Source organism: Burkholderia sp. HI4860, assembly GCF_002223045.2.
Lineage (GTDB): Bacteria > Pseudomonadota > Gammaproteobacteria > Burkholderiales > Burkholderiaceae > Burkholderia.
Genome location: NZ_NKFO02000001.1, coordinates 226460 through 457145 on the forward strand (window position 1 = coordinate 226460; position 230686 = coordinate 457145).

Below are 230686 nucleotides of genomic sequence, written 5' to 3' on the forward strand. Positions count from 1 at the left end.
ACACGTCGTGGCCGCGCTGCACGGAAATCTTCTTGATCGCGTTCGCCATGCTGCCGATCGCGATTTCCAGGAAGCCTTCGGCGAGCGCCTCGGGCGTCTCGCGCCGCCCGGTCGCCGCGTGAATCTCGTCGGCGAGCGCCGCGAACTTCGCGACCACGCCGTCGCGGTCGAGCGGTTCGTCCGCGTGCGGGCCAAATACGCGCGGGAAATGATCGGGCTGGATCTTGCCGAGCATCACGTTGCAGTCGGTCACCGTCAGCGGGCCGCCGCGCCGGTAGGCCGCCGGCCCCGGGTTCGCGCCGGCCGACTCGGGCCCGACGCGCAGCCGTGCGCCGTCGAAGCCGAGCACCGAGCCGCCGCCCGCGGCCACCGTGTGGATGCTCATCATCGGCGCGCGCATCCGCACGCCGGCCACCTGCGTCTCGAACACGCGCTCGAACTCGCCGTGGTAGTGCGACACGTCGGTCGACGTGCCGCCCATGTCGAAGCCGATCACGCGCTCGAAGCCGGCCGCCTGCGCGGCGCGCACCATCCCGACGATCCCGCCGGCCGGGCCCGACAGGATCGCGTCCTTGCCCTGGAACGCATCGGCGCGCGTCAGCCCGCCGCTGCTCTGCATGAACTGCAGGTTCACGCCCGGCATCTCGTGCGCGACCTGCTCGACGTAGCGGCGCAGGATCGGCGACAGGTAGGCATCGACGACGGTCGTATCGCCGCGCGACACCATCTTCATCAACGGCGACACCTCGTGCGACACCGACACCTGCGTGAAGCCGATCCGGCGCGCGAGTTCGGCCAGCATGCGTTCGTGCGCGGTGTAGCGATAGCCATGGATCAGCACGATCGCGAGCGCACGCACGCCCGAGTCGAACAGGCGGCGCAACGACGCTTCGGCCCCCTGAACGTCGAGCGGCACGACCACCTCGCCGTGCGCGCCGATGCGCTCGTCGATCTCGACGACGGTCTCGTACAGTGCATCCGGCAGCACGATGTCGAGATCGAACAGGCGCGGCCGGTTCTGGTACGCGATGCGCAGCACGTCGCGAAAGCCGCGCGTCGTCGCGAGCGCGGTGCGTTCGCCCTTGCGTTCGAGCAGCGCGTTGGTCGCGACCGTCGTGCCCATCTTCACCATGTCGACGTGCTCGGGCGTGATCGGCTCGCCGGCCGCGAGGCCGAGCAGGTGGCGAATGCCGGCCACGGCCGCGTCGCGGTACTGCTCGGGGTTCTCCGACAGCAGCTTGTGGGTGACGAGCGTGCCGTCGGGCCGGCGCGCGACGATGTCGGTGAAGGTGCCGCCGCGGTCGATCCAGAATTGCCAGCGTGCGGCGTCGGACGGAACGGTGGAAAGGTGTCGGTCAGTCATGATGTCGGGTCGATGCGTCGTTGAGTCGAGGGACGAGCGCCGCCGCACGGCGCGCGTCGCGCACCGTGTCACGGAGTCGATAAAGGGGGATGAAAACGAAGGGCGGGCCGCCCTTGCCGCTTACGCGGCGTCGAGTTCGCGGCCGCGGGTCTCGGGCAGCGTCAGCGCGGCGACGATCACCACGCCGTACGCGGCGACCGCGAAGAGGCCGATGCTCGTGCCGAGCCCGTATTGCTTGGACAGCGCGCCGATCATGAACGGGAACAGCGCTCCGATCGCGCGGCCCACGTTGTAGCAGAAGCCCTGGCCGGAACCGCGCACGCGGGTCGGGAACAGTTCGGTGAGGAACGCGCCCATCCCCGAGAAGATGCCCGATGCGAAGAAGCCGAGCGGGAAGCCGAGCCACAGCATCGACGCGTTGGTCAGGTTCAGCGACGTGTACGCGAACGCGATCACCATCGAGCCCACCGCGAACAGGATGAAGTTCGGCTTGCGGCCCAGGCGGTCGGTCAGGTACGCGCTCGTCAGGTAGCCGACCCACGAGCCGAAGATGATCATCGCGAGATAGCCGCCGGTGCCCATCACCGTGAGGTGACGCTCGGTCTTCAGGAAGGTCGGCAGCCACGTCGTGATCGCGTAGTAGCCGCCTTGCGCGCCCGTCGTCAGCAGCGCCGCGCGCAGCGTCGTCGTGATCAGCTTCGGCGCGAAGATCTCGGTGAGGCGCGGCGCATCGGCCACTTTTGCCTGCGCGGCCTTCTCCTTCTCGTAGACGTCCGGCTCCTTCACGTAGCGGCGGATCGCGACGACCAGCAGCGCGGGCGCGAGGCCGACGAGGAACAGCGCGCGCCACGCCTGCTCGGCCGGCAGCACCGAGAACAGCAGCGCATACAGCAGCGCGCACAGCCCCCAGCCGATCGCCCAGCCCGACTGCACGAGGCCGACCGCCTTGCCGCGGTCGCGCGCCCGGATCACTTCGCCGATCAGCACTGCGCCGGCCGTCCATTCGCCGCCGAAGCCGAAGCCCATGAGCGCGCGCGCCGCGAGCAACTGGTGATAGTTCTGCGCGAGCCCGCACAGCGCGGTGAACACCGCGAACCACAGCACGGTGAGCTGCAGCGTGCGCACGCGGCCGATCCGGTCGGACAGGATGCCGGCGATCCAGCCGCCGGCCGCCGACGCGAGCAGCGTGATCGTGCCGATGAAGCCCGCGTCCGCGAGCGAGATGCCCCAGGTCGCGACGAGCGTCGGGATCACGAACGACAGCATCTGCGTGTCCATCCCGTCGAGCATGTAGCCGACCTTGCAGCTCCAGAACGCGCGGCGCTCGCGCGGCTGCGCATCCCCGTACCACGAGAACAGGCCGCTGCGCTCGGGGCTCGCGGGCTCCGCGGCGTGCGCCGCGAGGGTCTTGCTTTCCATGGTGGTGCTCCTGTCGTTATGCGCCGTCGAATGGCGATCGTGCGTGCGGGGGTGTGTCGTGCGGGTGCGTCGTGCGGGTCATCGCCCCGGCTCAAAATACGGCCAGCGACGCGTTCGTGATGTCGGTCATCAGCATGTGGCCGGGCGTATGCGCGATCGCGATCGGCAGCTTCGCGTCCATCAGCGCGGTTTGCGGCGTCACGCCGCACGCCCAGAACACCGGAAGCTCGCCGTCGCGGATCGTCACCGCGTCGCCGAATTCGGGGGCGTTCAGGTCGGCGATGCCCAGCTCGCGCGGATCGCCGAGATGGATCGGCGCGCCGTGCACGCCCGGAAACCGGCTCGTGATCTGCACCGCGCGGATCGCGTCGGCGCCGCGCATCGGCCGCATCGACACGACGAGCTGGCCGCCGAAGATTCCCGCGCGGCGATTCGGAATCGACGTGCGGTACATCGGCACGTTGCGCCCCTCCTCCACATGGCGCAGGCCGATGCCTTCGCGGGCCAGCATGTCCTCGAACGAGAACGAGCAGCCGATCGCGAACACGACGAAATCGTCGCGCCACAGCGCTTCGAGCGATTCGACGCGTTCGGTCAGGCGGCCGTCGCGGTAGACGTTGTAGCTCGGCACGTCGGTGCGGATGTCGAGATCCTCGCCGAGCGCGTCGACCCGGAACGCGCCCGGTTCGCCGACGCCCAGCAGCGGGCAGGCTTTCGGGTTCGCCTGGCAGAAGCGCAGGAAATCGTGCGCGAACGCTTCGGGCAGGATCGCGAGGTTCGCTTGCGCGTACGGGCCGCAATGGCCGGCGGTCGGGCCGCGGAACGCGCCGTGGCGCACGGACTGGCGGAATTCGGAAGGGGTCATGAGGTTCTGTCGCAGATCGGTGTGTCGTCGGGATGACGGTGCCGTGTCATCGGTACAGCGAAGAGTAGAAAAGAAAAAATTTTGTCGCCAACGAGTTTTTTTGCGCTTCGTGTATAGAATTTCTTAACGGATCTCGGGGTTTTCCCCGGCTCCGTTCACTTTTCCTCACCGGCAAAGTGCGCGCTCACCCTCCGTCCGACCGCCATGAACACGCGTTTTCTCGAAACCTTCGTCACGCTCGCGAAGCTGCGCAACTTCCGCACGACGGCCGCCGCGCTGCACGCGACGCCGGCCGCGATCTCGCAGCGCCTGAAGGCGCTCGAGGACGAACTGCAGACGGTACTCGTCGACCGCGACAGCCGTGAATTCCGGCTCACGCCGAACGGCGAATACCTGCTCGGCTATGCGAAGGCCGTGGTCGAGGCGACGCAGGAGCTGCAGGCCGCGGCCTCCGGCGAGCGCGCGCTGCGCGGCAAGCTGCGGCTCGGCGTGATCGAGACCGTCGTGCACAGCTGGCTGCCGCACTACATGCGGCGGCTGGCGGCCGACTATCCGCAGCTCGAGATCGACCTGACCGTCGACGTCAGCGTCGTGCTGCAGCGCCGGCTGATGGCCGGCGAACTCGACCTGATCATCCGCGTGGAAGGCAGCGACGAGGCGTCGGTCGTGTGCGATGCGCTCGCGAACTATCCGGTGCGCTGGATCGCGCGCGCGGGGCTGCTGCCGAACACGCGCTCGGGGCTCGCCAGGCAGGTGCTGCGGCAGCCGATTCTCACCTATGGGCGGGGTACGGCGCCGCATCGTGCGCTCGAAGATATCGTCCGCACGCTCGCGCATGCGCATGGCGTGCCGTTGTCGGACACGCGCATCACCGGGTCGCCGTCGATCTCGGTGATCGTGCAGCTCGTGCGCGACGGGTTTGGCGTGGCGGCGATTCCCGTGCTGTTCGTCGACGCGTTGATCGAAAGTGGTGAAGTCGTGGAGTTGCCGCTGCAGCCGTCGCCGCCGTCGATCGTCGTGTCGATGTCGCGGCGGGCCGATGCGCCGCGGTTCGTGCATGGCGCGTCGATTGCGGCGCGGGCAGCGTGTCACGAGTATTGCGAGAAGAGCAAGCGGTTGTTGGTTGAGGCGCTTTGATGCGGTGTGCGTACCGCCATTCAACGGTAGCGCGCAAACAGAAAACTCATTTTTCTTTAACGAAAGTCAAAGTCCGAAAAATCGTATTCATCCCATAGTCGGCGTCGAATTTCCGCGTTATCAATCTCGCTCCACGTGATAGATGAGATCGATGATGAAGAATGCACGAGGCCGCGAAATGGTCCGCCTGGGTGACTCAACCGACCACGGCGGCGAAGTCGTCGAATGCGCGCATGACCTGACACATCTCGGAATTGGCGTAGCGCTTGATGGCCACGGCGTTCATTGTCCGAAATGCGGTGGCGTTTTTCCGTTGCTGGCGAGTGGCTGGCGCACGCATCGCGGCCGGCGCGTGGGCTATCACGGCGACAAGACCGGGTGCGGTGCGACCATCATTGGTCAGCGGACGACAGGGGCAGCGTAAATGGCGCTCTTTGCTCCGGCTCGCACGCTGTCACTTGCGGGCGCGGCGCTGCCGACTTACGGCGTGGATGCGCTGCCGGTATTCGTCCCGGTGCGCCTGCAAGGCACCGAAACCATCGGCCGCCTCGACGAATGCCGCTACCTCGTCACGCTGCGCACCGACGACGCCTATGCCGTTTCGCCGAGCCGCACGGCTGATCTCGATCTGGACAAGATAGTCGGCACGGAAGTCACCGTGTCGATCCAGCTGGAAGGCAATGGTCGGTTCATTCCCGGGCTCGCGGGTAACACCGGGCGCGGCAACATCGGGGCGCGTACGCGCGAGATCACCGGATTGGTCGAAGTGGCACGGCTTGCCGGTCAGGATCGTGACGCGATCCTGTACGAACTCGAACTGCGGCCATGGCTCTATCGCGCGACCCTCACGCAGGATTGCCGGCTGTTTCAGGATATGACCGTCGTTGAAATCACCGACGCAGTCCTCTCGAAGTATCCCTACCCCGTCGACAAGCGCCTTGGCGCCTTTCGGGGCGTCTACCCGAAACGCGACGTACAGCGACAGGCCTTTGAATCGGACTGGGCTTTCCTGCAACGCCTCTGGGAGGAATGGGGAATCTGGTGGTGGTTCGAACACGATGACGGCCATCACCGTCTGGTCCTGTGCGACACGATGGGCGGACACCAACCGCATGGCGAGGCTTACGAGACGTTGCGCTATCTGCCGCCTGGCGGTCAGCACATCGACGAGGAACACATTCACACGCTGTCCGTGACTAGTCGATTGACGGCAGGGTCCGTGAGCGTCACCGATTACGACTACACGAGGCCACGCGCGAGGCTTGGCGTGTCCGTGGAAGACCCTCGTCCGACGGCCAGCTCCGATGGCGAGATTTATGACTGGGGAGACTACAGTCAGCCGCTCGCCGGCGCCCAAGGGCTGACGGGCCAGCCGAACGATACGGAGTGGGAGGCGCGGCACTTCGCGCGTGTGCGGCTTGAGGCGCAGCGCTGTGCCGGGCGACGTGCGAGCGGTAAAGGAAGTCTGCGCGGCCTCACGGTCGGCCACACCTTCACGCTCATCGGCCATCCGCAGCAGGCGGCGAATCGTGAATACGTGGTTGTGTCCTGCACGCTCGATATCGAGGAAGTCGCAGGGCGAGCCGGCAGCGCGCAGACCTATCGCGCCGACGCGCAATTCGAACTGCTGCCCACGAACGAGCTGTTCCGGCTCGAGCGCAGCGTACGCAAACCCATTATGGGCGGCCCCGAGAAAGCGATTGTCGTCGGCCCCGCCGGGCAGGAGATCTGGACGGACCAATACGATCGAGTGAAGGTGCAATTCGCGTGGGACCGGCAAGGCCAGCACGACGAAAATTCCGGCATCTGGCTGCGTGTGCTGTCGCCTTGGCAAGGTGTAGACATGGGCGCGACGTTCGTCCCGCGTATCGGTCATGAGGTGGCGGTGTCGCATTACTACGGCGACCCGGATTTGCCGGTGATCATCGGGAGCGCCGTCAACGCGTTCCGCCAGCCTGCACTGGACCAACCGCACAACCACGCGGTGTCGGTCATTCGTGGCCGGGAACTCCATGGCACGGCATCCGGCCATCTGACGATCGACGATACGCGGGAACAAATCCAGACGCAGCTTGCCAGCGACGCGGGCACGTCGCAATTGAGTCTCGGCAATATCCGGCGCATTACCCGCAAGAAAGGGCGTGCCGATGCGCGTGGCAAAGGCTTCGATCTTCGGACCGATGACTGGGGCGTTGTCCGGGCGTTGAAGGGCATGCTCTTCTCGGCAGACGGACAACCGGGTGGCCCAGGCCACGCGAAGGACGCCAAGGAGGCGGTGGGTCGGCTGACGCAGGCGCGCGAGCTACAAGAAAGCCTTACGAATTTGGCGCAGCAGCACGACGCACAACAACGTGGTGCAGACCAGAGCGATGTAACCCGTGCGATCAAGGCGCGTTGCGATGCGATTCGGGGAACACCGTCCGGTACGGTGGATGAATTCCCGGAGCTGACGGAACCCGACATTGTGATGACCGGGCCGGCGGGGATTAGTCTTGCGGCCGAGCGCAGCACCCATATCGCGAGCGCAGAGGATGTGGCTGTGACGACCGGCCGGCATGTCGGGCTTGCCGTGGGGCGTTCGCTGTTCGCGAGCGTGTCGAATGCGTTTTCGCTGTTCGTGCACAAGGCGGGCATGGCGATGGTCGCCGCAGCGGGGAAAGTGCGGATCGAAGCACAAACCGATGGTGTCGACCTCACCGCAAAGAAGACCATCAACATCACGAGTACGACCGACAGTATCCATCTGCATGCGGCAGAGGAAATCGTGCTGCACGCAGGAAGCACGGAGGTTTGCATCAGCGATCAAGGTTACGTCGTGCGGACGGCTGGCGAGCATACGATCCACGCAGGCAGCCATCAGACAGACGCGGCGCAGGTGCGGCCGATGCGCCTGCCAGTCACGCCCGACAGCCCTGGGCAGTTTGCCGCACACTTTGTGCTGCTGGAACACGACGGTGGGTTTGCCCTGCCGAACCAGCCGTACCGGGTCACGCTCGACAACGGACGCGTGATCGAGGGCGTAAGTAACGAGCTGGGCGAAACGGAAGTCGTGACGAGCCATGACATCGCGTTCGGCACGGTGGAACTGCTGGCGGCGAGCGATCCGGACAAGGTGATTGCGGTGAACCGGGCGGCCATCGTGCGCGACAACACGACGCCTTACATCGCCCAGGCGCCGAACGCGGACAAGCGCACCACGACGATCAAAGGCAAGAAGGTCAGCACCCCGGAGCAGGGGGCGACATCCGAGCGTCAGCCGGCCGCGTTCGCGAGCTGCGATCCGCTCAACTTCGGGCTGCGCTTCCACCACTTCATCGACGGCGCTAATCAGGGCGATACGCCCCCGCACATGCCGGTGCGTCGCGATGTTGAGTATCCGGTGACGAAGACCTATACAGCGGCAATCAAGAAGGCACTCAATGAGATTGAGTGGGACAAATTCAGCACGTTGAATGGGAAAATACCAAACGCGCTAAAAACCAATATCAAACTCGCTGTTGGCAATATATTGAATACCGCCCTTCGCACGGGACCCTTCGGGTTACCGCGAGCAGGCACTGGTGATTTTTCAACCTCAGACGGCACACTTCCAGAAATCGACATTGTCAATGTAGATGACGGCGCAACCAAATACAACATGCGCCCGGATGTCAGCGCATCGTTTATCGGGAGTCACTGGGTAATAGCTATCCAGGAGAGAGAAATCGCAAATATCATTGCATCCTTTAATAAGGCGACCGCCTTGGATAGCATCTTGAAAGCCTTCGCGGATTTGATTTATCACGAAGCGCGACATTGCCAGCAGACATTCTGGATGATGGCCTTGCTTCAACAACACTCGAGCGACTATGCGATGTTCTCGCAAGCAATGCGGGTGTATGACGACAGTATGCGCAAAGATGTCCTTGACGCAGCCGGAAAGACGCAACTTCCAGATGACACGAGGGTAATAGCGGCGCTGCATCACATGTTGGTTTTTCACTATTACTGGATAATTTCTTACATGCAAAATCAGACAGGCGGAGCCTATGTGAAGCCCGACGTGCCGATTGCACAGGCCGAAGCATGCAAGCTGTTGCGAGTGTCGCCAGAAATGGCGGCCAAGATGGTGAGTTTCGAAAAGGGATACCGGAGCCAATTACATGAAGAAGATGCTTACGCGTGCGCAGAAGTGGTGCAAGCCTATTGGGACGATCCTAATCGTGCTTTCGTGCGTAACCCCGGTACATGCACAGGAGCCTACAGTGAATCACTTCGAGCCATTGGAAGAGGGATTTAGCATGCCAGCCACCGCGGACGAACAGCGAGCTGCAGTACGAAGGATCCTCAAAACTGCGATGGCGATCCTGCGGGAAGATCAGCCATTCGACCCAAGAAGCACAGCCATTGGGCAGCTCTATTCGACATGGACTAAGAAATCCGCCTACGGCGCTCTTTATCATTATGCCAATCGCTCCTTGGCCGAGACTACAATCGAACTTTTAACTCGAACAGATCCGGAAGATTACAACGACGACCGTTCGAAAGTGAAAATTGTTCCAGCCAAGGTAAGAATTGTGGTCGATGCAAGGGTCGCCAATCTACCTGACACGGAAATCAAATCACTTCTCCAGCTAGAAGACTATTGGATTGATCATCGAGGGAATCGCATATACAGGAATGAAATAATGGGGCGCACCCCAGACGCCCCCAATTTACAATCCTTTCGCTACCGCTCGAAATATATTCCGGGGAGTAAATTTCCGGTCGACGTCGATCTTGGTTACATAAATCCGCTAGATGGATCATCTCCGCAGAAATTGTGGATAGTCGAAATACGCCGTGCATACAAAATCTTGACGCCGGAGGAGCGCGAGCAGCGTCGCGTGGAGGAGCAACAGGCTAAGCGCCACAAATACGAGTTGATGAATCTGTGCACCGGCATGCTTTGCCCAGAAACAGGGATATGGCAGGGCTACACCAAGACTTCCAATTCGGATATTCATGTGATCAGGAAAGGTCAGAAATTTCCCGATGTCCGCAAGCTCACCCCTCGGGAGCAAGCAGAACGAAACCAGTACACGAACCTGTTTGAGCCTGGTCGGTGGATGTGGTTCGAGGAATATCAGGAACGATCGTAAGAACCATCCGATTGAGTTCGTACTGGCAAGCCCATACCGATGGAACGCGAAAGCCCGACGGGCGATTTGCACTCGCACGAAGAAGTACCTGGCCCCCTTCCCTCTTCAGACCTGGAACGCACGGGGCAAACCCGCTCGCCCAGCGATGCGCAAGCGAAACCAGCTAAACGCGGCCGCCGCCATCCGGTGGCCGCGTTCACTTTCAGCCCGGCCTCAACCGAGCCCCGTTACCTCAGCGCCACCGCCCCGTATCCGTCCCCGGCGCGAACTCGATCCCCCGCAGCACTTCCGCAAACTTCGCAGTCCGCAGCACTGCGAATTGCTCATGCGCGGCCGTCACCGCACTCGTGTTCTTCAACACGTCACGCACCGCCACCAACCGGTTCGGATCCGCACCGACGTCGCCGTTGCCGCTGACGGTCGACGTAATCGCCCAGATCGTCACCGTGCCGTCGCGTTCGACGCGACCCGTCAGGTTGCGCAAGCCGGCCGTCGCCGGCGCCCACGGCAGGCCCGTCGCCGAATTGTTGCCCGCCGGATAGCCGGCAACCGAATACGGCTGGCCGAGGTTCAACCCGTTCTGCAGCGTGTACGCGAGCTTCCACTGCTTCGCACCCGCGTCGTAGACCCACTTCTGCAGGCCCGCCGTCGTCTGCGCGGCGGCGTGCGTGTACAGGTCCGCGCCGCCCGTATAGCCGTCGCCTTCATCCGCGACATACAGCGTGTTCGCGTCGGCGAACCAGATCCCGAACGGATAGGCAAGCGTCGTCGCGGTCTTGTTCGGCGTGCTCGGGAAACCGGCCAGCACGCACATGTTGTTCGGCAGGCCAGCCGTTTGCACAGTGGCGGCGTTGTATGCAAGCGGCGCCGTCGGCAGCACGGCCTTCGGCGACGGCACGCCGACGCCCGACGGGCACGCGGTGCCGGTCGTATCGACGAAGTACACGGTGTTCACGCCGTTTCCGCCGCTGCCCTTCGTGTAGTACACGACGTTGTCGTGCACCGCGATGCCGCGGAAGTTGTCGTCCTTGCCGATCTTGTCGGCCTTCGCGCCGAGCTCCGTGACCGAGAAGCTCGCGAGCGGCGTCGGCACGCCCGGATCCTGCTGCGCTTCGTGATGCTTCGCGCCGTCGATGAGCTGCGCGCCCGCGCCGAGGATCACGTTCTCCGGCTGCGGGTTCGCGCCGTTGCCGGCGTTGCCCGACGTGTAGTAGATCTCGCGGCCGTCGCGATCGTTCAGGATCGCCGCGCGGCCGTTGTTGCCGCTGTACGCGTTCGTTTCGGTGAAGCGGAAATGCCCGTGGCGATCGATGCGCGCGATCGCGCGATAGAAGTTCTGCCCGTCCGGGTTGGTCGGATCGACCGCGAGCGGCGTGTTCGAATTCGACACGTCGACCGTATTGACCGGCGCGACGTAGCCCATGAACGTCAGATAGCGGCCGTCGAGCGACAGGTGCAGGCCGAGTTCCGACTTCGAGCTGAAGCTCGTCACCAGCTGGTCGTGCGCGAAGCCTTTCTGCAGGCTGTTCGGCACTTCGAGCGTGCTGACGACACCGCCGGCCGGCGTGATCTGGTCGAGGAAGATGCGCGACGTGATGCCGAAGCTGCCGTCGTAGCGGTCGTTGTTCCACACGGTCGGATAGGTGCCGTCGTTCGGCGCGCCGGATGCCGCACCGCACCCGCCGGTGGTCTTCGCGCAGTTCGGCGGCAGGATCGCGCCGGGCTGGACGTTGCTCGACACGTTGTCGTACACGCTGCGGCTGAGCACCAGGAAGCCCGGCACGAAACCCGGCTCGAAACGGCTGTCGCCGTCGTTGTCGTGCGGAGCTGCGTGCGCGCCGATGCTCGCGGCGATCAGCGTGAGTGCAAAGACGGGAACGGTACGATCGCGCAGCGCGCGGCGGCGCTTCGCGGACAAGGCGAGATTCGGCATGGACAAGGCTCCGTACGACAGCGAGTGAGGACGTTGTGGGTGGACAGACTGACGACGTGAAGCCCCGCCACCTTAGCCATGCTTGATGAAGAATTGATTGCACGCGAGGTCGCGAAAACCCGCGTATGGATGCGGGTTTCCCGGTGCAATACCGCGTTATTGATCCGTAATGCGAAAGAAATGAATCAGACAGCCATTCAGGCGGACTGCCCCGCATGCGGCTGCGCGAGCTTGCCGTCGCCATACTCGCGCAACACTTTCGAAATCACGACGCGATAGCCGTCCAGCCAGCGCGCCTGTTTCGTCTTCGCCTCGAGGTGCGCCGGGTGTTGCATCAGTTGCTGCAGCGCCGCCTCCGACTCCCAGTAATAGACGTTCTGGATCAGCCCCGATGCGGCGTTTTCCCACGTCTCCTCGCCGAGATAGCCGGGCGTCGCGCGCGCCATGTCGGCGATCTGCCGGTCGAGCCGGTGGAATTCGTCGTCGTATTGCCCGGCACGGAAAATGAAGGTCGACGCGTACATGCCCGCTCCATCGAAAGCGATTGAAAGAGCGCCGATTGTAAGGCAGGTGCGGCAGGCCGCCGTCGTTACGCGGCGAGCGTATCGAAGTCGGGCCGATCGGCGAGCCACGCGTCGATGCGTGGGGCGTCGTCACGCACGCCGGCCGCGGGCACCGGCATCGCGGCCAGGGCGTGCCGTGCCCGTTCAAGCGCCTGCGCGAAGCCGCGCAACTCGCGCGTCGCGGTCCGGTCGTCGGCGTGACGGCGCGCGAGTGCTGCTTCGATGTTCATGCCGATCAATGCAAGTTGCGCGTCGATGAAGGTCTGACACAGCACGCGGCAATGCGCGGATATCGACGCAACGGCCAGCAGCACCGGCACGATCGACACGGTCAGGTAGCCGCCGGGCGCGAGCCGCGACAGGGCATGCCGCACATCCTGCCCGCCATCGGTCAACGATGCGAACACGGCATCACGCCACACCGCGCGCTCGAATACCAGCGCATCGCGATACGCGTCGAGCGCCGCGCGGTCCGCGACCTGTCCGGCCGTCACCAGCGGAATCGGGAATGACGATTCAACGGAAGATTGCGCGCCCGCCGTTTCGACGATGCAGTTCGCGCCGAGCCATCCCGCATCGTCGCGCCGCGCGGCCAGCACGCGCGACTGCAAGCGGTCCGGCAGCATCGGATCGAGCGGCACCGCGCGGCAGATCGACGGCTTGTCCGTCTGCACGCTGCAGCGCCCGTCGTCGGCCAGCGCCGCGCAACGGCCGAGCGACGGATAGTCGTAGCCCTGCAGCGTCAGCGCGATCCATTCGCTCCCCGCGCCGCCGCTGCGATGAAACAACCGCGCCGACAGCGCATCGGAAGCCGCGACGTCGTCCGCATCGAGCGCGTGCTCGCCGCCGCCCGCACGCCAGCGCTCGCCGGTTCGCCGCGTCGGCACGCGACGGATCGTCAGCGCACCGACGAAGCGATGCCCGTGCCGGAACAGTTCGCGCAACGACAGCGTCGGCGCGCTGTTGCAGCAGCGTCCACAGGCGTTGCACGCGAGCAGCCAGGTATCTACCACGGCCGTCGCACCGAATCCTGGTAGCGCGTGAGGATGAAGCGCGCGACGTCGTCCGAGTGATACGCGGCGACGAGCTGCGTGACCCACGGCTTCGCGCGATCGGCCTCGCGCACCGTCAGCACGTTCGCATACGGCGAGCGCGCATCCTCGAGGCTGATGCTGTCGCGTGCGGGTTGCAGCCCGGCGCGCGCGGCATCGTCGCTGTCGATCGCGACGAACGCGGCCGTGTCGAGCGCGGCATAAAGGCGATCGCGCCGCAGCGCGACGAGCTTCAGCCCGAGCCGGTTGCCGGTCACGTCGCGCAGCGTCGCATGCAGGCCGGCCCGCTCGCGCAGCGTCACCAGCGTGTCGTTCTGCAGCAGCACGAGCGAGCGCGCCATCCCGCGCGGATCGGCGGGAATCGCGACCGTCGCCCCGGGCTGCAGTTCGTTCAGGTTCTTCAGCTTGCGCGAGTAGAGCGCCATCGGCAGCGTGACGGTCGGCGCGACTTCGGTCAGCGCGTAGCGTTTCTGCGCGCGCGTCGCCGCAAGCTGATGTGCATCCTCGAAACTGGCCGCGTCGATCCGGCCGTCGGCCAGCGCCGCGTCGATGCGCGATGCATCGTCGAATTCGACGACGTCGATGCCGAATCCTCGCGATGCGGCGACCCGCTTCACTTCGTCGAGGATCTGCGCATGCACGCCGCGCGTCACGCCGACGCGCACCGTCGGTGCGGCCGATTCGGCGGCCACGGTCAAACCCGAATGAACGATTACACACGCGGCCATCAGCCACGCGCCCACGTCATGCACGACCCGCCTCATGTTGCATCCCTCAGAATCGTGCGAAACCCGATATGCGACGCGCCGAGATCGGCTTCCTGCTGTTCGCGCGACGACGCGCGATAGCGCACGCAGTAATCGCGCGAGCACAGGAACGAGCCGCCCTTGATGACCATCGGCGTATCGTGCTTCCGCGTCGGCGGCGCGACGGCCGCCGTGTCGCCGTTCGTATGCGACTGGTGCGGGCCCGTGTATGCGTCCTTGGTCCATTCCCACGCATTGCCGATCATGTCGTAGAGCCGGAACCCGTTCGCCGCGTAGCAGCCGACGGGCGCGAGCCCCGCATGGCCGTCCTCGGCCGTATCGAGCACCGGGAACACGCCCTGCCAGTAGTTCGCGGCCGGCTTGCCCTGCGCATCGCGCGGCGCCGCGTCGAGCGCTGCGTCGTCGCGGCCGGCCTTGCCCGCGTATTCCCATTCCGCTTCGGTCGGCAGGTCGCGCCCGAGCCAGCGCGCATACGCGAGCGCATCGCGCTGCGTGACGAGCGTGACGGGCAGGTTGCCGAGCCTGTCGATGCCGCTGCCCGGCCCGTGCGGGTGACGCCACGACGCGCCCTTCACCCACGACCACCAGGCAAGATCGCGCGCGTTCATCTCGTCGCGCGTCGGCACATGGAACACGGCCGCCCCGTCCTGCTGCTCGGCCTCGGTCACGTAACCGGTCGCCTGCACGAACGCGGCGAACTGCGCGATCGTCACGTCGGTCTGGTCGATCCAGAACCCGCCGACACGCGTGCGACCGTCGCCCGCCGGGCGCTCGTCCGCATAGCCGCGCGTGCTGCCGAACACGAACGCGCCGCCGCGCAGGTGCACCATCCCGGCCTTCGGGTCGTCGCGCCATCCGGCCGGCAGCCCCGAATAGCGCGCGCACTGTTGCTCCGAGCCGAGCGGCGCGAGCGCGCGGCCGCGATTCGCGTCGTCGAAGGCGCCGCCCGCCGGCGCGACGGGATTCGCATAGCCGGCCGCGAACGCGGCGGCGAACAGCGTGGCGGCCAGCGCCGCGCCGATCGTCCAGAACCGGAACCGCATCGTGTCGCTCCCGGCTTCAGTAGTAGCCGCGCGGACGCAGCGGCTCGACGCCGCCGACGTTGCTCATGTAGGTCTTCCACTGGTCGACGAGCGTGCTGACCACAGACGGGTTCTGCGCGGACACGTCGGTCGTCTCGCCGCGATCCGCCGCGAGGTCGTACAGCTGCCAGTGACCGTCGAGCGGCCCGAGCGGCGGCTCGGTCCACAACGCCTTCCAGCGGCCGTCGGCGCTGCGCAGGTACGCGCGGCCGTACGCTTCGTCGCCGAACGGCGCGGTATGCACCTCGCCCGTCGCCGTGCCCGTCAGCACCGGCAGCAGCGACTGGCCGGTGACCGGATACACGTAGCGGTTGTTGTAGACGACCTTGCCCTTGTTCTGGTCGACGCCCGTTAGCGTGTTGACGAGCGGCGGCGCCGGCTGCGACGGCGGCGTGACGCCCGCGACCGCGAGGAACGTCGCCGTGTTGTCGGTCACGTGCGTGAACGCGCGCAGCGTCGGCAACTGCTGCGTCTGGCCCGGCAGGCGCACGATCGTCGGCGTCGAGACGCCGCCTTCGGCCGAATAGCCCTTCGTGAGCCGGAACGGCGACGCGCTCACTTCGGCCCAGCGCAACCCGTACTGCAGGCGCTGCGCGTTCTGCTTGCCGTTGTCGGTGCCAAGCGTCGAATAGATCGGGTCCTGCCCGTTCGCGGTATCGGTCGCCGTCGGATCGGCGCCGCCGTCGATCGGCCAGCCTTCCGCGCCGTTGTCCGACTGGAACATGATGAACGTGTTGTCGTATTCGCCGATGTCCTTCAGGTGCTGGATCAGCAGGCCGATGTTGTAGTCGAGGTTCTCGACCATCCCCGCATAGATCTCCATGTAGCGCGCCTGAGCCTTGCGCTCGGCCGGCGACAGGCTCGACCACAGTTTGTCGACCTTGCCGGGGCCGTAGTCGCTGTAGCCGTCCGCGGCCGAATGCACCGCGCTGATGTATTTCGCGGCGGCCGTGCCGTTGTTCGCGGTCGCGGGCGATGCCGCCGTGGTTTCAGGCAGGCCGTCGAACGGCTTGAAATCGGCGGGAATCAGGCCGAGCGCCTTCTGCCGCGCGATCCGCGCGTTGCGGATCGCATCGTAGCCGGCGTCATACACGCCCGCGTACTTGTGCAGCCATGGCTCGGGCACCTGCAGCGGCCAGTGCGGCGACGTATAGGCCGCGTACGCGAAGAACGGCTTGCCGTCGCGCTGGTTCGAATCGATGTACGAGATCAGCTTCTGCGTATAGAAGTCGGTCGAATAGAACACGGCCGGGCTGCCGCCCGTACCGCCCGGCTGCCCGGGCTGGCCAGGCTGCACGTAGCGGCCGTCTTCCGTGTAGTTCGACGAGCCGGCCGGCTCGTGCGCGAAGTGATTCGTCGCCGCGCCGCCGAGCAGCACGTAGCTGCGCTCGAAGCCCCACTGGTCGGGCGTCTGCCCACTGCCCGTCGCGCTGCCGACGATCCCCGAGCCGATGTGCCACTTGCCCGCGATGTACGTGTGGTAGCCGGCATCTTTCAATAGTTGTGCGAACGACAACGCACGGTCATTCAGGTAGCCCTCGTAGCCGGGCAGCCCGCGCCGTTCGTCGGTCGGCACGCCCATCGTGCCTTCGCCGACGAGATGGTGGTCGGTGCCGGACACCAGCATCGCGCGCGTGATCGCGCAGACGGTGCCCGTGTGATGGTTCGACAGGATGCGGCCCGACGCGACGAGCGCGTCGAGGTTCGGCGTGTTGATCTCGCCGCCGAATGCATGGATGTCGGAATAGCCGAGATCGTCGGCCATGATGTACAGGATGTTCGGGCGTTTCGCGGCCAGCGGCGGCGTGGTGTTCGTCTGGGACGACGGCGAACCGCTGTCGACGCCGCCGCACGATGCAAGCGACAGCGCGCCGGCAATCGCGGCGCAGACGACACGGAAACGAAAAGCATGCAACGGCGACGCGGACTTTTTCATTGTTCTGGAACGCTCGATCTACGGGATCGGCGATCTTAGCGTCGCGTACGCGGCAACCAAAGTCCGATTCGTCACATGCTAACGGGGTGACGGAATATGCGCGCAAACAGAATGCCCGACATCAGCGCACACACATGTGCGCGAGCGCGATGCACGCCGAAACCGGCGCGCGGGAATCGTCGCGAGCACCGGAACCCGCGCTTTCGTCCGACGATTTCACGTGCGTAACGGGACGTTACGTCGTGTCGTTACGGCCGAACCCGTAGCAACACGTTACGTTTTCTCCGCCTCTGCATCGCCAGGAATTTTTAAATCACGATTTTCAGAAAATATCGTCTGATCAAACTGTAATGCTCTATTTATAAAAGAAAGCTTGTTAATGAATATCTAACTCGCAAACGTTTTACGTGACGGAAATATGCAACTCAAAAATTAGACGAATAACGACTTAACAAAATATGCCGTTTAAAACAACGGCAGGCATGCCTCTTGCTGACTTCCCCCACCATGTGCCGCGTTCCACCAGGAACGAATAACCCGAAAATCGGGCGGGGCCTTATTTCGTACAAATGATTCCGGGGTCGGGGAAATGGTATCGAGCGCAAGGAGGCGATTGGCCTGGGGGGCCGTGACGTGCCTGTCGCTATTCGCGACGGCGCGCGCGCAGGCACAAGACACCGTCGACGCACCGCCGTCCGCGGCGGTAAACGGCGGGCATCCGATTGCGCCGCCCTCGACGCTGCTGAACGCCGAACGCGTCCTTGAAGCCCCGACGCCCGCGCCCGGCGCGGGCCCGGCCGCGGCGAAGCCGGCCGCCGGCGCCGCATCGGCGGGCGCCCGGGCCGCCACCCGCCACGCCCTCCCGGAAGACCAGCTCGGCGGCACGGTCACGACCGATGCCGTGACGCTCGCCGGCCGCGATTTCTATACCTACTTCTCGCAGACATGGTCGGAAATCCCGCTGAGCGAGCGCTACATGGTCGCCATTCACGAACGCCCGTCCGGGCGTTACGGCAGCCTGATCTGGGTCGAATTCCAGCAAAAGCGCGTATTCCAGACTTTCCTGCCGATCGCACGGGCAAACGTCAAGGCCGTGGCCGAAAGCGCCGCCGGCATTTCCTTTCAGACCGTCATTCAGGACGATCTTTCGAATTTGCTGTTTCCCGATTCGGATCTGGCCAAAGACGAAATTTAATCGATTAATCAAAAACGGGGGTTGGGGAAAATGAATCGAATCAGATTGAGCTTGATCGCCCTGGTCGCGATGACCGCGGTGTCGCCGTATGCGTGGTCGTCGACGCTGGTTTATCAGCCGAACAACCCGAATTTCGGCGGCAACCCGGCAAACGGTCCCAATCTGCTCAACGAGGCCAACGCGCAGAACAAGCACACGGATCCGTCGCTGTCGGCCTTTTCATCGCCGACGTCCACGTCATCGCTCGACCAGTTCAATGCGCAGCTGCAGCAGGCGATCCTGTCGCGCGTCGCCGGCTCGGTGACGAACTCGATCGTCGGCACCAACGGCGAGCTCAAGCCGGGGACGATCAGCACGGGCAACTTCACGATCGTCGTGAGTGCGGCCGGCAACGGCAACCTGCAGGTGACGACCACCGACAAGACGACGGGTGCGACCTCGACGTTCATCGTCAGCAACGGCCAATAAATCAAAAAACGACTGAGCGAATCATGAAAAAAAATGCTGAACGCACACGCTTGAACACGGGGATGACACGGGTCGCCATGGGCGCGGTGTTGCTGCTGGCGCTCGCCGGCTGCGTCACGCGGCCGATGCCGGCGTTGAGCAACGCGACGCTGACGCCGCCGACGCGCACCACGCGCGACCTCACGCACCTGCCGCCGCCGAAGGGCAAGATCGTCGCGGCCGTGTACGGCTTTCGCGATCTGACCGGGCAGTACAAGGCCTCGCCGGACAGCTCCTTCTCGTCGCAGGTCACGCAGGGCGGCGCGTCGTTCCTCGTCAAGGCGATGCGCGACTCCGGCTGGTTCACGCCGGTGGAACGCGAGAACCTGCAGGACCTGCTGACCGAACGCAAGATCATGCGCGCCACCGACGGCGCGGATGCGAAGAAGGCGCAGAACGATGCGATGGCGCCGCTGATGCCCGCGAACATCGTGCTCGAGGGCGGCATCGTCGGCTACGACACGAACGTGCGGACCGGCGGGGCCGGCGTCGCGTACCTCGGGATCAGCGGATCGACGCAATACCGGATCGACCAGGTCACGGTCAACCTGCGCGCGATCGACATCCGCACGGGGCAGGTGCTCAACAGCGTGTCGACGACCAAGACCGTCTACTCCTACCAGGTCGACACGGGCATCTATCGCTTCGTCGGCTTCAAGGACCTGCTGCAGGCGGAAGCCGGGCTGACGCGTAACGAACCCGCGCAGATCTGCGTGAACGAGGCGATCGAATCGGCGCTCACGCACCTGATCGTCCAGGGGGTCGCGAACCAGACCTGGGCGCTGAAGAACGACCAGGACTGGTACGACCCGACGATGCAGCGGTATCTGCAGGAAGACCGGAAATACGCGCAGGACATGGAGGACGCGAACACCGCGTACGACCCGCAGAAGATCGATCGCCAGGGCGCGTCCACTCATTAACCGGCTCAGGCCGGCCAGCGGAGAACACATGATGAATCGACAGCGTGATCGGAACGGGCGCGCCCGCGCGGCGTGGCGGGTGCTCGCGACCGTGTGGGCAGCGGCAACGATGCAGGCGGCTGCAGCGGCTCCCGTGCCGCTCAACGACCTCGGCCCGCCCGAACCGGCATTCGACTACAGCGGCAACATCGTCGCGGTCCGCCAGAGCGGTGTCGGCAATGCCGCGTCGCTGGACCAGGCGGGCCACAACGGTGCGCTGATCTGGCAGGCCGGCGACGGCAACGCGATCGTCGCGCGGCAGGCCGGGGCGCAGAACTGGATCGCGGCGTCGCAGGCCGGTGTCGGCAACAAGCTGAATGCGACGCAGCGCGGCAACGGCAACACGTTGCAGGTGCAACAGAACGGCGCCGGCAATTCGGTCGACTCGACACAGGTCGGCACGTCGCTGTCGGCGCGCGTCACGCAGAACGGCAGCAACAACGCGGTGAACCTCGTGCAGGGCGGATCGAACACCGGCATCCAGGTGATCCAGACCGGCAACGGTGCGCGCGCGACGGTGCTGACGCGGTAACGGTCATGCAGTTTGCAGGTGCTTTGCTTCAAGTGGTGTGACGTGTGGGACGTGAGAGCGTCCTCAATTGGCGGGGGTGCCGGCAAAAGATCGACTTTTCCGGCGAATTTTCTTTCGAATCAGGAGCAAGAAATGAAGGTGACCAAGTCTGCAATCGCAATCGCAGTGCTGATGCTCGCATCGGCTGCCGCACAGGCCGATTCGTCGGGTAACAACGTGAGCGTCGGGCAAATCGGTAGCTTCAACTCGGCAACCGTCGAACAGACGGCGACGAACGGTGATTCGGTGGCGATCAACCAGGCGGCAGCCGCCGACGATCCCCGTTACGGGTTCGTCGCCAACGTGACGACCGCGGGCGGCAGCGGCGACACGACCGTGATCCAGCAGACCTCCGGGTGGGCTGAGCCGTATTCGAGCGTGAACGTGTCGCAGACGGGCACGTCGCATGAGCGGAACTATGTGACGCAGTCCGGTGGCGGCGACTTCTCGGCGACCATCACGCAGACGACGTCGGTCTACACGGGCGGCCCGCAATACGACACCAACACGATCAACCAGTACACCTACCTCAACAGCGCGTCGATCACGCAGCAGGGCGGCGGCTGGAACGCGGTGACGATCAACCAGGGCTCGCCGAGCCAGTCGGCGATCGTCAACACCGCGAACGTCGCGCAGACGGATACGATCGGCAACACCGTCGGCATCACGCAGACCGGCAACAACGGCACCGCGAACGTCCAGACGACCTGGGGCGGCGGGAACGCGACGTCGATCACGCAAACGGGCGGCACGACCAACGCCAGCGTGACGCAGTTCGGCGAGGTTGGCGACCAGGTCACGACGACCCAGAGCGGCACCGCCACCGCCACCGTGAATTCGTCGTTCGGCGCCGGCAACTCGACGACGATTTCGCAATCGGGCGGCGTGAGCGGCAGCAACGCCACGGTGCACCAGCTCGCGGCGGCCGGCAACGCGACGTCGATCACGCAGACCGCCGACGGCAACAACGCCACGGTCAACCAGTGGTACGAGTCCGGCGACAGCGCGACGATCAACCAGTCGGCCGCGTCGAACAACGCAACGATCACGCAGCAGTACGGTTACGGCAACAGCGCGTCCATCACGCAAACGGCCGCGTTCAACACGGCGTCGATCTCGCAGAACAGCTCGAACGGTTCGACGGCATCCATCACGCAGGCTTCGGCGGACAACGTGGCGTCGGTGGCGCAATCGGCATCGGGTTCGTCGACGACGGTGAGCCAGTCGGGCGACATCGGCAACTACGCCAATGCGTCGCAGACGGGTGCGGATGACCTGTTGAGCCTCTCGCAAACCGGTGCTTTCAACATCATCAACGCGTCGCAAGTGTCGGGCACGGGCAACCAGGGCTACGTGACGCAGGTCGGCTTCAGCAACAACGCCACGCTGCTGCAGCAGGGCAACGGCAACTACGCGAGCATCAGCCAGACGGGCGCCTTCAACACCGCGTCGATCAAGCAGCACTGAGCACCGCCGGTGTCACGAAAAGGCCGGACGGTTGCCCGTTCGGCCTTTTTTCATTCGACAGGGGACGATCATGGTTGGCATTCACGATCTCAACGCCTATTTCGACATCGCCGCCAGTGCCGGCGGCGTGAACATCGTGCCGCACGTGCGGGCGGCCGCGCCGGTCGACGTGTCGTACAGCCTGCGCATCACCAAAACCGGCGGCGCCGGCTCGGCCTCGCTCACACGCTCCGGCGAATCGCGACTCGCCGGCGGCGAGGACCGGCCGCTCGCGACGCTGCGGCTGAGCGTCGATTCGGGCGACATCTGCATGGCGACGCTGGTCCTGCACGTCAATGGCGAGCACGCGGAGTATTCGGTGGACTGCAATCCGCACCAGGCCGCGAATTGAGCCGGTGCGGCGCGGGCCCGGCGCGAACGCCGCACCGCGCCCGCCTCACTCATCCGACGCCAGCATGCGCGGTATCTCGTCGACGAGCGCATCGATGACCACGCGCACCTTCGACGGCACCTGGCGCGAGGCCGGCCGCACCGCGAACACTTCGGCGCCCGACACGCTGTTGCTGTCCATCACGAGCGCGAGGCGACCGTCGCGCAGGTAAGGCGCCATCAGCCAGCACGGCAGCCACGCGAGGCCCGCGCCGGCGGCGGCCGCATCGGCGATCGCCTGCAGGTCGTCGAGCCGCAGGCGGCCGGCCGGGCGATGGTCGTGCACCGCGCCGTCCGCGCCGAGAACCCGCCACGGCGTCGGTTGCCCGCCGCGCGAGTACGCGATGCCGACGTGCGACGCGAGCGCGTCGAGCCCCGCCGGCCGGCCATGACGGTCGAGATACGCGGGCGACGCGCAGATCCCCATGCGCTGCACGCCGAGCCTGCGGCCGACGAGCGCGCTCGTATCGGCCAGCTCGCCGATGCGCACCGCGATGTCGAAGCCGTCGTTGACCAGGTCGGCCACGCGGTCGCTGAACGATACGTCGATCTCGAGCCGCGGATGGCGCTCGACGAGGCGCCGCATGACGGGCGCCACGCATTGCCGCCCGAACAGCACCGGCACGCTGACGCGCAGCCGCCCCGCCGGCTCGCGCTGCCCCGCGTCGAGCGCGGCCTCCGTCTCGCCGAGTTCGGCCAGCAGCCGCCGGCATTGCTCGTAATAGACGAGCCCTTCATCGGTCAGGCCGAGCTGGCGGGTCGTGCGTTGCAGGAGCCGCGCGCCGAGGCGGCGTTCGAGCCGTGCGACGACCTTCGCGACGGCCGAGCGCGTGACGCCGAGCCGCAGCGCGGCCGCCGCGAAGCTACCCGACTCCACCACGTCGACAAATTCGGCCACGCCTCTCAGCCGCTCGTCCATGCCATTCCGCTCCAGTTGGGTCACAGGGTTGTGTCCGCACAGGCGACAGTCATCGGCCGAATTCTCGCCAATGCGTCCGTGTGCGCAACACTATGATAGTCCGCTCTATCTCGAAAAGGAGTCGACATGCACGCATGGCAAGTGAAACCGGGCGACGGCGTGGCCGGCCTTCGGCGCATCGACGCGACACGCCGCGCGGTCGGGCCGACCGACGTGGTCGTGAAAATCCACTCGGCCGGGCTGAATTACCGCGACCTGATGTTCGCGCGCGGCGACTATCTCGGCATCGGCACGGACGCGCTGATTCCGGTGGCCGACGGCGCCGGCGAAGTCGTCGAAACCGGCCGCGACGTGACGCGCTTCAAGCCGGGCGATCGCGTGATCAACACGTACTTCCCGCACTGGATCGACGGGCCGCCCACGCCGCAGAAAGTCTCCGGGTCGCCCGGCGCGCAATTCGACGGCGTGCTGGCCGAACATTTCGTCTCCGACGAAGCCGCGCTGGTCGCGATTCCCGCGCATCTGAACTACGACGAGGCGGCGACGCTGTCGTGCGCGGGGATTACCGCGTGGAACGCGCTGTTCACCGACGGCGGCCTGGCGCCCGGCGCGACCGTCGTGCTGCTCGGCACCGGCGGAGTGTCGATCGTCGCGCTGCAGCTCGCGCATGCGGCGGGGCTGCGCACGATCGTCACGTCGTCGAGCGATGCGAAGCTCGAGCGCGCCCACGCACTCGGTGCGGACGCGACCATCAACTATCGTGCGACGCCCGAGTGGCAGCACGAGGTGCTGCGGCTCACCGGCGGCGCGGGGGCGGATCTGGTCGTCGAAGTCGGCGGCAAGGACACGCTGCCGCGCTCGGTCGCCGCGACGAAGCTGGGCGGCATCGTGTCGGTAATCGGCGGCCTCAGCAGCTTCGCCGGCCCCGAACTCGGGCTGCTGTCGCTGATCGGCGGGATCCGGCAGCTGCACGGGATCATGGTCGGCAGCCGCGCGATGCTCGACGACGTCGTGCGGCTCGTCGACGCGAAGCAGATCAGGCCGGTGGTCGATCGCGTGTTCGGCTTCGACGAGGCGCCGCAGGCGTATGCGTATCTGCAATCGGGGCAGCACTTCGGGAAGGTCGTGATCCGCGTCGCGCAGTAAGCGCATCGAGGCGGCGGGTCGCTCGGCCCGCCACCTCTTCCGTCATCGCGCCGTCAGAACTTGTGACGGATCCCCGCGTGAACCATCAGCTGCTTCGAGGTCGACGACAGGTCCGCCGCGCCGGGAACATAGGCCTGGTCGAGCGACGAGCCCGTCGCGTCGCCCGCGATCCGCTGGTACGCGCCCATCAGGTACACGTCCGTGCGCTTCGACAGGCTGTAGTCGGCCATCAGCCCGAGCGAATGGATCTTCGGCTTCGCGCTGCCCGTCGTCGCGTCGTAGCGCACCGTCGTGTACACGTACTGCGCGCCGACGAACAACGCCGGCGTGAACTGGTATTTGCCGTTCACCTCGAAGTTCTGGTACTTGATCGACGACACCGTGCCACCCGCGAGCGGGCCGGTCACCGGCTCGATCGTTTCGTCGCCGAACAGGTAGCCGACGTTCGCGCTCGGCCGCGTGACGTTGCTGTTCGTGTACGCAAACCCGACCGTCGCGGGCCCCGCCGTGTAGTTGATGCCGGCCCCGAAGATCCGCAGCCGCGCCGACGCAAAGTTCGCATCGGCGCCGACCGATCCCGCGCCCGCGATCGCACCGCCCGCCGTCGCGCCCGGGTTGTCCGCATTCAGGAACGCCGCGCCGACCAGCAAGCCGCCCTGCTCGTACTGCGCGCCGACGCTCCACTGCCGGTTGTTCGCGAAGCCCGTGTCGTTGCTGAAACTGTATGTGCCGCCGAACGAGAAGCCGGCGAAATCCGGGCTCGCATACTTCACCGTGTTGTTCACGCGGAACGTGTTGCCGGTGTTGTCGTTGTCGAGCGGATGGGAGAACGGATAGACGCCCCAGCTGCCGTTCGCGGTCGTCGGCGCGAGATAGTCGACCACCGCATCGTATTGCCGGCCGAGCGTCAGCGTGCCGAACCGCGCGCTGCCGAGCCCGACGTACGCCTGCCGCCCGAACATGCGGCCGCCCTGCGCGAGCGTGCCATTGTTCACGTTGAAGCCGTTCTCGAGCTGGAACAGCGCGCTGTAGCCGCCGCCCAGATCCTCGGTGCCCTTCACCCCCCAGCGGCTACCTTGCGCGAAGCCGCTCGCCATCTGCCACGCGCCGTGGCCGCCGACGTTGTTCGTGTAGTCGATACCCGCATCGACGAGCCCGTACAACGTGACGCTGCCCTGCGCGAACGCGAACGCGGGCGCCGCACACAGCGCAGGTACCGCGACGAAAGCCAATCTCCAGTTCATTCGTTTTCCTTATTTATCGTGTCGTGACTGCCCGTTTTCCGGGCGTCGCCGCTTACTTCGCGCCGTAGATGTCGAAGTCGAAGTACTTCTTGTTGATTCTCTGGTACGTGCCGTTCGCGAGGATCGTCGCAAGTGCGTGGTTGAAGGCCTCGCGCAGGTCGTTGTCCTGCTTGCGCAGCCCGAGCCCGTCGCCCTGCCCGAAGTACTTCACGTCGTCGATCGCCGCGCCGACGAACGCGAAATCCTTGCCCTGCGGCTTCTTCAGGAAGCCGTCGCTGGCCGCGATCGATGCCTGGAACGCCGCGTCGAGCCGGCCCGTCACGAGATCGGCATAGACCTGGTCCTGGTTCTGGTACGACACGACCTGCACGCCGGCCGGCTGCCAGTTCGCGACCGCGTAGTCGGCCTGCGCGGAGCCCTGCTCGACACCCACGCGCTTGCCCTTCAGCGCGTCGGCCGTCGGCAGCAGCGGCGAGCCCTTGCGCGCGACGAGGCGCGCCGGCGCATTCGAGATCCGGTTCGTGAACGCGATCTGCTGCTGGCGCTTCGGCGTGATCGTCATCGACGACGCGATCACGTCGAACTTGCGCGCGAGCAGCCCCGGGATCATCCCGTCGAAACTCGACTCGACCCACACGCAGCGCGCATGCAGCTCCGCGCACAACGCGTTCGTGATGTCGATCCCGAAACCCGTCAGCGTGCCGTCGGGCAGCTTGTATTCGAGCGGCGGGTAAGTCGGATCGACCGCGAGGCGGATCTCCTTGCCCGCCCAGTCGCCCGCATGCGCCGCCCCTGCCGCCAGCGCCACCGCGAGCGCCGCCATCCGTTTCCACTGCTTCATTGCCAGTCTCCTTCCTTGTGTGAATCGTCAGTCAAAATCGTGCGGGCTCATCGCGCGAGGTAGCGCTCCGCCAGTGCAATCCAGTAGCTCGCGCCGGTGGCGAGGCACGCGTCGTTGAAGTCGTAGACGGGGTGGTGCAGCCCGCATCCGGCGGCGCCGTCGCCGTTGCCAATCGACAGATAGCTGCCGGGGCACGCGTCCAGCATGAACGCGAAGTCCTCGCTGGCCGCGATCGGCCGCAGGTGCGGGATCAGCGCGCCATCGCCGCCCCATTCGCGGGCGACGTCGCGGGCAAACGCGGTTTCCGCGGCGTGATTGACGAGCACCGGGTACGCGTGCCGGTAGTCGATCTCGGCGCTCGCGCCATAGCTCGCGGCCTGCCCGTGCACGATCTCGCGAATGCGCCGTTCAAGCAGCTTCCGCACGTCCGGCGACAGCGCACGCACGCTGAGCGCCAGATCCGCGTGCGGCGGAATCACGTTCGATGCGGCGCCCGCATGGATCGAGCCGGCCGTCACGATCGCCATCTCCTGCGGGTTCACGTTGCGCGACACGACGGTCTGCAGCGCCATCACGATCGACGCGCACACGACCACCGGATCGATCGTCGTATGCGGGGCCGCGCCATGCCCGCCGCGCCCGGTCACGCGCACCTGCACCTCGTCGGCCGAGGCCATCGCCGGGCCGTCGCAGAAACCAAGCACGCCGGCCGGCAGGCCCGGCACGTTGTGCATCGCGAACACCGCATCGCACGGAAACTGCGCGAACAGTCCGTCGTCGATCATCCGCTTCGCGCCGCCGAGCCCTTCCTCGGCCGGCTGGAAAATCAGGTTCAGCGTGCCTGTGAAGCGTTCCCGCTCGGCCAGGCAGCGCGCCGCCGCGAGCAGCATCGCCGTGTGGCCGTCGTGGCCGCACGCGTGCATCACGCCGTCGCAGCGGCTCGCGTGCGGCAGCCCGGTCGTCTCGCGGATCGGCAGCGCGTCCATGTCCGCGCGCAGCCCGAGCCGCTTCCCGGCGCCGCGCGTCAACGTGCCGACCACGCCCGTGCCGCCGAGCCCGCGCGTCACCCGATAACCCCACGTTGTCAGCAGGCCGGCCACGAGATCGCTCGTCGCGTGTTCCTCGAAGCCAAGCTCCGGATGTGCGTGCAGCCGGTGGCGCAGCGCGATCATTTCCGCCTCGATGGCCGCCATTTCCGGCTGGATGTGTGTGTGGTCCAACCCCGATTCTCCTCGATGCGTTCCGGTTGCCGATCGCCCGAATGACCGATCGTGTCCGCATCGTAGGCAGCGAAAATCCCGGCGAACAGCCGCGGTTTCGTTATGATGACAACCTTTCGTTGTCGGGTATCGCACCATGAGCACGATCAAGCTGCATCAGTTGCAGGCGCTCGTCGCGAGCGCGGAGGCCGGCAGCATCCGCGGCGCGGCGCGCACGCTCGGGCTGTCGCAGGCGGCCGTCACGCGCGCGCTGCGCGAGCTGGAGGCGAGCGAACGCCTGCCGCTGCTGGTCCGCGCGCCGGAGGGGATCGGCTTCACCGAATACGGGAAGACGCTGCTCACACACGCGAAGCTCGTGCTGAAGCAGCTCGAACACGCGCAGAGCGATCTCGAGCGCATGCGCGGCCGCGTCGAGGGCCGGCTGAGCGTCGGCGTCACGCCGTGGCTGACGATGACCTTCCTCGCGGAAGCGGTGCTGCGTTTTCGGGAGCAGATGCCCGACGTGCGCCTCGAGCTCTACGAGGCGCTGATGGCCGTCGCGCAGCCGCTGTTGCGCGACGGCAGCATGGACTTCGCGCTCGGGCACGTGCAACCGGGCGGCACGCAGGAATTCGCGTTCGAGCCGATGCTGCGCTACGAGACCGCGGTAATGGTGCGCGCCGGCCATCCGCTCGAGCACGCGCGGTCGATCCACGATCTGCTCGACCACGACTGGGTGCTGAATTTCGCGGCCGACGGGCAGGCCGCGCTCGTCGATTACCTGTTCACGCGCCACGGCGCCAAAATCGACGAGCGGCGCATCGTGCGTGCGCAGTCGGTGGCGATGCTGCAGACGATGCTCGAGCAGGCCGACATGTGCACGTGGTGCCCGACGATCCTCGCGGCCGTGCCGTCGTTCGGTGAGCGGATGCGCGCGTTGCAGTTGAAGGAGACCTTCGAGCCGCGCGACCTCGGGATCGTCACGCGGCGCAGCAGCACGCTGAGCGACGCCGCGCGCTGCTTCATCGACTGCCTGCTGCACGTGATCCGCCGGCATGCGCGCTCGGCACGCAAGGCGGATCTCGCGCTGTTCAGGACGCTGTCGCTGCTGATCTGACGCGCGGCAGGCGCGGCAAACGCGGCTCGCCGCCGCGCCGCCGCATGTTGCCCGTCAGATCTTCGCCGTCAGCGTGATTCCGACCGTGCGCGGATCGCCGTACAGCTCCGGATACGCGCCATACGACGGCAGCAGCTCGAGCTTCTTGTAGACCTTGTTGGTCAGGTTCGTCACGTAGCCCGTCACGATGTACTTCTGGTTCGGCGTCGTGTAGGACACGTGCGCGTTCAGCACCGTGTAGCCGCCCTGCCAGAGCTGCGGCATCGTCTGCCGCGTCGCGCTGAAGTACTCGAGGCTGCGGTAATTCACGTCGCCGCCGGCCGTCAGCGTGCCGAACGACACCGGCACGCGATAGTCGAAACCCGCGTTGATCGTCGTATGCGGCGAACGCGCGAACGAATTGCCGACGGCAGTCGGCACGTAGCGGAACTCCGTGTAGCGCGTGTTCAGCATCCCGAGGTTCGCGAACAGGTAGAGGCTGTTGACCGGCTGCGCCTTCAGCTCCAGCTCGAAGCCGTCCGCGCGCCCCTGCCCCGCATTCGACAGCGTCGACACCGGCGGGCCGCCGAACGGGTTCGGCGCCAGCGCGAACACCTGTATGTCGCGATAGTCGTAGTGGAACACGCTCGCGTTGACGATCAGCCGCTTGTCGAACCACTCGCTCTTGATGCCGACTTCGTAGTCGGTCAGGTACTCCGGCGACACCGTCGACACCGTGCTCTGCGTGTACGCGTTGCCGTTGTAGCCGCCCGAGCGGAAGCCGCGCGCATAGCGGAAATACGCCCGCACGTTGCTGCTGAGCGCATATTCGGGCGTGAGGTCCCAGGTCGGCGCGCGCCACGTGTTCGTCTGGTTCTGCCGCGCACTGACCGCCAGCGGCGACGACACCGACGACGGATCCCACCAGCTGCCCGGATTGCTGAACGTCACGTTGCCGGTGCCCTGCAGCCCAGTCAGGTTGATATTCTTGCGCTCGATCGTGTAACGCAGCCCGCCGGTCACGTTGAAGCGGTCGGTGAAGCGGTACTTCACACTGCCGAAGATCGCCGCGCTCTGCGTGTGCTGCGTGAGGTCGGTCAGGTGGTAGAACGCGGGCGACGGCGAGCCCGGCAGGCCGCCGCCGGCACCCTGCTCGGCCAGTTGCTCGGTGAACAGGTGCGTGCCGACGAGCCAGCTGAACCGGTCGTTCTGCGGCGATTCGAGCCGGAATTCCTGCGAGAACTGGCGGCTCGACAGGCGATCGTGCGAGCGTGCGGCATCGAACGCGGAATAGTCCTCGTCGTCCTGGTACCAGCGGTGCAGCCCTTCGAACGCGGTGATCGACGTCAGCGTCACCGCCGGGTTGATGCGCCAGTGCGCGGTGAGCGACGTGCCCCAGGTCGAGATGTGATCGCTCGACGGCGCATTGAGCGACACCGTGTACGGATCGCTCGACCCGACGAAGCCGAACTGGTTCGCGCCGCCCGGCCCTGCACCCTGCGCGTGCCATGCATTGCCGCCGCCCGTGTAGTTGCGGCCGTGGATGTTGAACAGGAAGTCGGTATCCGAGGTCGGCACGGCCAGCACCTGGAAGCGCACCGCATTGTCGTGGAAGCCGCCGAAGCGCCCTTGCTGCACCGTGTTCGTGTAGAAGCTGTCGGCGTTCTCGTGATACACCGACACGCGCGCGGCCAGCACGTCGTTCTTGCCGATCGGGCCGCCGATCGCGGCTTCCGCGAGCCGGCTGTTGTACTGGCCGAGCCCGATCTTGCCGTAGCCGCTCACGTCGAAAGTCGGCTTCTGCGACGTGATGCTGAGCGCGCCGCCGACGGTGTTCTTGCCCCACAGCGTGCCCTGCGGGCCGCGCAGCACTTCGATGCGGTCGAGGTCGAACAGCGGGAAGCCCTGCCCGAACACGCTGTTGATGTAGACGTCGTCGAAGTACACGCCGATCGGGCTCAACGACAGGTCCGACGGATCGTTGCTGCCGACGCCGCGCAGGAACCAGCGCGGCCGCTCACGGCCTTCGGTCGACTGGCCGGTAAAGTTCGGCACATATTTCGTGACGTCGTTCACCACGCGCAGTTCGTTGTTCTTGATCGTGTCGCCGCTCAGCGCACTCACCGCGACCGGCACGTCCTGGATGCTCTCCTTGCGCCGGCGCGCGGTCACCGTCACCGTGCCGAGATTCGTTTCGCGTGTGGCCGTGCCGCGGGTCGCACGGGCGGCCGTCGGCGCCGCCGCGGCTGCATCGTCCGCGCCCGGTTGCGCCGGTTTCGCGTCCGGCGCCGCCGTCACCGCGCCCTCTTCAGCCCACGCGGGCAACGATACGGCTGCGCCCGTCAGCAATCCCCCCAGCGCGGTGACGATTAGTTTTTTCCTGAACATCGATGAGTCATCCTGTTTGATCGGTTGAACGCACGTGCGTGCGCGACGCACGGGTGATCTATTGCAATTCGGATGCCAGCATCGAGAAGCCCGTCGCACGGGGCTTCCAGCCTGCGCGTGGTGCAGGTGTTGCTGCATGCGCATCTGTGACGGGGAGCAAACTGCTGGTCACGCAACACCGCGCGGATTCCGCCCCACCCGATTCGACGGTCGTCAGGACAGCTTCGCAGTTGCAGCACGCGATGCCTCGCGCCGCCCTGTCGACGCGCGCAGCGCGAGCCCGACCAGCACGACGATGGGCAGCCAGCACAGAAACACGCCCGGCAACCCGACGATCGGCACGAGCGCGCTGCCGGCCAGCGGGCCGCAGAACGCGCCCGTCATCGAGGCAAGGTTGTAGAGGCTCGATACCTGGCTCTTGTCGGCCGGGTGACGGCCGAGACGCTGCATGTTGACGAGATGCAGCAGCGACGAGCCGGCGCACAGCGCGGCGAGCCCCGCGCCGACGACCCATGCGTCATGGGCGAGGCCCAACGCGAGCAAGCCGGCCACGCCACCGGCAAGACTGAGTGCCTGGCAACGGCGCGCGGTCATCCGTTGCGCGACGTGCCCGAGCCCGAACAGTGCGATCACCGCGACGACGCCCTGCAGCGTCAGCAGCGCGACGGCTTTCGTCTGCGACAGCCCGAGCGACTGGATCGCCAGCACCACCGTATACGCACCGGCGAGTGAACGGGTCGCGCTGTTCACGGCTTCCAGCACGAGCTGCTCGCGCACGTCGTAACTCCACGCAAGCGCCAGCAACGCGCGCAGGCCGCCGGGTTCAGGCGGCGCACCGCGGGCCGCGGGCTCCGCATCGCCGAGCAGCGTCCGGCTGAACAGCGCCATGCCCGCGAAGCTCGCGGATGCCACGCAGAACGTCGCGACCGCGCCGTGCGCGCCGATCAGCCCGCTCGCGAGCCACGGCCCGACCATGCCGGTGCCGACCGACATCGCCGCGCGGTACCAGCCGGCGCGCGCGAGGCCGATCTGCGCGAGACGCGCGAGGAACACGCCGTTGATCGACACGATCCGGAACGGGATGCACAGTCCGATCAACACTTGCGTGAGCGCAATCAGCGGCCACGCGCCGGTGAACGGCACGACGAGATTGAGCAGCATCGGCCCCATGCTCGCGACGAAGTACACGCGCCGCGCGCCGTAGCGCGCGACGAGCAACCCGGCCGGCAGCGTCATCAACGCGATGCCGAGCGGCTCCATCGCCGCGATGATGCCGAGCCGGGCGCTGTCGACGCCGAGCGCGAGCGTGTACAGCGTCGTCGCGAGCTGCGCCATGCTGATCGTCGTGCCGCTCGCGAGCGCCAGCAGCATGAAGCCGCCGGTGAAACGCTCGCGCCGCCATGCGTCGGCGACGCGTGCCGATGCGCTCACCGCGCGGCGTCGCGAGACCGCGTCGCGATGCCGTCGAGCGCACGCCGGTCGATCCACGCATGCACGTCGAAGTCGGCCGGCAGGAAGCGCCATTCGACGAGGAAGCGCTTGAAATCGTCGAGCGCGGCGATCGATGCTTCGTCGAGATCGGTGCGCAGCCGCCGGTGCACGTCCGCGCCGTACGCGAGCCGCAGCCAGTCATGGCCCGATCCCGTCTCGCGGCCGAGATAGCCGAGCACGTCCTGCTCGTGCTCGCGCGCCCAGCCTTCGACATCGGTCACGCGCGCGAGGAAGCGGCTGACGATGTCGGGATGCCGTTCGAGCGTCGACGCATTGACGGTCAGCGGCCGCGGCGACCCATTGTTGATACGGATCTGCGGATCGGGATGAAAGCCGATGTCGACGACCGCCTGCGCGCCGATCAGGTGCGCGGTTTCGAGCCCGAGCGACCCCTTCACGTAGATCGCGTCGACCTCGCCGCGCACGAGCGCGGCCGCTTCGGCCGCGTAGAGCCGGCGGCTCGACAGGCTCGCGGGATGGCTGAAGGCCGCGTCGCGCGTCGCCGGGGTCGGCACCGGCGCGCGCAGGTTCGACGCCGGCACGTCGATCCATTCGACATCGGCGGGGCCGAGCCCGTCGAGCGACAGCGCACTGACGAAGCCGCGCAGCGCCGCCGCACGAAAGATGTCGATGCGCTCGCCGTCGCGGCGCGGCAGGCCGATGCGGCGCCCGCGCAGGTCCTTCGGCCGCGTCAGCCCGCTTTCCGGCAGCGCGACGATCGCCTGCGCCTCGTCGACCCAGGTCAGCGCGACCACGCGCGTGTCGGCGCCGGCCGCGCGCGCCCACAGCGCGGGAATGCTGCCGCCCTGCCGGAATGCGTTGTCGAGCGAATGATCGACGTGCGCGTGATGCAGTGCCGCGTGCTGGCTCTCCTGCAGCGCGCGCACGGTGATGCCGTCGCCGGCGAATTCGCTGTCGAGCCAGCCGAGATGCGCGGCGATGCCGAGCGGCGTCGGCACCGGACAGCGTGTGTACCAGATCGACTGGACATTGGAGGAAGCCGTGATGCTCATGGATGCGTTCTTGGACAGAGTCGTGAACCGCGCGTCAGCCGCGCGGCGCGGTGAGCACCGACAGCCGCGTGATGCCCGCATGCTCGATCGCGGCCATCAGCTTCGCGACCGTGCCGTACGGCACGTGCTCGTCGGCCTGCAGGTCGAGCGCGACGTCGGGCCGGCCGGCCTTCAGTGCGGCCAGCTCGGCCGGCACCGCGGCCAGCGCGACCGCCCGCTTGTCGAGATACACGACACCCTTGGCGTCGACGCTCACGGTGACGTTCGGCTTGCGATCGGCCGGCGCCGTGGCGACGGTGTTCGGCAGGTTCACGTGTACCGCGTTGTTCAGCAGCGGCGCCGTGACGATGAAGGCGACGAGCAGCACGAGCATCACGTCGACGAGCGGCGTGATGTTGATTTCGCTGAGCACGTCGTCGTTGTCGGAGGAAGAGGAGAAGGCCATTATGCGAAGGCCTCCTGACGGGTGTCGCCGGCACGGCGTACCGGCGCGGGCGCGGCGGCGGCCGGCACGCGGAAGCCGGCCTTCTGCGCGAGCGTGACGAAATCGGTGGCGAACGCGTCGAGGTCGGCCGACGCGGCCTTCACGCGGCGCACGAAGAAGTTGTATGCGAGCACGGCCGGCACGGCGACCGCGATGCCGATCCCGGTCGCGACGAGCGCCTCGCCGATCGGCCCGGCCACGACGTCGATGCTCGCCGACGCGCTGTGCGTGATCGCGGTCAGCGCATGGATGATGCCGAATACGGTGCCGAACAGGCCGACGAACGGCGCGGTGCTGCCGATCGACGCGAGCACCGCCAGCCCCGTCTCCTCGCGCCGCCGCGCGTTGTGGATCTGCTGCCGCAGATGCCGTTCGAGCAGGTCGTGACGGCTCCAGCTGTGTTCGAGATCGTGCGCGCTGCTCTCGTCGGCGCGCCGCAGCGCGTCGAAGCCCGTCGCGGCGAGCTCGCCCACCGGGCTGTTCGCGCCGTCGAGCGCGGCGGCCTCGTGGAAGCTGTTCGCCGCCCAGAACGCACTGACGTAGCGCCGGTTGCGCGCGCTCGCCCGCAGGCTCTGGATCGCCTTCACGACGATCAGCGTCCACGTGACGACGGAAAAGACGACAAGCAGCCAGAGCGCGCCCTGGACGATGAAGGTGGTCGGAATACCGTTCATGATGTGAGTTCCTTGAAAAATATGGCGGGCCGCCCGGCGGGTCAGCCCAGCTTGAAATCGATCGGCACGTTGACCCAGCCGTCGACCGCTTCGTCGCCGCGCTTCGCGGGCACGAACGTCCAGCGCTTCACGGCGGCCACCGCCGCGGTGTCGAGCATGCGGCGGCCGCTGCTCGTGCGGACCTCGACGGAATCGGGCGAGCCGTTCGCGAGCACGTGCACGCGCAGCACGACGCGTCCTTCCCAGCCCTGATCCTGCGCGAACGCCGGATAGTCGGGCGCCGGGTTGCGCAGGTAGGCCGCGTCGCCGATCGGTGCGGTTTCGCGCACCGGTGCGGCAGGCGCGGCCGGCGCGGGAGCCGGTGCGGCGGGCGCGGCGGCGGCCGGTGCCGCCGTCGCCGCGGCCGCCTCGCGGGTGACTTGCGGCGCGGCAGCGGGCGCAGGCGCCGGATGCGCGACGGCCGCACGCGGCTTCGGCGGGGTCGGCGCCTGCTTCAGCGGCTTCGGCGGCACTGCCGGTGGCGGCGGATGCGCGGCCTGCGGCAACGGTTCGGGCGGCCGCGTCAGTTCGACCGTCATCGGCAGCGGCCGCGGCGGCTGCACGGGCGGCGCGGCAGGTGTGCGCGCGGCCAGCAACGCGACACCCGCATGCAGCGCCGTGACGGCGAGCGCAATCGCCCCCGTGACGCGCCACGCGCCCGGCTTCGCCTTCGGCGCATCCGGCCGTGCCGATGGCGAAGCGGACGGCGGACGCGCGACCGCCGCCGCCCCGCTCGCACCCGCACGCGGCGCAGCACGCGCCGCATGCCGGCGTGCCGGCGGCACGCCGTATTCGATCGTCAGACATGTCATGCTCGACTCCTTGCAATGACGCGCCGCGGCGCGCTACGCGACCCACGCATGGCGTTGCCGGTCGATGCGCGTGAACGGCGCCGGGTCGATCCACGCGCGCGCATCGAAATCCTGTTCGAGAAAGCCCCATTCGACGAGGAAATCCTTGAACGCGACCAGCCCGTCGATCGACGTCTGCGCGAGCCCCGTCTCCAGATGGCGGTGCACGTCCGCGCCGTACGCATAGCGCACCCACTCGTCGGATGCCCGCGTCTCGCGGCCGATATACGCAACCGTCTCCGCCGGATGGCGCGCGGCCCAGTCGCCCGCCCCCACCACCACCGACAGGAAGCGGCTCACGAGATCGGGGCGCGCGTCGATCAGCGCGCGGTCGACGGTCAGCGTGCGCGGCGTGCCGTTGCCGATCCGCACGAGCGGATCGGGGTGCGCGCCGAGATCGATGACGACCTGCGCGTCGATCAGATGCACGGTCTCGAGCCCTTCGACGCCTTTCACGAACACCGCGTCGACCTCGCCGCGTACGAGCGCCGCGATCTCGATCCCGTACTCGTGCGGGCCGCGCGTGAACGACGCCGGGCCGGTGCGACGTTCGCGTTCGTCGGGCAGGTCGACCCATTCGGCGTCGCCGTGCCCGAGCCCTTCCAGCTCGAGCGCGCTCAGGAAGCCTTTCAGCGCGGCCGCCCGCCAGAAGTCGATGCTGATCGGATGGCGCGGCAACCCGAGCCGCCGGCCGCGCAGATCGCGCACCGAGCGAATGCCGCGATCGGGCAGCGTGACGATCGCCTGGAATTCGTTGGTCCACGACAGGCCGATCACGCGCGTATCGGCGCCGCGTGCCCGCGCCCACAGCGCCGGAATGTTGCCGCCCTGCCGGAACGAGTGCGGCAGGCTGTGATCGAAATGCGATTCGCGCTTGCCGGCGTCCGCCGTCTCCTGCAGCGAATTCAGCGTGATGCCGTCCGGCCCGAACTCCTCGTCGAACCAGCCGCGATGCACGGCGATGCCGAGCGCGGTCGGCACCGGGCAGCGCGTGTACCAGAGTGCGTCGCAAGCCGTGGCCTGCGCAGCGAGTGTCGTCATGGTGAATGTCCTTGTCGATGTCGTTGGATGGCGCGGCAATGCCGTCGCGTTCATGCGCCGGCCACGCGCAGCGCCGCCTGCGTGCCGCGCGCGTTCAGCGCGCCGTCGACGAGCGGCAGCACTTCCTCGCCCACGCGGTACGCCTCCTCGAGATGCGGATTGCTCGCGAGAATGAACGTCGACACGCCGATGTCGACGTATTCCGCGAGCCGCTCGGCCACCTGCTCGTGGCTGCCGACGATCACGCAGCCGGGGCCGCCGCGAATCTGCGACATCCCCGCCCACAGGTTCGGGCCGACGATCAGGTCGTCGAAGTGTTGCGTGTGGCCCTGGTGCAGCGCGAACTGGCGCTTCGCGCCGACCGACTCCGACGATTCGCCGCGCCCGCCGAAGCCGCCGCGCGTCGCGTCGCCCACCGTCGCGAACATCTGCCGCAACTCGGCCCACGCCTGCTCCTCGGTCTCGCGCGCCAGGATGTCGATGCGCATGCCGAAGCGCAGGTCGCGCTCGGCGTTCTGGCGGTCGAGCGCGCGGCGCGCCGCATCGATCACCTCCTTCTGTTTCGCGAGCGGCTCGCCCCAGCTCAGGTGCACGTCGCCGTGCTTCGCGGCGACCGCGAGCGCGGCGTCGCTCGCGCCGGCCAGGTAGATGCGCGGCGGCTTCTGGCCGCTCAGCGGCGGCAGCAGGCCGCCGGCTTCGACGCGGTAGAAGCGGCCGTCGAACGTGAACGGCGCGCCGGCCGCGACGCCCTTCACGACATCGAGGAATTCGTCGGTGCGCGCATAGCGGCTGTCGTGATCGATGAAGTCGCCGTAGGCACGCTGGTCGGGGCCGCCGCCGCCCGTGACGACGTTCCACTCGACGCGGCCACGGCTGATCCGCTGCAGGCTCGCGGCCATCTGCGCCGCATAGACCGGATGCACGAAATGCGGCTGCAGCGCGATCAGGAGCCGCAGCCGGCGCGTCTCGCGCGCCAGCGCGGCCGCCACGACCCACGGTTCCTCGGTGAAGCGAAAGATCGGAATCAGCGCGCCGTGGAAGCCGGCGATATCGGCCGCGCGCGCGACCTGCGACAGATAGTCGATGTAGCCGAAATCGTCGTCGTCGACTTTCGGCGCGACGCGCGAGGCGCGCTGGCGATTCCATTCGCCGCGCGTATGCAGGTCGTGTGCGCGCCGGCCGTCGCCATGCATCGGCAGGCGCCACAGAAATTCAACAGCCATCGGAGTTCTCCTGGTCGGGCCATTCGGATTGCGTGCGGCATCGGCGTGCCGCGCGAGTGCTGCGCTGTAAAGCACGCGGTGTGCCAACGCGCTCGCCACCGCAGCTGCACGGCTGCCGGCGAACCTGCGCAGTGCCTTGCACACCGGGCATCAGCGGCAATCGGATCGCACCTGCTCGCGGTTGCCCATGCCGTCACGGCATGCACGTATCGCGCTGTTGCACCATCCCCACTGCTGCTGCGCGCGCAACAGCGGCCGACGCGACTGTTGCTGGCGCAACAGGCGCTGCATCGGTACGCGCACCGCCCGTCCCGCGCGATGCCCGCACCGCGTGCGGCCGCGCCGTTTCCGCTCACTGGCCCGGAACTTGCAACGTTGACCGGCCCGCGCGTGCGACACCGACACCGCGCACGACCGGGCTTCAACCATGCTTACGCAGAGAGGGAATCTCACCCATGACAGACAGGCCCGATTCGTCATCGGACAAGCAACAGACGTTCTGGTACGCCCGGTCGCCCGTGCCGACCCCGCTCGGCATCGCCGTGCATCTCGGCTGGCTCAACGGCGAGACGTCGGCCGACGGTGTCGCGATCCGCTCGCCGCGCGGCGCCACGCGGCACGACGTGTCGTCGATCAGCGATCACACGCTCGCGCAATCGTTCCGCCAGGGCGGCAGCATCCCCGCGATGTGGGCGCGCTCGAACGGCGCGAACACGCGCGTGATCGGGCTGTCGTGGGTCGACGAATCGCAGTTGATCCTCGCGCGGCCCGAGTCGGGCATCCGCTCGGTGAAGGCTCTGCGCGGGCGCCGCATCGCGATCCCGAGCCGCCCCGACGACCGCATCGACATCTTTCGCGCGTCGGCGCTGCGCGGCTTCGTCAACGCGCTGAGCCTCGACGGGCTGACCACGCGCGACGTCGAACTCGTCGACGTGCGGGCCCGCACGCTGCAGGCCGTCGGGCCGGCGCGCGCGGCGGACCTGTTCGCGTCGCCGCACGGTTTCTCGAGCCGCGCGCTGTACGCGGCCGAAGCCGGCGCGCTGCTGCGCGGCGAGGTCGACGCGATCTACGTGAAGGGCTCGACCGGCCTCGAGATCGCGCAGCTGATCGGCGCGCACGTCGTGATCGACATCGGCTTTCATCCGGAGCGCGCGATCCGCAACAACAACGGCACGCCGCGCCCGCTGACCGTCAACGCGGACGTGCTCGCGAATCATCCGGACATCGTCGCCGGTTTCCTGAAGCTCGTGGTCGCGGCCGGCGACTGGGCCGGCACGCATCCCGACGAAACCGCGCTCTACGTGGCCGGCGAAACCGCGTCGTCGATCGACTGGGTCCGCGCCGCGTACGGCAACCAGCTGCACCGCCATCTCGGCGTCAATCTCGACGACGAATCGGTCGCCGCGCTCGACGACTTCAAGACGTTCGTGCACGACCACGGTTTTCTGGAGGCCGACTTCGACGTCGCCGACTGGATCGACCCGCGCCCGCTCGCCGACGTGCTGCGGCCATCGCTGCAGAAGCGCGCGTGAGCCCCTTTTCCGCCTACCGTTCGGGACCATCATGAAACACACGCTCTCCCTCGCCGCGCTGCGCCGCCCGCTGCATGCGCTGTTCGCCGCGCTGCCGTTCGTCGCGGCATCGCTCGCCGCACCGGCCGCGCATGCGGACGACGCGCCCAAGGTCGTGCGGATCGCCGTCGTCGCCTATTCGAGCGGCGGCAAGACGCAGTACGCGGGCGCGTCGGCACTGATCGACGCCGACAAGTCGCTCGAGAAGGCGCTTGCCGCGCGGCACGTGAAGCTGCAATGGGTGCCGGTGTCGACCGCGGCGGTCGGCACGCTCGTGAACGAAGCGTTCACGAACGGCAGCATCGATTTCGCCGGCTACGGCGACCTGCCGTCGGTCGTCGTCAACGCGTCGGGCACCCATACGCGCCTGATCGTGCCGGGCGGTGTCGGCAGCAACACCTATCTCGTCGTGCCGGCCGGCTCGACCGCGAAATCGATCGTCGACCTGAAAGGCAAGCGCATCGCGCTCAATCGCGGCCGGCCGTGGGAAGTCACGTTCAGCAAGCTGCTCGCCGAGAACGGGCTGAAGCTGTCCGACTTCAAGATCTACAACCTCGACCCGCAGGCCGGCGCGGCCGCCGTCGCGGCCGGACGCGTCGACGGCTTCTTCACGCTGTCCGACGCGTATTCGCTCGTCGACAAGAACGTCGGCAAGATCATCTGGTCGACCAAGACCGCGCCCGACGACTGGAAAATGCGCGCGGAACTGTGGGCGTCCGACGATTTCGTGCGGCGCTACCCGGATATCACGCAGCTCGTCGCGACGGCCTACGTGCGCGCCGCGCACTGGATCTCGCAGCCGCAGAACCGCGACGCGTACGTGAAGATCCTGAGCGCGTCCGGCCAGCCTGAAAGCGTCGTGCGCCGCGAATACGCGGATGAGGCGACACCGTGGAAGGATCAATGGACGCCGCTCTTCACGCCCGCGCTGACCGGCCACTACCGCGACGTCATCGCGTACAGCCGCCAGGCCGGCCTGACGTCCACGCCGGTCGACGTGAACGCGCTGCTCGCACCGACGTTCGTGTCGACCGCGCTCAAGCAGCTCGGGCTCGACGGCTACTGGCGCGCCGACGCGGCACGCGTCGCGAGCCGCTGATGCCGATGCAAGCCCTCGCGTCGAACGGCACACGGGCGCTGCGCCTGCCCGGGATTGCCCGGCTTGGCGGACTCGCGCTGTGGTGGGCCACACCCGTCGCGTTCGTCGCACTGTGGTGGCTCGCGAGCGCGCAGCGCTGGTTTCCGCCGCAGCTCGTCGTGCCGCCGGATCGGCTCGCGGCAACGCTGCGCACGCTGCTCGACACCGGCGAACTGCGCGACAACCTGCTGATCACGCTGCATCGCCTCGCGCTCGGTTTCGTGATCGGCGCGACCGGCGGTGCCGCGTTCGGCATCCTGCTCGCGCGCAGCCGGCTGTTCGCCGACTACCTGCGGCCGACGTTCGACCTGCTGCGGCAGGTGCCGACGCTCACGCTGATTCCGCTGCTGATCCTGCTGATCGGCGTCGACGAGCCGCTGAAGCTCGTCGTCGTCGGCAAGGCCGTGTTCTTTCCGGTCGCGCTGGCCGCGTATACGGGCGTGCACGACGCGCCGCGCGACCTCGTCGAGATGGCGCGGCACTACGGGCTCGGCCGCTTCGCGCTGCTGCGCGACGTGCTGCTGCCGGCCGCGTTGCCGCCAATGCTCACCGGCGTGCGCATCGCGCTCGCGCGCGCGTGGCTCGCGCTCGTCGCGGTCGAGCTGCTCAGCGCCGACAGCGGGATCGGCCAGATGATGGAGCTGGCGCGGCAGATGCTGCGCCTCGACGTCGTGCTCATCGACGTCGCGGTGATCGGGCTGATCGGCTTCGCGATCGACCGGTCGATCGCACTCGTGCAACGCTACGCATTGCGCTGGCAGACGCCCGCGCGCTGAACGAACAGGTATCCGAATGACCGTCGCCATCACCCCATTCTCGTTCGCCGTGCTGCGCCGTCGTGCGCGCGGCCTCGTCGTGCCGGCCCTGCTGGTCGCCGCGTGGCAATATGCGTCGTCCGGCGACGCGGCCCATCAATACGCGTTCGTGCCGTTGCAGCAGGTGGGCGCCGCGCTCGTCGAACTCGCACGCAGCGGCGAACTCGCGACCGATCTCGGTGCGAGCCTGCGCCGCACGACAGTCGGCCTCCTGACGGGTGTCGCGTTCGGGCTCGTGTTCGGCGCGGCGATGGCGCGCTCGACACTTGCGCGCAAGCTCGGCGAGCCGGCGTTCCAGGCGCTGCGCTACGTGCCGGTGCTCGGACTGATCCCGCTGCTGAGCCTGTGGGCCGGCACCGGTGAATTCGCGAAGGTGTTCATCATCGCGCTCGCCGCGTTCTACCCGATGACCACCGCCAGCTTCGACGGGCTGCGCCGCGTCGATCCGCGCTATGTCGAACTCGCGCAGTCGTATCGCCTGACGCGCATCGGCCTGTGGCGCGACGTGCTGATTCCGGGCGCGCTGCCCGACCTGTTCGCGGGCGTGTTGCAGGCCGTGCCGTTCGCGTGGATCACCGCGACCAGCAGCGAGCTGCTGTTCAACGCGGGCGCGGGGGTCGGCAGCCTGATGCAGAACGCGCAGGCCGGCGCGCGCGCTGACGTATTGCTGGTCTGCGTACTGGGGGTGACGGCGCTCGCCGTCGGCATGAGTGCGCTATGCGAGCGGATCGCGCAGCGCGCGCTGCGCTGGCGCGATCACGCCTGACGGCGCAGCCGCGCGTCGGCGTCGCTCGCGTCGCGCGGCTTCAGGATACCGAGCTGCGCGAGCCGCGCGCGCACGATGTTGCGCGACTGGTCGAGCAGGCGCGACATGCGCAGCTGGTTGTGGTCGCTGTAGTCGAACACGCTGCGGTAGACGGTGTCCTCGATGTGCTGCCACAGCGCCGGCGTGCCAAGATCCAGCAGCTCGATCACCGCGTGGCGCAGCGCATCGGTGGCCTCGGCCACGTCACGTGCGCGGCGCGGCGGCGCCGCCGCAGCGGCGCGCGGGTCGCCGGCATCGGGCGCCAGCGACAGCGCGGAAAACTGCAGGTCGCCCACGTCGATCGCACCGCCCGCGCAGATCAGCACCGCGTGGTGGATCACGTTCTCGAGTTCGCGGATGTTGCCGGGCCATGCGTGCGCATGCAGCCGGGCGCGCGCGGCGTCCGTCAGCGTCGGCGCGGCCACGCGCAGCCGCTTCGCGTAGGTGTCGATGAAGTGCTCGATGAGCGGCGCGATGTCGCCGGGCCGCTCGCGCAGCGGCAACAGGCTCAGCTTCACGACGTTGAGCCGGTAGTACAGATCCTCGCGGAAATTGCCCGCGCGCACCGCGGCTTCGAGATTCACGTTGGTGGCCGCGACGAGCCGCACGTCGATCTTCACGGTCTTGCGCGAGCCGACCGGCGTCACTTCGCGCTCCTGCAGCACGCGCAGCAGCTTCACCTGCGCGGACAGCGGCAGGTCGCCCACCTCGTCGAGAAACAGCGTGCCGCGATTCGCGGATTCGAACCAGCCGGGCTGGCTGTTGATCGCGCCGGTGAACGCGCCGCGCTCGTGGCCGAACAGCTCGCTCTCGATCAGCGTCTCGGAGAAAGCGCCGCAGTTGACCGCGACGAACGGGCCGTCGTGGCGCTCGCTCAGCGAATGCACGAGGCGCGCGATCAGCTCCTTGCCGGTGCCGCTCTCGCCGGTGACGAGCACGGTCGCGTCGCTGGGCGCGACGAGCTGGATGCGCTCGAGCAGCACCCGCGATTTGGGATCGTCGAACGTCAGCGCCTTCGCACGAATCGTGATTGCATGCGAAGTCGGGTCCGGCAAGCTGAAGATGGCCATGGCACGACCGGCGTGTTGAACGGGGAAGGTTCGACGATAGCAAGGCGCGCGCCGGCCACGAACCAATTCATCGAGCTATCGGTATGACGGCGGCCGGATTGCGCCGGCCGCCGTGCGGCGTCACGCGAGGCCGGTCATCTTCCATTGCTGCTCGAGCGCACCCGGCCCGAATTCGAGCGAGCCGCCGAGCGGTTCCGCGAGCGCCTGGAAATACGCGGCTTCTTCGAGGATCAGGATGTACTTCGACACGTCGAGGATCGATTTACCCCAGAACGTCGCGCCGCCGTTCGCCTCGATGATCGCCGGCACCTCGGGGTCGCGGCGGATCGTGTCGACGATGAAGCGCGGCTCGCCGGGGCGACGATCGACGTACACCGGAATCTCGCGAGCCCGCGTGTAGCGCGCGGCCGGCGCATAGCGGATCGGCAGCGGGCGATGCGCGCTCGCCCACGCGCCGAGGTACGGGCCGTGCACGTGGATCACGACGCCGACTTCCGGCACCTCGCGGAACACGTCCGCATAGCGCGGCCCGTTGCCGCCCGCGCGCGCGTCGCCGTGCAGCACGTCGCCGTCGAACGTCACGACGACGGGCTGGATCTCCTGCGACGCGGCCCACGGGCTCGGCGCCGACAGCGCGACGATGAGTTCCGTGCCCGGCACGCGCTGGAACGCCTGGAACGTGTTGGTCGCGGACAGCGTGCGCGTGTCCTTCAGCACGCGCTCGGCCTGCGTGAATTCGCGCGTGGCGCGCTCGACGAATGCCACGAGTTCGCCGCTGTCGATGGTTGAGGTGACTGGCATGAGGACGGTTTCCTTGATCGGATGGACGGATGGGCTCGCATCGCGATGTCGTGACACCGCGACGCACGGCCACCGGATCAGCAGCAATCGTGCCAGCCGGTCAGGCATGCGCCGAAGGCCCGTGCCACGGTGCGTGTGCGCCTGTTGCACGACGCGCGTCACGCGATCCCCGCGTGCGCCTCTGTTGCGGGAGCAACAGCCTGCCGGCCCGGATTGTTGCGCGACGCGCAGCCGCTGAACGCGTGCGCGGCTCGCCGTACGGCGCAGCGGCCCGTCGTGCCTCGCGCCACGCGCCCTACGGCTGCGCTGGTTCGAAACTTGCGTCGTGGTCGGCCCGCGCCGCGCGCTGTCCGGCGCGCCCGATCCGACTTCACCGATACCCATCCGACCATGACGCTCCTCTCCCTGCACGGCTACGCCGCGCGCACGCTGCTCGCTTCGGCGCTCGCCGTCTCGTCTCTCCTCTCGCATGCGGCGTCCCCCGGCCGCGTGCCTGCGCCCGATCCGCTGCAAGGCGACGGCCGCGTGTCCGCGTTCTACACATGGGACCGCGACATTCCGGCGACGCCCGGCGTGCTGCTGCGCACCGAGCCGCTGCCGGCGACGCTCGGGCTCGCGAGCGCCGGCCGCCAGCTGCGCATCCTCTATGCATCGACCGATGGCGTCGGCGGCCGCACGCCGATCGCCGTGTCGGGTGCGCTGTTCGTGCCGCGCGGCACGCCGCCGGCCGGCGGCTGGCCGATCGTCGCGTGGGCGCACGGCACGTTCGGGATGGCCGACATCTGCGCGCCGTCGTGGTTCGGCCGCTCGTATCGCGACGTGCGCTACCTGAACGCGTGGCTTCAGCAAGGGTTCGCGGTCGTCGCGACCGACTACCAGGGGCTCGGCACGCCCGGCCCGAATCCGCAGCTCAACAACCGTTCGAACAGCTACACGCTGCTCGACAGCGTGCGCGCGGTGCTCGGCGGCGTGCCGGGCCTCGCGAACGAGGTCGTGCTCGTCGGCCAGTCGCAGGGCGGCTCGGCCGTGTTCGCGGCGGCCGGCTACGCACCGGCCTATGCGCCCGAACTCGCGATCCGCGCGACCGTCGCCACCGGCACGATCTACAACGCGTCGCCCGCCACGCTCGCGTCGCTGCCGAAGTTCGAGAGCGCGTACCGGCGCGATCCCGAGCGCGTCGATCCGACGCTCGCGTACCAGTTCTATTCGGTGCTCTCCGCGCAGCAGATCGACCCGTCGCTGCGCGCGGACGAGGTGCTGACCGACCAGGCATTGCCGATCCTCGAACAGGCGCGCATCAGTTGCCTGGCGTCGCTCGAGGACGACGCGGCGCTGGCGCACCTCACGCACGCGAACACCGTCAAGCCCGGCGGCGATGCACGGCTGAAGGCATGGTGGGACGAATACCTGAAATACCCGACGCTGAAGATTGCCACGCCCGTCTTCATCGGCGCGGGCGCGGACGACGGGCTCGCGCCGCTCGAACTCGCGCTCGCGAAGGATGCGTGCGCGGCCGGCACGACGGTCGAGGCGCACCTGTATGCGGGCCGCGAACACAACGGCACCGTGAACGCGTCGCTCGCCGATTCGATTCCGTTCGTGAAGCGCGTGCTCGCCGGCGAGACGATCCGCCCGGTCTGCACGCCCGCCGCCCAGCCGGCCGTATCGCAATAGCGGCGGCGACGCGCTTTTGCACGGCGGCGCGAATGCATTTCGGAATCCGTTATTGGATTGCGCCGCCGCGCATTTTTATACTCGTCAGCACTCTCTGTTAAAGAGTGCCAGCCCATCTCAACAGATCAGCACAGGACGAACCAATGAGCCTACGCCCCTTGCACGACCGCGTGATCGTGAAACGACTCGACCAGGAAACCACCACCGCATCGGGCATCGTGATCCCCGACAGCGCGGCGGAAAAGCCCGACCAGGGTGAAGTGATCGCCGTCGGCCCCGGCCGCAAGGATACGGACGGCCAGCGCATCGTGCCCGACCTGCAGGTTGGCGAGCGCGTGCTGTTCGGCAAGTACGCGGGGCAAGCCGTCAAGGTGGACGGCAACGAGTTTCTCGTGCTGCGCGAAGAAGACATCGTCGCGGTCGTCAATCAATAACGGAGCGCAATCATGGCAGCGAAGGAAATCATTTTCAGCGACGTCGCACGGGCCAAGCTGACGGAAGGCGTGAACATTCTCGCGAACGCGGTGAAGGTCACGCTCGGGCCGAAGGGCCGCAACGTCGTGCTCGAACGCAGCTTCGGCGCGCCGGTCGTCACGAAGGACGGCGTGTCGGTCGCGAAGGAAATCGAACTCGCGGACAAGCTGCAGAACATCGGCGCGCAGCTCGTGAAGGAAGTCGCGTCGCGCACCAGCGACGCCGCCGGCGACGGCACCACGACGGCCACCGTGCTCGCGCAGGCGATCGTTCGTGAAGGCCAGAAATACGTCGCGGCCGGGCTCAACCCGCTCGACCTGAAGCGCGGCATCGACAAGGCCGTCTCGGCGGCCGTCGACGAGCTGAAGAAGATCAGCCGGCCGACCACCACGAGCAAGGAAATCGCGCAGGTCGCGACGATCTCCGCGAACGGCGAGGAATCGATCGGCCAGCGCATCGCGGAAGCGATCGACCGCGTCGGCAAGGAAGGCGTGATCACCGTCGAGGACGGCAAGTCGCTCGCGGACGAGCTCGACGTGGTCGAAGGGCTGCAGTTCGATCGCGGTTACCTGTCGCCGTACTTCATCAACAACCCGGACAAGCAGATCGCCGAGATCGAAAGCCCGTACATCCTGCTGCACGACAAGAAGATCTCGAACATCCGCGACCTGCTGCCGGTGCTCGAACAGGTCGCGAAGTCGGGCCGGCCGCTGCTGATCATTGCGGAAGATGTCGAAGGCGAAGCGCTCGCGACGCTGGTCGTGAACAACATCCGCGGGATCCTGAAGACGGTCGCCGTGAAGGCGCCGGGCTTCGGCGACCGCCGCAAGGCGCTGCTCGAGGACATCGCGATCCTCACCGGCGGGCAGGTGATCGCCGAGGAAACGGGCTTGACGCTCGAGAAGGCGACGCTCGCCGAACTCGGCCAGGCAAAGCGCATCGAGGTCGGCAAGGAAAACACGACCGTGATCGACGGCGCGGGCGATGCGAAGAACATCGAGGCGCGCGTGAAGCAGATCCGCGTGCAGATCGACGAAGCGACGTCGGACTACGATCGTGAAAAGCTGCAGGAACGCGTCGCGAAGCTGGCGGGCGGTGTCGCGGTGATCAAGGTCGGCGGGGCCACCGAAATCGAAGTGAAGGAGAAGAAGGACCGCGTCGACGACGCGCTGCACGCGACACGCGCGGCCGTCGAGGAAGGCATCGTGCCGGGCGGCGGCGTCGCGCTGATCCGCGTGCGGCAGGCGATCCGCGAGCTGCAGGGCGTGAACGCCGACCAGAACGCGGGCATCAAGATCGTGCTGCGCGCGCTCGAGGAACCGCTGCGCCAGATCGTCACGAACGCGGGCGAGGAAGCGAGCGTCGTCGTCGCGAAGGTGGCCGAAGGCTCGGGCAACTTCGGGTACAACGCGCAGACCGGTGAATACGGCGACCTCGTCGAGTCGGGCGTGCTCGATCCGACCAAGGTCACGCGCACGGCGCTGCAGAACGCGGCGTCGGTTGCGGGGCTGTTGCTGACGACCGATGCGACCGTGTTCGAAGCGCCGAAGGATGCAGCACCGGCGGCAGCGCCGGGCGGCCCGGGTGCGGGTGGGCCGGGGTTCGATTTCTGACGGTGTCGCGCGTGTGCCGTGTGCCGGTTCGCCGGCATGCGCGCGACCTTGCAGACTCCCATTGCGCGTGGCGACGAAAGTCGTCACGCGTTTTTTGCTTGGTGCGCCACGCCGCACGAGCCACACAACCTTTACGACCTTTTTACTTGCGCCCGCGCATGCGTTCACTAGAATGTGTTCGCAATCGATCCATCCACGAGTACGCCCATGCGCATCCGAAGTCCTCGCCCTCCGAGTTGCTTGTCTGCCTGATCGGCAGGACGCCTGCGTCTCTCTGTTCCCGAGCCACCGTCCTGCCCGCAGGCGGACGGTGCGCGCCGTAGTCCTTCCCGTGCACGCTTGAACACGACGTCGATGCGTTAGCCGCGCATCGCGCGATGCAAGCGTGTGCGCGCGGAAATTCCCGCCTCACGACGCGCCATCGATCCGCCGCCCCGGCAACGATCGACTGGCATGCCGCGCATCCCGCAGTCGATCCAGCCTGATTACTTTGCATACCTGATTTAACCAACGTAAGTTTCCGATACCGGAGCCCGATCATGTTCGAGATCGACAAGCAGTACACCCGTGAATTCATCCACACCGCGTGCGGCGGCAGCAAACAGGCGTTCCTGCCGACGAAGAACGGCAAGGTCGTGGCCGCCTGCCTGCGCACGGACCTCAACCCGCACGCCCCCGACGTGATCCTCTGCGACGGCAGCGCGTCCGCGCGGGCGGCCGGCAGGACGCTCGCCGCGCAACGCGATGCGATTCCGGTGTTCATCCGCATGGCCACCGACGCGTACCGCTTCGTCGGCCAGTACGTCGTCAGCGAATCGCTCACCGCACCGCTCGACTGCGCGCCTTACGTGCGCAACAGCAGCTTCACGCCCGGGCAGATCTCGCGCGTGCTCAAGCTCAAGCGCTGCTGACCCGCTTGACGGGCGCATCGCGCGCCCGGTCCCGGTCAACTTTCATACAGGAGCCATCATGCTTGGCCTGACGTTCTGGAAACACGTAATCGGTGCGCGGACCGGTGCAATCCGCGATGACAGGGCGGCTGCACACGACCGGCACCGACGGGTGTCGAGAACGCTCGTGCTGACCAGCGCCGCGGTGGCGTTCGCGGCGATCGCGTTCGGCGCGCCGGTCGTCGGCATTTCGGTGTTTCTGCTGACGACGCTGCCGTTCGTGCTGTCCGGTACCTGAAGCGCTACGTTTCGGGCCCGGTTCCATCGGCAATCGATACACAATTTTAATGTCGGGCCCGCTCGTATCTAACACCGTCTTTACGCGGGTTTGTCTAGGATTTCCCTGTCATCCCGACACGGAGAGATCCGCATGCAAACGCAGCAGGCCGCCGCCGGCGGCCAACCCGACCTTCCCTACCGACGCGGCGGCACACCGTTCGCGACCCGGCTGGCCGACGCCTGCCCGCCGGACCACATCCTGCTCGACGTACCCGTCGAAAGCGCGATCCAGTTGTTCGACCTCGTCGCGCGCTATATCGAGCGCAGCAGCGGCGTATCCGCGGAGCGGATCAGGACCGAACTGACGAAGCGCGAGCAACTCGGCTCGACCGGCCTCGGCCAGGGCGTCGCGATTCCGCATGCACGCGTCGCCGGTCTCCGCTCGGCCATCGCGCTGTTCGTCCGCGCGCAGTATCCGTTCAGCTTCAACGCACCGGACCGCAAGCCCGTGCGCGAATTCATCGTGCTGGTCCTGCCGCAGGAAGACAACCGCGCGCACCTCGAACTGCTCGCCGACGCGGCGCGGTGTTTCAGCGAACGCCCGTTTCGGCAGGCATCGCGCGACGCGCTGACGCCCGACGAGATTCACCAGCTGATGCAACGCACGTATTGATGTCGTCTTGATGCCTCATTGATGCCGCGCACCGTGCGGCAACACGCACTCCATTCATCCATTCGGATTCCCATGTTCCCAGACCCTGAAAGTCCCACCCTGACGTCGCGCCGCGTAGCCGGCCTGGCGCGCTCGCTGCCGTTCATGCAGGCCCTGCACGGGCAGACCGTCGTCATCGTCGATGGCGGCGCCGCGAGCGATGCGCGGGCCCGCCAGGCGTTCGCGCAGGATGTCGCGCTGCTCGCCCTCACCGGCGTTAGCCCGATCGTCGTCCAGGGCGTGCCGGCCGCATCCGGCACGCAATCGGTCCACGCCGTTCACGCGGCGATGGCGGGCGTCAATCATGAACTGGTGCGCCTGATCGGCAGTCACGGCGCCAAGGCGATCGGCATCGACGGCCACGACGGCGGCCTGCTGGTGGCGAGCGCCGATGCCGACCGCACCGACGCGAGCGCGGTCGCACGATTCGACGGCACCGCACTGAACGCGTTTCTCGAGAACGGGCTGGTGCCCGTCGTGATGCCGGTCGCCCCGGACGACGCAGGCCACGATCACCTGCTGCGCGCGGAACGGCTCGGCAGCCTCTTCGCGCAGCGCACGGGCGCCGTCACACTGGTGATGATGGTCGACGGCGCGCTGCTGCGCGAACTCGGCGAACTCGCGGGGCTGTACGGCATCACAGAGCTCGAGCACTGGCTCGCCGAGCACCCGGCCGCCACGGCGGCGCCCTGCGTGCGGGACGCGCTCGATGCGCTCGCGCACGGCGTGCAGAACGTCCATCTCGCCGATATCGGGCAACCCGAATCGCTGATCGACGAACTGTTGACGGAAGAAGGATCGGGGGTCGTGTTCTGCCGGCGCGGCAACACCGACCTGCTGTCGGAAACCCGCCGCTACTTCGCGGATTCGGCCAGCGTGCTGCGCGACGGCTTCAGCGTCGAGCAGAAGCAGGTCGTGCGGTTCTGACTTTCTTGTGGCGATAAAACGCTTGCGGCGACCCACCCGGGCCGCCGCAAGCGAATGGCGTCAACGCCGCGCGGCAAGCCGCCGCACGACGCTCACCAGCGCATCGACTTCATCGCACGTGTTGTAGAACGCGAGCGACGGCCGCACCGTGGCCTCGAGCCCGAAGCGCCGCAGAATCGGCTGCGCGCAGTGATGCCCCGAGCGCACCGCGATGCCCTCTTCGTTCAGCGCCTGCCCGACTTCCTCGGTCTCATAGCCCTTCAGCACGAACGACAGCACGCTCGCCTTGTCGCGGGCCGTGCCGACCAGCCGCACGCCCGGCACCGGCGCGAGCACGCTCGTCGCATACGCAAGCAGGTCGTGCTCGTAGCGCGCGATGTTCTCGATGCCGACCCGGTTCACGTAGTCGAGCGCGGCGCCCAGCCCCACCGCATCCGCGATGTTGCCGGTGCCGGCCTCGAACCGGTTCGGCGGCGGCTGGAACACCGTGCGCTCGAACGTCACGTCCGCGATCATGTTGCCGCCACCCTGCCACGGCGGCATGTCGTCGAGGATCGCGCGCTTGCCGTACACGACGCCGATCCCGGTCGGCCCGTAGATCTTGTGCCCGGAGAACACGAAGAAATCCGCATCGAGCGCCTGCACGTCCACACGCATGTGCGAGATCGACTGCGCGCCGTCGACGAGCGCCTTCGCGCCCGCACGATGCGCGAGCTCGACGATTTCCTTCACCGGCACGACCGTGCCGAGCGCGTTCGACACCTGCGTGACGGACACGATCTTCGTGCGGTCGTTGAGCAGCTTCCGGTATTCGTCGAGCAGCACCTGCCCCGAATCGTCGACCGGAATCACACGCAGCTTCGCGCCCTTGAGCGCGGCAAGCTGCTGCCACGGCACGATGTTCGCGTGGTGCTCGAGATTCGACACGATGATCTCGTCGCCTTCGCCGACGTTCTGCACGCCCCAAGACTTCGCGATCAGGTTGATCGCCTCGGTCGTGCCGCGCACGAACACGATTTCATCGGGCGACGAGGCGCCGATGAAGCGCTGCACCGTTTCCCGCGCATGCTCGTACGCGTCCGTCGCACGGCCGGCCAACGCATGGGCCGCGCGGTGGATGTTCGAGTTCTCGTGCGCATAGAAGTACGCGAGACGATCGATCACGGCCTGCGGCTTGTGCGTCGTCGCCGCGTTGTCGAACCACACGAGCTGCTTGCCGTTCACGCGCTCCTGCAGGATCGGGAAATCGCGGCGGATCGCGTTCACGTCGAACGGCGGATGCGCGCCGCGATACAGCTGGCCTTGCGGCTCGGCTGCGTGCGCATCGTCGATGAAGTAACGCGGCACGTCGGCGCCCGATGCACGCGACACCGGCACGTCGCGATGCACGGCGAGCAGTGCGCGCAGCGCGTCGTCGCCCGGCAGCCCGAACGCTTCCGGCGAAGCAAGGCCGTTCGACGGCACGACGATGTCCTGCGGCGTCGCCTGCCAGCCCTGCAGCGAACCGTCGGTGAAGTAGTACGGCGAGGCCTTCGCCGCGCCTTCCGATACCGGCGCATTCACTTGCGGCACGCCGAGCGCCGCGCCGCCGACGCGCGGTTCGAGCGCGGGCGCGATCGACACGACGTTGTCGGGCAACCCGTTCTGCGCGGCCGCATGCGGCGCGAGCGCGGGTGCACGGTTGCCGAGCGACAGCACGTGCGTCGGCGCGGACGGCGCGAGGTTCGCACCGGGCACCTTCCCTTGCGGGAGCGCGAGACCCGGCACGCCGGTGCCTGCGCCACCCGGGCCCGCGAGCGGCGAGCCGCCCGGTACCGGGTTGCTCACCGATGCCAGGATCGGCGCGGCGGCCGGCAGGGCGGACGGCACGCCGCCCACCGCACCGCTGCCCGCCGACAGCCCGGGCGCGGTGGCCTGCCCGGGCGGCGTCGCGAAGAACTCGGACGCGAGCCGCGCGAGCGTCGCCGGGTCGGGCAAGCCGGCCGGCAGCGGCGCGTGCGGCAGCGCGTGCGCGTCGCCGCCGGCCAGGCCGGGATTAACGGTAGGTGTCGGGATAGTCATGGAACTTGGCGATTTCGACGTCATCGAGGACAGCCAGCGCATCCGGCGAATGGACCGCGAGCGAGCAATACAGCGAGATCAGGTACGACGCGATCGCCTGGTTGTTGATCCCCATGAAGCGCACCGACAGGCCCGGGCCCTGCTCGCCCGCGACGCCCGGCTGGTAGAGGCCGACCACACCCTGGCGCTTGTCGCCGACGCGCAGCAGCAGGATCTTGGTCTTGCCGTCCGCGACCGGCACCTTGTCCGACGGAATCAGCGGAATGCCGCGCCACGTGAGGAACTGCGAACCGAACAGGCTGACCGTCGGCGGCGGCACACCGCGCCGCGTGCATTCGCGGCCGAACGCGGCGATCGCGAGCGGGTGCGTGAGGAAGAACGCGGGCTCCTTCCACACCTTGGTCAGCAGCTCGTCGAGATCGTCCGGCGTCGGCGCGCCCGTCAGCGGGAAGATCCGCTGCTCGTCGGTCACGTTGGCCAGCAGCCCGTAGTCGGGGTTGTTGATCAGCTGGCTTTCCTGCAGCTCCTTGATCGTCTCGATCGTCAGGCGCAGCTGTTCCTTGATCTGGTCGTGAGGACTGCTGTAAAGATCGGAGATCCGCGTATGCACGTCGAGCACCGTGCTCACCGCGTTCAGGAAATACTCGCGCGGCTGTTCCTCGTACGGCACGAAGGTCTGCGGCAGCACGCTTTCGTCCTCGAGCTGCGTGCACGCGGCGCGCACGGCTTCCGGGTTCTTCACCTGGTTCAGCCGATAGATGCCGGCCTCGACCGGCACCCATTGCAGCAGGTGGGTCAGCCAGCGCGGCGTGATCGTGGAAAGCTGGGGGACGGTCTTGGTAGCGTTCGCTAGTTGGCGGGCGGCGTGATCGCTCAGCGCAGCCGTGCCGCTTGCAACGGTCGACATGTGTGGCTCCGGGTTCTTTAGATGAAAAACGGGATTGCTTATGACGCTCGGTGATTATCGGAAGCACGCACCTGCCGGCTCAACATGCTATAGCCGTCAGGTCGCGTGCAACCGAAAGGGAAATGAAACGAGGCAGCCTCAGGTGACGTACGCGCCCGGCAGCAGGGTCGAGATCGACACGTCGAACGCGCGCGCGATCTTGTCGGCCGTGACGATCGATGCGATCGCCTCGCCGCGCTCGATCTCGCCGACATACGAGCGGTTCAGCCCCGCATGCTCGGCCAGTTGCTCCTGCGACCATGTGCGTGCTTCACGCAGCTTGCGCACGGTGGCGCCGAAGTGATGGATGAGGTCGCTCATTGCGCCTCCTAGGCTACGCGCGCCGCCGCGCGCGGCGCGGCGTTCGCTTCGCTGCGCAGCACGGCCTGCGTGACGTTTTCGCCGGGCAGCACGTCCTGCGTGAGCCAGACATTGCCGCCGATCACTGCGCCGCGTCCGATCGTCACGCGGCCGAGGATCGTTGCGCCCGCATAGATCACCACGTCGTCCTCGACGATCGGATGGCGGGCGTGCCCCTTCTCCAGATGGCCATCCGCGTCGCGCGGAAAGCGCTTCGCGCCGAGCGTGACGGCCTGGTACACGCGCACGCGCTCGCCGATGATCGCCGTCTCGCCGATCACGACACCCGTGCCGTGGTCGATAAAGAAGCCCGCGCCGATGCGCGCGCCCGGATGAATGTCGATACCCGTTTCCGCGTGCGCCTGCTCGGCGATGATCCGCGCGAGCAGCGGCAGGCCGAGCCCGTACAGCTCGTGCGCGAGCCGGTGATGGATCATCGCTAGGATGCCCGGGTAGCACAGCAACACCTCGTCGACGCTGCCGGCCGCCGGATCGCCATGGAACGCGGCCAGCACGTCGCTGTCGAGCAGCCGGCGAATCTCGGGCAAGCGCGCGGCAAAGGCCTGCACGGCCGTCGACGCCACTTCATCGACGTTGTCGACCGGCCCGTCGGCATTGCGCTGCCGCGCCGCGTAGCGCAATTCCAGCTTCACCTGTGCGAGCAGCGCATTCAGCGCGGCGTCGAGCGCGTGGGCCACGTGGAAGTTCTCGCTCTCCTGGCGCAGGTCGGGCGGCCCGAGCCGCATCGGGAACAGCACGCCTTTCAGCGCGCCGATGATCTGCGCGAGCGCCTCGCGCGCCGGCAGGTCGCGCCCGCCCGGTTCGAGCGAGCGCCGCTGCTTCTCGCGCCATGCGCGGCGCACGGTCTGCAGCGATTGAACGATGTCGTCGATGTCGAATGCGGCCATGCTGCGTTCTCCCCGTAACGGCCGTGAATCAGTCCTGCGCCCACGGCAGGCCGCGGAAACGCCAGCCATTGCTGCCGCCGCGCTGCTGCCGCTCGTCGAGGTCGCCCTCGAACCCTTCGAGCACGTTGAATACCTGCGTAAAGCCGCCCTTCGTCGCCGCCTCGGCCGCCTGCGCCGAGCGGTTGCCGCTGCGGCACAGCAACAGCACGACGGCCTCCTTGCCGGTCTTCGCTTCCAATTCGCGCACGAAGCGCGGGTTGCGTGTCAGGCTCGTGCCCGTCGCCCACGGCACATGCAGCGATTCCGGCACGTGGCCGACGAATTTCCGTTCCTCGGCAGTGCGTACGTCCACCAGCAATGCATCGCCGGCGGAGAACAACGCCCACGCCACCTCCGGGGCGACGCCGCCCGCATAGGGCGTGCCGGCCGCCGTAGCCGCTTCGCGCGCGTCTTCGAGCGCCTGTTGCGCAGCAGTTCGTTCTTCCAATGCAACCGTCATGACACTTCCTTGTTTTCGTTGATTCGTATGATCAAAGACACCGGGAATGCGGCCGTTGCAGCTTGCGTGCTGTCTATAGCCGTCAGCGCCACTATGCGATTGCGGCCGGGCAAGCTGAACCAATAAAAATTCATTTCCTAATCAGCGGCACGGGGAATGCAATAGCAGACGTGCGCTATCGGGGCGGGTTCATCGGCGAGCAGGACGGGAAGAAGGGTGACCGTTCGATGTCACGCATCGAAGGAATTTGAAAGGGTTCGAGAAAGACGATCAACGCGGCGAGCGGCGCGTTGCAACGGAATCCGAAATGGCATGCATGCACGGGCGCGCATGCGTCGACGACTCGGGAAACCAGGCGGGTTGCCGGAATGCATCGGCACGATGCCGGACAGGCATCGCCGATGCACTCGCGCGTCAACGCCTCACACCACCGGATCGACCGGCGCGACCGGCACGCCGCGCGCTTCGATATCGCGCCCCGCGAGCAGGCACAGATCCTCGCGATGATGCGCGGCAACCACCTGCACGCCGACCGGCACGCCATTTACGAGCGCCGTCGTCACGGCCAACCCGGGCAGCCCCATCGCCGGCAGCGCGCGCAACGTAAGCTGCGCCTCCCACACGCGATCGAACCCGTGCTGCCCCTGGCGGTCGAGATCATCCGGGAACGGCAGTTCCGACGACACCGGCAACAGCACCACCGCATACGCGTCGAGAAACAGCCGCCACTGCCGCGTCAGCGTCGTGCGCCGGACGAGCGCGCGGCTGATCACGTCGGCCGGCAGGTCGCGCACCTTGCCGCGCACGGCCTCGACCACGGCAGCCGCACCCGGATCGCCGTCGTTCGCGACCGCGCTCGTCAATGCGTCGAAGCCGTCACCGAGCCAGAGCTGCTCCTGCAACAGTGCCGCCTCGCGCATCGGCGGCGTGTCGTCGATCTCGTCGACGGTCCAGCCGGCATCGACCAACCGCCGCGCGGCATCGCGCAATGCGGCCTCGACCTCGGGCACGACCTGCAACCCACCCGGCCGCACGCACAGCGCCGCGCGCTTCGGCACCTCGCGCCCGTCGAACGGCACCGCCACGTGCCACGGATCGCGCGGGTCCGGTGCGGCGAACGCACGCAACGCGAGCGAGAGATCGTCGATCGTGCGTGCAATCGGCCCCGCCGTCGACATCAGCTGCGCGCCGATCGCACGCTCGGGCGACGACGCATTGAACGCCGGCACGCGACCGAGCGACGGACGAATGCCATGCACGCCACACGCGTAGGCCGGATAACGCACCGAACCGCCGATGTCGGTGCCGACGGCAAGCTGACCGATCCCGGCGGCCACGGCTGCCGCCGCGCCGCCGCTCGATCCGCCCGGCGTCAGCGACGGGTTGCGCGGATTGCGCGTGTGGCCATGCACGAGATTCGACGTGAACCAGCGCAACGCGAACGTCGGCGAATTGGTGCGGCCGAGCAGGATCCCGCCGGCCTTTCTGATGTTGCCGACCACCGGGCTGTCGGCGTGCGCGATCAGGTTCTCCTGCAGGCGCGTGCCGTTGGTCGTCGCGAATTCCGCCTGGTCGACGTTGATCTTCACGGTGACGGGCACGCCTGCGAGCGGCCCCGGATCGTCGCCGCGCGCAATCGCGCGATCGACTTCGTCGGCTTGCCGCCGGACATCGTCGGGCCGATGTTCGACCACCGCGTTGATCGCCGGATTCACCGCCTCGAGACGATCGAGCACCGCATCCGCTACTTCTCGCGCGGACACGTCACGATGCCGCACGCGCTTCGCGAGTTCGGTTGCGGGCAGTTGCCAGAGTTCCGTCATGACTTCTCCTGGTGGAAGGACATCACACTCGCTCATGGCGCCGCGCTTCCCCATGAATGCGCGGCGCCGCGTTCACTCACTGCGTATCCTGCTTCGCGCGTTCGGCGGCCGCGATGATCGCGTCGGCCACGGCCTTCGGCTGGCTCAGCATCGACACATGGCTGCCGTTCACGCGCGTGACCGCAGCACCGATCCGCTTCGCCATCGCTTCCTGCAGCGTCGGGTCGATCATCTTGTCCTGCGTCGCGACGACGAACGTCGACGGCTTCGCATGCCACGCGGCCTGCGTAACCTTCTCCGAGATGCAACCGCTATACCACGGCCCCTGGGTCGCCGCAACGAGGCGCTGCTGCGCGGGCGGCAGGTCCGGCGCGAAATCCTGTGCGATCGCCTTGTCCGACAGCGTCGCGAACCCGCCCGCGTCCTTGCGCAGCTCACCGGCCCACGCGGGCGCCGGCAGCCCCTGCGTGACGTCGGCGATCGACTGGCCGTTGTCGGGCGCGAACGCGGCGACGTACACAAGCGACTTCACCTTGTCGTCGTTGCCCGCCTCGCTGATCACGACGCCCGCCCACGAATGGCCGACCAGCACGACCGGCCCCTTCTGCGCGTCCACCGTACGCTTCGTCGCGGCTGCATCGTCGGCGAGCGAGCTCAGCGGATTCTGCACCGACACCACGTGCAGCCCGCGCGCCTCGAGCAGCGGAATCACGCGGTTCCAGCTCGACCCGTCGGCGAACGCGCCGTGCACGAGCACGACGTTCGTGCCCTTCAGATCTTCCTTCGGCGCGGCCTGTGCCGCCACCGCACCGAACAGTCCGCCGATCACCGCGGCAGATACCAGAATGCGTTTCATCAAACCGGCCATCGTCATGCTCCTTGCTCTGTTGTGTTTTTCACATGTGGTGCTGCTGGGGTGGCCGCGCCCGCCTGCGGCAAGCGCGGCAGGCCATCACGAATGCGCGTACAGGTCGTCGGCAGCGTTCCGTGCGGAGCGCGACTGGGCCGCGTCGCGATGGCTGGCCGGCGTCGACGCATCGGCCACGTTGTCGCCTTGCGACTTCGACGGGCCGTTCTGGTCGGAACGCGCGACCTGCTGCGCGGCGACGGCGTTCTCCGCGGCCGCGATATCGTTCGGATAGTTCGCTTCGCTGCTTGCCGGGCGGTAGCCGGCCTTCTCCAGGCGGACGAGATCGGCGCGCACGTCGGCGCGCGTGAGGCCGTGGCCGGTATCGGCGAACGAAAGGGCGGGGATGGCGGCGAGGACGGCAACGGCGAGGATTCGAGCGGCTTTCATGAGGGTTCTCCTTGAGAGAGGTAGGTCAGTCGATCATTCGTCATCCGATCCAGTTCGGCTGGTATCGAACGTTTCCTGCATGTCGACAGTAGAACCCGCGCACGTATCTGCGATGTTTCCGAAACGGGTGCTTTCTGCATGCCAGTTTTTCAGGAGCCGCCGCAGATACAGTGCGATACAAACCGGGCTGTCGCATCGTTCGCTGTCCCCCAGCCCACCCACCATGAAAAAAGGCGCGCCACGCATGGCACGCCTTTCCGTCAAACCCGTCACACCACGCGCGTCACGGCGCAAGCCGCGTGAACACGTAGTCGTGGTTCTTCACGCGCGCCTGGTGGCACGCAAAGCACGTCTGATGCTGGCCGATATCGGCCGGTACGCCGTTGATGAAGCGCCCGAAGCCCCAGCCGCCCGTCGACGCATAGCGGCGCGAGTCCTTCACCATCACCTGCACGGTCGTGGCCTGGCCCGGCACCGTGGCACTCGGGAGCTCGTCGGACTGCTTGCGCTTGTACGCGAGCTTCACGAGGATCGTGCCGTCCGGGAACGGCAGCGTCGCCTGTTCGAGTGCGCGGATCGCAACGGGGTTGCCGAGCACCACACGAAGTTCATCCAGCGGTGCGGCTTCCTCGGCCGGCGCGACCATTTCCCACTTCCGGTAGCCGGGCGGGATCGTCACGCCATAGATCGGCGACGCGGCGGCAGCTGGTTTCGGCTGCTCCGCGAATGCGGCCGGGCCGCTCGCCGACCACGCGCCGGCCAGCAGCACGCCCGCGACGACCGTGCGTCGCATGCCGCGACGCATTGCACCCACGCGCGCCCGCATCACAGGTGCTCCACTTGCAGGATCGCATCCGCGAACGCCTGCGGCGCTTCCTGCGGCAGGTTGTGGCCGATGCCGCCGGTGATCGTGCGGTGCTGGTACTTGCCGGTGAATTTCTTCGCGTACGCGGCCGGCGCCGGATGCGGCGCACCGTTCGCGTCGCCTTCCATCGTGATCGTCGGCACGGCGATCGCCGGCCCGGCCGCGAGGCGGCGCTCGATGTCGTCGTACTGCGCTTCGCCCTTCGCGAGCCCGAGGCGCCAGCGATAGTTGTGGATCACGACGGCGACGTGGTCGGGATTCTGGAACGACGCGGCCGTGCGCGCATAGGTTTCGTCGGAGAACTGCCATTTCGGCGACGCGAGCTGCCAGATCAGTTTGTTGAACGCATCGCGGTTCTGCGTGTAGCCGAGTTCGCCGCGCTCGGTCGAGAAATAGAACTGATACCACCACTGGAACTCGGCCTGCGGCGGCAGCGGCGTGGCATTCGCCGCCTGGCTGCCGATCAGGTAGCCGCTCACCGATACCAGCGCCTTCACGCGCTGCGGCCACAGTGCCGCAATGATGTCGGCCGTACGCGCACCCCAGTCGTAACCGCCGAACACCGCGCGGTCGATCTTGAGTGCATCCATCAGCGCGACGATGTCGACGGCCGTCACGGCCTGCTGGCCGTTGCGCACCGTGTCGGCCGAACGGAACGTCGTCGACCCGTAGCCGCGCAGGTACGGAACGATCACGCGATAGCCGGCCGCGACGAGCAGCGGCGCGACTTCCGCGTAGCTGTAGATGTCGTACGGCCAGCCGTGCAGCAGGAACACGACGGGGCCGTTCTTCGGCCCGAGGTCCGCATACCCGACGTTGAGCACACCCGCGTCGATCTGGTGAATCGTGCCCAGCGACGCGACGCCGGCCGTGCGCTTGGCGGGCGCTGCATCGGGCGCCGACTGCGCATGCGCGAGGGCGCTGAAGCCGAGGTCGGCGAGGCTCAGGCTTGCGAGCGTCGTACCGAGGATCAGGCGGCGGCGGGTGTTCACGGTTTCAGGCATGACTCGTTCTCCAGTGTCGATCGCTAAGGAAGGGGCCCGCGGCGCGCAGGGGCGCTCGGGATTCCGCGTTCGCGGCGGCGGCGCTGGCGCTGCGCTGCCGTGTGAATCGCTTCACCGGATTTATATCCGATCCATCCAGAGGCTTTGTATCCCAACGTATCTGTGCGTGAACACGACACACGGCGATTCAAAAATCGTGCTGGAGAGGCTTATTTGCAGGGGAATCGGCCCGCATTCCCCCCTTCAACCATGTTGATGTACAAAGCCGCTCACACCTTCCGATCCGGCAGGATATGCGCACGGATCGACCGTCCCCGCCACGACAGGTGATCGATCCGGGCGCGCAGCGTGTAGAGCGCCACCGACGACAGCGTACTGAACCTGAGCAGCGCGATCGGGTCGCCGATCCCGGCCGGCACGCGCTCGATCGAATCGAACAGCGGGAATCCATACCGGGTCAGGAATGCGCCGACCTCGTCGTCGCGTGCGTGTTCTTCGACATTGATCAGCAGCAGTTCGGCCATGACGGCTCCTTTCTCGATTCGACCGCCGTCACCGGATCAGCCGGCGCGTATGGTGCGCGATCATCAGTTCTTCGTTGGTCGGGATCACCCACGCCGACACGCGGCTCGACGCCGTCGTGAGCAGCGGCCCGCCGGCATGGTTCGCGTCGACGTCGATCTCGACGCCGAGCCAGGCCGCACGGCGCATCACCCGTTCGCGAATCGCCGCCGCGTGCTCGCCGATCCCGGCCGTGAAGACGATCGCGTCGATGCCTTCCATGGTGGCGGCAAGCGACCCGAGTTCGCGCGCGATGCGGGTGATGTAAAGCTCGATCGCGAAGCGCGCATGCGGATCGTCGCTCGCGAGCAGCGTGCGCATGTCGCTCGAGATACCGGACACCCCGAGCAACCCGGAGCGCCGATAGATCAGATCCTCGACGGCGCGCACGTCCATCCCGAGTTCGTCCATCAGGAAGAGCACGACGCCCGGGTCCAGGTTGCCGCAGCGCGTGCCCATCGGCAGCCCGTCGACGGCGGTGAACCCCATCGTGCTCGCGACGCTCTTGCCCGCCACGAGCGCGCACATGCTCGCACCGTTGCCGAGGTGGGCGACGACCGTGCGCCCGCGCGCCGCGTGTGGCGCGACGTCGGGCAGCACGCTCGCGATGTACTCGTACGAGAGCCCGTGGAATCCATAGCGGCGCACGCCCCGGCGGGTGATCGACTCGGGCAGCGCGAACGCCTGGTTGACCGCAGGCTGCGTGCGGTGGAATGCCGTATCGAAGCAGGCCACCTGCTCGATACCGGGCTGCACCGTTTCGAGGATGCGGATCGGCGTCAGGTTGTGCGGTTGATGCAACGGCGCGAGCGGCGTGAGCTTGTCCAGCTCGGCCACGATCTCGGGCGTGACGCGCACCGGCCCGCTGAAGCGTTGCCCGCCATGCACGACGCGATGGCCCACCGCCGCGAGACGGTGCCCTTCCTGGTGAGCCTCCAGGAACGCGGCGATCTGCTCGAGCCCTTCGTGATGGCCGAACGTCTCGCCGCTGGCCCATCGCTGCTCGTGATGTTCCCCATGATGGTCGACCGCGCTGAAGTGCGCGGTGGCCGTGTAAAGCCCATCGACCTGGCCGTGCACGATCAGCCCGAGCGTGTCGCCCTGCACGTCGAACGCGGAAAACTTGATGCTCGACGAGCCGGCATTCAACACCAGAATCACGTCTGCCATGGCATCACCCCACGTGCGTGGCCGCTTCACGCTGCCCATTCGCGACGAGCATCGCGACCGCGCATGAAGCCAGCCGGGTGATCAACGAATCGGCGCGACTCGTCAGGATGATCGGCACGCGCGCACCGAGCACGATCCCGGCGGCGTCCGCGCCGGCCAGGAACGACAGGCTCTTGGCGAGCATGTTGCCTGCTTCGAGGTTGGGCACCATCAGCACGTTCGCGTGCCCGGCCACCGGCGAATCGATCTGCTTGATGCGCGCGGCCTCGGGATCGATCGCGTTGTCGAGCGCGAGCGGGCCGTCGACGAGCGCGCCGGTAATCTGCCGCCGGTCCACCATCTTGCACAGCGCGGCGGCTTCGAGCGTCGACGGCACTTTCGGGTTGACCGTCTCCATCGCCGACAGGATCGCCACGCGCACCTGCGGAAAGTCCAGCGCATGTGCAAGATCGATCGCGTTCTGCAGGATGTCGACCTTGTCCTCGAGCGTCGGCGCGATATTGATCGCCGCGTCGGTCACGATCAGCGGATCGGCATGCGCGGGCACGTCCATCACGAAGCAATGGCTGATGCGCCGGCCGGTGCGCAATCCGGCATCGTGACGCACCACTTCGGCCATGAGCTCGTCGGTATGCAGGCTGCCCTTCATCAGCGCGGCCGCCCGCCCGTCGCGGACGAGCCGCACCGCCGCCGCTGCCGACGCCTCGCTGTACGGCGCATCGACGATCTCGTGATCGATGATCGACAGCCCGCACGCCGCGGCGGTCGCTTCGATACGGGCCCGCGGGCCGACCAGGATCGGCTCGATCAGCCCCTTGCGCGCCGCCTCCAGCGCCCCCTCGAGCGAGCTTCGATCGCACGGGTGCGCGACGGCCGTCGGCATCGGCGCGAGCGTCCTGCAGTGTTCGATGAGGCGGAGATATTTCTCGTGTCTGTTTTCCATCGTGGTTCCTGGCTGTCCGTCACTGCACACGTTCGAGGGCCGCTACCGGCCCCTTGGCCGGCCGCTGCGCGGGCGGCGCACCCAGCACCGCGCGGATGCGTTGCAGCGCTGCCCACTGTTGCTCGCTCACCGACGCGCTCTGCACGCGCGGATCGCCCAGCAGCTTGTCCAGCAACGTCAGCAGCCGCTGGCGGTCCTCCGGGCGGGCCAGCAGCGCCGGCAGCGTGGCAACGGCCTGCTGCGGCGCGTAGGTCGCGATGATTTCCTGCTCGCCATAGATGCGCCGCCATTGGTCGGGCGGCAGATCCGGCAGATACTCGGCGTAGGTTTCGGCAAGTTCACGCTCGGTCGCCAGTTGCGCCAGCGGAAACGGCTCGCCGCTGCGTTCGAGCAGAAACGCTGCGCGCGCAACCGCTTCCGTGTAGCCGCCCCGATCGATCGACGCGAGCGCGTCCTTCACGAACGGCAGGTCGCGAGGATCCGTCGCGACCGGCGACGCGGCATGATGGTCGCGATACTGCTCCGCGAAATGCAGCATGAAAGGCTGCGTGTACAGCGTAAAGAACAGCGACTCGGTGCTCGCATCGCGCATCGCGCGAAAAAAATCGAGCGATGCGCTGATGATGTCCGAGCCACGGCGTTCGAGCTTGCGCCACGGTTCGATATCGTCGGCCGGCTGGCGATGCGCGTTGACCGCGTCGGCAGCCGGCTTCAGCCAGCCAAGCCACGGGTTCAGATCCGAACACGCCCAGCGCTGAACGCGCAGCGGATGAAAATCCCGCAGCAGGCGTGCCGTGGTTTCGTTCGAGGCCTGCTGCACGAACGGCTGCATGAACAGTTCATAGGCGCGCTGCGTGAATTCGGACAGCTCGGCGACCGCCTCGAACGCATGTTCGTCCTTGCGCCCGAAGCGGTTGAAGTGTTGCGCGATCTCTTCGAGACGGTGCTCGGCGAACGTGACCTCGTAGGCGACCTTCCCGTCGGCGCCGTTCACTTCCTCGATCGACATCGCATAGAGGCCGGGCGGCAGCGTTTCGACGGCATCCAGCACGCTGACGATCTGCGCGTGCTCCTTCTTCGCGACCTTGCCCGACACGAAGATGCCCAGATGCCCGACATCCTCCTCCATCAAGCCGATGATCACCTGTCCGCGCGACTTGATCTCCTCCGTGCTGCCGTAGATGTCCGCGACCCAGTTGAACGCCTGCTGCGGCGGCGTGATGTTGTCGCCCATCGACGCGAACAGGATGATCGGCGAGCGGATCTCGCGCAGGTCGAACGCCTTGCCCGCCCCGTCCCGCACCTCGCCGGACCAGAGCTTGTTGCCGATGAACAGGTTGCGCGTGATCCATTCGATCTCCTCGCGGTTCATCAGGTAGTAGCCGCCCCACCAGCGTTCGAACTCGAGGAAGCGCGGCGGCTCGGTGTCGATGTGGTCGTACACGTGGTAATACTTGTCCCACCACGTGTTCGCCGGGTTCAGGTTCTCGAAGTTCTGCACGAGATGCGCGCCGTCGAACTTGCCGTTGCCGAGGTCCGACGCGAACGACGCGAGCCAGGTGCCGCCGAGCAGGCCGCCCGCATAGCGCATCGGATTGTCGCCGGGCCCGTCGCTCCACGCACCGCTCCAGTACGACATCGGCGCGCCGTTGATGACGATCGGGCCCGTATCGTCCGCCGACGAGCTCGCGAGCATCATCGCGGCCCAGCCGCCCTGGCAGTTGCCGACGATGGCCGGCTTGAGGCTGTCCGGATGCAGCTCCCGCACTTTGCGGACGAACGCCTGTTCCGCCGCACACACGTCGAGCAGCGTCTGGCCGGGCTCGGGTTCCTGGAAGAACACGACGAAGTACACCGGATGCCCCGCGCGCAGCGCCACGCCGACCTGCGAATCGTCCTTGAAGCCGCCGATGCCGGGGCCGTGGCCCGCGCGCGGATCGATGATCAGGTAGGGCCGCTTGGCGGCGTCGACGATCACGCCGTCCGGCGCCTGGATGTGAACGAGTGCGTAATTGACGGGCCGCTCGAACTGCCGGCCGTCGAGCACCACGTCGTAGTCGAAATGCAGCACCGGCTTGAGCCCCTGGGCCGCTCGCTCGACGTATTGCGTGCCGCGCTCGCGCAGCGTGTCCCAGAACAGCAACGCGCGCTGGACGGTGTCGACCGCGTAATGCCATGCGCTCAACGGCGAGAGCGCTGTGGCGAAGGGCGCGGCGCCTGGGTCATAACCGGGGCTGTCGCTGCCGTCGAATGCTTCGCTCAACCGCTTCCCGTACTGTTCCAGCGCGTGCTGCGTGCGCTTTTGCAGCACGTGGACAATCTCCGCGGCGATCTCATGACTGCGCGCCAGTTGCGTGGCAGCATCCATAACACTGTTCTCCAGAGGGGCAAGGTGAATCCCGACGCATTCCGGGAGCGGCCGTCTCGCGTCAGCCGAGCACGTGCATCCCCGCGTCGACGTAGTGAACGCCGCCGGTCATCGCGCGTGCGGCATCGCTGGCAAGAAAGGTGCATAGCGCGCCGACGTCGTCGATGTCGAACGGCCGGCGCAATGGCGCACGTTGTGCGGTGTCGTCGAGCAGGTGATCGAAGTTCGGCAGCCCGGAGGCCGCCCGCGTGGGCAACGCCCCGGGCGACACCGCATGCACGCGGATGCCTGCCGGCCCCAGCTCGACGGCCAGATAGCGAACGCTGGCCTCCAGCGCCGCCTTGACCGGCCCCATCACGCCGTACTCGGCGATGACCTGATCGGCGCCGATATAGGTCATCGCCATCAGGCTGCCGCCGGAATCCATCCACGGCTCGGCAAGCTTCGCCATCCTGATGAACGAGTGGCAGGAAGTATCCATCGCGAGGGCAAACCCTTCCGGCGAACTGTCGACGACCCGCCCGTGCAGGTCGGCCTTCGGGGCATAAGCGACGGCATGCAGCAGAAAATCGAGGCGGCCCCACTGCTCGCCGATCGTGTCGAACACGTCGCGCATCTGGTCGGCCCGGCTGACATCGAGCGGCATCGCGATCGCCGGCTTCAGCTGTTCCAGCAGCGGCTCGACGTACGGCAACGCGCGCTCGGATTGCCAGGTCACGGCCAGCTCGGCCCCCGCCGCGTGAAAGGCGCGCGCACATCCCCAGGCGATGCTCTGCTCGTTCGCCAGGCCGACGACGATGCCCCTTTTGCCTTCAAGCGGCCGCATGCCATTGCCGGGCGCGCGCGATTCGCGCACGTCATTATTCGTCATCGCGAAACCTCGGATCGTATTTTTTCATCGGGCGAAACTGCGAAAGGGCCGAATTGCCTTTGTGCCGCGAATCATTGTATTGAGGGTTTCAAACTACCCGATCATTCACGCGATATATTTTTGATTTTTATCAAAATCGCTTTCAAATCAGATAATTACGATGGAATGTTTCGATCCGGAAGGATGGATTTTCATCGTTATGTCATTCAATCGTGTGCGAAGCCTGGTAGCGCGCGCAGCGGCAGGCGCAACACGGTCTTGATGCCCACCAGCGCCTGGATCGGCGCGGTGCTCGACAGGCGCGGACGCCCGCGCGTTGGCTCGGCCTCCGGCATGCCCGCCAGGGCGGCTTCATCGATCTATTTCGTGACGTTCCGTCGGTTGATCAGAGCAGCGTTGCAGGTCGAGCCGTTCCCGACACGGTAGCGCGCCTTCGTGTAATTGCATGTAATTGATTCAGCGTTGTGGCGGCCCTAATGTTCATCCCAGGCAGAAGCCCATTATTAAACCTTGCCAATCAAGCGCCGACGATTTTTCGTCGAATATATGCCGATACATCGAGGGTCCTGCGCAAGGATGATTTCCACGTGAGGCTGCTGTCGGGAAAGTAGCGTTCATTTATCGACTCATTCAATTACCGCTCAGAGGGAAAAATGGCAAAAATCTTTTACTCGGCCGACAACAGCTGGCTCATCGGCGTCACCGATCGCGTCAAAGGCAACCGGCTGGTGCTCCTTCCCACCAGTACGGACAACCTGTATACCGAGTGGGACTTCCAACCGGATGGCGCAATCACGCTGCACAGCGACCCCACGCTCGCCATCGACTGCGGAACGGTATCCGCCGAGCAGTACCTTACCCTGAACACCTACAAGAAAAACAACGCGTCGGCCTCCCAGCAATGGCAATTCGACCCGCAGTCGGACGACGCGCAATCGGGCTACATCGAAAACGTGAGCAATTCGCAACTGGTCTTCGACCTCCAATGGAGAAACGTCGCGAAGGGCACGTACATCTGGACGTACGCGGCCAACGCGTCGGATGCGGAGATCTGGAGCCCGGTTCCGGTCCCGCAGGATTCGTTCAAGAAGTGACCTGAGCCACGCGTCGGTGGTGCGCCGATTGAGTTGTTCGGCGCACCCTCGTCACTGCCGGTGGGCACGACACGTCGAATCGCTGGCAGCCGAGGTTGCCATCCGCCTGGGCGAGCTGAACCGCAAAACAGAAACAAACGCAGGCCGCATGACCGCGCCGGCCCGCGTTCGCCATCCGGTCCCCGCTTACACGCGCCGCAACGGCCGGAACCCGGCACGCACTTCACGCGCAAACAGTTCCGGCTCCTCCCATGCCGCGAAATGCCCGCCCTTGTCGACTTCGTTGAAGTAGATCAGGTTGTGATAACTGCGCTCGGCCCAGCTGCGCGGCGCCTGGTAGATCTCGCCCGGAAACACCGTGATCGCCGCCGGCAGCGAGATGTCCACCGCGTTGAAGTTGTTCGAGTGATCCTCCCAGTAGATCTGCGCGGCGGACGTCGCGGTGTTCGTCAGCCAGTACAACGAAATGTCGTCGAGAATCTCGTCGCGCGGAATCGAGCGTTCGGGCACGCCGCCGCTGTACGTCCACTGCGAGATCTTGTCGACCATCCACGCCGCCTGCCCCGCAGGCGAATCGGCGAGCGCATAGCCGACCGTCTGCGGTCGCGTGACCATCATCGCCGAGTAGCCGCAATTGTCGCGATAGAACGTCGCGAGCTTCTCGTACGCGGCCTTCTCCTTCGGCGACAGCGAAGCCGGCGCGGGCGCATCGGTCGCGAGCAGCGTCGCGATATCCGGCGGCACCGTCGCCGGCATGTTCACGTGAATCCCGGCCAGACCTTGCACGCGCTGCATCGCCATCCGGTGCGAGATCACCGAGCCGCAATCGCCGCCCTGCGACACGAAGCGCGTATAGCCCAGCCGCGCCATCAGCTCGCCCCATGCGCGCGCGATGTGGTCGGAACCCCAGCCGGTCTGCGTCGGACGGCCCGAGAAGCCGAAGCCCGGCAACGACGGCACGACGACGTGAAACGCATCGTCCGCGCTCGCGCCGTGCGCGGTCGGATCGGTCAGCGGGCCGATCGCCTTCAGCAACTCGAAGATCGAGCCCGGCCAGCCGTGCGTCATGATCATCGGCATCGCGTTCTCGTGCCGCGAGCGCACGTGAATGAAATGAATGTCGAGCCCGTCGATTTCCGTGATGAACATCGGGAAGCCGTTCAGGCGCGCCTCGCCCTTGCGCCAGTCGTAGTCGGTGCCCCAGTAACGCAGCAACGCCTGCATGCGCGCGAGGCGCACGCCTTGCGATTCGTCGGCGACGGTCTCGCGACCCGGCCAGCGCGTCGCGGCGATGCGGCGGCGCAGGTCGGCCACGGCGTCATCGGGAATGTGCGCGGTGAACGGGCGTATGCCGCTCGCGCCGGTCGCGCCGGTCGCCGCGTGCAGCGCGGTGGGCAGCATCGCCGAGACCCCGGCGGCCACGGAGGTGGCCAGCAGGTGGCGACGCATCGGTGAAAACGGTGTGGAAGACATCGTTCGGCATCTCCTTTCGTGAAGTGGAAAGTGAACATGCCGCGCGCGGGAAGCGCGCCTTCGCTTTCAATCCGGCGCGCCCGCGTCACGCGGCGTCGCCCATTTGAAAGGTCTGATGTATCCGGTATTTGTCTGATTTGTACGCGTTTGTAGCGGCTGGGAGGCGAGCGGGCCGGCCTCCGCAGCCGCCCACCCCCGAGCCGCTCAGAGCGCCTTGACGATCGCGCCGTCGACGCGAATGTTCTGGCCGGTGATGTAGCCCGCACCGTCCGACAGCAGGAACGCGACCGTCTTCGCGATCTCGCCGGTCTTGCCGAAGCGGCCGGCCGGAATGCGCGCGACGATCTCCGGCGTTTCCGGCCAGCTGTCGATGAAGCCCGGCAGCACCGCGTTCATCCGGATGTTCTCGGCCGCATAGCGTTCCGCGTAAAGCCGCGTCCACGCGCTCAGCGCCGCGCGCAGCGCCGACGAAACCGGCATCGGCTGCTCGGGCGCATCCGCCGCGAAACTCGAGATGTTGACCACCGCGCCGCCGCCCTGCTTCTGGAAGATCGGCGTCACGCGGCGCATCACGCGCACCACGTTCAGCAGGATCAGGTCGAGCCCCGCGTGCCAGTTGTCGTCGGTGATCGCCAGCAGATCGCCCTTCGGCGGGTGCCCGGTGTTGTTCACGACCGCATCGATGCGACCGTAGCGCGCCACCGTTTCCTGCACGAGCCGGTCGATGTCGGCTTCTTCCGTCACCGAGCCCTGGATGCCGAAGCCGCCCAGTTCCTCGCCGAGCGCCACCGCGCTGCCCGACGGCGACATCAGCGCGACGCGATAGCCCGTCGCCGCCAGCTCACGCGCGATCGCCGCGCCCATGCCCTTGCCTGCCGCCGTGATCAACGCTACTTTTTCTACAGTCACGATGTACTCCTCGTTCGAATCCTGCCGCGCGCAGCCGCCGTTCGGCCCGCCATGGTGGTAATGTAGGCGCATCCATCACGACTGTCGAACCAGTATTTCTGCCTCTAGCCGATAGTTTTTCTACAGCCTGACGATGCCGCCTCGCCCCTCCCGTCTGCCGCCGCTGAATGCGCTTCGCGCGTTCGAAGTGTCCGCACGGCACCTCAATTTCCGCGCCGCCGCCGACGAGATCGGTGTCACGCAGGGCGCCGTCGCGCAGCAGGTGCGCCACCTCGAGGACGTGCTCGGCCTGAAGCTGTTCGAGCGCCTGCCGCGCGGCCTCGCGCTGACGCACGACGGCGCCGCGTATTTCTCCGACGTGCAGCGCGCGCTGCATGCGATCGCCGACGCGACCGACAAGCTCGTGAAGCGCCGCGCCGCGCTGACGATCAGCACGACGCCGTCGTTCGCGTCGAAATGGCTGATCCCGCGGCTCGCGCAGTTCACCGATGCGCATCCCGACTACGACGTGCGCGTGATCGCCGACCCGCAGATCGCGACGTTCCGCCACGACGGCGTCGATCTCGCGATCCGCTACGGCAAGCCGCCGTTCGGCAAGCATCTCGCCACGCATGCGCTGTTCCCGCTCGACGTGTGCGCGGTGTGCAGCCCCGCGCTGCTGGCCGCGCCCGCGTCGCCGCGCGCGCTCGCGGGCCACGTGCTGCTGCACGACGCGCACGACCTGTGGCCCGAGTTCCTCGCCGCGATGCCCGAGCCCGTCGACATCGATCCGCACAAGGGGTTGCGCTTCAACCAGACGTCGCTTGCGATCGATGCGGCCGTCGCCGGCCAGGGCATCGCGCTCGCCACCGATCCGCTGGTCGAGCGCGACATCGCCGCGGGCCGGCTGTGCAAGCCGTTCGATTTCGCGTTTCCGCTGTCGGTGGGGTTCTATCTCGTGTATCCGGCCGAGCGGCGCGACGACGATGCGATCGTCGTGATGCGCGAATGGATGGCCACGCAGGCCGTGTCGGACGGGCGCCCTTGAGCGGGCGTCGGCCGCGTCAGGGCGCGACCCAGCGGCCTTCGTAGCCGCGTTCGTGCAGGTCGAACACCGCGCGGCGATGGCCGGCGCGGGCGAGTTCGAGCCAGTCGATACGCGTCACGGTCACGTGAAGCAGACAGAAATTGTCGTAGCCGTCATCGGTCGATGCGGCACCCTGGCTCGCCGGGACATGCGCGACTTCCGGCGACGCGACCGGCGTACCCGGCGGCAACGGTGCGCGATACAGCAGCAGCGTATGCGGACGGCTCGCTTGCCAGATCGCCCGCCGTTGCGCTTCGTCGTCGCAGATCGATGCCGCACCTTCCACGCGAATCTGCACGAGCGCGTCGAGATCGCTGGCGACGAGCGCGATGTGCGGATCGCGGCGCAGCTCCGCGACCTTCTCCGAACGCGCATCGGTATGAAACGACAGCATGCGATCGGCGCGGCTCACCTGACGCAACACGATCGTGCGCACCTTCGGCGCGCCGTCGATGCCGAGCGTCGCGGCCTGCAGCATCGTGAACGGCGAGCGTTGCGCGCTCACGCCGGATTCGAGGCACGACCACAGGCGCTCGTAGGTTTGCGCGAGTGATTCGGAAGTGGCATCAGGCATGACGAAGCGGCGATCGGGCGGGTGGCGATCGCGCCAGCTTAACCGTTTGCTGCGGCGACGGCACGCGTGTGGCGCGCCGGCCGCCGCCGGGCGGCTCAGTTGTAGCCGAGTACGACCGGTGCCGCGTCGCCGAGGTCGGCCGCCGGCTCCGCGCCGAAGCGGCCGAGCACGTCGGCCACATACTGCGGCCCGGCGCTGATCTGCGACGACCGGTGTGCGACCGGCCGGTTATCGCCCGCGCCCGGCGCGATGCTCATCGATACGGTGTCGTTGACGGTGATGTTCACGTTGATGTCTCCTCACGCAGCGAGCGCCGCACCATACGCGCGCACGAGGCGCGCCACGCCTTCCCGGATCGCGTCGACGTCCGGTGCGGCGAACGACAGGCGCAGCGAGGCCGCGTCGACGTTGTCCGCGAAGAACGCCTTGCCCGGCACGAACACGACCTTGTTTGCGATCGCCTGTTGCAGCAGCACGTCCGACGACACCGCGCCGATCCGCGCCCACACGAACATCCCGCCTTCGGGACGATGGAATTCGATCGCATCGCCCAGGCCGTCGCGCAACGCGTCGCACATCGCGTCGCATTTGCGCTGGTACGCGGCCGTGATGCGCGGCAGATGGCGTTCGAGCGCACCGTCGGCCAGATACTCGGCGGCGGCCGCCTGGGTCCACGGCGTGCTGCACAGATCGACCGTCTGCTTCGCGATCACGCAGCGCCGCGCGATCTCGGCCGGCGCGATCGTCCAGCCCACGCGCAGCCCGGGCGCGACGATCTTCGACAGGCTCGCGAAATGCACGATCCAGTCGCGCGCGCCATCCACTTCGTCGGCGAGAGCCAGCATCGACGGCACGGCTTCGCCCGCGAAACGCAGGTCGCCGTACGGATCGTCCTCGACGATCAGGAAACGGTATTGCACCGCGAGACGCAGCAGCTTCAGCCGGCGCTCGCGCGTGAGCGTCGCGCCCGTCGGGTTCGCGAAGGTCGGGACCGTGTAGAGCAGTTTCGGCTGCGCGATCGCGCCGGACGCGAGCTGTTCGCCGAGACGATCGACGTCGAGGCCCGCGCCGTCGACCGGAATCGTCACGATGCGCGCCTGCTGCAGACGCATCGCCTGCAGCGTCGCCGGGTAAGCCGGCTGCTCGGTCAGCACGACGTCGCCGGGCGACACCATCACGCGCAGCAGCAGGTCGAGGCCTTGCTGCGAACCGGTCGTGACGAGCAGCTCGGCCGCCGTGCACGTCACGCCGCGCCGCCCCATCAGCGCGATCAATTGCTGCTTCAGTTCGGCGAGGCCGTCGGTCGGGCCGTATTGCAGGCAGCGCACGGGCTGCGCGTACGCGCGCTCGGCGGCCGCGTTCAGGCCGTCGACGTCGAACAGGTCGCTGGCCGGGTAGCCGCCCGCGAAGGAAATCATGCCCGGTTCGGACAGGTACTTGAACAGTTCGCGGATCGGCGAGCCGGCGGGATTCTGGAATGAGGGAGTGAACGCGTACATGTCGTCGTGGGCTGGATGGCGCGGACGGCCGGGATAGCCGCCCGATACCGGCCACCGCGGCGCTTCTGGCGCCACGGCGGTGAAATCGAGCCACGATTGTCGATAGTCATTAAGGCCGCGGCAAACGATATCTATGCACTAGGTCTTGCGGTTTGGTCATCACATGGCGGTGGGGCGGGTGTTTGGGGGCGCGGGGTTCGGCTGGTTTGTCGAACGGGTGTTTGATTCGGGGGATTGTTTCGTCGGATGGGGTCACGATGACCACTACTGCTTTCCTGGCGTGGGCGATTTAGCGCGAATCGTAAATCGTGGGTGGCGCCGCTTCAACGCGACGACCACCGCTTCGCGCGGCTGAAACTCGACTCCCTTCTCCTTGCCCCGCCGCTGAGACTTGAATCGATGCACCCAGTCCGACCGATGTCTCTCCGCATCAAAGATTTCTGCTCCGGAGCCACGCACGGAGAACCTCGATGTGCTGTGCCTTGCATTCCAGCGGCAACCAGTGTCCGGCCGGCATCGTTGCCACGGTCAGGTCTGCGCACGCCGCACGCATGGGATCGCCCTGGCGATTTCCGGTGATGCTGCAAATCTGATCGAATTCGCCGTTGACGAACAGCACCGGCTGCGAGAGACGGCCGCCATCCGGCGCGTGGCGCGCGTAAGCGATGTTGGCCTCGTCGTTCAGGTACCACGCACAGGCGGGACGGAAGCCACGCGTATCGAACGACGCTACCAGCGCTTCAAAGTCCGCCGGCGGCCACAGAGCCGGATCAGGGCGAGTCGGCGGCGCACGATGCGCGGCACCGAAACGCCCTCCATTGCGGGTGACGACGGCATTCGGCGACACCTTGCCGATACCATCGGGGTTCCCCGATCGAAAAATTGACGCCAGCGATGCCGTCCGGTCCGCATCCAGGTCCGCGACCGCCGCTTCGAAATGCGTCGTGTAGTAACGGTAGTAATCCCACTGACCATCGGGATACGCGTCGGCGGGATAAATCGCCCGGTCGACCAGTGGAACGACCGTGCTCAGCGCGTGCCCATCGGGTTGATAGGCCAGCGAAGTCAGCACCACACCACGGCTACGCTCGGGTTCATGCGCGGACAATTCTGCGGCCACGACACTTCCCCAGTCGTGCCCGACCCAGATCGCAGGCGCGCCGCCGAGGTGGTCGTGCAGCTCGTTCATGTCCGTCACGACGGCCTCGATGGTGTAGGCGTCGGTGGCTTCGGGCGCAAAGGAACCACCGTAGCCGCGCAAGTCCGGCGCAACGCAGCGCCAGCCGTCAGCGGCGAAGGCTTCCATTTGGGCGCGCCACATCAAACTGATGCTCGGCCAGCCGTGCAGAAAGAACATCAGCGGTCCCTCGGCCGGCCCACTCTCGAGATAGTGCGTCGACCGACCAGTCATGTTGAACGTGCGTGATACCAGCGGGTGTCGAGATGTTTCCGTCATGATTCAGGACTCCAGTCGATTTCAGCGGTCTGCTGAAGGTGAAAAGCCAGCCGTTCGCCGGGCTACTTGCGATCGATCATCAGCGCCACCCCCACCAACGCGATGCCGCCGGAAATCAGCTTCACGAACGTCAACGGCTCGTGCAGCACAAGTGCGGAGAGACATAGCGCGATCACCGGCGCGGCATAGTTGAAGGTGTTGGCGAGCGTCGTCGAGACCTGAGCGTTGAGCGTCAGGAACACGGCGTAGCCGATCAGCGTGCTCGCCACGACGAGGAACGCGAGCGCGGCCCATGCCGCTGGCGGTACGCGCGCAAGGTGCGTCGTGGCAGCGATTCCGGACACGGCGACGATCGCGCCGAGCAGCGCGCCGGCCGATATCAGTTGTATCGCGAGGCTGATCACGGGATCGCGAGGCAACGCCAGCCGCGGCGCAAGCAACGATCCGACTGCCCAGGCCGCAGTCGCGGTAAGCGCAAGCACCGCGCCCATCGGCCGGAAGACGCCGCCGGCAGCCGACGTACAGCCCATCAGCGCGAGACCGGCAAAGCCGACGGCGACCCCGGCGATCTGACGGCCGGTCAGCGGCTGGTGAAACACGGCCCATGCGAACACCGCCAGAAAGAGCGGCGAAGACGAACCGAATACCGCGGCCACCCCTGCCGGCAAAAAATGCGTCCCCCAGATCGCGAGTGCCTGACTGGCCACCAGCATGGTGACGCCAATCAACGCCGCCCCACCCGACTCGCGGACCGACGCAGGCGACCGGCGCCAGCGCGCCAGCGCGAAAGGCAGAACGACCAGCGCCGCGAGCGAGAAGCGCAATGTCGCCACCATCAGCGGATGCCACGCGTTCCCGGCCACCTTGAAAGCCAGGAAATTGGCCCCGTTGTAGAACCATTGGTAGCCGACGGCGAGCGCGACCCACCCGCGATGCGCGCTCCAGCGGGTAGGGGCCGTGGTTGTCACAGTCACTTTGCGCCCTCCTGTCTCACGATTCCGGCGATCGTGGCCGCCTTGCCGCCCGGGCACTGGCTCATGAAATGCTCCCTGTACGGCGCTGCCCTGGGACCGTTACGGTCGACGACCTCGTATGCGATGACTTCAATGCTACCGAGCGCATCGTTATCCCGATAATGCGGACGTTTTATGGCTGTTATCCATGTACTGAATAACGGCGTTATGCTTGCCCTGCTTGTGCAATAGACCCAACTGGAATGCACGGAGGCGCCAGTGGACTCTCGCCTTATCGAGTACTTCTTGCGTGTTGCCGAACTCGGCAGTATCAACAAGGCCGCAACTGACTTGCGGCTCTCCCAGCCAGCGCTATCGCGCCATATCGCGCTGCTCGAGCATCAACTTCGCGCGAAGCTTTTTACGCGAACGCAGGGCGGCGTTCAGCTGACGGAGGCCGGCACGCTGCTGATGGAGCGCGCGCGGCCCATTCTTCGTCAGTTGACTTCGTTGGTCGAGCAGGTGGGCGACCGCGCGGCAGGCCAGTTGGCGATAGGCATTGCGCCTTCCTGGCGCAACCTGTTCACATCGAACTTCGTGGCGCGCCTGGTCGCCGACTATCCACGCGTGAGGCTTCGTGTTCACGAGGGCGTGAGCCACGAGCTTCGTGACGTCATGCATGCCGGCATGCTGGACCTCGCCATCGTCCCGTTCGAAGCGTCGCCGCCGCAGGGCTATGTCCATACTCCACTCGTTCGGGAGCCGCTCATTCTCGTGAGTGCCAAGGATGCCGGCTTGAGGCCCGACAAAGCGGTGCCGCTGTCGCGTCTCAGGGATCGCAAACTCGCGCTGGCGGGAAAACAGAATGTCATCCGCTCGACCATCGAGCACGCGATGGTCCGTCGCAATGTCGAACTCGACATCCTGTTCGAACTCGATGCAATGCATCTGTCGATGGACCTCGCTCGGCGGGGAATCGCGGATACCGTGACGCCATGTTGCGCGGTCAGCGGCAACGCGTTCTGGGAAGAATCAATCTCGTGGAGTCCGATCCGGGGCGCCTATCTCACCTGGGCGCTCTGTGAAAATGCGGCGCGCTCGCATTCGCAAGCGGTGCTTGAAGGCAAGCGGATGGTTCTCGCGATGGTCGACGAAATCGTCGACAGCCAGATCTGGCGCGGTGTGGAGCGGCTGCCGTTCGTCGACTAAGTTGGTCATGCGAGCACTGATCAACTACATTCACGAGAATGCGCCACCGACTGCCCATGTCAGTCTGATGGCGGATCACGGGACGCCGACGTTCTACGGGCGCTATGGCTTCCAGCCGTCGTTACTTCCCGAGAAAGCCGGTATGTTTCTTCGCATTCAATGACGCAGGTTCGTCTCGGATCAAGCGTAGCCCTCCGCATGGCGCCGGATGACGTCCAGCGTCACCGCCCAGTAGAGCACCAAATGCTTGCGGATGACGAGCGTCGGGAAGCCGTGCATCGTGAACGAGAGCGTCGTGCCGCTGCAAGCGGGCTCCAGCGCGAAATCCAGCGTCGTGTAGCTGGCCGGCTCGTCCGGCAGGTTTGACAATGTGCTCAGGTGCGTCCAGCTGAAACGCCGCGGCGGATCCCAGCGCACAATGCGGCCACGATTCTCGAACGGCACGTGCTGCCACCCGCGTACGACGATCAAGCCGCCCGCGCGTCCCTCATGCTCGACAGACACCGGCATGACGTCGTCGCCCATCCACTCGGCCATCCGCGACGGCTCGGCAAGGCTGGCCGCCAGGATCTCGATGGGCGCGGCGACGAAGATCGTACGTTCGACGGGCTCATCACACAGTTGATCGGATGTCGTGCTCATAAGGCCTCGGAGACATTTCGTGGTCGGCAGGTCCATGGTCATCGAGAGCGATCGGTAGCGATCATCTGCTCCTGCCCGCAAGCGCAAGCGCACGCGGCACGGAATGCAGCCTACGCGAGGGCGATGCACTTATTCATCGGTACGCACGCCAATTCCAATCCACGCGTCGTCCGATATACCGAAACCGCGTCGCCCGTCCAACCACAACTGCGATAGAACGGCGCTGCATTCAGCGTTGCATCGAGGCCTCAACAGTTTGATTGCGCTCATGCTGATTGATCGATGCGTGTCCGGGAAAGATGATTGTCGGCAGTTCAATCGGCGGCGTCGAGTGTTTCAAAATGGCCGAATGCCGACAAACAAGGGGCGGCCTCAGCCGCCCCACAACAACCGATCAATCAGCCCGCCACATTCCGGTTGGCCTCGATCACCGTCAACGCCGCCATGTTCACGATCCGGCGCACCGTCGCGCTCGACGTCAGGATGTTCACCGGCGCGTTCACGCCCAGCAGGAACGGCCCCACCGCCACGTTGCTGCCCGCCTCGGTCTTCAGCAGGTTGTACGCGATATTCCCCGCATCCACGTTCGGGCAAACCAGCAGGTTGGCAGCGCCCTTCAGCGGCGACATCGGCAGCAGCTTCGACCGCAAGCCTTCATCCAGCGCGCAGTCGCCATGCATCTCGCCGTCCGCCTCGATATCCGGCGCCTGCTCCCGGACGATCTCCAGCGCCCGGCGCATCTTCACGCCCGACGCCGCGCTCCCCGACCCGAAGTTCGACCGCGACAGCAACGCCGCTTTCGGCGTCAGGTTCAGCCATTCCATCTGGCGCGCCGCGGCGATCGTGAATTCCGCGATCTGCTCCGCGTCGGGATTGTCGTTGACGTGCGTATCCACCAGCGCGACCGTCCGCTGGTCGAGCAACAGGATGTTCATCGCCGCATAGGTCGACGCCCCCGGCTTCTTGCCGATCACTTCGTCGACGAACCGCAGGTGGTTGTGATACTCGCCCACCGTCCCGCAGATCATCCCGTCCGCATCGCCGAGCCGCACCATCATCGCGCCGATCAGCGTCAGGCGGCGGCGCATCTCGACCCGTGCCATCTCCTTCGAGATGCCGTCCCGGCAGCGCAGCTCCCAGTACTTCGTCCAGTACTGCGGGAAGCGCTCGTCATATTCCGGATTGGTTACTTCGACGTCCTGACCGAGCCGGATCCGCAGGCCGAACCGCTCGATGCGCGCGAGCAGCACCTCGGGACGCCCGACCAGGATCGGCCGCGCCAGCTTCTCGTCGACGATCACCTGCACCGCGCGCAGCACGCGCTCGTCCTCGCCTTCGGTAAAGACGATCCGCGCCTTGCCGCCGTCGCGCACCAGGCGACGCGCCGTCGCGAACAGCGGCTTCATGAACGCGCCGGAATGGTAGACGAATTGCTGCAGTTGCTCGACGTACGCATCGAGATCGGTCAGCGGGCGCTTCGCCACGCCGCCGTCCATCGCCGCCTTGGCCACGGCCGGCGCGATCCGAACGATCAGGCGCGGGTCGAACGGCTTCGGAATCAGGTATTGCGCGCCGAACGCCACGTCGTACGCACCGTAGGCCGCCGCGACGACTTCGTTCTGCTCTTCCTCGGCCAGCCCCGCGATCGCGTGAACCGCGGCGATCTCCATTTCGCGGGTGATCGTCGTCGCGCCGACGTCCAGCGCGCCGCGGAAGATGTACGGGAAGCACAGGACGTTGTTGACCTGGTTCGGGTAATCCGAGCGGCCCGTCGCGATGACGACGTCGTCACGCGTCGCATGCGCCAGTTCCGGGAAGATTTCCGGCGTGGGGTTGGCCAGCGCGAGGATCAGCGGGCGCGGCGCCATCGCCTTCAGCATGTCGGCGGTCAGGATGCCGCCGACCGACAGGCCCAGGAACACGTCCGCGCCGCCGATCACGTCGGCCAGCTTGCGCGCATCGGTTTCCTGCGCGAAGCGCGACTTCGCCGGGTCCATCAGCGTGGTGCGGCCGCGATAGACGACGCCCTCGATGTCGGTCACCCACACGTTTTCGACCGGCAGCCCGAGGTCGACCAGCAGGTCCAGGCAGGCGAGCGCCGCGGCGCCGGCTCCCGACGTCACGACCTTCACCTCCTTGATGGACTTCCCAACCACCTTCAACCCGTTGATGAACGCGGCGGAGACGGTGATGGCGGTGCCGTGCTGGTCGTCATGGAAGACGGGGATCTTCATGCGGTCACGCAGCTTCTGCTCGACCGTGAAGCACTCGGGCGCCTTGATGTCCTCGAGGTTGATGCCGCCGAAGGTCGGCTCGAGGCCGGCGATGATGTCGACCAGCTTGTCCGGGTCGGTTTCGTTGATCTCGATGTCGAAGACGTCGATCCCCGCGAACTTCTTGAACAGCACGGCCTTGCCTTCCATGACCGGCTTCGACGCGAGCGGGCCGATGTTGCCCAGGCCGAGCACGGCCGTGCCGTTCGTGATCACGCCCACCAGGTTGCCGCGGCTCGTGAACCGGTGCGCCTGCAGCGGATCGGCGGCGATGGCCTCGCACACGCCCGCCACGCCCGGCGTGTACGCCAGCGCGAGATCGCGCTGGGTCACGAGCGGCTTGCTGGCGACGACCGAGATCTTTCCCGGGGTCGGAAATTCGTGATAGTCGAATGCTGCCTGCTGCTGCGTCTCAGTCTGTTTCATGTTTTTCGATCCGGGCTCGGGCGCCAGGCCAGTCCCGGCGCGATCCATGAAGGGGATTCTAGGGATCCGCCATAAGGTGTTGATTCTGTTTTAATATCGGCCCATCACTTTTTCATGATGCATACGTGACTAGTCAATGAATTTTGACGCAAACGACGTGGTCAGGCGGCTGGGTGCCCGCCTGAAGATGCGGCACCTGGTGCTGTTGCTGCAGATCCAGCAGCACGGGTCGCTGACGCGCGTCGCGGAACACATGGCCAGCAGCCAGCCCGCCGTGACGAACGCGCTGTCCGAGCTGGAGAGCATGTTCGGCACGCCGCTGTTCGAGCGCTCGTCGCGCGGCATGCGGCCCACCGCGCTCGGCGCGGTGGTGCTCGAACGGGCGAAGGCGATGATCAAGGATCTCGACCACCTCGCCCGCGAGATGGAGGCCGTCGCCGCCGGGCACGCGGCCCACCTGCACATCGGCGTGATTCCGTTCATTTCCGGACACATGCTGTCGGCGGCGCTCAAGCGGCTGCAGGCGCGCATGGAAAGGCGCCTGACCGTGACGATTCACGAAGGCACCAGCGATCAGTTGCTGCTGCAGCTCCGGGATCACGGCGTCGACATCGTGATCGGACGGGCCTCGTCGGCGATCGATCTGGGCCAGGTCTCGTTCGAGGTCTTGTACCAGCAACAGCCGCGCATGATCGCGAGCCGGCGTCTTGCCGCGAAACTGGCCCGCACCGCGCTCGACTGGCACAAGCTGCACGCGCTCGACTGGATTCTCGGCGCGCCGCATACGCCGATGCGCGAACAGGTCACCGACCTGTTCCTGTCGGCCGGCATCGCGCCGCCCGTCCCGATCGTCGAGAGTTACTCGTCCAAGCTGATCGGCGAAATGATCGCGTCGAGCGACGAGGCCGTGTCGATCGTGCCCGCCGATATCGCGGAAGAACTGGTGCGGATCGCCGGGGTGGCGATCGTGCCTTACTCGCTGGTGTGGACGCTTCCGCCCATCGCGTTGTTTACCCGCGCCGCCGAGTCGCGCTCGCCGGCGCGGGATCTGCTCGTCGACGCGCTGCGCGAGGTTTGCAGGGAGACTTACGGGGACGCGCAGCGGTAGGGTATGCGGAGACGGCACGGACGAAAGCACGAAACCGATACCGCCCGCGAACGATCGGTGATGCGTGATCCGACGGCCGGCGAAGGACCTCGATGACCGGCCATCTCCATCACGGGATCGCTAACCTGCGCGCCCCGGGTAGCCGCGCTTGTTCGAAGGTTTCGATCAGTTGCAACCGGTCGAAGCCACGCCCCCAGCACTGCCTTGCAAACCATTGTTAATCGATGGTACGGCAACCACGGACAGTCGTACACTGCCGCGACGGAATCGCCCTCGATCACACTGCCGCTCATGCGCATTTGATACAGTGACGCGATCGTTAGGGCTCGAAAGAATAATTCAAGGATTCATGCAGCACGGGGCGTAGATGAATTCACTTACAAAGTCATTCCTTGCACTTTCAACTCTTTGCATGCTCACCGCTTGCGCGACGCCATATCAAAGACTTGGAAGCTCCCTTACCGCGGGCGGATATACGGAAGAGCGGATCGACGAAGCAACCTATCGCGTCAAGTTCACGGGCAATCCCAAGACCTCGGACGAGAAAGTCGGCCGTTACCTCCTGTACCGCTGTGCCGATCTCACGCGCCAGATGGGCTTTCGGTATTTCGTGATGGTTCCCGAGGCACCCACCGGCGGATTGTCGATGGACGACCGCCCTCCCGCAGACCCGCATTTCGACCGGCAACTCCTGAGGAAAGTCGCGTACGGCGGCGTGATTTTCCTGCCGGGCGGCGTCTCGATTTCACGCAGCAAGTGGGTCACCATACACATGCTGCAGAACCCGAAAGCGGTACCGCTTCGCATGGTCGGCTGGGACGTGAATGAAGTGTTTTCGGCACTCGACGCCTACGTGCACAGCGACGGCGCCGCGCCCGGCCATGTTCCGGCGGCATCGGTGTTCGACCCGGTGGCCGGCAAGATCGCCTACCAGAGTCCTTTCGGCCCCTCGTCGTCGCGTCAGGACGCGCCCGAACACCCGTCCCGTTCCGGTGCGGTACCAATGGAGTCTCTCGACGGATTGTTGCCGGGAGGCAGCCATGCGCATTGATACGACTCGATACGTCGCGGCGCTTGCTTGCCTGTTCGGCGTGACGCTTTTCGGCGTGGGGCTCACGTCCACACGCGATGCTGTTGCCGCCGCCACGGATGCGTCGGCACTCTACGACAGGCTGAGCCCAATCGTGTGGCGTGTCGTGGTGGTGACACCCAATGGCAGGAAAATCGGAAGCGCCGTGGTCATAGGCGACGAGAAGGTGGTGACCAATTGCCACGTGCTGTCGGATGGCGTCTCAGCCGCCATCGTGCACGGCAACGTGAGTTATGGCGCCCGCCTGACCGAGCCGGACGCGGAGCGAGACCTGTGTGTGCTGTCGGTTGAAGGTCTTCATCTGCCGGGCGCCCAGGTCGCGCCGCTTGCTTCGTTGAAGATCGGTCAGCATGTTTACGCCATCGGTTCTCCGTTTGCGCGCGAGAACACGATGAGCGACGGCCTGATTTCCGGATTCGTCCGCGATCCGGATCGTGGCATCACGAGCATCCAGATCTCGGCGCCCATTTCTCCCGGCTCGAGCGGTGGCGGCCTGTTTGACGAGCGAGGAAGGTTGATCGGCATCACCGCCAGACAAATCTCGCCATCCCAGGCGGAAAACATCAACTTCGCGATACCGGCCGAATGGCTGGCAGACGTACCTGCGAGAGCGCGTCTGCAGCTGGCGCAGCGGTCCGGCAGCATGAACAAGGCAGAACCCGCAACCACGAACAAGGCATCCGAAGACCCCGTTCGTCCCGCGGATTTTCACAGATCGACGCCATCCGGCGTTGCGGTGCTGCTGAGCTCTCACGCATCATGGTCGAAAGCATGTGTCGCGCGCTTCACGCCACACATCACCGTGGTGCAGCCCCCCTTGCACGGGAGTATCGATATTCGGGAAGGCGACTATGCCATCGGACCCAACTCGCCATGCGCGGGGCAGATGGTTCACGGCGCACAGGTTTTCTATATTCCCGACACGAGTTTCAAGGGGCAGGAAACGGTGCGTTATGTCGCCGACAGTGTGCCTGGCGTAACCCGCACCGCCCTGATCGACGTACGGTGACTTCGACCGACGGTGGCTGCCCGTCGCGCTACGCGACCGGAAAGACAGCCTTCGTCGGACGCGGACGCCTGAATGACGCGTCCGGCCGCCAAAATCAGTCGCGTGACCGCCCCTCATTCAGTGCCGCGAGGCAGCTACTTGCCGGCCGCGAGGCGCCGCATGATTTCCGCTCGCTCGGCGCTCAGCACACGATCCGAGCCTTCGCCGCGGTCATAGCGCCGGGTCGTCCGGTAGGAAAACCGCTTCCTGTACAGGCTGGTGGCGGGATCGAACACCCACGCGTCGACGTCGAAGAAGTGCTTGCCGAAATGATCCTCGTTGTCGGCCCACACGAAGTCCGCCCGAACGAACACCGGATAGGGCGACACGTCCGGCACCTTCCACATCGCGCGGTCGGCCGACTCCGTCTGCGTGACTTCCGGCATCAGGTTCTCGATCTTGCCGTTCGCGCCATAACGCAGGATCGCCACGCGCTCCAGCATCCCGCTGCCGCCGCCCGAGAACATCCCCGAGAAGAACACCCATGAGCCGCCCGACGCAAGCGGCAACCGTTCGGACCGTGGCATCAGTCCGAACTGGTAAAACTCCTTCGGCGAATTGGGAAGCGGCGCAGGCGGCATCTGGAAGCACGGCGCACGCTCGGGAAGCACGCAGAGTTTCGCGCCGGACAGCGGGAGCCCGTCGCTATCCGTCCGGCCCTCCGCCTGGGTGAAACGCGGGAATGCCAGCTCGCTGGAAGCAGCTTGAACGCCGGTGACGCCAACGACGGAAAGGCCCAGGATCACCCCAAGCGTTTTACGGAACCCGCGCATGCACCTGCCCTCTTCTCTCATGTTTTGATAGGCGCGAATTGTCGATGATCCGGCCGGTTCTGTCGAATGAGCGTGCTTGACGTGGCGTCAGGTACAACAGAGCGCTACTCAGCCGCCTTCTCGTACAGCGACCAGACGATCCCGTCCGATTTCAACCCGACGCGAACGAAGCCCAGCGACTCGTAGTAAGCGCAGAGCGTCACGTTCTCCACGGCGCAATCGAGTCGAACGAAACGCCGGTTCAAGCTGCTCACCTTGCGCGCGCACCAGTCGAGCATGAAGCTGCCGAGCCCATGCCCATTGAAACCTTCCCGCACGCACAGCCCGTGCACATAGCCGGCGATCGGTTCCTGCGGCCCCCAGTGCGTGTCCTCGTCGAAGGCGAGCGAGAACGTTCCGGCCAACGCGCCGTCCACTTCGACGACATACACGTCCTTTTGGGACACGTTGTTGCGTACCCACGCCTCGGAGAATCCGTCGCCTTCCTTGCCCCACACATGGTCGTCGTACGTGAGTTTCTTCGCGTGCGCGTCATTCCGGATCCGCGTCAGCACCGGTACGTCCTCTGCCGTTGCCCTGCGGATGCTTTTCGGGGTCATTGCTCGATTCTCCGTTGCAGCGAGTCGGTGAGGGAACAACCGCGATTCGCAGTTCACGGCTGCGTTGCCGGAAAAGTCCGGCATGCGGGTGCAAACCCGCCCGAAGCATTCGATGTGCCGCTACACAAAGCACCGCCTGCAATTTCATATCGACTGTCTCGGCCAGCCTTGACCGGATATTCACGCTCAATCAGCGCTCTTTCCGCCGCCGGAAGCTCCCCCCTCCGCCTGATGACACACCACCTCGATATTGTGCCCGTCCGGCCCGATGACGAACGCCGCGTAGTAATTCGCGTGATAGTGCGGCCGCAGCCCCGGCCCGCCGTTGTCCTTCCCGCCTGCCGCCAGCGCCGCGCGATGGAACGCCTCGACTTGCTGCCGGTTGTCGGCCACGAACGCGATGTGAAGATGCGCCGGTTTCTCCGACGTCTGGAACAGGCACAACGAAGGCTTGCCCGGCGGAGAGATCTCAATGCCGTACGACGGCTCGCCTTCGCCCTGCACCACGACGCCAAGCGGCTCGAGTGCGCTCAGGAAAAACGCCTTGCTGGCCGCAAAGTCGGTCACACCGAATTTGACATGGTCAAACATGACTCCCCCTCGGATAGATGGGTCTGCCGGCACCCGGATGGAATGTGGAAATCACCGCGATGTTGCCACACGTCGCCGTCGCCGGCACCCCTGCTCGCGACCGAACAAAAAAAGCCCGACACCGTCGGGCCAACAAGCGAGATACAAGGAGACATCCCGCTCACCCCTCATCGAGCGGTCACACCGTGCTACAGAACGTCATCGCGATGCCGGCGACACCCAACGGTCGCGCACGACCTTGCAACCGGTCGTCGGTCGCCACGCCTGCCTGAAAGGATTCGGAAATGAACCACTACTGAGAAACCGGCGCACCGGATGATCCGTCCGTCGGCATCGTCGGCAGGGGAATGGCCGCGCTGTTCGACCCGCTGCCCGTTGCGCCGACTGAATTCGTGGTGCCCGTTTGTCCGCGGCGGCCGCGGTGCGTGCCGCGCGCGACCGGCGGCGCGCTCGCGGCGACCGGCGGTATCGGCGGATGGGCGATGTACTGGAAGTTGTCGTTGATCGCGCTGTTGCCCGTATCGAACGACCGGTGCACGAACACGCTGCTGGTCACGGGCTCGCTGGCTTGCGCGAACGCCGACGGCAGGGCGGACACCGTCGCGGCTACCGCCGCCGCACTCAACGCGGCGATCCGCACAAGCGAGCCGGCATCGTGGACTGTCGGGCGTACTGTCACGCTACGTTTCCTCCAATGTGCATCCGGTCGGCGATCGTTCGGCCGCCGGTGGCGCCCGCCCGAAAAATTGGCCCGCACCTGAAAGCGCGGGCCAAGCCGAAAACACAACAACGCCTTGGGGGGTATCAAGGCGAGACCAGTCTAGCCCGAGTCGCCGGCAAGAAAATTTCAGGCGAAATTACAGCTATTACTCCATATGACGAAGCCTCGGTCGCCGTCGTGTGCGGCCAAGTGGCGACACATCGTCCTTGAGCCGGTGTAACGGCTCGGCGCCGCGTGTCGTTCGCCGGCGTCGCCTCTGGTTGATGGGGTAACGCCGACGCGCATCAATCTTCCACTTGCCTGACAAACGCAGTCGCGGTCAAAACCCGTGGCGGCGAAATTCGCGCAAGCCGTGGACACAATACGCAGGCGCAGCAACAGTCCGGATCAACGCGCACCGGACAGATGCAACGTGAACCACTCCACCGCCGCCTGACTGGTTGCATCGAAGTGCTCGATGTACGGCGTGAAATGTCCGCCCTTGATCATGAGCAGCCGCTTCGACTCCAGCGCACTTCCCCACGCCTTGAGGCAAAGGTCGGTGGGGGTCAGCAGATCCTGGTCGGCCACGATCATCAGCAACGGGGTGGGCGAGATGCGATCGACATACTGGCCCGGCTCGTTCTCGCGCGACAGCTCGGCGCTGCGCAGCGTCACTTCGTTTTTCCAGTTCGGTGCGAACTGCGCTGCCGACTCGGTGAAGAACCGGTAGGCATCCGCGCCCGCCATCGCGCAGGCTGCCGCGGGATCCGCGCTGACTGCCGGCAACATCGCAGGCGCGCCGCCCGCGAATCGCTGCCGGCGATCTTCATCGAAGCGAGCCAGCGTCGCCGGCGCCAGATCGGAACGCGTACGGCGCAACGCCGATTGATACCCGCTGATCGTCGGCACCTGCGACACCACGCATTTGACGCGCTGGTCGATCGCCGCCACTTCGAGCACGTGGCCACCGCTGTAACTGGTGCCCCAGATGCCGATGCGTGCGGCGTCGACGTCCGGGCAGGTGAGCAGATAGCTGATCGCATCGCGATAGCCGCGCTTCTGTTGCACGGGGTCGATCTCCTGACGCGGATATCCGTCGCTCGCGCCGAAATTCCGGTGATCGTAGAGCAGCACGCCAAAGCCGCCGGCAACGAACACCTCGGCATAGCGGTCCAGATATTGTTCCTTTACGCCGGAGAAGCCGTGCGCCATCACGATGGCCGGATACGTTGCGGTATCGGCGATGCGCTGCGCAGGCTCGTAGTACCAGCCTCGCAGCGTGGCACCTTCGGACTGGAATTCGACGTCGTGTCGCGTCATGTCGGCTTGCCTCGTTCGGTGAGTGATTCGATGACCGACACGATAAGCGTGCGCGCCACGCCCTGCGTTTGCTGGAAAGACGTTTGCTACGCGGAATCGGACAGTTTCGCGTAAGCGCTGGGCGTCATGCCGGCAAACCGGCGAAACACGGTCGAGAAGGCGCTCGTGGTTTCGTAGCCGAGTTCGGCCGCGACGGCGATCACGGCGCGCCCGGACGCCAGCAGCGGGCGCGCGGCCGAAATCCGGGCCTGCTGGCGCCACTGGCTGAACGACAACCCGGTTTCGGCGGTGAACAGCCGGGCCAGGGTCCGGCTCGACGCGCCGACTTCATCGGCCCACTCCGTCAGCGTTCGTTGATCGGCCGGATTCGCCAGAATCGCGTCGCAGACTCGGGCAAGACGCCGGTCCTGGCCGGACGGCAGCCGCAACGGTTGCTCGGCCGACCACTCGATTTCGGCCAGCATGAGCTGGATGACGAGATCGTCGCGGCCGTCGGGATGGGTCTCGACCGGGAACGACGACGCGCGCACGATCAACTCACGCAGCAGCGGCGACACGTTGACCAGGCTCGGCTGATCCGGAGTTGCCGATCGGTACGCTTGCGGGTCGACGTAGGCGGTACGCATTTCGAGCTGCCCGTGGGCGCGCATCGCGTGCGGCAGGTCGGGCGGAATCCACAGTGCCCGATGCGGCGGAATCATCCAGAGCGACTGGCACGCGACGACTTCGGCGATGCCGGTCGTCGTATAGACGAGTTGTGCGCGCGAGTGCCGGTGCTCTGCGACGACGAAACCGTCGGGGAAGGCTTTCGGCATGACGGCGGCGATGCCGGGTGCATGCTGGTAGTCGCGCGGGTCGGTGCTCTTCGTGACGGGTGCGATACCAGCACGCTTCGGGGCTGCCGTCGCGTTTCGCTCGTTCGCTTTACCGTGGCCGCGCCCTTCGACCTTCATCGCTCGTCCTCTCGTTTGTGCGGAATCGCCCGGTCGTGCGATCCCGGCGAATCGGACGGATGATACGGGAATGCCGGATACCTGGAATCCGGGAATGAAGCGGCGAATCGGTGATGCGACCGCGCTGCCGATTCGCTGTAGCGGGGACTCGATACGTCGCGCTGAATTCCGATTTCGCCCGTTTCAACAGCATGCTGCGCGATATTGGAAGCTCGATTCCGCGCTGCTATCGTTGTGCACCTTTTGACGACTTCGGAGCGGGAGATACATGCCCTTGATCTTGCGTCGAGCGATTGCAGCTGATGCTGCAGAGGTGGCTGAAGTCTATCTACGGTCGCGCAACATGCTGGCATCGTATGCGCCGCTCGCGCATTCGGAAGCCGCCGTCCGCGATTGGGTTGCCGAGGTGCTGGTTCCGTCGGGCAACGTCACCGTTGCCGTAAACGAGAACCGCATCGTCGGCATGGCCGCGCACGCTGTTGCTGATTGCGTTGCATGGCTCGACCAGTTGTATGTGCATCCCGAATTCAAGCGACGAGGGATCGGGTCTTCCCTCCTCGAATCGGTGAAGTCGCAGACGGTTGGCAAGCTCCAGCTCTACACGTTCCGGATGAATCGCGATGCCGCTGCGTTTTACGAGCGGCAGGGATTCGTTGCGATTGCATACAGCGACGGAAGCAGGAACGAGGAAGGGTGTCCTGACGTTTTGTATTGCTTGACGCGGTAGCTTCCGCCCGGGTGGCCAGAATCGCCCGTCCGTTGTCGGTCGGGCTGGATACCGACTTCCTGGCGACTAGCCGGGACCGTCGCTGGCGGCCGCGAGAAGCGGCACGACCAGATCGCTGATCGGTGTCGGAATGCCGTGAGATCGTCCGTACCGCTGTACAACGCCGTTTCGGCAGTCCCATTCGAGGGGGCGATTACCCTGCCGGTCGGCAAGAATGGACGTACCCAAATCGGGCGGAGCGCGATGGAACCCTTCGACGATCTCCTGCGGCACGTCATCGCCCAGCTTCGCGCCCTCCGCACGGGCGACTTCGAGACATTCCCGCAGGTAGGCGATTGACAGTACGGTGATGTCGCTTCGCGAGAACATGCCGGCGCGGCGACCGGTCAGCACCATGAGTCCCGCCGCTGCGTTCTGCAGCAGCTTTCGCCATGCGAGCGAGATGAAATCGTCCGCAACCTCGACCGAGCATCGCGTGCCGCTCAAAGCCGAGACCACCACGCTGCTCGACGGTGTATCGGGCAGGGTGAGTCGAGGCTCACCTCGCAACCACACCGACGAACCCGATTCGCGTTGCGCTGGAAACCAGACGATCGATGGCACGACTGCAGCGCCGCCTGCATACGGTGTGAACGTGGTTTTCTGCTCGACGCCGTTTTGCAGCACACAGACGACAGTATTCGCATCGCAAAGCGCGGAGACCCACGGCGCCGCGCTTGCGACCTGCGTCGACTTGACCGCAACGAACACCAGATCGAACTTTTCCTTGACCGCTTGCGGATCAGTCAATACGGGCCCAGGCACGACGATCTCGCCACCGTCAAAGCGCAACGCCAGCCGCTCGTGCGCCGAGCGCCCGCAGATCGCCGGCGTGCGGCCGACTTCATGAAGCGCTGCGGCTACGGTCGTTCCGATTGCCCCCGGACCGACGAGGGCGACGGTTGGGTAATCAGCCTTTGTCATCGTGTTCATCCTGTTTGGTCATCTGCCAGATGCGGGCGCAGTGCGAGGGCAAGCGGAAAAATCGCCAGGGCAGTCAACGCGGTGGCATACGTGGCGCCATGCACACCGATGCTGTCACCCAGGAAACCGTAGAGAACGGGCGATATCGCGCCCGATGCAATCGTCCCCGTGTAGAACAGTGCGAATGCACGCTCGGTGCGCTCGGGCGCGGACATCTCCGGAACGGTTCCGTACAGCACGGAGGACGTGCCGTTGAGCATCATGCCCAGAATCGGCAGCAGCACCATGCTCGGCCCCAACGGAAGATACATCACCGCCACGATGCACGCAGCCGTGCCGCCCTCCGTGAGCAGCACCGTACGCACCACACCCATGCGTGCGCCAATCCAGCCACACATGAACTTGCCGGCCGCCCCACCCATGAAAACAAGCGCGAGTGCCGTTCCCACCAGTTGAGGCGAGACGCCCTTTGCCGCAAGCAGGAAAGGCAAAAAGGTAAGCAGTCCCATGCGTACGGCCGTATCGAGCACGCCGATGGAAAACAGGGCCGAGAATCCGCCGCCCCAGGTGCCACTGCGCGGAGCGGACGATTGCTCTTTTACCGCCGCCTTCCCGGCGTCGCGCGGCACATCAGGAAACGAGACCGCGATGACTGCGGCAACGACGAAGCCCAATCCGGAAACGATCCAGAGCGCGTGACGCCAGGGCATCATGGTCACGAGCAGCGAAATGGCTGCCGGCAGCGCGGATTTCCCCAGATCGCCGGAGAAGTTGTAAACGCTCAGCGGACCTCTCGCATCACGCCCGTAGGTGCGGGAGATGGCGCCCGATGCAATCGGATGCTGCGTGCTGGATCCGCCGCCCGAAATCGCCAGCGCCACGCTCAAACCAAGCAGGCCGCCCGACATGCCCGCGACCGCATAGCCAAGCGCGGCGAGCAGCGTGCCGATCGCGAGGGTGACGCGGCTGCCCAGGCGTTGCGCGAGACGTCCCGCGGGCAACTGCAGCATTGCCATCGCGCCCGCATAGATGCCGCGCAGGATGGCCAGGGCCGCAAAGTCCAGCCCGAAGTCCGACTGCCAGACCGGTAGCAACGCATAGATCATGTCCGTATAGCCATCGTGCACGGCATGCGCAACGCAAGACAGCCACAGCACGCGCGGTCGTGAGGGCCCGCTCTCCCGCATGACGGGAGGGGAAAAAACCGGCAGGCGCATCGTCATCTTCTCCGTGCGAGTGGTTGGCGGAAGCCGCTCGTGGCGTCGCTCTCAGGCTCGACGCGTCGATTTTATGACCGAGGCATCCGCCCTTTCAATTGAGCTAAAATCGCGCCAACGGAGAGAAAAAGTCACGTCATGAACGAAAACCGGAGTGCCGCGAAGCGTCGGGACGCGTTGCCCCCGCTCAATGCGCTGCGCGCTTTCGATGCGGTCGCGAGGCACGGCAGCTTCGCGGGCGCCGCGGAGGAACTCCATGTCACCCACTGGGCCGTCGGAAAACAGATCAGGCTGCTGGAAGACTGGTTCGGCCTGCCGTTGTTCGACCGTCGTCCGCGCGGCGTCGTGCTCACCGACGAAGGCGCGGCCTTGCTGAGCGACGTCAGCAACGCGTTCGAGCGCCTCGGTACCGCGGTGGTACGGCTGCGCCACGACACGGTCAAGCACCGGATATCAGGCGTCGTGCGGGTGAATGTGACGATGAGCTTCGCGCTTTGCTGGCTGCTGCCGCGGCTCGCCGATTTCCATTTGCGATACCCCGACATCGACGTCAGCGTGTCGACGACTTCGCGCAAGCTGCGCTATGTCGCCGACGCTTTCGATATCGGCGTTCGCTCCGGTCCGGAGCATGGCGCGGGCGTCGTATCGCGCCCGTTGATGCCCGACCTGCGCGTACCGGCCTGCAATCCCGCATTGCTGCGCCAGCATCCGATACAGAGCGTGACCGACCTGCGCCATCACACCCTGCTGCATTCGGCCACGACGCGCTCCGCCTGGTCGCACTGGTTGCAGGAAGCAGGTGTGCCCGACCTGCGGGCAGCGCGCCACGTCGAATTCGATCACGTGAATCTTCAGTTGGGCGCGGCCATCGAGGGGCTGGGCGTGGCGCTGGCATCGCTGCCGCTGATCAGGCGCGATCTCGCCGAGGGGCGCCTCGTGTGCCCCATCGCCTCCCCTGCATGGCGCGCCGACGACTACATGCTCGTGACGAACACCCATCGCGTCGACGATGCCGCCGTGTCCGCGTTCGAGCAATGGATGGAAGGCATGGCGCGCCAAGAGGCTGGCTAGGCGCGCGGATCAGGCCCGGTGGTACGACTTCCGGGCCCACACGCTGCGGCTACGCGTCGGGCACACGATGCTCCGCCGATGAATGGCTGTTACGCATCACATAATGCGCAGAAACATCCCCGCCTTCTCGGGCAACACCGACGGTTGAAAACCGTAGCGCTCGTAGAACTTCGGTGTCCCATGATCCGCCATCAGGCTGACATAGGCGGTGGGCGGCGCATGCTCGTGAACGTAGCCCATGAGTGCCTGCATGATCAGGTCGCCCACGCCCTTCTTCTGGTGAGCGGGCAACACCGCGATATCGACGATCTCGAAGAAGCAGCCGCCATCGCCGATTACGCGGCCAATGCCAACCGGATCGCTGTCGCAGTAGGCCACAACGCTGTAAAGGCCATGCTTCAATCCGATCGTCGCGGCCTGCTCCGACTTCCTGCTCAACCCTGCGGCAAGACGAATGCGAATGTAGTCGGATACCGACGGGACTTCCTGTCGAACGACGTATGCCATGCGAACCCTTCAGGTTAGCCGTACCGACCAATGGACCGACCTCGCTGCGCACGAGTCCATCGAACCATGAACCCGAACGCGCGCATCGGACACGACCATGAGCATGACCATCAATCCGGCGAGACAGCACACCGCAGGCGCACACCCCCACTGTCCACTGCCTCGCCAAATCCGCCAAGCGCCTCAAAGAATCCGGTTCAACGCATCCGCAAACCGCCCAACCGCCCCCTCGACATCATGCAGCTTGTCGAGCCCGAACAACCCCAGCCGGAAGGTCTTGAAATCCTCCGGCTCGTCGCACATCAGCGGCACGCCGGCCGCGATCTGCAACCCGACGTCGGCAAACTTCTTCCCGGTTCGAATCCCGTCGTCGTCCGTATAACTCACCACGACACCCGGCGCCTCGAATCCTTGCGCCGCCACGCTCCGGAAACCCTTCTCGGCCAGCAACGCACGAATCCGCTTGCCCAGCTCGAGCTGCTCCGCTTTCACCTTGTCGAAGCCGTACGCCTCGGTTTCCTTCATCACGTCGCGCAGCGTCGTGAGACTGTCCGTCGGCATCGTCGCGTGGTACGCGAACCCGCCACCTTCATACGCTTCCATGATCTGCAGCCACTTGCGCAGATCGCACGCGAAGCTGGTGCTGGTCGTGCCGTCGATGCGTTCGCGGGCCCGCTCGCCGAGCATCACCATCGCGCAGCACGGCGACGCGCTCCAGCCCTTCTGCGGCGCGCTGATCAGGATATCGACGCCGCTCGCCTGCATGTCGACCCACACCGTGCCGGACGCGATGCAATCGAGCACGAACATGCCGCCGACCGCATGCACGGCGTCGGACACCGCGCGCAGATACCCGTCGGGCAACATCATCCCGGATGCGGTTTCGACGTGCGGCGCAAACACCAGATCCGGCTTGTGTTCGTTGATCGCGGCGACCACTTCGTCGATCGGCGCCGGCGCATAGGCGGCCTGCCGTCCCGCTTCGACCGGGCGCGCCTTCAGCACCGTCGTTTCGGACGGAATGCTGCCCATGTCGAAAATCTGCGACCAGCGGAAGCTGAACCAGCCGTTGCGGATGACGAGACACTTCTTGTTGGTGGCGAACTGCCGCGCGACGGCTTCCATGCCGAACGTCCCGCTGCCGGGGACGATCACGACGGACTTCGCGTGGTAGACCTTCTTCAGCGTGCCGGAGATGTCGCGCATGACACCCTGAAAGCGCTGCGACATATGGTTGACCGAGCGATCGGTGTACACCACCGAATATTCGAGGAGACCCTCGCGGTCAACATCGGGAAGTAATCCTGGCATGCTCGCCTCCGGTGAAAGATGAACGATGGAATCTGGGCGAGCAGTGTCCGTGATGCGATACCGCGCTGCACCCATGCAATTGCGTTATTTTCTCGACGAAAGCAGATTCTAACGAAGGCCGCGCGCCGCTTGGAGCCTATTTTGTCGGCTGTCCGCCGCAGGCGTGACGGAGCGCCGCCGCCGGCCGACGCGCCGCGCTGCAACGGAGCCGCCGCGCCCCCCGGCTGAAGCGCCCGCCCCGTGGCCGTCCACGCGCATCGTTGCAGCGCACGACGCCCGCGAAGCCCTGTTCCATGTACGGGTAAATGGCACGTCCGCCGCATGCCGCCTACCATGTCGGCTCCCCCTTCACGACAGAGTCTTCGATGATCCCCAACCGCGCATCATCCCAGCAGCCGTCGGCCGATCCCGCGCTCGCCGAGCGCATCGATGCGGTACTGTCCCGCCAACTCGACACGCAACGCCTCGTCGGCGTGGTCGTCCTGGTCGCACGCGACGGCGAGCTCGTCTATCGCCGCGCAGCCGGGTTCGCCGATCGCGAAGCACGCACGCCGATGCAGGAGGACACGCTGTTCAGGCTCGCGTCGGTGACGAAGCCGATCGTCTCGGCGGCGGCCATGGCGCTCGTTGCCCGGCACCAGCTGTCGCTCGACGACGACGTCACGAAGTGGCTGCCCGAATTCCGCCCGGCGCTGCGTGACGGCAGCGTGCCGGTGATCAAGGTGCGCCACCTGCTCACGCATTCGGCCGGCCTCGGCTATCGCTACGCGGAAGCCGACGCGGCGGGCCCGTATGCACGCGCGGGCGTCTCCGACGGGCTCGATGGCGCATCGATCACGCTTGCCGAGAACCTGCGCAGGATCGCGAGCGTGCCGTTGCAGTACGCGCCCGGCACCGGCTGGAACTATTCGCTCTCCATCGACGTGGTCGGCGCGGTGATCGAGGCCGTCACCGGACAGCCGCTCGCCGATGCGGTCGATGCGCTGGTGCTCCGCCCGCTCGGCACCCGCGACACGGGATTCGTCGCACGCGATGCCGCACGGCTCGCGACGCCTTACGTCAACGACACGCCGCAGCCGCACCGGCTCGCCGAGAACGAAGCCGTACCCATCTACGAAGGCTCCGTCGGCGTGACGTTCTCGCCGTCGCGCGCGCTCGACAAGGATGCGTTCGCATCGGGCGGCGGCGGAATGGTCGGCACCGCCGGCGACGTGCTGAACGTACTGGACACGCTGCGGGCGGGCGGCGGCGCCATTCTGCCGGCCGAGCTGGTCGACGAGATGGGCCGCATCCACACCGGCAACCTCGCGTTGCCCGACCTGCCCGGCGCAGGTTACGGGATCGGGTTTTCCGTGTTGCGCGACCCGCGCGCGGCGCTGTCGCCGGAGTCGCCGGGTACGTGGCGCTGGGGCGGCGTCTACGGTCATTCGTGGTTCGTCGACCGCGCACGAGGGCTCACCGTCGTGTCGTTGTCGAACACGCTCTACGAGGGGATGAACGGCCCGTACACGCTCGATCTGCGCGACGCGGTCTACGGCGTCGGCTGACACGCGCCATGTCATTGCACGCGCAACAAAAAAGGCCCGACACGGTCGGGCCAATGAGGTGAGACACAAGGAGAATCCCGCCCACCACACCGGGCGGGTCACGCCGCGCTACACGACGTTCTTTTCGACGATGGGCCGGTTCTCCAGCACGCGCGCCCAGCCGAGCGTCGACAGGTCGAGCGTGTCGTAACGCCCGCCCAGAATGAGTTCACTGACGCCGCGCCCCGTCGCCGGCCCCTGCTGCAACCCGTGGCCGCTGTAGCCGTTCGCGAACACGACGTTGTCGAGGTCCGGGTGATACCCGATGATCGCGTTGTGGTCGAACACGTTGTACTCGTAGTACCCCGACCAGCAGTTCTCCACGCGCAGCGCCTCGAACTCAGGCACGCGGTTCGCAAGCGTCGGCCAGATCACCTCGTCGAACAGGTCGTGGTCGACTTCGTCGAGCGGCAGGTCGTCCGGGTCGCGATCCGGGCTCGGCGACGTCCCGCAGATATACGTGCGCCCTTCCGGCCGGAAATACACGCCGGTCGGGTCGATCAGCAGCGGGCAATCCGTGAGCTTCGCCGGCGACGACACGTTGAAGATGCTGCGGCGCCGCGCATACACGGGGATGTCGATGCCCATCATCGACGACAGCGTGCGCGTCCACGCGCCGGCCGCGTTGACGAGCGTGTCGCACGCATAGCGTTCGCCGTCGGCCGTGACCACGTGCGTCACCTTGCGGCCGTCGCGCACCACGTCCTTCACGTCGGACGGCACATAGCGCGCACCGAGCGCCTGCGCCTTCTTGCGCAGCGCCTGCACGAGCCCGTAGCCGTCGAACCAGCCTTCGCCGCTCACGCCATACGCACCCGACACGAGATCGTCGACGTTCAGCCACGGGAACTTCGCGCGCAGCGCATCGCGATCCATCAGCCGGATGTCCGCGCCGAGGCTCGTCTGCAGCGCGTGGTTCTCGCGCAGCGTCGCGTCGCCCGCCGGCGTCGCGAGAAACAGGTAGCCGCCTTCGTGCAGGTCGATCGACGGCTGGTGGCCGTCCACTTCGAGGCGCTCGCCGATCGTGCGCAGGAAGTCGATGCCGAACAGCGACATCTCGATCGACAGCGGCGTCGAGAACTGCTGGCGAATCGACGCGGCCGACAACGCCGACGACGAGCGCGCATAGGTGGGGTCGCGCTCGATCACGGTCACGGAAACCGTGGGATCGGTGGCGCGCAGGAAATAGGCGATCGAGCTGCCGATCACACCACCGCCGACGATGACGACTTGAGAACTCACGACTGACTCCAGTTGCACAGATGGGGCGCGGCCAGCCGGCCCCGCCCGTAGGTTGTTCGTGCCGCGTCACGCGCGGCGTCGCGCGGGCAGACTCGTGCGGCTGCCACACCGGCGTGCGCCGCGATCGTCATCGATCGCTGATGGCATTTCAGCACGTCCGGCAGCGCCGCGAAAGTCCGCGCGCGCGGGTGGCGTTCAATCCGCCGATTTCGTCGTGACGGGCTGCCACGCGGCGTTCTTCACCTCATACAGCGTCGAGCTCGGGTTCTTCAGGTCGCCCGTGTTCGTGAACGCGATCGTGCCCGTGATGCCGTCGTAGCGCGTGCCCTTCAGCGCGCCGTTGAAATCGGCCGGCTTCGTCGAGTTCGCCTTCTGCATCGCGTTGATCGCGATCCACGTCGCGTCGTACGCGAACGGCGCGTACGCGAGCATGTCGATGCCGTACTTCTGCTTGAATTTCGTTTCGAATTCCTTGCCTTTCGCGAGGCGCGCCAGCGGCTGCCCGTATTCCCACACGGACGCGCCTTCCGCCGCATTGCCGGCCAGCTTGATGAAGTTCGCGTTCATCACGCCGCCGCCCGCGAGGAACTGCGCGCGGATGCCGAGCTGGCGCATGCGCTTCACGAGCATCGCGGCCTGTGCGTCGAGCCCGCCGAAGAACACGAGATCGGCGTTGGTGCTCTTGATCTTCGTGAGCTGCGCGCTGAAGTCCACCGCCTTGTCGTTCGTGAATTCACGCGCGACGATCGTGCCGCCGTTCGCCTTCACCGACTTCTCGAATTCGTCGGCTTCGCCCTGGCCGAACGCGGTGCGATCGTCGATGATCGCGATGCGCTTCGCCTTGGTCACGCTCGCCGCATACGCGCCTGCGTTGCCGGCGTTCTGCGTATCGGTCGCGATCACGCGGTACACGGTGCCGAGCCCGGCGCGCGTGATGTCGGGATTGGTCGCCGACGGCGTGATCATCGGAATGCCGGCCTTCGCGTAGATCTTCGACGCGGGCAGCGTCGTGCCCGAGTTGAAGTGGCCGATCACGACGGCCACCTGCGCGTCGGCGAGCTGCTGCGCGGCCTGCACGCCGGTGCGCGGATCGCTCTGGTCGTCCTGCGACGCGACGACGAACTTCACGGGCTTGCCGCCCACCGTCGTATGCGCGGCATTCGCTTCGTCGACGGCCATGCGCACGCCGTTCTCGATGTCCTTGCCGTAGGCGGCGCCGCCGCCCGTCAGCGGGCCGGCCACGCCGACCTTGACGACCGTCTCCTGCGCGTGAACCGCGCCGGTCTGGAGCGCGAGGATCGCGGCGGTCAATGCGACGCCGGAAAGCGAACGAATGCGGAACGTCATGACAATCCTTGTTCTGGGGGCCGGGATGCAACGCGCGAATCGCCGCGCGTCGGCAACCTCCCGCGTGCCGGTCATGTCGTCCGCCTGCGGGGCGTCATGCAACGCTCCTGCCGGCCGGTCGAATCGCCGCGGCTCCGTCTCCGAAGAGCCTTTCATCGCGAAAGAGGTGAATGGATTGTGGATAGCCAATACCCGTGCAGCAAACGAAATATCGGAACTATGTTGTGAGGATTTGTCATCAAGTTCCGCGTACGCGGGCGGCCCGCGGCCCACGCAACGGTGGGCCGCGGGTAAATCGCTACCGTGGAATGCCGCGCCGGCGCCCGGCCATCAAGGCCCGCCGTGGTCATGCCGGCGGCGCATCATCGTTGCGATGACGGCCCGGCCGGCCATCGCGACGCCCGCGGCGCCGCGTCATCGGTCAGTGCCGATCGGTGCCCGTCTCGTTGCGCACCGCATCGGCCGCCTCGCCGGCCTGCTCCTGCATCTTGCCGGCCTCTTGTTCAGCGACGCCTTCCGCTTCCGTCTCGCGGTCGCCCGTGACCTTGCCGAGCGCTTCCTTGACCGAACCCCTAACCTGCTTGAGCTTGCCTTCGATGCGATTCCTGTCCATGGTCGTCTCCTGCGATGGTGGGAGAGAGCCGGCGGCGTGACGGCCTGCGTCGCACCGCCGAGTGGACAGGATCGCAAGCGCAGGCCGCGCGCGGCAGATGCGGATGCACCAGCGCACCTGGTGCATTCGTACCGCCGACGTCAGTCCTTGTCCTTCGCGCCGCCCTTCTCGCCACGCGCGCCGTTCGCATCGGCCGCGCCGACGATCCCGCGTTCGCGCGCCCACACGATCGCCTCGGCGCGGCTGTGCACGTCGAGCTTCGCGTAGATCGTCGCGACATGGTTGCGCACGGTGTTCGGCGCGAGCCCGAGGCGGCCGGCGATTTCCTTGTCGGCGAGACCATGGCACAGCAGGTCGAACACATCGCGCTCGCGTGCAGTCAGGTCCGACAGCTGGGCGCCAGCATCCGGCGCATTCGCACGCCGCACGTTCGCGAGCTTCTCGATCAGCGTGCGGCTGAACCACGATGCATCCTGCATCGCCGTTTCGATCGCGTAGACGAGCTCCATCTCCGTGCGCTTGCGGTCGCTGATGTCGAGCAGCGCGACGAGCAGGCAGTCGCGCCCGTGAATCGCGACGGGATCGGCCGACACGACGCAATCGCGCACGTCGCCTTCGCGCGTGTGGATCTGCACGTCGGCGTTGCGCACGCTGCCGTCGCGCGCGAGCTGGCCCTCGATGCGCTGCCACGCGCCGCGCTCGGCCCATAGCCCGATCTCGTCCGCGGACTTGCCGAGCAGGTCGTCCTGCGTGTGGCCCGTCATCGCGGCGAACGCGTCGTTCACGTCGAGCAATTCGAAGCGGTCGGCGGTGACGATCGCGGTGGCGACCGGCGCCATCCGGAACGCCGTCGCGAAGCGTTCCTCGCTCTGCCGCAGCGCGCGTTCGGCCTGCTTGCGCGGCTCGAGATCCATGAACGTGAACAGCATGCACGCCTCGTCGTTCATGTCGATCGGCTGCCCGGCGACCACCACGGCCTTCGTGCCGCCGTCCGCGCGCTTCAGCACGGCCTCCATCTGCGGGATCGTCGCGCCTTCGCCGAGCCGCTCGATCGCGAGGTCGCGCCGCTCGGCCTGGTCGAGCACGTCGATCTCGTACACCGAGCGGCCGAGCACGTCGTCGCGCGCGTGGCCGGTCAGGTCGAGAAAGCCCTGGTTGACCTTCACGTAGCGCAGGTCGTCGAGCCGGCAGATCACGGCCGGCGCAGGGTTCGCGTTGAAGGTGCGCTCGAAGCGTTCCTCGGCGCTCGCCCATTCGGTCGCGTCGTGCAGCACGAGCGCGAGGCAATCGGGCTCGCCGGCCGCGTTCGTCAGCACGAGGCTGCGGATGCGGTGAACCCAGCTCACGGTTTCGTCGGCGGCCGATTCCACTTCGACCGTCACGTCGCTGAACTCCTCGCCCGCGATCACGCGATCCATCGGATAGTGGCCGTCCCGCACCGGATGGTTGTTCCGGTAGCGCAGCCGGAAACGCTCGCGGTAATCGGTGACGGTCGCGCCGAGCGCCTTCAGCTCGGTCACGCCGTGCATCGCGAGCGCAGCCTCGTTCGCCCAGACGATCCGCTGGTCGGGCTCGATCAGGATCACGCCCTCGGTGAGCCCTGCGATGATCTGGTGCAGCTGGCGCCGATCGGTATGCGACTTCAGCGCCTGTTCGTTTACCTGTTCGTTCATCGAATGGTTGTCCCTGTCGTCAGCATGACTGCCGGCCCGGTTGCCGCCACGTCGACACGCGCCGGCCGGCGCGTGTGGCGATGATCGCGTGCCGCACCGGGGCTTGACAGTCGCGAATGCACTATTCGTCATAGTACATGCGCACGGCCTGCCCCACCGTGCGGTGTCCCGCCGATCCCCGAAGCACCCGCTGCACCTGCTTTCCACACGCCCCGGCCGACAGGCGCACCCCCGCCCCCTTCCCGACACCCCGTGCAAACGCACTAGCCGATCAGGTGAATTTGCGCGATGTCCACGCCCGTTTGCATCGGTACGCTGGTACTGCATCGGCGCTCATGCGCTGCCTTCCGAACCGCAGAGGAGAAGCACGATGAAGCTGCATCAGACACCCGATCCGACGCGGCCCGAACCGGCCCCGGACAATCCGCCCGAACCGCCGCCCGGCACCGATCCGCCGGTGCCGCTGCCGCCCGACGTGCCGCGCCCGGACATGCCGCCGCGCGAGCCCGGTTACGACACGCCGATCGCCGGTTGATCCGGGCACGCGCCGTGCTCGGCAGTCAATCCATTCACCACGCCACTCGAAGGAGAACATCAATGAACAAGACCTCGCACCTTTCGACGCTGCTCGCCGCCAGCGCGGCTTTCCTGCTTTGCGCCGCACCGCTCACGAATGCGCAGGCGCAAGCCTCGTCCACCGACAGCGGCATGACGGCCGAATCGAACCAGCCCGTCACCGACACGTGGATCACCACCAAGGTGAAGGGTGAGCTCGCGACCACGGACGGCGTGAAGAGCACTGACATCAGCGTGAAGACGGTCGACGGTGTCGTCACGCTCACCGGCGTGCTGCCGACGAAGGTCGCCGTGAAAAAGGCTATCGCCGTGACACGCGCGATCAAGGGCGTGAAGCACGTCGACGCATCCGGCCTGAAGGCGAAGGCCTGACCTCCCGGCGCGGCATGCCGCCGCGCCTTTTATCCCTGCATGACAAGGAGCACATGATGAACGAGGACAAGATCAAGGGTCAGTGGAAGCAACTCTCGGGCAAGCTGAAGGCCAAGTGGGGCAAGTTGACCGATGACGACCTGAAGGTGGCCGACGGCAATCGCGAGTATCTGGCCGGCAAGATCCAGGAGCGTTATGGCATCGCTCGCGATGAAGCCGAGAAGCAGTTGAAGGAATTCGACCGCGAGCTGTAACGCGATAGCGTTTCCATCGCGCTTCAATGCAACCGCCGCGGCGCCCACGGCGTCGCGGCCACCAGGACAACGACATGGGCAAATACCTGATCGCCTGGCTGCTCGGCGTGCCGGTCGGGCTGCTGGTGCTGTTCTTTCTGATCACGCACGTCTTCTGAGCGTGCCGGCTCGATCAGAGTCGATCAAAACAACTCGTTTTTCAGGGAGATAAACAATGAAATTTCTTTCGATCTCGGTCGCCTGCATCGCCTTGATGACCGCTTCGATCCCGGGATTTGCGGCAGGGTGCCTGAAGGGCGCGGCCGTGGGCGGCGTCGCCGGCCATGTCGCGGGGCACCACGGGGCAGTGGGCGCGGCCGCGGGCTGCGCGATCGGCCACCACCACGCGGCAAAGAAAGCGAAGGCGGCAAGCGCGGCAACGGCCGCGTCGCAATAAACGCTTCGACGGGGCCGGCGGACGTTCGCCGGAACCGCCGGCGTTGCGCCGCGCGCCGGAGGCCGCAGGTAAAGGCGTGACCGCCGGATTTACAAAAATTTCGCCAATCCAGAGGAAAAATCGTTCATGGATATGCATGGCTTGATCATATGGCTGGTCATCGGCGCCATCGCCGGCTGGCTTGCGGGCGTGCTCGTCAAGGGCGGCGGTTTCGGCCTGCTCATCGACATCGTCGTCGGAATTCTGGGCGCGGTGATCGGCGGCTGGCTCGCCGGCGTGCTCGGGATCGGCTTCAGCGGGATCCTCGGGTCGATCGTCATCGCCCTCATCGGTGCGGTGATCCTGTTGCTCGTGATTCGCCTGTTCAACCGCGCAATGTGACGGGTCATCGAGCGCGCCGGCGAAGCGCCCCGTCAAAAAACTTCACAATGACAGGTTCGACGCCATGACGGACGAGCCCGGTGTTCAACACCGGGCTCGCGACACTTAGTGCCCCTTGTAGAGTTCGAGCAACTGGCTCTGCAAGGCCGTCATGTCCTTGTCATGCTGCATCTGCAGCTTCGCCATCGCTTCGTTGTGCCGCATTTCCATCGCCATCATCTTTTGCTGGATGCCGATGGCCTGAGTACGCTGCTCGGGCGCGAGCTTGTCCATCATCATCATGGTCCAGTCGCTGGTATGCGACATGTAGGTGCCGCTGCGACCAATGCCGCCACCGTCTGCCTGTGCCGCACCCGCAACGAGCAGGAACGGAAGGGCGCCACACAGCATGAGCTTGCGAATCGGGTTCATCCGGGTTCTCCTGTCAAGAAAGGACGTCGGGAAGCGCCCGTGTCGCATGCACGGGTTTCCTGAGCGTGTGTCATGAACTGCCAGCTGACCTCAAGGCCTCGTCCAATCCATCGACCCGATGATCGAAAGGCGTCTCCGTGATACGTGCTGCGACGAATCGGCCGATGAATGCTGGTTCGACTGGCGAGACGTTTGTCGTCCCATACCGGCGGATATGACACGGCTCGATGAGATTTTCGGAGGCGCGTGATCCCGCGCGTCCGGCCGTGGCATCCGTGACGACCCTTCCCCGAAATGACAAACGCCCTGCATTCGCAGGGCGCTTCATGCCGCGGTTCGTGCGTGCGCCGGCCGATCGGTCGCGGCCGGTGCAGCCCCCGCTGTCCTGTCGTTACTTCGCCGCGTTCGCCGTCATCTTGAAGATGCCCTGCGCGTTGCCCGCATCGAAACGCAGGTCGGTCACCCAGCGGCGCGCCGCCTGGTCGAACGTGCGCTTGCGCGTGATGAACTCGTAGAACGAACCGGGCACGTTGCGCTTCACCGTGCCGCCGTCGCGCGTACGGAATTCGCGTTCGACGGTATCCGCGCGATACGCGGTCTGGAACACCCGGCCCGAGCGCGAGCGCTCGACTTCCGGCTTCATCGGCCGGCCCTTCGCCTTCTCGTCGTCGGACAGCTTGAACACGTCGGCGACGCGGTCGGTCGCGTGGTTGAACGCGTTGCCTTCGGTCGCGATCCACGCCATTTCCGCCGATTCGAGCAGCAGCGTTTCGTAGTCGAGTTCGTTCGGCAGGTCGTGCTGGCGCGAGAACGCGCCGACGATCTCCGGCAGCAGCGCGTGCGCGGCCTCCAGCGGCAGCCAGCCTTCGCGCTCGACTTCCCACAGCAGCGCGACGGCCGCCGGCGATAGCGGATCGCGCGACGTGCTCACGACGTTCGTCACGGCCTGCTGGAATTCCTTCGAGAAACGCTCCGGGTGCAGTTCGCTGACGAAGAACTGCGCGATTTCGTCCGGTGCGTCTTCATGCGCATACGCGCGGCCGGTCATGCCGAGCTTGTCGAGCGGGTAACGGCCGTTCAGGCGAAAGCCGAGCGGACGCAGGATGCGCGTGAACGCGGCCTCGCCCGGCGGCAGCGCGCCGGTGTGCGGCCAGCGCACCGTGCGCAGCGCGCCGTGGTCGAAATAGACCGAGCCGCCGCTTTCGACCGCTTCGGCCGTGTACGCGCGGCCGTTCGCCGACCGTTCGAGCAGCCCTTCGAACAGCGCCATGTTCATCGCCTGCGCGATTTCCGCGCGCGTCACGACGCCGTCCTCCCATTCTTCGAGGATGGCCGGCATGTTCAGGGTCGAGAACAGGGCGTCGGTCTTCGCCTGTCCCAGCAGCTTCGTCAGCAAGCTCTCGATATTCGGATTGCGCATCAGGATTCTCGTCTCGGGGGACCGCCGGCAAACGTGCCGGCAACTCGTCGGCCGGCCGCCCCGCGGGCGCCTGACCTTGCGTGGAGAGCATTATTCAAAGGGTTGCAGCCGGGCGTAAAGCGAGATTAAATTGATATGTGATGAGTTTTTGGAATTATCAGCCGCTGCCCTGCTCCGCATTCCGCCTTGTGCCGTACGGGCCTGATCGTCAGACGAATCGAACATCATGCGTAAATTCAAGATCCCCAACATGGGCGCGCTCGTGGCTTTCGAAGCCGCCGCGCGCCACGAAAGCTTCACGCACGCGGCCAAGGAGCTGTTCCTGACCGAGAGCGCGGTATCGCGCCAGATCGCGACGCTGGAAGCGAGCCTCGGCGTGCGGCTGTTCGCCCGCGTGAAGCAGCGCGTCGTGCTCACGCGCGCCGGCAAGCTGTACGGCACCCAGGTGCGCCGCGCGCTGGAAGCGCTCGACCGCGACACGCTGTCGATCATCGCGCACGGCAGCGGCGGCGGCTACCTGGAGCTGGCGGTGCTGCCGACCTTCGCGTCGCACTGGCTGATCCCGCGCATCAAGAGCTTCTACGACCGCACGCCCGACGTGCGCGTGAACATGGGCAGCCGCACCGACCTGTTCTCGTTCGAGGACACCCACTTCGAGGCCGCGATCCACTACGGCAAGCCGACCTGGCCCGGCACGTCGTCCGACTACCTGTTCGGCGAGGAAGTCGTGCCGATCTGCTCGCCGGCGTTGCTCGACGGGCCTGTGCACAACGTCGAGGACCTGCTCGCCTACCCGCTGCTGCACTCGACGACGCGCCCCGGCGCGTGGGCGCAGTGGTTCGAGACGCACGGCGTCGAGGACATCCGCACGATGCAGGGCGTGCGCTACGAGCTGCACACGATGCTGATCAGCGCGGCCGCGGCCGGGCTCGGCATCGCGCTCGTGCCGAAATTCTTCGTCGAGGAACAGCTGCAGCAGCTCGGGCTGGTGGTGCCGTGCGATGCGGCAACCGTCGGCGATTCCGCGTACTACCTCGTGTATCCGACGGAGCTCAGCCACAGCAAGCCGCTGGAGCTGTTTCGCGGCTGGCTGCTCGAGCAGGCGAGCGCGTATGCATCGCCGGATCCCGATGCGGATGGCGACGATCTGGAGGACGACGAGGACGTCGAGTAACGGCGCGGTCGCGCCCGCCTTATGGCGCGGCGGCCTCGCACGCATGTCGCGTCGGCGGGCTGGCCGTCACGACCTTCACCAGCCGCGCATGATCGGGCTCCTCCAGCCCCGGGCACACGGTTTCCAGATCGCGAATCACGAGCGTCGCACGCCCGTCGAAGCGGCACACGTCTTCGGGTTGCGCCGCCGGCAGCCGCAGACTGCGCCGAGCATCGCGCTGGTTCGTGAACCGGATCACCCCCGCGCGTTGCGAACGGTCCGGCAGGCGCCGCGCCGATGCGTCGTCCTCCTCGAACCACACGTCCTCCCCACTCTCTTCGTCGCCGTAATCCACCGCGTAACGGCCCGACAACGTGATCGCCCGGCCGACGTACACCGAATGGCATTCGGGTTCGGCGTCGGCCGGGATCGTCTGCGCGTGCGCCGCGGCCGCGCCGCAAGCCAGCCACAACACGGCGCACAGCACGCGGGCGCGGCCGGTCAGGTTCGATACATCAATCGATTGGCGGATCATCGGCAGTGAGGGGCGGGTCATCATGACGAAGCCCCGCATTGTCACCCGGCGCATGCCTCACGTGCATTACATGTGCCACTTCACCGTGGCGGTCAGCGTGCGCGGGTCGCCGGGCATGTTGTACAGATCCGCATTGCCGTGCGCGGCGATGAAGTAGCGGCGATTGAACAGGTTGTCGAGCGTGAGCGTCACGTCGACTTTCTTGCTGCGATAGCCGGCGCCCAGGTTGAACACGGTGAACGACGGCAGCGTGACGAGATCGCTCGCCGACGTGTAGCGCGCCGACTGGAACTGCATGCCGGCCGCCGCGTAGAAGCCGTACGGCAGCTCGCGCTTCACCCACAGGTTCGCGCTGTGGCGCGGCATCAGCCCCGGCGTGTTGCTCGACACCGCGACGCCGGCCGCCGTCGATTGCGCCGAGCCGTCGACCGTTCCGTTCAGGTACGCGTAGCCCGCATACACCGACCACTTCGGCGCGATCTCGCCGGTAAAGCCGAGTTCCATCCCGTGCACGTGCTGCGTGCCGATCGGCAGCGCATAGCCGGGATTCGCCGGGTCGCCGATCTGCTGGTTGGTCTGGCGCATGTCGAACAGCGCGACGCTGGCCGTCGCCTTGCCGCCGAGGTCGAAGCGCGAGCCGACTTCATACGCGGTGGTCTTCTGCGGCGCGAGCGCGGCGCCGTTCGAGAATGCGCCCGAGCTGATCAGCGTATCGGCCAGCGGCGAGAACGACTGGCTGAACGAGCCGTACAGCGTCAGCCAGTCGAGCGGTTCGTAGATCAGGCCGACACGCGGGCTCCACGCGTGATCGGTGCGATCGAGGTTGACGTTCGACGACGTGTAGTCGTGACGGATCTGGTTCAGGTAGTCGAAGCGCAACCCCGCGAGCACCTTCCAGTGCTCGGTCAGCGAGATCAGGTCCTGCGCATAGACGCCCGCGAGCCCGACGACGGTCGATGCGTTCGTCTTCGCCCGTGCGCCGGTCGGCACGCCGGGCAGCACCACCTGCTGCGGATTGAACAGATCGTAGGTCGCGACCTTCGACACGCTGTAGATCGTGTCGAACTTCTGCTGCTGCGACAGTTCGAGCCCGTACAGCAGCTCGTGACGCATGCCGAACAGCGACGTCTTCTGCGTGAGTTCGAACAGGCCGTCGATGCCGTGGTCGGTGCGCTGGCGCGTCGATTGGTCGAGCGTGACGACCGGATGCGCGGCCGTCTTGATCGGCTCGTACGTGACGTAGTTCTTGCGTTCGAGCGAGAAGTCGTACGCGCGGATCGCGCCGTGGAACGACAGCGAATCGTTGAAGCGATGATCGAGCGACACCGTCGCGCTCTTCGCGGAGACGTCGTTGTACGAACTGTTCGCCGCGTCGGCCGAGCCGTAGAACGTGTTGATCGGCACGTCGACCGGCCGGCCGAGATACGCGGGCAGCCCCTGGTCGGACGTGCGGCGGTCGTGCAGGTAGTCGAATTCGACGTTCAGCACCGTGTTGCTGTCGAGCTTGAACTGCGCGGACGGCGCGATCGCCTGGCGGTTGAGCTGGAACTGGTCGCGGAAGCTGTTCGAGTTTTCGGCCGCGCCGGTGATGCGGAAACGCGCCGCGTCGTTCGCATTCCAGCCGAGGTCGAATTCGCCGCGCCGCTCGCCGCGCGTGCCGAGCGTCACGCCCACGTCGCGCACCGGGTTCGCTTCCGGCCGCTTCAACACGCGATTCACGATGCCGCCCGCCGAGCCGCGGCCGTACAGCACGGCCGCCGGCCCCTTCAGCACTTCGACGTGATCGACGTTCGACAGGTCGCGATAGTAGAGCGCATCGTCGCGGATGCCGTCGACGTACTGGTCCGTGATGCTGTTGAAGCCGCGGATCGTGATCTGGTCGCGCTGGCCGTCGCCGACCGAGAAGCCGACGCCCGGCACGTTGCGCAGCGCATCCTGCATCGACGTCGCGTTCTGGTCCTCGATCACCGCGTGCGGCACGACGTTCACCGTCTGCGGTACGTCCATCAGCGACATGTCGGTCTTGGTGGCGGCACGCGAGCGGCCGCCGTCGTACGACGCATGCTCGGCGGTCGCCTTGACCGAGATCGCGGGCAAGGTCGCCGCGGCGTCGCTCGCCTGTGCGAAGGAGGTGCGTGCGCCGGCCAGCGACGTGGCGATCAGCAGCGCATGGCAGGCGCTCTTGTTGAGTTTCATCGTTGAAGTAGAGGCTGAGGGAAAACGGCGAACGGAAACGCAGCCGGCCAACGCGCGAACCACGCGGTGAATCGGGCTGGCGACAGACTTTCCGTGAACAAGCAGCGGCGCGCAGGGATCGCCTCGTCGCGCCGACGGGCCGTGAACGGCCGGCGCGGGTGGCAGCCGGCCGGCAGGACCGGCACGAAAGAGGCCATGACGCTCCGTCACGGCTCGTAACGGAGCGAAATATTAAACGAGAATGATTCGTGTTTTTAGTTAATTTTTAACGTGTCGCCTGCCCGCAACGTGCAGGCGCGTGGCGCTCTGCATTCCTGACGAACACCTTTCTGTTTTATCCCTTTACGCGATTTGCCGTAAACAAAACGAAAGAAATTCTTCGCCCGCATCAGGTGACGAAGGGCCAGGTAACAGGCGGGATTCGGGAGACGACGACGAAAGGACTGGAGAGGATCACGAAGCATCCGTCGAAGCGAACGGCGCATATTCGAAGTCCGGTGCGCGCCGGACCGGGCAACCCCGACCCGGCGCTCCGGGCAGCCGACCTCGCATCGGCAGCGCGGCGGACCTTCTTTCGTTCTTCACTACATATGCTCTCAGGCTCACTTCATTTTTTTCTTCGCCGCGCCGGGCCATTATCCGCTGAAACCGGCCCGTTTGAAACGTTTGCGCGTGCTGTTGGCGCCTTATACCAAGGATTCGGAAACAGTCTTTCCAAATGCTTTCAACGCCTGTGGGACGGTTCGGCAATTCTTGCATTCGCGCCGGCGTTCCTTTTTAATGGAACTGGTTCCAATCGTTGAATCGGTCAGGGCCAAGCGTGACGTGTCGTCGTCCGCGCGTCATGATGCCGATTCAGGATCGAGGATCTCCCCGCTCAGGATTCGCATCGCCCGTCCTTCCCGGACACCCCGTCAAACGAGACCGTCATGCCCGATTCCGCCTCCCTGCAGCAGCTGTTTCCCGCCTTTCAGGACATCCCCGCCGAGTACAGGCTCGCCTCGCCGATTCACCAGCGCGTGTCGCTCGTCGACGGCGCGTTACGGCCGTGGGACGGTGCGACCAAGACCGTGCTGTCGCCCGTGTGCGTGCGACAGGCGGACGGCAGCGTCGAGCAGGTCGAGATCGGCAGCTACCCGGTGATGGGCGAAACGGAAAGCGACGCGGCGCTCGACGCCGCGGTGCGCGCGTACGACGCCGGCCGCGGCGAGTGGCCGACGATGAAAGTCGAGCAGCGCATCGCGTGCATGCAGGACTTCATCAAGCGGATGGTCGCGCAGCGCGAGCTGGTGGTGAACCTGATCATGTGGGAGATCGGCAAGAGCCTCGCCGATTCGCAGAAGGAGTTCGACCGCACCGTCACGTACATGACGCAGACGATCGACGCGCTGAAGGAGCTCGACAACGCGAATTCGCGCTTCGTGATCGCCGAAGGCACGATCGGCCAGATCCGCCGCACGCCGCTCGGCGTCGTGCTGTGCATGGGCCCGTACAACTATCCGCTGAACGAAACGTTCGCGACGCTGATCCCCGCGCTGCTGATGGGCAACACCGTGGTGTTCAAGCCGCCGCAGTACGGCACGCTGCTGTTCGAGCCGCTGCTCGAAGCGTTCCGCGACGCGTTCCCGAAGGGCGTGATCAACACGATCTATGCGCCGGGCGCGGTGGTCGTGCCGCATATGCTCGCGTCGGGCAAGATCAACGTGCTCGCGCTGATCGGGTCGAGCAAGGTGGCCGACCACCTGAAGAAGCAGCACCCGAAGTCGCACCGGCTGCGCGCGATCCTCGGCCTCGACGCGAAGAACGCGGCGATCGTGCTGCCCGACGCCGATCTCGACCTCACCGTGAAGGAATGCCTGCTCGGCGCGCTGTCGTTCAACGGCCAGCGCTGCACCGCGCTGAAGATGCTGCTCGTGCATCGCTCGATCGTCGACGAATTCCTGAAGCGCTTCACCGCCGCGCTCGAACAGCTGAAGATCGGCATGCCGTGGGAGAAAGGCGTCAGCATCACGCCGCTGCCGGGCATGCATCGCACGGCCTACATGACGGATGCGATCGACGACGCGAAGGCCAAGGGCGCGCAGGTCGTCAACCATTCGGGCGGCGAGTTCAGCAAGACGCTGTTCTATCCGGCTGTCGTGTACCCGGTGTCGGAAGGGATGAAGCTGTATCGCGAGGAACAGTTCGGGCCGATCATTCCGGTGGCGACGTTCGACGACGTGGAAACCGCGCTCGACTACGTGACGACGTCGGATCACGGCCAGCAGGTCAGCATCTTCGGTTCCGATCCGGCGCAGATCGGCGCGCTGGTCGATCCGCTCGTGAACCAGGTGTGCCGCGTGAACATCAACTGCCAGTGCCAGCGCGGGCCCGACGTGTTCCCGTTCGCGGGCCGCAAGGATTCGGCGGAAGGCACGCTGTCGGTGAGCGACGCGCTGCGCGCGTTCTCGATCCGCTCGATGGTCGCGGCAAAGCAGACCGACAGCAGCAAGCAACTGCTCGATTCGATCGTGTCGGATCATTACTCGAAGTTCATCAATACGGGTTTTATTTTCTGAAGCGCGCCGTTCGTAAAAAAGCCGCTGCACACACCCGTGCAGCGGCTTTTTAACGCCTGCGCGTCACTACGCCCGAACCGGGAACGTCAACGCGTCGAGTTCCAGCGGCCCACCGGTCAGCTGAACCGGGCCTTCATCGCCGATCAGCACCGTATCGGAATGACGGAAGCCACCGACACCCTCGATATAGATGCCCGGCTCGATCGTCAGGCACATCCCCTTCTCGATCGGCCGGTCGTAGCCTTCGGCGAAGAACGGCGCCTCGTGCGCGGTGACGCCCATTCCGTGCCCCGTCCGGTGCAGCAGCCGGTCGCCCATTCCCGCGCGGCGGAAATAGTCGTTGACCTTGCGATCGACGTCGCTCAGCAGCGCGCCGGGCACCGCCACGTCGAACGCGAGCCGCCGCCCTTCCGACATCACGTCGAACGCGCGTCGCGCCGCGTCAGGCACGCGGCCGAGGAAGAAGGTCCGCTCGACTTCCGCGCCATAGCCGTTCATCACCGCATTGACGATCGACACGTGCGGGCCGCCCTCCTCCATCCGCATGTCGATGTTGCTGAAGTTGTGCGGATCGTGCGACACGCTGCCCGGCTGGAACACCGCGACGATGCGCGTCGCCAACGGGTTCAGCGTCGGATCGTCGGCCAGCAGCCGCTGCATGATGAAGCCGCGAATGCGCGACGACACCTCCGCCATCCCGAGGCCCGGGCGCGCTTCGTTCAGCAGCAGGTTGTGCGCATCGGTGGCGATCCCGCACGCATACACGTGGCGGCCGATCTCGTAGTCGGACTTGATCATCCGCACGTCGTCGATGATGTCGATGCATACGCGCTCGCCCGGCGTCTGCGCATAGACCTGCAACGGACACACCGATTCGACGCCGACACGCTCGCCCGCCCCGAACAGCGCCTTGAACCGGTCGCTCCATTCGCGCCTGGCCGGCGCCGGAAATTCGAAATACGGAATCAGCTCGAGTTCGCCGATCGAGCGCGTCCGAACATGCGGCTGCTCGAGCTGCGGCACGACGAACTGCGGCGGGCCGCTGCGCGAAATGACCAGCACGAACGGCCGCTCGTGGACGATGTTCGCGAAGTTCGTCAGGTAGTAGATGTTGTCCGGCGAGAACGCCACATAGCGATCGAGGCCGGCTTCCGCCATGCGGGCGCGCACGCGCTCGAGGCGTCCTTTGAGTTCCGCCTCGCTGGGCGGCGCAAACGTAGGGGTGAATTCCATGCGTGACTTCTCCTGTTGAGGGTGACGGGGCGGCCGATCATTTCTACGCCTCCATAGAGCGACATTTCATTCGTTATCCTCTATTTCAACGCTACGGATCGAAACCGAATCCGGCTCGCTTATTCGCTCGGCATGCGTCGAAACCCGAGCAGCGCGACCAGGCTCACGACCGACATCGCGACGATGTACAGCGCCGGCGACGCCTTGTTGTGCGTGGTCGCGATCAGCCACGTGACGATCAATGGGGAAAAGCCGCCGAAGACCGTCGTCGGGATGTTGTACGACACCGCGAGCCCGGTGCTGCGCACCGCGGCCGGGAACGCGCGCGCGGCCAGCGCGGGCACCAGCCCGACGAGCACGCCCATCGGCGCAGCGGCGGCGGCCTGCATGATCAGCAGGTTGCGCAGCGACGGACTGGCGATGACCCACATATAGAGCGGCAGCGTGATCGCGGACAGCACGACGATCGCGGCGGCGACCATCGCGACCGGCCGACGCCAGACGTCGCCGAGCAGGCCCGCGAGCGGCGCGATCGCGACCATCACGATGCCGGCGACCGTCGTGCTCATGAACGGCGCGGACATCGGCAACCCGAGCTGCTTCACCGCGAACGTCGGCATGTAGATCAGGTACATGTAGAACGCGGCGGTACTGACGATCGTCACGCCGATCGCCGCGAGGAACGACGCGAGGTGCTCGCCGAACAGGCGCTTGAGCACCTGCGCGACCGGCAGCGCTTCGCCGTGCACGAATGCATCGGTTTCCGACACGCTCCTGCGGATGTAGAAGCCGACCGGGCCGATCAGCAGCCCGACCACGAACGGCACGCGCCAGCCCCAGCTTTCGAGCTGATGCGGGCTGAGCGACGTCGTCAGGATCGTGCCGATCGTGCCGCCCAGCACGATGGCCAGCATCGTGCTCGCCATCTGCAGGCTCACGAAGAAGTTGCGCCGATGCGGCGGCGCCTTTTCCGCGAGGAACGCGACGGTGCTGCCGAATTCTCCCGATGCCGCGAAGCCCTGCACGAGCCGCGCCAGCACGAGGATCGTGGCGCCGAGCCAGCCGGCCTGCGCATACGGCGGCGCCACCGCGATAGCAGCCGTGCCGGCCAGCATCAGCCAGATCGTGACGGACATCGCCGCCTTGCGGCCGTACCGGTCGCCGTACAGCCCGAGCACGACACTGCCGAGCGGCCGCACGACGAACCCCACGCCGAAGGTCGCCGTCGCGAGCAACAGCGATCCGACCGGCCCGGCCACCGGGAAAAACAGCCTCGCGATCACGCTGGCGAAATAGCCGTAGATCACGAAGTCGAACCATTCGAGCGCGTTGCCTGCCGCGGCCGCCGCGACGTTGCGCATCGTGCCTGCCCGTTCCGACGGCTGCGCCGCAGCCGAAAGGCGATCGAGCGCGATGGCGCCCGCCGGATTCACTGCATCCTCTTTCATCGTCTGTCTCCTCCCGCTGCTGGCTGCAGTGGTTTCGTGCTCATGTTCGATGCGCACCGTTACCGCGTCCAACGGATTTCCAGAATATGATCATCACCAACGTGAATAACGGTGCGAGCGCGGCGCGCGACTTCGTCGCGGCGCCAGCCAGCTCTCAGCAAGGGCAAACGCGACCTTGCGCGAACGGCCCGCGGCCCGGACACTTGCCGCCACGACGTTCCGGCTCCCGACGTCACGCGCGGGATGCCGGCACCCGAATGGGAGATGTGCGATGAAGGATGTGTTCCGCCAGCTCGACCTCAACCTGCTGCGTGTGTTCGCGGCATTGATGGCCGAAGGCAACGTCACGCGCGCCGCCGAACGGCTGGCGCTTTCACAGTCGGCGGTCAGCAATGCGCTGCGCAGGCTGCGCGAGTCGCTCGACGACGTGCTGTTCGAGAAAACCGTCTCCGGTGTGCGGCCGACCGCACGGGCGCGCGAGCTGTGGTCGGCGGTCCAGCCGCACTTCGACGCATTGAAGCAGGCGATCTCGCCCGACCAGTTCGACCCGCACGAACATCGGGGCACCTTCACGATCGCGATGTCGGACTACTCGGTCGAGCGCATCATGCCGCGCCTCGCGCAGTACATGGGCACGCATGCGCCGTCGATGCGGATCGAACTCACGCCGTTCAGCGTCGCCGACTTGCCGGGCATGTTCGACCGCGGCGGCGTCGACCTCGCGATCGGCGGCTACCTGAACGACTCGAGCCCGAGCAGCGGCGTGCGCACGCACGAGATGTGGCCGATCCACTGGAGTTGCCTGATGCGCAAGGATCACCCGCTCGCGAAGGGGCCGCTCACGCTGAAGCGCTTTCTCGCGGCGCGGCATCTCGACGTCGGGTTTTCCGGCATGCGGGTGCCGGTGTACGACAGCCTGCTCTCCGCGCACGGCCTGCAGCGCAATCTCGTCCTCACGCTGAATGCGTACTCGCCCGCGCTGGCGATCATCCGCGAATCGGACTTCATCGGCGTGCTGCCAACCACGCTGCTCGATCTGTCGATCCACGAAAAGGAACTGGTGTCGCGGCAACCGCCGGTGCGCATGCCCGCGCGGCCTTACTGCGTGATCTGGCATCAGCGTTGGGACAGCCATCCCGCGCACCGCTGGCTCCGGCAGACGATCGTGTCGCTGTTCACGCGTCCGGCGGAGCAGCCGGGTAATGCCGTGCGTTCGACGGCCCGGCGCACCAACCGCTAGACGCGCGGGCCTGCCGCGTCAGACGTTCGACACCAGCAGCCTGATCCCCGCCACGCCGAACACGACGGCAAGACACGCTTCCATCGCACGCCGGCCGCGCACGTACAGCCGGCGCGCGCCGTCCATCGAGAACACGAGCGCGTAGCCGCCGAACACCAGGCACCCGATCACGATGCAGCCCGGCACGACGGCGCCGTGCGACGCGCCCGCGCCGTTCGACGACAGCGCGACGATCGATACCCACACGAGGATCGCTTTCGGATTGGTCAGGTGCAGCATCGCGCCGCGTACATAGAAGCGCGACAGCCGCTGCTCGCCCGCAGCGTTCGTCGACGCCGCCGCGTTGCCGGACCACGCCGTGCGCCCCGACTTGAACGCGAGCCACAGCAGGTACAGCCCGCCGAAAACCTTGATCGCGACCAGCAGCTTCGACCACGCGAGCAGCGCGGCCGACACGCCGAGCGCCGCCACCGTCGCCCAGCACATCGACCCGGAAATGACGCCGAGCGCGAACGCGAGCGCCGCCTTGCGGCCCTGGTTCGCGGCGACCGACATGATCGCGAGATTGCTCGGCCCGGGGCTGGCCGTCCCGATGAAATAAGCCGTGTAGGCCAGCAGCAGGTTGGCCGAGAAGAAGGCGTGGACGCTCATGTCGAACCTCGCAGGGATGATCGGGGCATTGTTGGCAAACGCGCGCCGTCTGCCCATGGACAATTGGCCGACAAATCGCTGGGCCAGTTGGACGGGGCGCGCAACCGCGTCGCCACGAGTCAATCCGTCTCGGATTTGAAACACCCGTCACATTCGCCGGCAGCTTTCGCCGAGCATGGCGGACGTCCTGTCCTGCCGCTTGCGCCGGGCCGCACGCTTGACAGGCGCAGGCGGCACGCGCGGGCCGGCCCGTTTCGTCAGATGGCCGGGGAACGCGCCACGCAATTTATCCCGGCGTTACGTTACATCCGTGAAGCATTTCGCGTCGGCGAGCCGCTCCGCGGACTCGATGTGCATCGCGCCGCGCCGGTAGACCGCCTCCTCGGTCCCCTCCGCCCCCCAATACCGGCGGGACTCGCGGCCCGCGTCGCGTCGCGGCTCAACAATACTCAACAATCGTCTCGCGCCGCTGGTACGAAACCTGCATCCCGTTCAGGTAACCACCGCGCCGCTCTCCGCGCGGACACGAACCCACCTCGGGCGCATCCAGCGGACACGCCCGAACGATCCGAGCAAGTAACGAGGCCCTTCATGGATGCACTGCCCAATTCGTCCGACACGTCGTTCCAGCTCTTTCTCGCGAAGGTGCTCGAACAGCCGTTGCCCGACTGGACCGAAAAACAGCAGATGGAACTCGAGATGGCACGCTCGCTGTCCACCGAAATGGTTCAACTCGCCGAGGACATGCGCGGCCGCACGCCCGATCTCGCGCGCTGCCTCGTGCTGCTCCGCTACGCGAAGGTGCTCGACTTCATGCTGACGTCGCTCGCCGCGCACCGCGACATTCATCCGCAGACGCTGCGCACGCTGTTCCGGCTCGCGAACCTGAAAGTCGACGATGCGTATCCGGCCTGAGCCGGCGCACTGCATCGGCTGCCGCGGGCGTCACGCACCGCCGCGGCGGCCCTTCCCCGATTCGCGGCACACGCATGCCCGATGACCTCGCCGCATGATCCCCCGGAACCGGCGATCCCGACTGGCCCGCGCACTCGGCGCGTTCGTGAAACACGACGGCCGCGACGCGCAGAAGCCGCTCGACCCGAACGATCGCCGCGACGATCGCGACGGCGAGCGGACGATGCGGCGCGTGTCGCCGGCCGACCTGTCCGATCCGCTGGCCGACGCTGACGGCAGCGCCGACGACGCCGAGACTGAGGCCGAGGCCGAAGCCGGTTTCGCCGATGTGAGACGCACGCCGTGAACGCTGTCGATTTCGACCGGATCTGGCCGGCCATCTGCGAAACCCCTGCCTGGTCCGTGACGAAAGGCCAGGGCAGTTTTCTCACGTTCGAATTCGGGCAACCCGCGCTGCATGTGCGGGAGCCGCTCGCCGGCTCGCCCGGCCTGTCCGCGACGGCGCGGGACAGGCTCGCATCGCGGCACGTGACGGTGGCCGGCAACGGGCACCTGTGGATTTGCTACTGCCATTGGTCGATCGCGCTCGACGGCCACGAGCTCGCGCACAGCGAATCCCGATCCGGCGACATCGCGGCCGCCGCGCAACGGCTCGACGGGCAGATCCTGCAGTCGGTCACGCCCGGTGCCCAGCCGGGTTCGTGGACGTTCGATTTCGACCTCGGCGGCAAGCTGACGACCTGGCCGTACGGCGACGATCCGGCCGACGAACAGTGGCATCTGTACGACCGGCGCTCGGGCAACGTGCTGACCGCCCGCGCCGACGGCACCTGGTCGTATGGCCCGGCGAACCTGCCGCCCGGCAGCGAATCGTTCGGCGCCGAATAGCCGCCCGCGTGCTTTCGTCCGCTTCCGGCAGCGCGCCGGGCTGATGCCGTGCATCAGCGTGGCGGACGGCCCCGCCCCGCAAACGGAGGTACAATCGCGCGCCATGAACGCACTTCGCCGCTTCCTGCTCCGCCAAGGCGTCGCGCGACAGCTTCTGTGGGGGATCCTCCTCGTGACGCTGCTGTCCCGCGCGCTGATGTCGGGCGCCGTGATGCTCGATCCGGACGGTCCGGATGCGGGCTCGGTGGTGCTGTGTTCGGGCCGCGGCCCGCTGATCGTCAACGTGGCCGCGCTGGCGGCCCGTTTCGATGCCGGCGCGCCGATCACACCGGCCAACGACGCGCTCGCGCTCGCCGATGCGCTCAAGCATGACGGGCATGCCGACAACACGGCGTCGTCTGGCAGCGGCGACAGCCTGTGCGCATTCGGCGCCGCGCTGTTCACCGCGCTCGCGTCGTTCGTGCTGCTGGTGCTGCTGTTTCCGGCCGCCACGCCACGGCGCTTCCGGATTCAGGTCGACCGTATTCCCGTCGTGCGATCGATCTTCGACGATCGCCCACCCTCCCGCGCCCCTCCGCTGTTCTGCTGACGGTTCCGCCCCGCGGCTCGTGCACGTCGACGTGCGCGGGCCTGCATGCCGTTCGTCTCACACGACCTGATTCAAGCGTTCACCCGCCTGCCCGCCTCGCGCGGGCGACGCCGTCATGCGCCGCTTCCGCGCATGGCGCCGCGCCGCCCGTTTCGTCGATGCCGGCCGGCGGGCGCGACGCGCGTTGACGCCCGCCGGCCCGTGCCGGCGTGGCCGCTCAACGAACCCGAGGAGCTGACACCATGTCGACCACCGTCGAACGGGCGATCTCGCCCGCCCAATCCGCCCACGCCGGCTACCGGACGCTCTGGCGCTGGCACTTCTATGCCGGCCTGTTCGTCATGCCGTTCCTGGTGGTCCTCGCGATCACCGGCACGCTCTATTGCTTCCAGCCGCAGATCGAGCCGCTGCTGTATCCGCACCGGCTCGTCGTCGAGCCGCGCGCCACGCCGCGGCTCGATGCCGACACACTGCTCGCGAGCGCGCGCACCGCGATGCCGGCCAGCGCGACGCCGGTGTCCGTGCAGGTCTCGACCGCACCGGACCGCAGCGCCGAATACGTGTTCCGGCTGCGCGACGGCAGCCGCGAGAGCGTGTACGTGAACCCGTACGACGGCAGCGTGCTCGGCACGCTGAGCGTCGAGAACCGCTTCATGCAGATCGACCGGATGCTGCATCGCAAGCTGCTGCTCGGCAAGACGGGCGAGTTGCTGATGGAGCTCGCCGCGTGCTGGACTTTCGTGATGATCGGCACCGGCATCGCGCTGTGGTGGCCGCGCGGCGCGACGCGCGTCGGGCAGGCGCTGCGCCCCGACCTGTCGCTGCGCGGCCGGCCGCTGTGGAAGAACATTCACGCAACCGCCGGCATCTGGCTCGCGGCCGGCACGATCGCGTTCATCCTGACGGGGCTGCCGTGGTCGGGCTCGTGGGGCAAGAACTTCAAGGCGCTGGCCGCGACCGTGAACCTCGGCGCGCCGGAAGGCGCATGGGGCGGCGGATCGGTACGCTCGACGCGCCCCGGCTCCGCCGCGGCGCCCGCACCTGCCCAGGCTGCCGCGCCGGCCGGCCATCACCACGACTCCGGCGAGTCGATGCCGGGGATGGTGATGGACGACCTGCCGTTGCCGCAAACGCCGTGGGCGGTCGGCAACGTGCCCGTCCCGCATTCGCCGTCGGCGCCGACGCCGGCACCGCTGCCGCTGGCCCGCGCGATCGCGATCGTCGCGGGTCTCGGCGTGACGAGCGGCTACACGCTCGCGCTGCCGTCCGGCGCGGACGGCGTGTTCACCGCGTCGTACTTCCCGGACGACCCGAAAGCCGAGCGAACGATCTACCTCGACCAGTACAGCGGGGCCGTGCTGAAGGACATCCGCTATGACGACTACGGCGCGGTATCGCGCGCCGTGTCGTACGGCACGGCGCTGCACATGGGCCGCTATTTCGGGCTCGCGAACCAGATCGTCTGCGCGGTGCTGTCGCTCGGGCTGGCCGCGATGGCCGTCACGGGCACCGTGATGTGGTGGAAGCGCCGCCCGGCTCGCAAGTTGGGCGCGCCGTCGCGCGAGCGCGGCGCGCCGCCGATGCGCGGCTGGATCGCAGGGCTCGTGCTGCTCGGCATCGTCTTCCCGCTGATGGGTGCGACGATCGCCGCGGTCTGGTTGATCGACCGTCTGCTGTTCGGCCGTGCCGCACGCGCAGCGGCCTGATTCATCGCGCGCCGGCATACGCGGCGCGCCGACGCGACAAGCCCGGGCCACCGCGTGGCTCGGGCTGTTCGCGCTCGTGCTCGCGCTCGTCGCGCCGCTGATCTCGCAACTGCGCGCTGCCGCATCCGATGACGGCTTGCCGGCCGCACCGATCTGCTCGGCAACCGGCAACACGCTCGTGGCGCACGCGGAACCGAAAGCGTCTTCCGATTCGCTGTCCGATTCTCCATCCGGCAAGCATTTCGACCGCTGCGGCTATTGCGGCCTGCTCGCCGGCCATCCGCCGCTGCAGTCCGCGGTGTTGCTCTCCGCTTCCCCGGCCGTGCGGCATGCGCCGCCCGCGCCGCTGATCCCCTCTGCCTGCCACCCGCCGAAGCGGTACGCGCTCGCCGCGCGCGGGCCGCCTTCCGCCCGCGCCTGACGCACCTCGCGACCGCGCCGCCGTATGCCGCGCGGCGCCGCCCCGCTTCGCCTGCCCGCCCTGCCGGTGCCCGATGCCGAACCCGCGCGCGTGACCACGCGCGGCGGCCGGTGCCGTGCATGGCGGGCATCGTGTCCGACTCATCATCGTCACCATCACCCTACGTACAACGACATGTTTACCTCGACCCGTATTGCCGCCGCGCTGTCCGGCGCGATCTCCGTGCTCTTCGCGTCGGCCGCCTGCGCGCAAGGCGCCGACGCACCCACCGATGCACCGGCCGCATCGACGCTGCCCGCGATCAACGTCAACGCACCCCGCGAGATGGACTCGCTGACATCGAAATCGACCGGCAGCCTGAAGCGCACGCTCGAGCAGACGGTCGGCTCGGTGGGCTTCGTCGATGCCGACAGCTACCGGAACACCTACGCGTTCACGCTGCGCGACGTGCTGAAGGACGTGCCGGGCGTGTTCGTCGAGAACCGCTACGGCCAGGAGTTGCGGCTGTCGATTCGCGGCTCGGGCATCGCCCGCTCGTACCACACGCGCGGCCTCGAGATCCTGCAGGACGGCATCCCGACCAACCTCGCGGACGGCAGCGGCGACTACTACCAGATCGATCCGCTCGCACTGCAGGCGGTGCAGGTCTACAAGGGCGGCAACGGCCTCGCGTATGGTGCGTCGACACTCGGCGGCGCGATCGACTTCATCACGCCGACCGCCCATACCGCCGACGCGCCGAACATCGTGCGCGTGGAAGGCGGCAGCTACGGCACGGTGCGCACCAGCGCGCAGATCTCGCGCGTGCTCGGCCCGCTTGATTTCCTCGCGAACTTCAGCGTCAATCACGCGGACGGCTATCGCGATCATTCGAAGGGGCAATACGAGCAGTTCAACGCGAACGTCGGCTACCGTTTCAGCCCGACGGTCGAGACGCGCTTCTACGTCGGCGTGTACGTCGTCGACCAGTTGCTGCCCGGCACGCTGTCGTTGTCCGACGCGCTGAACAATCCCACCAAGGCCGCGCCGAACGCGATCTCGGGCGACCAGGCGCGCAACACGCGCACCGAGCGGATCGCGAACCGCACGACGGTGAAGCTCGATTCGGGTGAGCTGCAGTTCGACACGTGGGCGATCCACAAGAGCCTCTATCACCCGATCTTCCAGGCGCTCGACCAGGACGGCTGGACCTACGGCTTCGCGCCGCGCTACACGGGCCACCTGACGCTCGGCGGGATGCGCAACGACCTGATCGTCGGCGCGCGCTTCTTCGGCGGCCGCACGCAGGCGAACCAGTACGTGAACGTCAACGGCAACAAGGGCGCGCAGACGCTCGATTCGACGCAGACGGCCTTCAACTACGAGGCGTATGTCGAGAACCGGCTGTTCTTCGTGCCGACCGTCGCGCTGATGACGGGCGTGAAGGTACTGCACTCGGTGCGCGAGTACATCGACAACGGCGGGCTGCCGCGCAGCCCGAACACCAAGTCGACGAACGCGAGCTACAGCGGCGTCAATCCGAAGCTCGGGCTGCTGTGGCAGCCGGACGCGCACACCCAGGCCTACGTCGACGTCACGCGCAGCCAGGACGTGCCCGACTTCACCGACCTCACGCAGACCTTCTCGAACACGACGCGCTTCACACCGCTCGCGGCGCAGCACGCGTGGACGATCGAGTTCGGCACGCGCGGCTCGCGCGAGCGCGTGAGCTGGGACGTGACCGCCTATCGCTCGCTCGTGCGCGACCAGCTGCTGCAGTACACGACGAACCCGGACGTGCCGGCGTCGACGTTCAACGCGAACAAGACGGTGCTGCAAGGGATCGAGGCCGGCGCGTCGGTCGAGTTGCTGCGCAACGTCACCGGGCGCGGCGCGGGCGACAAGGTCACGCTGTCGGGCATCTGGAACCTGAACGACTTCCGCTTCAAGAACGATCCGCAGTACGGCAACAACCGGATCGCGGGCGTGCCGCTGAACGTGCTGCGCGCGACGTTGGGCTACGCGCGGCCGAGCGGCTTCCACATCGCGGCGACGCTCGACTGGGTGCCGTCGGGCGCGTGGGCCGACGATGCGAACACGTTGCGCGTGCCGAGCTACACGCTGCTCGGGCTGCAGGCCGGCTACGACTTCCGCAATGGCCTCTCGCTGTTCGTCGACGCGCGCAACCTGACCAACAAGCGCTATGTGAGCGACATCAGCACGGTCGCGAACGCGCGCACCGCGAACACCGCGATCTTCTATCCGGGCGAAGGGCGCAGCGTGTTCGCCGGCATGCGGTACGCGTTCTGATGCGCCGCCTTTCAAGCAACACCGCATTGAACAGATTCAAAGGAAATCGAAACATGAAGTTCGGATTGATGCTGCCTGCCGCCGTTCTCGCGGCCTTCTCGCCCGCGGGCCACGCACAGGAAAGCGATGCCGCGAGCACCGGCGCCACGCTTGCGCCGATTCGCATCAACGCCCGGAAGGCGACGCCGCTCACGCAGCAGCTCGACACCGGCAGCCGTCTCGGCCTGACGTCGCTCGAAACGCCCGCGAGCGTCGAGCAGATCGATCGCAAGACGCTCGACACGCGCGGCGACAGCGCGATCGTCGACGCGGTGAGCCGCGCCGCCGGCATCAGCGCGTCGCCGCATCCGGGCAACGGCGGCTCGGAGCTCGGCGCGCGCGGCTTCGTCGGTGCGTCGTCGGTCACGCAGCTCTATGACGGCGTGCGTCCGTACGGCGCGATCGGCATCACGTTTCCGTTCGACACGTGGTCGGTCGATCATATCGACGTGCTGCGCGGCCCGGCGTCGGTGATCTACGGCGAAGGCGCGATCGGCGGGGTCGTCAACATCGTGCCGAAGAAGCCGACGCGCGGCGCGATCCAGAACGAGCTGCAGGTCGGCGGCGGCACCGAGGGCACGGCGCGGGTCGCGTTCGGCAGCGGCGGCGCGATCAACGACACGCTGTCGTACCGCTTCGACATCAGCGGCAACCGTTCGTCGAACTGGGTCGACCGCGGCAATTCGCGCAACCTGTCGATCTCCGGTGCATTGCGCTACGACGTGACGCCCGACCTGTACGTGACGGCGTCGTATGCGCAGGGCTTCCAGCATCCGATGCAGTATTTCGGCGTGCCGCTCGTGAACGGCGCGCGCGATCGCGCACTCGACAAGAAGAACTACAACGTCGGCGACAGCGACATCGCGTTCCGCGACAGCTGGGCGACGATAGCGGCGAACTGGCAGCCGAGCGACAGCCTGAACGTGACGAGCACGCTGTACCGGATGAAGAGCAACCGTCACTGGAAGGACGCCGAGTACTACACGTACCTGCCGTCGACCGCGCAAGTACGGCGCAGCAGCTTCACGGAAATCTTCCACGACCAGGCGCAGTACGGCAACGTGACGGCGGCCACCGTCACCACCGCGCTGCTCGGCACGCGCAACACGTTCTCGACGGGCGTCGAGTTCAATCACACGACGTTCCAGCACGACAACAACTCGCCGTATTCGGGCACGTCGACGGTCGATCCGTTCAACTTCGATCCGGGCAGCTTCATCAACACGGCCGGCACCTATCCGAAGTACCGCAGCCAGGCGAACCAGTACGCGCTGTTCGCCGAGAACCGGCTGGAGATCACGCCGCGCTGGTCGGTGATCGGCGGGCTGCGCTACGACCATGCGAGCGTGAACCGCGACGATCTCGTGAACGGCGGCGCGTTCACGAAGGTGTTCGCGAACACGGGCTGGCGCATCGGCACCGTGTACGACGTGCAGCCCGGCCTCGCCGTGTACGGCCAGTACTCGGTCGCGGCCGATCCGATCAGTTCGCTGCTGTCGCTGAATGCGTCGAAGGCGAACTTCACGCTCGCGACCGGCCGGCAGATCGAGATCGGCGTCAAGCAGTCGTTCCTCGACGGCAAAGCGGAATGGACGCTCGCCGCGTACCGGATCGTCAAGAGCAATCTGCTGACGGCCGATCCGCTGAACCCGAACCAGTCGATCCAGGTCGGCCAGCAGTCGTCGCGCGGGCTCGAGGCCACGATCGGCGCGGAGATCGCGAAAGACTGGCGCGTCGACGCGAACGTGTCGATCCTGCGCGCGAAATACGACGACTTCCAGCAGACGTCCGGCGGCACGACGGTGTCGCGCGCGGGCAACGTGCCGGTGTCGGTGCCGCAGCGGCTCGCGAACCTGTGGGTGAGCTGGCGCTTCGCGCCCGACTGGACGGGCATCGCGGGCGTCAAGTACGTCGGCAAGCGCTTCGCCGATACCGCGAACCAGCTCGTGATGCCGTCGTACACCACGGTCGACCTCGGCCTCGCGTGGAAGCCGCGCAAGGACACGACGATCGCCGCGCGCGCGTACAACGTGTTCAACCGGCGCTTCGTGCAGTCCGCGTACTACAACGAGACGCAGTACCTGCTCGGCAACGACCGGCGGCTCGAAGTGGTGGCGAACTACCGGTTCTGATGCGGCGCGGTGCGGTTCGATGTGGTACGCCGCGCTCGCCGCCGCTCGCATGCACGGCGGCGGGCCCGGGCGGTGAACGTCACTTCACCGTGAACGCGTAGTGCCCTTGCGTGCGGTGGCCGTCGAGCGCGACGGCCACCCACGCCACCGTGTAGACGCCCGGCGTCAGCGGGTTCAGCGCGACCGACATGTGCTTGCGGTTCGACGCGTCGACTTCGGCCTTGCCGTTCGTGACGGCGCGGCCCTGCGCATCGGTGACGGCGATCGAGCTGAACGCGGGTTCGAGCCCGTCGTCGAAATCGATCGCGACGCGCGGCGGCGACACCGTCACGGTCTCGCCCGCGGACGGCGCCTGATGCGTCGGGAACGCATGGGCATGCGCGAACTGCACGCCGGCGAGCAGCAGCGCGGCAGCGGCCGCGCGCATCGTGGTCAAGCGGTTCATAGGGTTGCTCCGTCGATCAGAAAAGCGGCTTGCCGAGCGAGCCGGGGAACAGGTCGTCGAAATACAGATGCGCATCGAGGAGCACGCCGACGTGATTGCCGCTCGCCCGGTTGACCGGAATCTGCGCTTCGATGCCGAACTGCCCGTAGCGGTTGAGCCACAGCACACCGGGGTTGATCGTCCCGGTCGTCTGGCCCGAGCACGCGCCCGCGGTGCAGGTGCTCATCGGTGCCTCGACGACGAATACCATGTTGCTGAGCGGCTGCGGCAGGCCGAGGTTCTTCACCTGCTGCTGCAGGTACGGGATGCTGTATTGCAGCGTCATGCCCCAGCCGAGCGAGTTCGGCCCCTGATCGGACGATGCGGTGGTCAGGTTCGGCCCGAGTTCGGCCGTGAGCGCGAGCGGGCGCAGATAGCCGAGCGACGCGGGCAGATCGCCGAAGCCCTTGCCGACATACACGGCTGGCGTGAAGGTCGAGTACGCGTTCGCGATCGATTTCGCGCCGGTGCCGCCGATCTCGGTTTTCAGGCCGATCGATGCCATGAATTCGTGCGGCGCGTTCGTATAGGCGAGGTACTTCACGCCGAGCGTCACGTTGTCCCAGCCCTTCGCGGAGCCGCCGTCCGGTGCGTTCTGCGACACGTACTGGCTGGCGACGCTGAACGCGAGATTCTTCGTGATCAGCTTGTCCCACTCGTACGACACGGTATTGACGTTGAGGGTGTTGCCGCTATCGTCGGAGGACTTGATGTGGCCGAACTGCGTGTCGAATTCATCGCCGACGCCGGGATCGTCCACGGTCATCGTCGCGGGAAAGACGCGATCGCCGACCACCGCGTGTGCGTTCGCGAAGGAAGCATGGGACAGGCCGGCCAAGGCGGCCAGCAGCGCGGCACATGCGCGGGGCGCGTGCCGTTCGTTCAAGCGGGGCATGTTGTGTGTTCTCCGGTTGTCGTTCGATGCCGTCGCGCACGTGCGCGACGAACGGCCGCTCGCTCCGGTCGCGAAGCAGCGGCTTGTCAGGCTGAAAGATCAGACGAACTCAGGAGAACGCAGGCGGCGCGCGCGATTGCGCGACGGTATGGACGAGGCGGATGCGGGCCGGAATCGATGCCGACACGATCGGCTGCTTCGAATCCGGACGCGGAACGGCGAATGCGACGGCATGGCCCGGCAGCGCGACGGCATGGGCCACGAAGCTGCAATAAGGACACGCGTGCCAGTGCGCCTTGACGCCATGCGCGGGCTTGCCGTCGTCGTGCGCGACCACCGCTTCGTCGGCACTTGCCGTGCAATAGACGGCGAGCGCATCGACGAGCCGGTGACGCGACGCCATCATCTGCGAGACCGCGGGGGCGAGCGTCATCATCAGGATTGCGATCAATCCGATCAGGCTGCCGGGCTTGCGGAAACGGGCGACGTGCATGACGCGCGATGAGGAAGGAATGCGATGAAAGTGGTCGATTATGCCACGCCGAAATCACGCTCAGGCGCCTGAATAATGCAGTAAACAGGCTCGATATTTCGGAAAGCAACCCGAAAGAATCGAGCCTTGAAACAGCCCGCCAGGCGGCGGGCCGATCCGCGCGGGATCGTCGATTCGGCCCCGCTCATGCACGTCACGCACGCGTGCCCGCCGCACGCCCCGCCATCCATTTCCGGTAGCGCCGCGTCTGGCACTGCGCGGCCAGTTGCTGCCTGACCAGCGCACGCAGCGGCGACACCTGCGGGTGCGTGCGCCGGCCAGCGCTCAGCCGCGTGAGCTGGAACTTGACGACGGCCATGTTGGCCAGCGCGCCCAGCGCCTTGTTCTTCCAGCGGATCGGTTCCAGCACCGGTGCGGTGTCCTTGCCGGCCCGCCAGTCGCGCGGCAGGTTCGGCTCGATCGACAGCGCGGTCGCGATGCCGACCATCGCCACGCCGCTGTCGACCACCTGCTCGGCCACCACGCGACGCCGGATGCCGCCCGTGACCATCAGCGGCATCCGCGCGACCGCCGTGATGTCGCGCGCGAATTCGAGGAAATACGCTTCGCGGGCCAGCGTGCGCCCGTCGCGCGCCTCGCCCTGCATCGCCGGCACTTCATAGCTGCCGCCCGACAGTTCGACGAGATCGACGCCGAGCGGATTCAGCAGCTCGACCACGCGCTTCGCCTCGTCCGCGCTGAAGCCGCCGCGCTGGAAATCGGCCGAGTTCAGCTTGACCGCGACCGCGAATTGCGGCGACACCGTCGCGCGCACGTCCCGCACGATGTCGAGCAGCAGGCGTGCGCGATTCTCGATGCTGCCGCCCCACGGGTCCTGCCGGCGGTTCGCCAGCGGCGACAGGAACTGGCTCAGCAGATAACCGTGCGCCGCGTGAATCTCCACGCCCGTGAAACCGCTCTGCTCCGCGAGTTGCGCGGCGCGCACGAAGCGGCGCTGCACGTCGGCGATATCGGCCGGCGTCATCTCCTTCGGCACCGGGAACTGCTTCGACAGCGCACCGAGCGCGAGCGGCACGGCCGACGGCGCGAGCGTCGTCTGGCCGAGCGCCGCCTGCATCTGGCGCCCCGGGTGATTGATCTGCATCCACACGTGCGCGCCGCCCGAGCGCGCCACCTGCGCCCAGCGGCGAAAGCGCTCGAGATGCGCATCGCTCTCGAGCACGACGCCGTTCGGCCCCGTCATCGCGCGGCCGTCCACCATCACGTTGCCGGTCAGGATCAGGCCGACCTGGCCGTCGGCCCACGCCTGGTACAGGCGCAGCAACGCGTCGGACGGTGCGTGGTTCGCATCGGCCATGTTCTCTTCCATCGCGGCCTTGGCCAGACGGTTCGGAATCACCGCCCCGTTGGGCAGTGTCAGCGGTGCAAACAGGTTCATGGAGGTCACCCTCGATTGACGATGCCCAACGATAACTTTAAAGTCAACTTTAAGGTCAAGCCCTTTTGGAGCACTGCATGAAAATCGGCGAACTGGCGAAGGCGAGCGGCCTCGCGGCGTCCCGCATCCGCTTCTACGAGGCGAGCGGGCTGCTCGAACCGGCCCGCCGGCAGGCCAATGGCTATCGGGAATACGGGTCGGAAGCGTTGATGCGGCTCGCGATCATCGACCGCGCGCAGCGCGCGGGCTTCGCGCTCGACGAGATCCGCGCGGTGTGTCCGCCCGATCTCGGCGCGTGGCCGCGCGACGAGCTGCTGGTGGCGCTGCGGCACAAGGTCGACGAAATCGTGCTGCTCGAACAGCGCCTCGCGCAGAACCGCCAACAACTGGAGGTGCTGATCGACGAGATCGAGAACAAGCCGGAAGGCGAGGATTGCGCGGAAACCGCGCAACGGATGCTCGACCGGCTGAGCGCGCAGGCGGACGAAGCGCCGGCGTCGGCACCGGTGCCCGCGCCGGTCCCAGGGCGGACACGCAAGCGTGCATGACTGGTTACACTGCGTCACCTGAAAAAACCTCAACCCGCGCGGCGGCAAGACGAGTCGACGCGCGCGCGCCGGCTTTCGCGGCGCGACTTCAAGACCCGATCCGCATGACGATCCCCCGCACCACAGGATTCCTCGTCGCCGCACTGCTGACGTTCGGCATCGGCAGCGCTTGCGCCAGGACGTGCGCCGATACGCCTGCGTCGTTCGCGTGCCCCACCGCCCCCGAGCTTCCGGCAGACATCGTCGCGCAGTTGCCCACCGGCTACGAAGCGATGGATGCCGCGTCGGGGCGACTGACCGACGGCGCCCGCATCGGCTATGTGGTCGTCGCGCATCAGCCCGACGATTCGATGCGCAAGGCGTCGCTGCGTCCGCTGATGATCTTCCTGCCGGGCAAGGACGGGCACTACCGGCTCGCGGCGCGCAACGACACCGTGATCATGAAAGCAGACGAAGGCGGGATGGGCGACCCGTATCTGGATGGCGTCGCCGAGAACGCGCTGACGATCGAACCGCGCACGTTCACGGTCGAACAGGGCGTGTTCGCAGGCCATGACCACTGGCGCGACCGTGTCACGTTTCGCTACGACACCGCGCATCGCACGTGGGTGTTCCATCGCGAGGTGTTCCGGAACTGGCGCTTCAACGACGATCCGAACGGCGATGTGCTGAAAGCCGACCCGGTGCGCGTCACGCGCGCCAATGTAGCGAAAGCGGTCACGTTCGAAGCGTGGCGGCCGGATTACTGGTGTGATTCGGCCGAGCGGCGAGGTAGCGATCCGGCTTGCAGCAAGACGCGTTGACGGTGACGCCGCGCCGCGACTGACGATGCGTGCGGACAAGCGGTATGCACGGACGCTACCGCGCCGCATGCGCAGTGTGTCTGCCGACGCGTGCATGCCCCCTTTCTCATCTGCGCAGATTTGCTTACGTCGCAGGTAATCGACGCGCGCCGCCCGCGCCGCGATCATGGCTCCATCGATGCACGAACCGCATCACATCCAGGAGCCCGCCATGACCGCCTACGCCATCGCCCACCTGCACGACGTTCAGATGTGCGACGACATCGTCGAATACCTCGAACGCATCGACGGCACGCTTGCGCCGTACGACGGACATTTCGTGATTCACGGCGCGCGGCCGGACGTACGCGAAGGCGTGTGGCGCGGCGACCTGATCGCGATCGCGTTTCCCGATCTCGACACGGCGCGCGCGTGGTACGAATCGGATGCATACCGGCAGATCCAGCCGCTGCGCGCGCGGCACGCGAGCGGCCCGCTGATCCTGATCGACGGCGTCGACGCGCGGCACAAGGCGACCGACATCCTGCGCTGAGGCGCGACGCCGGCGACGCTTACGACGCGTTGCGCTCCATCGGCTCGCCGACGACGAACCCGCCGCCCTGGAACCGCTGCGCGGGATCGTCGTAGTCGGCGGTCGGCGCCGTCACCGGGAACAGCCCGGCAAACTGCTCGGAGCTGTCGCGCGGACGGAAGCCGAGGAAGCCGGCCTTCGTGTTGTCCCACCACTTCACCGGGTTGTCCGACGCGCCGTACACGATCGCGTGCCCGACGCGGTTCGTCAGCAGCGAGCAGCGCACGAGCTCGATGAAGTCGCGATAGCTGAGGAACGTCACGAGCATGCGCGGATTCTTTGGCACTTCGAACGATGAGCCGATCCGCAGGCATACGGTTTCGATCCCGAAGCGGTCGAAGTAGTAGCGCGACAGCGATTCGCCGAAGCACTTCGTCACGCCGTACAGGCTATCGGGGCGCAGCGGCGCATCGGCGTCGAGCACTTCCGTGACCGGATGGAAACCGATCGCATGGTTCGAGCTCGCGAACACGACGCGCTTCACGCCGTGCTTGCGCGCGGCTTCGTACAGGTTGTACGTGCCGGTGATATTCGCGCCGACGAGATCGTCGAACGGCGCATCGACCGAGATGCCGCCGAGGTGGACGATCGCGTTCACGCCGTCGACGAGCTGCATCACCGCGGCCCGGTCGGCCAGGTCGACGACGCGGGTTTCTTCATGCGCGGCCGCGTCGCCGAGCGCAGCGATGTCGCTGACGCGCACGACGTCGGCCCAGTCGGCGAGCGCGCCGCGCAACTGGCGGCCGAGGTTGCCGGCCGCGCCCGTCAGCAGCAGGCGCCCGAACGGTTTGCGCGCGCCGGTGGATGAGGCGTTCATCGAATCTCCTTGAATCTGACCTGAAATCTGACTGAATCGGAAAACGTTTTCCAACTATACGCGGGCGCACTGCCGAACGTCAATGGTCGAACCCGCTCGCATCTATCCGCACTTTCCCGATATCGGCGCGTGGCCGCGCGTGCTCTTTTTCTGCCACAATCCGGCCTTACGGAACGAAAACGTTACCCTTCGAATGAAAAAAGTTTCCCCGACGATCCGCGACGTGGCGGCGGAAGCCGGCGTGTCGGTCGCGACGGTATCGAAGTACGTGAACGGCACGCAGCGCTTCTCGCCGACCGTCGAGGCACGGCTCAAGGAGGCGATCGAGCGGCTCGGCTACCGTTCGAACCCGCTCGCGCGCTCGATGATCACCGGCCGCACGCGCACGATCGGCCTCGTGATCCTCGACATCAGCAACCCGCACTTCACGAACGTGGTGAAAGGCGCGAACCGCGTCGCGCTGCAGCACGACTACACGCTGCTGCTCGTCGATACCGAGGAAAGCCAGGCGCGCGAACGTTCGCTGATCGAGGCGCTCGCGCAACGCGTGGACGGGCTGATCGTCAGCACGCGGATGCCCGACGACGAAGCCGGCTGGATGCTCGATCTCAACAAGCCGCTCGTGCTGCTGCGTCGCAGCCCCGGCCTGCCGATTCCGAGCGTCGGCATCGACAACCGGCTGTCGACCTACATGCTCGCGCGCCATCTGCTCAATCTCGGCCACACACGCATCGCGTATCTCGGCTTCGGCACGGCGCGCGTGAACGACGAGCGGATCCAGGGCGCGCGCGACTGTCTCGCGGAAGCCGGGCTCACGCTCGACGTGCACGATGCGCATGCGCCGACCGCCGAAGCCGGCGAGCGTGCGTGTTCGCGCGTGATGCTCGGGCCGCAGCGCCCGCAGGCCGTGATCTGCTACAACGACCTGATCGCGCTCGGCTTCATGAAGGAGGCCGCGTCGCTCGGTTTCCGGCTGCCGCAGGACGTGTCGGTCGCCGGCATCGACAACGTGCCGTATGGCGAATACGCGGCGCCCGCGCTGACGACCGTCGACATCCAGAGCGAGAACATGGGCGAGCTCGCGATGCAGAAGCTGATCGATGCGCTCGCGGGCCGTACCGATGCGAGCTATTCGACGTTCGAACCGCGGCTGATCATGCGCGCGTCGACGGCCGCGGCCGGCTGAGTTCCCTGTTTCGCGCCTGCAAAAGAAAACGCGCCGCCCTTGGGCGGCGCGTTCGTTTGCGGACACGCGATTACGTGATTACACGATTACGCGTCGAGCTGCGCAGGCTTCATCTTCGGCGTGAGCATGTGCATCACGCCCAACGCGATCAGGTAAGCCGACGCGCCGATCGCGAACAGCACCCAGTAGTGGCCCGTGCGCTGCAGCACCTGGCCGATCACTTCCGAGAACAGCACGCCCCCGATCGAACCGGCCATCCCACCGATGCCGACCACCGATGCCACCGCACGGCGCGGAAACAGGTCGGATGCCGTCGTGAACAGGTTCGCCGACCAGCCCTGGTGCGCGGCGGCGGCGAGGCCGACGATCAGCACCGCGGCCCACAGGCTCTGCACCTGCGACACGAACGCGATCGGCAGCACGCAGCAGGCACAGATCAGCATCGCCGTCTTGCGCGCGCCGTTCACGCTCCAGCCCGCACGCAGCAGCATCGACGACAGCCAGCCGCCGCCGATACTGCCGACCGTCGTCAGCGCATAGATGCAGACGAGCGGCAGGCCGATGTGCTGCATGTCCATCCCGCGCGATTCGTTCAGCCACTTCGGCAGCCAGAACAGGTAGAACCACCACACCGGGTCGGTCAGGAACTTGCCGATCAGGAACGCCCACGTCTCGCGCTTGCGGATCAGTTCGCCCCAGCGCGGCGCGCCGGCATTCGCGTTCGCCGCGTCGAGCGCTTCGGCTTCGTCGCGCGGCTCGTCGTATTCGGCGGCGAGCGCACGCGTATCGGCCTGGCGATAGAGCACGAGCCACACCGCGAGCCACACGATGCCGATCGCGCCGACGATCACGAACGCCGCGCGCCAGCCGTAGGCCACCGCGATCGCCGGGATGATCGCCGGTGCGAACACCGCGCCGATGTTCGCGCCCGAGTTGAAGATGCCGGTGGCGAGCGCGCGTTCGCGGCGCGGGAACCATTCGGCCGTCGTCTTGATCGCGGCCGGGAAGTTGCCGCCCTCGCCGATGCCGAGCAGCGCGCGTACGAACGCGAAGCCCATCACCGAGCCGACCGCCGCGTGCAGCATCGCGGCGATGCTCCACACCAGCATCGCCAGCGCGTACGAAATGCGCGTGCCGAGCCGGTCGACGATGCGCCCGAAGCCGAGCAGGCCCAGCGCATAGAACGCGGAAAACGCCATCACGATGCGGCCGTACTGCACCTGGCTCCAGCCGATGTCGTGCTGGAGCATCGGCGCGAGCAGGCCGAGGATCTGCCGATCCATGTAGTTGATGACGGTCGCAAAAAACAGCAGCGCACAGACGGTCCAGCGGTAGCGGCTGGCGACAGCGCGCACGGCGCCGACGACGGCAGATTGCATGAATGTCTCCGATGCGCGGCCGCGCCCGTCGCGCCGCACGTTGTTCGTTGACCGGCGACCGGCGCCGGGGCGGACGGCGGCGCGCCTGTCGCGCACGGCCGATTCCGCCGATCAATCTGGAAAACGTTTTTCAAAGAATAGGACGCGCGCCCATGCCCTGTCAGTCGGGGATTTCGATGAGTCATCTCAAATTAGTCTCGGCAAAAGAGACGACTGTTTCACTACATGGCATTAACCGTTTTTCCCGGATTTTCCTGACCGGCGCGCGTGAGGATGGCCGCCGAGACACATGTCCGATTCCAGCCAGAATCGGCGGGCGGGATGGTTTACAGTCGTCCCATGCGCCTCGATCCCGACACCTGCTACGACGCCCTGCTTTCGCGGAACCGCCGCTTCGACGGCTGGTTCTTCGTCGGCGTCGCGACGACGGGCGTGTATTGCCGCCCCGTCTGCCCGGTGAAGCCGCCGAAGGCGCAGAACTGCAGCTACTACCCGAGCGCCGCGGCCGCCGAGAAAGCCGGCTTTCGACCCTGCATGCGCTGCCGCCCCGAGCTCGCGCCCGGCCATGGGCTGCTCGACCTGTCGGGGACGCTCGCCGACGCAGCCGCCACGCTGATCGAGGACGGTTTCCTGAACGCGCATTCCGTCGATGCGCTCGCACGGCGCGTCGGCGTGACCGAACGCCATCTGCGCCGGATCTTCGGTGCGCAGTTCGGCGTGTCGCCAGTCGAGTTCGCGCAGACGCACAGGTTGCTGATGGCCAAGCGCTTGCTGACCGATACCGCGCTGCCGGTGGCCGTCGTTGCGTCCACGGCCGGGTTCGGCAGCGTGCGGCGCTTCAACGACCTGTTCCTGCAGCGTTATGGCCTCAATCCGTTGAGGCTGCGCAAAGGAGCCCGCGCGTCGGCCGACGGCGACATGACGTTTCCGCTGCCGTATCGCCCGCCATTCGCTTGGGACGACCTGATGCGCTTTCTCGCGCAGCGGCAGATCGCCGGTGTCGAGCGGATCGATGCGCAGGGTTATGCGCGTGTCGTTGAATTGCCGAACCGGCACGGGAACACCACCGCCGATAACGGGCGCGTGGCCGGCTGGCTGTCCGTCGCGCACGTGCCGCAGCGTTTCGCGCTGGCCGTCACCGTGTCGCCCTCGTTGACGCCGGTCGTGCCGGCCGTGCTCGCGCGTGTGCGGCGGCTGTTCGATCTCGACAGCCGCCCTGACGTGATCGACGCGCATCTCGGCGAACTCGCGAGCGGCTCGCCGGGCCTGCGTGTCCCCGGCGCGTTCGACGGTGTAGAGATTGCGATCCGTGCGATTGCAGGCGAACGGCTTGCGGCGACGCATGCGGGTGTGCCGGTGCTGGCGCGCATCGCCGAACGTTTCGGTACATCGATCGAAGGCGCGCCGCCGGGCCTCACGCACGCGCTGCCCTCCACCGCTACGCTGGCCGCCCTGCCGCCTTCCGCGCTTGAAACGCTCGGCATCGCACGCGAACCCGCACGGGCGATCGTGTCGCTCGCCCGCGCCGTCGACGACGGCACGCTCTCACTCGAACCGATGGCGCCGCTCGACACGACGCTTGACGCATTGCGCGCGCTGCCCGGTTTCGACGAGCACGCGGTGCAGTACGTCGCGATGCGCGCGATGGCCTGGCCGAATGCGTTCCCGGCCGACGACGCGTGGCTGCCCGCGCGCAGCGAACGCGCCCGTGTGCCATCATCCGCGCCGCATGCGGCGCGCTGGGCGCCGTGGCGCGCGTATGCCGCACTGCACGTGTGGCGCCTTCATGGAGATGTGTTGCGATGACTCCCGCTCACCTGATTCCGAGCCCGCTGGGCGACATCGCCGTGCGCATCGAGGACGATGCGCTGACGGGCCTCTACTTCGTCGGCCAGAAATATTTCCCGCCGGTTGCGATCGTGACCGAGGCAGACGCGCTCGCGATGTCGCCGCTTGCGCGCAAGGTCGCGGAAGAAGTCGCCGAGTACTTCACCGGCATGCGTGAAACGTTCTCGGTGCCGATTCACTTGCGCGGCACCGCGTTTCAACGACGGGTATGGAAGGAACTGCTCGCGATTCCGTTCGGCGAACTCGTCACATACGGCGACATCACCGAGCGCGTCGGGCTGCCGATGAGCGGCGCGCGCGCCGTGGGCGGTGCGGTCGGCCGCAATCCGGTGTCGATCATGGTGCCGTGCCATCGCGTGGTCGGCACGTCGGGCAGCCTGACCGGTTATGCGGGCGGCATCGATCGCAAGCGCGCGCTGCTGTCGCTCGAAGGCGCGGGGTTCGAGCGCGGCGCCCACCATCCGGTGCAGCAGGCGCTCGCGTTCTGAGTGGAGGCGTGCGGCCGCGTCACGCGTTCAGCGCGGGTCGGCGCGCTTCACGCTTCGCATACGCGCCGGGCGTCACCTGAAATTTCGCCTGGAACAGCGCGATGAACGACGACGTCGAGTCGTAGCCCAGTTGCGCGGCCACCGCGCCGATCGGCTCGCCCGCATCGAGCAGCGGCAGCGCCGCCAGCAGCCGCACCGCCTGCCGCCATTCAGTGAACGACAGCCCCGTGTCCTGCCGGAACAGGCGCGACAGCGTGCGCCGCGTCGCGCCGACCTGATGGCCCCATTCGTCGAGATTGCGCGTATCGCCCGGATCCGCATGCAACGCACGCGCGATTTTCAGCAGACGCGGATCGCGCGGCAGCGGCACCGTCAGCGGCGCCTGCCGCATGCGTGCGATCCGGTCGGCGATCAGGCAAACGAGCGCACCGTCCGGCCCCGTCTCGTCGTAGTTCACCGGCAATTCGGCCGTCGCGAGCACCAGCTCGCGCAGCAGCGGCGTCATGCAGAGGATCGCGCAATCGTCGTGCACGTCGTCGCGCGCGATCGCCGCATCGAGATACAGGCTGTGGAACGCGACGCAATCGCGCGTCGACACCGCATGCGGCACGTGCGGCGGAATCCACATCGCATAGTGCGGCGGCAGCAGGTGCCGGCCCGACGGCGTCGACACCTCGAGCACCCCGCTCGTCGCATACATCAGCTGCGCCCACGGATGACTGTGCGCGTCGATGCTCACGTTGCCGGGAATCCCGAACGCACGCACATACAGCGGCCTCGGCAGGCGCGCCATCCGCGGCACCGCGTAAGGGTCACCCGATTGTCCCGCCAGCACCATAAGACGTCCTCCGAAGGTCATTGCACGAACGAGCGCGATGCTACCGTGGCGGCTCTTCCTTCACACGGCTTCCGTTCATGAGCGCTCATACCCGCACCACCCGCAAGACCGTCACCGCGATCCGTTCGACCAAGGGCATCGGCAGCCTCGTGTCGCTGACCGCGTATTCCGCGCCGATGGCGAAGCTCGTCGACGAGGTGGCCGACGTGATCATCGTCGGCGACTCCGTTGGCATGGTGCTGTACGGGATGCCCGATACGCTGCGCGTCACGCTCGACATGATGATTGCACACGGTGCGGCCGTCGTGCGCGGCGCCGCGCAGGCATGCGTCGTCGTCGACCTGCCGTTCTCGACGTACCAGGAATCGCCCGCGCAGGCGTATCGCTCCGCCGCGCGCCTGCTCGCCGAAACCGGCGCGCAAGCCGTGAAGCTCGAAGGCGGCAGCGAGATGGGCGACACGATCCGCTTCCTGACCGAGCGTGGCATTCCGGTGATGGCGCACGTCGGCCTCATGCCGCAGCAAGCCAACGCGACCGGCGGCTTCCGCGCGCAGGGGATGGATCCGCGCTCGGCCGCGCAGGTGTTCGATGCCGCGTGTTCGGCGGAACGGGCCGGCGCGTTCAGCGTCGTCATCGAAGGGACGGCAGAAGCGCTCGCGCGCCATATCACCGACACGCTGACGATCCCGACGATCGGCATCGGCGCATCGCCCGCATGCGACGGGCAGGTGCTCGTGACCGAGGACATGATCGGCGCGTTCGATGCGTACACGCCGCGCTTCGTGAAGCGTTATGCCGATGCGAATGCGGTGATGCGCGATGCGATGCGTCTGTACGCGCACGACGTGCGGCAGCGTGTGTTTCCGGAGCCGGCGCATTGCTTCGGGTATGGCAAGCCGCTGCAACTCGTGGGCGCGGCTGACGCGGCTGCGTGATGACGTGAGACGTGATGACGTCGCGAAGGCATTCGCGAACGCATTGCGGATGATCGCGCGATCACCTCACGCGCGCTTGCGCATCGCGTGCGTGACTCGCGCGTTCGCTTCGAACTTCGCGCGATGCGTCGAGAAGAACGTCCGCACGTTGCGGACGTTCGATGCGCCGGTGAACAGCCGTCGCGCGAATTCGTCGTATTCGGCGACGTCGGCCAGATCGGCCACCACCACGAAATCCGGCCCCGGCGACACGCGATAGCACTGCGTGACGGCCGGCTCCGCGCATACGTACGCTTCGAACGCGTCGTAGTCTTCGGCCGTCTGCCGGTCGAGGCTGATCTCGATCAGCGCGGTGACGGCCGTGCCGATCGCCGCCGGATCGAGCACCGCGACCTGCCGACGGATCACGCCGGCTTCCGTCAGCCGGCGCACGCGGCGCATGCAGGTGGGCGGCGACGACAGCGCGCGCTCGGCCAGTTGCAGGTTCGACACCGACGCGTCGTCCTGCAGGATCGCGAGGATGCGCAGGTCGAGATCGTCGAGGGTGATGCCGGCCATCGGCGGCTCCTTCCGGTCAGGGCGTGAAATTTAATTTCAACATGATAGACGATCTACCGTTCGTTTCATTTGTTCTTCTATTTTGAAATTTAATTCCATTTGGCTCGCCCTACCATCGCTCTCATTGATCCAGACAGGACATTTACGGAGCGCGATATGTGTGGAATTGTCGGGGCGGTCGCCCAGCGGGACATCCTGCCGAACCTGGTCGACGGCCTGAAGCGGCTCGAATACCGCGGCTACGATTCGTGCGGCGTCGTGGTCTACCGCGACCGGGCGCTGGCGCGCGCCCGCAGCGTCGATCGTGTGGCGAACCTCCAGCGCGAGATCGCCGAACAGGCGCTGTCGGGCTACACCGGGATCGCGCATACGCGCTGGGCCACGCACGGCGCGCCCGTCACGCTCAACGCGCATCCGCACTTCTCGCCGAGCGACGCCAATGCGCGGATCGCGCTGTCGCACAACGGGATCATCGAGAACTGCGATCAACTGCGTGCGGAACTGCAGGCGCACGGCTACGTGTTCGCGAGCCAGACCGACAGCGAGGCCATCGCGCACCTGATCGATCATCTTTACGACGGCGACCTGTTCGATGCGGTGCGGCGTGCTGTTGCGCGACTGCGCGGCAGTTATGCAATCGCGGTGATGTGCCGCGACGAGCCGCACCGGATCGTCGGCGCGCGCGATGGCATGCCGCTCGTCGTGGGTGTCGGCGAAGGGGAGAATTTTCTGGCGTCGGATGCGATTGCGCTGTCGGGCATTACCGATCGCATCGCTTACCTCGAGAACGGTGACGTTGCCGATATCCAGCTGCATCGCTACTGGATCGTCGATGCGGCCGGCCAGCGTGTCGAGCGTGCGGTGCAGCGAGTCGCCGCGCATAGCGGCGCGGCCGATCTCGGGTCGTATCGCTACTACATGCAGAAGGAGATTTTCGAACAGCCACAGGCAGTGGCCGATACGTTGCTCGATGTGTCTTCGATCATGCCGGAGTTGTTTGGTGATGGCGCTTGGCGGGTTTTCAACGACGTCGATTCGGTGTTGTTGCTCGCGTGTGGCGGGAGTTATCACGCGGCGCTCACGGCGAAGTACTGGATCGAGAGCATCGCCAAGTTGCCGGTCAGCGTGGAAATTGCCAGCGAGTTTCGGTATCGCGACAGTGTGCCGAATCCGCGCACGCTCGTTGTCGCGGTGTCGCAGAGTGGCGAGACGGCTGATGTGCTCGGGGCGGTGCATGTCGCGAAGCGCGTTGGGATGATGCATACGCTCGCGATCTGCAACGTCGCGACGAGTGCGTTGATGCGTGAATGTGTGCTGCAGTTCGTCACGCGCGCGGGCGTCGAAATCGGGGTGGCTTCGACGAAGGCTTTTACGACGCAGCTCGTTGCGCTGTTTCTGCTGACGCTGTCGCTTGCGCAGGTGCGTGAGCGGTTGAGCGACGACGAGGAGAAGGAGCATCTGCGTGCGCTAAGACATCTGCCGGATGCGATGTCGAAAGTGCTCGCGCTCGAACCGCAGATCATGGCCTGGTCGGAACTGCTGGCACGGCGCGACAACATGCTGTTTCTCGGGCGCGGGATGCATTATCCGATCGCGCTCGAAGGCGCGCTGAAGATGAAGGAGATTTCGTATATTCACGCGGAGGCTTATCCGGCGGGGGAGCTTAAGCATGGGCCGCTTGCGTTGGTTAGTAATGAGATGCCGGTGATTGCGGTCGCGCCGAATGACATGCTGCTCGAAAAGCTCCGATCGAACATGCATGAGGTCAGTGCGCGCAATGGTCGGCTTTTTGTGTTCGCGGATGTGGACTGCGGGTTGGTGCCGAGTGAAGGGATCGAGGTCATTCGACTCAACGAGTACTACGGGCCGCTTTCGCCGATTCTGCATACGGTGCCGATGCAACTGCTCGCGTATCACGCTGCGCTGGCACGGGGGACGGATATCGATAAGCCGAGGAATCTGGCGAAGTCGGTGACGGTGGAGTGAGGGTGCAATTTCTACCATTTTCAGTGTGTTCGCGAGAAATGAAAGCGTCCCGTAGCCTCTCGTAGAAGCGTTCTAGGAAGGGTGTCAATATTCCCCCAGACGCTTGCTGGATGGGGCGCGGCGCGCTTTTACTGTGCCACGTGTATTTCATGAAAAATACGTGCTCGCGACCCCCTGTTTTTGGCGCAATGATAGGGGTTGAGCCGCCGCGGGACGTTTCCTCTCCTCAGGTATAGCACCGCCACAGCCGCATGCGGCTGGACGTGACTTGCAGTGCGTCTTGGGACTCGGTGGCAAGGCTCGACTTCGACGCGCACACGTCGGCCCGAATGACGCGGGCGACAGTTGCCGTGGATGCGCTCCCCGCGCGCTTCGGCAAAGGCACGGCGGTGGTCGTGCGGCGCGCCGTATGCACCACCCTGGCCGCGTCGAACTACCAATCAGGGGCGGTTCGCTACACGGTGCGCCGCTGTGCCTGGCCCAGCACCAGTTCGGCGGATAGTCGCGGCGCAGCTTCGGTGTTCGAGGAACACGGCGATAGCCGTCTCGAACCGCTCGCGGGCGAGGTCGATGCGGTTGCGGGTTTGCGCGGCCGTACGTCGCTTCCGGGACAGATGCGGATACCTCGGGTTCGTCGAGCAAAAGCAGCGAGCCGTTCTCAATATATAGACCAGCCTGCGCTGCAAACCGCCGAAATGAGATTTCCCCGCTGCTTAGAGTGAAGGCCTTGCCGTCCACTACTCGGACCGGGTCTCTCTTCAAGTCGATGGAAGTGAACAGCACTAGGAGCTCATCGTCGGCTGGTGGAGCGCCATCACTGGAAGCGGATGGCTGCGGTGTCGCCATCAATCTTCGGCCGCCCAGAAAGCCTTCAGCAACTTCCGCAGCAAAGGTATTATCTCTGAGCGCCCAATGCCTTAAGTATGCTCACCGTCGGCGCTTGTGGACAAATAGTAAAACCTGTGCGAGCCCAAGTTGAAAATTCAATCCCTCCTGATTTCGGGTTTCCGGTGCCTTGGACCGAATGCGGTTCACGTCGACCTGAGCAGTTCCCTTCCCACCCTTGTCGGAGCAAATGGGTCCGGGAAGACGACAATTTTGCATGCGCTCGCCAAACTTTTTGGGATAACGCGAGCCCAGCGAACCATCACTCGGGATGATTTTCACGTTCCTTCGGGCGAGAACCCAGACGTTCGTACCGAGAGGTCCCTATTTATTGAAGTGCTGATTGGCCTGCCGGAACTTGCAGACAACAGCACAACTTCATCGGCAACCGTAGCCCCCATGTTCAAGCACATGGTCGTCGCCGGTCCAGAGGGCGCCCCCTTGTGTCGAATGCGACTAGAAGCGCACTGGGTCGACGACGGGACTGTCGACGGTGAGGTTATACAACGTCTGGACTGGATTACTACCCTCGGCCTCATAGGCGACAACCATCGGCACTCAGTGTCTCCATCCGATAGAGGGCTGATTCAGCTTCATTACACGCCTGCCAGTCGCGATGCCGTAGCGCAAATTCGTGCGTCTACCGGGGCACTCGCAGCGCGCTTGCTTCGCGCAATCGAATGGTCCGCTGCTACCCAAACTCAGGTCGAGCTCGCAAGCAACGCCATGCAGAAGGCCTTCATATCAGAAGGTGCTATCTCTGCGATAAAGGATGCGCTAACCGCACGTTGGATGGCTCTCAACGCTGATGCGGCCGACTCGCAGCCGTCTATTGTGCTGACCAGTCGACGGTTCGAAGAAATAGTCCGCAACATAGGTGTAGTTTTCCAGCAGACACAGGGAGGGTTTGAGCGCGGCCTTAACATGCTCAGCGATGGACAGCAGTCGCTGTTCTACTTCGCCCTCGCGGCTGCGGTTTTCGACGTTGAGCGACAAGCATCGTTTCAGGCTATTGGTGGATTCGACTCGACCCGACTGTCAACGCCGGCTCTCACAATCTTCGCTATCGAAGAGCCAGAGAACCACCTCGCTCCGCACTACCTTGCGCGTATCATCGAGCAAGTTCGGAGTTTGATTGGCGGATATACCGCGCAAGCTATCTTGACGAGCCACTCTCCGAGCGTCCTCAGTCGGGTTGCGCCTGAAGAGGTTCGTTACTGTCGGCGAGACCTGAAGACCGGCGTCTCCTACGTGAAGCCAATCAGTCTCCCACAAGGCGATGTCGAAGCGGTCAAGTTTGTCCGTGGCGCTATGCTGGCATATCCAGAGCTGTATTTCGCCAAGTTCGTTGTTCTTGGAGAAGGCGACTCGGAACAGATTGTCCTACCCCGTCTCGCGAAAGCACTACAGCTTAATGTCGATACATCCTTCGTTGCCGTTGTTCCGCTCGGAGGCCGCCACGTTCACCACTTCTGGCGGCTGCTACGGGACCTGGAAATCCCCCACGCAACTCTCCTCGACTTAGACCTTGGTCGCAACGGTGGAGGTTTCGGCAGAGTGAAAACGGCCGTTCAACAGCTCCTGAAGAACGGAACGAACCGGGAGCGTCTTGTCACTCGCACCGATGGCAGCGTTATGTCTGATGGCGAAATAGAGCAAATGCATACGTGGGACAACTCTCAGTACCTAGCCTCATGGCTGGAGTGTCTCGAGCGGCACGGCGTCTTCTTCGCTAGTCCGTTGGACTTGGATATGGAAATGTTGGCGGCTTATTCACAGAGTTACGCCTCCTTGATACCAGCCGGGAGAGGACCTGAGTTGACCGTTGATGAGGCCGCGATTGCTGTGCTTAGCAAGGGAGGCCTTTCGAACTACGTTGGGCCATTGGGACGCTACGCTGACCTCCTTCCCTTCTACAAGTATCACTTCTTGTCGCACAGCAAGCCAGCAACTCATTTGCGCGCTCTTTCGAATGCAGAAGATGCCGAATTATTGAGAACGATGCCGCTCTCCCTACGCCGCCTCCTCACGCACGTGAACGCACACCTGGGGCAATCCTGAGATGGAACGCACTCCTCGCCGCGTGGCACCCTTAAATTGGAGCTCAATTGGTGTCAATACGCTGGAGCCAAACGCATTGAACGTCGTTCGCTCCACAACTAACGTCTCAGTAATCGCAGGCCCTGGTGCAGGAAAGACGGAGCTCCTTGCCCAGCGCGCTGCATATCTGCTTCAGACAGGTCTGTCACAAAGTCCCCAGCGGATTCTTGCCATCAGCTTCAAACGTGACGCCGCGACCAACCTGGCCGAACGAGTCAAGCGGCGATGTCATCCCGACCACGCGGAACGCATGGATTCAATGACATTCGACGCGTTCGCTAAAAGTATTGTCGACCGGTTTGGTGCAGCGCTTCCTGAGCAATGGAGACCCAACCACGACTACAAAATCTTTAACGCGAACGAGCGGATGTATTCCGAGTTTCTCCGAAGTCTGGGAGAGCTCCCAGAGTTTCCAGGGTCTTCGAACGAACTGTTATCAGCCACAGGGCAGGTATTTGAACGCGACCATTTGCTCGGGCAACCACTTCCAATCATCACTGGCAAAGCTTCATCCGCACTAAGCTCCGCAGCCATGTCGTTTTGGAACACGGCACTGCGCAATGAGCACGGGAGCTTTCTCACCTTCCCTATGCTCGGACGACTCGCCGAACTCGTTCTACGCGTAAATCCCTTGCTTCGAAAAGCGGTTGCGCTTACGTACTCACACCTCTTCCTTGACGAATTTCAGGACACAACTCATGTTCAGTATGAACTTGTGAAAACGATGTTTCTGGGAACGCCCACCATCGTGACCGCTGTGGGCGATAACAAGCAACAAATTATGCGGTGGGCGATGGCGATGGAGCGCCCCTTCGACAGATTCGAGCATGACTTCGGGGCAAGCCGAATTCCGCTGTTTAACAATTACAGGTCATCACCCGACCTCGTGAGAATACAGCACGTTCTTGCCCAAGCTCTTGATGCGGGGTCGCTAGCTGCCGTTTCAAAAGTTCCGCGATTGGTCGACGGCGATAGCTGCGCAGTTTGGACATTCACCAACCCCGACGTTGAGGCCCAGTCCGTTGCTGAATACATCGCGCGCACCATTGCTCAACTCGGGCTCGGGCCACGCGACTTCGTGATTTTGGTGCGGCAACGGGCAGACACTTACGCACCGCGGTTTGCTGCCCAACTGTCGATACACGGAATCACGCTGAGAAATGAGGCCGCCCTTGTCGGGGACGTCCCGCTTCAAGACTTGATTACCGAAGAGCTTTCGAAGCTTGTAATTGCCACATTGCGGCTGGCACATGATAGCGCCGCACCGAAAGCATGGACGTATCTGGTGGCAACCATGCGAAGAATACGAGGACAGTCCGCCGCCGACGACTATCGGAATCGGCTGCTTGAGACCGAGCTATCCCAAGTTTCAGCAAATCTCCGCGAGCGGTTTGGGGCACTTCCAAATGCGCTTCAGGACACTCAGGAACTTGTCGGCGCGATTTTAGAGTTCGTCGGGCACACGTCATTGCGAGCCCATGTCGCTCAGTACCGACAGGGGGATTGGATGGATAAGGTTGCGGACGCAGTCGCACAACATCTCCTGAATAGTCTAAGCCCGGATGGCTGGAGCGAGTCTCTTGATAGATACGAAGGTCTATCCTCGGTCCCATTGATGACAATTCACAAGAGCAAAGGGCTCGAGTACCACACGGTCATCTTCGTCGGCCTCGACGATGAGGCTTGGTGGAGTTTTACCAAGGACTCGGTGGAAGCCACAGCCGGCTTTTTCGTCGCCTTCACTCGCGCCAAACAGCGTGTCGTCTTCACATACTGTCCCCTCCGCGGGGACCGAACGAAGATTAACGCGCTCTATGAGCTACTCCACAGCGCGAACGTTCCTGAGATACGCTTCGCCTGACCGGCGAGCTAAGCTCTCCGAAAGCTTGCTGCCGCTGCTATCGCTATGCATGTGCTCAAGAAACTGAGACGCCTCAAATCCAGCTAATACCCTGTAACTTAGTGAGCCAATCCTTCGCGACGTCAGGTTCAATTTGTTGAGCGAAGGCGCAAATCCCTGCAAGATGCCGATACATACCCAGTGTCGAAGAGAATCCACTGCGTTTAGCATGCTCGGTGGGGCCGAAGAGTTTCAGATAGTGAAGATGCACCCGCATCCGGCTCTTCAGCTCGGCCGGAAGACGTGGACGTACATCATTGACGGTTAGTCCAAGCACGACTTTCCTCGCGCCGGGGGGTACCACAACGGTTTTGGTTCGATTGGGTCCAAGACCAGTAGCGCCCAAGGCGTCGTACACTGAGCGTATGAGTTTGGTCGCTTTGTCGCGGGTGTACGTGCGACTCCTAGTCGAAAAGCACAAATCATCCGCATACCGCGTGTACGTCATTCCTTCTTTCTGTGCGAGGTTAGTCATGTCCTCGTCAAATGAACGCATAACAAGGTTTGACAACTTAGGGCTAGTTGGCGCACCTTGAGGAAGTCTACCCATTCTTGAGCCGAAATAGGCCGCCACATGGTCCTTTCGACATGCTAAGCGCCTCACAGCAAAGACATCTTTTCTAGCGTATTTTGAGTCGATGCCAAGTCGAGTGCAAATTCGCGCGAGCTCGAATGAAAGCAAAGCTGGGTAACCAAGCGAAAGAAAAACTCGATAGACATCGATTTCGGTTATCGATTCGAAGAAATTCTTTACGTCCAATTTGACAAGCCATGTCGAACCGCAGTGTAGTTGCGCGGCATCGATAAGCTTCTTTCCCTGCGAATAAGCGACGCTTGCAGTATGTGGAGGGGCGACTGAGAGGATATTTTTATCAATCCATCGCTGCAACTGCATCAACCTAGGAGTTGGCACACAAATGCGGCGAAACGAGTGCTCACCCACTTCGTGCTTTACGCCCATCGCCTTTCGTTTGGACGTTTTCCCTCGGGGCGCACTAATGCGCTTCCGAATACTAAAGCTGCGATATGGCTCACTCGGATTTCGACTCACAACACTGCGGACGAAACCATATGAAATGCGCGCACGCACCGAGAGATGCTTTAAGGTGAAAATTACGGGCAGCTTCGGATTGATGGTCTGTATCTGTTTCGCAATTTTTTGAGCATTCCCGATGACTGCCTGCCCGGATTTTTCCTTGGCTCTGGATTGAAAGTTCTGAGGCGACCAGGTTTTCATCTACTTTGAATTGTTTTTCGCAGAATCAGCCGAAACTGAACAGCGAGACCGCGAGCGTTAAGGCACAGTTTCGGCTGATTTTGCCTAATGCGCCTGCTGCCACCGCGAGAGACCGACTTCGGCTCTCTCCTATTGCTAGGGGCCCACCCATCTATCGCTAGATGGGGTTTCACTAGACCTGACGTGGCCGCCTCAGACTTTCAGGGACATAGTATATCTCATCGTCCGTCGGAGGTGCACTGGGCTTCTTGTCGCTTTGATTCTCTAAGTATTTTTTATACATATCGCGTTGCCGGATTCCCTCTGTTGTTGGTCGACCGTTATCGTTAACCCAACCCAACGTTCTTAACTTTGACACGACGACTCGAGTTTCCAAAATTGTTAAATCACAACGCGCTGAGACGGCCAACTCAGACCTGCTACCATGCGTGACCGCCGAGAGCACCTCCATCAAAATCTTGACTGCCTCGCTTTTTATATGCGGCGCGTTAGGGCGCTCCATTGCGGCTCGCACATCACGTTTTTGCAGCATTTTCATCGCAAGGACGGCACCACCCTCACCACTCGATATTTCGACAACGCCTGCAGTAGACCTACCGGGAAACAGCGGCGTCCATCCTTTCATCTTGGCGTGCAAGATACTTGGAGCATTGTTAGGACAACCGTGAGCAAAAACCATCAACGCTCCTGACTGTTTATAGCCTAGGGAAACGCTGATCAATGGACCAACTTCCGAAGTTGCAGGCGAGATGGCTTCAAATTTTCTGGATGACGAAGCGAATCGGCGCTCAATTCAGTGAATTTGGCGCGTAAGCGAGCCTCCCCTGCTCGCATTTTTCATACGCATGACGGACTGCTCCCATGGACCGATCGCAACAGATTTCGCGCAATCACCAGATTCGCCAGAGCGAACAGGCTGAACAGTTGCGCGGTGTTCTTGGCCAAGCCCTTGTATCGGGTCTTGCGATGCTGAAACAGATTCTTGACGATATGAAACGGATGCTCAACCCGCGAACGGATCTGCGCCTTGGTTCGCTCGAGCGCGATCACCAGGTCCTTCAGCGCTCCTTCTTGCATCGCCTTGATCTTTCCCCGCCTGGCAGCGACGTGCCACTTCACGGCCTTGCCCGCCATTTCCTCGCGCTTGTCGACGCCAATGTAGCCCGCGTCGGCGAACACCTGCTCTTCATGCCCGTGCAGCAGGGCATGAGCTTGCGATACATCCGACACGTTGGCCGCCGTGCCAACCACACTGTGAATCAGGCCCGAGTCGGCGTCGACGCCAATGTGGGCTTTCATGCCAAAGTGCCATTCGTTGCCCTTCTTCGTTTGATGCATTTCCGGGTCACGGCTCTTCCCGGCATTCTTGGTCGACGGCGGCGCTTCAATGATCGTCGCGTCAACCAGCGTGCCTTCCTTCATCATCAGCCCACGCTCGCACAGCGAGATGCCAATCTCGTCGAACAACTTCCGTGTCAGTTCGTGTTCGATCAGCAGGCGCCGGAACTTCAACAGCGTGGTTGCATCAGGCACGTTCTCGATCGCCAGATCGATGCCGGCGAAGGCTCGCAGCGTGATGCTGTCATACAGCGCGTCTTCCAGTCCTTCGTCCGACAGTCCGTACCACTGTTGCACGAAGTAGATTCGCAGCATCCGCTCAAGGCCAATCGGCGGGCGACCTCGCGTGCCCTTCGGATAGTGCGGTTCGATGGCCGACAGCAAGCGCTGCCACGGAACGACCTTCTCCATCTCTTCCAGGAAGCGTTGGCGCCTCGTCACTCGCTTCTTGCCTGCAATTTCCGCTTCCGCGAAGCCGATCTGCCTCTTCATCGTCGTGGGTCCGTTCCGTGAGCTGTCTTCTAAACGTCCTCGGCTACGTCTGCGATGACCGCCGAGCCGAATAAATCAGCGTTTCCCTAGAGCTCCGTGACCTTTATAAGACTGAACGTGATAGCTCTGGCAGAGGTCAATCAGCTTCGCACGCTCCCCAGGAGGTCGGATGGCTGACAAGGTTTTGCAACCTCGAATCAATCGTACTTCTGGCGCAGAGGGGTGTCGCTGGACCTTTTCCTTTGCCTCTTTGGTGCCCGCGTAAGCAACAACCATGAATCGAATCTGTTTCCCCGAATACCAACTACGGAACGTGCGAAGCTTCCAGACGGAAGTCAAAAAATCGGAAACCCGCTGGCCGGAGCCTAGGAAGTCTGTCAGGACCACAAACGTATTTGGTTTCTTCGTGCGCAGGACGTCCGGCCCGCCATGGGATATGTATTGGCTCGGGTTGCTTCGTTGAAGTTCGGTCACCAACGTGCGAAGGACCCCTTCACTTCCCACCTCACCGGATTTGTTAACTGTCCTATATATCCAAGGCTCTGCACTTCCTGTAATTCTCCGCCTTCTTTTTCGCCTAGGCTCGGCAAATAGGCGCTTTGGGACGCCATTCAACTTTGGAATCTCTCTCTCGACGTAAAGCGCCAGCGGAAAGAAAGCTGGCTCTTGCTGGAGGAGGTCTGTGAGGTATGTCTTTATACTCTGCGCGAACTCGGTCTCATCGATGAATCTCACCTTATCCACGAGGGCAATAGCCGTCGCTTGGTCGGTTCGAGAAAATTGCGCCAACCAAGCCAAGCCATGTGCTGACCTCAGTATCGCCTTCATATCATGCACCAATCGTCGATTCTATGGAACGTGTCCGGAGTGAGGCTCGTGTCAGCTTAGTCGCCAGGCCGCGCCAAGTCGCGCAACAACCCCTGCGCCTGGTCATAGCCCGGGATGTCAGAACGCAACGCGCTCACGAGCTCGGCTATGTGAGACGCGACTTCAGCGCGCACGACTTCAGGCGTCGGTCGCCCGAGCGGCCGCAAGCGCAGGAAGGGAATTCCCGCCGTGGAAAAGAGCCTGTCCTTGCGCTCGTCGCGTACCTGCTGACGGTCGGTATCATGCCACGGGCTATCCACTTCGATAGCCAGCATGGGCAGATATGTAGTACTGGATACAACCACGATGTCTACGCTCGCGCGCAGGTAGTACCCGAAGTCATCCTGGTCGACCAATTCTTTCAGACGGTCGTAGCTCATGATGCTTTGCAACGCGCAATTCGGGAACACCAGGTGGTTCGGGCACAGTTGCACCACGACCTGGTAGATGCTGAACTCGCGCTCGCTGTTGAATACCTGCTTGATGGCGGCGGTACCGGTGCGGGTTTTCGAAGGCCCGAGAATGCAAACGGAATCGATTCCGGACCGTCCGCACCCTGCACCATCAAGCCACCCATCTCGATGTCCGAGACACGCGCGTACCGGGAGAGATAATTGACTGCGCTAACCAGGTAACGGTCGCGCTCATTTTCGTGCGTCGCCAAGGTGCTACGCATCATTGCCGCGAGACCATCGGAGAAATCGTGCGCGAAAGGCCCGGGGTATCTCTCTAGGACGACTGCGTAATCATTGGGCTTCGCGAAGCCCATCTCCCACAGGAACCCCCAGCCTGACGGAGTCAATTCCTGTCGGGATAAGTACTCGTCATCCAAGGCTTCGCCCACGTACTCATCGGGCAGGACAGGTTCGGGAAGCTTGGCCAACGCTGCGCGCACAGCCGGTGCGTCGCCCGGTGTAGCGGCAAGCATCTCCAACTCCGTTTGCATGGCCAGCAGCCGAATCTTGTCATCGTCCTCGAGCCCAGGCATCTTCCAGGCTCGTGCATAGGCCTCTCTTAGCAGAAGGTCCAAGTCGGGAACCTGCTCGAGCAGTTCCTTTTGCCCAGGAAGAAGGTCATCGTCCTCCCAGTGCTCGTCAGGGAACATCAAGGACAGGGCTACGCTTCGCAGACGCTCAACCCATTTGAACTGCATCGGGTCCATGCAGGCACGCGTCAATTGGTCGAGCGCGTGCAGCGTGTCCTCCAAGGTGAAGTCGAGCAGGCGCAGATAGATATGGAACTCGTCTGCGCGATAGAACCGCGTCGCGAGTTCGGCCATGCGCATTACGGCGCCTTTGAGCGCTGACCGGTTTTGCGCTTCGACGAATTCGATTGACGACAGGTGTGCCTTCGTCCAAGCGACAACCTTCGAGCTCAGTATCCAGAACTCCGCCTCGTGGCCCGTCTTGTCGACAATGCTCGACGGCGTCAGCGCGTTGACGAATTCCAACAGCTCGTTCCACTGCTCTGTCTGGACGCAATGATGGACCTGCTTCCGAAGGTCTTCAAGCGTGATGCCTATGGGGGTTTGAGAATTGATGCTGCTCCCTGTTGAGGCTGCAGGACGTTGGACCGCGGTAGCGCGTCGGGTAGCTCCGGACTTCTTGTTCTTACGTGACACATTGGCCTCGATATGTCGATATGGTGGAGCAAGGGGGACGCCGCCTGAGCAAAAGGGCCATATCGTCATGCGAGATGAGGGGCCTTGTGTATCCCTCACGCAGGTCGTGTGGACTCGTCCATCGAAGCTCCATTGCCCTGCTCTCCAGACGGCGTCTCGCGTTCTCAAAGCGCATCTACGCGATGCTTGCTCGAAATGAAAACGGCACAACCATGCCGCAACCACGTTAGGCGACAAGCAACTCCGACGGGCCTACCCCGAGACCCAACGCCAGCTTCTGAAGATTATCGAGTGTGATGTTCGTCGCCGCCCGTTCGATGTGACTTACGTACGGTCGGCGGAATGGTTCACAACGCACGTCTTGACGACAAGGTGCTCAACTCTTACGCACGTGATAGTCTCAGGTTTGCCGTCGGTCATGCTGTACGGCGAATTATGTATCGCAGACTACGTTACACAATCACCTGACGTACGGCAACCACGGGAGCAAACCATTTCTAAATGAGTGCGATGCCTGCAGCTGGATAGCATCATGCGTGGTCGAGGGCGGCGCCTCTAGCGTGGCGTCGCTTCGGCCTGATTGCCCGACTACACGGTCTTGTTCACGAGCCTGCTGGTCGGATGGTTCTCAATCATCAATCGCGCCATCTCCGCAAATGGGGAGTTCGTACCGACGAATATGTTCGCGGTTCGTGCTGAGATGGTTGGATTCCGGAAGTCGCCTGGGTAGAGAATAATCTCCTGGCGGAATCCGTAGCCCACGTTGTCGACGGCCGACAAAGTCAAACCGATTTTCGTCTCGTGTAGCAGCTGAAAAATCTCCTTCTGCTGCGGCACGGGTGTCCGCTCACCCATCGAGACAAAATGGATGGCTTCCTGAGGCACCTCTGCGGTGAACACGGGGAAGCCTCTTGCGTCGAAAACTTCTGTTTTATTGCAGTCATGTAGCGCGCGAATAATGCGGACCTCCTGCTCGTACTGCCACTCGACGGATTTCGCGCAAAGCTCGGACAAAGGTACAGGCGCAGCTTTATAGGAATCGATATGTTTTTTCGGACGCTCCTCCACGTACTCGACCGGTATTTGACCAGTGAAGAACTCATGGTCGGCATCGAAGGCGATGACGGCGCCTTGATACTGGTCGGCGTAGTGCGACCACATCAAGATTGAGTTGGGGGATTTCGACAGACAGAGAATACCGACCTGCTGATTGAACTGGTCCAGGATATTTCGGGATGTGAAATCGCTGGCCACGTATCCGTCCGTCACCTGGACGACAGCGTCGAGCGGGGCCTCACGTCGAGGGGAGAGAATGTCGAACGAAAGGCTGATTTGCTCTTCCGCTTGGTCAGTCCGAACAACTATCTCCGGCAGCAGCTCGAATGGGTCATTAAACGCCCCAGGCTGGGTCAGGCGAATGGACCCTCCGAGTATCCTCTTCAGCGTAGGGATAGTTACGTACTTGTACAAAAGGTTCTTGGCCATCAGTGTTCCAGTCTAACCACATTCCCCGGGCTGCTGCTCGTCGTCGACGTAGTCCGCATGGTCTCGTGCAGACTAGATGGTCCGCTTAAAACCCCCCGTATTCTTAGAGACGGTTTCAAAAAGGCCCCGTGGGGCTGTTAACTTTCGCGGTGAGCTGTTAACCTCAGGCATCGGAACAACCGAGACTGAGGAGATGGCCAAGCCGATCATCGACGATGAATTGTGGACACTGATCGAGCCGTTACTGCCGCCACCCAAGCCGCGGCGCGAGAAGAACCCGGGCCGCCTGCCTGTTTCGAATCGCGCCGCGCTGACCGGCATCCTGTTCGTTCTCAAGACCGGACTACGCTGGCGCGACCTGCCGGCCGAGATGGGATGCGGCTCGGGCGTGACATGTTGGCGCCGGCTGCGCGATTGGCAAGCAGCCGGTGTCTGGGATCGCTTGCACGAGCTACTGCTCGCAAAGCTGCGCGCAGCGGACCAGATCGACTTCTCACGAGCCGCCGTCGATTCATCATCGATTCGCGCCGTTGGGGCAGGCCAAAAACTGGGCCAAACCCCACCGATCGCGCGCGACCCGGTTCCAAGCACCACATCGTCACCGACGCCAACGGTACGCCGCTCGCCGCGATCCTGACCGGCGCGAACGTCAACGACGTCACGCAATTGCTGCCGCTGATCGACGCGATTCCGCCGATCCGCGGATTGCGTGGCCACCCATTGCAGCGGCCGCGTGTGGTCTACGCGGATCGCGGTTACGACTCCGAGCGACATCGGCGCGCGTTGCGCGATCGCGGTATCGAGCCAGTGATCGCCAAGCGCCGTACCGAACATGGCAGCGGCCTTGGCAAATATCGCTGGGTCGTCGAACGCACGCATGCCTGGCTGCATCACTTCCGTCGTCTCCGTATTCGTTTCGAGCGCCGTGCAGACATTCACGGCGCGTTCCTCAAACTCGGTTGCTGTCTGATCTGCTGGAATACCCTTCGGCGGGCCGATCAGTCTTTATGAAACCGTCTCTTAGCACAACTCCACCAGATTTTACTCCTCGCAAACTCACTGTGACCCTCTGGATACAAGTGAACTCCTTCACGTAAGCAACGCTCTCGCGCAGTGAAATCGCATTGCAAGATATGAAGCAGAGAGACCATTAGGGTCAAGCCGGCCGCGTCCCGTCTATCTAGCGTTTCGCGATGCGATGCTAACTGTTTCGATAAAATGCAGTCGCCTTCCCCAGTACACAATCGGTCTATTGCTTTCCGCTCGAGTGACTAATCCATATTTGCTATTCGCCAAGCTTAGATTGCGATGCACGCGTCGAAAACGCGACAACTGAATTTCAGATTCTTGTACACTTTCGTAGAGAAGAAAGCACATACGCGGCAGGAAAAGACTTCATCAACCACGCAACGGGGGCACTATGGGCAGCTCAGGCTCGGGTTCTTTTTCGGACTATCCCGGTACGAAAGCCAAGGAGGTCAAGGGAGACGGAAATGGTGTCGCGGGTGGCACGAGCGGTGTCGACAGGTGCAAGCAGGCATTCTCCAGCGTACTTGAGGATGTCGGCCAGTGCGACTTCTATTCGCAATTCAGGAAAGTACCTACGCCCGGCACCCAGTTGAGCATCTTCTTTGATAAGAAGCGCATCTTCGCAGTCAATGTGGACGGCGTGAAGGTGGGTGCACTTCCCACATCGTTCAACTACCTTGCGGCTTGCCTGGCGGGCGGCGTGACTTACGTCGGCGTGGTGAAGAGTTCGGCGGACAAGCCTGTTCCCACCATCGAAGCTGACTTCGTACCGCAATAATTATGGCGCCCGCAGACGCAGTTCTGATTGTTGGGGAGTTGGTTGTCGACTACACGCTCGCCCGCCAAGGTGCGATGTGCAAGCTTCGTTTGGGTGGTATCGCGCACGCTGCGCGAGGACTTTGGGCTGCAGGCCTCGATTACTCTGTGGCGGCAGTCTGCCCGCAGTATCTGATAGACGAAGCGGAGCGCTATCTGAAGGAGTGCGGTTGTAAGGAATTCATTTGGCTTGGTGATGTCGTCGGCGCACCGAACGTCATTTTGATTGGAGACACGACAGAGGTCTCGCATCAAGGCTACGAAGACTTGATGCGCGACACCAAGGTGGTGAATTTCCGCGCACCACTCCCGCGGCTTGACGCTTACCAGAAGGTCGTTATCTTCCCCGGTCGGTTCGATATCAACGAACTCACTAGTGCTTTCTCTCCCGACGCACGCTTCTCATTCGACATCGCTTATGACCTGGACGACCTGTCGGCACTCGAGGCATACAGCGGGCGGGCGCAGGCGCTCATCATCTCGACGTCGTCTTCGTTGTTCGAGCGGCTCGGCAAGGGCGATGTTGGCGGGTTGATAGCGGCGGTCAAGAAGCTGTCGCCGGACGTATTCTTGCTGAAGGAGAATCGTGGCGGCAGCCGGCTCTTCGATTTACGCGACGGCAGCGTCGAAGAAATTCCCGCGACCCTCGGTATAACGGTCAACTCCGTTGGAGTGGGCGACGTCTACAGCGCTGTGATGGTCGGTCTCGCTCACAAGGGATGGATTGAAGCCGCATGGCGCGGCTGTCAGGCTGCGACGGTTTACTCGCAGTCCACGTTCCCTGACGACATTCAGCGCGACGTGCAAAGAGGTTTCCTGCTGTCTCTCGATGCGCTGCAGTCGCTCGGCGGGACCGTGCTTCCTTGGCACGACCGACCGCGCTATTCCATCTACCTTGCTGGACCGGACCTTTCCTACGTTGAGAAGCCGGAACTCGACCGAGCGGCGGATAGCCTGAAGTATCACAACTTCAAAGTGCGTCGTCCTATCCAGGAGAACGGCGAGTTGAAGCGGCCCGCGAGCGAAGCTGACCTGCGTCGCACGTATTACATGGACTGTCAGCTGCTAAAAGAGTGCGACGCCGTCTTCGCAGTTCCACTCGACCGTGACCCTGGCACGCTCATCGAAATCGGCATGGCAATCGAGATGGGTAAGCCGGTCGTCACCTACGACCCACGGCAAGAAAATGAGAACACGATGGTCGTCGTCGGAAGTTCGGTATACTCCGCCGACCTCGATGTGTGTCTCAACGGTACTTTCGACGCTCTTGCCAAATTGAGGGCCGAATCGCAATGAAAAGCGCGCTTCTTCTGGCCTCTGGCGGCCTGGACTCAACGACTGTTGGGTACCAGCTCGTGGCAACGGGCGTTGAGGTCGTCCCAATCTTTTTTGACTACGGGCAACATTGCGTAGACGTTGAGTGGAGCCGGGTCACCGAGGTCCTGCCTGCCGATATGAGGCGACCTGAGCGCTTTGACATATCGGATATCTTCAGAGGTTCGCAGTCGCGGCTGATTCGCGAAGCTGACCTCTGGACTGAAGAGGTCAAGGACGACGACTTGTACATCCCCTACCGAACGATGCTGTTCTTCGCTGCTGCTGCGGCGCGTGCACAAACGGTCGGTATCCTGGATGTCTATACTGGCTTCATCAATAGCAACCACGCCAAAGAAATTGACTGTACTGCCGCGTTTATGAACAGCCTCGACGGACTCACATCGAGCATTGGTCCCGTTCGCTTCCACTCCCCGTTCCGCTACTCGTCCAAGGCCGACGTGGCCCGAGTGGCTGCGGAACTTGGCGTGCCTATCGGACGAACCTACTCTTGCCAGGCGTCTGCACAGTTTCCGTGCGGCGCATGTCCGAACTGCGTCGAGCGCCTGAACGCATTGAAAGAGGCTAAGTTGGTATGAGCACGACTGAAGCCAAAGGGGCCGCTATCGAGGTATTACTCGCAGCGCGTCGCATCGCCGACCATGCGAAGGACGAGGGCGCACTTTTCGAGGAGATGCATCCGCGTGCTACATGCGAGCACTTGGGAGCCGTTCTTGCGGATTCCGTGCTCCAGGCAGGGCTCAATTACACGACGGTTGTGCGTCCGCGGGTAGTGGCCATCCTGCGGGCACATCCGAATCGCCTCACAATTTCCTCATTGGTCGCACTGATTCAAGACGGCAAGACAGGTGCCTTCCTGAACTGGCGCCACCATGAGAAGGTGACTCGCTTCGAAGCGCTGGTTGTTTTCCTCAAGGATTGGGGAATCGAGGACGTGAATGACTTACGCGTTAGCCTTGCGTCCGACGAGTTCTGCGATGCACTTCAGACCGTCAATGGCATCGGTCCGAAGACTGTGGATTACATGGCGTGTCTCGTTGGTATCGACTCTATAGCAGTTGACCGCCATGTGCGCACGTTCGCGAAAACTGTCGGTGTCGAAAACGACGACTATCACTTCCTCCGCAAATCATTCTGTTGCGCGGCGGACCTTCTATCACTACCGCGACGCGAATTCGATGCTTGGCTATGGCGCCGCGCTGCGGCGCCAGCCCAAGTGCAGTTGACCTTGGCGGTCTGAGCGGGTTGAACGGCGAGCACTTCTTGTGAGGACCATCCGTCTGGGTGCAGTATGCCGCGTACGACACGCCGTTATTCGAGCATCGTGACCAATGTCGACGAGCGAAAGTCAGCAAATGAGCGCCTGAGCTGACGATGAATGTGCTACCAGGTGGGTTCGACTCAAGATGGCGGCACTTTCGACTTGGAATCGTATAGGGCTACAGCCGTCCTGACGACCTCGGCGATGTAAGCATCTTCGCTGAGCCCGCCAAAATCTCGCGTGGAAGTGACGTCGATACGATGAATGATGTGTCCGAAGCGCTCAGCTGCTCTGGGTGACATCTCGGTGCCAAGCGTTTGACGCATGGCACCAAGCAATACATAAATTGCCAGCTTTAGTTTGGCGCGAATGTTCTTCATAAACGCATCAAGAGCGACACGGCCCTCTGAAGAGTTGAGAGAGAACCTCGGCTCCAACAATAGCCTGTGAATGAAAACGTTGCGCATCTCAAGAAGCGAGTCGAAATCCGAAGCAAAGCGCTCCGGCAATGTTGTTCTTGTAGACAACTCCTTGAGTAATCGTCCCAATGTCTCCTTGTTCCGAAGGAGTAACTGCTCAAGTTTTTGGTCTGCCTCGCTCTCCGATACTGTGGACAGTAGGAATGCGACCAACAACTGCTCAAATGCTTGAAGCGATACCAAAGTCTCGCCGATTAAGCTAGAAATATGCAAGCGCGATATCTGCTCCATGCTGTCTCCGCCCGTAGTCGGCTATGTTGGTGTGGCAATTGAATATCATAAATCACAGCTTGTTGGCGGATACGCGGGATACGGTTGCAGCCGCGGGTGCGCTTGCGCAGCATATACCGTCCGGCGGCATCCATTAGCAAGTAAGTGCGACATGCTGGGGGGGCGGACAAGCTCGCAGAGTCCGCACGCTCGGTCAATGGCGACGTGCAGTGGGCTTTCGCCGAGCCGTAGGATGTACACGCGCTACAAACCACGGAGGCAGCATGCTGGTTTCGAACATCAAACCGCCGATAATCCCCCTCGATACGTTGAGGGACCTTATCGCGCAAACGGTTGCGGCCGCGAAGGCTTACGACCTTCCGGATGTTTGCGTTCGGCTTGGGATTCAACAGGCTGTCGAACCCGACGATGGCCAAGAGGCTTTCAGTAGCAAGCGGCAGTATGTGCGGCGCCGTATCCTCACCTGGGACGAGCCAGCCCTCCTTGACCTTACGGCGCGAGTGCTCCGAGAGTACCCCTCCGAGGACCTCGCGGACGCCTTCAACGAAATGACAGTCCACGCCGAACACCGCGTGAGCCAACTAGTTCGCCGTGACGTGCTCAAGGCCCTTAATCCCTTGCCATCCTTGTTTGGCGAACTTCCGCTGATTGAGAGCCTGCAGGAGATATTTGGCATAGCTGTTTTGGAGGCTGGGGCATCCTGGTGGATTGAAAACACCAGCTTGCATGCACAGATTGTGCAGCACTGCCTGCGCAACGACGACTGGTCGCACGAAGAGTTGCTGACGCAATGCGGTGTGCTGACGTGCAGTCAGGCGCGCTTTTTTGCGCTGCTCGCTAAGCTTCTTCACCCGTTGACTCGCCGCGACGCAGAGCAGGCAGAGTTGGCCGCCGCCATTGGCAATGCGCTTAAACGCGACGGCTTCACGGTGCGGCAAACGTCCGTCGAGTCAGGATATGCCATCTACGGCGCGGTTCGTGCGCAGGCCGGCGTGGCTGGAGCGATGAAGAATCTGATTTTCGCGTCGACTGGCGAAAAGCCTGAGCTGGTCTTTCGTGACGCGCTCAACAATGACGTCGAAATCACTAAGCACGCGGACAAGGTGCTCGTCTTCGACCGCGCGCTGCCTAGCTCTGGCCTTCTGCTGTGGAAGGACCTCCGAGACTGGTATGCCGAACTTCAATGCATTAGCGACATGGGCAGCGCGAAGGACCAGTTGTTCCGGCGGCTACGCCAGTCCGTCGTCGACACGGACTCTCCCGGCGAGTTTGCGCTGTTTCAGGGCTATTACGAACGCTATGGGAAAGAGCTTGGCGACAGGCTGCCGGCGTTAATCCCGCAGGTATACCTGCATTACGACCCCTACACGCGCCGCGAGCGCGGAGACGAACAGTTTCTGGCACGGCAGCGCATGGACTTTCTCTTGATGCTGGACCAGGGTGTGCGAATCGTCATCGAAATTGATGGCCGACATCACTATGCAGTGGCAGACCGTAACGTGCCCGAGCGCTACATTGCGAACGCGCAGCGCTACGCCGAGATGGCGGCCGAGGACCGCCGGCTACGGCTGATGGGCTACGAGGTGTACCGCTTCGGCGGGCACGAGTTCCTTGATGTCAATCTTGAACAACGGAATGTCGGCCCGAAGGCACTGCGATGTGTCACGGAATTCTTCGACAGGCTGCTGTCCAGACATAGCGTCCGATAGCCGGATAACCTGTTGGTCGACCGGTATTCCGCCGCAGTTGACGCCGCGTCTTGTCGGATTGCCTCGCTAGGGACGTCACACTGGCGATTGCGCGCCGGATAGACTATGCCATGCCGGACGTGCACAGAGGGGGCACTCGGCGTCGAGTCCTATTGTTGCCCTTCGGGCTGCGAGGACCGAGACGATTAGCGGGAAGCCGCGAGGGCCTCGTATCAGGGAAGGGGCAAGATGTCGGCTAGCTGCCTTTTCAGAAGTAGGCCCATCTCATCATAGTGCGCGGTCATCGCCTTCAGATAGGCAACTACAAAAACAACCTGATGAATAAGGCGGTTTTAACGGTGCCCTTGGCTTATCGTGCACTTTGTAAGCGCCCGGCGTAACCACGGGGCGGATTCGCCGGACGCTTACTTCGGCGTCGACCCGGTGCACAGTATCCCTAAGCTTGCCTTCGGTCTGTTGATGGGTGTGTCACATTGAAATTTTCTTTTCTTGAGCGCAGTTTCCGCACTACAGTCGCTCGATATGGCATAGTGCGCCCATCATTCACATATAAGGGAAGCCGATGGCTACGCTCGGAAATATACAAGCGAAAATTGCGAAGCTCCAAGCTCAGGCGGAAGCCCTCGTTCAGAAAGAGTCTTCTGGCGCTCTCGAAAAAATCCACGGGCTGATGCAAAAGCACGGCATTACTACGGCAGACATCGAGTCGTTTATCGGCGGCAAGAAGCGTGGTCGCAAGTCGGCAGCCACCGCTGCACCGAAGCAAGCCGCAGGCCCTGCGAAATATCGCGACCCCAAGACCGGCACAACGTGGACTGGTCATGGGCGTGCACCGGCATGGATTGCGAATGCGAAGGACCGGACGAAGTTCCTGGTCGAAGAGGCGCCTGCGAAGTCGGCTCGTGCCACTTCGACGAGCGCAAAGACCGGGAACTACGTGCGAGGCCCGCAGGCTCCGAAGTATCGGGACCCAAAGTCGGGAGCGACTTGGAGCGGCCGTGGTCGCGCGCCAGTGTGGCTCGCTGGCGCGAAGGACCCCTCAAGGTTCTTGATTGACGGTGCTGAAGAAGCAACCTCGGCTGCGAAGCCGACGGCCACGAGGAGGAGCGCGGCTGGAAGGAAGGTAGCAGTCAAGAAAGCGGCAACCGCGAAGAACGTGCCGACCCGAAAGCCGGCGACGAAAACGCCCGTCCAAGCCTCGAAGAAGGAGCCTGCCAAGAAGACCCCAGTGAAAAAGGCCGCATCGAAAAAGGCGACGGCGAAGCAGGATGCTCGCAAGACTGCACACAGCGCGGTAACCGACGCTGCTGTAATCGCAAATGCTGCCGTTCCGACCGAGAGCGCTGAGGCCGCGTGAGCCCCTTCCAGGGTAAGGCGAAAAGGGTTCATCGCGACACTACGTACGCTTTGGGGAGAGCTGTTACCCAATTACCGAGCGTGGATTGCCTAGTTCGTGCGGGCGTGAAGCCCTTCTTTACGCCGGTGCCCAACTACGAGGCCAAGCCATCGGCAAGTGCCTTGTCATCGCTGTGCCGGCAGTGACCGTAGCGTCGTAAGGTTTGAGCTAGAGCGCCTGTGGAAACAAGCGTTCTAGCTTGTTGAATTGACCGTTTCGACAGCTTGTTTGATAGAACTAGCGGTGCCTCGGCGAGCCAGGACAAAGTCTGAGTTTGTGGGAGCTCAATGTGGAAAAGCAACCGAAACGATGGTCAGCGGACGAAATCACCAAGTTCTTTGATATCACCCGCAACAATCAATTCGCGACATTCTCGAATAACCATGATGCGTTCGGACGATACATCGATATCGACCTCGGATTTCGCCAACTGATTAGTGACGGGCTTCACCACAGCAAATTGTGGTTCTCCGGATTTTTTGTTACCAGAGCTCACTCTGCGTTTCTTGCTGCCACCTCAGCGGCCTGCTCAGGTCAGGTAGTCGAAGCGTACGCCCTGAATCGCGTTGTACTGGAGCATGCTCTGTACGGATTTTTCCTTGCTCGCAAGCCAGACCTGCGCGAAGTATGGCTCAAGCGCCACGACGACGAGGCTTCGTTACGCGAAGTCAAAAGGACATTCAAAATCACCGATATGATTGATGAACTGGCTATCATCGATGCCAATGAGGCAAAGGTGGCAGATGCACTGTATCAACGAACGATTGACCATGGTGCACATCCAAACGAACGCGCATTAATGCAGGGCCTGGCGGATGAGAAGATGGGCGAAGACATCCGGTTCAACACGAACTATTTGTTTCCAACTGGCGCCCCCCTCGAACTGTGCCACAAGACTACTGCACAAGTTGGCGTGTGTACATTGTCGATGTTCCGGCCACTTATGAAAGAGCGCTACGACGTCCTTGACCTCACTGGTCGACTTGACCACTTGAGGAAAGGGCTGTGAACACGCAATTGCCAGTTCCGCGCGTCGTCCACCCAGGAAGTAACGGTTGTTATGAGCTTCGGCCAATCTTGCACCTCTCTCTGCGCGGGCTGATGGGCTGAGTTCTCTCAATGTTAGACTTTCAGCGATACCGGTCGCAAGAAAAACAGAAGGTATGACAAACATGGACGTCGCCTCGCCAACTAGCGGACGATACTGGGCACCGCGTGGACAATCTATCCAAACGGACGAACATGGCTACACGGTATTCGCCGGGGGCAAGTGGCGCGAATATTACAACGCTCATATAAAGCAGACACACGAACTCCATAAGACATCGGACGTCCTCGTTCTCCTCGGTGAACCTGGCTCCGGAAAATCTTTCGAACTCAACCTTCTTCGCACCATTGCGCAAGCCGAGCCGAGCCGGCGGGTGCTAAGTCTGGACTTGGGAAGGTATGCTGACGCGGTGCTTCTAGACACAGCGCTACGCCGACTGTTGAAAGACTGCGTGAGCACGGGGATTCATTCTGTTCTCTTTCTCGATGCACTGGATGAATCTCGAGTCAACATCAAGTGCGCAGAAACAGTACTCGAAGATGTACTTCGTGACGTCTCTCCCGGTGCGCTTCAGCTAGTTATCACCTGCCGTACGCCAGCGTGGCCGGGTTCGTTCGAAGAGTTCCTACGAGCGCATTGGGACAGCTGTCACGGGGCGGCGCTATGGAGCCAATGCGGGGTCGGCATAAGGGCGCCACTTGAGGGGCGGCACATAGGCGCCAGTCCAAGGGCGGCGTAATGGCGCCACGTTAGGGGCGGCGCATAGGCGCCAGCAGCATCAGGGCGAGAACGCGGTTCGAACTTTCCGAGTCGGTACGCTCCGTTCTTTTTGAACGGAGCGTCCATGGCCAACAGGAGGTTCGAATTGTTTGAATACCGCCAAGTCCTTGTCCGCATGCGGCAAGGCGATTCTGACCGCGACATCGCGCGCGGCGGTTTGATGGGGCGCAAGAAGCTGACGACCGTGCGCCGCGAGGCTGAAGCGCGTAGTTGGCTGGATCCGGTGCAGCCGCTGCCGGACGACGCTACGATCGCGGGTGTCTTCGGGCGCACGCCGCACCTGCCGCACACCTGTGTGTCGACGGTTGAGCCATATCGCGAACAGGTCCGCGAATGGCTTGCCGCCGGCGTTCAGGGCACCACGATCCATGCCGCCCTTCAACGCAATCATGGCTACGCCGGCAGCTATTGTGCCGTGAAGCGCATGCTGCGCCATCTGGCTGCCGAGCGCAGCGTGGCCACCACAACGATCCTCGACTTCGCACCGGCCGACGCCGCGCAGGTCGACTTCGGCGCGGGACCCGTGCTGACGGTCGAGGGCATTGCGGTCCGGACGTGGATCTTCGTGATGACGTTGTGCTGGTCGCGCCACCAGTATGCCGAGATCGTGCTGGACCAGACCGTCGAGACGTGGCTCGCCAGCCACCGGCGCGCCTTCGAATGGTTCGGCGGCTGTCCCGACCGGGTCATCATCGATAACGCGAAGTGCGCGATCATCCGGGCGTGTCGATACGAGCCGGCGGTGCAACGCTCGTACGCCGCGCTTGCCGAGGGATATGGATTCCGGATCGACGCCTGTCCGCCGCACGATCCCCAGAAGAAGGGCGTCGTCGAATCGGGCGTCAAATACGTCAAGAAGTCCTTCGTGCCGCTGCGCGAGTTCCGGGATCTGGCCGACGCCAACCGGCAACTGCGCGAATGGGTGATGCAGCAGGCCGGCACTCGTATCCACGGCACCGTCCACGAACGGCCGCTGACGCGCTTCGGCGTCGAGCGCCCGTTGCTCGCTGCATTGCCGGACGTGCCGCCGGTACTGTCGGTCTGGAAGGAGGTGGCGGTCCATCGCGACGGCCACGTCGTCTACAAGCACGCGCTGTACTCTGCACCGTTCACGCTCGTCGGCAAGTCGCTCTGGCTGAAGGCGACCGATACGGTCATCCAGCTGTTCCATCGGCATGAACTCGTCGCAACCCATCCGCGGCAGCGGGCCGGCGGTCGCCACACGGTGCGAGATCACCAGCCGCCCGAAGCGCAGGCCTGGCTCGAGCACGATCCGCAGTGGTGTCTGGCGCGCGCGAAGGAGATCGGGCCGTCGTGCCACGGCGTGATCCTCGCGCTGTTCAACGACAAGGTGCTCGTCAACCTGCGCGGCGCGCAGGGGATCATCCGGCTGCGACAGAAAGTCGGCGATCAGAGGCTGGAAGCAGCCTGCGAGCGTGCGCTCGCGTTCAGCAGCGCGAAGTACAGCACCATCAAGGGCATCCTCGACAAAGGCCTGGACAGCGAACCGGTGCCGCGTCCCGCGTCGGCCCCGACTGGCGCTTACCAGAACGGCGGCCGCTTCGGCCGTGATCTCCAATCCCTGCTGATCCACTGACACCATGAACCCGAGTCCCGAATTGAATTCCATCCTCAAACAGCTGCGCCTGTCCGGCATCCTCGACTCGCTTGAGCAGCGCAACCGTCAGGCGATCGACGGGCAGCTCGCCTATACCGAGTTCCTTGCCATGCTGCTGCACGACGAGGTTGCCCGTCGCGAACACAAGAAGCTCGGCACCCGTCTGCTGCGCGCCGGCTTCGCGATGGGCAAGACGCTCGAGACGTTCGACTTCGACCGGCTGCCTACGTTGAACCGCTCACACGTTCATGATCTCGCGACAGGCCGGTATCTCGACGAGAAGGTCGCGATCCTGATCGCCGGTCCAACCGGCACCGGCAAAAGCCACTTGGCCCAGGCGCTGGGCCACTGCGCCGCCCGCCAAGGCCGCGATGTGCTGTTCATCTCGCAGACCGAGCTGCTCAAGCGATTGAACGCCGCGCGCGCCACCGGCGCCTATGACCGCAAGTTCCAGCAGTACGCCCGGGTGCCGCTGCTGATCGTCGATGACTTCGCGCTCAAACCGCTACGTACCCCGCAGGACGAGGACTTCCACGATCTCGTCGCGGCCCGCTACGAGCACGCGGCGACCATCCTGACGTCGAATCTCGACTTCGGTGAATGGGGCGCCGCGTTCCCCGACAACCGCATCCTCGGCACCGCCACACTCGACCGACTACGCCACGGCGCCTACCGGCTCGTCCTCGAGGGCGACAGTTACCGCACCCCGAAACCGATGCCAGATCCCCCTCAAAATGCAGTTGCCAAAAACGGCAAAAAACCGCAACCTTGAAACCGTTCGAATCCGCGTTTTACCCCCGGTTCTGCTGGCGCCATTACGCCGCCCATCCCCGGCTCCTTTACGCCGCCCCGCGACAACAGCTCCGGAGAGTCTCGGATTTCGGTCTTTGAAATCGCACCGCACTCTCGACAGCAAGTGTCTGGACGTTTGCAAGAAGACGGAATCGACGAGGATGGATTCTTCGCAGCCCTTGACGATTCTGGCGCGCACGGCCTCGCCTTGCAGCCGTTGGGATGCGGATTTCGGCGATGGTGATCAATCGTTTCGGCGAACGTGATCAGTCTGGAAGGTGGTGTTGCGCGGTCAATGGATTATAGCGACGGTGATCACGATCAGGCGTCAGCGGACTCGGATTTCGTTTTCTTTCTCATCGAATCGCCCTTGACCGGAAGCTTGTGGGCCTGATGCACGAGCCGATCGAGAATCGCATCGGCGAGCGTGGGGTCCTGCAGCCACGCGTGCCAGTGTTCGAGCGGCAACTGGCTGGTGATCACAGTCGAGCGCGTACCGACACGATCATCAAGTACCTCAAGCAGATCATTGCGCGCCGCCTGGTCGAGATCCTGCAAGCCCCAATCGTCGAGGATCAGCACATCAATCTTCGCGAGTTGCGCAAGCCGACGTGTGAAGCTGCCGTCGCCGTGCGCGATTTTCAGCTCTTCGAACAGCCGCGCGACGCGCACATAGAACACGGAGAAGCCCTGCCGGCACGCCTGCTGGCCGAACGCGCAAGCGAGCCACGTCTTGCCCGCGCCGGTGGGGCCGGTCAGGATCAGGTTCTGAGCATTGCGCACCCAGTCGCAGCCGGCGAGCGTGGCGACGATGCGCTGGTCCAGCCCACGGGTTTGCCGGTATTCAATGTCTTCGACGCAGGCCTGTGGGTTCTTGAGCTTCGCGGCGCGCAGCAAACGTTCGAGTCGTCGCGTATCACGCCAGGCCAGCTCGCGATCTACGAGCATGCCCACGCGTTCCTCGAATGACAGGCTGGTGCTTGCCGTGAGCGTTGACTGCTCCTCGAACGCGCGAGCCATGCCGTCCAGTTTGAGCGCCTTTAGCTGGGTAAGGGTGTGCTGCATCAACATCGTGACCTCCTTCGGGTCAGTGGTAGTAGTCGGGGCCGCGCACGTTCTCGTGCTCGGGCGAGCGCCATTCGGCGGGCGTGGTCGGGAGCGAGGGCTGCAGGTCAAGTCCCGCTTCCAGGATTGACAGCACGGAGCGACGCGTGGGCGAGCCGATCTTCAATGCACGCTGGCATGCGGCCTCGAGGCGGTGTTTGCCGTACTTGCGCGCGAGCGAGAGAAGACCGAGACAGGCGCGATAGCCCATCTCGGGGTGAGGTTTGTTGGTCAGCAGATGCCGCACGACAGCCTCGGCGCCGGGGCCGACGGATGCGCCCCAGTTGAGCAGGCGCCCAGGCGTCCATTCCATGTGCGCGCGATGCGCAGCCGGCATGTGTTCGGCGATGGTCGTGTGTTTGCCTTTGAGGCGCGAGCGAGCGTGCGCAGCGACACGCTTGCCGCCATGCAGGATCTCTACGCCGTGGCGTGTGATACGCGCCCAGACCTCCTGCCGTGCGAGGCTATGCGGGACGCTGTAATAGTGGCCGCCGACATCGACGTGGTAATCGATGTTCACACGGCACTTCTGGAAGGTGGCGATCTCGTAGCGACGCACGGGCAACGGGCGCAGGACGGGTTGGTCCAGCCGTTCGAACCATTCACGCCGGTTGCCTTCGAGCCGCTTGAACGGGCGCTGGTTTAGGTCGGCGATCAGTTCTGCAATCGCCTTGTTGAGTTCAGCCAGACTGTAGAAGCGATAGTGGCGCAGTCGGGCCAGCACCCAGCGCTCGACGATCTGCACGCCGACTTCGACCTTGGCCTTGTCCTGCGGTTTGCGCGGACGCGCCGGCAGCATCGCGGTGCCGTAGTGGTTCACGAAGTCCTGCGTGGTCGTGCCGAGTCCGGGTTCGTAACGGTCGGGTCGCGCGATCAGCGCCTTCGGGTTGTCGGGCACGAGCAGCTCGGGCACGCCGCCAATGAACTCTAGCGCATCGCACAGGCTGCCGATCCAGTCCGCCATCGTCTCGGTGCGCGTCGCGCACGCGAACGTGTAGTTGGATGCGCCGAGCACGGCAACGAACACGTGCGCCTCGAACTCGACGCCGCCATCGCTCGCCAGGACCGGCACGGTGGGACCCGCGAAGTCCGCGAACAGCTTCTCGCCGGCGCGGTGCTGCTGACGCATCGAGCGCTTGATCGACTTCGCCCAGTCCTTGTACTTCTGGCAGAACTGCGTGTAGCGGTACGTCCGCTGGCCGGGGTTCGCTTCAGCGTATTCTTCCCACAGCAGTTGCAGCGTCACGCCCTTGCGGCGCAGCTCGCGATGCAATGCCGTGTAGTCGGGCTCGATGCGTCGCGTCGTCGTCGCCGCGGCATTGGTTGCCGCAGGCCTCAGGCGCGCGTCCAGTTCGTCGTCGGACATTGCTTCGGCTGCCGCCCAATCGAGTCCCGCCTGGCTGGCTTGGGCCGCGAACTTCGAGACGGCACCGACGCTGATGCCGATAGCCCGGCTGATCTGCCGATGCGTCAGGCCACACGCCCACTTTAGTCGCAGGACTTCCTTCAATTTGCGCATGCTCATCCGAGGTGTCGGCATCGGCACTTCTCCCGCAAAAAAGGGAGCAGGCTAACGCCGTCGGTGAATACATGCGCAACGCCACCGCCAGACTCAAACCCGGATTACGTTCCGGTTACGTGATCACCCGTTTCGGTCCCGTGATCGCTCATTCCGGCATCGTGATCACGCGTTTCGGAAACCTGTGATCAGCGATCACGATCAACCGAAACGGGTGATCACGATCATTCGGAATCCATGATCACGATCCGCCGAAATGCGTGATCACGTTCGCCGGAATACGCAGTTGGGACTCAGATTCTTGATGTCGCAGTTCGAAGAAGGCTCCACATTCGCCTCTAATAGATGGGAGCTATATGAGCGAGGGTGCGCGGCCCTTCTTAAAGAAAGTAACAAGCGCCGCGTGGACGGTCGAAGTCTCTCGCTTTCGAATGTGCAGTCTCGAATGCAACTAGCCGGCCTGCTAGCGACACATGCGTTGCTAACAAATCACACAGACATTGTGCTGGACAGCACAGGTGATTTCGCGCCGGAAGGCGCGTTGTGTTTGGACGTTGCCCGATTACTGGAGCTTCCGCTTGCTTCCAGCGGGGGCGACTGGTACGCGTCAACTGAGCAGTACGCGGAAACGCTACAGTCCGGGCTATTTGCAGTGAAGGCGGACGGCACGTTCGTCTTCGCACACAGGACATACGCCGAATTTCTCACCGCTCATTTCATCTCGTCGCTTGGACTCCCGGCCAAACGAATCATGACTCTTCTCAGTCTGGCAGACGGCTCGGGACAGCTGGTATCACAGCTCATGGAGCTTTCCGCTTGGCTGGGTCATGCCAACCCGCAAGTGCTCGCGTTAGTGCTTCATGCCGAACCTTCCATGGTATTTGACAGCAGCGTGTCGCTCGCAGATGAAGAGGACATTGCTGCTGTCTTCGACGAACTGACAACTCTTGTCGAGCAGCACAAGTTCCCCATATACGACAGCAGACTAATCCGCGCATACAGCAAGCTACGTCATCCAGCTTTGCGCGAAAAACTGCACCACATACTTGCTGACCGTTCACGCGTCAGCGCCCTACGTCAGTTCGCATCTGACGTCGCACAAACGTGCGGATTGGTTGACGACATCCCGGCACTCCTCGACATTGCCATGGACCCGTCGGATAACTATGAGGTGCGCCAGAGCGCTGCAAGTGCCGTGCATGCTGCCGGGTCGCTAGCATTGAAAAGCGCGCTGCTGACTTTAATGAAAGGAGCCCACCCCGAAGACGCCGACGACGAATTGAGAGGTATCGCATTGCTTTGCGCTCTGGACTCTGAGGTGCCCGTGTGCGACATCATTGGCTATCTCACCAAGGAGCAACGCTTGAACTTCACGGGAATGTACGCGCTAGGTCTGCGTCGCCTGGAGAACGCGGACCTTCAGCCTCCGGACGTAGCACCGCTCCTATCTTGGTTGGAGACACAGCTCCGCAAAGAGCATTTGGACGCTCCATGGGAGGACTTTGTAGTCCACATGTTCGGCAAGACAGCATCCGCTGTTCTATCGTTTGATGAAGGGTGGAGTGCTTTCGGGAAAGTTACTTGGCTGGCGATTTCAAACAACCATAGACTTTCAACATCCCGGGATAAGCGCGGCTTCGACAACGGCCTCGAGCTCCAGACGAATCCTGCATGGCGACTGCACCTGCTAGATTCAATCCTAAACGCAGCTGACGGGGACCCACGTATCGCAGCCGGCCAGTTGCGCTACGGAACGAGTTTGCTCACGGATACAGATGCCCAGTACTTGATGGAGGCGTACCAGCGAGAGGCGAGCAACGGAACTAAGAAGAAAATTCTTGCAAACCTCCTCCTGTGGTACGTCTTTGACAACAGTGTTGTCCGCGAGTGGTTGCTCAACGTAGCGGGACCGAATGCGGAAAGTCCGGACCCTCTGCTAGCCGAAGTCGCTGCCGAACACGTCGAGCCAGTATTGCTAGACTCCCCGAGTGCAGACAACCTGAGGAAATCACTGGCATTAAGACTCGAGCACAGTATGCCGCCGAAGCCAAACACCAACAATCAGAGGTCCGTAGACCTCCTGTTGGCCGCTTTGACGCGGGCCGAGTGCGGGGACTCGAGGCAGTGGGTCAACATCCTAGCGTACCTCCGTTATGAAGATGATTTCGAGTACTATCTCTTTCCCTACCTAGAAGTAATGAAATCACCTCTGTGGCCAACGCTTGACGCCGGAATTCAGTCACGGTTGGCTCACATCGCATTCTCATACCTGCACGACACGGGGCCCGCAACCTCCCTCGCCTCAAACGAAACAAACAACTTCGAAGACGCCGGCATCGCAGCGCTCGTGTTTCTGCACTCGACTGACTACGGCAACTCTGATGAGTTCGGTGAACTAGTCGTGAAGTGGGTTCGCGGTCTTGCGCGATACCTACCGGAGGAGCAGCCACGCCCGATTGTGAATGAACTCCTCCGGCAGGCGTTCGGGCGAGCAGAAGCGTCTGTGCTATCGGTGCTATCGGAAACTTGTGAGCAATATTTGTCCGGTAGCGGCCTGCCGCGTTTGCCTGATTTTGCTGTGTGCTTCATGCCCGAGCCACTTCTTCACAAACTTGAAGCAATGCTTCCCGGTATTCAAAGTGAGCAGGGCTTTCGAACACTCGCCTCGTTCCTCATTGAACGAAATAGCCGACATGCAATCGAGAGTCTGCTTCGACGCGTCCAATCATCGACAGACCTGGCGGCCGCCCCGTCTGTCAAGTTGATGGCGCTGCTTGCTAAGCATGCTGCCGACCAACTGATTGAGCATATCTGGGATAGACTGCGAGCACTTCCGGAAGCTATGACGCAGTTGGCGGCCGAAATGCAAATCATTGTGGCCGGTCAGGATGTACCTCTGCTACGTATTAACGCGGAGGTGACTGAGCAGTTCTTCGAGATTCTCGAGCAGCGATATCCTACATCCACTGATATCAAGACTAACGGCATCGTTACTGCTCGCCACCATATTCAAGATTTCAGAACCTGTTGCATTGTCAACTTGCGTGACCGTGCGGACACAGCAAGTATTTCGGCGCTCGAGAGAATCTCTGCACGGCATCCGCAGCTACCCTGGATTGCACGAATGGTACATGAGGCGGAGCAGAAGGCTGCCCGTGACTCTTGGCTTCCCTATGAGGTGCCCGAGGTTGCCGCCGTTCTGGGCATCGCGGCTGGTCGCGTAATTCGAACCGAAGCTGAGCTTCATGACGCCGTTGTCGACGAACTTCGAAGGATTGCCGGAAAAATTTCGGCGAATGCGGCGCTACCCGCCGTTTATCACCTGTGGGACGAAATATCTCAACGCCCCAAACATGAGCCTCGGATTTGCGATTGGCTTAGCAGCGAACTGCGAGACCGCCTTTCGCACAAAGGCACTATTGTAAATCGTGAGGTTCAGGTGAGGTCGCACAATCCGAAAGGGATGGGCGAACGAACAGATATCCTCATCGAACTGTCTCCCACCACGACGAGCGGAAAGCCTCGGAACGCGCTCCACCTTGTGATTGAGGTCAAAGGTTGCTGGAACGCAGACTTGATAACAGCTCCTGCGTCTCAATTGCGCGACAATTACATGAAGGCATACAACGCCACATCGGGCATCTATCTCGTCATGTGGTTCATGTGTGATAGATGGACTAAGGACGACCACAGAAATAAGGAAACGCGAAAGCTCATCCCGGACGAGACATTCGACGCCTGCGTCGAAGCCGTGACTGCAGCCTGCAGCGCAGCATCTATTGGCACTACCACGATAACGCCTTTTGTCATCGACTGCACCTACTAGGTCCAAGCACACATACACGAGATGTCGCCGAGCTGATTACGTCCAACCGCGCCGTCTTCCCATTTTGTGTCAAAGGCCAATTGAGCGGATATCGATAGAGGATTTCAAGAGCCATTCGCTAATGCCGCTCCATGTACGCCATGAGGTCCTGCATCGACGTTGCGGAGCTCAGATGTTCGTGCCGCTCGTAGCGTGCTATTGCAGCGACCGTGCGCGGTCCGATGCTTCCATCCGCCTGCCCACGCAGGTATCCACGTGCAATCAATTGATGTTGAATCGCACGACGGACATCCGCTTCGGTCCGTGTTGCAGTAGCCGCTCCCGCCGTAACAGGAGTCGAAAATTTTGCGAGTAGAAGGTGGGTTTGCGAATCGGTAGCGGTATGCGTCATAGCATACGCAATCGCCGGCGTCGCAGCCTCCCGGACCGTGGGTACCCAGTGCATAGTACCGGCCGCTCCATACAGCGCGCCGACAAATGCTGCAGCTGCGGAAAACAGGCACGCACCTTTCAAAGGTGCCCAGTTACGCCCGCGCTGTCGGTATTCGGCTGGCACCTTGCGGCGCAGAAGCGAGCTTGTCGCGGCGCTGAACATCCAGCCTACTGGTGACACGAACAACATGGCCAGCGTAGTAGCGATGACAGCGAATGCCAGCGGCAGGACTGCACTCCACGGATTCGCTATCGAAAAGTTGGCGAAAATGTCGGCCGTAAAGACAAAACCCGCGAATGCAGGGAATGCAGCAACCAGGGCCCAAGCCGCCCGCGAATTTGGCGGCGAAATCTTGTCAAGTACGTGGAGAAACGCTCCGCCAATCGACTCCGCTGCCTCCTTCGTGATGAAACCCTCCGCCGCGCGGGTGACCGCATGCTCGGGATTCGCTCGGGCCTGCTTGTCGAGCTTCGCCAGTGCGCGTATCGAGCGGTCCAGGACCGGCAACTCACATAGTGATGAGAAGAGCTTCTTTGCTTGCCGCCGGACTTTCGAGCGTCCCCGCTTAGTATTGCTCAATGACGCAATCTGCTCTAACTCGGCACGCAGCAGTTGGTCAAATACCGGAGGCGTCACGATAGGGACGATGTTGCTGCCGACAGCGGCTACTTTGTACGGTTTCTGCACAACGTTGAGGCTGAGTTCGACAACGTCGGCAGTGCCTTCATAGCACGCGACCCAGTTGTCATTGTCGTTGTATTCCGTACCGGTCAGCTCGAACGGGACCAATCTCCGGGCACCGGTCGGTCCTCCTCGCTCAAGGGTTCGCACAAGCGCATCGGCAGCCAGTCCGCGGTGGCACGGCACGTGCCATGACGGACGTGCCAACGCTTGAACACGAGCAACGTCGGTGAAGAATCCATGTCCCGCGCATGCACCGCATGTCTGCTTACCGGAGCCGCCACAACGCGCGCAAACAACACGTCCACTGCCAATACAGAAGCCGCAAGTTTCGCGAACTGTTTGCGTGTAAGTCTCGTTACGGTTGCCGTTCCATCGGGTATGCGTGACCGTTCTATTCTTCGAGCCGATACCGCCGCAGCTGGAACAGCTGTTCCGTCCTCTGCCCGAGCAGCCTCCACACGACACTCTGCCGCTACCGCTGCAACTCCCGCATTGTCGAAACACGGAGTAAGAGCCGAAATCGTGCACAGGGTGGACTGCTGCCGATAACTCGAGTCCGTTCGCGCCGGCGACATCGATGCGCTGCATGAACGGAACGCGAATGTCGCGGTTACGTACGGCCTTCTCGCACAACATCCGCAGGTGATTCTGGAAGTCCGCGGAGTTATAACCGAAGTGTGCGCCGGATATTGCGGCATTACCTTTCGACGTAGTCGTCGTGACGTCGTGCTCGAATCGCCAGACAACGAACGCAGTCGCGAGGTAGCGTGCAGTAGACTCGTCCGTGGGTACTACGTCTTCTTCTCGAGCATGATTGCCGACAAAGAGATGCCGAAGATTTTTCAGTAGGCCGTGCCCTTGATGGCTCAGTTCCACGTCGTTTATTCCTGGTCCGCTATTGCTGCTGCCCAACTCGGCAGCATTCCATCTGGCGTATCGGCAAATCCGACAGCAACTTGAGCGGCTGACGTACATCTTCAGTAGCGCCAGCCAAGAGCACCTATGCTTTTCGTTCGAATTCCCAGAGAGCGGACTGCATACGGTAAGCACCAGTCTTATCAGGCGCGAACACCTCGGGCATGCGCTCGCCCTGCTGCACCAGCACGCCAGGCACGTGATAGCCCTGTGCCTTCCAGATACCGGTTTCAGGACAGACTTGGCCGGTACGCACCGTTTTCGTTGCGCTGTCCTGTAGTGCAGGTGCGCTGACCTTCTCTGCTTCGAAGTTGCGCGCAAAGTCAGCAAGGTCCTTCGGGTACAGCAGATGGTCGCGGAAAGAGCTGTCATCCAGCTTCAGCAAGTATGCGGCGGCGGCAGCTTCTATCGCCCAGTAGCCGACATACGCCCCTTTGCCATTCTTCTGGGCTTCGAGGTGGCCGTCGTGCCAGGGAGCGCCGGCCATACCCGGGTACCACGCCTCAAGATATTCGCTGATGTCGCGGACACACTCATCTTTCGTCCCGCGATAAAAGGAAAAAACGAGCGGACGATACGGTACATCGTGGAACCAACTATCTACGTCGACGCGGCCCTTGAACTCATACGACAAGAGGTCCTCATACAGCGTGTCCTGCCCACGATAGGCTGGGTCAAACATCTCAACGATTCTGGGCAGCAGGTCACGTCGATGCATGAGATAGCAGCAACCAATAAGCTGCATGACGGCCTCATAATCACCGATAACACTAAATGCCCGCGGGGGCTGCTCTGCGTCCGCCTCATAAATGCGCTTAGCTTTGGTGTATTGCTCGAACGCATCGACGACTGAGTCGAGTTCGACACGCAATAGCCCAATATCCACGCCCCCCGTGTACATCAGCAAGAAACGACGATAACGGTACGATGAGAGGTACAGTGCCGTTGTCGCTTTACGCTCGGTTTCGGTTTCGCCAGTGGGTGCCGTATTTTCCGACCAGTATGTAACGTCGTCACTCAACGACGCCATCAGCCACTTGAAGTAGTCCTCGCCCAGGAAACGCTGTCGCCGCTTAGAATCAAAATCGTCGCTCATGTCCACTCTCTCAAGTTACTTCCGCGATTTTAGCCTGCTGGCTTTGAGCTTGACAGCTTCAGCCACTTCCCCTTCCTTGTAATGGTGGGTGAAGGGAAGGTCGTGGTCCGTATGTCCGTGTTCGTCCCCCACAGCCAATGCTTCAACGTGCTGCGCTGCTGAAGGAAGGTAGAAAGGAACGTACAGAATGTGTCGGGAATACCCAGCCCTTAAGATTGACGAAACCAATGATTCGGGTACGGCCTGAGGAAGATTCCGCTCAATCCAGGCGGTGCTCATTTGAACCCTATCGACAGATTTGTCGCCCTTGGCTGTGTCTTTCCCGCCAGCATCAGTTGTTGAGCCGGAGCTGGTTTGCGGCGATGTGGTCGGGGACTTTTGCTCGCCATGAGCCGGGACCTCTCCAGCCCCACCTCCAGCAGTTGGCTTGCCTCCGCCGGGGGGAGGCTTTCCTCCCCCGCCCCCTTGCTTGCCGCCTCCCTTGGCGGGTACGGTTGGGCCGGCATCCTCAGGTGGCTCGAGAAGGTCGTTTGCAGGCGGCCGAACGGCTTCCTTCACGGTTCCGAGTTTGCCGGCAATACTATGCTTGGCGTTTGGGTCCTTCAGCTTTCGTGTCGTCGTCGATGCCTTGATTTCGACGATAGCGAAATCCTTCGTCTGGTTGCTGAACGGTGCGGCACGCCAAACGCCGTCAATACCGCGACCGCGGGCATTGGGGTCGAACAGCTTGTTCAGCTTGCCCTTATCGTTGAGCTTGCCCATGACCCGAAGGCCCGGTTTCTCACTCCATTTGCCACTCGGACCCTTGTCGTGGTCCTTCCAGCCGTTGCCCCACTTGAGCTTCTCATAGCAGTAGTAGTCGCCGATGTGCTCGCCCAGGATGCCGGTGATACTCGTTGTGATATCAGTTACCGCGAGCTTGGCGTTCACCACGCCTCGCGAGGGCGTCGGGACCGGACGGTCGTGACCCGCCTTGGCCTCTTCGCCCTTGGCGCCGGGCTTTTCGGTGGTCCGATGCTCCTCCAGCGTGCTGACAGCCGACGAGTTCGGCTGCTTCTTGCGCCAGTGGAGCAGCTTGCGCTGGACGAACTGCGCAAGCCAGTACGGCAGGTTCGTTTCGACGAAGGTCAGCGCCTGCATGAATGTGACCTGCATTGCGGACGGCATCTCGCGATACAGCCAGGACTTCTGGATGTGTTCGCGCGCCTCGGTCAGGTACTTCTTGACGCCGGTGGCATCGAACAGCTTGTCAATCAACGCATCCGGGCTGGTCTGGATGTGCGCTTGCTGGAGCACCAGACGCAGAATGTCGAACAGCAGCGGGCCATAGATTTCCGACTTGTGGTTGACGAGACGAAACGTACGCTTGACGCCGGCGCCGACGACCGGGACCCAGCCTACGACGGCAAACACCAGGTCGATGCCGGCCTCGATTTTCGTCATCTCGTCCGCACTTTCGCGTGCGTTCCATACGGTCCAGACGCTCTCCGTGGTGTCGTAAACGTTCTGCGCGACGTAGAACATCGGGACAGCATTGGCTGCCATCGACCAGCCAATCTCTTTGACCGCGTCTTCTATTGCTTGTTGGTCGCTTTCGTTCATTTCACGTCCGGCCGGCCAGAAAATTTGTTGAACAGGCTATAGAGATTTTCGTCCGTAATACCCTCGTGCCCGGCAGCATGCAGTTCCTTGAGAACATCGGGCTGCGTAAGTTCCTTGGGTGCGGGAACAGGCTGCGGCGTGAATGGGCGCGCATCCTCACCGAAGAAGACCTTGGCAGTCCCGTCTGGCACGTCACGGAGGACCGCGTGACCATTGCCGTCCAGCTTGCCAGCCATCGTCGTGCCGTTTTCAAACACCACCTTGTAGGGCGCGTTGGGTACCGATTTCAGGTTGTTGTCTGTGAGGTTCAGCTCGAGCTTGCTATGCAGGTCGCCCTTGGGCAGCGCGGGCAGGTCGTACGTGCCGCTCGTCGGGCCATTGAACGAATGCTGTGCGCCCTTGACGTCAATCTTGCCAGGCGCATGAATTTCGATGTTCCCGTCCTGGAGGCGGATGTACGCTCCGCCCGAGGTCAGCAGGATGCCCTGGCTGGCTGCAACCTCAACCTTCTCGGTGGCGGACACGACCTTCACCGTCTTCTGTGCCGTCACTTCGATGTTGTCCGAGTGCGCCTGAATCTCGACCTTGCCCTTTGCAGCGAACAGCTTCATCCCGGCGTTCTGCACGAACAGGCTGATGCGCTGGGCTACGCTCGCAATGAGCGACTTGCCCGCGACCAGATGCGTGCTCTGGCCGCTGACCAGGTTGACCTGCTCGTCGGCGCCCAGGTGTGCCGACTGCTGTGTCGAGAGGCCAATGCCCGCAGGGCTCGACACGAGCAGAACGGGCTTCTTGAAGGCGTTGGCCGCGCCCGTTCCTCCCCCTGCCGTGCGGCCGCCGTTCGACTGACCTTCGACGCGGTCCGTGGTGGCGTCGTTGAAGGACTGGAGCGCGTCCTGGCCGGCCTTCAGGCCCTCGGCCTGGTGCATGATGCTGGCCTCGGACAGCGACTCGATGAGATTGTGCGCGCCGTCAAGTTGCTGCCGGGCTTCACGCACCTCAAGCTGCTGCGCGACACCTGAGCTGGAGTGCGTCGTCAGGAAGAGCCCAAGGTTGGCGCGAATGGCGCCGTAGGCATCGGTGCGCAGGTCGAAGCCGCTGCCAAGATAACTGCCGCGGATGTTGCCGTCCTGGGCAATGAGGTATCCCAGGTGAAGCATCGAGCTGGCTTGCGAGGAGAACAGTTGCAGCCGGTTCTGCGCGGTTGCATCGTCCATTACGAGCTGGTTGTAGCCCTGGCCGCCGTATTCCTTCGAGCGGTAGCCGGAAAGGATGCCATTCGTGTGCCAGCGCGGCTGCGTGGCGCCGTTGTAAACGCGCCCCGTGGCAATCGGCCTGTCACAGTCCCCACCGACCCAGTCGATGGTCACTTCTTCCCCTACGCGAGGCACGTGTACGCTGCCATACCCGCCGCCGGTGTCGGAAAAAGCAACCCGGACCCAGCAGGTCGACGCAGTGCCGTCACGCCGGTCCCAGTGCATGCGTACCAGGATGCGGTTCAGTGAATCGGTGTAGACCTCTTCATTCCCAGGCCCTACGACGGTCGCCGTCTGCAGATGCATGACAGGCTTCTGGTGCTCGAACGGGCTGCGAAACGGCACCTTCTGACGCTGAGCTTCGACCTCGACGAGGAAGAAGCCTTCGCTTCCCATGACGTCCTTGACCGTGAATGCCGACGCTGCCCCCTTGTGGGTATCGCGAACTTCGGCAAAACGCGCGTCCAGGCTATGCGGATAGGGGCGACTTTCGCCGACCGGCAGATTGTTGCGGATGTACCAAGTTGTTTCGACCACGACGAACTTGCGGTCCTCTGCACTATCCCGGTCATGCTCTGGATGGTCCAACAAGCTAAACCAGTGTCCCACGTCAATGCTTGGTGCGCTGCCTACGCCGTAGAATCGCTTCGCGCGCGACTCCCATTCCTCCAGCTTGAGCTTCGTAAGCTGGTCGCCGCGGTCATCCTCCAGGTACGTGTACGGTCCGGTGTACTCGTAGACCTCGGCCTGCTGCGGCAGGTTGCCCTGATTCGCGACGGTAGGGAATGACTTTTCCTTGCGCGCCTCGGGGTTCTTATAGTCGAACGTACTCGTCGAATACGATGTGCTCTGCAAGCTCCGCGTGCCCGACCAGTGCACGAGCGCGTCGGGCTGGCGCGTGACGCCGGCACGATAAAACCGGACATGCTCCTGCTCAAGCGGCTTGAGCGAATACAGGTCGTCCGTGATTACGAGGGTATGCGACTTACCATCGTCGGCGTGCTCAAAATAGTAGAACCAGCCTTCCGATTCCATCAGCCGATGCACGAAGTTCCAGTCGTCCTCATACTGAACGCAGAACGAGCGAACTGGCGAGGGCTTCTGCACGTCGATTCTGTAAGCACCGATTGCCTGCGGATGCCCTTGAAAGACTGTTTCGAGAATGGCCTCGACCGTCTGGTCCTGGAATATGCGAGCGTCCTTACGGAACTTCAGGAAATGAAGCCAGGACGAGAAAATCAGCTGCAGACTTGTAAGTCGTCCGTCAGCGCCGAGACGTCGTGCGGTATGTACGTAGCCGTGTTGTGGTCGGTAGGTCTTGTCGGTTTGCTGAAGCCAGAGTGTGACTGGTTGCGCAATGAGTGATTTCAGCTCGAGCGAATCCAGCAGGGAAACCACGTCGAGCGTGTACTCGTAATTGCGCCCCAAGTGAGCAGTACCCACCACGATATGCGGTAGCAGCACATTCGGCCCGGCAAGGGTATCCAGCTTCACAATCCGGTCCGACTGGAGTAACCCCGAATTCATTAACGCGATAAGGTCCTGCGCTCCCATTTGATTTTCCTTGTATCGGCTTCTCTCAGAGCCGAGCGAAATCATACGGGGAAGACCCTATGTGCACAATATAAGAGATATGAACCAAGCTTCCGACAAACAGAGGCAGCAACAATCTGCTGAAATTGCGCACATTTTTTAAATAATTGAGGCGGGAGCGAACCATTGGTGGCTGCGGGCGCGGTAATTCAATGGCTCATAAGTCCTTGCCCGTTTCTGCTCCTCCGGCCAGTAACGAGGTCAGATTTGCACGAAGAATCCGGCCGCCACGAGAAACTCGACCGTCTGCTCAAGCGACAACCGCAATGCGACCGAAACCCTGTGCGCGTATTCCGCCACGCTGTCCAAATACACCCGCGCCATCAAGCTTTGCATCGCAGCGTCCGGCCGCACGCCGGCTTGTTCCGCGGCAAGATAGATTTGCATTTCGTCGCCAAGGCTGCGCGACCAGAACAACCCTCGAGTCGCTAAAGCAGCTGGACTCTGCGGATGTGTTGGCGCTAGTCGCTCCTGCTCAGGAAGCACGTCTTTCAAAATCTCGAATTCCTGGCCAGAATTCCGGCGGAGATAGCCGTGCTTTGCAAGCAAGGACATAAAGTCCCACACGGCGACCGGGAGTGACCTCGACGCGGACGGCAACACGTCGTAGCGCTGGGTCAGCCATTCTGCGACGCATTCAACCGTCAGTTCGGACGCGGTGCGCTTGCCCCGTTGGCGATAGATAAACCTTCGGAAGACATCGGCCTGCCAAATCCGCGCATGCGCCTTCACGGCGGATGCCCAGCGCACCTTGCTACCAAACAGCAGCGGCCAATCCTGCTCAGCCAGACCGAGCTTCCCGGCGAGGAACTCCGTCTTGCCTGCGTCCGGTGCTTGGCGAAAGAGCTTGTTCGCCCGCTCAATCTTTCGCCGGGCGGCGTCCCGCTGCGCCGCGGCCGCGGCGCGCTCACGTCTGGCCAAGGCCCGCTCCCGTGCGTATTCAGCCGCAATCTCAGCGCCATCCTCCTCGAGCCGTGCTTCTTCTTCACGGCGCCGTGCGTCGAATACGGCCCGGGCTTCGGCCCAACCGGGGTAGAAAAGCCATCGCTTACCTGCAACCGTGTCGACGATGCGACGCGTGAGCGCGTCGATGGTGACATCGCGTGCGACGTCCGACAGGTCGATTTCGAGGGCGGGAATCGCGAGGCGGTCGAGCTGCGCGAGCTTGTTGCCGTCGGGCTCGTGGGTCACGACGACTTCGACAATTAGCAGCTGGTCCCCGCATTCGGCCACGAAGTCCGGCCGAATGCCGTCCATCCACTTCTCAGCCTCACCCGCCGCAGCCCAGTGGATGACGTGCTCATCGCACACCATGATGCCTTCCTCGAGCGCCCCCTCATCCAGGCAGACCAGTGCCGGCGCGCATAGATGCCGATGCTCGAGCAGAATCTGTTTAGCCAGCATGTGAAGTGCCGTTTCAAAACCCTTCGCACAATCCGAACCCGGCCGGTGCGAAAAATACCAAGCTTTCACTTCACCTTGCTTCAGAATCACCGGGCTTCGGCAGGCGGCACAGCGAAACGGCCCTTTCGCATGCTTCGGCAGGTCGCGTGCAGCGACAAGACGCCCCAACGGGCTCACAGCAAATGGGATGGTCAAACCGGCTTTCATCGAGCAAGAGCGCAAAGCAGGAGTGGCTACTATAACAACACGACAGGGGTTCACCGCGTTCGAACGTGGTTCCAACCTTGTCATCCTGGTCGCGTTCCTATCAGTACCGGCGGAAACTCTTTCGATTTCGGGTTGTTTGCGAGCGTGAATTTCTCGCCGCGTATGAGATTGACGACATCGCTGACATGGACGACGATGACCTGCGCCGCAAAGCACGCGCACCACCCGAGCCGCAGGATTGAGGGCCGGCGTCTGACGTGCAACGGGTCGGCCGACGGCAGCTGCGGGGACGGCGAAGACTTCCGCGATTACATGCGAATACTGGGTACAAACCTTCGGCGGTGCGCCGGGAACGACAGTGGTCACAGTGTCGCTCGAGAAATCGCCTGGCACATCACCCACGCCCATCTCGACGCCCTTTCATCCCATCCGTTTTGCAGTCCATATTAAATAATCTATATGTCAACCGCGGACCGGCTGGGCCCAGATTCCTGGCAGCGCTGCAGCAGATGTCGCGATATCAACATTGAGGGGGTAGTGCCGAAGCAAACGAAGCGCCAACGCTCGCACTTCACTGGATGCTGCGCTATCAGCAGCGACAAGCATCTGCAGAAACTCGCGCGTCGAAATCACCGCGTTTGTTCGCTCATCCGCAGTTGTCATCTACCACCCCGGCCAGGAACTCGTTGGTGACGTCCGAGATTGACTCCACCCCGGCCCCCTCACACCAACATTGCCAAACATAGTCAGCGTTATCCGACCGTCCGGGTTGGCCAACGAGTTGATAGACGCGCCCCGACTGCGTCTTGCCTCGCAATGTGCGATGGTCGAACGCGACAATCGGAGAACTCACGCGGCCACTGAAGTCACGTTCATCCGCTCCGACAAAGTGCCGTGTCCCGCCATCGATTTCGAGAACCCTCCACCTGACAATGGAAACCTCGGGTTCGGCGGCTACGGGACCAATCTTCCAAAGTGCCATGGCTCAACCCCTCCCGGCGCGTTTGATGTCGTTCGAACGGTCGCGGTTGCGGGGCGCCACACCAGATGTGTGCCGGAAGTGACTTCGCGTGTTTGCGAACTGCTCGTATGGAAACACGTGCACTCCGTCCCGCACGCCACGCTCGGCAAATCCTTGCACCAACCGTGGCAATGCCGGCGAGACCGGGTGTCGTCTTTCGGCCCGCGATGGGGCGCGTGCCCCCTCAAAAACAGACATAAAAATCGCTGTTTTTATTCTAGCTGAACAGCCGGAAATGACAAGGCGAAAGGTCGGCTGCCGCTCACGCGAGCGGCGAGGCAGGTGGCGCCTCAACCGCCGCAACGAGGTCTTCGTAGTCGATGAAACGCTCCATACTTGAACTGCCCAGTGCAACCACACACTGGAGAAACTCGGGGAGCGATACTGTTCCGTCTAGAAGATGGGAAGCGAGTGTCCGTTCAGTCAGGTCCGCACCGAGGCGAACCATTCTCTGCGCCAGTTCCTCGACTGTAACTGTTGGGTGCCGAGACAACTCAGCTTCGATAACCGCTCTAGCTCTATCCTCCCAGGTCCCCGGGAACGACGCAGGTTCGAGCCAAAGCCGAGGCATCTTGGCGCGAGTCACGGAAAGTATCTGCAGAAGGAGCCCGAGCTTAATCCTCCCTCTCGATACTCGTGACGCGAGCGACCTCTCACTTTCCTTTACGCCCACGGACGTCAACGCACAAGCAAGTTCTGCATAGCTCACCCCCTTCCGCGCAAGCACGGCGCGCACGACACGCGAGGCCAAACCGGTCCAGGGGGTGTCTGCTTCGCTCACAAGACTCCTTGCTTCTTCGGGCACGCGAACTAAACTAAAATGACAGTAAAAATCGCCGATTAAAACCAAAGCTGCTGCGCCCAATACATCTTGAGCCAGTAGCAACCAGGAAGGCCATCGTCGGGGAGATTGTACTGTGAGAGGGACGCCCTAGGTGCTGCTGGACACACGTTGCCCGCAAGTGCCCACGAGAAAACCTGCCTGCGCATGGCACGCCAAAGCTTATTAGCAAGCGAGCGCAACGCCGCAAAAACAAAAGCTGAGGGGGGAGTGAAAACAAGAAGGGAAAAGCGGAGACACACCATCGCACTTGCGGAGCGAAAAATAGTGCCGCATGATATCAGGTCGGATTATACCGAGAAAACCACATTTGTCAAGCGACTGGCGCCCCCAGGCATCGGTCGACGACTCACCGACGTTCGCACGGAGGCGACGACGATTTAGCGCACAGATAGCCCTTCAAATGAAAACGGAGGCTTTGGGTTGCAGCCCAAGCCTCCGCCCGATGGTGAACCCCTAGAGGCCCCCAACGCTTTCGCGCGCGAATGGTCTCACACCGGGTTCGCCATGTCAACTCCTGCCCGTTCGATTATTCGTCGGCAGGAGGCGCATTGCGCTTTGATTACCGAACTGTGAGACTTCGATGACTACCCATTCAATCGGCGCGACGGCCCTTCTCCCGTCCCACCACGTACGCGCATTGCTTCCCCTGCGCCCGACGCAATGTCTGCCGTCACCAACCGGCGCCTCATACCTACAGGCCTTCAAGACGCGCGCCACCGCGAGCTACTACAGCTGACGGACGGTGACATGGAAATCCAACAAGCGTCCGCGTGGCAGCCAGTCGTGCGCCGCGGACTAGTCGTAGCATCTGCAAGCAGCCTTGAGTCCTACTACAACCAAACGTCGGAATTGCCGGAGTTCGTCCACGCGCCGAGCAAAACAGCCGTAAAAGAGCGGTTGCGGAACAGGCTCGTGCGCAACGACCCAGAGCTATGGAAGGCTAGTCCTGAGGCCAAGGTACAAGCCTTGGTTGATTTCGATAAGGGATACCTGCCGACCGAAGAGGCGTTACGGTTCACGGTTAGCCTCGTAGCGTCCTACGTCGACTGCATGCGTAGCAGAGACATTCATAACCCGCGGTATCGCCGCTATTTCTACTCCTTCAAAGAGGCATTGCAAGGGCGTGGACCTGTGCCAAGCCGCGAGAGTTTGGAGACCCTTACAGGCGTCAGCTACATCTTGGCCGGTAGCGTGCATCAATGCCGTACAACATACATACAGCGACTTCGAAATCTGTTCGGCGAGCCATTTCGTGTCGAGGGCCCGTCGTTAAATGACATCAACGCGGTCTGGTATTTTCCCATCGTGGTCTTGCGGTGGCCTACGTGCGGAACCCTGAAAGGATTGCTCGAGCAATTTCGAGACCGGTTGGTGTCCGAACTCAAAGACCCTGCCGACACAGGACCGATTCTGAAACGAGTGCGTGGAAGGAATGCTCCGTCCGCTTTAATTGCAGCGTCCGTACTACTGAACGTTGGAATGCTTGTCGTCGATGGTGCCCTGGCAGAGAGCCTCGGAGGAGAACTCCGCGACATCCTCGCGTTCCTCGGTGACCTCCAGAGCTATGCCAATATCCCCGTGCTGCTCTCCTGCAGCGACGCATTTCTGAATGGGGCCGAAAAACTCGGGAGCAAGGTCGAAAACGTGCTTCGAGGTCGAATGCTGGTATTCGAGCCACTCGCACGCCCCGCTGCAGGCGCGAGCAAGCGCGGACTCTGGCATCAACACAATCAATGGCTTTGGTCAGCCGGACTTCTGCCTCCGATGCTTGAGATGCCGTGCAACCTGCCGTCCTGGACATGGGAAATCTGTCTCGGCCGAGTCGACTGGCTGGTCGACGGCTTTCGCGCGCTCCACGAGCGTTTAGCCTGGGAGCCCAGTCTGCTGATAAATGGCGGCCCATCGCGCGATGTCGTCGTGGAGGCGTTCAAGCTTCGGCTTCGAATTTTGACGGCCCCCCGCAGTTTCATCGAAGAGTACGACAACAAGTCCAAGTTCTTGCAGCGAAAGGACCTCCTGCAGCACGTCGACTATCTCCCATTTAACGACATTGCCGAACTATTGGACGTACGCCACCGGCCTGCACGACTGGGAGTGGAATATGCATGAACCGCGTGATTCGCTCGTGCTCGTGACGCCGTTTCCCGACGGCGAAACTGTAAATTCGTTGCTAAGTCGGCTCGCAGATTTTCGCAACGACTGCTCCCTGAGAGCGATGAGTAGGCAACTGCTAGCCCGAGGTGCAGGCCTCGATGATATGCCGAGCCGACTAGACACTTTTTACACCCGTATAGGGCATCTCTTTGGAGACAGAAAAGTGTTGGAGGAGAGGCACACGCTACTTCAGTACGGGCTCCTCGGCCTGCCACCGGAAAAGCACGCGATGCAACGCGCTCGACTTTGGTCGCAATGCTCGGGACCGATTCGTCTCGCACGCCTTCCCGTTATGCTTGCGCCGTCAAACGGACCGCGTCTGATGTGCCCAGAGTGCGCAGAAGAAGCACTCGAGCAATACGGATACACCTTCGCCCATCGCCGCAACGCTGCTCCTTTTGTCCATACTTGCCCGCTCCACTTTTGCGAGATGCGGCCCACAGCTGGACAGGAGTTGTTGCTTGACGAACTTTGCCGGCTACACAGCACGCGGCGTCAGTTTCGAGACACTGTCGAATTTGCTATCCGGTCAACGTTGTGCGTCGAGAATTCGAATTCCATCTCCCGTTACAGCAAAGCCGCCGTCATCTCCAGCCTGCGTCAATCCCAATGGCTAAACGAAAACGGCCGCGTACGGATTACGGAACTTGTCGAGACATTCATATCGTTTTTCCGTAACCGTTTCGACGACCGCCGGCTCGAGGCGTTGGTATCGAGCGACGGACACGTAGGGGTTGCGCTCCGTGCGTTGATGCGCGACGACCATGCCTTGCATACGGTCTGGTGCATCTTGTTCGCCTGGTTCGCCGAGTATTGCGAATGCCGTCGCACGCAAAGCGTGCTCGCCCCGGAGCCCGATGGAAAACCCCGGACGGAACAGCCAGACACGATACCTGACGCACTATCCAGCCCAGGACTACACCGGCGGAGTGTGAGCCGAGATGTCTGCGCGTGCGAGCCGGCGTACCGCAAAGGCCCCCTCCTTTCAATACCCCCCACGCCCTACCCACCGACGCCAGAGAGGCTCATGAAATTGCGTCGTGATATTCCTGCACGGTCGAACTACCGAAAACCGCAGCTGAAGTCTGGCCATATGGCGCCGAGACAACGTCGGTCGGAGGTGTTGCTGACCGTACTCTGCCATGCAGCCATTAGAGCAGCGGACCACCTCGATTCTCGTGCCTGTCCGCCAACTCGGCGGAGCCGCTACCGACTGCGCTCGATGTTGGGCATCAGTGAGTACGCGCTCAATTCTTTGCTACCGGCATCGGTCTTAGAGGCATTCACGCAAACTCGAGATGAGTACATCTCCCAACGCATTCGATGGGCTGCCGACCATGGAGCCCCGGCCAAGTCTCAGGAGTGGTACGTAGCACGCGTTGCGCGACTTCGGCAGGAAACACTGAAAAACTGGACGCATGGTCGACGAAAACGAGAGCAGAAAAGGTAGATGAAAAAGGTAACTGTACTGGCAGCATCTAGTATCAAAGAAGAGGAAGACTTCACAGGTTTCGTTGTGAGGCAGTGCGAATTGAGCAATGTTGACAATCATCGTGGTCTGATGTCCCTGCTCGGGAAACAAGCGCACCGACCAGCGTTCTTGCATCCATCTCGCATTGAAGACATTTCGGCTCTGTTCCCGAGCCTACTGCCGGACTGGGAGCGCATAGTCATGAAACACACCAGATACCCGCTCTATAGCGCGTTCCTCAATCGAGCAAACAAAAAGCGACTGCTGCTACATCACCGAAGCGGACAAGATACTTCGGCACATCGCCTCATCGGAATGAACCGATTACCTCTTCGAGGCCGCCTCGGCATCTGCCTCAGCTGCGTCGAGTCGGACCTCGAGCTGCACGGCTTCGCAATCTGGCATCGCGCGCATCTCATGCCATCCATATTCTACTGTCCAACGCATGCCGAACCGCTGTTCACCTTCTGTCAACATTGCGAACTGGGGCATCGACGAGCACATCGAACCTGGTTTCCCAGGCCCGATTGTTTGTGCGGGAAACCGCTCAGACAAATCGCCTCATTGGCGAACAGCGAGAGCATAGCCGCTGCCATTGCTATTTCGAAGATGGCAGATGACGTACTTAGAGGTCGAATCGACACATCGATATTCACGGAGAATGCCGCCCCAGTCATTCGAGCGCAACTGCAGCGAAACATCGACGCCGGATTACGTGACTACAGCCGACGAGCAACAGAGTATTTAGAAATCCGCCTTGGACCGGAATTATGTTCGTCGCTCGACTTCAGCGCATATACGTTAAAGCGGGCCATTGGAATAAAAACGTCCGACGGGCCGCTGACTGTCACGGGGCGGCGCTATGGAGCCAATGCGGGGTCGGCATAAGGGCGCCACTTGAGGGGCGGCACATAGGCGCCAGTCCAAGGGCGGCGTAATGGCGCCACGTTAGGGGCGGCGCATAGGCGCCAGCAGCATCAGGGCGAGAACGCGGTTCGAACTTTCCGAGTCGGTACGCTCCGTTCTTTTTGAACGGAGCGTCCATGGCCAACAGGAGGTTCGAATTGTTTGAATACCGCCAAGTCCTTGTCCGCATGCGGCAAGGCGATTCTGACCGCGACATCGCGCGCGGCGGTTTGATGGGGCGCAAGAAGCTGACGACCGTGCGCCGCGAGGCTGAAGCGCGTAGTTGGCTGGATCCGGTGCAGCCGCTGCCGGACGACGCTACGATCGCGGGTGTCTTCGGGCGCACGCCGCACCTGCCGCACACCTGTGTGTCGACGGTTGAGCCATATCGCGAACAGGTCCGCGAATGGCTTGCCGCCGGCGTTCAGGGCACCACGATCCATGCCGCCCTTCAACGCAATCATGGCTACGCCGGCAGCTATTGTGCCGTGAAGCGCATGCTGCGCCATCTGGCTGCCGAGCGCAGCGTGGCCACCACAACGATCCTCGACTTCGCACCGGCCGACGCCGCGCAGGTCGACTTCGGCGCGGGACCCGTGCTGACGGTCGAGGGCATTGCGGTCCGGACGTGGATCTTCGTGATGACGTTGTGCTGGTCGCGCCACCAGTATGCCGAGATCGTGCTGGACCAGACCGTCGAGACGTGGCTCGCCAGCCACCGGCGCGCCTTCGAATGGTTCGGCGGCTGTCCCGACCGGGTCATCATCGATAACGCGAAGTGCGCGATCATCCGGGCGTGTCGATACGAGCCGGCGGTGCAACGCTCGTACGCCGCGCTTGCCGAGGGATATGGATTCCGGATCGACGCCTGTCCGCCGCACGATCCCCAGAAGAAGGGCGTCGTCGAATCGGGCGTCAAATACGTCAAGAAGTCCTTCGTGCCGCTGCGCGAGTTCCGGGATCTGGCCGACGCCAACCGGCAACTGCGCGAATGGGTGATGCAGCAGGCCGGCACTCGTATCCACGGCACCGTCCACGAACGGCCGCTGACGCGCTTCGGCGTCGAGCGCCCGTTGCTCGCTGCATTGCCGGACGTGCCGCCGGTACTGTCGGTCTGGAAGGAGGTGGCGGTCCATCGCGACGGCCACGTCGTCTACAAGCACGCGCTGTACTCTGCACCGTTCACGCTCGTCGGCAAGTCGCTCTGGCTGAAGGCGACCGATACGGTCATCCAGCTGTTCCATCGGCATGAACTCGTCGCAACCCATCCGCGGCAGCGGGCCGGCGGTCGCCACACGGTGCGAGATCACCAGCCGCCCGAAGCGCAGGCCTGGCTCGAGCACGATCCGCAGTGGTGTCTGGCGCGCGCGAAGGAGATCGGGCCGTCGTGCCACGGCGTGATCCTCGCGCTGTTCAACGACAAGGTGCTCGTCAACCTGCGCGGCGCGCAGGGGATCATCCGGCTGCGACAGAAAGTCGGCGATCAGAGGCTGGAAGCAGCCTGCGAGCGTGCGCTCGCGTTCAGCAGCGCGAAGTACAGCACCATCAAGGGCATCCTCGACAAAGGCCTGGACAGCGAACCGGTGCCGCGTCCCGCGTCGGCCCCGACTGGCGCTTACCAGAACGGCGGCCGCTTCGGCCGTGATCTCCAATCCCTGCTGATCCACTGACACCATGAACCCGAGTCCCGAATTGAATTCCATCCTCAAACAGCTGCGCCTGTCCGGCATCCTCGACTCGCTTGAGCAGCGCAACCGTCAGGCGATCGACGGGCAGCTCGCCTATACCGAGTTCCTTGCCATGCTGCTGCACGACGAGGTTGCCCGTCGCGAACACAAGAAGCTCGGCACCCGTCTGCTGCGCGCCGGCTTCGCGATGGGCAAGACGCTCGAGACGTTCGACTTCGACCGGCTGCCTACGTTGAACCGCTCACACGTTCATGATCTCGCGACAGGCCGGTATCTCGACGAGAAGGTCGCGATCCTGATCGCCGGTCCAACCGGCACCGGCAAAAGCCACTTGGCCCAGGCGCTGGGCCACTGCGCCGCCCGCCAAGGCCGCGATGTGCTGTTCATCTCGCAGACCGAGCTGCTCAAGCGATTGAACGCCGCGCGCGCCACCGGCGCCTATGACCGCAAGTTCCAGCAGTACGCCCGGGTGCCGCTGCTGATCGTCGATGACTTCGCGCTCAAACCGCTACGTACCCCGCAGGACGAGGACTTCCACGATCTCGTCGCGGCCCGCTACGAGCACGCGGCGACCATCCTGACGTCGAATCTCGACTTCGGTGAATGGGGCGCCGCGTTCCCCGACAACCGCATCCTCGGCACCGCCACACTCGACCGACTACGCCACGGCGCCTACCGGCTCGTCCTCGAGGGCGACAGTTACCGCACCCCGAAACCGATGCCAGATCCCCCTCAAAATGCAGTTGCCAAAAACGGCAAAAAACCGCAACCTTGAAACCGTTCGAATCCGCGTTTTACCCCCGGTTCTGCTGGCGCCATTACGCCGCCCATCCCCGGCTCCTTTACGCCGCCCCGCGACACTGACCAATCCTATTCAGAATATCGCAACAATATGGAGCGTATTTAATGGATGGCCAACCTTCCTCCGCGAGGTACAGGCTCGTCATGGAGACCACGAAAAATACGACGCAAACACCAGGCCAGCACCAATTCGTATCCGCGTGAACGTCAAGAGAGATAGGCGTGCCGAATCGCTTCATCAAATCGGCAGCATGAGCGCCGCCGAACTGGCGGCATACCGGGCGCGCAATCGAGAGCAAATTCTTGCGCTGATTTCCGGTAGACCAAGTCTTTCGCGCTCGAGCCTCTCGAAATCCCCTGGTGGCGGAAAGTTACATTTCTTCGCAACTCAGTTTGACGCCCCCTGGTTCGACGAAGCACTGCCTAGTCGACGGAACGGCTTTCAGTCACCAATGGACCGCCAATGTGTGCAAACGGCGAGCCGAGAAGCGGCCTCACTCGTGCTCTGTCGTTACGAGCAAACCGTACGACAGAATCCTGAGCGCTTCATTACGCGCGCCTTCCTGCTGACCGGCACTGCGAATGAAAGCATATATAAGCGCCGCTGGAAGCAGCCCGAACTCGAAGCCATGTTGGCCCGATGTGTAGACACCTTCGAAACATGGTCACGGCGCCAAATTACTAACGTCTGCTCATCGGCACGAAAATTCGACCCGCAGTCAAAATGGGCCGCGCCCGAGACCTTCGAAGGACTGAGTCGAAGACATCTAAGTCAGCGCCTCTATGGAGCACGGATATGGCTAAAAAAGCATCAAGGTTGATTGGGGACTGTTCCCATCTCTCGTTCTCTCGAGCGAAAGGCGCACAGTTGCGCGGCATGGCCATCGCAACCGGCGTGCGAGAGACTGAGTGGCATCCGTGGTCCGGTCACGTCCCCTTACCCAAGGTTATCGACAGGGACTTGCCGGGTCGCGATGACGATGCGTCGGGCGGTGGTGGCCTTCGACTCCGAACCCTGAGGGGCTTTCCGGTGCTTCAATGGCCAATTGTTCTTCCAGAGCGTGACCCGCGCGGAATTCTTAGCGCGGACAACTTCGACTGCTGGAAAAAGGCAAGCGCAAGTCGGATTGGAATAGCCGGATATCACTACAGTTTCAAAGCCGGGGGGGCGGTCGCATGCCATTCGAGTCTAGAGGCTCGACTTCTAGCTTACTTTGAGATGTGTCCCTTCGTCGTCGAGATTCGAACACAGTATCCACAATGGAATCGCGAATCATTCATCGCATACTGCAACGCCGGCGAGCCGTTCCCTCGCAGAGAGCTAGCTACTATCGACTTTATGCTAACGCTTCAAATTCCAGGAATCCGGCATCGAATCTATCACGGTGTTTCCGCTAAGCCCGACGCGCAAGTTGAACTGAAGAGCGTCCGCGCTAGGCACAAGCGCGAAGCGGCTGGCCAGTGGGAATGGGGCTCCACGCATGAGGTCATGACTGAGACGACGGTTACGGACGTCGAATATCAGAGCTACCGCCGCATGTTCGAGCATATGAAGTATGCGGAGGCCGAAGAAATCACGGCTCTGGCAGCGAGCGCCCAAGAACTCTCGACTTCGCTCCTGTCGACACAAGCTCGAGGTGATGCTGCGCGGGTCGTCAGCATGGTTGGAAAGCGTTTCGGATGGGACAGAAAAAAATCGTTTCGATTGCTGGCGATTGCATTGTTCCTTGGTTATCTGAGATGGGATGTTGAACACCTATACGCCAGCAATCATCCCCTTTGCTTCATCAGGCCATAGCCTGGCTTCTTGAAAAACTCGCAGGTGACTAATCATGAATGATACGCACTCCGATACATATCATGCAAAGATATTTCCGAAATTCTGCAACTTGGCAGAGGTCGTTGGCAGAGGCAAACAACTTATTTTTCGATACCTTGGCCAAGACGACGAGTACGTGTATCTCGTCGAAATCGGGTCTACTACAAACGGAATCGTAAAACTTAACCCCAACCCTAGCAACAAGAAGTATCGGTCAAAGAGACCCGTAACCGAGGTTCGCAGCCTGGTGACTCGCGAACGAATCAAGCGAATCGCCGAACGAGGCGTGCCAGCAGCGATGACGATGCTCTCACCCGATGAGGCAGTCAAAAGGTCGCTGGCTGAAAAAAGGAAGGTCGTCGACTACATCACCCGCGTCTACGGCGATGAGACATTCATGCGGCCCAAAATGTATGCAAATGCGATATCAGACGCAGTCAAGATTTTCGGACTAGATGCGAAGACTGTCCGTAAATACTATGAGCGTCACCTGTTCTATGGAGAGCAAGAGTTTGCCTTGGCAGACCACAATTGGGAAAAGGGGGCGCCCGGAGTTTCACGGCACGGAGCGAAGCACGCTGACGGAACACTTATCGAGTCTGGACGGAAGACCTACGCGCAGACGCTCGACCGCTCAAGCAAATTCCGGCGGAAGATGTTTCCGGAAAGACTGCGAGCGAGCCTGACAAAATTCATCCGCGCCAATGCTCACGAACCCGGCGCCACAGCTACCGCACTCGTTCGACGCTTTTATCGCGGATTACGAGGCTACAACCGTGCAGCCGATGGCAGTATACAGAGCTCTCCCGTCGACCCAAGGAACCTACCACCGGAGGCGAACGCCGTACGTATAGCAACGCCAATCCTAAAAGAGGAACGCGCTCGCCTGGCTGTACTCAAAGACTCCGCACGTGGGAAGGGCTACTCCGCACAAATTGCGAATGGCGACTTCAACGTGGTCGATATCGATGGCACTGTCGCGGATTGCTTCTTGCGGTACGGCGATTCGAGGATTGAAATCGATGGAGTCTTGAAGCCCACTGTTCTGTTAGCAATTGACCGCTCCAGCAGGGCGATAATTGGGTGGTATGTGACCTATCGCATGGAGAATGCCGACGCGTACCTGGCCTGCGTCTTCAGTGCCTGTACGGACAAAGAGGCCGAACTGGCGAGGTGGCAAGTATCGCATCTAGATGGAATGGTCTATGGATGTCCGAGTGCGATATTCGTGGACCGAGGACCTGGAATCTCGGAGAAGGTGCGAAACGCCGTGGTCACTGGAATGAGGATGCGGCAATTGATGGCGGCGCCTGGCAGCCCGCAATCGAAGGGCGATGTCGAGCAGGCGATGGATTTTTTCCAGGAGGAAGTCGCCAGAATCTCCGGCTCGACGTACGGTGAGCCGGTAAAGGGAAAGGGGCCTGATAAGGACGCTGCCAGGAAACGGAATCGGACGAAACTGAAACGAGCGCCGGGCACTGCTACCCTCACACTGGCGGAGTTCATGAAGGCGCTTCTCACTGCCATAAGCAAACACAACTTGACCGCGGATGTGACAAGACTACGGACCGACCTCATGCTGGAAGGCAATGTGCCTCCCGTGCCGAAGCAAATGTTTCTTTTTAACCAGGCAATGCGTGACGGCGACGCGGCCTGGGATATGACGGAAGAGGAAGTGATACGTCGACTTGCCAAACCATTCTATGGGCGTGAAGCGCCGGGCGGAATCATCACCTTCGGGAACATGAGCTTTACCTCAGATGAGCTTCGTAAGAGCGCCATTGCATTCGAAGCCTATAACAATGGACGTACCCTGACCATCAATGGCTTCGAACTGTTCACTTCCGATTTGCATGCGCTCTGGGACGACGACGGTCATTTGGTAGAACTTCAAGGGACACCATTGACGAAGAAAAGGTACGGCCTCACCTACCCTGACATATGTGACTACATCTCAATGCGGGGCGTGTCAGACCTTGCCAAGGAACGGGACAAGCATCGTAAACATCCAACAGCAGAACAAGCTGTCAAACGCGACCGAGTCTCGCAATCCATGCAGAAACAAATGGAGGCAGCTGAGGGAGTGAAGCGCACCGTCAACAATCGAAACGTTCGCAAAGCTGCGGTGGAAGAGTCCGGCGCTGCTGATACGCGTGCCCTGCTGGGCGTTGTTCGCGGCGCGCTGACAGTGGCCCCGACACCGAGCCAAACTGTACGCGTTGAGGGGGCGATTTTCGTAGACGACGAGCAAGAACTCGACATCGATTTCTAGCAAAACCGTGGCTTGCGTTGGGCAACGTGGTCGAACTACTTTCGCCTCACGTAGCGCAAAGCCTTACCCAGCAAGGATTCCGCTGAAGAAGAAGCGTCCTGAGGGACGCTTTCATCTTTTTGTGCGATGCGGTACGAAATTTTTGTGACGTTGAGGGTCAATTAGACCAAAATTCCGCTGCGTTTTTTCGCGCAAAACCTAGCCGGACAGGGAGTTCGCCTCGGTGAGAAGCGTCCCACGGGACGCTTGTATTGTTGGCAAACACAGTGGCAATCCGGATAAGAAGCATTGACACGTAAATGCCCCTCACCATACGGATGGATTTTTCCGCCAAGCCCTTGTTTATACATCGCAAACATCTCTAATCCCGAACCAACAAGTCGCCTGGTTTCGATGGAAAATTCCGAAAATATTGTTCGGAAATGCATCTTTCCGTTGGGGTCCGGGGCCTCAGCCCTGCCTCCCTCTTTCGGCGCTCACCGTCTTTTCTTCCGTCCCCCATGGTTCGTTACCGCGGCCCTTTAAGCGGCTCGACCATGGGCAGATTTGCCGCTTTCTGCACTAGAGCTCTACCCCCTGAAGCGCAACATCTGGAGATCGAAAGCCGGCGACGCTTGAATATCGAACAGTCCCCGCAATAAAATCCCTCCAATTTCAATCTACCGTCGCGCGAATGTGATCGACTATTGCCACTCGTTCACAAATTCACTCCTTGATATTCGACGATATGGAATCTTGAACATTACAATTAGACCCAGACTCATTCAATCTATTCGCCATGACCCTCTGAGTCATCCATGCATTTGAAGACACTACGAATTTTTGAATTTTAGAATTACCTCCCTTTTTAGCCGCCTTGAAATCAGAGGGCGAGGAAAAGAAGAGAAGAATCAAACCATAAGAAAAAAGCAACATAAAGATCGCCAAATCGGCAATGACACCAACGGGTGGGGTGTGTATCCAGCCATAATGCCCACCTACTAGAGAAATGCTCATCGCGACGGCTGCAGAGCTAATGAATGACTTAGCCATTAATGAAGCGGCAATCTGCCATGCCAACTTTACATACTTCACCTCACGCGCGGACCTATGCAATCCGGACATGGCATAGGCGCACCACTGCGGCACAGCTAGAGTCAGGAAAAATGTACCAAAAATTATGGTATCTGATTTGATATCAAGAATGAACTCCACAACATCTAAGATTATTTTCCCATAAATGTTGACTGGATGACCGTTTGCGTCATAAAAGCCGTTTTCACCTGCAAACACAAGCACTTCAGCGCTGAGAAACAATGTGAAAAAAAACACCAACCAGGTTGGGTAAATTATCTGAGGATGTGTTTTTGCCTTCTGTTCAAATATTGTGAAGATACCAACAATCATCACAGCCATGGCAAAAAAAAGCGCAATATACGGGTGCCTCTTAACGACATCACCAAACCATGACTCTTTTTCCAGCTCGACGTAATCACTCCCCGATACGAGGTAAAATTTCCCCGACCAAGGTTTATATATTATCGATTGCAAATTTATTCCAACACCAAATCTCAGCTCCATAAAATACTTGGACGCAGGAAATTTTTCATAACCTGAATTTATTCTTTGAGGATCTTTTTTTGACACCTCCAACGCGCCACGATTATTCTCAACAAATAAATCCATATCACGCGACCTACTCGAATATTTTCCAACAAAATCCGGAAAAATCGTACATTTCAACACCCCTCCCAAAATTACGGACATAATGATGAAGAATGCTGCTTTTTTCAATATTGAGAAGATTTTTTTATGACGCATCGATTTTATTTAAATAATGGTCAGAGTCGATTTCCATTTAATCCAGATCCGTCAATCGGCATCACGTGCCGCAATTCGACGCCTGTGCAGGCAACCGCCGGAAAAGCGCGGCTTTAAGAAGCGGTAGATTGCCGGATAGCTCGCCATCAGAGCGCTTTCGAATTCCCGGTTCATCGCTGGCACTCGCTCAATGAAGAACTGGCCGGTATTCATTGTTGATGCCATACGGCACGTGTCCGGTCGCTACGAGATGCGAGGCTGCTTCGCAGTTGCGCACGTGGTCGTCGAAGAAGATATCGGGCCTGAATTCCGCGAGAAAGGCGGTCTTTTCCTTGCCGCCGAGAAACATGGCCTCGTCGACCGCGACGCCCCACGCCATAAGCGTGCGAATCGCCCGCTCATGCGCCGGCGCACTGCGAGCTGTGACCAGCGCCACGCGCACCTGTACCGCCGACCGGCACTGGCTTCGAAGTGCGCACAGGGCGGCAAGAAATGGCTTCAGCGGGCCGGCAGGCAACGGCGAACGCGCGTGACGCACCTCGTGCGCGTTGAACTCCAGCAACTGCCGCTCTCTGAAAACGCGCTCGGCCTCGTCACGGAAAAGGACCGAGTCTCCATCGAACGCGATGCGCAGTTCCCCGTCAATCTGGGCATTAGCCAAACCTGAAACCGGGTAGACCCAGGCTGCGGGAAATCCTGCGGACATTGCTTCTCTGACGTCTGCCGCATGAGCAGAAAGGAACAGGCTTGCCTCAAGCGGCGCAAGATAACGGTGGGGTTTTGCACCGCTAGTAAAAATGGCTCGGCCGATTGCCAGCCCATGATGGCGGGCCGATGTGAACACCCGCAGCCCCGTAACCGGGTCGTTGCGCGACAGGATGGCAACCTCGACGTCGTTGCGCCCGCCACTATTGAAGGCGAGGAGCTTTCGCACCAGCGGGAAGGCCACGCCCGGGCTCGCCGGGACGTCCAGGCGCGTGGCCTGAAGCGCGCAATACACCGATGGGTCGCCTTCATGAAACAGCTGATTTTCTGCCTCAAAGTCGAATAGCGCCCGGGCGGAAACGGCGATGGTGATTTTTGTGGTTGAAGTCATAGGTCTCTCCTGTGGCTGAAGACAATGATGAGGGGCACAAGGGACAAAAAGTGTCCCAGTCCTCTCGTAAAATCACGACAAGCCCGAAAGCTGACTCACGCACCGCTGAACGACGCACAGACTGATGACCTCCAGCCTTGATGAAGCGATTCTTCGAATCCTGCCTACGGACAGGGAATCGGACTCGTGGATGCCCACTTCACGGGTTATCCAACTACTAACCGACCGGGGCCACCAGGTCGACTATCCGCGGCAGGTTCGACGCCGCCTTGCTCGGCTTGAGCGTGAAAGGCTTGTGTTGTCCACGATGGACGGGCAGCAGCTTCTATGGCAGCGCCAATCGTGGTTGCAGGGTGCCAACCAGATGGCCAGCCTGATGAGCGCCTCGGAGGCGGTAGCATTCCACGCGCTCCGGCGCTTTGTGGCGGACAAGCTGCCCGCAGCGGTCACCATGGACATCGAGCCACTGTTCAAGGCCGCCGATACCCGTCTTTCGCAAGACAGGGAAGACAGCCGGCTGTATCGAGCGTGGGTATACAAGATTGGTTCAGTGGAGCCGACCTATCTGCTGGGGCGGCCGCCCATCGACCCAGAAGTATTCCAGACGGTTGTGACTGCGACGTTCTTCGAGCGCGAACTCATTGTTCGGTATCGGCCGGCCTACAAGGAGATAAGGGATGAAGACATCAAGCCGAAACGGCTCTGGCCGCTCGCACTTGTCGAATCAGCCGGCCTCATGTACATGGTCGCCCAGAGTCCGGACCACCCGCCACGCCCCAAGGAGGGCAAGCCAAACTGGCTTCGAATTATGTATCGACTGGACCGTTGTATTTCTGCGGTCGATTCCGGAACAGCGTTTGCGTACCCACGGGATTTCAACCTGAAGGCGACGATTGAAAAGGAGCAGGTGTTCGACTTTCTTCCGGAGCCGCCTGTCGTACTGGAGCTCGCGCTAGAGCCGCCCGAGGCGAAGCGACTTGAGGAGCGGCGCATGTCGGAGGACCAGCGACATACGCCGCTGCCCGATGGTCGGATAAAGGTGACAGGAACGGTGGTCCCGAGCGTCAAGCTACGATGGTGGCTTCGTTCCCTCGGCGCTGCAGTGGAGATTCTGGCACCGGCCGTACTCCGCTACGAATTCGCTCACGAGGCGGCTGTACTGGCGAAGCGTTACGGCACCACTACTTGAGCGGCACATCGGCAAACTAAACAGCGTAATCGGGGTAGTGGGTGGAACACGAAATTGGAATCAGACAGGCGGCGGCGTGGATTCGCGATGCGGACGGCCTGCTCATCACCACAGGCGCTGGCATGGGGGTGGATTCCGGGCTACCCGCCTTCCGGGGAACGGAAGGCTTCTGGCGTGCATACCCGGCGCTGCGCCACTATGGATTTTCGTTTGAGGACATCGCCAACCCCGCGGGCTTTGCGAGCAATCCGCGCCTGAGCTGGGGATTCTATGGTCATCGCCTCGCGCTCTATCGCGCAACCATTCCTCATGCCGGCTTTGGCATTCTGCGTCGGAGGGCGTCGGCGATGAAGCACGGCGCTTTCGTGTTCACCAGCAACGTTGATGGGCAGTTCCAGAAGGCGGGATTTGACGCAGAACGCATAATGGAATGCCACGGCACCATCCACCGGCTTCAATGTGTCGAGGCTTGTTCCGATGAAACGTGGTCTGCTAACGACTTCATGCCGGTCGTCAACGAAACGACATGTCTGCTCGAGAATGAAATACCGAGGTATCCACGTTGCGGAGGTCTCGCGAGGCCGAACATTCTTATGTTCGTAGACTCACAATGGATGGAGAAGCACGCGGAAAGGCTGGAAAACCAGCTCACATCCTGGTTCAAACGCGGCCAGCGCCGGGTGGTGGTCGAGGTGGGCGCTGGCCGAACAATACCGACCGTGAGGCGATTTAGTGAAAGGCATGGCCCTCGTGTCATCCGCATCAACCCACCGGAATCAGCGATACCGATTACAGTCGGAGTAGGAGTGGCATGCGCGGCGCGAGACGCGCTGCAACAAATCGACAATGAACTCCGCCGACAAGCATGAGCATTTTCCCTTCAGTAACCGTCGACTTTTCCGTTAACGAGAATGGGCCTTTGTGCAAAATGCGAACCCCCATTGCTGGCTCGAACCGACTTCTACCAAGAGTTGAACTGTCGTGAACCGTACTGACTACCTCGAAGATAAAGACGTTCGGGATTTCGTCGCCTTCCTGGCTGGCGTCATCCAGGGCAAGTCCCTCGGGCTTTCCATCGGATTTTCCAGAAATCAACTTTATGATGGCTTTGAAGACAAGTTCCCGGGTGGCTACCACGACTACCGGAACGGTGGCGGTCCGGTCTACGTGGTGCGCGCCGAAAGTCTTGAACGCCTTTTTGATATGTATTGGTGGAACCGAAAGGACTTTGAGGGCAACATGCTTGCGCTCAGCGCAGTCAGCCAGAAAATCAAGGAAGCCATTGAGGGCGAGAATAGCCCGTGTGCGCACAAGCTCGCCGAAGCGGCATGTCACGAAGTGATGAAGTGGGGCTTTGGAGATAAACGTCGCGCGTACGCCGCAAATATGAGTTGGGCAAAGCAACAGGAACAAGCCCTCCCTCATGTCCTGCGCATGGGGAGAGAAGCATTGAGCGGAGACAATCCGGACATTGAGGCTTTCGGCGGCAGTGAGAGCAGCCACACCCACTCGCCGCGAATGAATGCCGGCTGGACGAAGTACTACGCGCTGGCACTTCCCAATCACATTATTTACGATGGTCGCGTTGGGGCTGCCCTTGGGTTCCTCGTGCAACGACACCTGGCCTCCCTGTCGCACTTTGCAGGCGTTCCGGAGAAGCTCCAGTTCCTGTGGGCCAACGGTGATGGCGGCCGCACGCTGCGCGACCCGTCCACTGGCGGACACCAGTTTAGCAAGCTGTATGGCGGATGCTACGGTTCCAAGTCCTGGGCCCGAGTGAACGTCTGGGCCAACTGGATTCTTTCTGACGCACGTGACAAAGCTGGTGCGGAATGGTGCGCAGGGCCTGATGGACTTCGTAGGCTGGAGGCGGCGCTTTTCATGCTTGGGTATGATTTCCATCGGGTTCGTGATTCGCATAGCGGCAGAGGAACCGACCAGCTCCGCAGGGCAAAGAGAAGTACCAGCGAAGCTACCTAACAGCTGGTCTGGCGTTCCGCAGGAGAAGCCTCCGTTTCACGATGAGGCCTCTCGACGTGGTTGCTCGTCGCCTGCCTCAGTTATCCGTCGCCCTGCTTTCCTGGAGGTGACCTGCCAATTTCACGTACATAGAACGGCAACCCGGCGCTCTACGCGACGCTACCTGCGGCTGAGCGTTATCCGATATCGTGACTCCCCGACATCAGTTGTCGACCAGTGCAGGAATCTCTGCGCGGTGCTTGGTGGACGTTGGTTGCGCGAATTGACCGGCGACGAGAAAGCTCTTTACAAAGACCTTGGACCATGTATCACGGCAATTGGCCGACATTTCGGGGAAAACGAACGACGGCTTATCCGTGCTGCGCTCGAGACGGTCAATCTGCTGCATCCTCGCGGCAAGGACAATGAACGTGAGCGACTTGCCTTGCGAGAGGTGTCCCACGAAGACGCAGAGCTTGCTTTGCACGCGACCGGCTTCGTGATTAGAGACCTTGGCTGGGGAAACTAACCAACAGTCACCGCATATCGAGCATATGATGTTTGACAGCACCTGACCGGGTCTCCACCTCAGCTACGAATGCTGCGAACTCGCGGCTGTATCCAGCGGGAAGATAGGTGTCTTCTTCAATGCTGCGCCACCCCACGTCCTGGGGGAACGGGGAACTCAGTCGAAGCCGGGGCTCAAGGCAGTCGGTTCGCGCGAGCCCAACAAGGAAAGTAGACATGAAGCTAAAGAGAGACGCGCGCACGCTAAAACAGCACGGGTTGGCGTCGCTACGGCGCGGCCTTGAAATATTCAATGGCTACGATGACCGTGGTCGAACAGAAAGCGTCTTGTTGCATTTGCAGCACAGCAGCGAAATGCTTGTGAAAGCTTTGCTGGTCCAACGGTCTCAAGCAGTTTTCGACAAGGAAAAGGGTACCTCCATCGGCTTGGAAAAGGCGCTCAACGTGGGCACATCTAATGGCTATATTACTGGAGCGCAAGCAGGAGCCATTCGCACAATCGATGCCATGCGCGATGCCGCTCAGCATTGGATGCTCGTCGTAACAGAGGACGTCCTATATCTGAACTCGCGGACCCTAATAACCGCGATTGACGAACTCTTGCAAGAGCATTTCGAAGACTCTCTGGCTGACCACCTTCCGCTCAGGGTGCTGCCAATCTCGACCCAACCCTTGCAGGATTTCGACCTTCTCATTGACCGTGAATACAAGCAAATCGCCGAGCTGCTCGCCCCCGGAAAGCGGGCCCGCGATGAGGCACGAGGTCGAATCAGAGCTCTGCTAGCGATGGAAGGGCACGTAACAGACACTATCGCAGTTTCGGAGCGGGACATCGACCGAATTGAGAGAGCAATCAGAAACTCCACGCCCGTTGCAGCTGTTTTTCCTCGACTGATGACGTTAGCCAGCGACGTCGCTGGCGAAGGCCCGACCGTCAAAGTGCGGTTCACGAAGAAGCAAGGCGCTCCCGTACGCTTTGTCTCTGGCGACGACCCCGATGCGGCGGCGGCCATTCGTGAAGTCGACCTTCAGAAGAAATACTACCTAAGCCCTCAACAACTCGCAGAGAAGCTAAAGCTTACCGCCCCAAAGTGTAAGGCCCTACGAGACTACGTCGATGTGGATTCGGACGCGGCAAACATGATGGTGTTCGAGTTTGGTAGTCAACGACATCCGAGGTATTCGGACAATGCGTTGCGCAAACTGCAGGAAGCGAATACAGCAGAAAACGTCGAAAACGCTTGGCGTAAAAGAAAGCGATAGCCAGCCACCTCGGCGCGCCGCAATCCATTGCAAGCTCCTCTACACCTTACTGGCACAGGAGTTTGTGCCTCGAAATGCCTCCGACGGCGCAGCAAAAGCGGTCGGGACGGCGCCGCGACGGTCCTGCACGTCGAATAACTCTGGCGATTACGAGCCGCAAGGAGGTCCGCCCCACCGGACTGCTATGCCTGCGGAATGCCGCTCCACGGTCATACCTCTCCTCTAGCGCAGCACCGTGCCCTCACCTCTTCAAGACGATGGTCTATGCTGCATCCGAAAATCCGAGTTGGCCGGCTATCGTAAGATGTGCTCGTATCAGTAGCGGAGCCACCCGAGCAGTTCCCACTCGCAGCGTATGTAACGCAAACTATTGGAAAAGCGAGTGTTCGGATGTTGACGGCGGTCACGCAGACATACGTTTCGATTTGACGTCGTCGGGTCGGCCACGCAAGCCATTGATTTGCCGAGAGAGTTCGGGCGTAACCTAAACCAGCGGTGACGCATAACCAGAATTAATGTACCTCAGCAGGGTCGGGCGTGACGGCGCGTAGCGCAGAAGTCTCCCGGAATGACTTGCCCGCTCGCAGCCGGGCAACGGCCAGTCTGACGTCGCCCTGTTTCCGCTGCATCACAATCCGGCCCGACTCCGGCCCGACGTGGCGGCACCGCCGTATGCTGCGGCGTCAGCCGCGACCATGGCCCCGCCGATACTCCGCCCGAGTGTTCCCCGCCAGCTTGCTGGATATCGCGCGTCAAGCGAGCCTGATCGAGATACCCGAGAGGGCGTGAGCCAGTTCCGCGAGATCGACAGATCACCCGCTTCGGCATCACGCCCACATCGCTGGAAAAACGCTGCTGCAGCGTGCGCACGCTCAACCCCGCGCGCCCGAAATGTTCCGTTGCGGCACCCCTTCAACGGCGCAAAACCTCGCGCAAGCAACCCACTACTTCGAGAAACTCAGCCTCTTCAACAACACCGCACCACTCGCCCGACTCACGAGAGAAATGGATTCAATATCCAGGTGCAACCTCGAAGTCCTCGTCGTGATGTCGGTCGGCTCGTCGTTGTTCGGCTCGGCGTGCTCGATGTGTTCGGTCAGGTACGGCCGGACCAACCGCCCGGATAGAGCCAACACGAACCCGCCCTGCGCTTGCGCGTACGCAGCGGGTGACAGCTTCACGCTGCCGCGCACGGTGGACTTCCCGCCTTTTCCGGGATCGAGTTCGATGATGTCGATCTGCTGGATATAGCCTTTTGCCTTCGCCTCGGGTGCGATCACGAGCCCTCGCCCGCGCGGCCCGGTAATGACCTTTCTGAGCAGGATGCCTGTCCGGCCTTCGCCGTCGGGGTCGATCAGATCGACGTTCACCTTCAACAGATGCTTCTGCGACTGATATCGCAGCCCGTACGACACCGGCACCAGGAAAGTGACCTCGCGATCCAGGTTGACCGCGGCCAGGTCGGCGTCCTGGACATGCTTGTCGGCCACGCCGGGGATCAGGCCGCGGACGCGCTCGCTCAGGGACGGGGACGCGCTTTTGACGTGCAGCTTCTCCAGTGCTTCCCGAATCGCAACCGGATCGTCGCCGACGATCGGCCGCGTAAGCGACGTGTTGGCCGAAACGGCCGGCGCGACGCTCGCCGTTTCGTTGATATTGTCGGCCGCTGCGCGCGTCACGACCGGGGCCAGCATGATCGCCACGGCGATGGCGCACGCGATATTCCGACAGCCCAACATGGATCTCCGGTGAAACACGACACACTCCTGATTTTCTGGCGAATCGGTCGACGATGAGATCGGCAGGATCAAACGATCGGTAACGGTCCAACCGTTCGTATTCCCCGATCGCCTGCGCGACCCATCATAGGTTCATTGTCAGTTCGGCGGCAGGCCGGTGCGCCACACTATCGTATTGCCCAGACTACAACAATCCACGACAAACGAGCAGCGACAAGATAGTCCGGTGTCGAGCGAACCGGGAGTGTCAGCGTTTCCGTATTCAAGGCGGGTCGAGATTCACGCGGAGCGTCGAACGAATCGATCCTCGCCGAGGATCGCGAACGGGTTCATCGCCGTCTTCCGGTCATGCGCGGCACGCCCGCGATGGCGACAGGCGGTTTCATCGCCCTTCCCCGAATGATGACTCGTGTCACGAATCATGTTGCCATCGCCATGCATTGCAGGCTCAGCCTTCTGACGAATGCATCGACACGTCGCCGACGACCACGCCCCTCAGCCCCTCCCGCAACGCCGTCACGTTGTCTGCCCCGTTCAGTTGCTCGAACTCCCGTTGCGCCTCCTGCCAGAGAGGGGCCGCCCTGTCGTGCAGGCGCCGCCCTTCCTCGGTAAGCTCGATCAGGCGGCTTCGGCCGTCCGTGGGCGACGGCTTGATCGTGACGAAGCCGTCGCGTTCCAGGAAGCCAACCATTTTCCCCATCGCGGTTCGTTCGATATCGAGCCGTTCGGCAAGGGCGTTGACCGGGGTACTTCCCACCTCGTTCAGGGCGGCCAGCGTGAGGAATTGCGTGATGCGCAGGCCCGCGGGCTCGAGATGGCTATCGTAGAGTCGGGAGATCTGCCTGCTCGCCTTCCTCACGGCGAAGCAGTTGCATTGATCGATTCCAAGCGGCTGGTTGACCGGCAACATCTGTTCTACTCCTGATTTCGGTTGATCGCGCAAACGCCAAGCGTACGTCACGCGAAGGTGCAGCGGTATCTTTCGATGAAAACCGGCAGCGGTGGCGTACGACGATCCACGCACCGCATGTCTCGCCGCCGCGCCCGCCCCGTGTCATCTGCGGCATTCAAAGCCCTGCCGGCGGCGTGATGTAGCCGGGTATCTCGGCCGCAAGCGTACGCTTCAGCAACGCGGTCCCCTTGTCGGCCATCACCTCGCTCTTGCCGAGGGCGAGCGCGTCGTAAGTCTGTCGCACAACGTCCTCCGGGCTGGCCTTGGGCACGTCGATGCCGTGGGTCAGGTCGGTATCCACGAACCCGACGTGCAGGCCGAGAACCTGGATGCCACGCTCGTGCAGAGACAGGCGAAGCTGGTTCGTGTAACTCCACGCGGCGGCCTTCGACGCAGCATACGGCGCCAGATAGGGCCGCGGAAGCCACACGATGTCGGACAGCACGTTGATGATGGCGGCATGCGGCTGGGCCGCCAAAATCGGCTCGAAGGCCTGTGTGACGCGCACCACGCCGTAGTAGTTCGTATCGAACATGCGGGCGGATTGCGCTTCCATGTCGGCCGCCAGCGGCCCGTCGATCAGCGCGGCAATCCCCGCGTTGTTGACCAGCAGCGTCGTATCGGCCGCCAGTTTCGCGGCCTCGGCGATCGACGCCGGATCCGTGACATCGATCCTGACCGGCACGACGCCCGGCTCGTCGAAACCACTCGTGTTGCGCATGCCCGCATAGACTTTCGCCGCCCCGCGACGACGCGCCTCTCGCGCAAAAGCCAGACCCAGACCGCGATTGGCACCGGTGATGAAGACGGTGGCGTTCTTGATATCCATCACATGCTCCTGTTTCAAAAGCCGCTTGCCGGGTGCGAGTCGACTCTCGCCGCCGGCCTGCGCGTGCCCGGTTCAAAGAAAGAGGTTTTCCGGCAAATGCTTCGAGAGCGCCCCACGCAGATGGGTGGCGAGCGTCAGTACGGCGCCAAGCGGGCTCATCCGCACGCTGACGCGCGGCACCGATCCGTCGGCGTTGCGATCGACGACAACGACCGCGCTCAACTTCTCGCCGCTCGTCAGGACAGCCTCGTATTCCAGAAAAAGCCGCGAGCCGACGGTTTGAAGAAACGTGGGCGTCTGGGACGCGTAGAAGGTTCCGACGGCGTCGACGGCGAGCCGGATGTCGTCGCGTCCGATGACGGGACCACGCAACACCGAACTGATCAGTTCCGCATCGGCCGTCAGATCGTCGAGAAACGGGTGACGCTCGTCTTGATTGAGTGACATGTTCAACCCTCGATTCGTTTTATGGATGGGTTCACGCGAATGCGGACCGATTCCTGGCGACAAACGCCTGGACCGACAGCGGCGGCGTCCCGGTGATTGTCTCGACGACATCGTTGGTGCCCGAGAAAATGCCGTCGCGGTAGTTCTGCGCGACCTCGACCAGATGCTGCGTGAGGAACGGCGGAAACTTGTAAAGGTTTTCCATCTTGATTCGGAATTCATCGATGGAAGTCGGCGCGTATTCGATCCGGGTGCCGAGCACCTCGCTCATCGCGGCCGCGATCTCGACATGGTTCATCTCGACGGGGCCGTGGAGCGTGTAGACCTTGCCCTCGTGACCTGCGGGGTTGGCGAGGAGATGCGCGATGACGCGCCCCTGATCGTCGGAAGCGATCGGCGCGTGACGGCCGTTGCCAAACGGAAATTCGATCTTCCCCGTGGCCCGGATTTCCTTTGCAAAATGCGGATAGACGAGCCAATCGGCGAAGAAGGTTGGGCGCAAATGCGTCGTCGCCACACCTGACCAATCAAAGACCCGTTCGGAAACCCAGTGATCCTGTGCCGCGTGGCTCGCCGACTCACGGCGCGCGGAAATCTGCGACATGTTGACGATCGCCGAGACGCCCGCTTCCTTGGCTGCCTGCGCGAAATAGGCCGCTGCCCCGATGATTCCCGGCGCGATCGGATAAAGGAAATAGGCCGACCGGATACCTTCCATCGCTGCCCGGATGGCGTCGATGTCGGTGAAGTCCCCGACCGCGATATCGACACCGCGCCGCCGCAGCGCGGCCGCCCGGTCGTCATCCGTGCGCACATATGCCCGCACGCGCTTGCCCAGCTTGAGCAGTTCGTCAATGGCAAACCCTCCGGTCCGCCCGGTTGCACCACTCACAAGAATCTCGGCTTCGTTCATCGCTTCGCTCCGTTCGAAAATGAGAGCATATGCTCCCTTGAGGCAAAGATAGGAGCATGTGCTCGTATTGTCAAGTTTTTCTGGTTGCGTGCATGCGGAGGAACGCCAGGCGCGATTCAGCCGGCGGCATTGCGGGGGCGCGCGCACAGCTTGAAATGGTCGAACGGGGTCTGCCGGTGTGATCTGGTCCTATCTTTGACCACGGAGGGGATCGTCGCACGCCCGCTTCGGCCGATACGGCGACGACGAGAATCCATCGTCTGACGGCCACTCCCGGGTGAATTTCAGGAGGCAGCCGACCCGGCTCGCACGAAGTGATGCTCCACCCTCGTGCGCAGCACGCCCTCGAGCGCGGCCAGTCGTTCACGCAGTCGAACCGCTTGCCCTTCCGTCATTGCCCCCAGAACGATCTTTTGCTCGAGCACGTCACCGCAGCGGGTGATGGCCCAACGGTCGACCGTGGCGGTTTCGCCTTCGAGCACGGCAGCCGCGGTCGAGACGATGCCCGGATTCCGTCTCGACACGAGATGAACCGTATGCGTCAGCGTGAAACCAGGGAGGTAGTGTGACCAGTCTTCACAGACTGCGGGGCGGAAGGCAGAGGTATCTTGACGCATGGTTGCTCCGGATGAGTGGTTATCGAACCGGTGCCAGCCATGCTGCTCCCGCTTCGTTGCCGTAAATCGGCCGCATCGCCTCAGAGGCGTCCACCTTGCCCGGGAGGGCAGGTTGGCGTCGGAGAATCCGACTCTGGATGCTTGACTTCTTACGTTCGACATTCCGAACGTGGATTCATTATACCGAAAAACAAACATCGAACAAGAGACCTCGGAAAAGCCCTCCTTCGACCGCGCGCCCCCCGATCCGGCCCTTGTACTGCGTGAACCCCGCCCGGCACGACAACCGCTCAGACTAAAACCACACGCTGAACCGCGTCCCCGTGGCCAGCACATCGACCGTCAGTTTCCATTGATGCGCCACCGCAATCTCCTTGCAGATCGCCAACCCGAGACCGGCGCCGTCATACCTTGAATCCGGCGCCCGCCAATATCGGTCGAAGAGCAGCGGGACATGCTCCCGCTGAATGCCCGGCCCCTCGTCGTCGACGTGAATCGCCGCATCGAGTACGGTCAGCACGACCACGCCCGCCGTGGGCGACGCATTGATCGCGTTCTCGAGAATGTTCTTGAGCAGGATGAAGAGCGCCCCGCCGTCGGCCCGGATGGGCGCCGCGGAGTCGCGCGCTTCGATATGGAGCTTCACCTGCTTCGCATCGGCCTTGCCGGCCAGCAAGCCAACGGCGTCTCGCGCGACTTCGACGCTGTTCACGTCGTCGAAGCTGAAGTTCTGCGCTTCGCTGACTTCCGCCAGGTGCAGCAACTGCTTGACCTGCCGAGCCATCAGGTCGATCTCGCGAAGCAGAAGCGCCTTGTGCCGGATGTCGGGCTGCAGTTCGATCTGGCCTCTGACCAGCGTGAGCGGTGTCTGCAACTCATGCGCGGCGTCGGCCAGAAACCGCTGCTGAACGGCGAAGCCATTCTCGAGTCGCGTCAACGCATCGTTGAACGCATCGATCAGCGGCTTGATCTCGCTCGGAATCCCGTCCGACGACAGTCGCGTCTTCAGGTTGTGCGGCTCGATTCCGCTCGCGGCACGCGATACCTCTCGCAACGGCTTCAACACGTGGCTGATCGTCAGTGGAAGCGTCAGCCCGAAAATGATGGTCGCGATGAGCAGCACATAGCCGACGGTCTTCGGGATCGGCTCGATCTTCGACACGACAAGCGCGTCCATAAGCTGCCTGCTTTGCGCAACCTGCACGTAATAATCGACGCCTCCTTTCGACATGCGTCGTGTGGCGACGGCATATACGTTGCCGTCGATCGTGGCGGGCACCACCTTGCCCGCCGCCTTCGCGAGGTCTTCCGTCAGCCACGGCCGGCCCCCGTTCGAAGGCGTCGACGCCAGCAACAGCCGCCCCGTCGAATCGAGCACGCGATACTTCACCTCGCTCGGCAAGAGCCGGAACATCAGCGCCGGACGGCCGTCCAGTTGCACGGCTACCAGACGCCCGGCGTCGTCGAAGCTCAATCCGGTCACGACGTGGCCGACGATCTCCATCTGCTGTCGCCGCCCCAGGAACGCCGGATAGCGATCGAGGGCATACACGGCGAGCGCAGACAGCAGCGCCAGGCTGATGGCGAACGCCCCGACGTTGGTCATCCACAGACGCGTCGACAGGCGTCGAATCCAATGATCGAACATGGTCGCTTCCTTACCCTGAAGCTGAAGCGGCAACGAGCAAGACGCGGCGCAGCGTCATGCGTCCCGCAGCGCGAATCCGGCACCGCGAATATTGGTCAGCCGCGTCGTTGCGCCGATCGCCGCCAGCTTCTTGCGCAAGCGATGCACGGTCACCTCGAGCGCGTTCGGCGTGACCGCCTCCCCGAGCCCCCACGCGGCATGCTCGAGTATCGAATGCCGTACCGTCCGGCCCGCGGCTTCCATCAGGCACAGCATGACCTGCAACTCGGCCGGCGCAAGCGGTATCGTCCGGTCGCCACAGCACATCGCGCGCTGAGGCGGGTCGACCGTCACGTCCGCGAACGATGCGACGAGCGTCGTCAGCAGCGCCGGGCGCCGCATCAGCGTGCGTACGCGGGCGACGAGTTCGCTCATTTCGAACGGCTTGGTCACATAGTCGTCGGCCCCGCTTTCGAGTCCGTCGATGCGGTCGTGCAACGCATCGCGTGCGGTCAGCATCAGGCAAGGCATCATGCGCCCCGCCGCGCGCAGCGTCCGCAAGAACGCCAGGCCATCGCCGTCGGGCAATCCGCGGTCGACGATCAGCAGTGCGTAGTCGGCCCGGTCGACACCGTAGGCGGCTTCACGGAGATTGCCGAAGCGGTCGGATTCGATCCCCGCTGCGGCCAACGCCTGGCTCAACATGTCGGCCAGGCGCTCATGATCCTCGACAATCGCAACTCTCGGCATCGCCGCTCTCACTTGAACCGGTACATGTAGCCCACTCTTGCCTCGGGAACGAACCGTCTTCCAACGATCGGGCTGTCGGTGATGGCGTCGCCGAGACGCGACACGCCGACGTCCAGAAATATCGTCTGCTGCTTCGTCGGCCGGAAGTCGATACGCGTGCCGGCCGACACGTTCACCGTCGAACCCGCACTGTAGGCGGCACGATCGGCGCGCGCCTCCGATGGTCGCACGCCGTAATAGTAGTCGACGTATTTGTTGCTCAGCCATTCCGCGCCGACATGCGGCGTGATCGAGAACTGGCCGAAAGCAAATGCCTTCTCGAAGCCGATTTTCGCGCGCTCGCCCTTGTTTCCGCCGAACAGGAAAGTGCCCGATAGCGTACCGAACCCGGTGCCCCATGACAGTGCAGGCCCGTACCAGAGTGCGCCCTTGCGATTTTCCATGCCGTTCAGGATCGGTGCGTCGGAGCCTTTGTATCCGTCGAACAGCGAGAACTGGCCGCGAAGCGCGACACTGACGCCGCTCCAGCTCCCGATTTTCAGATCGGCGGTAGTACCGATGACCTGTACCCATTTGTTGTCGAAATAGACCAGCGGAAACGGCAGCACGCGGGTGCTGTCGCCCTTGTAGGTCGATGGCTCGAAGCCGACGCCGGCACCCAGTCCCCAATGCGTCACATTCGTCGCGTTGTTGAGGATGGTCAGCCCCGAATTATCGGGATCGGGCGGGATCATGCCGTCGTCCGCCCAGGCGGAAGCGGACGCAAATGCGAATGAAGCGGCAAGCAGCAGTAACGGACGTTCGCGGCGGAAGGCTGTTTTCACAATCATTTTCCTGGAGTCGACGATCGAAACGGGGGCTACTGTAGGACCAGTCGACTTACCGCTCACTTACCAGGAAAATATCGTCGTGCCGCAAATCCTGCGACGCATATCGGTGACGGAGAATATCGACGCAGGGCGAGCATGGGTCGCCCTGCGCGCTTGAGGAACGGGTGCCACGCCCCGTCAAAACACCGTATGCAACCCCACCCGCGCCACCGTCTGGCTCGCGGAACTCGACGCCCCGTTCGGATCCAGCACGCCGTTGACCTGCGCATTCGCGCCGTTGTTCGCACGCTGATAATCCGCCGACACGTACACCATCGTCCGCTTCGAGAACAGGTACTGAAGCGCCACGCTGAGCTGATGCGCGTGGTTGTTGTTCACCGCTTCATTGCCCTTCATGTACATGTACTTCGCACCGAGCACGACATCGGGCCTCACGTGCCACAGCCCGCCCGCTTCGGCCATCCACACGCCGGCATCGTTGAACGAGTTGTGTACGGTGGTCATCAACGCGTTCGCCGTCACGACACCGAAGTCGTAATGCATCCCGATGCCCCAGTTGCGCACGCTGGTGGAGGGCACGCCGGGCGCGGGGCCATACTTCTCGTTCGTGTAGGCCGCGCCCACGCCGAACGGCCCCGTCTCGTAGTTCAGCCCTGCGCTGACCGCATTGTCCGCCCCGACCGACCCGGCCACCCCACCAAACGCATACATCGCGCCACCGGAAAAGCCCGATACCGTCGGCGAACTGTACTTGACGGAATTCGCGATCGGTTTGCTACCCGCCGTACGGTCCCAATCGAATGCACCGGTCGGATTTCCCGGAAGCGCGAGACGCTGGAACGGGCCATTGCGAAAGCCGTACAGCCCCGAGATATCCCGCGAAATCGCGTTGTTCTTCGAAAACAGCGAATCCACCATGAAGTCATACTGATTGCCCAGCGTGATGCTGCCGAACCGGTTGCTTTCGAGGCCCACGTACGCATTGCGCCCGAAAATCCCCGTGCCGATGATCGCGCCGTTCGCCATCGAGAACTGGTTCACGAGCGCGAAGATCGCGCGATATCCGCCCCCGAGATCTTCCGTGCCGCGAAAGCCGAAGAGGTTGGGCGCGAATATGCCGTCGTCGAACTTGACGTTCTTTCCGCCGCCCTCGTTGCTGACATAAGAGACGCCCGCGTCGATCAGCCCGAACATCGTCACGCTGCTCTGCGCCCATGCGCCCTGCGCCACGGCGAGAATCGCCACTGCTCCAAACCTGAGTTTCATTTTGTCTCCGTCTTTTTTATGAAAAAGCGACGCCACCACCCGCTACGTGGCAGGTGCTCGCTCGGTACCGCACAAGGAATCGCCGTCATTCAGGTGTCGATTACCAGACACCCGAAATATGATTAGCTTTACTGATCGAAAAACACGATGGCCGTCGCATTGAACAGCCCCGCTCGCCCTTCATCAAAACACCGGAATCAAGCGCCTCGATAGACGACCCACGCGGCGGTATCCACGTCGACCGCCACGGCCTCCAGCGCCGAGCCCGAGCAAGGCCCGTCGATACACACGCCGTCGTCGAACCGGAACAGCGCGCTGTGATGGGCGCACATCAATACCTGAGACCGGTAGCAGGAAACGCTCCCCGGCACGAAATCGAGCGGCACCGAGAAATGCGGGCAACGATTCACATAAGCCCACACCTGCTCACCGCGTCTCACGACGATGACGGGACGCCCGATGCATGCTTCGTCGACGACCCGCGCGCCGCCGTCGGGCACATCGGCAAACCGGCAGAGTTGTCGGGCGTCCATGATTCACACTCTCTGCTCGGGGTTGCCGAGGCTCCAGTCCCACGGACGCACTTCCACGTGCGAGAACAATCCTTCCTTCACATACGGATCGTTGCCGATGAACTGCATCACCGCCTGAATGTCGTCCGCCTCCACGACGAGCAGCGTGCCGTTCATCGCGTCGCCGTGCGGGTCCAGCGTCGGGCCGCCGAGCCGCACCACCACGCCGTGCTGGTCGGCCGAGCGCAGGTACGTCCGGTGAATCGGCCGCACGCGATCGCGCACGTCGCGCATGCCCGGCTGGTCCGTCGCAAACACCGCAAAAAATCTTGCCATGGCGGTCAGCTCCGATTGACGACGAACGCATGATGAAGCCGCGCGAGGCGCTGCATCGGCGCACGCAAGCGCGGGCTCGGCATGCCGTCGAAGCGGGCGACAACCGGCTCGGCCGGCGTGGCCTCACCGTCATGGTGGTCAAGGCTCATGGTTGTCTCCGTTGGCGCATGCAGCCGCTCATTGCGGCGCACGCCCTTCCCATGCGCGCTGAAGCAGCGCGCGAATCGCCTCACGCTCGATCGGCCGCGGATTCGCATACGGGTTGCGGCACGCGAGATCGGCCGCTTCGTCGAGGCCGGCCTCCGGCATTCCGATATCGGCGAGCGCCGGCGCGATGCCGAGCCGTGCGTTCAGCGCGAACAGCAGCGGGCCGGCTTCGGCCGCGTCGTTCCCGCCCAGCGCGCGCGCCACGCGGCGCAGCGCATCGGGCGCGGCAGCGTGGTTGTAGTGCGCGGTATGCGGCAGCATCGCCGCATGCGTCTGCGCGTGCGGCAGGTTGAAGGTGCCGCCAAGCGTGTGGCACAGCTTGTGATGCAGCGCCATGCCGACCGCGCCCAGGCAAGTACCCGCGAGCCACGCGCCGTACAGCGCGCGGCTGCGCGCGTCGCGGTTCGCCGGATCGCGCACGACCACGGGCAGCGCTTCGCCGAGCGCGCGGATCGATTCTTCCGCCATCAGGCTGATCACCGGGTTCGCATCTTCCGCGTACAGCGCCTCGACAGCATGCGCCATCGCATTGATGCCCGATGCCGCGGAAATGTCCGGCGGCAACGACAACGTCAGCGACGGGTCGTAGAGCACCGTGCGCGGCAGCACGCGCGCGTCGCGCCCGGTGCGCTTCAGCCGGCCTTCCGTGAGCCCGAAGATCGGCGTCATCTCCGAGCCCGCGTACGTCGTCGGCACGGCCAGGATCGGCAGCACCGATTCGAGCGCAATCGCCTTGCCCAGCCCGATCGTCGACCCGCCGCCGATCGCGACGCAGCAGTCCGCGTCCAGTTCGCCGGCCATCTCGCGCGCCGCGTGCGCGACTTCGATCGGCACGTGCATGACCGCCTGCGCGCAGATGCCGGCCGCACGCTCGCCCAGGATCGCCGCCACACGCTCGGCGAGCGGCCGCTGCTCGGGCGTGGACAGGATCAGCGCGCGGCGGGCGCCGAGCGTCGACAGCTCGTCCGGCAGCCTCGCGAGCGCGCCCCATTCGAACACCACGCGGGACGGCGTGCCCTGATAAACGAAGCGATCCATGGCGAACCTCAGCGCTTGAAGTGCGGCGGCACGTTGCCGTCGACGTTGACCCACACCGACCGTGCCTCGGTATAGTCGTGCATCGCCTCGAAGCCCATCTCGCGGCCGTAGCCCGACTGGCCGACGCCGCCGAACGGGCTGCCCGGATTGACGCGCTTGTAGCAGTTGATCCAGCACATGCCCGCGTTGATCTGCGACGCCATCTTGTGTGCGCGGGAAAGATCCTTCGTCCACAGGCCGCTGCCCAGCCCGTATTCGGTCGCGTTCGCGATGGCCAGCGCTTCGTCGTCGCTGCCGAAACGCAGCACCGTGACGAACGGGCCGAACACCTCTTCCTGTGCAATACGGTCGGTCGCGCTCCTGGCCTCGATGACCGTCGGGCGCACGTAGTAGCCGTTGGCGAGCGCCGGGTCCTGCGGCGCGCTGCCGCCGGTGAGCACGCGGCCGCCCTGCTCGCGCGCGACATCGACGAACGCCAGCACGCGATCGAGGTGCTGCTTCGACGTCAGCGGCCCCATCTCGGTGTTCGCATCGAGCGGATCGCCGATGCGAATCGACGACGCGAGCGCCACGAAGCGTTCGAGGAACGCATCCGCGATGCGCTCGTGCAGCACGAGACGCGATCCGGCGATGCACGCCTGCCCCTGGTTGTGGAAGATCGCCCACGCGGCGCCGTTGATGGCCGCGTCGAGATCGGCATCGTCGAACACGATGTTGGCGCCCTTGCCGCCCAGTTCGAGCTGCACGCGCTTCAGGTTGCCCTGCGACGCTTCGACGATCCGGCGGCCGGTGGCCGTCGATCCCGTGAACGCGATCTTGCCGACGCCCGGATGGTCGGCGAGCCGCTGGCCGGCCGTGTGCCCATAGCCGGGGACGATGTTGACGACACCCGCGGGGAACCCGACCTCGGCCATCAGCTCGACGATGCGCAGCGTCGACAGCGGCGTGATTTCCGAAGGCTTGAGCACCACCGTGTTGCCGGCCGCGAGCGCCGGGCCCATCTTCCAGCTCGTGAACATCAGCGGAAAATTCCACGGCACGATCTGGCCGACGACCCCGATCGGCGCGCGCTGCACGTAGTTCAGGAAGCCGGTCTCGACAGGAATCACCGAGCCTTGCAGCTTGTCGGCCATGCCGCCGAAGTAGCGGAAGCACGCGGCCGTGCGCGGCACGTCGAGCGCACGCGAGTCGCGGATCGGGTGGCCGGTGTCCAGCGATTCGAGCTGCGCCAGCTCCTCCGCGTTGGCCTCGATCGCATCAGCCAAGCGCAGCAGCAAGCGGCCGCGTTCGGCAGCCGGCAGCGCCGACCATTTGGGGAACGCGCGCGTCGCGGCTTCGACGGCCAGGTCGACGTCCGCCGCGGTGGCGGCCGCGATCTTCGTGATGACGGAGCCGTCGTGCGGGTTCAGCACGTCGATCGTGCCGCGGTCGACGGCGTCAACGAAGCGCCCGTCGATGAAGAGTTGGGTTTGCATGAATCGTCCTCGGTGGATGGCGTGAAGCGCAAGCGGAAACCGGCGCGCCGCTCAGAACGCGATCGGATACGGCGCGAGCTCGCCGCTCTCGTAGCGCTGCGGCAGGTTCGGTGTCGCGTTTTCCCAGACCAGCAGCATCGACCGCTTCGTGGAATAGCCCTGGTGCCGGATGTCGGCGGGCATCGCGCAGATGTCGCCGGCGCGCATCGTCACGCGCGCGCGCGGCGCGCCGGTGTTCTTGTCGCCGATGTCCCACACGATTTCGTCGGACAGTTGCAGGAACCATTCGACGCGGTCGTTGCCATGGAACACCGGCAGGATGAATTCCTCGGTGGTCGGGCAGAACAGGCTGCGCCCGCACACCGACGTGACCGACGGATTCCACGTCACGTCCGAGCGCGACAGGTACTTGAAGAGGTTGAACGCGTGCAGCTCGCCTTCGAAGCCCGGCTCGACGTGCACTTCCGGTTCGTCCTGCGCGACGTCGAGGAACGCGCGGTTGACCGGCAGGTCGTCGCGCAGCGGCGAATCGCCTTCGAGGCCCGGCATGCGGCGCGTCGCGATCCGCGTGCGCTCGATCGCCGCGCCGTTCTCGCCGTGCTTGCGCCCGAACGCGGTGCCGGTTTCCTCGGGCGCGGCGAACGGATCGAAGCCTTCGTTCGTCCAGTCGTGCAGCATCGCCTTGAAGGTCGCCATGATCGTGGGCGTGTCGAAGGTCTCGGTGTAGTCCACGCCCGCGTCCTTCAGGATGCCGTTGAAGGTGCCCGCATACATGTCCACCTTGCCGTAGTGATTGCGCGTGCCGAACACGTGGTCGAAGTTCACCCAGCCGTAGAAGAAACCCCATGCCACGTCGCGCATCATCGCGCGCAGGAACGCGTCCGCCGGCATCGCGTGCGTGCGGGTCTGGCCTTTCGCGGGCCAGCTGATCTTCACGAAATATTCGTCGCGCTGGAATTCGAATGCGCCGAGCTGGAAGCGGCGGTAGCCGGTAACGGCATCGGCCTCGGTGGCTTGCACCAGATCGGCGGCGAAGCCTGCGGAAGTATCGAGGGTGTCGAGGGTGGCCATAACGTGTCTCCTGAAAGTGTCGAATGAGGTCGGACGAATCAGTGCAGGCAGATGTCGGCCCACTTCTCCACGGACAGCTCGCCGAGGATGGTCTGCACGAGTGCGACGCCCGGCCGGCTGGCCGTAAAGCGATATGCACAGCCGGCCGGCAGCAGCGCCTGATGGCCCTGGCGCAATACGACGTAGCCCATCTTGCGGCCGGCCGGTTGCGTGCCGGCATTCACGGTGCCGCGCCCCGCCTGCGGCGGCGTATCGAGCTTGATGAATTCGATCCGCACTTCGCCGTCCATCTGGATCACGAACTCGTCGTGCGCGCACGCGAACCACGGCGACTGGCCGTCGGTTCGCAGCACTTCGATCACGTATTCGAGATTCTTGCCGGCGACGACCTTTTCGTAAGGGGCCGACTTCGATGCGACCTCGAAGACATTCGAGAACGCGTAGTGTTGAGCGCTGCCGCTGGTGATTTCGATCTCGCCTTTCTTGTAGCTGTGGAGCGAGCCAAAGACGGTGTGGAATGCCGTGTCGGTCATTTCTGTCTCCTGAGTTGAACCGCTTGTTGGATTCCACTCTAGGGGCAAGGCCCACCCGCAACAAGGCACGGGACGGCGACTACGGCATTTGCGTTTCGCGAATAATCCGCGCGCTTCACCGCACCCAGCCACGCTCCAGAAGGGGAACATCCCACGGCGATTCGTCGCCGATGGTTTCCGCGAGGAATTCGACCAGCGCCTTCACTTTCAACGCCTGTCGCTGCGTGGCGGGATAAACCGCGGCAAAGCTCAGCGGCGCGAGCTGGAAGTCGGTGAGGATCGGCACCAGCCGGCCGGCGACGAGCGCCTCGCTCGCCACGAGCGTGGGCAGGCACACGACGCCGCCGCCCGACAGCGCGTACTCGCGCAGCAGGTGCACGGAGTTCGAGCGGATCATGCCCGGCAGCTCCATTTCGACGACTTCGTCGCCGCGCGTCATCGTCCAGCGGTTGCGCGACGGATAGCCCGAATAAAGCGCGGTGGTGTGCTGCAGCAAGTCGCGCGGATGTTGTGGCGCACCATGCGCGTCGAGGTACGCAGGCGACGCACAGAAGAGGCGCCTGACGGTGAACAGCCGCCGTTCGATCAGCGACTCGGAAATCGGCGGAAAAATCTGGAACGCGATGTCGAACCCTTCTTCGACGGGGTCCACGACACGGTCATTGACGATGACGTCGAGCTGGATGCCCGGATAGCGCCGGTTGAACTCCATCAGCGGCGCGCCGAAGTGATCGAGCGCGAAACCGGGCAGCATCTGGATGCGCAGCCGGCCGGTCGGAGTCGCGCGCAGCTCGCGCATCTGATCGGTCAGCTCGTTGACGCGCCCCACCACCTCCGCGCACTCGCGATAAAACGCCTCGCCCACTTCGGACAGGCGCACGTGGCGCGTGCTGCGATGGAACAGCGGCGCGTTGACGAACTTCTCGAGCTGCTGGATGCGGTTCGTCACGACCGAGCTGGTCACGCCAAGCTGCCGCGCCGCCTCGGCGAAGCTGCTCGCCTCCGCCACCCGGACGAATGCCTCGATGCTCAGAAACCGGTCCATACCGCGCCCTTTTTCGACAGCGAAACCGGCAGTCTACCCGTGCGGATCACGCGCTGTGTCATGCGGGAGGCGTCACTCTGTCACCCAATCGATGTCAATCGCCGATGACGCCGGCCCGCGCATGCGCCGCCCTGCCGCTGTATTGCCTTACCGCGATTGCTCGCCCGCCGCCAGTTCGGGTTGCGCGGCCGCCATGCGACGCTGCAGCACGGCCGGCGCGGTTTCCTTCAGCAGCAGGCTGACCACGATACCCAGCATGACCGCGCACATCGGCAGCCACAGAATGTTCTGGATGCCAAAGTGTGCGGCGACGTAGCCGCCCATCGCCGGCGCGATGCCGCCGCCGAAGATCTCGCCGACCCCGACCACCACGCCGATCGACGTCGACACGAGCCCGATGGGCGCGGCCTCGGTCGCCACCGGGCCGGACAGCAGCGACACCAGCCCGAGCGTGAAGAACGACGCGACGAACAGCACGCCGAACAGTACGACCGGCTGCGGGCCAAGGCCGCGGAAAATGTAGAGCATCACGGCCGTCCCCGCGAAGCCGACGATGCTCGCGACGCGGCGGCCGACCAGGTCGGACAGGCCCGGCAAGCCGAACTGCCCGAGAAAACCGCCGAAACCGATCGCCGACACGACGAGGCCCATCTTTTGCGTGCCGAGCGCCAGGTAGTCGGTCAGGTACAGCGGCAACAGCGCGCCGAGCACGAATACGCCGGTCATCGCGCAGCACAACGCGGCCATCGCGACGAGGATGTTGCGGCTCTTGAGCACGTGGCCGAGCGATGCCGGCGCATGCTCGGACGCGACGGCCTTCGTGACCTTCGGCTCGCGGATCACGAAGAACATGATCGCGCCGAGGATCAGGCCGGGCACGGCCACCAGCGCAAAGACCCAGCGCCACGACACGAAGCCGAGCAGCTGCGTCGCGATGATCGGCGACAGCGCGAGCCCGAACAGCGCGAAGCCGCTTTGCTGCAGGCCGAGGTTCAGCCCGCGCCGCCGCGGATGCGATGCATCGGCCGTCGCGGCGAAACTCGTCGGGCAGAACGAGCCCTCCGCGACGCCCATCAGGCCGCGAATCGCCATCAGCCCGAGCAGGCCGCCCGCGAGCCCCGAGAAGCCCGACAGCAGCGAGAACGCGATGATGGCCGGAATCAGCACCTTGCGGCGGCCGATCTTGTCGGAGATGCCGCCCATCAGCGCCGCGAAGATGCCCCACGACAGGCCGAGCACGCCGATGCAGTTGCCGACGTCCTGCGCGTTCAGGTTGAGGTCCTTCATGATCGAAGGGAACAGCGGCGCGATCAGCCAGCGATCGAGGCCGACCAGCCCGAAGCCGAGCGCCAGCAGCGTGACCGCCTTCCACTCGTATGAGGTATCCCACTCGTTTGCTTTCATGTCCGTCTCCGTGGACACAGGTCCGCCTGCGCGCGCCGCAGCGCCTGCGCATGAGCCAGGTCCGATGGTTTTTGTGTGCGACGCGAATCGCGAGGAAGTGCCGGCTGGCGTTCGGGTGCGACGCGTTGGGTTCAATCAGCCGACGTCACCACGATAAGTGCACGGCCGCCAATCGGGTAGGGAACAACCGGCGAACGCGCCATTCGCGAAACGCAAATAATCGCGGGGGGTGCCGGAAATGGTCGACGGGACAGCGCGAAACGAACGGGTGCGGCGTCGAAGTGACGCGCGCTCGCGCGTCACGGGGAATTCCCTCATGGACATCGGGGCATCCGCGCACGGCGCCATTCACGCCATGCATGCGCAGCAGTCGACCGGCCGGGTAGCGGGAGGCGAAAAAACAGGGGCAAACCAAGATGCACCGGACAAGCACCGGCGCAATCCTGTTCACCTCCCTTTCCGACACCGAAATGCGCCGCAGTTCGTCCAGACATGGGATGGATCTTATTCTTCACACCTTTCATTCAATTTATTTCGACGAAAAATAAATTGATATTCGCCTACTCAGCAATAAATTCCCATTCAATACATTCAGCCCAATTACAAAACACAAATTTCAATCCATCGAAAAGAATGTCAAATACAGTCTCCCCGAAATAGAAAAACCATCTCTAAATATCAAACCATTTATCGCGACAAATAAGTTTGATACTCTCCACCGCAAATTTTCCAGAACCTTCTTTTTATTTACCTCAAAGCTCAATTCGAACCAATCCGAATTGAGAACGAAAATAACGAGATTGCGGTGATGTCGATAGAAAGTACCTTCCGAAATTTTGCGTCCGGTCTGATGGGCGGCAACAAGCGGCCTGTCGATCTCTATTTCGGGCTGGCGCAACGCACGGTCGGCCATCTGCTGGCGCTCCATCACGCCGATATTCGCGAAGGGTTGATAACGGGGATCGACGGGCACCTGACCTGCGTGTCCACCCACGCTCATCTATCGCCTGCGCTGTTTCTCGGGCTACCCGTGTCGATCCGGCTGACGACCGATCGCGGCGGCATACGAACGATCAATGCGATCGTGCGCGACGTGCGGACCGGCCAATCCGACGGTGAACTGACCGTGTACCAGTTGCACGTGTGCGACGCCCTGTCGCTGATGGACCGCCGCACGAACGCCCGCCTGTTCCGATCGTGCAACGTGATCGACATTCTGGCGACGCTGATGAATGAGTGGAAACATCGCAGCCCCGCACTCGCGCAGGCATTCGATTTCGACCTGTCGGCATTGCGGGCCGAACGCTATCCAGTACGCGAACTGACACGGCAGGTGAACGAGTCCGACGCGCGCTTCATCCGGCGTCTGCTGCGTCGGGACGGCATCACGGTATTTGCGAAGGCGGGACCGATCGGCGGGGCAAGCGACGTGCCCGACGAACGCCCGGTCCACACGCTCCTGTTTTGCGACGATCCCTATCGCCTGACGGAAGCGCCTGCCGGTACCGTCCGCGTCCATCCGCGCGATGCCGGAGTCGAACCACGCGACACGGTAACGCTCTTTGCATGCTGCCAAGGCCTGTCGCCCGGCCAAGTCAGCCGTCCATCGTGGGACTACAAGAAAGCCCGTGTAGACGAATCGACGAGCGTCACCGGCATCGATCAGGGCGAGTCGGGAAACGACCTTGCGCGCCTGCTGACCGACGTCGCGATCGACATTCCGCACGTCGGCGATTCGTGGAGCGATCACGATCGCCTCACGCACGACCGGATGCTCGCGCATCAGTTCGAAGCCGTACGCCATGAAGGCATCGGCAGCGTGCGCGACCTGCCGGTCGGTCACTGGTTCACGTTGACCGGCGACCCCGAGCTGGACATGAAGCCCGCCGATCATCGGCAGTTTGTCGTCACGTCGGTTCGGCACGATATCTGGAACAACCTGCCGAAGATGCTGGCAGGTCGCGCAAACAGGCTGTTCACGGCAAGCCGTCACCTGGCGCAAGTCGTTCCGCCGGCGCCAGACGATGCATCGGAACGAACGGACACGCGCTACGAGAACCGTTTCACGTGCGTGCGACGCGGCGTGCCGCTCACGCCTTCCTACGATCCGAGAATCGATGTGCCGCCGGTCCACCTGCTCACCGGCACGATCGTCGGCACACCGGGAGAGGAAGTGTTCTGCGATGAGGCCGGCCGCGTGCGCGTGCAGATTCACGGCTACGACCCGGTCGATCACGCCCACGCACAAGGCGCCGGAACGACCGGCCTGGCCGGCGACAGTGCGCCGATTCGCGTCGGCGCAAGCCTGGCGGGGAAACATTTCGGCGCGCTTTTCCTGCCTCGGGTCGGCATGGAGGTTTTGCTGGGCAGCCTGTCGGGAGATCCGGACCGTCTGGTGATCATCGGGATTTTGAGCAACGGTGCGAACCCACCCGCGACCTTCAGCGATACCGGTTCGCTACCCGGCAACCGTTACCTGTCCGGGATCAAGACCAAGGAAATCAAGGGCCATCGGTACAACCAGCTTCGCCTGGACGATACGCCGTCGCAAATTTCGGCGCAGTTGGCGAGCGAGCATGCGCACTCCCAACTGAATCTCGGCTATCTGACGCAGCCCCGTAACGATGGACACGGGAGCGACCGGGGTGAAGGCGCGGAACTGCGCACCGACGCCGCTGCAGCGTTGCGCGCCGCCCAGGGCATGCTGTTGACGACCTATGCGCGGTCGCACGCGACCGGTGGTCAGCTCGATCGCGACGAGCTGATCCGCTTGCTCGACCAGTGCACGGCGTTGTTCGAGTCGCTCGGCGATTACGCCGGCCAGCATGGCGGGCAATCCGCCGACACGGGCGGCCAGGACAACCTCGTCAGCGCATTCCGTCACTGGAACCCCGGCGGTTCGGAATCCCGTGCCACGGGTGACGCATCCGCGTTCATGGCGTTCGGCGCGCAAGCGGGGTCGCTGAACGTCACGCCGAAAACGCACGTCATGTATGCGGGCGAGAACATCGATCAGATTGCGCAACAACACATGCAGATCACGAGCGGCGAGCGGATCAATCTGCATGCCGGGCATGGCGTCGCGATGTTCGCGCACAGCAACGGCGTATCGGCGATCGCGAATCAGGGGAAAGTGGCCATTCAATCGCAGAACGACGACACGCAGATCGAGTCCGGAAAAAACATTCGGTTGACTGCCGCTGACGGCAAGCTTGCCGGCACGGCAAGCGACGAAGTCGTATTCGTCACGTCCGGCGGCGCGTATCTCAAGCTGCATGGCGGCGATATCGAACTGGGATGCCCCGGCAAGTTCACCGTGAAATCGAACGGTCATGCATGGGATGGCCCCGCAAGCATGAGCGTCGACTTGCCGACATTCGATCAACGTACGCTCGGCCGCGTCCCGAAGTTGGTCCGCCCAACGGACGGTAACGCGGCACCGGGGTTCGAAGGACAGGTTCGAACGGCATCGGGAACGCTGTCGGATTTGACGACCGACATGGCCGGGGAACTGCCTGAGGTCGATACCGACCGATTCGAGAGGCTGGCGGTGCAGTTCACCAAGAAGAATGTTTAACACAAGCGCAGGAGTCCGGATGATTGATTCATCTCTCGATCCTCGGCCGGAAGAGGACGCGCGCACCGACGAGCGCGCCGCGAAGGCAGATATGCCCGACGCGGCTGCGCCGCGCCCGGAGCCACCTCAGATCATCGTCGGCCGGAGCGACGGCGTCTCGATGTGGACGAAAGGCACTCGGCTGATCTGCATCAAGCAATTTCCGTTGCCCGGTATCGTGATCTTCGTGCATGGGGTGAACTCCGAAGGCGAGTGGTTCGAGGCCGCCGAGCAAGGATTGTGCGATGGCCTGAACCGCCGGCTCGGGCGGCTGGACGACCAACTGGAGTATCGCGGCATCGATGCCGGGCAACTGGTGCCCGCGAAGTACACGGAAAGCGTGACGCCGGACGGGTTTCTGAATCCGAAGCTTTGGGCCGGCGACTACATCAAGCCAGATCCGTCGTTTTCACCGGTCATTCATTTCCGGTGGGGCTATCGGGCGACAGCCGAGGAACTCAAGGAATACGGCGACAAGATTTTCCTGAACGAGAAGGACTATTGGGGCGGCGGTCCGTTCACGAACGGCTGTGCAAGCTTGCCCGATCTCTGGCAAGGCGGCCTCGACGACCGGGCGGCCGGGTGGATAACCGTGCAGGGCATCAATCCGACCAATCGGCCGCTGTATCGCGCGCCGCCCCGCGCGTATGGCGTGCTCGCGGCGTTGCGCCTTGCGAAGTTGATCGAGTCGATCCGCCGCATGCAGGCCGACGTGCCGATTACTGTCGTGTGCCATAGCCAGGGCAACATCGTGGGCCTGACGGCGGCGTTCTTCGGCGATGCGCTACCCGATGTCGCAGATCCGTGGGGGCGTAGCGGGCATTGCGTGGCAGACGCCTACGTGCTGGCGAATGCGCCGTATAGCTTGGCGCGTGCAGATGGTCCGAATCCATCCGATACGTTCATGGATACGTGGTCGCAACGCGCGACCAGGGACGGCGATGGCCGTCGCGGACGGCAGACCTACGCCGCGCGCACGAAAACGTTCGGCAAGTTTCTGTCGATCATCGGCACGCGGAAGGCCTATGAACTTTCCGCCGACAAGATCGATGAAGACATGGCGAACGAACGGGTATCGCCGACCAGCAACAAGTCTTATGCCGCACAAGACGATCGGGTACGCCACGGCCTGAACGGATCGACGTATGGTCGCGTCACCGCGTATTGCTGTCCGCACGATCAGGTGATTTCTGCGATCACGGTTCAAGGCATCGGCTGGCGCGGCATCGACAAGCACGAGCTGAACGATATCGGTGTCCCCGGCGTGCTGACGCAGCGCGTCTTTGCCTCCGGCGTCCACGTCGGCGTGCAGGAGCAATATCGGTATCGGGAAGATGACTGGCGGTATGTACAGAAGGGAGCGACGTCGGGATTCTGGTATCCGCCTTCACCGCCTGCCAAATTCAATCTCATCGGTGCACTCAAGGGAAACGAGTCCGTGTTCGGGGTGGCGGCCACGCTTGCGTCCGCACCGATCATGTTTTTCGTGACCCAGATCAGCTCGGCATTGAATATGTTCCGCGTGAACGCCAATCCGCCGGAGGGTTGGACCGTGGTGGCGGACGCGCCGGCACTCGACGAACCGTTCCCACCGAAGGCGTGGCGGTTCGGCAAGCCCATCGAAACGAAGGACGGCAATGCGACAAGCGACTTCAACGAAGGCAACGATCCGCCGGCCGCATGGCGCGACGCAAGCAAGAGCGAGGCAGACAAGCGCGCGGACGATCCCTACGACCAGTACAACGCGAAGAACGACGATAGCGTCGCGCAAGGTACTGCGGAAAGCGAAGCCGGACAGCGTTACGAGGACCGCGCGTTGATGCGGATGGAAGCGCGGCGCACGCTGAATACGGAATGGCTCGATGGCGACGGCCACGTGATCGGTGAGGACGGCAAGAGCGAAATGCCGGAGGGCTACAAGGAATGGCGCGATAAACAGATTGTCGATTGGCTCGATCGTGGCTCGACCAACAGCCCGACGAATCACTCCACGACGATGACCAATCCGGAGCATGCTGAAAAGGCGCTTGCGTACGATGTGGCGATCGGGGTTTGCTATCTGACGCCCGAGCAACTCTACGACCTGCGGATTGAGGCGGATTGGCGGATGGGAAAAGGTATTCCAGAAGATAGTTCGAACAAAAAATACTATGAATATTTCTCGCGCGGTGAAATTGACAACCTGCCTGTGCAGGAATGGGTACATATAGTGAGAAGCGAAGGAAATATGCCCGACGCGATTGTGGACGAACGTGAAGGCGAGTTCTATCTGAAGGTCGGGGGAGTGATTTGAAAATTCTAATCGTCACACGGTCGCGACGCGTCGCGGTCGCCGTTTCGACATGGCTGATCGCAACCATACTCATGGCCTCGCTGATGGCGCACGTAGAACAACCCAACCCGGCACATTTGGAGATAGGAGATTGGATGAAACGATTCATTGTAGTACCCGGCCTCGCTGCACTCATGGTGTTTCTATTCATCACCGCACTGATGCGTCCAGCACAAGCCAGGCCTGTCCAGCAGCCCGCGGAGAATGCAGCTCCGGCAGCCGAAGAACCGGCGAAGCCCTTCGTCGCACAGGTTGTTGGCCTGATGTGGTTGAATCCATTGCAACGCATGGACTACCCCACCCAATGGCAATTGTTGTGGACGCAAGGACTTGCCGTTCCAAACAAGAATGACGATATGGTTCGCACTGATCCGAAGTCGTTTACCACCTTGCAATCGGTAGCTGGTATCGCATACGGAAACAGAGGAAAGGAAACATTTAGAGGCTTCTATCGCAAGTACATGTTCGAGTTTCCTCTAATAATTCGCTCACGCTATTTCGCCAATCCAAAATATTTCTACACGGTAGGACCAAACGACAAAGGAGAGTGGCGCGAATTGGCGGGAATTCATGTTGAGCTTGCGATTCCGAATCGACTTGATTCGGCTGAATCGCAAAGCTACTTGCGCGACTCAATTCGAAAGTCATTCTCGATCGGCAACCCGCATTTCCGAGAGATGTGGAGCCGCGACACGCCCCCCGACGTACAAATCACACAAGGTGGCGCGAACGCAGGCTTTACATCGCTGAACAAGGCACTGGACTACTTGCAGGAAAACCCCGACAAGACCGTATGGGCGATCAACTGGGACGCACCCAACTTCCCGCCCACGGACGCGCAGATCAACGAGAACCTCGTCGTGCTGTTCCTCGCCGGTCCGAACTTCAACACGCAGCGTGAACCGCTCGCATGGATCGGCAAAGCCGCAACGGGCAACACACAAGCGTTTTCGCCGAAGGTTGGCACGACCCGCGCCGTGCAGGCGTGGAAGGCGACCATCGACCAGGCGGCACGCAATGCCGGCGTCGCGGTTCCGGATCTCAAGTACATCGTCCACGACGCAGGCGCCGGTAGCGATACCGCATCGTCACGCGTCGCCGCGCTCGCACAAACCTTGACCGAAACCCTTCCCGAATACGACCACCAGAAGCAGACATTCAACACAGCCGCCCTACTCGGCGACATGGGCACCGGCAGCGCATTGACCGACGTCGCGCTCGCCATCGGCCGGATCAATCACTTCGGCGGCAACGCACTCGTCGCCGGCACGACCGATCCGGATCACCCTGTCGCGGTCGTCGTCCGGCCACCGTCGAAGCTCACGCCGATCGATCCCGACAAGGACTGGTTCCGCGCACGCGGCGGAAACAACGCCTATCTGCCGTGGTGGGGCCGCCGACACGACACAAATTACGGCATGCAAGGCTATTCATGGTGATGCACACCGGCGCGGCAGATTGCTTCTTCCGAGCGTGATCGCCGCGTCAGACCTCAAACCATTTGGAGGACGGAATCCCATGCGGGGAATTATCCGGGTAGAAGATACGCACACCCACGGCGGCCGGGTCGAATCCGGCGCCCGAAAAAGCACCGTGATGGGGCGCTCGGTCGCCCGCATCGGCGACCCATGCTCGTGTCCGATTCATGGCGCTTGCACGATTGCCGAAGGCGACACGGCCTTCAAGGTCGAAGGTCGAGACGCTGCCTTCGATGGTCACAAGACTTCATGCGGCGCGACCTTGATTTCTTCACTTCACACTTCCGGGCGAGTTTGAATGCAAAAGACCCGACGCATGACTGCCGAACAGTTCCGCCTGTTGCGCGTGCAAAATACACGAATCAAGCCCTTGAACCAGTGGGCTCTCCATGAGATTTTCGTCAAGGGCCGATCACAGCGGGCCGTGGCGGCGGAAGTCGGCATGACGTGTTCCGCGATGTCGCAGCTTGTACGAAAGGTGTGGCAGCGGTATCTCGAGCTACCGGGAAACTGCACGCGCCTCACCACCCTCACGATCACGATCCCGGCCAGATATGAGCCCGCACTCCAGGCATGGGTGCGGGATGCCTATCGATTGGCGATGCAGAACGAACAAGATTCGGCAACCTGATCGGCAATTCACCGAAGATTCAACCCAGCGGAGGCCACGCCTCCGGCAGGCAAATCGTCGACGTAGCCCGCTCGATCTGCTGCGGTCCGCCCTTGGGCGGCCAAAGCCCTTCGGCATAGTGGCGCGCGCGCAATGCCATGCGCTCCTCCAGGCTCGAGAACCCCCAGATATGGGCGATGCGAGGCGGGCCATCGATCGCGTACATGTTCGCGACGAGATGCGACGTATAGGCTTGCGCCGGGCCGACCGCCTGCTCCCATGCGGCGATCGTCGGCGCGATTCCGGCCGGCTTGAGCCAATAGCGGCGAAATTCGTAGAACCTGCCCAGTTTCGACGGCTCGATCGCGGGCAGGAACGGAAACAGCTCGTAGGTTTCCATGCTGAGACCCACGTGGTCACGGTCGATATTGAACGGCCCGCCGCTCATCAACGCACGACGGCGCTCCTGCCGCAGTTCGTCGATTTCGTCGAAGCCCCGCAGCACGACGATCTGCCCCAACTCGCCGATTTCCGAACGCCATGCTCCGAGGAGGCGCCCCGCGGCCCTCGGATCCGATACCCATCGGTGCGCACCAGCGGAAACGGCATCCTGCTCCAGCAGCAAACACGACAACGTCGTCAGTTCATACTGCATCTCGATCATCCCTCGCAAAATGGGCAGCGGACACGCAAATCGCACTCGCCCGCCGCCAGAAAAATAAATTCCCCCAATCCCACTTCCGATAAAACGTTATTCCATATCAAGCTGAATCGCCAGCCCACTTTGGATCCTTTTTCCCTCCTGTCCCCCGTATCATTTCTTCCATTCCGAAAGAAACGAGCATGAGAAGGACATGAGCGACACCACCCCGCTGCACTACCTCGACTACGCCGCCACGACGCCCGCCGATCCGCGCGTGATCGAAGCGATGACGGCCTGCCTCGGCTTCGACGGCATCTACGGCAACCCGGCATCGAGCTCGCACGCCGCCGGCCTGCGCGCGAAAGAGAAGGTCGAGCAGGCCCGCGCGCAAGTCGCCGCGCTGATCGGCGCGGACGCCGACGAGATCGTCTGGACCTCGGGCGCCACCGAATCGAACAACCTCGCGCTGAAGGGCTATGCGGAAAACGCGACCGGCAAGCGCCACCTGATCACGAGCCGTATCGAGCACAAGGCCATTCTCGACACGATGGCGAACCTGTCGAAGCACGGCTCGACGGTCACGTTCCTGACGCCCACGCGCGACGGCGAAATCACCGCCGACGCGGTCGCGGCCGCCATCGGCCCCGATACGGGCCTCGTGTCGCTGATGCTCGTGAACAACGAACTCGGCACGCTGACCGATATTGGCGCAATCTCGCGCATCGTGCGTGACGCGGGCGCGCTGCTCCACGTCGACGCCGCGCAGGCGCTCGGCAAGACGCCGATCGACGTGCGCGCGCTCGGCATCGACATGCTGTCGATGTCCGCGCACAAGGTGTACGGCCCGAAGGGGATCGGCGCGCTGTTCGTGCGCCGCGACATCGCGGACCAGATCGCTCCGCAGATTCATGGCGGCGGGCATGAGCGCGGCTTGCGTTCGGGTACGCTCGCGACGCATCAGATCGTCGGCATGGGCGTGGCATGCGAACTGGCCGCCGAGAAGCTCGACGGCGAAGCCGCTCGCATCGCGGCGCTCGGCGCGCGCCTGACGGACGCGCTGGTCGCCCTCGGCGACGTCACGCAGAACGCGGCCGCCGCGCGCCGCATCCCGCACACGCTGAGCCTGACGGTGAACGCGCCGGGCTTCTTCCCGTTCATGCTCGGCGAAGCGCTCGCGGTGTCGTCGACGTCCGCATGCAACTCGACCAGCGGCGCACCGTCCCACGTGCTGACCGCGATCGGCCTCGATGCGGAAACGGCCGGCCGCACTGTGCGCGTGAGCTTCGGCCGCTTTACGACGGAGCAGGATGTCGACTTCGCGATCGCCTGTTTCCGCCAGGCGATCGAACAGTGTCGTGCGACGGCGGCGAACGGGTTCTCCGCGTCGCGGCAGATTACGCCGGCCGACCTGAAGGCGATCCGCAATGCGGGCTTCCGCTCGGTCATCTGCAACCGGCCGGACGGCGAAGGCGATGCCCATCCCGCATTCGACGAAATCGCCGCGGCGGCCCGCGAACTGGGCCTCGAAGCACGCTACCTGCCGGTCGAGCGCGACGGCATCGGCGATGCGGAAATCGACGCATTCGGTGAGCTGATCGACTCGCTGCAGAAGCCGGTGCTTGCGTACTGCCGCAGCGGCAGCCGCTCCGGCATGCTGTGGAATCGCTTGTCCGCCCGACGCACGGCCACGGCTTCGGCCTGACCGGAAACACCGCCCCGTTACGCTCCGCTACCCGCGTTCGCGCAAGAAGCCGATGCTTCGATGCGCGGCCGGATGGCGGCGGCGATCAACGCAACGTCATTCCCCCTCATCCCCGCTCACCGGCGTGTAAATCGCCAGCTTCAGCGCGGGATCGTCGTTCGCCTGGAACGTCGCGTATTCATAACGCTGCGCGCCCCGTTGCGCATGCGCGAACACCTTCTGCCCCGACACACCGCTGCGCACGTCATGCGCATCCCACCATTGCGCGAACGCGCTGCTGCTCGTGCGCAAGCGCGCCACCAGCGCGATGAACGCCGGATCGCTCGCATGGAGATCGTGGCTCGCGCGAAACAGCGCGATCATCCGCCGCGCCTCGTCGGCCCAGCTCGCGGCGAAAAGCTCGCGTGCGTGCGGCTCGACGAACATGTAGACGAGGATGTTGCGGTCGGCTTCCGCGAGCCGGTCGAAACCGAGCAGGTCGGCCGCCGCCGCATTCCACGCGAGGATGTCCCAGCGCCGCCCGGTCACGTAGGCGGGCTGATTCAGGTTCGCCACGAGCCGCACGATGGACGGCGGCACGCGCTCCTGCACGAATGCCCGTGATGCGTCGCGCCGCGCGAGCGCGCGCAGGTGGGCGGCCTCGGCCTTGTCCAGCCGCAGCGCACGCGCCAGCGCATCGAGCGTCGCCTCCGACGGGTTGACGTCGCGCCCCTGTTCCAGCCGCACATACCAGTCGACGCCGATGCCGGCCAGCTCGGCGACTTCCTCGCGCCGCAGGCCGGGCGTGCGCCGGCGCGGGCCGTCGTGCAGGCCGACGGCATCCGGGCGCAGTTTCTTGCGCCGCGAGCGCAGGAAATCGCCGAACGGGGTTCGCGGGGTGACGGTCATCGGGTGCGCTCCGTGCAGGGTGGTATCGGGCAATCCTGGGTTCGTGCCGGGCCTTGTTGCGGATTCTAAGCCTGCCAGAATCGGCGCGTCCCCTACCGTCAGGAAGCCTCATGAAAGCTGCGATTCTGAAGTCGTTCGGCACGCCGCTTGCGATCGAAACGATGCCGGATCCGGTGCTCGGCACCGGCGAGGTCATCGTGGACGTGGTCGCGACGCCGGTGTTGCCCTACGCGCAGGAAGTGTTCAGCGGCGAGCGCCGCTATCCGCTCGCGCTGCCGATCGTGCCCGGCTGCGGCGCCATCGGCCGGGTCCGGCAAAGCGGCCCCGATGCGACGCAGTTGCAGCCCGGTGACTGGGTGTTCTGCGACCCGACCGTGCGCTCGCGCGACGACGCACGGATGCCTGACATCGTGCTGCAGGGCTGGAGCGCACGCGGCGACGGCGGCCAGCAACTGCAGCGCCATTTCCACGATGGGCCGTTTGCCGAACGGGTGCGCGTGCCGACCGAGAACGCGGTGCGCATCGGCGAGATCGCGCCGGCCGACGCCGCGCGCTGGTGTGCGCTCAATACGCTGCTCGTGCCGTACGGCGGGCTGCTCGCGTCCGATCTGCGCGCGGGCGAGATCGTGCTCGTGAGCGGCGCGACCGGCCACTTCGGCAGCGCATGCATCGCGGTGGCGCTGGCGATGGGCGCGCAGTGCGTGGTCGCGCCGGGCCGCAATGCGGATGTGCTCGCCGATCTCGCGCGCCGCTTCGGCGAACGCGTGCGCCCCGTCTCGCTGACCGGCGACGAAGCCACCGATCGCACCCGCATGCAGCAGGCGGCACCGGGGCCGATCGACTGCGTGATCGACCTGATGCCGCCGTCGGTGCCGGCGACGACGGTGCGCGCCGCCGTGATGGCGGTGCGGCCCTACGGGCGCGTGGTGCTGATGGGCGGCGTCGGCATGCTCGGCGGGGCGGGGCTCGAGTTGCCGTACCCGTGGATCATGCGCAACGACATCACGCTGCGCGGCAAGTGGATGTATCCGACCGAAGCCGTGACGCTGATGGCGGGGCTCGTCCGCGGCGGGTTGCTCGACCTCGGGTTGTTCGACGTAACGTGCTTCCCGCTCGACGAAGCGAATGACGCGGTTGCGCATGCGGCGGCGCATGGCGGGCCGTTCAGGATGACGGTGATTGCGCCTTGATGTCGGCGCGCCGCTCGGCCAGCGTGTCGCCGAGCGGGCGTCGCGGTTCGCGGCGCGCGCGGCGGCAGCACATCGTTCGCGACGAGATCGACATGACACTGCCCTGCCTCGACATCCCGCTGTCCCGCGCCGGCGAATTCCGTCACAAGCGCGGCACGCAATGCCCGCATGGCGCGCAC

The 230686-nt window shown here is 63.8% G+C and carries 209 protein-coding genes, 2 pseudogenes and 1 riboswitch (1 of these 212 only partly in view); of the genes and pseudogenes, 90 read left to right on the forward strand and 121 right to left on the reverse strand.

Going from position 1 to position 230686, the window contains the following annotated elements:
* The 3 genes from CFB34_RS01045 to CFB34_RS01055 all read right to left on the reverse strand — a co-directional run.
* Positions 1-1363: the start of a hydantoinase B/oxoprolinase family protein gene (locus CFB34_RS01045; protein ID WP_089443240.1), read on the reverse strand. The gene continues 2288 nt to the left of window position 1, outside the view; 1363 of the gene's 3651 nt are visible here — the first part of the coding sequence; its start codon is at positions 1361-1363; its stop codon lies off the left edge, out of view.
* 120 nt (positions 1364-1483) lie between these two features.
* Positions 1484-2782, reverse strand: a complete 1299-nt coding sequence (locus tag CFB34_RS01050; protein ID WP_089443241.1) for an MFS transporter — start codon at positions 2780-2782, stop codon at positions 1484-1486.
* A 91-nt stretch (positions 2783-2873) separates the two neighbouring features.
* Positions 2874-3647 carry a putative hydro-lyase gene (locus CFB34_RS01055; protein ID WP_089443242.1) on the reverse strand — a complete coding sequence of 258 codons (774 nt, stop codon included), beginning with the start codon at positions 3645-3647 and terminating at the stop codon, positions 2874-2876.
* A 204-nt stretch (positions 3648-3851) separates the two neighbouring features.
* Between CFB34_RS01055 and CFB34_RS01060 the strand changes: the two genes are divergently transcribed.
* From CFB34_RS01060 to CFB34_RS01075, 4 genes are all read left to right on the forward strand, one after another.
* The gene (locus CFB34_RS01060; protein WP_089443243.1) at positions 3852-4784 is read left to right on the forward strand and encodes a LysR family transcriptional regulator; all 933 of its coding nucleotides are present in this window, start codon (positions 3852-3854) and stop codon (positions 4782-4784) included.
* Between the two features lie 154 nt (positions 4785-4938).
* Positions 4939-5208, forward strand: coding sequence for a PAAR domain-containing protein (locus tag CFB34_RS01065; protein WP_089443386.1), 270 nt, complete (start codon positions 4939-4941; stop codon positions 5206-5208).
* Complete coding sequence (gene tssI, locus CFB34_RS01070; protein ID WP_089443244.1) at positions 5209-9063, forward strand: type VI secretion system Vgr family protein; 3855 nt, start codon at positions 5209-5211, stop codon at positions 9061-9063. It abuts the gene before it with no gap.
* A complete protein-coding gene (locus tag CFB34_RS01075) occupies positions 9029-9904 on the forward strand; it encodes a hypothetical protein (RefSeq protein ID WP_242808533.1) in 876 nt (291 codons plus the stop codon). Before tssI ends, CFB34_RS01075 begins: the two co-directional genes overlap by 35 nt.
* 232 nt (positions 9905-10136) lie before the next feature.
* Here the strand turns inward: CFB34_RS01075 and CFB34_RS01080 are convergent, their stop codons facing one another.
* The 6 genes from CFB34_RS01080 to CFB34_RS01105 all read right to left on the reverse strand — a co-directional run bounded on the left by CFB34_RS01080 (position 10137) and on the right by CFB34_RS01105 (position 17237).
* Complete coding sequence (locus tag CFB34_RS01080) at positions 10137-11837, reverse strand: hypothetical protein (RefSeq protein ID WP_089443246.1); 1701 nt, start codon at positions 11835-11837, stop codon at positions 10137-10139.
* A gap of 197 nt (positions 11838-12034) precedes the next feature.
* On the reverse strand, positions 12035-12361 hold the full coding sequence (locus tag CFB34_RS01085; protein ID WP_089443247.1) for an antibiotic biosynthesis monooxygenase: 327 nt from the start codon (positions 12359-12361) through the stop codon (positions 12035-12037).
* Positions 12362-12426: 65 nt separating this feature from the next.
* Positions 12427-13413 carry a flagellin N-methylase gene (locus tag CFB34_RS01090; protein WP_089443248.1) on the reverse strand — a complete coding sequence of 329 codons (987 nt, stop codon included), beginning with the start codon at positions 13411-13413 and terminating at the stop codon, positions 12427-12429.
* Positions 13407-14216 carry a MetQ/NlpA family lipoprotein gene (locus tag CFB34_RS01095; protein WP_089443249.1) on the reverse strand — a complete coding sequence of 270 codons (810 nt, stop codon included), beginning with the start codon at positions 14214-14216 and terminating at the stop codon, positions 13407-13409. The genes CFB34_RS01090 and CFB34_RS01095 overlap by 7 nt, the downstream gene beginning before the upstream one ends.
* On the reverse strand, positions 14213-15262 hold the full coding sequence (locus CFB34_RS01100) for a formylglycine-generating enzyme family protein (RefSeq protein WP_089443250.1): 1050 nt from the start codon (positions 15260-15262) through the stop codon (positions 14213-14215). Before CFB34_RS01100 ends, CFB34_RS01095 begins: the two co-directional genes overlap by 4 nt.
* A gap of 16 nt (positions 15263-15278) precedes the next feature.
* The gene (locus tag CFB34_RS01105; RefSeq protein WP_089443251.1) at positions 15279-17237 is read right to left on the reverse strand and encodes an arylsulfatase; all 1959 of its coding nucleotides are present in this window, start codon (positions 17235-17237) and stop codon (positions 15279-15281) included.
* Between the two features lie 613 nt (positions 17238-17850).
* Between CFB34_RS01105 and CFB34_RS01110 the strand changes: the two genes are divergently transcribed.
* The 6 genes from CFB34_RS01110 to csgH all read left to right on the forward strand — a co-directional run bounded on the left by CFB34_RS01110 (position 17851) and on the right by csgH (position 22330).
* Positions 17851-18432, forward strand: a complete 582-nt coding sequence (locus tag CFB34_RS01110; protein ID WP_179243702.1) for a CsgE family curli-type amyloid fiber assembly protein — start codon at positions 17851-17853, stop codon at positions 18430-18432.
* 45 nt (positions 18433-18477) lie between these two features.
* Positions 18478-18900 carry a curli assembly protein CsgF gene (locus CFB34_RS01115; RefSeq protein WP_223274286.1) on the forward strand — a complete coding sequence of 141 codons (423 nt, stop codon included), beginning with the start codon at positions 18478-18480 and terminating at the stop codon, positions 18898-18900.
* A gap of 62 nt (positions 18901-18962) precedes the next feature.
* The gene (locus CFB34_RS01120; protein WP_089443253.1) at positions 18963-19862 is read left to right on the forward strand and encodes a CsgG/HfaB family protein; all 900 of its coding nucleotides are present in this window, start codon (positions 18963-18965) and stop codon (positions 19860-19862) included.
* Positions 19863-19890: 28 nt separating this feature from the next.
* Positions 19891-20433: a hypothetical protein gene (locus tag CFB34_RS01125; protein ID WP_089443254.1), complete on the forward strand. Its 543-nt coding sequence runs from the start codon at positions 19891-19893 to the stop codon at positions 20431-20433.
* A gap of 132 nt (positions 20434-20565) precedes the next feature.
* The gene (locus CFB34_RS01130) at positions 20566-21939 is read left to right on the forward strand and encodes a hypothetical protein (protein ID WP_089443255.1); all 1374 of its coding nucleotides are present in this window, start codon (positions 20566-20568) and stop codon (positions 21937-21939) included.
* Positions 21940-22009: 70 nt separating this feature from the next.
* Positions 22010-22330: a curli-like amyloid fiber formation chaperone CsgH gene (gene csgH, locus CFB34_RS01135; protein ID WP_089443256.1), complete on the forward strand. Its 321-nt coding sequence runs from the start codon at positions 22010-22012 to the stop codon at positions 22328-22330.
* Between the two features lie 45 nt (positions 22331-22375).
* Here the strand turns inward: csgH and CFB34_RS01140 are convergent, their stop codons facing one another.
* Entirely contained in the window at positions 22376-23287 is a 912-nt protein-coding gene (locus CFB34_RS01140; protein WP_089443257.1) for a LysR family transcriptional regulator, read from the reverse strand.
* Between the two features lie 126 nt (positions 23288-23413).
* Between CFB34_RS01140 and CFB34_RS01145 the strand changes: the two genes are divergently transcribed.
* The gene (locus CFB34_RS01145; protein ID WP_089443258.1) at positions 23414-24433 is read left to right on the forward strand and encodes an NAD(P)-dependent alcohol dehydrogenase; all 1020 of its coding nucleotides are present in this window, start codon (positions 23414-23416) and stop codon (positions 24431-24433) included.
* A gap of 53 nt (positions 24434-24486) precedes the next feature.
* On the opposite strand, the gene CFB34_RS01150 is transcribed toward CFB34_RS01145, so the two are convergent.
* From CFB34_RS01150 to CFB34_RS01160, 3 genes are read right to left on the reverse strand one after another with little or no spacing between them, the layout of a single operon-like run.
* Positions 24487-25677, reverse strand: coding sequence for a porin (locus CFB34_RS01150; protein ID WP_089443259.1), 1191 nt, complete (start codon positions 25675-25677; stop codon positions 24487-24489).
* A 52-nt stretch (positions 25678-25729) separates the two neighbouring features.
* Positions 25730-26518, reverse strand: coding sequence for an ABC transporter substrate-binding protein (locus CFB34_RS01155; protein ID WP_089428293.1), 789 nt, complete (start codon positions 26516-26518; stop codon positions 25730-25732).
* Positions 26519-26565: 47 nt separating this feature from the next.
* Positions 26566-27690, reverse strand: coding sequence for a M20 aminoacylase family protein (locus CFB34_RS01160; RefSeq protein WP_089443387.1), 1125 nt, complete (start codon positions 27688-27690; stop codon positions 26566-26568).
* Between the two features lie 184 nt (positions 27691-27874).
* On the opposite strand from CFB34_RS01160, the gene CFB34_RS01165 reads away from it, so the two are divergent.
* On the forward strand, positions 27875-28834 hold the full coding sequence (locus tag CFB34_RS01165; RefSeq protein WP_089443260.1) for a LysR substrate-binding domain-containing protein: 960 nt from the start codon (positions 27875-27877) through the stop codon (positions 28832-28834).
* A 54-nt stretch (positions 28835-28888) separates the two neighbouring features.
* On the opposite strand, the gene CFB34_RS01170 is transcribed toward CFB34_RS01165, so the two are convergent.
* The 8 genes from CFB34_RS01170 to CFB34_RS01205 all read right to left on the reverse strand — a co-directional run bounded on the left by CFB34_RS01170 (position 28889) and on the right by CFB34_RS01205 (position 38017).
* The gene (locus CFB34_RS01170; RefSeq protein WP_089443261.1) at positions 28889-31201 is read right to left on the reverse strand and encodes a TonB-dependent receptor; all 2313 of its coding nucleotides are present in this window, start codon (positions 31199-31201) and stop codon (positions 28889-28891) included.
* A gap of 213 nt (positions 31202-31414) precedes the next feature.
* Positions 31415-32632, reverse strand: coding sequence for an MFS transporter (locus CFB34_RS01175; protein ID WP_089443262.1), 1218 nt, complete (start codon positions 32630-32632; stop codon positions 31415-31417).
* A complete protein-coding gene (locus tag CFB34_RS01180; protein ID WP_089443263.1) occupies positions 32629-33705 on the reverse strand; it encodes an ABC transporter substrate-binding protein in 1077 nt (358 codons plus the stop codon). The genes CFB34_RS01175 and CFB34_RS01180 overlap by 4 nt, the downstream gene beginning before the upstream one ends.
* Positions 33706-33739: 34 nt before the next feature.
* Complete coding sequence (locus tag CFB34_RS01185) at positions 33740-34150, reverse strand: biopolymer transporter ExbD (RefSeq protein ID WP_089443264.1); 411 nt, start codon at positions 34148-34150, stop codon at positions 33740-33742.
* The gene (locus CFB34_RS01190) at positions 34150-34863 is read right to left on the reverse strand and encodes a MotA/TolQ/ExbB proton channel family protein (RefSeq protein ID WP_089443265.1); all 714 of its coding nucleotides are present in this window, start codon (positions 34861-34863) and stop codon (positions 34150-34152) included. Before CFB34_RS01190 ends, CFB34_RS01185 begins: the two co-directional genes overlap by 1 nt.
* A gap of 41 nt (positions 34864-34904) precedes the next feature.
* Complete coding sequence (locus tag CFB34_RS01195) at positions 34905-35714, reverse strand: energy transducer TonB (RefSeq protein ID WP_089443266.1); 810 nt, start codon at positions 35712-35714, stop codon at positions 34905-34907.
* Between the two features lie 33 nt (positions 35715-35747).
* Positions 35748-36794 carry an ABC transporter substrate-binding protein gene (locus CFB34_RS01200; RefSeq protein WP_039354360.1) on the reverse strand — a complete coding sequence of 349 codons (1047 nt, stop codon included), beginning with the start codon at positions 36792-36794 and terminating at the stop codon, positions 35748-35750.
* 50 nt (positions 36795-36844) lie between these two features.
* On the reverse strand, positions 36845-38017 hold the full coding sequence (locus CFB34_RS01205) for an LLM class flavin-dependent oxidoreductase (protein ID WP_089443267.1): 1173 nt from the start codon (positions 38015-38017) through the stop codon (positions 36845-36847).
* A gap of 455 nt (positions 38018-38472) precedes the next feature.
* Between CFB34_RS01205 and CFB34_RS01210 the strand changes: the two genes are divergently transcribed.
* Genes CFB34_RS01210 through CFB34_RS01225 form a run of 4 tightly spaced genes read left to right on the forward strand, consistent with a single transcriptional unit; the run spans position 38473 to position 42307 of the window.
* Complete coding sequence (locus tag CFB34_RS01210; protein WP_089443268.1) at positions 38473-39549, forward strand: nitrate ABC transporter substrate-binding protein; 1077 nt, start codon at positions 38473-38475, stop codon at positions 39547-39549.
* 31 nt (positions 39550-39580) lie between these two features.
* Positions 39581-40687: a PhnD/SsuA/transferrin family substrate-binding protein gene (locus CFB34_RS01215; RefSeq protein WP_089443269.1), complete on the forward strand. Its 1107-nt coding sequence runs from the start codon at positions 39581-39583 to the stop codon at positions 40685-40687.
* Positions 40687-41502, forward strand: coding sequence for an ABC transporter permease (locus tag CFB34_RS01220; RefSeq protein ID WP_089443270.1), 816 nt, complete (start codon positions 40687-40689; stop codon positions 41500-41502). Before CFB34_RS01215 ends, CFB34_RS01220 begins: the two co-directional genes overlap by 1 nt.
* Before the next feature lie 16 nt (positions 41503-41518).
* Positions 41519-42307 (forward strand): ABC transporter permease, encoded by a 789-nt coding sequence (locus CFB34_RS01225; RefSeq protein WP_089443271.1) that lies wholly within the window; start codon positions 41519-41521, stop codon positions 42305-42307.
* Here the strand turns inward: CFB34_RS01225 and CFB34_RS01230 are convergent.
* Together CFB34_RS01230 and CFB34_RS01235 are read right to left on the reverse strand one after the other, a co-directional pair.
* Positions 42298-43416: a sigma 54-interacting transcriptional regulator gene (locus CFB34_RS01230; protein WP_089443272.1), complete on the reverse strand. Its 1119-nt coding sequence runs from the start codon at positions 43414-43416 to the stop codon at positions 42298-42300. The two genes, CFB34_RS01225 and CFB34_RS01230, sit on opposite strands and share 10 nt — an antisense overlap.
* A 120-nt stretch (positions 43417-43536) precedes the next feature.
* Entirely contained in the window at positions 43537-44217 is a 681-nt protein-coding gene (locus CFB34_RS01235; RefSeq protein ID WP_089443388.1) for a class II aldolase/adducin family protein, read from the reverse strand.
* A 390-nt stretch (positions 44218-44607) separates the two neighbouring features.
* Between CFB34_RS01235 and CFB34_RS01240 the strand changes: the two genes are divergently transcribed.
* From CFB34_RS01240 to CFB34_RS01270, 7 genes are all read left to right on the forward strand, one after another.
* On the forward strand, positions 44608-45891 hold the full coding sequence (locus CFB34_RS01240) for an alpha/beta fold hydrolase (RefSeq protein ID WP_089443273.1): 1284 nt from the start codon (positions 44608-44610) through the stop codon (positions 45889-45891).
* A 143-nt stretch (positions 45892-46034) separates the two neighbouring features.
* Positions 46035-46325 (forward strand): co-chaperone GroES, encoded by a 291-nt coding sequence (locus CFB34_RS01245; RefSeq protein ID WP_011694564.1) that lies wholly within the window; start codon positions 46035-46037, stop codon positions 46323-46325.
* 12 nt (positions 46326-46337) lie between these two features.
* Complete coding sequence (groL, locus tag CFB34_RS01250; protein WP_089443274.1) at positions 46338-47978, forward strand: chaperonin GroEL; 1641 nt, start codon at positions 46338-46340, stop codon at positions 47976-47978.
* A 539-nt stretch (positions 47979-48517) separates the two neighbouring features.
* Positions 48518-48889 carry a DUF6697 family protein gene (locus CFB34_RS01255; RefSeq protein WP_039354345.1) on the forward strand — a complete coding sequence of 124 codons (372 nt, stop codon included), beginning with the start codon at positions 48518-48520 and terminating at the stop codon, positions 48887-48889.
* A gap of 58 nt (positions 48890-48947) precedes the next feature.
* Positions 48948-49166 (forward strand): hypothetical protein, encoded by a 219-nt coding sequence (locus tag CFB34_RS01260; protein ID WP_242808534.1) that lies wholly within the window; start codon positions 48948-48950, stop codon positions 49164-49166.
* A gap of 132 nt (positions 49167-49298) precedes the next feature.
* Complete coding sequence (locus CFB34_RS01265; protein WP_089443275.1) at positions 49299-49820, forward strand: PTS sugar transporter subunit IIA; 522 nt, start codon at positions 49299-49301, stop codon at positions 49818-49820.
* Between the two features lie 72 nt (positions 49821-49892).
* Complete coding sequence (locus tag CFB34_RS01270; protein WP_089443276.1) at positions 49893-50786, forward strand: acetylglutamate kinase; 894 nt, start codon at positions 49893-49895, stop codon at positions 50784-50786.
* A 60-nt stretch (positions 50787-50846) separates the two neighbouring features.
* On the opposite strand, the gene CFB34_RS01275 is transcribed toward CFB34_RS01270, so the two are convergent.
* The 16 genes and pseudogenes from CFB34_RS01275 to CFB34_RS01350 all read right to left on the reverse strand — a co-directional run.
* On the reverse strand, positions 50847-52847 hold the full coding sequence (locus CFB34_RS01275) for a family 2A encapsulin nanocompartment cargo protein cysteine desulfurase (RefSeq protein WP_089443277.1): 2001 nt from the start codon (positions 52845-52847) through the stop codon (positions 50847-50849).
* On the reverse strand, positions 52822-53754 hold the full coding sequence (locus CFB34_RS01280; RefSeq protein WP_006479760.1) for a family 2A encapsulin nanocompartment shell protein: 933 nt from the start codon (positions 53752-53754) through the stop codon (positions 52822-52824). The genes CFB34_RS01275 and CFB34_RS01280 overlap by 26 nt, the downstream gene beginning before the upstream one ends.
* A 138-nt stretch (positions 53755-53892) precedes the next feature.
* Entirely contained in the window at positions 53893-54114 is a 222-nt protein-coding gene (locus CFB34_RS01285) for a helix-turn-helix transcriptional regulator (protein WP_006484517.1), read from the reverse strand.
* Positions 54115-54122: 8 nt separating this feature from the next.
* A complete protein-coding gene (epsC, locus tag CFB34_RS01290) occupies positions 54123-55061 on the reverse strand; it encodes a serine O-acetyltransferase EpsC (RefSeq protein ID WP_089443278.1) in 939 nt (312 codons plus the stop codon).
* 28 nt (positions 55062-55089) lie between these two features.
* On the reverse strand, positions 55090-55560 hold the full coding sequence (locus CFB34_RS01295) for a rhodanese-like domain-containing protein (protein ID WP_089443279.1): 471 nt from the start codon (positions 55558-55560) through the stop codon (positions 55090-55092).
* 422 nt (positions 55561-55982) lie between these two features.
* The gene (locus tag CFB34_RS01300; RefSeq protein ID WP_089443280.1) at positions 55983-57383 is read right to left on the reverse strand and encodes an amidase family protein; all 1401 of its coding nucleotides are present in this window, start codon (positions 57381-57383) and stop codon (positions 55983-55985) included.
* 76 nt (positions 57384-57459) lie between these two features.
* Positions 57460-58251 carry an alpha/beta hydrolase gene (locus CFB34_RS01305; protein ID WP_089443281.1) on the reverse strand — a complete coding sequence of 264 codons (792 nt, stop codon included), beginning with the start codon at positions 58249-58251 and terminating at the stop codon, positions 57460-57462.
* Positions 58252-58335: 84 nt separating this feature from the next.
* Positions 58336-58680, reverse strand: a complete 345-nt coding sequence (locus CFB34_RS01310; RefSeq protein ID WP_089443282.1) for a DUF4148 domain-containing protein — start codon at positions 58678-58680, stop codon at positions 58336-58338.
* A 283-nt stretch (positions 58681-58963) separates the two neighbouring features.
* Positions 58964-59506 (reverse strand): cytochrome P460 family protein, encoded by a 543-nt coding sequence (locus CFB34_RS01315; protein ID WP_089443283.1) that lies wholly within the window; start codon positions 59504-59506, stop codon positions 58964-58966.
* On the reverse strand, positions 59506-60549 hold the full coding sequence (locus CFB34_RS01320; RefSeq protein WP_089443284.1) for an alpha/beta hydrolase: 1044 nt from the start codon (positions 60547-60549) through the stop codon (positions 59506-59508). Before CFB34_RS01320 ends, CFB34_RS01315 begins: the two co-directional genes overlap by 1 nt.
* Positions 60550-60818: 269 nt before the next feature.
* Positions 60819-61073, reverse strand: a complete 255-nt coding sequence (locus CFB34_RS01325; RefSeq protein WP_089443285.1) for a hypothetical protein — start codon at positions 61071-61073, stop codon at positions 60819-60821.
* A 28-nt stretch (positions 61074-61101) separates the two neighbouring features.
* Positions 61102-62280, reverse strand: a complete 1179-nt coding sequence (locus tag CFB34_RS01330; RefSeq protein WP_089443286.1) for an acetate/propionate family kinase — start codon at positions 62278-62280, stop codon at positions 61102-61104.
* Positions 62281-62284: 4 nt separating this feature from the next.
* Positions 62285-63223, reverse strand: coding sequence for a phosphate acetyltransferase (locus tag CFB34_RS01335; protein WP_089443287.1), 939 nt, complete (start codon positions 63221-63223; stop codon positions 62285-62287).
* A gap of 19 nt (positions 63224-63242) precedes the next feature.
* Positions 63243-65591, reverse strand: a complete 2349-nt coding sequence (locus CFB34_RS01340) for a DUF3141 domain-containing protein (protein WP_089443288.1) — start codon at positions 65589-65591, stop codon at positions 63243-63245.
* Between the two features lie 61 nt (positions 65592-65652).
* The gene (gene fabI, locus CFB34_RS01345; protein ID WP_089443390.1) at positions 65653-66417 is read right to left on the reverse strand and encodes an enoyl-ACP reductase FabI; all 765 of its coding nucleotides are present in this window, start codon (positions 66415-66417) and stop codon (positions 65653-65655) included.
* A 260-nt stretch (positions 66418-66677) separates the two neighbouring features.
* Positions 66678-66914: pseudogene (locus tag CFB34_RS01350) on the reverse strand (IS5/IS1182 family transposase); the annotation flags it as partial.
* A gap of 201 nt (positions 66915-67115) precedes the next feature.
* On the opposite strand from CFB34_RS01350, the gene CFB34_RS01355 reads away from it, so the two are divergent.
* On the forward strand, positions 67116-67556 hold the full coding sequence (locus CFB34_RS01355; RefSeq protein WP_089443289.1) for a hypothetical protein: 441 nt from the start codon (positions 67116-67118) through the stop codon (positions 67554-67556).
* A 186-nt stretch (positions 67557-67742) separates the two neighbouring features.
* Here the strand turns inward: CFB34_RS01355 and CFB34_RS01360 are convergent, their stop codons facing one another.
* Positions 67743-69029, reverse strand: a complete 1287-nt coding sequence (locus CFB34_RS01360) for an epoxide hydrolase (RefSeq protein ID WP_089443290.1) — start codon at positions 69027-69029, stop codon at positions 67743-67745.
* A gap of 204 nt (positions 69030-69233) precedes the next feature.
* Positions 69234-69938, reverse strand: coding sequence for an SDR family oxidoreductase (locus tag CFB34_RS01365; protein ID WP_034188601.1), 705 nt, complete (start codon positions 69936-69938; stop codon positions 69234-69236).
* A gap of 133 nt (positions 69939-70071) precedes the next feature.
* Here CFB34_RS01365 and gcvA (CFB34_RS01370) point away from each other — a divergent pair, with 133 nt between their 5' ends.
* Complete coding sequence (gcvA, locus tag CFB34_RS01370; RefSeq protein ID WP_039354300.1) at positions 70072-70965, forward strand: transcriptional regulator GcvA; 894 nt, start codon at positions 70072-70074, stop codon at positions 70963-70965.
* A 16-nt stretch (positions 70966-70981) separates the two neighbouring features.
* Here gcvA (CFB34_RS01370) and CFB34_RS01375 read toward each other — a convergent pair whose 3' ends face one another.
* The 5 genes from CFB34_RS01375 to CFB34_RS01395 form a co-directional block, all read right to left on the reverse strand.
* The gene (locus tag CFB34_RS01375) at positions 70982-71578 is read right to left on the reverse strand and encodes a pyridoxamine 5'-phosphate oxidase family protein (protein WP_089443291.1); all 597 of its coding nucleotides are present in this window, start codon (positions 71576-71578) and stop codon (positions 70982-70984) included.
* 95 nt (positions 71579-71673) lie between these two features.
* Positions 71674-71865, reverse strand: coding sequence for a hypothetical protein (locus CFB34_RS01380; protein ID WP_089443292.1), 192 nt, complete (start codon positions 71863-71865; stop codon positions 71674-71676).
* A gap of 12 nt (positions 71866-71877) precedes the next feature.
* Positions 71878-73077, reverse strand: a complete 1200-nt coding sequence (locus CFB34_RS01385; RefSeq protein WP_089443293.1) for a PLP-dependent aminotransferase family protein — start codon at positions 73075-73077, stop codon at positions 71878-71880.
* Between the two features lie 430 nt (positions 73078-73507).
* A complete protein-coding gene (locus CFB34_RS01390) occupies positions 73508-74533 on the reverse strand; it encodes an alpha/beta hydrolase (RefSeq protein WP_089443294.1) in 1026 nt (341 codons plus the stop codon).
* A gap of 62 nt (positions 74534-74595) precedes the next feature.
* Positions 74596-75507 carry an EamA family transporter gene (locus CFB34_RS01395; RefSeq protein WP_179243700.1) on the reverse strand — a complete coding sequence of 304 codons (912 nt, stop codon included), beginning with the start codon at positions 75505-75507 and terminating at the stop codon, positions 74596-74598.
* A gap of 258 nt (positions 75508-75765) precedes the next feature.
* Here CFB34_RS01395 and CFB34_RS01400 point away from each other — a divergent pair, with 258 nt between their 5' ends.
* Both CFB34_RS01400 and CFB34_RS01405 read left to right on the forward strand, forming a co-directional pair.
* Positions 75766-76695 (forward strand): LysR family transcriptional regulator, encoded by a 930-nt coding sequence (locus CFB34_RS01400; protein ID WP_089443296.1) that lies wholly within the window; start codon positions 75766-75768, stop codon positions 76693-76695.
* A 7-nt stretch (positions 76696-76702) separates the two neighbouring features.
* Positions 76703-76858 carry a hypothetical protein gene (locus CFB34_RS01405; RefSeq protein WP_242808535.1) on the forward strand — a complete coding sequence of 52 codons (156 nt, stop codon included), beginning with the start codon at positions 76703-76705 and terminating at the stop codon, positions 76856-76858.
* Between the two features lie 17 nt (positions 76859-76875).
* Here the strand turns inward: CFB34_RS01405 and CFB34_RS01410 are convergent, their stop codons facing one another.
* From CFB34_RS01410 to CFB34_RS01420, 3 genes and pseudogenes are all read right to left on the reverse strand, one after another.
* Positions 76876-77337, reverse strand: a complete 462-nt coding sequence (locus tag CFB34_RS01410) for an SRPBCC domain-containing protein (protein ID WP_179243699.1) — start codon at positions 77335-77337, stop codon at positions 76876-76878.
* A 110-nt stretch (positions 77338-77447) separates the two neighbouring features.
* Positions 77448-77582 (reverse strand): annotated as a pseudogene (locus CFB34_RS01415) (GNAT family N-acetyltransferase); the annotation flags it as partial.
* 153 nt (positions 77583-77735) lie between these two features.
* The gene (locus tag CFB34_RS01420; protein WP_089443298.1) at positions 77736-80036 is read right to left on the reverse strand and encodes an NADP-dependent malic enzyme; all 2301 of its coding nucleotides are present in this window, start codon (positions 80034-80036) and stop codon (positions 77736-77738) included.
* Positions 80037-80172: 136 nt separating this feature from the next.
* On the opposite strand from CFB34_RS01420, the gene CFB34_RS01425 reads away from it, so the two are divergent.
* The 3 genes from CFB34_RS01425 (at position 80173) to CFB34_RS01435 (ending at position 83243) form a co-directional block, all read left to right on the forward strand.
* Positions 80173-81144 (forward strand): LysR substrate-binding domain-containing protein, encoded by a 972-nt coding sequence (locus tag CFB34_RS01425; protein WP_089443299.1) that lies wholly within the window; start codon positions 80173-80175, stop codon positions 81142-81144.
* Between the two features lie 367 nt (positions 81145-81511).
* Complete coding sequence (locus CFB34_RS01430; protein ID WP_179243698.1) at positions 81512-82195, forward strand: hypothetical protein; 684 nt, start codon at positions 81512-81514, stop codon at positions 82193-82195.
* Positions 82185-83243 carry a serine protease gene (locus CFB34_RS01435; protein ID WP_179243697.1) on the forward strand — a complete coding sequence of 353 codons (1059 nt, stop codon included), beginning with the start codon at positions 82185-82187 and terminating at the stop codon, positions 83241-83243. The genes CFB34_RS01430 and CFB34_RS01435 overlap by 11 nt, the downstream gene beginning before the upstream one ends.
* Before the next feature lie 134 nt (positions 83244-83377).
* On the opposite strand, the gene CFB34_RS01440 is transcribed toward CFB34_RS01435, so the two are convergent.
* The 6 genes from CFB34_RS01440 to CFB34_RS01465 all read right to left on the reverse strand — a co-directional run bounded on the left by CFB34_RS01440 (position 83378) and on the right by CFB34_RS01465 (position 88221).
* Positions 83378-83809, reverse strand: coding sequence for a hypothetical protein (locus CFB34_RS01440; protein WP_242808536.1), 432 nt, complete (start codon positions 83807-83809; stop codon positions 83378-83380).
* A gap of 350 nt (positions 83810-84159) precedes the next feature.
* Entirely contained in the window at positions 84160-84654 is a 495-nt protein-coding gene (locus tag CFB34_RS01445) for a GNAT family N-acetyltransferase (RefSeq protein WP_089443302.1), read from the reverse strand.
* Positions 84655-84840: 186 nt separating this feature from the next.
* Positions 84841-85245 carry a VOC family protein gene (locus tag CFB34_RS01450; RefSeq protein ID WP_089443303.1) on the reverse strand — a complete coding sequence of 135 codons (405 nt, stop codon included), beginning with the start codon at positions 85243-85245 and terminating at the stop codon, positions 84841-84843.
* Between the two features lie 292 nt (positions 85246-85537).
* A complete protein-coding gene (locus CFB34_RS01455) occupies positions 85538-85924 on the reverse strand; it encodes a hypothetical protein (protein WP_143329528.1) in 387 nt (128 codons plus the stop codon).
* 429 nt (positions 85925-86353) lie between these two features.
* A complete protein-coding gene (locus CFB34_RS01460; protein ID WP_089443305.1) occupies positions 86354-87268 on the reverse strand; it encodes an alpha/beta hydrolase in 915 nt (304 codons plus the stop codon).
* Between the two features lie 86 nt (positions 87269-87354).
* On the reverse strand, positions 87355-88221 hold the full coding sequence (locus CFB34_RS01465; protein ID WP_089443306.1) for a helix-turn-helix transcriptional regulator: 867 nt from the start codon (positions 88219-88221) through the stop codon (positions 87355-87357).
* Between the two features lie 268 nt (positions 88222-88489).
* Between CFB34_RS01465 and CFB34_RS01470 the strand changes: the two genes are divergently transcribed.
* Positions 88490-88948: a GNAT family N-acetyltransferase gene (locus CFB34_RS01470; protein WP_089443307.1), complete on the forward strand. Its 459-nt coding sequence runs from the start codon at positions 88490-88492 to the stop codon at positions 88946-88948.
* Between the two features lie 66 nt (positions 88949-89014).
* Here CFB34_RS01470 and CFB34_RS01475 read toward each other — a convergent pair whose 3' ends face one another.
* Together CFB34_RS01475 and CFB34_RS01480 are read right to left on the reverse strand one after the other, a co-directional pair.
* Complete coding sequence (locus CFB34_RS01475; protein ID WP_089443391.1) at positions 89015-89911, reverse strand: oxidoreductase; 897 nt, start codon at positions 89909-89911, stop codon at positions 89015-89017.
* 5 nt (positions 89912-89916) lie between these two features.
* Positions 89917-91128 (reverse strand): MFS transporter, encoded by a 1212-nt coding sequence (locus CFB34_RS01480; protein WP_089443392.1) that lies wholly within the window; start codon positions 91126-91128, stop codon positions 89917-89919.
* A gap of 138 nt (positions 91129-91266) precedes the next feature.
* Between CFB34_RS01480 and gcvA (CFB34_RS01485) the strand changes: the two genes are divergently transcribed.
* Positions 91267-92199 carry a transcriptional regulator GcvA gene (gcvA, locus tag CFB34_RS01485; protein WP_089443308.1) on the forward strand — a complete coding sequence of 311 codons (933 nt, stop codon included), beginning with the start codon at positions 91267-91269 and terminating at the stop codon, positions 92197-92199.
* A 96-nt stretch (positions 92200-92295) separates the two neighbouring features.
* On the opposite strand, the gene CFB34_RS01490 is transcribed toward gcvA (CFB34_RS01485), so the two are convergent.
* Both CFB34_RS01490 and CFB34_RS01495 read right to left on the reverse strand, forming a co-directional pair.
* Positions 92296-92706, reverse strand: coding sequence for a GNAT family N-acetyltransferase (locus tag CFB34_RS01490; RefSeq protein WP_089443309.1), 411 nt, complete (start codon positions 92704-92706; stop codon positions 92296-92298).
* A 183-nt stretch (positions 92707-92889) separates the two neighbouring features.
* Positions 92890-94017 carry an aminotransferase class V-fold PLP-dependent enzyme gene (locus CFB34_RS01495; protein WP_089443310.1) on the reverse strand — a complete coding sequence of 376 codons (1128 nt, stop codon included), beginning with the start codon at positions 94015-94017 and terminating at the stop codon, positions 92890-92892.
* A 365-nt stretch (positions 94018-94382) separates the two neighbouring features.
* On the opposite strand from CFB34_RS01495, the gene CFB34_RS01500 reads away from it, so the two are divergent.
* Positions 94383-95564, forward strand: a complete 1182-nt coding sequence (locus CFB34_RS01500; RefSeq protein WP_089443311.1) for a serine hydrolase domain-containing protein — start codon at positions 94383-94385, stop codon at positions 95562-95564.
* Positions 95565-95672: 108 nt separating this feature from the next.
* Here CFB34_RS01500 and CFB34_RS01505 read toward each other — a convergent pair whose 3' ends face one another.
* The 4 genes from CFB34_RS01505 to CFB34_RS01520 all read right to left on the reverse strand — a co-directional run bounded on the left by CFB34_RS01505 (position 95673) and on the right by CFB34_RS01520 (position 100478).
* Positions 95673-96845: an FAD-binding oxidoreductase gene (locus tag CFB34_RS01505; protein ID WP_089443312.1), complete on the reverse strand. Its 1173-nt coding sequence runs from the start codon at positions 96843-96845 to the stop codon at positions 95673-95675.
* Positions 96846-97040: 195 nt separating this feature from the next.
* Positions 97041-98192: a branched-chain amino acid ABC transporter substrate-binding protein gene (locus CFB34_RS01510; protein ID WP_089443313.1), complete on the reverse strand. Its 1152-nt coding sequence runs from the start codon at positions 98190-98192 to the stop codon at positions 97041-97043.
* Positions 98193-98613: 421 nt separating this feature from the next.
* A complete protein-coding gene (locus CFB34_RS01515) occupies positions 98614-98805 on the reverse strand; it encodes a CsbD family protein (RefSeq protein ID WP_089443314.1) in 192 nt (63 codons plus the stop codon).
* A gap of 140 nt (positions 98806-98945) precedes the next feature.
* Positions 98946-100478 carry a helix-turn-helix transcriptional regulator gene (locus CFB34_RS01520; RefSeq protein WP_089443315.1) on the reverse strand — a complete coding sequence of 511 codons (1533 nt, stop codon included), beginning with the start codon at positions 100476-100478 and terminating at the stop codon, positions 98946-98948.
* Between the two features lie 370 nt (positions 100479-100848).
* Here CFB34_RS01520 and CFB34_RS01525 point away from each other — a divergent pair, with 370 nt between their 5' ends.
* From CFB34_RS01525 to CFB34_RS01545, 6 genes are all read left to right on the forward strand, one after another.
* Positions 100849-101013, forward strand: coding sequence for a hypothetical protein (locus CFB34_RS01525; RefSeq protein WP_179243696.1), 165 nt, complete (start codon positions 100849-100851; stop codon positions 101011-101013).
* Positions 101014-101075: 62 nt separating this feature from the next.
* Positions 101076-101426: a BON domain-containing protein gene (locus CFB34_RS01530; protein ID WP_089443316.1), complete on the forward strand. Its 351-nt coding sequence runs from the start codon at positions 101076-101078 to the stop codon at positions 101424-101426.
* Positions 101427-101482: 56 nt separating this feature from the next.
* Positions 101483-101680 (forward strand): CsbD family protein, encoded by a 198-nt coding sequence (locus tag CFB34_RS01535; RefSeq protein ID WP_009694074.1) that lies wholly within the window; start codon positions 101483-101485, stop codon positions 101678-101680.
* Positions 101681-101706: 26 nt separating this feature from the next.
* Positions 101707-101838 (forward strand): hypothetical protein, encoded by a 132-nt coding sequence (locus tag CFB34_RS38990; protein WP_256941090.1) that lies wholly within the window; start codon positions 101707-101709, stop codon positions 101836-101838.
* 56 nt (positions 101839-101894) lie between these two features.
* Entirely contained in the window at positions 101895-102116 is a 222-nt protein-coding gene (locus CFB34_RS01540; protein WP_089443317.1) for a hypothetical protein, read from the forward strand.
* A 126-nt stretch (positions 102117-102242) separates the two neighbouring features.
* Complete coding sequence (locus tag CFB34_RS01545; RefSeq protein WP_089443318.1) at positions 102243-102497, forward strand: GlsB/YeaQ/YmgE family stress response membrane protein; 255 nt, start codon at positions 102243-102245, stop codon at positions 102495-102497.
* Between the two features lie 105 nt (positions 102498-102602).
* Here CFB34_RS01545 and CFB34_RS01550 read toward each other — a convergent pair whose 3' ends face one another.
* Positions 102603-102908 (reverse strand): hypothetical protein, encoded by a 306-nt coding sequence (locus CFB34_RS01550; protein WP_089460180.1) that lies wholly within the window; start codon positions 102906-102908, stop codon positions 102603-102605.
* 391 nt (positions 102909-103299) lie between these two features.
* The gene (locus CFB34_RS01555) at positions 103300-104328 is read right to left on the reverse strand and encodes a DUF1338 domain-containing protein (protein ID WP_089443320.1); all 1029 of its coding nucleotides are present in this window, start codon (positions 104326-104328) and stop codon (positions 103300-103302) included.
* Positions 104329-104554: 226 nt separating this feature from the next.
* Between CFB34_RS01555 and CFB34_RS01560 the strand changes: the two genes are divergently transcribed.
* Positions 104555-105502 carry a LysR family transcriptional regulator gene (locus tag CFB34_RS01560; protein ID WP_089443321.1) on the forward strand — a complete coding sequence of 316 codons (948 nt, stop codon included), beginning with the start codon at positions 104555-104557 and terminating at the stop codon, positions 105500-105502.
* A 19-nt stretch (positions 105503-105521) separates the two neighbouring features.
* Here CFB34_RS01560 and CFB34_RS01565 read toward each other — a convergent pair whose 3' ends face one another.
* A complete protein-coding gene (locus CFB34_RS01565; protein WP_242808537.1) occupies positions 105522-106040 on the reverse strand; it encodes a hypothetical protein in 519 nt (172 codons plus the stop codon).
* A 42-nt stretch (positions 106041-106082) separates the two neighbouring features.
* Positions 106083-108212: a TonB-dependent siderophore receptor gene (locus CFB34_RS01570; RefSeq protein WP_089443322.1), complete on the reverse strand. Its 2130-nt coding sequence runs from the start codon at positions 108210-108212 to the stop codon at positions 106083-106085.
* A gap of 929 nt (positions 108213-109141) precedes the next feature.
* Between CFB34_RS01570 and CFB34_RS01575 the strand changes: the two genes are divergently transcribed.
* Positions 109142-110770: an NADP-dependent glyceraldehyde-3-phosphate dehydrogenase gene (locus CFB34_RS01575; protein ID WP_089443323.1), complete on the forward strand. Its 1629-nt coding sequence runs from the start codon at positions 109142-109144 to the stop codon at positions 110768-110770.
* Positions 110771-110836: 66 nt separating this feature from the next.
* Here the strand turns inward: CFB34_RS01575 and CFB34_RS01580 are convergent, their stop codons facing one another.
* Both CFB34_RS01580 and CFB34_RS01585 read right to left on the reverse strand, forming a co-directional pair.
* Complete coding sequence (locus CFB34_RS01580) at positions 110837-112003, reverse strand: Xaa-Pro peptidase family protein (RefSeq protein ID WP_089443324.1); 1167 nt, start codon at positions 112001-112003, stop codon at positions 110837-110839.
* Between the two features lie 119 nt (positions 112004-112122).
* Entirely contained in the window at positions 112123-113451 is a 1329-nt protein-coding gene (locus CFB34_RS01585; protein WP_089443325.1) for an MFS transporter, read from the reverse strand.
* Between the two features lie 271 nt (positions 113452-113722).
* On the opposite strand from CFB34_RS01585, the gene CFB34_RS01590 reads away from it, so the two are divergent.
* A complete protein-coding gene (locus tag CFB34_RS01590) occupies positions 113723-114691 on the forward strand; it encodes a LysR family transcriptional regulator (RefSeq protein WP_089443326.1) in 969 nt (322 codons plus the stop codon).
* An 18-nt stretch (positions 114692-114709) separates the two neighbouring features.
* Here CFB34_RS01590 and CFB34_RS01595 read toward each other — a convergent pair whose 3' ends face one another.
* Positions 114710-115342, reverse strand: a complete 633-nt coding sequence (locus CFB34_RS01595; RefSeq protein WP_089443327.1) for a LysE family translocator — start codon at positions 115340-115342, stop codon at positions 114710-114712.
* Between the two features lie 591 nt (positions 115343-115933).
* Here CFB34_RS01595 and CFB34_RS01600 point away from each other — a divergent pair.
* The 8 genes from CFB34_RS01600 (at position 115934) to CFB34_RS01635 (ending at position 124321) form a co-directional block, all read left to right on the forward strand.
* Positions 115934-116257 (forward strand): DNA-binding protein, encoded by a 324-nt coding sequence (locus CFB34_RS01600; RefSeq protein ID WP_089443328.1) that lies wholly within the window; start codon positions 115934-115936, stop codon positions 116255-116257.
* Between the two features lie 145 nt (positions 116258-116402).
* A complete protein-coding gene (locus CFB34_RS01605; protein WP_242808538.1) occupies positions 116403-116603 on the forward strand; it encodes a hypothetical protein in 201 nt (66 codons plus the stop codon).
* Positions 116600-117145: a hypothetical protein gene (locus tag CFB34_RS01610; protein WP_089443330.1), complete on the forward strand. Its 546-nt coding sequence runs from the start codon at positions 116600-116602 to the stop codon at positions 117143-117145. The genes CFB34_RS01605 and CFB34_RS01610 overlap by 4 nt, the downstream gene beginning before the upstream one ends.
* 103 nt (positions 117146-117248) lie before the next feature.
* A complete protein-coding gene (locus CFB34_RS01615; RefSeq protein WP_089443331.1) occupies positions 117249-117734 on the forward strand; it encodes a hypothetical protein in 486 nt (161 codons plus the stop codon).
* A 242-nt stretch (positions 117735-117976) separates the two neighbouring features.
* On the forward strand, positions 117977-119440 hold the full coding sequence (locus CFB34_RS01620) for a PepSY domain-containing protein (protein ID WP_089443332.1): 1464 nt from the start codon (positions 117977-117979) through the stop codon (positions 119438-119440).
* Positions 119418-119861, forward strand: a complete 444-nt coding sequence (locus tag CFB34_RS01625; protein ID WP_143329529.1) for a DUF2946 domain-containing protein — start codon at positions 119418-119420, stop codon at positions 119859-119861. The genes CFB34_RS01620 and CFB34_RS01625 overlap by 23 nt, the downstream gene beginning before the upstream one ends.
* 174 nt (positions 119862-120035) lie before the next feature.
* The gene (locus CFB34_RS01630) at positions 120036-122150 is read left to right on the forward strand and encodes a TonB-dependent receptor (protein ID WP_089443333.1); all 2115 of its coding nucleotides are present in this window, start codon (positions 120036-120038) and stop codon (positions 122148-122150) included.
* A gap of 53 nt (positions 122151-122203) precedes the next feature.
* Positions 122204-124321, forward strand: a complete 2118-nt coding sequence (locus CFB34_RS01635; RefSeq protein ID WP_089443334.1) for a TonB-dependent receptor — start codon at positions 122204-122206, stop codon at positions 124319-124321.
* A gap of 79 nt (positions 124322-124400) precedes the next feature.
* On the opposite strand, the gene CFB34_RS01640 is transcribed toward CFB34_RS01635, so the two are convergent.
* The 4 genes from CFB34_RS01640 to CFB34_RS01655 all read right to left on the reverse strand — a co-directional run bounded on the left by CFB34_RS01640 (position 124401) and on the right by CFB34_RS01655 (position 127631).
* Positions 124401-124766: a copper resistance protein CopC gene (locus CFB34_RS01640; protein ID WP_089443335.1), complete on the reverse strand. Its 366-nt coding sequence runs from the start codon at positions 124764-124766 to the stop codon at positions 124401-124403.
* Positions 124767-124782: 16 nt separating this feature from the next.
* Positions 124783-125700, reverse strand: a complete 918-nt coding sequence (locus tag CFB34_RS01645) for a hypothetical protein (protein ID WP_089443336.1) — start codon at positions 125698-125700, stop codon at positions 124783-124785.
* Positions 125701-125809: 109 nt separating this feature from the next.
* Positions 125810-126193 carry a DUF2946 domain-containing protein gene (locus tag CFB34_RS01650; RefSeq protein ID WP_089443337.1) on the reverse strand — a complete coding sequence of 128 codons (384 nt, stop codon included), beginning with the start codon at positions 126191-126193 and terminating at the stop codon, positions 125810-125812.
* Between the two features lie 193 nt (positions 126194-126386).
* Positions 126387-127631 (reverse strand): NADH:flavin oxidoreductase/NADH oxidase family protein, encoded by a 1245-nt coding sequence (locus tag CFB34_RS01655; protein ID WP_089443338.1) that lies wholly within the window; start codon positions 127629-127631, stop codon positions 126387-126389.
* 77 nt (positions 127632-127708) lie between these two features.
* Between CFB34_RS01655 and CFB34_RS01660 the strand changes: the two genes are divergently transcribed.
* The 3 genes from CFB34_RS01660 (at position 127709) to CFB34_RS01670 (ending at position 129514) form a co-directional block, all read left to right on the forward strand.
* On the forward strand, positions 127709-128179 hold the full coding sequence (locus tag CFB34_RS01660; protein WP_089443339.1) for a MerR family transcriptional regulator: 471 nt from the start codon (positions 127709-127711) through the stop codon (positions 128177-128179).
* Between the two features lie 104 nt (positions 128180-128283).
* Positions 128284-128982, forward strand: coding sequence for a hypothetical protein (locus tag CFB34_RS01665; protein WP_089443340.1), 699 nt, complete (start codon positions 128284-128286; stop codon positions 128980-128982).
* Between the two features lie 211 nt (positions 128983-129193).
* A complete protein-coding gene (locus tag CFB34_RS01670) occupies positions 129194-129514 on the forward strand; it encodes a DUF1330 domain-containing protein (protein WP_089443341.1) in 321 nt (106 codons plus the stop codon).
* A 19-nt stretch (positions 129515-129533) separates the two neighbouring features.
* Here the strand turns inward: CFB34_RS01670 and CFB34_RS01675 are convergent, their stop codons facing one another.
* Positions 129534-130370, reverse strand: a complete 837-nt coding sequence (locus CFB34_RS01675; protein ID WP_089443342.1) for an NAD(P)-dependent oxidoreductase — start codon at positions 130368-130370, stop codon at positions 129534-129536.
* A gap of 82 nt (positions 130371-130452) precedes the next feature.
* Here CFB34_RS01675 and CFB34_RS01680 point away from each other — a divergent pair, with 82 nt between their 5' ends.
* Entirely contained in the window at positions 130453-131556 is a 1104-nt protein-coding gene (locus CFB34_RS01680) for a LacI family DNA-binding transcriptional regulator (protein WP_089443343.1), read from the forward strand.
* An 86-nt stretch (positions 131557-131642) separates the two neighbouring features.
* Here the strand turns inward: CFB34_RS01680 and CFB34_RS01685 are convergent, their stop codons facing one another.
* The gene (locus CFB34_RS01685; protein ID WP_089443395.1) at positions 131643-132935 is read right to left on the reverse strand and encodes an MFS transporter; all 1293 of its coding nucleotides are present in this window, start codon (positions 132933-132935) and stop codon (positions 131643-131645) included.
* Between the two features lie 321 nt (positions 132936-133256).
* Between CFB34_RS01685 and CFB34_RS01690 the strand changes: the two genes are divergently transcribed.
* The gene (locus CFB34_RS01690; RefSeq protein ID WP_089443344.1) at positions 133257-134741 is read left to right on the forward strand and encodes a DNA-3-methyladenine glycosylase 2 family protein; all 1485 of its coding nucleotides are present in this window, start codon (positions 133257-133259) and stop codon (positions 134739-134741) included.
* On the forward strand, positions 134738-135271 hold the full coding sequence (locus CFB34_RS01695; protein WP_089443345.1) for a methylated-DNA--[protein]-cysteine S-methyltransferase: 534 nt from the start codon (positions 134738-134740) through the stop codon (positions 135269-135271). Before CFB34_RS01690 ends, CFB34_RS01695 begins: the two co-directional genes overlap by 4 nt.
* A 19-nt stretch (positions 135272-135290) precedes the next feature.
* Here CFB34_RS01695 and CFB34_RS01700 read toward each other — a convergent pair whose 3' ends face one another.
* Positions 135291-136109 (reverse strand): helix-turn-helix transcriptional regulator, encoded by an 819-nt coding sequence (locus tag CFB34_RS01700; RefSeq protein WP_089443346.1) that lies wholly within the window; start codon positions 136107-136109, stop codon positions 135291-135293.
* Positions 136110-136186: 77 nt separating this feature from the next.
* Between CFB34_RS01700 and panB the strand changes: the two genes are divergently transcribed.
* Positions 136187-137044 carry a 3-methyl-2-oxobutanoate hydroxymethyltransferase gene (gene panB, locus CFB34_RS01705; protein WP_089443347.1) on the forward strand — a complete coding sequence of 286 codons (858 nt, stop codon included), beginning with the start codon at positions 136187-136189 and terminating at the stop codon, positions 137042-137044.
* A 66-nt stretch (positions 137045-137110) separates the two neighbouring features.
* Here panB and CFB34_RS01710 read toward each other — a convergent pair whose 3' ends face one another.
* The gene (locus tag CFB34_RS01710; RefSeq protein WP_089443348.1) at positions 137111-137602 is read right to left on the reverse strand and encodes an Lrp/AsnC family transcriptional regulator; all 492 of its coding nucleotides are present in this window, start codon (positions 137600-137602) and stop codon (positions 137111-137113) included.
* Between the two features lie 156 nt (positions 137603-137758).
* On the opposite strand from CFB34_RS01710, the gene glmS reads away from it, so the two are divergent.
* The 4 genes from glmS to CFB34_RS01730 all read left to right on the forward strand — a co-directional run bounded on the left by glmS (position 137759) and on the right by CFB34_RS01730 (position 144434).
* Positions 137759-139588 (forward strand): glutamine--fructose-6-phosphate transaminase (isomerizing), encoded by a 1830-nt coding sequence (glmS, locus tag CFB34_RS01715; RefSeq protein ID WP_089443349.1) that lies wholly within the window; start codon positions 137759-137761, stop codon positions 139586-139588.
* 290 nt (positions 139589-139878) lie between these two features.
* Complete coding sequence (locus CFB34_RS01720) at positions 139879-140310, forward strand: hypothetical protein (RefSeq protein ID WP_143329530.1); 432 nt, start codon at positions 139879-139881, stop codon at positions 140308-140310.
* Between the two features lie 253 nt (positions 140311-140563).
* Positions 140564-142534 (forward strand): AAA family ATPase, encoded by a 1971-nt coding sequence (locus tag CFB34_RS01725; protein WP_089443350.1) that lies wholly within the window; start codon positions 140564-140566, stop codon positions 142532-142534.
* Between the two features lies 1 nt (position 142535).
* The gene (locus tag CFB34_RS01730) at positions 142536-144434 is read left to right on the forward strand and encodes an ATP-dependent helicase (protein WP_089443351.1); all 1899 of its coding nucleotides are present in this window, start codon (positions 142536-142538) and stop codon (positions 144432-144434) included.
* A gap of 73 nt (positions 144435-144507) precedes the next feature.
* On the opposite strand, the gene CFB34_RS01735 is transcribed toward CFB34_RS01730, so the two are convergent.
* The 7 genes from CFB34_RS01735 to CFB34_RS01760 form a co-directional block, all read right to left on the reverse strand.
* On the reverse strand, positions 144508-145710 hold the full coding sequence (locus CFB34_RS01735; protein ID WP_089443352.1) for a reverse transcriptase family protein: 1203 nt from the start codon (positions 145708-145710) through the stop codon (positions 144508-144510).
* A gap of 172 nt (positions 145711-145882) precedes the next feature.
* Complete coding sequence (locus CFB34_RS01740) at positions 145883-146389, reverse strand: hypothetical protein (RefSeq protein ID WP_143329531.1); 507 nt, start codon at positions 146387-146389, stop codon at positions 145883-145885.
* A 158-nt stretch (positions 146390-146547) separates the two neighbouring features.
* Positions 146548-147540, reverse strand: coding sequence for an IS5-like element ISBmu2 family transposase (locus tag CFB34_RS01745; RefSeq protein ID WP_006412423.1), 993 nt, complete (start codon positions 147538-147540; stop codon positions 146548-146550).
* 884 nt (positions 147541-148424) lie between these two features.
* Entirely contained in the window at positions 148425-148844 is a 420-nt protein-coding gene (locus CFB34_RS01750; RefSeq protein WP_306427090.1) for a DUF2726 domain-containing protein, read from the reverse strand.
* The gene (locus tag CFB34_RS01755; RefSeq protein WP_242808539.1) at positions 148784-149857 is read right to left on the reverse strand and encodes a hypothetical protein; all 1074 of its coding nucleotides are present in this window, start codon (positions 149855-149857) and stop codon (positions 148784-148786) included. Before CFB34_RS01755 ends, CFB34_RS01750 begins: the two co-directional genes overlap by 61 nt.
* A 397-nt stretch (positions 149858-150254) precedes the next feature.
* Positions 150255-150386, reverse strand: a complete 132-nt coding sequence (locus tag CFB34_RS38995; protein ID WP_089444674.1) for a helix-turn-helix transcriptional regulator — start codon at positions 150384-150386, stop codon at positions 150255-150257.
* 230 nt (positions 150387-150616) lie between these two features.
* Positions 150617-151513, reverse strand: a complete 897-nt coding sequence (locus CFB34_RS01760) for a DUF2971 domain-containing protein (RefSeq protein WP_089444675.1) — start codon at positions 151511-151513, stop codon at positions 150617-150619.
* Between the two features lie 193 nt (positions 151514-151706).
* Between CFB34_RS01760 and CFB34_RS01765 the strand changes: the two genes are divergently transcribed.
* From CFB34_RS01765 to CFB34_RS01785, 5 genes are all read left to right on the forward strand, one after another.
* A protein-coding gene (locus tag CFB34_RS01765) for an IS5-like element IS402 family transposase (protein WP_085954470.1) occupies positions 151707-152524 on the forward strand; the annotation gives its coding sequence in 2 pieces (ribosomal slippage) (positions 151707-152055 and positions 152055-152524; 819 coding nt in all).
* Positions 152525-152933: 409 nt separating this feature from the next.
* Complete coding sequence (locus tag CFB34_RS01770; RefSeq protein WP_089444668.1) at positions 152934-153320, forward strand: hypothetical protein; 387 nt, start codon at positions 152934-152936, stop codon at positions 153318-153320.
* Between the two features lie 2 nt (positions 153321-153322).
* Positions 153323-154654 carry a nucleoside 2-deoxyribosyltransferase gene (locus CFB34_RS01775; RefSeq protein ID WP_242808540.1) on the forward strand — a complete coding sequence of 444 codons (1332 nt, stop codon included), beginning with the start codon at positions 153323-153325 and terminating at the stop codon, positions 154652-154654.
* Positions 154651-155271 carry a 7-cyano-7-deazaguanine synthase gene (locus CFB34_RS01780; protein ID WP_089444667.1) on the forward strand — a complete coding sequence of 207 codons (621 nt, stop codon included), beginning with the start codon at positions 154651-154653 and terminating at the stop codon, positions 155269-155271. Before CFB34_RS01775 ends, CFB34_RS01780 begins: the two co-directional genes overlap by 4 nt.
* Positions 155268-155933, forward strand: a complete 666-nt coding sequence (locus CFB34_RS01785) for a hypothetical protein (protein ID WP_089444666.1) — start codon at positions 155268-155270, stop codon at positions 155931-155933. The genes CFB34_RS01780 and CFB34_RS01785 overlap by 4 nt, the downstream gene beginning before the upstream one ends.
* 161 nt (positions 155934-156094) lie before the next feature.
* Here CFB34_RS01785 and CFB34_RS01790 read toward each other — a convergent pair whose 3' ends face one another.
* Complete coding sequence (locus CFB34_RS01790; protein WP_089444665.1) at positions 156095-156664, reverse strand: hypothetical protein; 570 nt, start codon at positions 156662-156664, stop codon at positions 156095-156097.
* A 263-nt stretch (positions 156665-156927) separates the two neighbouring features.
* Between CFB34_RS01790 and CFB34_RS01795 the strand changes: the two genes are divergently transcribed.
* From CFB34_RS01795 to istB (CFB34_RS01815), 5 genes are all read left to right on the forward strand, one after another.
* Positions 156928-158373: a hypothetical protein gene (locus tag CFB34_RS01795; protein WP_089444664.1), complete on the forward strand. Its 1446-nt coding sequence runs from the start codon at positions 156928-156930 to the stop codon at positions 158371-158373.
* Between the two features lie 562 nt (positions 158374-158935).
* Positions 158936-159730 (forward strand): H-NS histone family protein, encoded by a 795-nt coding sequence (locus CFB34_RS01800; RefSeq protein ID WP_089444663.1) that lies wholly within the window; start codon positions 158936-158938, stop codon positions 159728-159730.
* Positions 159731-160058: 328 nt separating this feature from the next.
* Positions 160059-160778 carry a hypothetical protein gene (locus CFB34_RS01805; RefSeq protein ID WP_143329576.1) on the forward strand — a complete coding sequence of 240 codons (720 nt, stop codon included), beginning with the start codon at positions 160059-160061 and terminating at the stop codon, positions 160776-160778.
* 904 nt (positions 160779-161682) lie between these two features.
* On the forward strand, positions 161683-163194 hold the full coding sequence (istA, locus tag CFB34_RS01810) for an IS21 family transposase (RefSeq protein WP_027809980.1): 1512 nt from the start codon (positions 161683-161685) through the stop codon (positions 163192-163194).
* A gap of 4 nt (positions 163195-163198) precedes the next feature.
* Positions 163199-163987, forward strand: a complete 789-nt coding sequence (gene istB, locus CFB34_RS01815) for an IS21-like element ISBmu1 family helper ATPase IstB (RefSeq protein WP_012213993.1) — start codon at positions 163199-163201, stop codon at positions 163985-163987.
* Positions 163988-164328: 341 nt separating this feature from the next.
* On the opposite strand, the gene istB (CFB34_RS01820) is transcribed toward istB (CFB34_RS01815), so the two are convergent.
* Complete coding sequence (gene istB / locus CFB34_RS01820) at positions 164329-165078, reverse strand: IS21-like element IS408 family helper ATPase IstB (protein WP_006397350.1); 750 nt, start codon at positions 165076-165078, stop codon at positions 164329-164331.
* A 16-nt stretch (positions 165079-165094) separates the two neighbouring features.
* Positions 165095-166651 carry an IS21-like element IS408 family transposase gene (gene istA, locus CFB34_RS01825; RefSeq protein ID WP_011875599.1) on the reverse strand — a complete coding sequence of 519 codons (1557 nt, stop codon included), beginning with the start codon at positions 166649-166651 and terminating at the stop codon, positions 165095-165097.
* 424 nt (positions 166652-167075) lie between these two features.
* Between istA (CFB34_RS01825) and CFB34_RS01830 the strand changes: the two genes are divergently transcribed.
* A complete protein-coding gene (locus CFB34_RS01830) occupies positions 167076-170456 on the forward strand; it encodes a hypothetical protein (RefSeq protein WP_089444685.1) in 3381 nt (1126 codons plus the stop codon).
* 118 nt (positions 170457-170574) lie between these two features.
* Here CFB34_RS01830 and CFB34_RS01835 read toward each other — a convergent pair whose 3' ends face one another.
* From CFB34_RS01835 to CFB34_RS01860, 7 genes are all read right to left on the reverse strand, one after another.
* Entirely contained in the window at positions 170575-172449 is a 1875-nt protein-coding gene (locus CFB34_RS01835) for a peptidoglycan-binding domain-containing protein (protein WP_179243818.1), read from the reverse strand.
* A gap of 124 nt (positions 172450-172573) precedes the next feature.
* Positions 172574-173584, reverse strand: a complete 1011-nt coding sequence (locus tag CFB34_RS01840) for a PoNe immunity protein domain-containing protein (protein ID WP_089444687.1) — start codon at positions 173582-173584, stop codon at positions 172574-172576.
* Positions 173585-173599: 15 nt separating this feature from the next.
* On the reverse strand, positions 173600-175186 hold the full coding sequence (locus tag CFB34_RS01845) for a hypothetical protein (RefSeq protein ID WP_089444688.1): 1587 nt from the start codon (positions 175184-175186) through the stop codon (positions 173600-173602).
* Positions 175183-177996: a type VI secretion system tip protein VgrG gene (locus CFB34_RS01850; protein ID WP_089444689.1), complete on the reverse strand. Its 2814-nt coding sequence runs from the start codon at positions 177994-177996 to the stop codon at positions 175183-175185. Before CFB34_RS01850 ends, CFB34_RS01845 begins: the two co-directional genes overlap by 4 nt.
* 240 nt (positions 177997-178236) lie before the next feature.
* On the reverse strand, positions 178237-179634 hold the full coding sequence (locus CFB34_RS01855) for a competence protein CoiA family protein (RefSeq protein WP_179243817.1): 1398 nt from the start codon (positions 179632-179634) through the stop codon (positions 178237-178239).
* A 474-nt stretch (positions 179635-180108) separates the two neighbouring features.
* Positions 180109-180309 (reverse strand): BPSL0761 family protein, encoded by a 201-nt coding sequence (locus CFB34_RS39165; protein WP_089444691.1) that lies wholly within the window; start codon positions 180307-180309, stop codon positions 180109-180111.
* 620 nt (positions 180310-180929) lie between these two features.
* On the reverse strand, positions 180930-181472 hold the full coding sequence (locus CFB34_RS01860; RefSeq protein ID WP_311766477.1) for a DUF6471 domain-containing protein: 543 nt from the start codon (positions 181470-181472) through the stop codon (positions 180930-180932).
* Between the two features lie 786 nt (positions 181473-182258).
* On the opposite strand from CFB34_RS01860, the gene CFB34_RS01865 reads away from it, so the two are divergent.
* The 7 genes from CFB34_RS01865 (at position 182259) to CFB34_RS01895 (ending at position 192622) form a co-directional block, all read left to right on the forward strand.
* On the forward strand, positions 182259-183620 hold the full coding sequence (locus CFB34_RS01865) for a hypothetical protein (RefSeq protein WP_143328739.1): 1362 nt from the start codon (positions 182259-182261) through the stop codon (positions 183618-183620).
* Positions 183621-185115: 1495 nt separating this feature from the next.
* Complete coding sequence (locus tag CFB34_RS01870; protein ID WP_089444695.1) at positions 185116-186024, forward strand: TniQ family protein; 909 nt, start codon at positions 185116-185118, stop codon at positions 186022-186024.
* A 176-nt stretch (positions 186025-186200) separates the two neighbouring features.
* Positions 186201-187712 carry an IS21 family transposase gene (istA, locus tag CFB34_RS01875; protein ID WP_027809980.1) on the forward strand — a complete coding sequence of 504 codons (1512 nt, stop codon included), beginning with the start codon at positions 186201-186203 and terminating at the stop codon, positions 187710-187712.
* Positions 187713-187716: 4 nt separating this feature from the next.
* Entirely contained in the window at positions 187717-188505 is a 789-nt protein-coding gene (gene istB, locus CFB34_RS01880; protein WP_012213993.1) for an IS21-like element ISBmu1 family helper ATPase IstB, read from the forward strand.
* Positions 188468-189352, forward strand: coding sequence for a hypothetical protein (locus CFB34_RS01885; RefSeq protein ID WP_143329969.1), 885 nt, complete (start codon positions 188468-188470; stop codon positions 189350-189352). The genes istB (CFB34_RS01880) and CFB34_RS01885 overlap by 38 nt, the downstream gene beginning before the upstream one ends.
* Positions 189328-190329 carry a hypothetical protein gene (locus CFB34_RS01890; protein WP_143329532.1) on the forward strand — a complete coding sequence of 334 codons (1002 nt, stop codon included), beginning with the start codon at positions 189328-189330 and terminating at the stop codon, positions 190327-190329. Before CFB34_RS01885 ends, CFB34_RS01890 begins: the two co-directional genes overlap by 25 nt.
* Positions 190330-190363: 34 nt before the next feature.
* A complete protein-coding gene (locus tag CFB34_RS01895) occupies positions 190364-192622 on the forward strand; it encodes a DDE-type integrase/transposase/recombinase (protein ID WP_143329533.1) in 2259 nt (752 codons plus the stop codon).
* A 705-nt stretch (positions 192623-193327) separates the two neighbouring features.
* Here CFB34_RS01895 and CFB34_RS01900 read toward each other — a convergent pair.
* From CFB34_RS01900 to CFB34_RS01910, 3 genes are read right to left on the reverse strand one after another with little or no spacing between them, the layout of a single operon-like run.
* On the reverse strand, positions 193328-194422 hold the full coding sequence (locus CFB34_RS01900; RefSeq protein WP_143329534.1) for a hypothetical protein: 1095 nt from the start codon (positions 194420-194422) through the stop codon (positions 193328-193330).
* 51 nt (positions 194423-194473) lie between these two features.
* Complete coding sequence (locus CFB34_RS01905) at positions 194474-194635, reverse strand: hypothetical protein (protein ID WP_179243695.1); 162 nt, start codon at positions 194633-194635, stop codon at positions 194474-194476.
* The gene (locus tag CFB34_RS01910; RefSeq protein WP_089443398.1) at positions 194610-195518 is read right to left on the reverse strand and encodes a 5'-nucleotidase; all 909 of its coding nucleotides are present in this window, start codon (positions 195516-195518) and stop codon (positions 194610-194612) included. The genes CFB34_RS01905 and CFB34_RS01910 overlap by 26 nt, the downstream gene beginning before the upstream one ends.
* Before the next feature lie 124 nt (positions 195519-195642).
* Between CFB34_RS01910 and CFB34_RS01915 the strand changes: the two genes are divergently transcribed.
* The 3 genes from CFB34_RS01915 to CFB34_RS01925 all read left to right on the forward strand — a co-directional run bounded on the left by CFB34_RS01915 (position 195643) and on the right by CFB34_RS01925 (position 198687).
* Positions 195643-196707 (forward strand): WYL domain-containing protein, encoded by a 1065-nt coding sequence (locus CFB34_RS01915; RefSeq protein WP_089443399.1) that lies wholly within the window; start codon positions 195643-195645, stop codon positions 196705-196707.
* A 41-nt stretch (positions 196708-196748) separates the two neighbouring features.
* Positions 196749-197576 carry a Sir2 family NAD-dependent protein deacetylase gene (locus tag CFB34_RS01920; RefSeq protein WP_242808541.1) on the forward strand — a complete coding sequence of 276 codons (828 nt, stop codon included), beginning with the start codon at positions 196749-196751 and terminating at the stop codon, positions 197574-197576.
* Between the two features lie 112 nt (positions 197577-197688).
* A complete protein-coding gene (locus tag CFB34_RS01925; protein WP_089443401.1) occupies positions 197689-198687 on the forward strand; it encodes a hypothetical protein in 999 nt (332 codons plus the stop codon).
* 202 nt (positions 198688-198889) lie between these two features.
* Here CFB34_RS01925 and CFB34_RS01930 read toward each other — a convergent pair whose 3' ends face one another.
* Positions 198890-199153, reverse strand: coding sequence for a hypothetical protein (locus CFB34_RS01930; RefSeq protein ID WP_179243694.1), 264 nt, complete (start codon positions 199151-199153; stop codon positions 198890-198892).
* A gap of 257 nt (positions 199154-199410) precedes the next feature.
* Between CFB34_RS01930 and CFB34_RS01935 the strand changes: the two genes are divergently transcribed.
* On the forward strand, positions 199411-200457 hold the full coding sequence (locus CFB34_RS01935; protein ID WP_089443402.1) for a hypothetical protein: 1047 nt from the start codon (positions 199411-199413) through the stop codon (positions 200455-200457).
* A gap of 944 nt (positions 200458-201401) precedes the next feature.
* Here the strand turns inward: CFB34_RS01935 and CFB34_RS01940 are convergent.
* The 20 genes from CFB34_RS01940 to CFB34_RS02035 form a co-directional block, all read right to left on the reverse strand.
* A complete protein-coding gene (locus CFB34_RS01940) occupies positions 201402-202196 on the reverse strand; it encodes a hypothetical protein (RefSeq protein ID WP_242808542.1) in 795 nt (264 codons plus the stop codon).
* Between the two features lie 448 nt (positions 202197-202644).
* Entirely contained in the window at positions 202645-203106 is a 462-nt protein-coding gene (locus CFB34_RS01945; RefSeq protein ID WP_089443404.1) for a MarR family winged helix-turn-helix transcriptional regulator, read from the reverse strand.
* Positions 203107-203263: 157 nt separating this feature from the next.
* Positions 203264-203977 (reverse strand): SDR family oxidoreductase, encoded by a 714-nt coding sequence (locus CFB34_RS01950; RefSeq protein ID WP_089443405.1) that lies wholly within the window; start codon positions 203975-203977, stop codon positions 203264-203266.
* A gap of 72 nt (positions 203978-204049) precedes the next feature.
* Entirely contained in the window at positions 204050-204424 is a 375-nt protein-coding gene (locus CFB34_RS01955; protein WP_089443467.1) for a hypothetical protein, read from the reverse strand.
* Positions 204425-204455: 31 nt separating this feature from the next.
* The gene (locus tag CFB34_RS01960) at positions 204456-205337 is read right to left on the reverse strand and encodes an NmrA family NAD(P)-binding protein (protein ID WP_089443406.1); all 882 of its coding nucleotides are present in this window, start codon (positions 205335-205337) and stop codon (positions 204456-204458) included.
* Positions 205338-205621: 284 nt separating this feature from the next.
* On the reverse strand, positions 205622-205954 hold the full coding sequence (locus tag CFB34_RS01965) for a hypothetical protein (RefSeq protein WP_179243693.1): 333 nt from the start codon (positions 205952-205954) through the stop codon (positions 205622-205624).
* Positions 205955-205996: 42 nt separating this feature from the next.
* Positions 205997-206100: riboswitch (SAM-I-IV-variant riboswitch) on the reverse strand.
* A gap of 149 nt (positions 206101-206249) precedes the next feature.
* A complete protein-coding gene (locus tag CFB34_RS01970) occupies positions 206250-207602 on the reverse strand; it encodes an ATP-binding protein (RefSeq protein ID WP_089443407.1) in 1353 nt (450 codons plus the stop codon).
* A 54-nt stretch (positions 207603-207656) separates the two neighbouring features.
* Entirely contained in the window at positions 207657-208331 is a 675-nt protein-coding gene (locus CFB34_RS01975; RefSeq protein WP_089443408.1) for a response regulator transcription factor, read from the reverse strand.
* 8 nt (positions 208332-208339) lie between these two features.
* The gene (locus CFB34_RS01980; protein ID WP_089443468.1) at positions 208340-209155 is read right to left on the reverse strand and encodes a MipA/OmpV family protein; all 816 of its coding nucleotides are present in this window, start codon (positions 209153-209155) and stop codon (positions 208340-208342) included.
* 183 nt (positions 209156-209338) lie between these two features.
* Positions 209339-210427 (reverse strand): porin, encoded by a 1089-nt coding sequence (locus CFB34_RS01985; protein ID WP_089443409.1) that lies wholly within the window; start codon positions 210425-210427, stop codon positions 209339-209341.
* 197 nt (positions 210428-210624) lie between these two features.
* Positions 210625-210960 (reverse strand): Rieske 2Fe-2S domain-containing protein, encoded by a 336-nt coding sequence (locus tag CFB34_RS01990; protein WP_089443410.1) that lies wholly within the window; start codon positions 210958-210960, stop codon positions 210625-210627.
* Positions 210961-210963: 3 nt separating this feature from the next.
* The gene (locus tag CFB34_RS01995) at positions 210964-211275 is read right to left on the reverse strand and encodes a YciI family protein (RefSeq protein WP_046549162.1); all 312 of its coding nucleotides are present in this window, start codon (positions 211273-211275) and stop codon (positions 210964-210966) included.
* A 5-nt stretch (positions 211276-211280) separates the two neighbouring features.
* Positions 211281-211424: a hypothetical protein gene (locus CFB34_RS02000; protein WP_179243692.1), complete on the reverse strand. Its 144-nt coding sequence runs from the start codon at positions 211422-211424 to the stop codon at positions 211281-211283.
* Between the two features lie 28 nt (positions 211425-211452).
* Positions 211453-212520, reverse strand: a complete 1068-nt coding sequence (locus tag CFB34_RS02005) for a maleylacetate reductase (protein ID WP_089443411.1) — start codon at positions 212518-212520, stop codon at positions 211453-211455.
* An 8-nt stretch (positions 212521-212528) separates the two neighbouring features.
* Entirely contained in the window at positions 212529-213995 is a 1467-nt protein-coding gene (locus CFB34_RS02010; protein WP_089443412.1) for an aldehyde dehydrogenase family protein, read from the reverse strand.
* 51 nt (positions 213996-214046) lie between these two features.
* Positions 214047-215066: a hydroxyquinol 1,2-dioxygenase gene (locus CFB34_RS02015; protein WP_089443413.1), complete on the reverse strand. Its 1020-nt coding sequence runs from the start codon at positions 215064-215066 to the stop codon at positions 214047-214049.
* A 38-nt stretch (positions 215067-215104) separates the two neighbouring features.
* Positions 215105-215599 (reverse strand): hydroxyquinol 1,2-dioxygenase, encoded by a 495-nt coding sequence (locus tag CFB34_RS02020; RefSeq protein WP_089443414.1) that lies wholly within the window; start codon positions 215597-215599, stop codon positions 215105-215107.
* Between the two features lie 115 nt (positions 215600-215714).
* Positions 215715-216644, reverse strand: coding sequence for a LysR family transcriptional regulator (locus CFB34_RS02025; protein WP_089443415.1), 930 nt, complete (start codon positions 216642-216644; stop codon positions 215715-215717).
* Between the two features lie 147 nt (positions 216645-216791).
* The gene (locus CFB34_RS02030; RefSeq protein WP_089443416.1) at positions 216792-218048 is read right to left on the reverse strand and encodes an MFS transporter; all 1257 of its coding nucleotides are present in this window, start codon (positions 218046-218048) and stop codon (positions 216792-216794) included.
* A 616-nt stretch (positions 218049-218664) separates the two neighbouring features.
* The gene (locus CFB34_RS02035; protein WP_242808647.1) at positions 218665-219048 is read right to left on the reverse strand and encodes a hypothetical protein; all 384 of its coding nucleotides are present in this window, start codon (positions 219046-219048) and stop codon (positions 218665-218667) included.
* Here CFB34_RS02035 and CFB34_RS02040 point away from each other — a divergent pair.
* The 5 genes from CFB34_RS02040 to CFB34_RS02060 all read left to right on the forward strand — a co-directional run bounded on the left by CFB34_RS02040 (position 218986) and on the right by CFB34_RS02060 (position 226105).
* Positions 218986-221625 (forward strand): type VI secretion system Vgr family protein, encoded by a 2640-nt coding sequence (locus CFB34_RS02040; protein WP_242808625.1) that lies wholly within the window; start codon positions 218986-218988, stop codon positions 221623-221625. The genes CFB34_RS02035 and CFB34_RS02040 overlap by 63 nt on opposite strands.
* A 91-nt stretch (positions 221626-221716) precedes the next feature.
* On the forward strand, positions 221717-223957 hold the full coding sequence (locus tag CFB34_RS02045) for a hypothetical protein (protein ID WP_089443469.1): 2241 nt from the start codon (positions 221717-221719) through the stop codon (positions 223955-223957).
* A gap of 134 nt (positions 223958-224091) precedes the next feature.
* A complete protein-coding gene (locus CFB34_RS02050) occupies positions 224092-225435 on the forward strand; it encodes a virulence factor (RefSeq protein ID WP_089443470.1) in 1344 nt (447 codons plus the stop codon).
* A 79-nt stretch (positions 225436-225514) separates the two neighbouring features.
* Positions 225515-225772: a PAAR domain-containing protein gene (locus tag CFB34_RS02055; RefSeq protein ID WP_089443418.1), complete on the forward strand. Its 258-nt coding sequence runs from the start codon at positions 225515-225517 to the stop codon at positions 225770-225772.
* An 18-nt stretch (positions 225773-225790) separates the two neighbouring features.
* Positions 225791-226105, forward strand: a complete 315-nt coding sequence (locus CFB34_RS02060; protein ID WP_089443471.1) for a TrfB-related DNA-binding protein — start codon at positions 225791-225793, stop codon at positions 226103-226105.
* Positions 226106-226124: 19 nt separating this feature from the next.
* Here CFB34_RS02060 and CFB34_RS02065 read toward each other — a convergent pair whose 3' ends face one another.
* Entirely contained in the window at positions 226125-226748 is a 624-nt protein-coding gene (locus tag CFB34_RS02065; RefSeq protein WP_242808544.1) for an NIPSNAP family protein, read from the reverse strand.
* A gap of 190 nt (positions 226749-226938) precedes the next feature.
* Between CFB34_RS02065 and CFB34_RS02070 the strand changes: the two genes are divergently transcribed.
* Entirely contained in the window at positions 226939-228429 is a 1491-nt protein-coding gene (locus CFB34_RS02070; protein ID WP_089443419.1) for an aminotransferase class V-fold PLP-dependent enzyme, read from the forward strand.
* A 96-nt stretch (positions 228430-228525) separates the two neighbouring features.
* Here CFB34_RS02070 and CFB34_RS02075 read toward each other — a convergent pair whose 3' ends face one another.
* Positions 228526-229317, reverse strand: a complete 792-nt coding sequence (locus tag CFB34_RS02075) for a helix-turn-helix transcriptional regulator (protein ID WP_089443420.1) — start codon at positions 229315-229317, stop codon at positions 228526-228528.
* Between the two features lie 110 nt (positions 229318-229427).
* On the opposite strand from CFB34_RS02075, the gene CFB34_RS02080 reads away from it, so the two are divergent.
* Positions 229428-230507 (forward strand): zinc-binding alcohol dehydrogenase family protein, encoded by a 1080-nt coding sequence (locus tag CFB34_RS02080; RefSeq protein ID WP_089443421.1) that lies wholly within the window; start codon positions 229428-229430, stop codon positions 230505-230507.
* Positions 230508-230686 lie beyond the last annotated feature (179 nt).

Excerpts from the sequence above, each read along its gene's own strand:
- CFB34_RS01050 (WP_089443241.1), bottom strand. The coding sequence starts at position 2,782 with ATGGAAAGCAAGACCCTCGCGGCGCACGCCGCGGAGCCCGCGAGCCCC.
- CFB34_RS01055 (WP_089443242.1), bottom strand. The coding sequence starts at position 3,647 with ATGACCCCTTCCGAATTCCGCCAGTCCGTGCGCCACGGCGCGTTCCGC.
- CFB34_RS01060 (WP_089443243.1), top strand. The coding sequence starts at position 3,852 with ATGAACACGCGTTTTCTCGAAACCTTCGTCACGCTCGCGAAGCTGCGC.
- CFB34_RS01065 (WP_089443386.1), top strand. The coding sequence starts at position 4,939 with ATGAAGAATGCACGAGGCCGCGAAATGGTCCGCCTGGGTGACTCAACC.
- tssI (WP_089443244.1), top strand. The coding sequence starts at position 5,209 with ATGGCGCTCTTTGCTCCGGCTCGCACGCTGTCACTTGCGGGCGCGGCG.
- CFB34_RS01080 (WP_089443246.1), bottom strand. The coding sequence starts at position 11,837 with ATGCCGAATCTCGCCTTGTCCGCGAAGCGCCGCCGCGCGCTGCGCGAT.
- CFB34_RS01085 (WP_089443247.1), bottom strand. The coding sequence starts at position 12,361 with ATGTACGCGTCGACCTTCATTTTCCGTGCCGGGCAATACGACGACGAA.
- CFB34_RS01095 (WP_089443249.1), bottom strand. The coding sequence starts at position 14,216 with ATGAGGCGGGTCGTGCATGACGTGGGCGCGTGGCTGATGGCCGCGTGT.
- CFB34_RS01100 (WP_089443250.1), bottom strand. The coding sequence starts at position 15,262 with ATGCGGTTCCGGTTCTGGACGATCGGCGCGGCGCTGGCCGCCACGCTG.
- CFB34_RS01105 (WP_089443251.1), bottom strand. The coding sequence starts at position 17,237 with ATGAAAAAGTCCGCGTCGCCGTTGCATGCTTTTCGTTTCCGTGTCGTC.
- CFB34_RS01120 (WP_089443253.1), top strand. The coding sequence starts at position 18,963 with ATGACACGGGTCGCCATGGGCGCGGTGTTGCTGCTGGCGCTCGCCGGC.
- CFB34_RS01125 (WP_089443254.1), top strand. The coding sequence starts at position 19,891 with ATGATGAATCGACAGCGTGATCGGAACGGGCGCGCCCGCGCGGCGTGG.
- CFB34_RS01130 (WP_089443255.1), top strand. The coding sequence starts at position 20,566 with ATGAAGGTGACCAAGTCTGCAATCGCAATCGCAGTGCTGATGCTCGCA.
- csgH (WP_089443256.1), top strand. The coding sequence starts at position 22,010 with ATGGTTGGCATTCACGATCTCAACGCCTATTTCGACATCGCCGCCAGT.
- CFB34_RS01140 (WP_089443257.1), bottom strand. The coding sequence starts at position 23,287 with ATGGACGAGCGGCTGAGAGGCGTGGCCGAATTTGTCGACGTGGTGGAG.
- CFB34_RS01145 (WP_089443258.1), top strand. The coding sequence starts at position 23,414 with ATGCACGCATGGCAAGTGAAACCGGGCGACGGCGTGGCCGGCCTTCGG.
- CFB34_RS01150 (WP_089443259.1), bottom strand. The coding sequence starts at position 25,677 with ATGAACTGGAGATTGGCTTTCGTCGCGGTACCTGCGCTGTGTGCGGCG.
- CFB34_RS01155 (WP_089428293.1), bottom strand. The coding sequence starts at position 26,518 with ATGAAGCAGTGGAAACGGATGGCGGCGCTCGCGGTGGCGCTGGCGGCA.
- CFB34_RS01160 (WP_089443387.1), bottom strand. The coding sequence starts at position 27,690 with ATGATCGCGCTGCGCCACCGGCTGCACGCACATCCGGAGCTTGGCTTC.
- CFB34_RS01165 (WP_089443260.1), top strand. The coding sequence starts at position 27,875 with ATGAGCACGATCAAGCTGCATCAGTTGCAGGCGCTCGTCGCGAGCGCG.
- CFB34_RS01170 (WP_089443261.1), bottom strand. The coding sequence starts at position 31,201 with ATGTTCAGGAAAAAACTAATCGTCACCGCGCTGGGGGGATTGCTGACG.
- CFB34_RS01180 (WP_089443263.1), bottom strand. The coding sequence starts at position 33,705 with ATGAGCATCACGGCTTCCTCCAATGTCCAGTCGATCTGGTACACACGC.
- CFB34_RS01185 (WP_089443264.1), bottom strand. The coding sequence starts at position 34,150 with ATGGCCTTCTCCTCTTCCTCCGACAACGACGACGTGCTCAGCGAAATC.
- CFB34_RS01190 (WP_089443265.1), bottom strand. The coding sequence starts at position 34,863 with ATGAACGGTATTCCGACCACCTTCATCGTCCAGGGCGCGCTCTGGCTG.
- CFB34_RS01195 (WP_089443266.1), bottom strand. The coding sequence starts at position 35,714 with ATGACATGTCTGACGATCGAATACGGCGTGCCGCCGGCACGCCGGCAT.
- CFB34_RS01200 (WP_039354360.1), bottom strand. The coding sequence starts at position 36,794 with ATGACGACACTCGCTGCGCAGGCCACGGCTTGCGACGCACTCTGGTAC.
- CFB34_RS01205 (WP_089443267.1), bottom strand. The coding sequence starts at position 38,017 with ATGGCTGTTGAATTTCTGTGGCGCCTGCCGATGCATGGCGACGGCCGG.
- CFB34_RS01210 (WP_089443268.1), top strand. The coding sequence starts at position 38,473 with ATGACAGACAGGCCCGATTCGTCATCGGACAAGCAACAGACGTTCTGG.
- CFB34_RS01215 (WP_089443269.1), top strand. The coding sequence starts at position 39,581 with ATGAAACACACGCTCTCCCTCGCCGCGCTGCGCCGCCCGCTGCATGCG.
- CFB34_RS01220 (WP_089443270.1), top strand. The coding sequence starts at position 40,687 with ATGCCGATGCAAGCCCTCGCGTCGAACGGCACACGGGCGCTGCGCCTG.
- CFB34_RS01225 (WP_089443271.1), top strand. The coding sequence starts at position 41,519 with ATGACCGTCGCCATCACCCCATTCTCGTTCGCCGTGCTGCGCCGTCGT.
- CFB34_RS01230 (WP_089443272.1), bottom strand. The coding sequence starts at position 43,416 with ATGGCCATCTTCAGCTTGCCGGACCCGACTTCGCATGCAATCACGATT.
- CFB34_RS01235 (WP_089443388.1), bottom strand. The coding sequence starts at position 44,217 with ATGCCAGTCACCTCAACCATCGACAGCGGCGAACTCGTGGCATTCGTC.
- CFB34_RS01240 (WP_089443273.1), top strand. The coding sequence starts at position 44,608 with ATGACGCTCCTCTCCCTGCACGGCTACGCCGCGCGCACGCTGCTCGCT.
- CFB34_RS01245 (WP_011694564.1), top strand. The coding sequence starts at position 46,035 with ATGAGCCTACGCCCCTTGCACGACCGCGTGATCGTGAAACGACTCGAC.
- groL (WP_089443274.1), top strand. The coding sequence starts at position 46,338 with ATGGCAGCGAAGGAAATCATTTTCAGCGACGTCGCACGGGCCAAGCTG.
- CFB34_RS01255 (WP_039354345.1), top strand. The coding sequence starts at position 48,518 with ATGTTCGAGATCGACAAGCAGTACACCCGTGAATTCATCCACACCGCG.
- CFB34_RS01260 (WP_242808534.1), top strand. The coding sequence starts at position 48,948 with ATGCTTGGCCTGACGTTCTGGAAACACGTAATCGGTGCGCGGACCGGT.
- CFB34_RS01265 (WP_089443275.1), top strand. The coding sequence starts at position 49,299 with ATGCAAACGCAGCAGGCCGCCGCCGGCGGCCAACCCGACCTTCCCTAC.
- CFB34_RS01270 (WP_089443276.1), top strand. The coding sequence starts at position 49,893 with ATGTTCCCAGACCCTGAAAGTCCCACCCTGACGTCGCGCCGCGTAGCC.
- CFB34_RS01275 (WP_089443277.1), bottom strand. The coding sequence starts at position 52,847 with ATGACTATCCCGACACCTACCGTTAATCCCGGCCTGGCCGGCGGCGAC.
- CFB34_RS01280 (WP_006479760.1), bottom strand. The coding sequence starts at position 53,754 with ATGTCGACCGTTGCAAGCGGCACGGCTGCGCTGAGCGATCACGCCGCC.
- CFB34_RS01285 (WP_006484517.1), bottom strand. The coding sequence starts at position 54,114 with ATGAGCGACCTCATCCATCACTTCGGCGCCACCGTGCGCAAGCTGCGT.
- epsC (WP_089443278.1), bottom strand. The coding sequence starts at position 55,061 with ATGGCCGCATTCGACATCGACGACATCGTTCAATCGCTGCAGACCGTG.
- CFB34_RS01295 (WP_089443279.1), bottom strand. The coding sequence starts at position 55,560 with ATGACGGTTGCATTGGAAGAACGAACTGCTGCGCAACAGGCGCTCGAA.
- CFB34_RS01300 (WP_089443280.1), bottom strand. The coding sequence starts at position 57,383 with ATGACGGAACTCTGGCAACTGCCCGCAACCGAACTCGCGAAGCGCGTG.
- CFB34_RS01305 (WP_089443281.1), bottom strand. The coding sequence starts at position 58,251 with ATGGCCGGTTTGATGAAACGCATTCTGGTATCTGCCGCGGTGATCGGC.
- CFB34_RS01310 (WP_089443282.1), bottom strand. The coding sequence starts at position 58,680 with ATGAAAGCCGCTCGAATCCTCGCCGTTGCCGTCCTCGCCGCCATCCCC.
- CFB34_RS01315 (WP_089443283.1), bottom strand. The coding sequence starts at position 59,506 with ATGCGGGCGCGCGTGGGTGCAATGCGTCGCGGCATGCGACGCACGGTC.
- CFB34_RS01320 (WP_089443284.1), bottom strand. The coding sequence starts at position 60,549 with ATGCCTGAAACCGTGAACACCCGCCGCCGCCTGATCCTCGGTACGACG.
- CFB34_RS01325 (WP_089443285.1), bottom strand. The coding sequence starts at position 61,073 with ATGGCCGAACTGCTGCTGATCAATGTCGAAGAACACGCACGCGACGAC.
- CFB34_RS01330 (WP_089443286.1), bottom strand. The coding sequence starts at position 62,280 with ATGGCAGACGTGATTCTGGTGTTGAATGCCGGCTCGTCGAGCATCAAG.
- CFB34_RS01335 (WP_089443287.1), bottom strand. The coding sequence starts at position 63,223 with ATGGAAAACAGACACGAGAAATATCTCCGCCTCATCGAACACTGCAGG.
- CFB34_RS01340 (WP_089443288.1), bottom strand. The coding sequence starts at position 65,591 with ATGGATGCTGCCACGCAACTGGCGCGCAGTCATGAGATCGCCGCGGAG.
- fabI (WP_089443390.1), bottom strand. The coding sequence starts at position 66,417 with ATGCGGCCGCTTGAAGGCAAAAGGGGCATCGTCGTCGGCCTGGCGAAC.
- CFB34_RS01355 (WP_089443289.1), top strand. The coding sequence starts at position 67,116 with ATGGCAAAAATCTTTTACTCGGCCGACAACAGCTGGCTCATCGGCGTC.
- CFB34_RS01360 (WP_089443290.1), bottom strand. The coding sequence starts at position 69,029 with ATGTCTTCCACACCGTTTTCACCGATGCGTCGCCACCTGCTGGCCACC.
- gcvA (WP_039354300.1), top strand. The coding sequence starts at position 70,072 with ATGCCGCCTCGCCCCTCCCGTCTGCCGCCGCTGAATGCGCTTCGCGCG.
- CFB34_RS01375 (WP_089443291.1), bottom strand. The coding sequence starts at position 71,578 with ATGCCTGATGCCACTTCCGAATCACTCGCGCAAACCTACGAGCGCCTG.
- CFB34_RS01385 (WP_089443293.1), bottom strand. The coding sequence starts at position 73,077 with ATGTACGCGTTCACTCCCTCATTCCAGAATCCCGCCGGCTCGCCGATC.
- CFB34_RS01390 (WP_089443294.1), bottom strand. The coding sequence starts at position 74,533 with ATGACGGAAACATCTCGACACCCGCTGGTATCACGCACGTTCAACATG.
- CFB34_RS01405 (WP_242808535.1), top strand. The coding sequence starts at position 76,703 with ATGCGAGCACTGATCAACTACATTCACGAGAATGCGCCACCGACTGCC.
- CFB34_RS01410 (WP_179243699.1), bottom strand. The coding sequence starts at position 77,337 with ATGAGCACGACATCCGATCAACTGTGTGATGAGCCCGTCGAACGTACG.
- CFB34_RS01420 (WP_089443298.1), bottom strand. The coding sequence starts at position 80,036 with ATGAAACAGACTGAGACGCAGCAGCAGGCAGCATTCGACTATCACGAA.
- CFB34_RS01425 (WP_089443299.1), top strand. The coding sequence starts at position 80,173 with ATGAATTTTGACGCAAACGACGTGGTCAGGCGGCTGGGTGCCCGCCTG.
- CFB34_RS01430 (WP_179243698.1), top strand. The coding sequence starts at position 81,512 with ATGAATTCACTTACAAAGTCATTCCTTGCACTTTCAACTCTTTGCATG.
- CFB34_RS01435 (WP_179243697.1), top strand. The coding sequence starts at position 82,185 with ATGCGCATTGATACGACTCGATACGTCGCGGCGCTTGCTTGCCTGTTC.
- CFB34_RS01440 (WP_242808536.1), bottom strand. The coding sequence starts at position 83,809 with ATGCCACGGTCCGAACGGTTGCCGCTTGCGTCGGGCGGCTCATGGGTG.
- CFB34_RS01445 (WP_089443302.1), bottom strand. The coding sequence starts at position 84,654 with ATGACCCCGAAAAGCATCCGCAGGGCAACGGCAGAGGACGTACCGGTG.
- CFB34_RS01450 (WP_089443303.1), bottom strand. The coding sequence starts at position 85,245 with ATGTTTGACCATGTCAAATTCGGTGTGACCGACTTTGCGGCCAGCAAG.
- CFB34_RS01460 (WP_089443305.1), bottom strand. The coding sequence starts at position 87,268 with ATGACGCGACACGACGTCGAATTCCAGTCCGAAGGTGCCACGCTGCGA.
- CFB34_RS01465 (WP_089443306.1), bottom strand. The coding sequence starts at position 88,221 with ATGAAGGTCGAAGGGCGCGGCCACGGTAAAGCGAACGAGCGAAACGCG.
- CFB34_RS01470 (WP_089443307.1), top strand. The coding sequence starts at position 88,490 with ATGCCCTTGATCTTGCGTCGAGCGATTGCAGCTGATGCTGCAGAGGTG.
- CFB34_RS01475 (WP_089443391.1), bottom strand. The coding sequence starts at position 89,911 with ATGACAAAGGCTGATTACCCAACCGTCGCCCTCGTCGGTCCGGGGGCA.
- CFB34_RS01480 (WP_089443392.1), bottom strand. The coding sequence starts at position 91,128 with ATGCGCCTGCCGGTTTTTTCCCCTCCCGTCATGCGGGAGAGCGGGCCC.
- gcvA (WP_089443308.1), top strand. The coding sequence starts at position 91,267 with ATGAACGAAAACCGGAGTGCCGCGAAGCGTCGGGACGCGTTGCCCCCG.
- CFB34_RS01490 (WP_089443309.1), bottom strand. The coding sequence starts at position 92,706 with ATGGCATACGTCGTTCGACAGGAAGTCCCGTCGGTATCCGACTACATT.
- CFB34_RS01495 (WP_089443310.1), bottom strand. The coding sequence starts at position 94,017 with ATGCCAGGATTACTTCCCGATGTTGACCGCGAGGGTCTCCTCGAATAT.
- CFB34_RS01500 (WP_089443311.1), top strand. The coding sequence starts at position 94,383 with ATGATCCCCAACCGCGCATCATCCCAGCAGCCGTCGGCCGATCCCGCG.
- CFB34_RS01510 (WP_089443313.1), bottom strand. The coding sequence starts at position 98,192 with ATGACGTTCCGCATTCGTTCGCTTTCCGGCGTCGCATTGACCGCCGCG.
- CFB34_RS01515 (WP_089443314.1), bottom strand. The coding sequence starts at position 98,805 with ATGGACAGGAATCGCATCGAAGGCAAGCTCAAGCAGGTTAGGGGTTCG.
- CFB34_RS01520 (WP_089443315.1), bottom strand. The coding sequence starts at position 100,478 with ATGAACGAACAGGTAAACGAACAGGCGCTGAAGTCGCATACCGATCGG.
- CFB34_RS01525 (WP_179243696.1), top strand. The coding sequence starts at position 100,849 with ATGAAGCTGCATCAGACACCCGATCCGACGCGGCCCGAACCGGCCCCG.
- CFB34_RS01530 (WP_089443316.1), top strand. The coding sequence starts at position 101,076 with ATGAACAAGACCTCGCACCTTTCGACGCTGCTCGCCGCCAGCGCGGCT.
- CFB34_RS01535 (WP_009694074.1), top strand. The coding sequence starts at position 101,483 with ATGAACGAGGACAAGATCAAGGGTCAGTGGAAGCAACTCTCGGGCAAG.
- CFB34_RS38990 (WP_256941090.1), top strand. The coding sequence starts at position 101,707 with ATGCAACCGCCGCGGCGCCCACGGCGTCGCGGCCACCAGGACAACGAC.
- CFB34_RS01540 (WP_089443317.1), top strand. The coding sequence starts at position 101,895 with ATGAAATTTCTTTCGATCTCGGTCGCCTGCATCGCCTTGATGACCGCT.
- CFB34_RS01545 (WP_089443318.1), top strand. The coding sequence starts at position 102,243 with ATGGATATGCATGGCTTGATCATATGGCTGGTCATCGGCGCCATCGCC.
- CFB34_RS01550 (WP_089460180.1), bottom strand. The coding sequence starts at position 102,908 with ATGAACCCGATTCGCAAGCTCATGCTGTGTGGCGCCCTTCCGTTCCTG.
- CFB34_RS01555 (WP_089443320.1), bottom strand. The coding sequence starts at position 104,328 with ATGCGCAATCCGAATATCGAGAGCTTGCTGACGAAGCTGCTGGGACAG.
- CFB34_RS01560 (WP_089443321.1), top strand. The coding sequence starts at position 104,555 with ATGCGTAAATTCAAGATCCCCAACATGGGCGCGCTCGTGGCTTTCGAA.
- CFB34_RS01565 (WP_242808537.1), bottom strand. The coding sequence starts at position 106,040 with ATGATGACCCGCCCCTCACTGCCGATGATCCGCCAATCGATTGATGTA.
- CFB34_RS01570 (WP_089443322.1), bottom strand. The coding sequence starts at position 108,212 with ATGAAACTCAACAAGAGCGCCTGCCATGCGCTGCTGATCGCCACGTCG.
- CFB34_RS01575 (WP_089443323.1), top strand. The coding sequence starts at position 109,142 with ATGCCCGATTCCGCCTCCCTGCAGCAGCTGTTTCCCGCCTTTCAGGAC.
- CFB34_RS01580 (WP_089443324.1), bottom strand. The coding sequence starts at position 112,003 with ATGGAATTCACCCCTACGTTTGCGCCGCCCAGCGAGGCGGAACTCAAA.
- CFB34_RS01585 (WP_089443325.1), bottom strand. The coding sequence starts at position 113,451 with ATGAAAGAGGATGCAGTGAATCCGGCGGGCGCCATCGCGCTCGATCGC.
- CFB34_RS01590 (WP_089443326.1), top strand. The coding sequence starts at position 113,723 with ATGAAGGATGTGTTCCGCCAGCTCGACCTCAACCTGCTGCGTGTGTTC.
- CFB34_RS01595 (WP_089443327.1), bottom strand. The coding sequence starts at position 115,342 with ATGAGCGTCCACGCCTTCTTCTCGGCCAACCTGCTGCTGGCCTACACG.
- CFB34_RS01600 (WP_089443328.1), top strand. The coding sequence starts at position 115,934 with ATGGATGCACTGCCCAATTCGTCCGACACGTCGTTCCAGCTCTTTCTC.
- CFB34_RS01615 (WP_089443331.1), top strand. The coding sequence starts at position 117,249 with ATGAACGCACTTCGCCGCTTCCTGCTCCGCCAAGGCGTCGCGCGACAG.
- CFB34_RS01620 (WP_089443332.1), top strand. The coding sequence starts at position 117,977 with ATGTCGACCACCGTCGAACGGGCGATCTCGCCCGCCCAATCCGCCCAC.
- CFB34_RS01630 (WP_089443333.1), top strand. The coding sequence starts at position 120,036 with ATGTTTACCTCGACCCGTATTGCCGCCGCGCTGTCCGGCGCGATCTCC.
- CFB34_RS01635 (WP_089443334.1), top strand. The coding sequence starts at position 122,204 with ATGAAGTTCGGATTGATGCTGCCTGCCGCCGTTCTCGCGGCCTTCTCG.
- CFB34_RS01640 (WP_089443335.1), bottom strand. The coding sequence starts at position 124,766 with ATGAACCGCTTGACCACGATGCGCGCGGCCGCTGCCGCGCTGCTGCTC.
- CFB34_RS01645 (WP_089443336.1), bottom strand. The coding sequence starts at position 125,700 with ATGCCCCGCTTGAACGAACGGCACGCGCCCCGCGCATGTGCCGCGCTG.
- CFB34_RS01650 (WP_089443337.1), bottom strand. The coding sequence starts at position 126,193 with ATGCACGTCGCCCGTTTCCGCAAGCCCGGCAGCCTGATCGGATTGATC.
- CFB34_RS01655 (WP_089443338.1), bottom strand. The coding sequence starts at position 127,631 with ATGAACCTGTTTGCACCGCTGACACTGCCCAACGGGGCGGTGATTCCG.
- CFB34_RS01660 (WP_089443339.1), top strand. The coding sequence starts at position 127,709 with ATGAAAATCGGCGAACTGGCGAAGGCGAGCGGCCTCGCGGCGTCCCGC.
- CFB34_RS01665 (WP_089443340.1), top strand. The coding sequence starts at position 128,284 with ATGACGATCCCCCGCACCACAGGATTCCTCGTCGCCGCACTGCTGACG.
- CFB34_RS01670 (WP_089443341.1), top strand. The coding sequence starts at position 129,194 with ATGACCGCCTACGCCATCGCCCACCTGCACGACGTTCAGATGTGCGAC.
- CFB34_RS01675 (WP_089443342.1), bottom strand. The coding sequence starts at position 130,370 with ATGAACGCCTCATCCACCGGCGCGCGCAAACCGTTCGGGCGCCTGCTG.
- CFB34_RS01680 (WP_089443343.1), top strand. The coding sequence starts at position 130,453 with ATGGTCGAACCCGCTCGCATCTATCCGCACTTTCCCGATATCGGCGCG.
- CFB34_RS01685 (WP_089443395.1), bottom strand. The coding sequence starts at position 132,935 with ATGCAATCTGCCGTCGTCGGCGCCGTGCGCGCTGTCGCCAGCCGCTAC.
- CFB34_RS01690 (WP_089443344.1), top strand. The coding sequence starts at position 133,257 with ATGGTTTACAGTCGTCCCATGCGCCTCGATCCCGACACCTGCTACGAC.
- CFB34_RS01695 (WP_089443345.1), top strand. The coding sequence starts at position 134,738 with ATGACTCCCGCTCACCTGATTCCGAGCCCGCTGGGCGACATCGCCGTG.
- CFB34_RS01700 (WP_089443346.1), bottom strand. The coding sequence starts at position 136,109 with ATGGTGCTGGCGGGACAATCGGGTGACCCTTACGCGGTGCCGCGGATG.
- panB (WP_089443347.1), top strand. The coding sequence starts at position 136,187 with ATGAGCGCTCATACCCGCACCACCCGCAAGACCGTCACCGCGATCCGT.
- CFB34_RS01710 (WP_089443348.1), bottom strand. The coding sequence starts at position 137,602 with ATGGCCGGCATCACCCTCGACGATCTCGACCTGCGCATCCTCGCGATC.
- glmS (WP_089443349.1), top strand. The coding sequence starts at position 137,759 with ATGTGTGGAATTGTCGGGGCGGTCGCCCAGCGGGACATCCTGCCGAAC.
- CFB34_RS01730 (WP_089443351.1), top strand. The coding sequence starts at position 142,536 with ATGGAACGCACTCCTCGCCGCGTGGCACCCTTAAATTGGAGCTCAATT.
- CFB34_RS01735 (WP_089443352.1), bottom strand. The coding sequence starts at position 145,710 with ATGAAAACCTGGTCGCCTCAGAACTTTCAATCCAGAGCCAAGGAAAAA.
- CFB34_RS01740 (WP_143329531.1), bottom strand. The coding sequence starts at position 146,389 with ATGGTTTTTGCTCACGGTTGTCCTAACAATGCTCCAAGTATCTTGCAC.
- CFB34_RS01745 (WP_006412423.1), bottom strand. The coding sequence starts at position 147,540 with ATGAAGAGGCAGATCGGCTTCGCGGAAGCGGAAATTGCAGGCAAGAAG.
- CFB34_RS01760 (WP_089444675.1), bottom strand. The coding sequence starts at position 151,513 with ATGGCCAAGAACCTTTTGTACAAGTACGTAACTATCCCTACGCTGAAG.
- CFB34_RS01770 (WP_089444668.1), top strand. The coding sequence starts at position 152,934 with ATGGGCAGCTCAGGCTCGGGTTCTTTTTCGGACTATCCCGGTACGAAA.
- CFB34_RS01775 (WP_242808540.1), top strand. The coding sequence starts at position 153,323 with ATGGCGCCCGCAGACGCAGTTCTGATTGTTGGGGAGTTGGTTGTCGAC.
- CFB34_RS01780 (WP_089444667.1), top strand. The coding sequence starts at position 154,651 with ATGAAAAGCGCGCTTCTTCTGGCCTCTGGCGGCCTGGACTCAACGACT.
- CFB34_RS01785 (WP_089444666.1), top strand. The coding sequence starts at position 155,268 with ATGAGCACGACTGAAGCCAAAGGGGCCGCTATCGAGGTATTACTCGCA.
- CFB34_RS01790 (WP_089444665.1), bottom strand. The coding sequence starts at position 156,664 with ATGGAGCAGATATCGCGCTTGCATATTTCTAGCTTAATCGGCGAGACT.
- CFB34_RS01795 (WP_089444664.1), top strand. The coding sequence starts at position 156,928 with ATGCTGGTTTCGAACATCAAACCGCCGATAATCCCCCTCGATACGTTG.
- CFB34_RS01800 (WP_089444663.1), top strand. The coding sequence starts at position 158,936 with ATGGCTACGCTCGGAAATATACAAGCGAAAATTGCGAAGCTCCAAGCT.
- istB (WP_012213993.1), top strand. The coding sequence starts at position 163,199 with ATGAACCCGAGTCCCGAATTGAATTCCATCCTCAAACAGCTGCGCCTG.
- istB (WP_006397350.1), bottom strand. The coding sequence starts at position 165,078 with ATGTTGATGCAGCACACCCTTACCCAGCTAAAGGCGCTCAAACTGGAC.
- istA (WP_011875599.1), bottom strand. The coding sequence starts at position 166,651 with ATGCCGACACCTCGGATGAGCATGCGCAAATTGAAGGAAGTCCTGCGA.
- CFB34_RS01830 (WP_089444685.1), top strand. The coding sequence starts at position 167,076 with ATGCAACTAGCCGGCCTGCTAGCGACACATGCGTTGCTAACAAATCAC.
- CFB34_RS01840 (WP_089444687.1), bottom strand. The coding sequence starts at position 173,584 with ATGAGCGACGATTTTGATTCTAAGCGGCGACAGCGTTTCCTGGGCGAG.
- CFB34_RS01845 (WP_089444688.1), bottom strand. The coding sequence starts at position 175,186 with ATGAACGAAAGCGACCAACAAGCAATAGAAGACGCGGTCAAAGAGATT.
- CFB34_RS01850 (WP_089444689.1), bottom strand. The coding sequence starts at position 177,996 with ATGGGAGCGCAGGACCTTATCGCGTTAATGAATTCGGGGTTACTCCAG.
- CFB34_RS39165 (WP_089444691.1), bottom strand. The coding sequence starts at position 180,309 with ATGACAACTGCGGATGAGCGAACAAACGCGGTGATTTCGACGCGCGAG.
- CFB34_RS01865 (WP_143328739.1), top strand. The coding sequence starts at position 182,259 with ATGGAAATCCAACAAGCGTCCGCGTGGCAGCCAGTCGTGCGCCGCGGA.
- CFB34_RS01870 (WP_089444695.1), top strand. The coding sequence starts at position 185,116 with ATGAAAAAGGTAACTGTACTGGCAGCATCTAGTATCAAAGAAGAGGAA.
- istB (WP_012213993.1), top strand. The coding sequence starts at position 187,717 with ATGAACCCGAGTCCCGAATTGAATTCCATCCTCAAACAGCTGCGCCTG.
- CFB34_RS01885 (WP_143329969.1), top strand. The coding sequence starts at position 188,468 with ATGCAGTTGCCAAAAACGGCAAAAAACCGCAACCTTGAAACCGTTCGA.
- CFB34_RS01890 (WP_143329532.1), top strand. The coding sequence starts at position 189,328 with ATGGCTAAAAAAGCATCAAGGTTGATTGGGGACTGTTCCCATCTCTCG.
- CFB34_RS01895 (WP_143329533.1), top strand. The coding sequence starts at position 190,364 with ATGAATGATACGCACTCCGATACATATCATGCAAAGATATTTCCGAAA.
- CFB34_RS01900 (WP_143329534.1), bottom strand. The coding sequence starts at position 194,422 with ATGCGTCATAAAAAAATCTTCTCAATATTGAAAAAAGCAGCATTCTTC.
- CFB34_RS01905 (WP_179243695.1), bottom strand. The coding sequence starts at position 194,635 with ATGAATACCGGCCAGTTCTTCATTGAGCGAGTGCCAGCGATGAACCGG.
- CFB34_RS01910 (WP_089443398.1), bottom strand. The coding sequence starts at position 195,518 with ATGACTTCAACCACAAAAATCACCATCGCCGTTTCCGCCCGGGCGCTA.
- CFB34_RS01915 (WP_089443399.1), top strand. The coding sequence starts at position 195,643 with ATGACCTCCAGCCTTGATGAAGCGATTCTTCGAATCCTGCCTACGGAC.
- CFB34_RS01935 (WP_089443402.1), top strand. The coding sequence starts at position 199,411 with ATGAAGCTAAAGAGAGACGCGCGCACGCTAAAACAGCACGGGTTGGCG.
- CFB34_RS01940 (WP_242808542.1), bottom strand. The coding sequence starts at position 202,196 with ATGTTGGGCTGTCGGAATATCGCGTGCGCCATCGCCGTGGCGATCATG.
- CFB34_RS01945 (WP_089443404.1), bottom strand. The coding sequence starts at position 203,106 with ATGTTGCCGGTCAACCAGCCGCTTGGAATCGATCAATGCAACTGCTTC.
- CFB34_RS01950 (WP_089443405.1), bottom strand. The coding sequence starts at position 203,977 with ATGGATATCAAGAACGCCACCGTCTTCATCACCGGTGCCAATCGCGGT.
- CFB34_RS01955 (WP_089443467.1), bottom strand. The coding sequence starts at position 204,424 with ATGTCACTCAATCAAGACGAGCGTCACCCGTTTCTCGACGATCTGACG.
- CFB34_RS01960 (WP_089443406.1), bottom strand. The coding sequence starts at position 205,337 with ATGAACGAAGCCGAGATTCTTGTGAGTGGTGCAACCGGGCGGACCGGA.
- CFB34_RS01965 (WP_179243693.1), bottom strand. The coding sequence starts at position 205,954 with ATGCGTCAAGATACCTCTGCCTTCCGCCCCGCAGTCTGTGAAGACTGG.
- CFB34_RS01970 (WP_089443407.1), bottom strand. The coding sequence starts at position 207,602 with ATGTTCGATCATTGGATTCGACGCCTGTCGACGCGTCTGTGGATGACC.
- CFB34_RS01975 (WP_089443408.1), bottom strand. The coding sequence starts at position 208,331 with ATGCCGAGAGTTGCGATTGTCGAGGATCATGAGCGCCTGGCCGACATG.
- CFB34_RS01985 (WP_089443409.1), bottom strand. The coding sequence starts at position 210,427 with ATGAAACTCAGGTTTGGAGCAGTGGCGATTCTCGCCGTGGCGCAGGGC.
- CFB34_RS01990 (WP_089443410.1), bottom strand. The coding sequence starts at position 210,960 with ATGGACGCCCGACAACTCTGCCGGTTTGCCGATGTGCCCGACGGCGGC.
- CFB34_RS01995 (WP_046549162.1), bottom strand. The coding sequence starts at position 211,275 with ATGGCAAGATTTTTTGCGGTGTTTGCGACGGACCAGCCGGGCATGCGC.
- CFB34_RS02000 (WP_179243692.1), bottom strand. The coding sequence starts at position 211,424 with ATGAGCCTTGACCACCATGACGGTGAGGCCACGCCGGCCGAGCCGGTT.
- CFB34_RS02005 (WP_089443411.1), bottom strand. The coding sequence starts at position 212,520 with ATGGATCGCTTCGTTTATCAGGGCACGCCGTCCCGCGTGGTGTTCGAA.
- CFB34_RS02010 (WP_089443412.1), bottom strand. The coding sequence starts at position 213,995 with ATGCAAACCCAACTCTTCATCGACGGGCGCTTCGTTGACGCCGTCGAC.
- CFB34_RS02015 (WP_089443413.1), bottom strand. The coding sequence starts at position 215,066 with ATGGCCACCCTCGACACCCTCGATACTTCCGCAGGCTTCGCCGCCGAT.
- CFB34_RS02020 (WP_089443414.1), bottom strand. The coding sequence starts at position 215,599 with ATGACCGACACGGCATTCCACACCGTCTTTGGCTCGCTCCACAGCTAC.
- CFB34_RS02025 (WP_089443415.1), bottom strand. The coding sequence starts at position 216,644 with ATGGACCGGTTTCTGAGCATCGAGGCATTCGTCCGGGTGGCGGAGGCG.
- CFB34_RS02030 (WP_089443416.1), bottom strand. The coding sequence starts at position 218,048 with ATGAAAGCAAACGAGTGGGATACCTCATACGAGTGGAAGGCGGTCACG.
- CFB34_RS02035 (WP_242808647.1), bottom strand. The coding sequence starts at position 219,048 with ATGAGCGTGGGTGGACACGCAGGTCAGGTGCCCGTCGATCCCCGTTAT.
- CFB34_RS02045 (WP_089443469.1), top strand. The coding sequence starts at position 221,717 with ATGCCCGACGCGGCTGCGCCGCGCCCGGAGCCACCTCAGATCATCGTC.
- CFB34_RS02050 (WP_089443470.1), top strand. The coding sequence starts at position 224,092 with ATGAAACGATTCATTGTAGTACCCGGCCTCGCTGCACTCATGGTGTTT.
- CFB34_RS02055 (WP_089443418.1), top strand. The coding sequence starts at position 225,515 with ATGCGGGGAATTATCCGGGTAGAAGATACGCACACCCACGGCGGCCGG.
- CFB34_RS02060 (WP_089443471.1), top strand. The coding sequence starts at position 225,791 with ATGACTGCCGAACAGTTCCGCCTGTTGCGCGTGCAAAATACACGAATC.
- CFB34_RS02065 (WP_242808544.1), bottom strand. The coding sequence starts at position 226,748 with ATGATCGAGATGCAGTATGAACTGACGACGTTGTCGTGTTTGCTGCTG.
- CFB34_RS02070 (WP_089443419.1), top strand. The coding sequence starts at position 226,939 with ATGAGCGACACCACCCCGCTGCACTACCTCGACTACGCCGCCACGACG.
- CFB34_RS02075 (WP_089443420.1), bottom strand. The coding sequence starts at position 229,317 with ATGACCGTCACCCCGCGAACCCCGTTCGGCGATTTCCTGCGCTCGCGG.
- CFB34_RS02080 (WP_089443421.1), top strand. The coding sequence starts at position 229,428 with ATGAAAGCTGCGATTCTGAAGTCGTTCGGCACGCCGCTTGCGATCGAA.